176 protein-coding genes and 11 pseudogenes (1 of these 187 running past the window's edge) are annotated in these 230,686 nt (G+C 70.6%); 76 read left to right on the top strand and 111 right to left on the bottom strand.

The genetic code is table 11. From position 1 onward, the window contains the following. Positions 1 to 13: 13 nt before the first annotated feature. The 14 genes and pseudogenes from K3769_RS40575 to K3769_RS40515 all read right to left on the bottom strand — a co-directional run bounded on the left by K3769_RS40575 (position 14) and on the right by K3769_RS40515 (position 14,903). Positions 14 to 631 carry a P-loop NTPase family protein gene (locus tag K3769_RS40575; RefSeq protein WP_308216462.1) on the bottom strand — a complete coding sequence of 206 codons (618 nt, stop codon included), beginning with the start codon at positions 629 to 631 and terminating at the stop codon, positions 14 to 16. After that, complete coding sequence (locus tag K3769_RS40570; protein WP_267031213.1) at positions 601 to 1,638, bottom strand: 3-oxoacyl-ACP synthase III family protein; 1,038 nt, start codon at positions 1,636 to 1,638, stop codon at positions 601 to 603. The genes K3769_RS40575 and K3769_RS40570 overlap by 31 nt, the downstream gene beginning before the upstream one ends. A 112-nt stretch (positions 1,639 to 1,750) precedes the next feature. Beyond that, the gene (locus K3769_RS40565; protein WP_267031212.1) at positions 1,751 to 2,926 is read right to left on the bottom strand and encodes a hydroxymethylglutaryl-CoA synthase; all 1,176 of its coding nucleotides are present in this window, start codon (positions 2,924 to 2,926) and stop codon (positions 1,751 to 1,753) included. Continuing rightward, positions 2,916 to 3,992, bottom strand: coding sequence for a hydroxymethylglutaryl-coenzyme A reductase family protein (locus tag K3769_RS40560; protein WP_267031211.1), 1,077 nt, complete (start codon positions 3,990 to 3,992; stop codon positions 2,916 to 2,918). The genes K3769_RS40565 and K3769_RS40560 overlap by 11 nt, the downstream gene beginning before the upstream one ends. Then, complete coding sequence (fni, locus tag K3769_RS40555) at positions 3,989 to 5,065, bottom strand: type 2 isopentenyl-diphosphate Delta-isomerase (protein ID WP_267031210.1); 1,077 nt, start codon at positions 5,063 to 5,065, stop codon at positions 3,989 to 3,991. Before fni ends, K3769_RS40560 begins: the two co-directional genes overlap by 4 nt. Then, positions 5,065 to 6,228 (bottom strand): phosphomevalonate kinase, encoded by a 1,164-nt coding sequence (locus K3769_RS40550; RefSeq protein WP_267031209.1) that lies wholly within the window; start codon positions 6,226 to 6,228, stop codon positions 5,065 to 5,067. The genes fni and K3769_RS40550 overlap by 1 nt, the downstream gene beginning before the upstream one ends. Next, the gene (locus tag K3769_RS40545; RefSeq protein WP_267031208.1) at positions 6,225 to 6,644 is read right to left on the bottom strand and encodes a hypothetical protein; all 420 of its coding nucleotides are present in this window, start codon (positions 6,642 to 6,644) and stop codon (positions 6,225 to 6,227) included. The genes K3769_RS40550 and K3769_RS40545 overlap by 4 nt, the downstream gene beginning before the upstream one ends. Before the next feature lie 283 nt (positions 6,645 to 6,927). Beyond that, positions 6,928 to 7,227 (bottom strand): annotated as a pseudogene (locus K3769_RS41270) (diphosphomevalonate decarboxylase); the annotation flags it as partial. Further along, a complete protein-coding gene (gene mvk, locus K3769_RS40540; RefSeq protein WP_267031207.1) occupies positions 7,214 to 8,221 on the bottom strand; it encodes a mevalonate kinase in 1,008 nt (335 codons plus the stop codon). The pseudogene K3769_RS41270 and the gene mvk, both read right to left, overlap by 14 nt. A 410-nt stretch (positions 8,222 to 8,631) precedes the next feature. Beyond that, on the bottom strand, positions 8,632 to 10,002 hold the full coding sequence (locus tag K3769_RS40535) for a protoporphyrinogen/coproporphyrinogen oxidase (protein ID WP_267031206.1): 1,371 nt from the start codon (positions 10,000 to 10,002) through the stop codon (positions 8,632 to 8,634). Then, on the bottom strand, positions 9,999 to 11,456 hold the full coding sequence (locus tag K3769_RS40530; RefSeq protein WP_267031205.1) for a protoporphyrinogen/coproporphyrinogen oxidase: 1,458 nt from the start codon (positions 11,454 to 11,456) through the stop codon (positions 9,999 to 10,001). Before K3769_RS40530 ends, K3769_RS40535 begins: the two co-directional genes overlap by 4 nt. Continuing rightward, a complete protein-coding gene (locus K3769_RS40525; protein ID WP_267031204.1) occupies positions 11,453 to 12,478 on the bottom strand; it encodes a terpene synthase family protein in 1,026 nt (341 codons plus the stop codon). The genes K3769_RS40530 and K3769_RS40525 overlap by 4 nt, the downstream gene beginning before the upstream one ends. 251 nt (positions 12,479 to 12,729) lie before the next feature. Continuing rightward, positions 12,730 to 13,806 carry a polyprenyl synthetase family protein gene (locus K3769_RS40520; protein WP_267031203.1) on the bottom strand — a complete coding sequence of 359 codons (1,077 nt, stop codon included), beginning with the start codon at positions 13,804 to 13,806 and terminating at the stop codon, positions 12,730 to 12,732. Further along, complete coding sequence (locus K3769_RS40515) at positions 13,803 to 14,903, bottom strand: polyprenyl synthetase family protein (RefSeq protein WP_267031202.1); 1,101 nt, start codon at positions 14,901 to 14,903, stop codon at positions 13,803 to 13,805. Before K3769_RS40515 ends, K3769_RS40520 begins: the two co-directional genes overlap by 4 nt. 606 nt (positions 14,904 to 15,509) lie before the next feature. Between K3769_RS40515 and K3769_RS40510 the strand changes: the two genes are divergently transcribed. Further along, positions 15,510 to 16,865, top strand: a complete 1,356-nt coding sequence (locus K3769_RS40510; RefSeq protein WP_267031201.1) for a tetratricopeptide repeat protein — start codon at positions 15,510 to 15,512, stop codon at positions 16,863 to 16,865. Positions 16,866 to 17,116: 251 nt separating this feature from the next. Beyond that, complete coding sequence (locus K3769_RS40505; RefSeq protein WP_267031200.1) at positions 17,117 to 18,520, top strand: cytochrome P450; 1,404 nt, start codon at positions 17,117 to 17,119, stop codon at positions 18,518 to 18,520. Between the two features lie 771 nt (positions 18,521 to 19,291). Here the strand turns inward: K3769_RS40505 and K3769_RS41265 are convergent. The 12 genes and pseudogenes from K3769_RS41265 to K3769_RS40445 form a co-directional block, all read right to left on the bottom strand. Beyond that, the gene (locus K3769_RS41265; RefSeq protein WP_372515191.1) at positions 19,292 to 19,435 is read right to left on the bottom strand and encodes a hypothetical protein; all 144 of its coding nucleotides are present in this window, start codon (positions 19,433 to 19,435) and stop codon (positions 19,292 to 19,294) included. Positions 19,436 to 19,826: 391 nt separating this feature from the next. Further along, positions 19,827 to 19,997, bottom strand: a pseudogene (locus K3769_RS41025) (hypothetical protein); the annotation flags it as partial. A gap of 427 nt (positions 19,998 to 20,424) precedes the next feature. Further along, positions 20,425 to 21,663 carry an FAD-dependent monooxygenase gene (locus K3769_RS40490; protein ID WP_267031199.1) on the bottom strand — a complete coding sequence of 413 codons (1,239 nt, stop codon included), beginning with the start codon at positions 21,661 to 21,663 and terminating at the stop codon, positions 20,425 to 20,427. After that, positions 21,660 to 23,057, bottom strand: coding sequence for an MFS transporter (locus K3769_RS40485; protein ID WP_267031756.1), 1,398 nt, complete (start codon positions 23,055 to 23,057; stop codon positions 21,660 to 21,662). The genes K3769_RS40490 and K3769_RS40485 overlap by 4 nt, the downstream gene beginning before the upstream one ends. Before the next feature lie 301 nt (positions 23,058 to 23,358). Beyond that, positions 23,359 to 23,982, bottom strand: coding sequence for a class F sortase (locus K3769_RS40480; protein ID WP_372515135.1), 624 nt, complete (start codon positions 23,980 to 23,982; stop codon positions 23,359 to 23,361). A gap of 101 nt (positions 23,983 to 24,083) precedes the next feature. Beyond that, positions 24,084 to 24,476: a hypothetical protein gene (locus tag K3769_RS40475; protein ID WP_267031198.1), complete on the bottom strand. Its 393-nt coding sequence runs from the start codon at positions 24,474 to 24,476 to the stop codon at positions 24,084 to 24,086. Positions 24,477 to 24,599: 123 nt separating this feature from the next. After that, positions 24,600 to 26,675 (bottom strand): sensor histidine kinase, encoded by a 2,076-nt coding sequence (locus K3769_RS40470; RefSeq protein ID WP_267031197.1) that lies wholly within the window; start codon positions 26,673 to 26,675, stop codon positions 24,600 to 24,602. Next, positions 26,662 to 27,432, bottom strand: coding sequence for a response regulator transcription factor (locus K3769_RS40465; protein WP_267031196.1), 771 nt, complete (start codon positions 27,430 to 27,432; stop codon positions 26,662 to 26,664). Before K3769_RS40465 ends, K3769_RS40470 begins: the two co-directional genes overlap by 14 nt. A 152-nt stretch (positions 27,433 to 27,584) precedes the next feature. Then, positions 27,585 to 27,725, bottom strand: a pseudogene (locus K3769_RS40460) (MerR family transcriptional regulator); the annotation flags it as partial. 79 nt (positions 27,726 to 27,804) lie between these two features. Continuing rightward, positions 27,805 to 30,035, bottom strand: a pseudogene (gene katG, locus K3769_RS40455) (catalase/peroxidase HPI). A gap of 162 nt (positions 30,036 to 30,197) precedes the next feature. After that, positions 30,198 to 30,899: an MIP/aquaporin family protein gene (locus tag K3769_RS40450; protein WP_267031195.1), complete on the bottom strand. Its 702-nt coding sequence runs from the start codon at positions 30,897 to 30,899 to the stop codon at positions 30,198 to 30,200. 339 nt (positions 30,900 to 31,238) lie between these two features. Further along, positions 31,239 to 31,791: pseudogene (locus K3769_RS40445) on the bottom strand (class I SAM-dependent methyltransferase); the annotation flags it as partial. 152 nt (positions 31,792 to 31,943) lie between these two features. On the opposite strand from K3769_RS40445, the gene K3769_RS40440 reads away from it, so the two are divergent. Further along, positions 31,944 to 32,456, top strand: coding sequence for a hypothetical protein (locus K3769_RS40440; protein WP_267031194.1), 513 nt, complete (start codon positions 31,944 to 31,946; stop codon positions 32,454 to 32,456). On the opposite strand, the gene K3769_RS40435 is transcribed toward K3769_RS40440, so the two are convergent. Continuing rightward, positions 32,388 to 33,167 (bottom strand): NAD(P)H-dependent oxidoreductase, encoded by a 780-nt coding sequence (locus K3769_RS40435; RefSeq protein WP_267031193.1) that lies wholly within the window; start codon positions 33,165 to 33,167, stop codon positions 32,388 to 32,390. The two genes, K3769_RS40440 and K3769_RS40435, sit on opposite strands and share 69 nt — an antisense overlap. A gap of 138 nt (positions 33,168 to 33,305) precedes the next feature. Here K3769_RS40435 and K3769_RS40430 point away from each other — a divergent pair, with 138 nt between their 5' ends. Continuing rightward, positions 33,306 to 34,154, top strand: coding sequence for a helix-turn-helix transcriptional regulator (locus K3769_RS40430; protein ID WP_267031192.1), 849 nt, complete (start codon positions 33,306 to 33,308; stop codon positions 34,152 to 34,154). A 61-nt stretch (positions 34,155 to 34,215) separates the two neighbouring features. Here the strand turns inward: K3769_RS40430 and K3769_RS40425 are convergent, their stop codons facing one another. Next, positions 34,216 to 34,728, bottom strand: coding sequence for a MarR family winged helix-turn-helix transcriptional regulator (locus K3769_RS40425; RefSeq protein ID WP_267031191.1), 513 nt, complete (start codon positions 34,726 to 34,728; stop codon positions 34,216 to 34,218). A gap of 110 nt (positions 34,729 to 34,838) precedes the next feature. Here K3769_RS40425 and K3769_RS40420 point away from each other — a divergent pair, with 110 nt between their 5' ends. Continuing rightward, entirely contained in the window at positions 34,839 to 35,147 is a 309-nt protein-coding gene (locus K3769_RS40420) for a putative quinol monooxygenase (protein ID WP_267031190.1), read from the top strand. A gap of 83 nt (positions 35,148 to 35,230) precedes the next feature. Here the strand turns inward: K3769_RS40420 and K3769_RS40415 are convergent, their stop codons facing one another. The 25 genes from K3769_RS40415 to K3769_RS40295 all read right to left on the bottom strand — a co-directional run bounded on the left by K3769_RS40415 (position 35,231) and on the right by K3769_RS40295 (position 97,618). Then, the gene (locus tag K3769_RS40415) at positions 35,231 to 35,587 is read right to left on the bottom strand and encodes a hypothetical protein (protein WP_267031189.1); all 357 of its coding nucleotides are present in this window, start codon (positions 35,585 to 35,587) and stop codon (positions 35,231 to 35,233) included. 217 nt (positions 35,588 to 35,804) lie between these two features. Continuing rightward, complete coding sequence (locus tag K3769_RS40410) at positions 35,805 to 36,626, bottom strand: alpha/beta fold hydrolase (protein ID WP_267031188.1); 822 nt, start codon at positions 36,624 to 36,626, stop codon at positions 35,805 to 35,807. 128 nt (positions 36,627 to 36,754) lie between these two features. Continuing rightward, on the bottom strand, positions 36,755 to 37,576 hold the full coding sequence (dpgD, locus tag K3769_RS40405) for an enoyl-CoA-hydratase DpgD (RefSeq protein WP_267031187.1): 822 nt from the start codon (positions 37,574 to 37,576) through the stop codon (positions 36,755 to 36,757). Further along, a complete protein-coding gene (gene dpgC / locus K3769_RS40400) occupies positions 37,573 to 38,883 on the bottom strand; it encodes a (3,5-dihydroxyphenyl)acetyl-CoA 1,2-dioxygenase DpgC (RefSeq protein ID WP_267031186.1) in 1,311 nt (436 codons plus the stop codon). The genes dpgD and dpgC overlap by 4 nt, the downstream gene beginning before the upstream one ends. 79 nt (positions 38,884 to 38,962) lie before the next feature. Further along, on the bottom strand, positions 38,963 to 39,625 hold the full coding sequence (gene dpgB, locus K3769_RS40395; protein WP_267031185.1) for an enoyl-CoA-hydratase DpgB: 663 nt from the start codon (positions 39,623 to 39,625) through the stop codon (positions 38,963 to 38,965). A 17-nt stretch (positions 39,626 to 39,642) separates the two neighbouring features. Continuing rightward, entirely contained in the window at positions 39,643 to 40,806 is a 1,164-nt protein-coding gene (gene dpgA / locus K3769_RS40390) for a 3,5-dihydroxyphenylacetyl-CoA synthase DpgA (RefSeq protein ID WP_267031184.1), read from the bottom strand. A gap of 88 nt (positions 40,807 to 40,894) precedes the next feature. Continuing rightward, complete coding sequence (locus tag K3769_RS40385) at positions 40,895 to 43,168, bottom strand: aminotransferase class I/II-fold pyridoxal phosphate-dependent enzyme (protein ID WP_267031183.1); 2,274 nt, start codon at positions 43,166 to 43,168, stop codon at positions 40,895 to 40,897. Between the two features lie 199 nt (positions 43,169 to 43,367). Further along, complete coding sequence (locus K3769_RS40380) at positions 43,368 to 46,103, bottom strand: AAA family ATPase (RefSeq protein ID WP_267031182.1); 2,736 nt, start codon at positions 46,101 to 46,103, stop codon at positions 43,368 to 43,370. A 456-nt stretch (positions 46,104 to 46,559) separates the two neighbouring features. Then, positions 46,560 to 46,790: a hypothetical protein gene (locus K3769_RS40375; RefSeq protein WP_267031181.1), complete on the bottom strand. Its 231-nt coding sequence runs from the start codon at positions 46,788 to 46,790 to the stop codon at positions 46,560 to 46,562. 501 nt (positions 46,791 to 47,291) lie between these two features. Beyond that, entirely contained in the window at positions 47,292 to 48,305 is a 1,014-nt protein-coding gene (locus K3769_RS40370; protein ID WP_267031180.1) for a ParB/RepB/Spo0J family partition protein, read from the bottom strand. A gap of 366 nt (positions 48,306 to 48,671) precedes the next feature. Continuing rightward, entirely contained in the window at positions 48,672 to 50,843 is a 2,172-nt protein-coding gene (locus K3769_RS40365; RefSeq protein WP_267031179.1) for an ABC transporter ATP-binding protein, read from the bottom strand. A gap of 70 nt (positions 50,844 to 50,913) precedes the next feature. Then, complete coding sequence (locus tag K3769_RS40360; RefSeq protein ID WP_282566338.1) at positions 50,914 to 51,138, bottom strand: MbtH family protein; 225 nt, start codon at positions 51,136 to 51,138, stop codon at positions 50,914 to 50,916. Positions 51,139 to 51,448: 310 nt separating this feature from the next. Continuing rightward, complete coding sequence (locus tag K3769_RS40355; protein WP_267031178.1) at positions 51,449 to 52,705, bottom strand: ABC transporter permease; 1,257 nt, start codon at positions 52,703 to 52,705, stop codon at positions 51,449 to 51,451. Then, positions 52,702 to 53,424, bottom strand: coding sequence for an ABC transporter ATP-binding protein (locus tag K3769_RS40350; protein ID WP_267031177.1), 723 nt, complete (start codon positions 53,422 to 53,424; stop codon positions 52,702 to 52,704). Before K3769_RS40350 ends, K3769_RS40355 begins: the two co-directional genes overlap by 4 nt. Continuing rightward, on the bottom strand, positions 53,421 to 54,731 hold the full coding sequence (locus tag K3769_RS41020; protein ID WP_267031176.1) for a peptidoglycan-binding protein: 1,311 nt from the start codon (positions 54,729 to 54,731) through the stop codon (positions 53,421 to 53,423). Before K3769_RS41020 ends, K3769_RS40350 begins: the two co-directional genes overlap by 4 nt. Then, a complete protein-coding gene (locus K3769_RS40340; RefSeq protein WP_267031175.1) occupies positions 54,728 to 55,306 on the bottom strand; it encodes a hypothetical protein in 579 nt (192 codons plus the stop codon). The genes K3769_RS41020 and K3769_RS40340 overlap by 4 nt, the downstream gene beginning before the upstream one ends. 62 nt (positions 55,307 to 55,368) lie before the next feature. After that, a complete protein-coding gene (locus K3769_RS40335) occupies positions 55,369 to 55,641 on the bottom strand; it encodes a ferredoxin (RefSeq protein ID WP_267031174.1) in 273 nt (90 codons plus the stop codon). Continuing rightward, positions 55,638 to 56,804, bottom strand: a complete 1,167-nt coding sequence (locus K3769_RS40330; protein WP_267031173.1) for a cytochrome P450 — start codon at positions 56,802 to 56,804, stop codon at positions 55,638 to 55,640. The genes K3769_RS40335 and K3769_RS40330 overlap by 4 nt, the downstream gene beginning before the upstream one ends. Further along, positions 56,801 to 66,310 (bottom strand): non-ribosomal peptide synthetase, encoded by a 9,510-nt coding sequence (locus K3769_RS40325; RefSeq protein ID WP_267031172.1) that lies wholly within the window; start codon positions 66,308 to 66,310, stop codon positions 56,801 to 56,803. The genes K3769_RS40330 and K3769_RS40325 overlap by 4 nt, the downstream gene beginning before the upstream one ends. Positions 66,311 to 66,520: 210 nt before the next feature. After that, positions 66,521 to 71,128: a non-ribosomal peptide synthetase gene (locus K3769_RS40320; RefSeq protein ID WP_267031171.1), complete on the bottom strand. Its 4,608-nt coding sequence runs from the start codon at positions 71,126 to 71,128 to the stop codon at positions 66,521 to 66,523. Continuing rightward, the gene (locus K3769_RS40315; protein WP_267031170.1) at positions 71,125 to 93,792 is read right to left on the bottom strand and encodes a non-ribosomal peptide synthase/polyketide synthase; all 22,668 of its coding nucleotides are present in this window, start codon (positions 93,790 to 93,792) and stop codon (positions 71,125 to 71,127) included. Before K3769_RS40315 ends, K3769_RS40320 begins: the two co-directional genes overlap by 4 nt. 230 nt (positions 93,793 to 94,022) lie before the next feature. Beyond that, positions 94,023 to 95,351 (bottom strand): sensor histidine kinase, encoded by a 1,329-nt coding sequence (locus K3769_RS40310; protein WP_267031169.1) that lies wholly within the window; start codon positions 95,349 to 95,351, stop codon positions 94,023 to 94,025. A gap of 1 nt (position 95,352) precedes the next feature. Further along, positions 95,353 to 96,006, bottom strand: a complete 654-nt coding sequence (locus K3769_RS40305) for a response regulator transcription factor (protein WP_267031168.1) — start codon at positions 96,004 to 96,006, stop codon at positions 95,353 to 95,355. Between the two features lie 164 nt (positions 96,007 to 96,170). Beyond that, positions 96,171 to 96,824 (bottom strand): response regulator transcription factor, encoded by a 654-nt coding sequence (locus tag K3769_RS40300; RefSeq protein ID WP_267031167.1) that lies wholly within the window; start codon positions 96,822 to 96,824, stop codon positions 96,171 to 96,173. Between the two features lie 140 nt (positions 96,825 to 96,964). Next, positions 96,965 to 97,618 (bottom strand): IclR family transcriptional regulator, encoded by a 654-nt coding sequence (locus tag K3769_RS40295; protein ID WP_267031166.1) that lies wholly within the window; start codon positions 97,616 to 97,618, stop codon positions 96,965 to 96,967. Positions 97,619 to 98,097: 479 nt separating this feature from the next. On the opposite strand from K3769_RS40295, the gene K3769_RS40290 reads away from it, so the two are divergent. Both K3769_RS40290 and K3769_RS40285 read left to right on the top strand, forming a co-directional pair. Then, entirely contained in the window at positions 98,098 to 100,932 is a 2,835-nt protein-coding gene (locus K3769_RS40290) for an AfsR/SARP family transcriptional regulator (protein ID WP_267031165.1), read from the top strand. Between the two features lie 224 nt (positions 100,933 to 101,156). Further along, positions 101,157 to 101,693, top strand: a complete 537-nt coding sequence (locus K3769_RS40285; protein WP_267031164.1) for an RICIN domain-containing protein — start codon at positions 101,157 to 101,159, stop codon at positions 101,691 to 101,693. Between the two features lie 402 nt (positions 101,694 to 102,095). Here K3769_RS40285 and K3769_RS40280 read toward each other — a convergent pair. Both K3769_RS40280 and K3769_RS40275 read right to left on the bottom strand, forming a co-directional pair. Further along, positions 102,096 to 103,012, bottom strand: a pseudogene (locus K3769_RS40280) (DUF6357 family protein); the annotation flags it as partial. Between the two features lie 31 nt (positions 103,013 to 103,043). Next, entirely contained in the window at positions 103,044 to 103,682 is a 639-nt protein-coding gene (locus K3769_RS40275; protein ID WP_267031163.1) for a LysE family translocator, read from the bottom strand. A 330-nt stretch (positions 103,683 to 104,012) separates the two neighbouring features. On the opposite strand from K3769_RS40275, the gene K3769_RS40270 reads away from it, so the two are divergent. Further along, positions 104,013 to 104,402, top strand: coding sequence for a hypothetical protein (locus tag K3769_RS40270; protein ID WP_267031162.1), 390 nt, complete (start codon positions 104,013 to 104,015; stop codon positions 104,400 to 104,402). Here the strand turns inward: K3769_RS40270 and K3769_RS40265 are convergent, their stop codons facing one another. From K3769_RS40265 to K3769_RS40245, 5 genes are all read right to left on the bottom strand, one after another. Continuing rightward, positions 104,403 to 105,296, bottom strand: coding sequence for a MerR family transcriptional regulator (locus K3769_RS40265; RefSeq protein WP_267031161.1), 894 nt, complete (start codon positions 105,294 to 105,296; stop codon positions 104,403 to 104,405). Between the two features lie 282 nt (positions 105,297 to 105,578). Continuing rightward, the gene (locus K3769_RS40260) at positions 105,579 to 107,366 is read right to left on the bottom strand and encodes an ABC transporter ATP-binding protein (protein ID WP_267031160.1); all 1,788 of its coding nucleotides are present in this window, start codon (positions 107,364 to 107,366) and stop codon (positions 105,579 to 105,581) included. Beyond that, the gene (locus K3769_RS40255) at positions 107,363 to 109,138 is read right to left on the bottom strand and encodes an ABC transporter transmembrane domain-containing protein (RefSeq protein WP_267031159.1); all 1,776 of its coding nucleotides are present in this window, start codon (positions 109,136 to 109,138) and stop codon (positions 107,363 to 107,365) included. The genes K3769_RS40260 and K3769_RS40255 overlap by 4 nt, the downstream gene beginning before the upstream one ends. Positions 109,139 to 109,323: 185 nt before the next feature. Next, on the bottom strand, positions 109,324 to 110,418 hold the full coding sequence (locus K3769_RS40250) for an ArsR/SmtB family transcription factor (protein ID WP_267031158.1): 1,095 nt from the start codon (positions 110,416 to 110,418) through the stop codon (positions 109,324 to 109,326). 165 nt (positions 110,419 to 110,583) lie between these two features. Then, a complete protein-coding gene (locus K3769_RS40245) occupies positions 110,584 to 111,417 on the bottom strand; it encodes a LysR family transcriptional regulator (RefSeq protein ID WP_267031157.1) in 834 nt (277 codons plus the stop codon). Positions 111,418 to 111,584: 167 nt separating this feature from the next. Between K3769_RS40245 and K3769_RS40240 the strand changes: the two genes are divergently transcribed. Then, complete coding sequence (locus tag K3769_RS40240; RefSeq protein WP_267031156.1) at positions 111,585 to 112,319, top strand: NADPH-dependent F420 reductase; 735 nt, start codon at positions 111,585 to 111,587, stop codon at positions 112,317 to 112,319. 123 nt (positions 112,320 to 112,442) lie between these two features. Beyond that, a pseudogene (locus K3769_RS41260) lies at positions 112,443 to 112,535 on the top strand (hypothetical protein); the annotation flags it as partial. Positions 112,536 to 112,563: 28 nt separating this feature from the next. On the opposite strand, the gene K3769_RS40235 reads toward K3769_RS41260, so the two are convergent. Continuing rightward, entirely contained in the window at positions 112,564 to 113,142 is a 579-nt protein-coding gene (locus K3769_RS40235; RefSeq protein WP_267031155.1) for an SDR family NAD(P)-dependent oxidoreductase, read from the bottom strand. Between the two features lie 36 nt (positions 113,143 to 113,178). Continuing rightward, positions 113,179 to 113,541 carry a nuclear transport factor 2 family protein gene (locus K3769_RS40230; protein ID WP_267031154.1) on the bottom strand — a complete coding sequence of 121 codons (363 nt, stop codon included), beginning with the start codon at positions 113,539 to 113,541 and terminating at the stop codon, positions 113,179 to 113,181. Positions 113,542 to 113,619: 78 nt separating this feature from the next. Between K3769_RS40230 and K3769_RS40225 the strand changes: the two genes are divergently transcribed. Beyond that, on the top strand, positions 113,620 to 114,414 hold the full coding sequence (locus K3769_RS40225) for a MerR family transcriptional regulator (RefSeq protein WP_267031153.1): 795 nt from the start codon (positions 113,620 to 113,622) through the stop codon (positions 114,412 to 114,414). A gap of 85 nt (positions 114,415 to 114,499) precedes the next feature. Here the strand turns inward: K3769_RS40225 and K3769_RS40220 are convergent, their stop codons facing one another. Beyond that, complete coding sequence (locus K3769_RS40220; RefSeq protein ID WP_267031152.1) at positions 114,500 to 115,351, bottom strand: alpha/beta fold hydrolase; 852 nt, start codon at positions 115,349 to 115,351, stop codon at positions 114,500 to 114,502. Positions 115,352 to 115,454: 103 nt separating this feature from the next. Here K3769_RS40220 and K3769_RS40215 point away from each other — a divergent pair, with 103 nt between their 5' ends. Then, complete coding sequence (locus tag K3769_RS40215; RefSeq protein ID WP_267031151.1) at positions 115,455 to 115,877, top strand: winged helix-turn-helix transcriptional regulator; 423 nt, start codon at positions 115,455 to 115,457, stop codon at positions 115,875 to 115,877. 119 nt (positions 115,878 to 115,996) lie between these two features. Here the strand turns inward: K3769_RS40215 and K3769_RS40210 are convergent, their stop codons facing one another. Continuing rightward, positions 115,997 to 116,284 (bottom strand): FAD-dependent monooxygenase, encoded by a 288-nt coding sequence (locus tag K3769_RS40210; RefSeq protein ID WP_267031150.1) that lies wholly within the window; start codon positions 116,282 to 116,284, stop codon positions 115,997 to 115,999. A gap of 291 nt (positions 116,285 to 116,575) precedes the next feature. On the opposite strand from K3769_RS40210, the gene K3769_RS40205 reads away from it, so the two are divergent. Further along, a complete protein-coding gene (locus K3769_RS40205; RefSeq protein WP_267031149.1) occupies positions 116,576 to 116,896 on the top strand; it encodes a DUF6355 family natural product biosynthesis protein in 321 nt (106 codons plus the stop codon). A gap of 345 nt (positions 116,897 to 117,241) precedes the next feature. Here K3769_RS40205 and K3769_RS40200 read toward each other — a convergent pair whose 3' ends face one another. Then, a complete protein-coding gene (locus K3769_RS40200; protein WP_267031148.1) occupies positions 117,242 to 117,856 on the bottom strand; it encodes an SCO4651 family lipoprotein in 615 nt (204 codons plus the stop codon). An 82-nt stretch (positions 117,857 to 117,938) separates the two neighbouring features. Between K3769_RS40200 and K3769_RS40195 the strand changes: the two genes are divergently transcribed. Further along, positions 117,939 to 118,106, top strand: coding sequence for a hypothetical protein (locus K3769_RS40195; protein WP_267031147.1), 168 nt, complete (start codon positions 117,939 to 117,941; stop codon positions 118,104 to 118,106). 247 nt (positions 118,107 to 118,353) lie between these two features. Here the strand turns inward: K3769_RS40195 and K3769_RS40190 are convergent, their stop codons facing one another. Beyond that, complete coding sequence (locus K3769_RS40190) at positions 118,354 to 118,704, bottom strand: MerR family transcriptional regulator (RefSeq protein WP_267031146.1); 351 nt, start codon at positions 118,702 to 118,704, stop codon at positions 118,354 to 118,356. Positions 118,705 to 118,924: 220 nt separating this feature from the next. Between K3769_RS40190 and K3769_RS40185 the strand changes: the two genes are divergently transcribed. Beyond that, entirely contained in the window at positions 118,925 to 119,833 is a 909-nt protein-coding gene (locus tag K3769_RS40185; protein ID WP_267031145.1) for an NADP-dependent oxidoreductase, read from the top strand. Positions 119,834 to 119,939: 106 nt separating this feature from the next. Here the strand turns inward: K3769_RS40185 and K3769_RS40180 are convergent, their stop codons facing one another. The 12 genes from K3769_RS40180 to K3769_RS40125 form a co-directional block, all read right to left on the bottom strand. Further along, positions 119,940 to 120,278 carry a MerR family transcriptional regulator gene (locus K3769_RS40180; RefSeq protein WP_267031144.1) on the bottom strand — a complete coding sequence of 113 codons (339 nt, stop codon included), beginning with the start codon at positions 120,276 to 120,278 and terminating at the stop codon, positions 119,940 to 119,942. Between the two features lie 713 nt (positions 120,279 to 120,991). Then, positions 120,992 to 121,702 carry a phytanoyl-CoA dioxygenase family protein gene (locus K3769_RS40175; protein WP_267031143.1) on the bottom strand — a complete coding sequence of 237 codons (711 nt, stop codon included), beginning with the start codon at positions 121,700 to 121,702 and terminating at the stop codon, positions 120,992 to 120,994. 11 nt (positions 121,703 to 121,713) lie between these two features. Next, the gene (locus K3769_RS40170) at positions 121,714 to 122,520 is read right to left on the bottom strand and encodes an ABC transporter permease (RefSeq protein ID WP_267031142.1); all 807 of its coding nucleotides are present in this window, start codon (positions 122,518 to 122,520) and stop codon (positions 121,714 to 121,716) included. Then, complete coding sequence (locus tag K3769_RS40165) at positions 122,513 to 123,328, bottom strand: ABC transporter permease (protein ID WP_267031141.1); 816 nt, start codon at positions 123,326 to 123,328, stop codon at positions 122,513 to 122,515. Before K3769_RS40165 ends, K3769_RS40170 begins: the two co-directional genes overlap by 8 nt. After that, positions 123,328 to 124,311, bottom strand: a complete 984-nt coding sequence (locus K3769_RS40160) for an ATP-binding cassette domain-containing protein (protein WP_267031140.1) — start codon at positions 124,309 to 124,311, stop codon at positions 123,328 to 123,330. Before K3769_RS40160 ends, K3769_RS40165 begins: the two co-directional genes overlap by 1 nt. Continuing rightward, the gene (locus tag K3769_RS40155) at positions 124,308 to 124,508 is read right to left on the bottom strand and encodes an aldo-keto reductase family protein (RefSeq protein ID WP_267031139.1); all 201 of its coding nucleotides are present in this window, start codon (positions 124,506 to 124,508) and stop codon (positions 124,308 to 124,310) included. The genes K3769_RS40160 and K3769_RS40155 overlap by 4 nt, the downstream gene beginning before the upstream one ends. Then, on the bottom strand, positions 124,505 to 125,275 hold the full coding sequence (locus tag K3769_RS40150) for a transcription factor jumonji (RefSeq protein ID WP_267031138.1): 771 nt from the start codon (positions 125,273 to 125,275) through the stop codon (positions 124,505 to 124,507). Before K3769_RS40150 ends, K3769_RS40155 begins: the two co-directional genes overlap by 4 nt. Before the next feature lies 1 nt (position 125,276). After that, positions 125,277 to 126,992, bottom strand: a complete 1,716-nt coding sequence (locus K3769_RS40145; RefSeq protein WP_267031137.1) for a radical SAM protein — start codon at positions 126,990 to 126,992, stop codon at positions 125,277 to 125,279. Then, positions 126,989 to 127,948, bottom strand: coding sequence for an arginase family protein (locus tag K3769_RS40140; RefSeq protein WP_267031136.1), 960 nt, complete (start codon positions 127,946 to 127,948; stop codon positions 126,989 to 126,991). The genes K3769_RS40145 and K3769_RS40140 overlap by 4 nt, the downstream gene beginning before the upstream one ends. Then, a complete protein-coding gene (locus K3769_RS40135) occupies positions 127,945 to 129,156 on the bottom strand; it encodes a JmjC domain-containing protein (RefSeq protein ID WP_267031135.1) in 1,212 nt (403 codons plus the stop codon). Before K3769_RS40135 ends, K3769_RS40140 begins: the two co-directional genes overlap by 4 nt. Before the next feature lie 93 nt (positions 129,157 to 129,249). After that, complete coding sequence (locus tag K3769_RS40130) at positions 129,250 to 129,411, bottom strand: hypothetical protein (RefSeq protein ID WP_267031134.1); 162 nt, start codon at positions 129,409 to 129,411, stop codon at positions 129,250 to 129,252. Between the two features lie 157 nt (positions 129,412 to 129,568). After that, the gene (locus tag K3769_RS40125) at positions 129,569 to 130,303 is read right to left on the bottom strand and encodes an SDR family oxidoreductase (RefSeq protein WP_267031133.1); all 735 of its coding nucleotides are present in this window, start codon (positions 130,301 to 130,303) and stop codon (positions 129,569 to 129,571) included. A 147-nt stretch (positions 130,304 to 130,450) separates the two neighbouring features. Between K3769_RS40125 and K3769_RS40120 the strand changes: the two genes are divergently transcribed. Next, positions 130,451 to 131,077, top strand: coding sequence for a TetR/AcrR family transcriptional regulator (locus tag K3769_RS40120; protein WP_267031132.1), 627 nt, complete (start codon positions 130,451 to 130,453; stop codon positions 131,075 to 131,077). Here the strand turns inward: K3769_RS40120 and K3769_RS40115 are convergent. The 3 genes from K3769_RS40115 to K3769_RS40105 all read right to left on the bottom strand — a co-directional run bounded on the left by K3769_RS40115 (position 131,046) and on the right by K3769_RS40105 (position 133,728). Beyond that, positions 131,046 to 131,924, bottom strand: coding sequence for an SIR2 family NAD-dependent protein deacylase (locus tag K3769_RS40115; RefSeq protein WP_267031131.1), 879 nt, complete (start codon positions 131,922 to 131,924; stop codon positions 131,046 to 131,048). The genes K3769_RS40120 and K3769_RS40115 overlap by 32 nt on opposite strands. Then, positions 131,921 to 132,868 carry a protein-ADP-ribose hydrolase gene (locus K3769_RS40110; protein WP_267031130.1) on the bottom strand — a complete coding sequence of 316 codons (948 nt, stop codon included), beginning with the start codon at positions 132,866 to 132,868 and terminating at the stop codon, positions 131,921 to 131,923. Before K3769_RS40110 ends, K3769_RS40115 begins: the two co-directional genes overlap by 4 nt. Before the next feature lie 98 nt (positions 132,869 to 132,966). Further along, the gene (locus K3769_RS40105; protein ID WP_267031129.1) at positions 132,967 to 133,728 is read right to left on the bottom strand and encodes a nuclear transport factor 2 family protein; all 762 of its coding nucleotides are present in this window, start codon (positions 133,726 to 133,728) and stop codon (positions 132,967 to 132,969) included. Positions 133,729 to 133,996: 268 nt separating this feature from the next. Here K3769_RS40105 and K3769_RS40100 point away from each other — a divergent pair, with 268 nt between their 5' ends. The 6 genes from K3769_RS40100 (at position 133,997) to K3769_RS40075 (ending at position 141,332) form a co-directional block, all read left to right on the top strand. Next, on the top strand, positions 133,997 to 134,896 hold the full coding sequence (locus K3769_RS40100) for a helix-turn-helix transcriptional regulator (protein ID WP_372515132.1): 900 nt from the start codon (positions 133,997 to 133,999) through the stop codon (positions 134,894 to 134,896). Positions 134,897 to 135,054: 158 nt separating this feature from the next. Next, complete coding sequence (locus K3769_RS40095; protein WP_267031128.1) at positions 135,055 to 136,077, top strand: LacI family DNA-binding transcriptional regulator; 1,023 nt, start codon at positions 135,055 to 135,057, stop codon at positions 136,075 to 136,077. A gap of 227 nt (positions 136,078 to 136,304) precedes the next feature. Next, positions 136,305 to 137,432 carry a GH12 family glycosyl hydrolase domain-containing protein gene (locus K3769_RS40090; protein ID WP_267031127.1) on the top strand — a complete coding sequence of 376 codons (1,128 nt, stop codon included), beginning with the start codon at positions 136,305 to 136,307 and terminating at the stop codon, positions 137,430 to 137,432. A gap of 136 nt (positions 137,433 to 137,568) precedes the next feature. Continuing rightward, positions 137,569 to 138,660 carry a lytic polysaccharide monooxygenase gene (locus tag K3769_RS40085; RefSeq protein WP_282566336.1) on the top strand — a complete coding sequence of 364 codons (1,092 nt, stop codon included), beginning with the start codon at positions 137,569 to 137,571 and terminating at the stop codon, positions 138,658 to 138,660. 199 nt (positions 138,661 to 138,859) lie between these two features. Continuing rightward, a complete protein-coding gene (locus tag K3769_RS40080) occupies positions 138,860 to 140,578 on the top strand; it encodes a sensor histidine kinase (protein WP_267031126.1) in 1,719 nt (572 codons plus the stop codon). A 91-nt stretch (positions 140,579 to 140,669) separates the two neighbouring features. Further along, positions 140,670 to 141,332: a response regulator gene (locus K3769_RS40075; RefSeq protein ID WP_267031125.1), complete on the top strand. Its 663-nt coding sequence runs from the start codon at positions 140,670 to 140,672 to the stop codon at positions 141,330 to 141,332. A 55-nt stretch (positions 141,333 to 141,387) separates the two neighbouring features. Here K3769_RS40075 and K3769_RS40070 read toward each other — a convergent pair whose 3' ends face one another. After that, entirely contained in the window at positions 141,388 to 141,594 is a 207-nt protein-coding gene (locus tag K3769_RS40070) for a non-reducing end alpha-L-arabinofuranosidase family hydrolase (RefSeq protein WP_267031124.1), read from the bottom strand. A gap of 666 nt (positions 141,595 to 142,260) precedes the next feature. Here K3769_RS40070 and K3769_RS40065 point away from each other — a divergent pair. Continuing rightward, positions 142,261 to 143,691 carry an endo-1,4-beta-xylanase gene (locus tag K3769_RS40065; protein WP_267031123.1) on the top strand — a complete coding sequence of 477 codons (1,431 nt, stop codon included), beginning with the start codon at positions 142,261 to 142,263 and terminating at the stop codon, positions 143,689 to 143,691. A gap of 234 nt (positions 143,692 to 143,925) precedes the next feature. Continuing rightward, complete coding sequence (locus K3769_RS40060; protein ID WP_267031122.1) at positions 143,926 to 144,744, top strand: SAM-dependent methyltransferase; 819 nt, start codon at positions 143,926 to 143,928, stop codon at positions 144,742 to 144,744. Positions 144,745 to 144,794: 50 nt separating this feature from the next. On the opposite strand, the gene K3769_RS40055 is transcribed toward K3769_RS40060, so the two are convergent. The 3 genes from K3769_RS40055 to K3769_RS40045 all read right to left on the bottom strand — a co-directional run bounded on the left by K3769_RS40055 (position 144,795) and on the right by K3769_RS40045 (position 145,806). Then, on the bottom strand, positions 144,795 to 145,013 hold the full coding sequence (locus K3769_RS40055; RefSeq protein ID WP_267031121.1) for a hypothetical protein: 219 nt from the start codon (positions 145,011 to 145,013) through the stop codon (positions 144,795 to 144,797). 167 nt (positions 145,014 to 145,180) lie between these two features. Then, positions 145,181 to 145,555: a fic family toxin-antitoxin system, toxin component gene (locus tag K3769_RS40050; RefSeq protein WP_267031120.1), complete on the bottom strand. Its 375-nt coding sequence runs from the start codon at positions 145,553 to 145,555 to the stop codon at positions 145,181 to 145,183. Continuing rightward, entirely contained in the window at positions 145,552 to 145,806 is a 255-nt protein-coding gene (locus K3769_RS40045; RefSeq protein WP_267031119.1) for a plasmid mobilization protein, read from the bottom strand. Before K3769_RS40045 ends, K3769_RS40050 begins: the two co-directional genes overlap by 4 nt. 748 nt (positions 145,807 to 146,554) lie before the next feature. On the opposite strand from K3769_RS40045, the gene K3769_RS40040 reads away from it, so the two are divergent. The 24 genes and pseudogenes from K3769_RS40040 (at position 146,555) to K3769_RS39930 (ending at position 174,100) form a co-directional block, all read left to right on the top strand. Beyond that, the gene (locus K3769_RS40040; protein WP_267031118.1) at positions 146,555 to 146,803 is read left to right on the top strand and encodes a hypothetical protein; all 249 of its coding nucleotides are present in this window, start codon (positions 146,555 to 146,557) and stop codon (positions 146,801 to 146,803) included. Then, positions 146,800 to 148,347: an ABC1 kinase family protein gene (locus tag K3769_RS40035; RefSeq protein ID WP_267031117.1), complete on the top strand. Its 1,548-nt coding sequence runs from the start codon at positions 146,800 to 146,802 to the stop codon at positions 148,345 to 148,347. The genes K3769_RS40040 and K3769_RS40035 overlap by 4 nt, the downstream gene beginning before the upstream one ends. A 376-nt stretch (positions 148,348 to 148,723) precedes the next feature. Next, the gene (locus K3769_RS40030; protein WP_267031116.1) at positions 148,724 to 150,076 is read left to right on the top strand and encodes an NsdA family TPR-like regulatory protein; all 1,353 of its coding nucleotides are present in this window, start codon (positions 148,724 to 148,726) and stop codon (positions 150,074 to 150,076) included. 207 nt (positions 150,077 to 150,283) lie between these two features. Further along, positions 150,284 to 151,255, top strand: a complete 972-nt coding sequence (locus tag K3769_RS40025) for a beta-ketoacyl-ACP synthase 3 (RefSeq protein WP_372515130.1) — start codon at positions 150,284 to 150,286, stop codon at positions 151,253 to 151,255. A gap of 53 nt (positions 151,256 to 151,308) precedes the next feature. Continuing rightward, on the top strand, positions 151,309 to 151,548 hold the full coding sequence (locus tag K3769_RS40020; RefSeq protein WP_267031114.1) for an acyl carrier protein: 240 nt from the start codon (positions 151,309 to 151,311) through the stop codon (positions 151,546 to 151,548). A 114-nt stretch (positions 151,549 to 151,662) separates the two neighbouring features. Beyond that, entirely contained in the window at positions 151,663 to 152,412 is a 750-nt protein-coding gene (locus tag K3769_RS40015) for an SDR family NAD(P)-dependent oxidoreductase (RefSeq protein ID WP_267031113.1), read from the top strand. A gap of 17 nt (positions 152,413 to 152,429) precedes the next feature. Beyond that, positions 152,430 to 153,794, top strand: coding sequence for a crotonyl-CoA carboxylase/reductase (ccrA, locus tag K3769_RS40010; RefSeq protein WP_267031112.1), 1,365 nt, complete (start codon positions 152,430 to 152,432; stop codon positions 153,792 to 153,794). Positions 153,795 to 153,798: 4 nt separating this feature from the next. Then, positions 153,799 to 154,794 carry a 3-oxoacyl-ACP synthase III family protein gene (locus tag K3769_RS40005; protein ID WP_267031111.1) on the top strand — a complete coding sequence of 332 codons (996 nt, stop codon included), beginning with the start codon at positions 153,799 to 153,801 and terminating at the stop codon, positions 154,792 to 154,794. After that, a complete protein-coding gene (locus K3769_RS40000; protein WP_267031110.1) occupies positions 154,791 to 155,675 on the top strand; it encodes a 3-hydroxybutyryl-CoA dehydrogenase in 885 nt (294 codons plus the stop codon). The genes K3769_RS40005 and K3769_RS40000 overlap by 4 nt, the downstream gene beginning before the upstream one ends. 126 nt (positions 155,676 to 155,801) lie before the next feature. Continuing rightward, positions 155,802 to 157,100 (top strand): cytochrome P450, encoded by a 1,299-nt coding sequence (locus tag K3769_RS39995; protein ID WP_267031109.1) that lies wholly within the window; start codon positions 155,802 to 155,804, stop codon positions 157,098 to 157,100. Between the two features lie 47 nt (positions 157,101 to 157,147). Then, positions 157,148 to 157,567, top strand: a complete 420-nt coding sequence (locus tag K3769_RS39990) for a nuclear transport factor 2 family protein (RefSeq protein WP_267031108.1) — start codon at positions 157,148 to 157,150, stop codon at positions 157,565 to 157,567. Further along, positions 157,486 to 158,748, top strand: a pseudogene (locus K3769_RS41255) (beta-ketoacyl [acyl carrier protein] synthase domain-containing protein); the annotation flags it as partial. The gene K3769_RS39990 and the pseudogene K3769_RS41255, both read left to right, overlap by 82 nt. A 363-nt stretch (positions 158,749 to 159,111) precedes the next feature. Then, positions 159,112 to 160,872: pseudogene (locus K3769_RS41250) on the top strand (beta-ketoacyl synthase N-terminal-like domain-containing protein); the annotation flags it as partial. Then, a complete protein-coding gene (locus K3769_RS39980) occupies positions 160,869 to 161,618 on the top strand; it encodes an SDR family NAD(P)-dependent oxidoreductase (protein WP_267031106.1) in 750 nt (249 codons plus the stop codon). The pseudogene K3769_RS41250 and the gene K3769_RS39980, both read left to right, overlap by 4 nt. Before the next feature lie 82 nt (positions 161,619 to 161,700). Beyond that, complete coding sequence (locus K3769_RS39975) at positions 161,701 to 163,041, top strand: acyltransferase domain-containing protein (RefSeq protein ID WP_267031105.1); 1,341 nt, start codon at positions 161,701 to 161,703, stop codon at positions 163,039 to 163,041. Beyond that, the gene (locus K3769_RS39970; RefSeq protein ID WP_267031104.1) at positions 163,038 to 166,301 is read left to right on the top strand and encodes a hotdog fold thioesterase; all 3,264 of its coding nucleotides are present in this window, start codon (positions 163,038 to 163,040) and stop codon (positions 166,299 to 166,301) included. Before K3769_RS39975 ends, K3769_RS39970 begins: the two co-directional genes overlap by 4 nt. Next, on the top strand, positions 166,298 to 166,720 hold the full coding sequence (locus K3769_RS39965) for a hotdog family protein (RefSeq protein ID WP_267031103.1): 423 nt from the start codon (positions 166,298 to 166,300) through the stop codon (positions 166,718 to 166,720). Before K3769_RS39970 ends, K3769_RS39965 begins: the two co-directional genes overlap by 4 nt. Then, positions 166,713 to 167,324, top strand: coding sequence for a 4'-phosphopantetheinyl transferase family protein (locus K3769_RS39960; protein WP_267031102.1), 612 nt, complete (start codon positions 166,713 to 166,715; stop codon positions 167,322 to 167,324). The genes K3769_RS39965 and K3769_RS39960 overlap by 8 nt, the downstream gene beginning before the upstream one ends. Positions 167,325 to 167,565: 241 nt before the next feature. Continuing rightward, positions 167,566 to 168,126: a hypothetical protein gene (locus K3769_RS39955; protein WP_267031101.1), complete on the top strand. Its 561-nt coding sequence runs from the start codon at positions 167,566 to 167,568 to the stop codon at positions 168,124 to 168,126. Positions 168,127 to 168,321: 195 nt separating this feature from the next. After that, the gene (locus K3769_RS39950) at positions 168,322 to 168,603 is read left to right on the top strand and encodes a DUF7144 family membrane protein (RefSeq protein ID WP_267031100.1); all 282 of its coding nucleotides are present in this window, start codon (positions 168,322 to 168,324) and stop codon (positions 168,601 to 168,603) included. Further along, positions 168,600 to 169,514: a polyphosphate kinase 2 family protein gene (locus K3769_RS39945; RefSeq protein WP_267031099.1), complete on the top strand. Its 915-nt coding sequence runs from the start codon at positions 168,600 to 168,602 to the stop codon at positions 169,512 to 169,514. The genes K3769_RS39950 and K3769_RS39945 overlap by 4 nt, the downstream gene beginning before the upstream one ends. Further along, positions 169,514 to 172,267, top strand: coding sequence for a cation-translocating P-type ATPase (locus K3769_RS39940; RefSeq protein WP_267031098.1), 2,754 nt, complete (start codon positions 169,514 to 169,516; stop codon positions 172,265 to 172,267). Before K3769_RS39945 ends, K3769_RS39940 begins: the two co-directional genes overlap by 1 nt. Before the next feature lie 239 nt (positions 172,268 to 172,506). After that, on the top strand, positions 172,507 to 173,370 hold the full coding sequence (locus K3769_RS39935) for an LLM class flavin-dependent oxidoreductase (protein ID WP_267031097.1): 864 nt from the start codon (positions 172,507 to 172,509) through the stop codon (positions 173,368 to 173,370). 325 nt (positions 173,371 to 173,695) lie between these two features. After that, entirely contained in the window at positions 173,696 to 174,100 is a 405-nt protein-coding gene (locus K3769_RS39930) for an FKBP-type peptidyl-prolyl cis-trans isomerase (RefSeq protein ID WP_282566334.1), read from the top strand. 697 nt (positions 174,101 to 174,797) lie between these two features. On the opposite strand, the pseudogene K3769_RS39925 reads toward K3769_RS39930, so the two are convergent. Further along, positions 174,798 to 174,923, bottom strand: a pseudogene (locus K3769_RS39925) (helix-turn-helix domain-containing protein); the annotation flags it as partial. Between the two features lie 42 nt (positions 174,924 to 174,965). Between K3769_RS39925 and K3769_RS39920 the strand changes: the two are divergent. Beyond that, positions 174,966 to 175,838: an aldo/keto reductase family oxidoreductase gene (locus tag K3769_RS39920; RefSeq protein WP_267031096.1), complete on the top strand. Its 873-nt coding sequence runs from the start codon at positions 174,966 to 174,968 to the stop codon at positions 175,836 to 175,838. A 78-nt stretch (positions 175,839 to 175,916) separates the two neighbouring features. On the opposite strand, the gene K3769_RS39915 is transcribed toward K3769_RS39920, so the two are convergent. From K3769_RS39915 to K3769_RS39905, 3 genes are all read right to left on the bottom strand, one after another. Beyond that, positions 175,917 to 177,092, bottom strand: a complete 1,176-nt coding sequence (locus tag K3769_RS39915) for a glutathione-independent formaldehyde dehydrogenase (protein ID WP_267031095.1) — start codon at positions 177,090 to 177,092, stop codon at positions 175,917 to 175,919. 396 nt (positions 177,093 to 177,488) lie between these two features. Continuing rightward, positions 177,489 to 178,256 carry a maleylpyruvate isomerase family mycothiol-dependent enzyme gene (locus tag K3769_RS39910; protein ID WP_267031094.1) on the bottom strand — a complete coding sequence of 256 codons (768 nt, stop codon included), beginning with the start codon at positions 178,254 to 178,256 and terminating at the stop codon, positions 177,489 to 177,491. 167 nt (positions 178,257 to 178,423) lie between these two features. Then, positions 178,424 to 179,341, bottom strand: a complete 918-nt coding sequence (locus tag K3769_RS39905) for an alpha/beta fold hydrolase (RefSeq protein ID WP_267031093.1) — start codon at positions 179,339 to 179,341, stop codon at positions 178,424 to 178,426. A gap of 57 nt (positions 179,342 to 179,398) precedes the next feature. Between K3769_RS39905 and K3769_RS39900 the strand changes: the two genes are divergently transcribed. Then, on the top strand, positions 179,399 to 180,007 hold the full coding sequence (locus K3769_RS39900) for a TetR/AcrR family transcriptional regulator (RefSeq protein ID WP_267031092.1): 609 nt from the start codon (positions 179,399 to 179,401) through the stop codon (positions 180,005 to 180,007). A gap of 11 nt (positions 180,008 to 180,018) precedes the next feature. Here the strand turns inward: K3769_RS39900 and K3769_RS39895 are convergent, their stop codons facing one another. The 14 genes from K3769_RS39895 to K3769_RS39830 form a co-directional block, all read right to left on the bottom strand. Further along, positions 180,019 to 180,846 carry a DUF6182 family protein gene (locus tag K3769_RS39895; RefSeq protein ID WP_267031091.1) on the bottom strand — a complete coding sequence of 276 codons (828 nt, stop codon included), beginning with the start codon at positions 180,844 to 180,846 and terminating at the stop codon, positions 180,019 to 180,021. A gap of 41 nt (positions 180,847 to 180,887) precedes the next feature. Then, complete coding sequence (locus K3769_RS39890; protein WP_308216457.1) at positions 180,888 to 182,075, bottom strand: hypothetical protein; 1,188 nt, start codon at positions 182,073 to 182,075, stop codon at positions 180,888 to 180,890. Then, the gene (locus tag K3769_RS39885; protein WP_267031090.1) at positions 182,072 to 182,968 is read right to left on the bottom strand and encodes a class I SAM-dependent methyltransferase; all 897 of its coding nucleotides are present in this window, start codon (positions 182,966 to 182,968) and stop codon (positions 182,072 to 182,074) included. The genes K3769_RS39890 and K3769_RS39885 overlap by 4 nt, the downstream gene beginning before the upstream one ends. Positions 182,969 to 183,086: 118 nt before the next feature. Then, positions 183,087 to 184,805, bottom strand: a complete 1,719-nt coding sequence (locus K3769_RS39880; RefSeq protein WP_267031089.1) for a GH3 family acyl-acid amido synthetase — start codon at positions 184,803 to 184,805, stop codon at positions 183,087 to 183,089. Then, a complete protein-coding gene (locus K3769_RS39875; protein ID WP_267031088.1) occupies positions 184,792 to 185,514 on the bottom strand; it encodes a hypothetical protein in 723 nt (240 codons plus the stop codon). The genes K3769_RS39880 and K3769_RS39875 overlap by 14 nt, the downstream gene beginning before the upstream one ends. A gap of 77 nt (positions 185,515 to 185,591) precedes the next feature. Beyond that, positions 185,592 to 186,392, bottom strand: coding sequence for a class I SAM-dependent methyltransferase (locus K3769_RS39870; protein ID WP_267031087.1), 801 nt, complete (start codon positions 186,390 to 186,392; stop codon positions 185,592 to 185,594). A gap of 121 nt (positions 186,393 to 186,513) precedes the next feature. After that, positions 186,514 to 187,164, bottom strand: a complete 651-nt coding sequence (locus K3769_RS39865) for a putative quinol monooxygenase (RefSeq protein WP_267031086.1) — start codon at positions 187,162 to 187,164, stop codon at positions 186,514 to 186,516. Next, entirely contained in the window at positions 187,151 to 188,020 is an 870-nt protein-coding gene (locus tag K3769_RS39860) for an NmrA family NAD(P)-binding protein (protein WP_267031085.1), read from the bottom strand. Before K3769_RS39860 ends, K3769_RS39865 begins: the two co-directional genes overlap by 14 nt. A 238-nt stretch (positions 188,021 to 188,258) precedes the next feature. Then, positions 188,259 to 188,786 (bottom strand): YceI family protein, encoded by a 528-nt coding sequence (locus K3769_RS39855; protein ID WP_267031084.1) that lies wholly within the window; start codon positions 188,784 to 188,786, stop codon positions 188,259 to 188,261. 153 nt (positions 188,787 to 188,939) lie between these two features. Then, positions 188,940 to 190,367, bottom strand: coding sequence for a DHA2 family efflux MFS transporter permease subunit (locus K3769_RS39850; protein ID WP_267031083.1), 1,428 nt, complete (start codon positions 190,365 to 190,367; stop codon positions 188,940 to 188,942). A gap of 64 nt (positions 190,368 to 190,431) precedes the next feature. Next, positions 190,432 to 191,211 (bottom strand): enoyl-ACP reductase FabI, encoded by a 780-nt coding sequence (gene fabI, locus K3769_RS39845; protein ID WP_267031082.1) that lies wholly within the window; start codon positions 191,209 to 191,211, stop codon positions 190,432 to 190,434. A gap of 322 nt (positions 191,212 to 191,533) precedes the next feature. Beyond that, on the bottom strand, positions 191,534 to 192,055 hold the full coding sequence (locus K3769_RS39840) for a hypothetical protein (protein ID WP_267031081.1): 522 nt from the start codon (positions 192,053 to 192,055) through the stop codon (positions 191,534 to 191,536). Between the two features lie 176 nt (positions 192,056 to 192,231). After that, entirely contained in the window at positions 192,232 to 193,464 is a 1,233-nt protein-coding gene (locus K3769_RS39835) for an MAB_1171c family putative transporter (RefSeq protein ID WP_267031080.1), read from the bottom strand. A gap of 23 nt (positions 193,465 to 193,487) precedes the next feature. Beyond that, positions 193,488 to 193,811 (bottom strand): hypothetical protein, encoded by a 324-nt coding sequence (locus K3769_RS39830; RefSeq protein WP_267031079.1) that lies wholly within the window; start codon positions 193,809 to 193,811, stop codon positions 193,488 to 193,490. A 994-nt stretch (positions 193,812 to 194,805) separates the two neighbouring features. Here K3769_RS39830 and K3769_RS39825 point away from each other — a divergent pair. The 25 genes from K3769_RS39825 (at position 194,806) to fabG (K3769_RS39705) (ending at position 220,483) form a co-directional block, all read left to right on the top strand. Then, positions 194,806 to 196,260, top strand: coding sequence for an FAD-dependent monooxygenase (locus K3769_RS39825; RefSeq protein WP_267031749.1), 1,455 nt, complete (start codon positions 194,806 to 194,808; stop codon positions 196,258 to 196,260). A 70-nt stretch (positions 196,261 to 196,330) separates the two neighbouring features. Further along, entirely contained in the window at positions 196,331 to 196,660 is a 330-nt protein-coding gene (locus K3769_RS39820; protein WP_267031078.1) for a TcmI family type II polyketide cyclase, read from the top strand. A 79-nt stretch (positions 196,661 to 196,739) separates the two neighbouring features. Then, positions 196,740 to 198,002: a beta-ketoacyl-[acyl-carrier-protein] synthase family protein gene (locus K3769_RS39815; RefSeq protein WP_267031077.1), complete on the top strand. Its 1,263-nt coding sequence runs from the start codon at positions 196,740 to 196,742 to the stop codon at positions 198,000 to 198,002. Between the two features lie 32 nt (positions 198,003 to 198,034). Then, positions 198,035 to 199,249 carry a ketosynthase chain-length factor gene (locus K3769_RS39810; protein ID WP_267031076.1) on the top strand — a complete coding sequence of 405 codons (1,215 nt, stop codon included), beginning with the start codon at positions 198,035 to 198,037 and terminating at the stop codon, positions 199,247 to 199,249. 55 nt (positions 199,250 to 199,304) lie between these two features. Next, the gene (locus tag K3769_RS39805) at positions 199,305 to 199,574 is read left to right on the top strand and encodes an acyl carrier protein (RefSeq protein ID WP_267031075.1); all 270 of its coding nucleotides are present in this window, start codon (positions 199,305 to 199,307) and stop codon (positions 199,572 to 199,574) included. Between the two features lie 82 nt (positions 199,575 to 199,656). Continuing rightward, a complete protein-coding gene (fabG, locus tag K3769_RS39800; RefSeq protein ID WP_267031074.1) occupies positions 199,657 to 200,442 on the top strand; it encodes a 3-oxoacyl-ACP reductase FabG in 786 nt (261 codons plus the stop codon). Positions 200,443 to 200,504: 62 nt separating this feature from the next. Next, positions 200,505 to 201,449, top strand: a complete 945-nt coding sequence (locus tag K3769_RS39795; protein ID WP_267031073.1) for an aromatase/cyclase — start codon at positions 200,505 to 200,507, stop codon at positions 201,447 to 201,449. Between the two features lie 2 nt (positions 201,450 to 201,451). Next, positions 201,452 to 202,984: an FAD-dependent monooxygenase gene (locus K3769_RS41245; RefSeq protein WP_267031072.1), complete on the top strand. Its 1,533-nt coding sequence runs from the start codon at positions 201,452 to 201,454 to the stop codon at positions 202,982 to 202,984. After that, positions 202,981 to 203,742, top strand: coding sequence for an SDR family oxidoreductase (locus K3769_RS41240; RefSeq protein ID WP_267031071.1), 762 nt, complete (start codon positions 202,981 to 202,983; stop codon positions 203,740 to 203,742). The genes K3769_RS41245 and K3769_RS41240 overlap by 4 nt, the downstream gene beginning before the upstream one ends. 90 nt (positions 203,743 to 203,832) lie before the next feature. Further along, positions 203,833 to 205,290, top strand: a complete 1,458-nt coding sequence (locus K3769_RS39780; protein WP_267031070.1) for an MFS transporter — start codon at positions 203,833 to 203,835, stop codon at positions 205,288 to 205,290. 96 nt (positions 205,291 to 205,386) lie between these two features. After that, entirely contained in the window at positions 205,387 to 205,962 is a 576-nt protein-coding gene (locus K3769_RS39775) for an NADPH-dependent FMN reductase (protein WP_267031069.1), read from the top strand. Positions 205,963 to 206,005: 43 nt separating this feature from the next. Then, on the top strand, positions 206,006 to 206,479 hold the full coding sequence (locus K3769_RS41015; RefSeq protein WP_308216456.1) for an acyl-CoA carboxylase subunit epsilon: 474 nt from the start codon (positions 206,006 to 206,008) through the stop codon (positions 206,477 to 206,479). Continuing rightward, positions 206,476 to 207,669 carry a glycosyltransferase gene (locus K3769_RS39765; protein ID WP_267031068.1) on the top strand — a complete coding sequence of 398 codons (1,194 nt, stop codon included), beginning with the start codon at positions 206,476 to 206,478 and terminating at the stop codon, positions 207,667 to 207,669. Before K3769_RS41015 ends, K3769_RS39765 begins: the two co-directional genes overlap by 4 nt. Next, positions 207,666 to 208,733: a glucose-1-phosphate thymidylyltransferase gene (locus K3769_RS39760; protein ID WP_267031067.1), complete on the top strand. Its 1,068-nt coding sequence runs from the start codon at positions 207,666 to 207,668 to the stop codon at positions 208,731 to 208,733. The genes K3769_RS39765 and K3769_RS39760 overlap by 4 nt, the downstream gene beginning before the upstream one ends. Positions 208,734 to 208,735: 2 nt before the next feature. Further along, positions 208,736 to 209,788 (top strand): Gfo/Idh/MocA family protein, encoded by a 1,053-nt coding sequence (locus K3769_RS39755; RefSeq protein ID WP_372515129.1) that lies wholly within the window; start codon positions 208,736 to 208,738, stop codon positions 209,786 to 209,788. Next, positions 209,785 to 210,768 carry a dTDP-glucose 4,6-dehydratase gene (rfbB, locus tag K3769_RS39750; protein WP_267031066.1) on the top strand — a complete coding sequence of 328 codons (984 nt, stop codon included), beginning with the start codon at positions 209,785 to 209,787 and terminating at the stop codon, positions 210,766 to 210,768. The genes K3769_RS39755 and rfbB overlap by 4 nt, the downstream gene beginning before the upstream one ends. After that, complete coding sequence (locus tag K3769_RS39745) at positions 210,765 to 211,553, top strand: NAD-dependent epimerase/dehydratase family protein (RefSeq protein WP_267031065.1); 789 nt, start codon at positions 210,765 to 210,767, stop codon at positions 211,551 to 211,553. Before rfbB ends, K3769_RS39745 begins: the two co-directional genes overlap by 4 nt. A gap of 9 nt (positions 211,554 to 211,562) precedes the next feature. Next, complete coding sequence (locus K3769_RS39740) at positions 211,563 to 212,951, top strand: NDP-hexose 2,3-dehydratase family protein (RefSeq protein WP_267031064.1); 1,389 nt, start codon at positions 211,563 to 211,565, stop codon at positions 212,949 to 212,951. An 11-nt stretch (positions 212,952 to 212,962) separates the two neighbouring features. Further along, entirely contained in the window at positions 212,963 to 213,976 is a 1,014-nt protein-coding gene (locus K3769_RS39735) for a 3-oxoacyl-[acyl-carrier-protein] synthase III C-terminal domain-containing protein (protein ID WP_267031063.1), read from the top strand. Between the two features lie 2 nt (positions 213,977 to 213,978). Continuing rightward, the gene (locus K3769_RS39730; protein ID WP_267031062.1) at positions 213,979 to 214,821 is read left to right on the top strand and encodes a hypothetical protein; all 843 of its coding nucleotides are present in this window, start codon (positions 213,979 to 213,981) and stop codon (positions 214,819 to 214,821) included. Next, entirely contained in the window at positions 214,818 to 216,452 is a 1,635-nt protein-coding gene (locus K3769_RS39725; RefSeq protein WP_267031061.1) for an acyl-CoA carboxylase subunit beta, read from the top strand. Before K3769_RS39730 ends, K3769_RS39725 begins: the two co-directional genes overlap by 4 nt. Positions 216,453 to 216,613: 161 nt before the next feature. Further along, positions 216,614 to 216,883 carry an acyl carrier protein gene (locus K3769_RS39720; protein WP_267031060.1) on the top strand — a complete coding sequence of 90 codons (270 nt, stop codon included), beginning with the start codon at positions 216,614 to 216,616 and terminating at the stop codon, positions 216,881 to 216,883. A gap of 50 nt (positions 216,884 to 216,933) precedes the next feature. Further along, entirely contained in the window at positions 216,934 to 218,190 is a 1,257-nt protein-coding gene (locus K3769_RS39715; RefSeq protein ID WP_267031059.1) for a beta-ketoacyl-[acyl-carrier-protein] synthase family protein, read from the top strand. A gap of 5 nt (positions 218,191 to 218,195) precedes the next feature. Continuing rightward, complete coding sequence (locus tag K3769_RS39710; protein WP_267031746.1) at positions 218,196 to 219,269, top strand: beta-ketoacyl synthase N-terminal-like domain-containing protein; 1,074 nt, start codon at positions 218,196 to 218,198, stop codon at positions 219,267 to 219,269. A 467-nt stretch (positions 219,270 to 219,736) separates the two neighbouring features. Next, positions 219,737 to 220,483, top strand: coding sequence for a 3-oxoacyl-ACP reductase FabG (gene fabG / locus K3769_RS39705; protein WP_267031058.1), 747 nt, complete (start codon positions 219,737 to 219,739; stop codon positions 220,481 to 220,483). Positions 220,484 to 220,523: 40 nt separating this feature from the next. On the opposite strand, the gene K3769_RS41010 is transcribed toward fabG (K3769_RS39705), so the two are convergent. The 4 genes and pseudogenes from K3769_RS41010 to K3769_RS39685 form a co-directional block, all read right to left on the bottom strand. Beyond that, complete coding sequence (locus tag K3769_RS41010; protein WP_267031057.1) at positions 220,524 to 221,501, bottom strand: sensor histidine kinase; 978 nt, start codon at positions 221,499 to 221,501, stop codon at positions 220,524 to 220,526. Positions 221,502 to 221,727: 226 nt separating this feature from the next. Then, positions 221,728 to 222,387: a response regulator transcription factor gene (locus K3769_RS39695; protein ID WP_267031056.1), complete on the bottom strand. Its 660-nt coding sequence runs from the start codon at positions 222,385 to 222,387 to the stop codon at positions 221,728 to 221,730. A gap of 438 nt (positions 222,388 to 222,825) precedes the next feature. Beyond that, positions 222,826 to 223,588 (bottom strand): annotated as a pseudogene (locus K3769_RS39690) (phosphopyruvate hydratase family protein); the annotation flags it as partial. A gap of 127 nt (positions 223,589 to 223,715) precedes the next feature. After that, a complete protein-coding gene (locus K3769_RS39685; RefSeq protein ID WP_267031055.1) occupies positions 223,716 to 224,651 on the bottom strand; it encodes a nitrilase-related carbon-nitrogen hydrolase in 936 nt (311 codons plus the stop codon). A gap of 555 nt (positions 224,652 to 225,206) precedes the next feature. On the opposite strand from K3769_RS39685, the gene K3769_RS39680 reads away from it, so the two are divergent. Then, a complete protein-coding gene (locus K3769_RS39680) occupies positions 225,207 to 226,046 on the top strand; it encodes a universal stress protein (protein ID WP_267031054.1) in 840 nt (279 codons plus the stop codon). Between the two features lie 28 nt (positions 226,047 to 226,074). Here the strand turns inward: K3769_RS39680 and K3769_RS39675 are convergent, their stop codons facing one another. The 4 genes from K3769_RS39675 to arsM all read right to left on the bottom strand — a co-directional run. Then, positions 226,075 to 228,465: a glycoside hydrolase family 65 protein gene (locus K3769_RS39675; RefSeq protein WP_267031053.1), complete on the bottom strand. Its 2,391-nt coding sequence runs from the start codon at positions 228,463 to 228,465 to the stop codon at positions 226,075 to 226,077. Further along, entirely contained in the window at positions 228,462 to 229,268 is an 807-nt protein-coding gene (locus tag K3769_RS39670) for an HAD family hydrolase (protein WP_267031052.1), read from the bottom strand. The genes K3769_RS39675 and K3769_RS39670 overlap by 4 nt, the downstream gene beginning before the upstream one ends. A 423-nt stretch (positions 229,269 to 229,691) precedes the next feature. Next, positions 229,692 to 229,919: a hypothetical protein gene (locus tag K3769_RS39665; RefSeq protein ID WP_267031051.1), complete on the bottom strand. Its 228-nt coding sequence runs from the start codon at positions 229,917 to 229,919 to the stop codon at positions 229,692 to 229,694. Positions 229,920 to 230,088: 169 nt separating this feature from the next. After that, on the bottom strand, positions 230,089 to 230,686 hold the 3' portion of the coding sequence (arsM, locus tag K3769_RS39660) for an arsenite methyltransferase (RefSeq protein ID WP_267031050.1). 185 nt of this gene lie beyond the right edge of the window; 598 of the gene's 783 nt are visible here — the last part of the coding sequence; the start codon falls outside the window, past its right edge; its stop codon occupies positions 230,089 to 230,091.

Genomic DNA, 230,686 nt, shown 5'->3' with positions numbered 1-230,686 from the left:
CGGGCAGGGACGCTCAACGGTCGAGTGCGGGAAGGCCAGCGAAGCCGGAGTCGAGCATGATGTGGTCGAGGGTCTCCTCCAAGGTGCTGTCGGCGCCGATGACGGTCTCGGCGGCGCCGGGCAGGAGATCGAGCTCCCGGTACCACTCCCGCAACTGCGGCTCGCCGACCTCGCTCGCGATCGGTTTGGTGGCGTGCCGGGCGAGGCTCTGCTCGAACGGCACGTGCAGGTAGTAGCCGTGGGTCGGGCCACGATGATCGGTGCGCAGCTTGGCGAGCATGTCGCCGTAGTGGTCGGCGTAGAGGATGCCTTCGACGACCACGTGGTAGCCGGCGTCCAGGGCGTAGCGGGCGGTCAGGTCGATCAGGCCGATGTTCGCGGCACCCGGCCGGTCCCGCTCACGCAGGACAATCCGGCCCAGGTTGTCCTGGCCGAGATGAACCAGGCGTACGCCGCAGCCGTCGGTGAGCCGTTCCCCGCTCGCACCACCGTCTACATGCAGCTTCCGCCGGGACTGCTCGTGGAGGTCGACGCCCTGGCAGTGCTGGGCGACTGACCAGGATGGCCGGCCGTCCGACGAGGGCGTGCACCAACCTGGGATCAGAGGCGATGAGTGGGTGCGGGCTCCCATTCGAGCAGGGCCAGTCCGGCTGACATGCCTCCGCCGAAGCCGGCCAGCAGAACGAGATCGCCCGAAGCCAGCCCGCTCGCCGCGTGGTCGAGGGTCACGGGCACCGACGCCGCCCCGGTGTTGCCGTACTCCCGCACCGTCACATGGGTGCGTTCCGGCGGGAAGCCCAGATCGGCCGCCAGCTTCTCGATCATGCGACTGTTGGCCTGGTGCGGCACGAAATGGACACGCGGTCCGTCCGCCCCGGACGCAGGCACACCGTGCTCGTGCAGAAAGTCGCGGATCATCGGTGCGACGTGGTCCTCGACGAAGGCGCGCACGGCCCGGCCGTCCATCATGAAGTAATGCAGACCCTCCGCGAGGGACCTGGGTGACGCCGGGATGCGGCTGCCGCCGGCCGGGACGCGGATCAGGTCACGGTGGTCGGGGAACGACGCCAGGTGGGTGGCGATCACGCCCTCTCCGCAGACGGGACCCAGGACGACGGCGCCTGCGCCGTCTCCGAAGAGGACCGCGGTGCGGCGGTCGGTCGGATCGAGGATGCGGGAGTAGATGTCCGCGCCGACGACCAGGGCGTGTCCCCCGGTACCGTTCAGCATCCGCTCTGCTGTGGTCAGTGCGAAGACGAAGCCACTGCACACGGCGTTCACGTCATAGGCGGGCGTGCCGGACGGGACGCCGAGTTCGGCGGCGACCGCGGCAGCCGTGGGAGGCTGCGGCGAGTCCGGGGTGGAGGTCGCCACGACAACGAGGGAGAGGTCGCCGGCGCCGATGCCGGCGTCGGCGAGGGCCGTGCGCGCGGCGATCGCGGCCAGGCCGGAGGTGACATCGTCGGACTTGGCCCAGCGGCGTGTGCGGATACCGGTGCGCTGCAGGATCCACTCCGGTGTCGCCCCGGCGGGCGCTCCTACCTCCTCGTTGGCGATGACGTTGCCGGGCAGGTAGGAACCGGTACCCAGTACACCGACGGCTGACGCGGCGGGGACAGCGGCTGAAGGTTTGGTCATGTCGACTCGTTTCCGATCGGTCCGGTTATGCGGAGACGGACTGTGCCGCGGCGTCGGACGTCCGGTGCCGGTCGTGGAGTACGCGCCGCCGGGGCCGGGAGGCTGCTGGAGGTCAGGCGGCCTCGTAGATGCGCTGATGGTCGCGGAGAGCCGCCAGCCGGAACGGGCCACGGGTCTGGTGCGGCAGTTCGTACCAGCTGCCGTCGGTGGGCAGATTCTGCAGGCGCAGCCCGCGGTAGGTCTCGTAGTCGATGGGCTGCCGGGCACCGACGGCCTCTCGGTGCGCGTCGGCACGCAGGTGCGACCGATAGCCGGGGCGCACCTGGGTGGCGATGAACTCGGCGACGCTGCCGGAGCCGTAGCTGAACAGGCCGAGCGTGCGGCCGTCGAGGTCGGAGCAGTTCTCCAGGACGGCTGTGAGTGCGAGGTACACGGAGGCGGTGTAGCTGTTGCCCACGGTCTCGTTGTAGCCGGTGGTGGGGGCCACGGCCTGCTGCAGTACGTCGTCGTCCGCGCGCGCCCCGCACGTCTCCAGCAGCGCCCGATGCGCTTTGAAGGCCAGCCGGGTGTAGGGCTGGTGGTAGCAGAAGGCGCGGAAGTCCTCCAGGGGCAGGCCGCCGCGGGCGCGGTAGTCCCGCCAGGAGCCCTCGACCGCGTTGAGGTACGCGGTGACCGACTCCTTCCCGTTGACCAGTGCGGTGGCGCGGTAGTTGGGGCGCCAGAAGTCCATCACGTCCGCAGTGAACAGGCCCGAGGGACCGGTGAGTTCCAGCAGGGCGGGGTCGGCCGAGACCAGCATGGCGGCGGCGGCCGCACCCTGGGTGGCTTCGCCGGGGCTGTCGAGGTCGTAGCGGGATATGTCACTGGCGATGACGAGGACCTGCTGGTCAGGGTCCCGGTGGACCAGGCCGCCGGCGAACTGCAGCGCGGCGGTGGCGCCGTAACAGGCCTGCTTGACCTCGACGACGCGGACGTGCGGCGGCAGTCCCAACAGGGAGTGGACGTACACCCCCGCCGCCTTGGACTGGTCGATGGAGCTCTCGGTGGCGAGGACGACTGTGCGGATACGGTCGGGGCCGTGCCGCTGCACCAAGGGCAGGGCGGCGGCCGCGGCCATGGTGACGATGTCCTCGTCGGCGGTAGGGACGCTCATCGCGTGCTGGCCGAGTCCCTTGTGGTACTTGGCGACGTCGGTACCGTTGGAGCGGGCCAGTTCGCAGTGGTTGAGGACGAGACTGGTGGTGCGGAAGGACAGGTCGTGGATGCCGATGGCGGTCTCAGCGGACATGGGCGTCTCCCGTGGCGCGTTCGAATCGGTTGTGGGCCTTCATCAGCTCGCCGGGGTTGGTCTGTGCGGCCAGGAGGGACAGTTCGCCGCACAGGACGGTGGCGGCGGCCAGGACGGCGAGCCGTCGGGCGTTCTCGCCGGCGGCCCGCTCCTCGCGGCAGCCGAGCCGGGTGAGGTGGGCGTCGACGAAGCCGAGGCCCTTGCCGTTGCCGACCGTGCCGAGGACCAGGTTGGGCAGGGTGCAGGAGAAGTACAGGTCGCCGTCGCGGTCCTGGGTATAGGTGACCCCCTGGGAGCCCTCCACGATGTTCGCCGCGTCCTGGCCGGTGGCCAGGTAGAAGGCGAGGAGCATGTTGGCGTAGTGGGCGTTGGCCGAGCGGATGCCGCCGGCCAGCAGGGTGCCGACCAGGTTCTTCTTGATGTTGAGGGCGGTGATCCGGTCGGCTGTGGTGTGCAGGTGCTTCTCCACGATGTGCCGGGGCACGAGGATCTCGGCGACGACGTTCTTTCCGCGGCCCAGGATGCCGTTGACGGCGGTGGCCTTCTTGTCAGTGCAGTAGTTCGCCGAGATGGAGCCGTAGCGGATGCCGGGGATGGTGGCCAGGAGGTGCGCGAGCAGGGCGTCGGAGGCGAGGGTGGCCATGTTGTGGCCGGAGGCGTCGCCGGTGGCGAACTCGAAGCGGACGAACAGCAGCGGTCCCGTGATCTCGTGACGAACGTCGAGAAGCCGGGCGTACCGGCTGCTCCCGCGTGTGATCTCCCGAAGTCGTGGGAGGTCGTCCTGGACGGCGCGGGCCGCTGTGTGGGCGGTGGCTGCGTCGTCGGCCTCCACCAGGACCGACCGTGTCATCCGCTCATCGACGAGGGTGGTGCGGATGCCCCGCTCGACCAAGCGGGAGAGTTTCGCGCCGCGGCCGACGGAGGGCCACAGCGGGGACTCGTAGGTGGCCAGGGGCACCTCCGTTTCGGTGGAGGTGACGTTGCCGGTGACGCGTACGGGGCCCACCCAGCGCAGGGGGACGCCCGCCGTCGTGAGGTCGGTCGACGGCTCTGCTGTGACGGTCATACCGTGACTCCTTTCTCCGCGGTCGTGACGAGGTCGCGGTCGAGGCTGAAGGCACGCAGCGAACCGGTCAGCAGGACGTCGCAGTCGGCGAGTGCGTCCGGGCTGTGCGCGCCGAGCAGGGTCATGAGCGAGGTGAGGTGGTCCAGCCAGGTCGTGATGTGCCGCACGAGGGCGTCCACACCGCCGTCGAGGAGCGTGGTGAGGAAGGGGCCGGAAGCGCCGACGGCCCGTGCGCCCAGGGCGAGGGCGCGGGTGATGTCCAGGGGGTTGCGCACGCCACCGGAGGCGAGCAGAGGCAGACCGCAGTCACGGGCGTCGAGGAGCGCGGCCGGGGTGCTCAGGCCCCAGCCTTCGAGGTAGGCGTAGTCGGGCCGGTTCCGGCGGCCGTTCTCGATGCGGGCGAAGTCGGTTCCGCCGCTACCGGCCACGTCTGCGGCTCTCACTCCGAGCGAGGCCAGTTCGCGTACGGTCCGTCCGCTCAGTCCGAAGCCGACCTCCTTGACCACGACGGGGACATCGACGGCGGCGGCGATGCGTTCGATGCCGGTGGCCCAGTGTGCGAAGGACCGGTCGCCCTCGGGCATGACGGTCTCCTGCACAGTGTTGATGTGGATCTGCAGGGCGTTCGCGTCCAGCAGGCCGACAGCCCGGCGGGCCTGCTCGGGGGTGGCTTCGGCGTTGAGGTTGGCCAGGACGAAACCGTCGGGGTGCTCGCGGCGCACCGGGGTGAACGTGGAAGCCGTGCCGGGGTCCTTGAGGTATGGGCTCATGGAGCCGGTGGCGATGGGCAGTCCGGTTTCACGGGCGGCGACAGCCAGGTCTCGGTTGATCTCGCCGGTGCGCGGGCTGCCGCCGGTCATGGCGTTGATGTACAGCGGGACCGGCCACTCGACCCCGGCGAAGCGGGTCGCCAACGAGATCTTCTCCCGGTCGGTACCGGCGAGCGCGTGGTGCACGAAGCGCACCTCGTCGAACTGGTTCGGTGTCGGTGGCCCGCCCGGGGGCGGCTCTGTTCCGGTGGTGTGCTGGGCGTGGGCGAGCCGTACGTGGTCGTCCTTCCGGTCTCCGGTCATCAGGTGTGTCCTTGCAGAGAAGGGGAGGGACCGGGGACGATCCGGTCCTCGGCAGCGGGGTCGGCGGCGAGGCCGGTGGTCACTTCGAGTGGCAGGGGGGTGATGCCGGCCGCCGTCCAGCGCAGGCGCAGCAGTGCGGCGGAGTGGTGGGCCGGCAGCAGGGCGATGCCGCAGTCGCCGCCTCCCGCGCCGGAGGGTTTGGCGGTGGCGCCGCAGGACTCGGCCACCTCGCACAGACGGTGCAGGGGTGCGGTGACGATGCCGAGGGAGGTCTCCGCGTCGAGCCGGGTCAGCAGGCCGCGGGCGGTGCGCACGGCGTCCAGGAGCACTTCCGGCTCGTCATGCCGCAGCGCCCTTTCGGCAGTTGACACACACGCTTCGCTGTCCTCGATGAAGCGGGTCCGCAGGGCGCCCTGCCACTCCGGCCGGGTGGCGAGGTCCGCGACGAGGGCGGTGGTGGACGCCGGGCTGCCGCTCCAGCCCACGTGCAGGGCGAGCCCGGTGGGAGGCGGCAGCGGCCCGACAGCGCAGTCCGTCCAGGGGCACCGCAGGGTGTGTGCGACGCCGTCTCGATGCAGGCCGGCCAGCAGGCTCTCTCGATCGGGCGACCGGTAGGACACCCATCCCCCCCAGGTCGCGGCCGCGAGGTCGGCGCCCGAGGGGCCTGTGTCGACCCGGACGGAGGCCAGGAGCGCGAGCCGGAAGCCGTCCTCGGGGGACAGCCGCATGCCGTAGTGGTCCGCCAGGGCCCGGGTGGCCGCGACGGTGACCGCCGCACTGGATCCCAGGCCGGTCTTGACGCCCGCGCGGTGCAGGTCGCTGCGCACCGAGAGCCGTACCGGCGCGAGGGGGAGCCGCCGCTCGGTCCGCAGACGGTCGATCGTCTCCACCACCGACACGACGTGGGCCAGCACACCGCCTGCAAGCGACGGGTCCTCCCCCGGTAGCGCTTCGAGACCCTGTCCGGCGCGGCGCAGCCGCACCTCGTGGCCCAGCAGGTCGGAGTCGATCACGATGTCCGCGCCCTCGGCGGCCGTGGCGGTGGCGGTGACGTATCGGTCGACCGCCACGACGATTGCGGGCCGCCCCGGTTCGAGGACGGCGTACTCCCCCGCGATCATGAGCTTTCCGGGTGCGCGACGGGTGGTCCGGGCCGCTGTCACGCCGTCACCCGCTGGAGTCTGGCGCCGGGACCGCTGTGTGCCACGATCACCCGGGCGTCGGTGGTTTCGCGCATCCGGGCGGCGATCCGCCGGGCGTCGGCGGAGGCGCACAGCACTTTGACGTTGGGGCCGGCGTCCATCGTCGCCCAGGCGCCGACGCCCTCCTCGCGCAGTCGGCGGATGTGGCCGAGCACCGCGTCGGTGGCGGCGGTGCGGTAGCGGACAGCGGGGCGCGCAGCCTCCATGGTGGCGTGCATGCCGAGGGCATTGCGTTCGGTGATCGCGCCGACGGCCGCCATGTCGCCCTCGTGCAGCGCCGTGTGCATGCGGGCGAGGTCGGCGCGGCTGTCCGTCACCCAGTCCCGGTAGAGCGGTGAGGTGGCGACCGTGCGCCGCATGGCCTCCCTGCTCGACACGGATTTGGGGCCCTCCTCCAGGACGACGGCGACCAGCGCGGCGTCCAGGTGGGCATCCGTGACCGGTTCCGCGTAGGAGGCATGGTCGGGGTCGGCGGCGTCGGGAGGGCCGGCATGCCATACGACGAAGCCGCCGAAGACGGATCGCGCGGCCGATCCGGATCCCCGGCGGGCCAGCCGGGACAGCTGCTCGGCGTCGCCCGGCAGACCGTAGGCCTGGGCCGGCGGCCAGGGCCAGCGCGGCGAATCCGCTGGCGGAGGAGGCGAGTCCGGCTCCTACCGGCACGGTGTTGCGGGTGTCGACCACCGCCCGTTCGGGGCGTCCGGCGCGCTCGCGCACGAGCTCCAGGAAGGTGGTGGCGCGGCGTAGTACCTCGCCCCGGGCGAGGACGCCGTCCATGACGACGTGGTCCGCCGCTGCGTCCGGGTCGAGCCGGACCGCCGTCGTCGTGGGGAATACGTCGAGCGTCATCGACAGGCTGTCGGTGACGGGCAGGACCAGGTGCTCGTCGCGTTTGCCCCAGTATTTGATCAGGGCGATGTTGGGATGCGCGACTGCCACCGCTGTCTCATGGGCCGTCATGTCCGGCTCCCTTCGCGACGGCGGTCGTCCAGGTGCGGGCGCCCGTACGGTCGGTGAGCGCGGTGGAGACCGACTCCGCGTGTGCGACGGTGGTGGTCAGGGCCACGACGCAGCCCCCGAGCCCGCCGCCGCTCATCTTGGCTCCGAGCGCGCCCGCGTCGAGGGCGATACGGGCCAGCGCGTCGGTGCGGTCGGTGGTCAGGCCGAGGCCGGCGAGCAGCTGGTGGCAGTCGGTGAGGCGTCGGCCCACAGCGGGGAGGTGACCGGCTGCCAGGTCGTCGAGCGCGGCGCGGGTGAATCCGGTCGAGCGGTGGACGAACCGCGTGCGGTGGTCCGGGTTGCGCGCGAAGGCGTCCCGCAGCATCCCGACGGCCTTCTTGGTGCTGCCGCTGTTGCCGCTGTCGGCCACGACGACGTGGAAGTCGGCGCCCACCGCCGGGGTACGGGGCTGCCCGTCGGTGAGGAGCACAGGCCGCTCGCGTCCCGTGGTCAGCGCGTCGATGCCGCTGGCCGAGCCGTGCGCCGACTGCTCGGAAACCTGTACGAGGTCGAAGATCTCCTGCTCGTCGAGGCAGGTTCCGAACAGGGCGTCGAGCGCGCGGACCAGAGCGCGGGCGTTGGCCGCGCTGGATCCCAGGCCGCGGCACGGCGGGACGTGGCTGTCGAGCCGTATCTCCAGTGCAGGTGACGTGTCGAGGCCGGTCCGTTCGGTGAAGGCGCCCAGGAGCAGCAGGAGCTCCTCGGTTATCCCCCCTGCCGCCTCCCCCTGGGTGCCGTGCGGGCCGGGAGCGGGAAAGCGCGTGCGGGACACACCGGCGTCGGGTCCGGCCGTACGGCGCACGGTGGCCCGGCATTTCAGCTCCGGCAGCGGGAGTGCGAGTGCGGGGGCGCCGTAGACCACGGCGTGCTCTCCGAACAGGATGGCCTTGCCGTGCGCCTCACCCGTCGCGGCCCGCTGATCCACGGTCGTGGTGGATGTGCGGTGCGTGGACATGATCTGCGTTCCTTTCTGCCGGCAGGCTTTCCAGGGTCTGTCTGACAATTCCCGTCGTCGCCCGTAGGGCGGCTGCGCGGCGTCAGGTGCGTGCTCTCGGTGTGCCGGGCGCAGAGCCTCGTACTGGACGTACCTGGCTCTGCGCCCGGTGCGGCGAGAGTGCGTGCATGGCGTCGCGCGGCGGACGGGAATTGTCAGACAGTCCCCAAGGGCTGTCCCGTAACTCCCGGCGGGCGCACGACGACAGCTACGGCACCTCGCGGCGTTGCCGGATCACCCGAATACACCCGGTAGGAGAGCGACCCGGCGCCTTGCGATGCACCGCATCCGACGCCGCACGCTGTTCCACCGGGAGTTACGGGACAGCCCTTAGGGCCGGTTCCTGGCGCAGGGGCAGCCGACCGCGTCGTCTAACGGCGGCCGGCGGCGACCGCGCCGGTGGTGACGACCTCGCTCACCCGCTCAGCGGCGCGCTCACCCGTGACGAGGCTGGAGTTGGTCGCGCTGAAGGCGAGGTAGTCTCCGGCGAGCTGGATGCGCGAGCGGGCGTCGAGGCCGCGGTTGAAGTCACGCAGCCGCGCGTAGTCGCCGGGCTTGCGCAGGATGACCGCGTTCTTCCAACGCTGTACGTATGCCATGTCCTGGTGCGCCTCGATGTGCCGGGCCATCTCAGGCCAGGCCTGCCGGTGCACCTCGTGGGTCAGCTCGATGACCTGCTCGTCGTCGGCCTCCCAGTGGCGCATCGCCCAGGGATAGCGGTAGTAGCTGGTCAGCAGGGCGTGGCCTTGCGGGGCGCGGCCGGGGGCGAAGTTGTGGTTGAAGGTGATGACACCGAGGTCGGGGTGTTCGCGCTGCGGGAAGAGCACACAGGTGGCCGTCTCGTCCGGGACGCGGTCGACGCCGAAGTACACGTGGATGTCCGGCACGTACGGCACGTTCGCCAGGTAGTCCAGCGTCGCCGGGGCCAGCCCGGGGCACAGCCGGGCGGCCACCGGGCCGGGCAGGGCGACCACCGCCGCAGCGGCCTCCTCGGTGTGCTCGGGTTCGCCCTCGCGCCGCCAGTGCACCCGGACGCCGTCCGAGGTCTCCTCCACCTGGGTGACCTCGGCACCGGTCTCCACGTCCAGCCGGGAGGCGAGTGTCGTGGTGAGAGTGTCCACCCGGTCGCGGAAGTTGAACCAGGCGGAGTTCACCGCAGGCATCGAGAACAGGAAGTTGACCACCGACAGGTCGGGAGGCGAATTGAAGAACATGGCGCTCATCGGGTCCACGACCCAGTCGCGGAACTGGGTGTCCAGCCGGCGCTCGGCGTAGGCGGCGGCGGTCTCGGTGTCGAGGGCTGCCGCCTCTCCCATGTCGCTGTCCCAGCGCAGCCGGTTCGCGTACTTCTTGAGGTCCGACTGCAGCCGCACCATGGCAGGCAGGGAACTCCAGGGGAGCAGTCGCGAGCGCTTGAGGTCGGTGGGCCGGTCCGCCCGCAGCCGGTGGACGCGGCCCTCGCGGCGGATCCCGACGAGGTTGTTGGTACGCAGGGTGGTGTCCTCGATGCCGAGGTCGCGGACGAGGTCACGCATCTGCGTGTAGTTCTCGATCAGCAGGATCGCGGCCAGGTCCATGTGGTAGCCGCGGCGTTCCACCGTGCGCATGCGGCCGCCGGCGACGTCCTCGGCCTCCAGGACGCGGACCGGGTGCCCGGCCAGCTGGAGGCGGAAGGCCGCGGTCATGCCGGCGATGCCGGCTCCCACAACGATGATCGGTTCCTTGGTGCCCGTGGCGTTCACTGTGGTCCTTTCCGAGCGGGGACAGGTACGGGTACGTGCGGTCGGGCCGGCGCGGGCGCCGCCTCCAGCCGCTCCCAGAGCTGGCGGGACACCTGCACCGCCGAGCAGATGCTGTGGTGCGTGCTGGACTGGGTGAAGAAGTCGCCGCCGGCGAGCCGGACTCGGGAGGTGGCCGGCCATGTCGAGCTGAGCCGGGCCATCTCCCGGTAGTCGCCGGGCCGGCGGAAGACCACGCACTGCCCGGGACGCATGACATGGGTCATGGTGGTGTGGTTCTCGGTCTCGGGTGTCAGTCCCACGGTCCGCAGGGCCGACCGCGCGTGGTCGACCAGTTGTTCCTCGGGCAGGTCGCGGTGGCGGTCCGACCAGGAGCCGCGGAAGTGCGCCATGACGAGCCCTCGGCCTTCCGGGACCCGGCCGGGGGCGGTGTTGTGCGGCAGGATGACGCCCACGAGCGCGGGGTGTTCGGACCGCGGGACGTTGACCATCACGGCCGGTTCGGCGGTGGGCCGGTCCAGTCCGAAGGCCACGTGGACGCTGCCGGTGTACTCCACGCGCCGGAAGAACTCGCTGAACGGCCGCTGCATCTGGCCGTAGAGGTCCGGCGTCCGAGAGACGGGCACAGCCAGCACGCACGCGTCGGCCCGCTCGGTGTGCTCCCCTGTTCCGTCCTGCGCCTGCCAGGTGACCGCGACCCCGGTGGCGTTCTCCTCGACCTGACGGACCGTGGCGTGATGGATGACGGGCAGTTGGGCGGCGAGGAGCCGTGGCAGCGTCCCGACCCCGTCGCGGAAGGTGAACAGGCCGCCTCCGCCGAGCAGGGAGTTGAGGAGCATGAACGGCGCTACGGACGAGGTGCGTTCGACGTCCTGCAACGAGGCGAGCATGCACAGCGGATCCAGCAGGTGATCGACGGTGGCCGGCCGCAGCCCGCGGCGGACCGCGTAGCCGGCGACGGACTCGCCGTCGTGGCGGGCCGCCGCGGACATGTCGTACCAGTCCAGCGAACGCCTGATCCGCAGGTGGTCCAGCATCAGCTTGGGCAGGTCGGACGGGAACGGCGCGAACCGCAGCAGCCCGGCAGCCATGCGTGGCAGGGAGCCGACGTGCACGGGGTGCACCCGCCGATCGCGCATGAGCCCGATGCGGTCGGAGGAGGGCAGTATCCGGTCGTCGGCCCCTGCCAGTTCCGCGAGCCGCAGCATCGCGTGGTAGCGCCGGGACAGCAGAGACGCGCCGGTGTCGACGAAGAACTCGCCGCGCCGTACGGAGCTCATCCGGCCGCCCACGTACTGCGGCCCGGCGCTTTCGAGCACGGTGACCCGGCAGCCGCGCCGCTGCAGGAGGAAGGCGCTGGTGAGGCCGGCGATACCCGCTCCGACCACGACGACGTGGGGGCGTCCGTCCGGGGGTGGCCCGGCCGTGCCGTTCACCGCGGGCCGGCCGTCGCTCATGCGGGGACCTCCGGACGGGGCTCGTCCCGGTCGTAGCGGCCGTGCCGCAGATACCACTCGACGTGGTTCTGGAAGCTGAGCAGCCCGTCCGCCCATGTCTTCAGGGCCGCTTTCTCCGCGTCGGTGTAGGGGCCGCCCGTGCCGGAGGGGCCGCCGGCCCGTTCCAGCGCCTGTTTCAGCGCCCGCACCCGCTGCTCGATCCGGTCGAGGGTCTCGGCGGCGGCGTCCTTGAGCGACTTGTCCTCCAGGCGGTGCAGCAGGACCACGAGGTTGTAGGCGTCCGGGCGGTCCAGTTCCTTCGACACCGAGCACAGGTCGTTGATCCAGGACGCGATGTCGGCCGCGCAGCCGATCATCTCGGTGTATTCGGGGGTGCCGTAGAAGCGCGCCGGCAGTCGTACCGACTCGGCCTGTTCGACGAAGTCCAGCAAGGGCAGCACAGGTCCGGTGTCGCGGCGCAGGGCTATGTACGAGTCGACGCCGGGCAGGACACCGCGTGCCCGGTAGTCGGACTCCACGACGAGGGAGGTGAAGTAGTCGTCCAGATGTGCGAGGAGTTCGCAGAACTGCACCGGCGCCATCTGCTGAGCGGTCCGCTCCAGCAGGTCCGCGAGCGCGCGCTGCAGGGCGTCCTCGGCGGTGGGCGGTTGTTCGCGGCGCCTGGCGGCGTCCACCAGACGCCTGAGTGGGGCCGCGGCCCGGTCGGCGGCGGCGGCGCTGGCGCCGGCGGCTCCGTCCTCGAAGTGGTCGTCGAGATTGAAGTACCACATCGTCCATTGGGTGATGAGTACGCGGATGCCGGTGTCCGCGCGCGGATAGCCGTGGCTGACCAGCTCGCCCGCGCACAGGCGGCGCAGCGGGTGGCGGGGGTCGCCGGAATCGATCAGGCCCAGGCGCCTGGCCCACTCGGCGCCACCGGTCTCGACGGCGGCGATGTCGCCGGGGTCACGCGCGGGTGCGGCAGGGAAGGGCCAGCGAGGCAGGACGGTGTCAAGGACCGGGTCGGAGACCGGACTGTGCACGATGTCTCTCCTTTCCCGGCCGCCGGCCGGGTGGACGCCGGCCCGCGGAAAGGGCACGGCAAGGGACGGGGAGAACGGCCGACGGGACGGTTGAGCGGGCCGTCGGGACGGTTGCGGGCAAAGGGGTCGCACAGGGCGGGCCCGCCGGGCGGCGAATCGGTGGCAGGCGGTGTGCCGGATGGTGGTGCGGCGGGACTCCGTACGTGCTTCGCCGGGCCCGCTTGCCCACCGTGCTTGCCGGGGCAGCGGTGTCAGTGGTCGCGGAGGGCCAGCCAAGCGGCGAGCGTGCGCAGTGGCCGGGTGTCGCAGGCGGGCAGACGGGTGGCATCGAGGTGGTCGAGCGCCTCGGCCAGGTGTCGGCGGGCAAGGCCGCTGGTCCGGTGCCGTCCTCCCGCGCGCTCGACGAGGGAGGCGGCGTGCCGGAGGACGTCGGCGTCGTCCGTGGCGGGGTCGCGGGCGTAGAGCTCGGCCAGTTCGGCGGCCTCGGGACCGTCCGACCCCAGGGCGGCCACCACGGGCAGGCTCTTCTTGCGGGCGTGGAGGTCGGCACCGGCCGGTTTGCCCGTCGTCCTGGGGTCGCCCCATATGCCGAGCAGGTCGTCCACGTGCTGGAAGGCCAGGCCGAGAGAGCGGCCGAAGGCATCCAGTTGCGCTGCCCGCGCCTCGTCCGCCCCGCCCGCCAGGGCGCCCAGACGGCACGCGGCTCCCATGAGCGCGCCGGTCTTCCGCGCGGCCATGGTGGTGCACTCGGTGAGGGAGACCTCCGCCCGTCCCTCGAACCCGATGTCCTCGAACTGCCCGCCGATGAACTGCTGCACGGCCTCGTTCAGCGCTGCGGTGGCCAGGGCACTGGGACTGTCGTGGCGGACCAGGGAGACCGCCAGGGCGAGCATGGCGTCACCGGCCAGCAACGCGCCGGGGACGCCGAAGGCGCGCCAGGCGGCGGGCCGGTGACGGCGCATGTCGTCGCGGTCGATGATGTCGTCGTGCAACAGTGAGGAATCATGGGCGAGTTGCACAGCCGCAGCGCAGTGTGAGCCGGTGCGGGGAGGGGCCCCGAGTGCCTGTGCGGAGAGCAGGACGAGGGCAGGCCGTACGGCCTTTCCCCAGTCGGCGGTGATCGGCCGGCCTTGTTCGTCCCACCATCCCAGGTGGTAGCCGACGACGATCCGTGCCTGTGGGTGCAGCGAGTCCACTGCCTCCCGCAGCACCGGGTCGGTCACCTCCCTGGCGTGGTCGAGCCATGCCAGGGGACCGGCGTCGGCGGCGGGGACCGTGCGGACGCTCGTGCCCGCTGTCGTCGTGTCGGTGCCTTCGGCCGCGTTCACAGGACCGCTCCTTCCGCGGTGGGGGCGGTCGGGACCCGGGTGGTCCACTGCTGGTGGCGGGCCAGCACATGTCGGAACAGGGCGGTGAGGGTGCCGACGGCGGCGGCCTCTCCGCCCGCCCGGCTCAGCGTGTGCAGGGCTTGGTCGAGGTAGCGGCGGGCGGTCCGCTCGGCTTCTGCACGTCCGCCCGCTTCCATCACGAGACCGGCCAGAGCGGCCAGTTCGGCCTCCGCGGGAGCCTCGGTGGCACTCAGCCGGACGGCCAGCCGAGAGGCGGCGGGGGTGTCGGAGCGCAGGGCGGCGATGACGGGGTAGGTCCTCTTGCCGCTGCGCAGGTCGCCGTAGGCGTCCTTGCCGCTGGCGGTGGGATCTCCCCACAGACTCTCGATGTCGTCGGCGATCTGCCAGGCCACGCCCAGATCCCAGGCTGCGGAGCGGAGCATGCGGGCCGCCGGCGCGGGGGCGTGGGCCAGGGCTGCGCCGACTTCGAGGCAGCCGCCGAGGAGGCCGCTGGTCTTGGCGCACGCGGCGAGGTAGTCGTCGGTGTCCACTTCGTCCACCGGGTAGCCGTCCAGCTCCAGATCGGCGGCCTGCCCCTGGATGATGGCGTCCACTGCTGACGTGATGGCCCCGGTCGCCGGTTGCACCGGGGTTCCCCGGACTTCGGTGACGACCCGTAGGGCCTGGCTGAGCAACGCGTCGCCCGCCAGTACGGCGGGCCCCCGTCCGAAGGCCACCCAGGCGGTGGGGCGGCCCCGCCGCAGTTCGTCGGCGTCCATCAGGTCGTCGTGCAGCAAGGAGAAGTTGTGCACCAGTTCGACGGCGACCGCGCCGGGCACGGCCGACGCCGTACTCGCGCCGAATGCCCGTGCTGCGAGCACGGCCAGGGCGGCGCGCAGCATCTTGCCGGTGTGACCGTCGGTGGGCGTGCCATCGGGCAGGCACCAGCCCAGGTGATAGGCGCTGATACGGGCCAGCCGCGGATGCAATCCCTCAACCGCCGTACGCAGGGCGGGAAGCGTGGCTGCCCGGCATTCGGCCAGCGTCTCCCTGACGGTGTCCGCAGCCGGGGGGCTGAGGACCTCTGTCTGGTTCATGGACGTCGTCTCCTCCCACTGGGCAGGTCATGACGAGTGCGGCGCGTGGCCGGCGGGTTCGCCGGGCCGTTCCTTGAGGTGCCCTCGTGCGGTGGCCACCGGTACCGACGCGCTCAGGGCCGGCCTGCGTGTGGCACGGGTGCGCGACCGGGGCTTGTACCGGCGGCGCACCCGGTCCTCACGTGCACCGTGTGCCGCTTTGTTCTGTGCCGACGGCCCGGGACGCGCGCCGCGCGATCCCTCCCGGAAACAGCTTCGCGACAAGGGAAACAAATTCGCTGATCCGCCGACACCAAGAAGTCAAGCAGGGGCCGCAGGACCGTGCCAGGGGGTTCCCTACGTTCCGCTGTCCCACGGGTCGATTCCTTGTGAACTTGTGAACTCGTGACCGAACCCATTGCCTCATTCAGCTCCGACGGACCCGGCGCGAACGGAAAGTGGCTGGAAACAACCCGTTAATTGTTCGGCCGACACGGTAGACGAAAAATGGTTCCTGATCAAAAGAGAGGACCGACAAGCGGTCGCAGCACTACGGCAGATTCCGGGCACAGAGCCGCCTCCAGAGGATTTCTGTTTCTGTACCGCAATACGCTCGGAGGAGTTGGCGTGGCACGCAGCAAGCCGAATCAGCAGCTGAAACGTCTCATACGCGAGGCGGGATTGTCGGGCGAAGCTCTGGCCCGGTCCGTCAATCTCGCCGCCGCGGAGAACAGGCGGGTGCTCCAGTACAACCGCAAATCGGTTGCCGGGTGGTTGGCCGGCTCCCGGCCCCCGGCCCCGGTACCCATGCTGGTGGCCGAGATCCTGACCCGGCGGCTCGGCCGGCACATCAGCGTCCAGGAGACCGGACTGGCACATGTTCCGGACGAGCCGACCGACGCACTGCACGCGACCGGCGGCAGAGGCCGAGAGGCGCTGGCGATGCTGACCAAGGCAGACATCGCTCCCGGAACCCGGGCGGCGTTTCGCGTCTCCCCCTTCCGCCCGGGCAGCGCCCCTCCGGTCTGGACCGACACGGAGCCGCAGCCCACGAGGGGCGACTGGCGGCTCGGACCTGGTGATCTCGCGGCCCTGTCGCACACCATCACGCACTACGCGGAGACCATCGACACCTACGGCGGCGCCCACGGACGCACCGCACTGGCCACCTATCTCGCCACCGACGGTGCCGCCTTCCTCGCCGCCCGAACCGACCGGCGCACCCACTCACTGCTCCTCGGACGACTGTCCCGGCTGACCCATCTGCTGGCCCGCATGTCTGCGGACTGCCGTCAGAGCGGGGTGGCGCAGCAGTACTTCCACGTAGCCGCGCAAATCGCGATCGAGGCCGGGGACCGCACCCAGTACGCCGTCACGCTGCGGGCGATGAGCACACAGGCGAACCAACTCGGGCACCGTGACCCGGCGCTCGCCCGTTCGGCGTGGTCGACGGCACCCGAGGACGCTCCACCGCCCATCCGGGCGTACCTGATGAGTCATCTCGCCGTGGTGCACGCGACGGCCGGCGAGGAGAACCGATCGCTCTCGGCCCTTTCCGACGCCATGACACTGCACGGCGGACAGGACGACCCTTCCTCGCCGTTCAGCGGATATCCCATGGCCGCACTCCACTACCAGCGAGGCCACGTGCACCAGAGTCTCGGCGACTACGGCAGGGCCGCCCAGGCGTTCGCCGCGTCCCTGCGGCACCGGCCGCCGCGCGCGCACCGCGCCCGGGCCCTGACACTCGCCAAGCTGGGCGAGATCCACCTGCTCGAGGGACGGCTGGACCGAGCCTGCGCCGTTACCGACCGGCTGCTCGACCACTACGGGCGAATCCGCTGCCCGCGCACCACCGACCGGCTCGAGGACCTGCGCTCCAGGCTGCTGCCATACGCGGGGCGGCCGTCCGTACGGTCTACCCTCGACCGCCTGGACGGTTACACCACATACCAGAGCTTCCCGGAGCGCCTAGCCGTGTGAGCGGCGTACCACCACGCCGGTGCGACGGACGCCCCCACCCGGCGCCACGGCCGTCTGCCCCGACCGATCCGGACCCGGACCCGGACGCACAAGGGCACAAGCGTGGGCCACGAAGGACACAGGCGAGCCGGACGACCCTGTCGCGGGGCCGACAGCCGGGCATCCAATGGAAGGAGAGGTCGACGGGCCGACGCCCCCTGGGGCCGGGCCGGTCACCGCCTGCCCGCTGAGCCACGGAAAGGGATGCCGGGATGGAGACGAAACCGACCGAGGTACCCGCTGTCGATGGGCTGCCGCTCCTCGCCTCACTGCTGGACCTGCGGCGAGACCCGTTGGGCACGTACGAGCGGGCCCGAAGGGAACACGGTGACGTGGTGCGGATCGCGTCCGGGCCTCCCGGACTGCGCACGACGATCCACTTCGTCTTCTCCGCCGCCGGCGCCCAGCAGGTGCTGGCCGGCCAGTCGGCCAACTTCCGCAAGGACGACCGCTTCTCGCAAGAGATGCGGCAGACCTTCGGCAACGGTCTGCTCAGCAGCCTCGACGACGACCACATCAGGCAACGCAGGCTCCTCTCCCCTCTGTTCACGAAGAAACGGGTGGCGGACTACGCAGCGGCCGTCTGCGACGAGGTCGACGCGCTGTGTGCCGAATGGGAGGCCGACCGCGACGGGCGGCCCGACCTGAACGAGGACATGAGTCGGCTCACCGTGAGGATGATCACCCGAATCCTGTTCGGCTCGGACGCCGAACAGGCGGCGAAAGTAGTGCGGCGCTGCATGCCCGCCCTGAGCACCTACACCCTCCGTCGCGGGCTCATGCCGCTCAACCTGCCCCGCTCCTTCCCCACGCCCGCCAACCGCCGTGCGCGCGCGGCCCAGAAGGAACTGCACGCACTGTGCGACCGTCTGATCGAACAGCGTCGGCGGAGCGCCACCTCGGGCGATGAGGCGGGGACCGACCTGCTGACCCTGCTCATCAACGCGCACAGCGACGAGGACACTCCGCTGACCGACGAGGAACTGCGCGACCAGGTGCTGGTCTTCCTGCTGGCCGGGGCGGACACCACGGCGACGTCACTCACGTTCACCATGTACATGCTGGCACAGCACCAGAACATCCAGGACTCCGTCCGCGACGAGGTGCGTTCCGTTCTCGCCGGACGCCGGCCCACCCCTGCCGACCTGGACGCACTGCCCTCCGTGGAACGAGTGCTCAAGGAGGCCATGCGTCTCTATCCCGCAGCGCCGGTCCTGATCCGCCGGGCGGTGCGGTCGACGGTCGTCGACGGGTACGCGATACCCGCGGGGGCCTACGTGTACGTGTCGCCCTGGGTGACGCACCGCCATCCCTCCTACTGGCCAGACCCCGAACGGTTCGCCCCCGAGCGGTTCCGCCCCGAGGAGGAAAGCCGCAGGCCGCGCTACGCATGGTTCCCACTCGGCGGCGGCCCGCGCTCCTGCATCGGCAACCACTTCGCCATGCTCCAGATGAAACTCGCCGTGGCGACGCTGCTCCAGCGGTATCGCTTCACCGGGACAGTGCCGCACGTGCCACTGGAGGTGGGCGTCACCATCCGGGCGGCGCGAGCCGTGGACTGCACCCTGTCCCCGGTCGGCCGCGTCTCGGCGGACACACTCTCCCGGTCCCGCTGAGGCTTGTGGACTCCCGCCGACGGCAGGTGGCGGATGCGCCCGCGCGGCCACCGTCCGCCGCCCCTCCCGCATCGCCGTACAGCGTGGATATGACTGTCGGCACCCCGTCGAGAGACCGAAACGGGCATGAACCGGTCGGCCGACCCGCCCCCTACGGGCACCCTGGAACACGAGGAGAGCATCCTCCCGAATACGCGCCACCACGAAAAGACGTCATGTCCTGCGGATTTCACGGATTCCACGCTCAGACGACGGTCGCGAGGATGCCCGAGTGCGGGCACCGGAGTTCGACCGGTTCTGGTCAATCACGTATCTCCGCAGCTACTACTTGCCTCGCCCTTGGGACTGTCTTAACCTATTCATTAATCTTTCAACGTGAACCTCACGCCGAAAGCGTCACGGCGGGATGGCGAAATGTCGACCCATCGAACTACGCGACACTTCCTTTCCTTCGGGCACTCGACGGGAGCCAGAAATGGATAGCGTCTTGCCAATTGCGCAAAATTCGCACCGTCCACACAGAACGCGCAGGAAACCCAGGACCGACGCCTTAGCGGCGGCCCGAAAAGAAATCACTCCGCCGCGCCGCGTCAAATCCGAGCACGACGCGACCGGACCACTCGCTACCGATGACCCTTTTACGTGGCTGCCCTGGCACCCTCAGGAGAGCGAGGAACCTGAACCCTCCGCTCCCCAGGAACCCCAGCAGCCGGCACCGTCGCAGGACCGCGCACGCGAGGGGACCTCGCTCGCCGCCTGACCCCGTCACGATCACCAGCCGGAACACCTCTGGCTGGCCGCTGGGGCGTGCGAGGCAGCGCGTTCGTCGAGCAGGCGTTTCCCGCCGGTGGAGTCGTGCACCGAGGCTGCTGTGACGATGACGGCCAGGACCGGACCGAGCGTGTCCGTGGCCACGTGACGCTTACATTCTTCGATCCTCGTGCCGCCTGGGCATTTTCCGGTACGTCGTCGAGCGCGCCGTCGCCGGGCTGCACGGCTTCCGCCGCCTGCGCATCCGCCCCCAAGGTTGTGCGCAGCCGACTTCGACGCCGTCAGACCGGCCGTCGCGCCGCGCAGCAGCCACACCGCGCCGCCGTTCCTGATCGTGCCGAGGTTCTCGCCCGGCGCACCCGCGATCAGGTCCGCCTTCCCGTCGCCCGTCACGTCGAGCAGTCGCAGCGATGGTCCGCTTACGGGTCTGGCTGGGACCGGCCGACGAGGCGTTGTAGATCTTGACGGTCCCCGGGTCGTCCCCCATCTCGGTGTCGCCGCCAGGGAAGACGCGCGTGGCGAGGTCGGCGTAACCGTCCTGGTCGAAGTCGGCGACGGCGGTGGCGGACGCTGAGGGCAGTCGTTGCGGAACGGTGGACAGGCCGTCCTTCGTGCCGAGCCACAGTTTGCCGCCCTCGGCGTGGTTCTCGTAGACAAAGAAGGTCGCGAGGTCCTCGATGCCGTCGCCGTTGAAGTCCTCGCGCACGGTGGTGGCGCCACCCGCGGCGGATGCGGTGGCAGCCGCGAGCGGCACACCGAAGGTGCCGATCAGAGCGGCGACCACCGCGGTCGATACGGCCAGTCGACGGATGCCCACAAGTCCTTCCACCCGAAGCGCGCGGCATCGGGTCCGCGTGCGGGTGACCTTCGCCGGTGAGACATACGGCAACGGCTGAGGGTCGTGTGCGGTGAACGGGACATGAACCGGAGGTCACCCGCCTCGGGCGCTCCCGTGTCCGTCCGCGGTCGTGGCGCCGGGATCCACCGGATCAACTCTTTTCGGCCGGGATCTATCCCGATGGCCGGTTTGTGGTGCACCCTGTTCGTCCGGGCCCCGCCACATCCCCCAGGTGGGGCCCCGCCGCTGGGTCCTGCCGTCCCGTCGGCGGCAGGACCCGCCGCGCCCACCGGCTCTACCGGCTCCCCGCGTATTCGGGCAGTGTGAGGGCCGAGTAGGCCGGTCTCGCCGGTGCGGAGGGCATGGTGACGAGATCGCGCAGCATGGTGTTGCGCTGCTCCAGCGCCCGCGCCGTGGTGGGAAAGAGTGTGGCCGCCCCGTTGTCGACGAGTGCCTGGTTCATGGCCACGTAGGCGCGGACGTCTCGTTCGTAGGCGGTGAAGGCGGCCGTGTGGTCCCGGTTCGTGGCCAGGGAGTGAGCGAGCATGTAAGCGCCGGCCAGCGCGAGGCTGGAACCTTGTCCGGTGAGGAACGAGGGGGCGTACGCGGCGTCGCCGACGAGCGCGACGCGGTCGCTGGACCAGTGGGGCATGCGGATCTGAGCGGCGGTGTCGATGAACAGGTCCTCCGCGTGGCGCATGGCCTCGACCAAGGCGGGGATCTCCCAACCCGCGTCCGCGAAGGCCGTGGCGACCAGGTCGCGTCGGGCATCGGGGTCCCGGAGGGCTTCGAGCAGCGGTTCCGGTTGGTGGAAGGTCAGGAAGGTGTGCAGTTCGTCGTTGTTCCCGACGGCGTAGAGGGCCGCGGCTTTCCCCGGGACGTTCCACATCACGAGTTCACGGGAGAGCCCGAAGGTGTTGGGCATGGTGAAGACGGCGAAACAGTAGCCGAGGGGACGGTGGAACCGTGCTTCGGGGCCGAACAGAATCTTCCGGGTGTGCGAGTGCATTCCGTCGGCCCCGATCATCAGGTCGTACGTGCGCCGTCGTCCACCCCGGAAGGCGACGTCGACCCCTCGGCCGGACTGGTCGAGGGTGTCGATGGAGTCGCCGAACAGGAACTCCACGTCGTCCTGCACCACTGCGTGGAGGGCCTCGGCCAGGTCCCCGCGACGCACCTCTAGATCCTGTCCGGTTGGATCCTGTCCCCCGGCGCTGCCGGTTACGGCGCGCAGGTCGAGCGAGGCCACCTCGCTGCCGTCGGCGTCGAGGAAGGTGCCGCGGCGCGAGTCGATGTGCGCGTCCCGCAGCCGCGGCAGTATGCCCATCCGCCGGACCACCTCTGTCGCGGTACCGCGGATGTCGATCGGGTAGCCCCCGCCCCGCAGCGCGTGCGCCTTCTCCACCACGGTGACCTCGTATCCGGACCGGGCCAGCCAGTACGCCAGCGCGGGTCCGGAGATACTGGCCCCGGAGATCAGCACGCTGCGCTTCGCGGTGGCGCTCACGTTCGCCGGCAGACCGGTGGGTGTCATGCTCGGGCCTCCTTCTTCGTGACGCGGACGACGAGCAGCGGCAACATGGCGACGAGGCCGGCGACGACGAATCCCGTGACGAACGCCGATTCGGTCGCTCCCCCGGTCGTCGGGTCGGCTCCGGCGTCGAGGATCGCGCCGCCGGCCTGGGCACCCAGGGCGACGCCGATCACGCGCGTCACCACGAGCAGGCCGGTGGCGATGCCGGTGTCCTCGGCCCCGACGGCGGTGGCGGTGCGGGCGAGCAGCGCCGTGGTGGCGACACCCGCTGCGAACGCGGTCAGCACCTTCGCGAGGACGAGGTGCCATGGCGCGGTGTGCAGTGACGCCAGGGTGAGCATCGTGGCCGCCATGACGACGGCGCCCACGACGACGACGGCACGCGGACCGAAGCGCCGCGCCGCGATCCCGCCGACCGAATCGCTCGCCGCCCCGGCGATGGCACCGGGTAGCAGGAACAGGCCGATGTCGGTGGCGCCCGCCCCGAAGCCGTACTCGTCGGCCGGTACCGCGAACAGTTGCGGAAGCAGCAGGAGCACCATCCCCGAACTGATGGTGATGAGGAACGTGAACACGAACGCATGCCTCATGGCAGGCCTTGTCAGCATGCGCAGATCGACCATCGGCGAGGCCGCCCGGCGCTCAACGGCGACCCATCCGGTGGCGAGGGCGACCACGGCCACCGCGATGGCACCGACCGCGAAGGGCGGCGGGCCACCGTCCCGCGTCACCGTGACGAGGCCGAGCATGAACGCGAGCAACGTACCGCTCAGCAGAACCGCGCCGGGCCAGTCGATCCCGCTGTCCGAGGGGATCGGCGGATCAGGCGGCATCAGCCATGTCACGACCAGCGTCGTCGCGATGATCACGGCCGTGGGCAGCGCGAACATCCAGTGCCAGGACAGTCCTTCGGCGATCGGCCCGGCGAACAGCATGCCCACCATGCCGCCGCCCGTGAACAGCGCGACGACCAGCCCGATCGCCACCTGGGACTCACCCGCCGAAAGGTGCTTGCGCACCAGGATGAAGGAGAGGGGCAGTGCACCGACCATGGCGCCCTGCAACACCTGACCGAGCAGCAGTACCGGTAGGTTCGGCGCCAGGGCGGCCAGCAGGCCGCCGGCCGAGACCATGCTCATCAGCCACACCAGAACCCGCTTTCCGCCGTAACGGTCGCCGAGTTTGCCTGCGACGGGTGTGACGACCGCGCCGGTGACGAGCAAGGTGTTGCCGATCAGCGCGCCTTCGCCAGGACTGACCTCCAACTCCCTTTGCAGTAAGGGCAGTGCAGGCTCCACGACGGACTGCAGGGCGCCCAGGGCGAGTGCCAGGATGCCGAGGGCACCGATCGACGGTCTGCACATGCGAACCGGGGGAACCACGGCTTCGGACATGCACGTCGCGTTCATCACCTGTCGACCACTCCAGACATGCGGGGCGGGGGAAATGCGTGGCTTCCACGCGCCTCCCACCCTTCCCTCCGGCTGCGCGCCGGGCATCGTCCGACGCCGCCGTCTTCCCCTGGTGCACCCGGACCAGCCGCTCACGTCCCCTGGTGCACGCGCACCAGGACTAGCCGCAATACCGTTGCGTTACGGGTCTGCGGGTTGAGGTCGTAAGGACGGCGTCGCCACGCATCCACATCGCCCCGACGGTGGTCGTGACGGCAGGGCGAGACGGACGCGTCAACAGCCATCAGCTCGCTGTCGCGTACACGATGAGGTTGTCGACAGGATGCCCCTGCGCGTCGAAGTCGCCGTCGCACGTGATGAGCCGTAGAGCACGTTCCTGGGTGGGCCCGTAGACCTTCTCCGTCGGGAAGGCGTTCTTGGCGACACTCTCCGTGGCCGTGACGGTGAAGTGGAGGGCTTTTCCCGTCCTGTCGGTGACGGTGATGTCCGCACCCTTCTTGATCTTCTTCAGGTCGTGGAAGACGGCCTCGCCGAAGCGGGTGTCGTTGTGGCCGATGATGACGGCCGCGCCGATCTCACCGGGCACCGCACCGCCCGTGTACCAGCCTGCGGTCATCCCCTTCTCGGCCGGCGGGACCTGGACCGTCCGGTCCGTGTTGAGGCCCAGCTCCATCAGCGAACTGGTGATCCCCACGGAGGGAACGGCCACCTCGGCAGGGGCCGCCGGAGCGTCGGCCGCAGGCCGCTCGGACTTCGGAGCGCCCGACGCGGCGGCGGGGGCGGTCGGGGCGACCCGGCCCCTCGGGTCGGGGCCGGACGAACAGCCGGTGAGCAGGGTGACGAGGGTCAACAGGGTGAGGGTCGCGAGGCGGGCCCGGGACAGGACCGGACGGTGTGCAGGGGGCAACTCGGGCTCCAGAACAGGGTGCGAGGGTTCGCCGGAACGCACAGGGCGCCGCCTGGTGAAGGGCGGCGCCACCGTTTCGTACGAGAGGTTGTGCTGCCGGGTCAGCCTTCGCGGCGGGCGGTGGTGCGGCGGCGCAGTACGTAGGTGCCTGCGCCCGCGAGCAGCAGCGCGCCGGTGGCCGAACCGATGAGCGTGCCGGTGTTGTCGTCCTGGGCGGGGGCCTCGCCCGCGGCGACACCGCCACGCGGGTAGTCCTTCCCTCCGGCCTTCCGGGCTTCGGCGGCCTTCCGGGCCTCGGCCTCCTTGAGCGTCCTGGCGTCCTCGGCCTTCTTCTTCGCCAGGGCCTCCTTGTCGGACGGGGTGGCGTCGGTCGCACCCGGCGTCGGAGTCGGATCGGTGGCGAAGGCCGCGGTGGCCGGGACGAGCAGCGCGCCGGCCGCGACGCCGGTCAGGACAGCGATACGCAGCGGGCGCAGAGTAAGACGGCGGGACATGTGAGAGCTCCAATTCCAGCCCGGCTTGGTCGTTCCTGGTTGCCGATCCGCACCAGGTTCCGGGCATGGCTTCACCCTGCAGGCCACTTGTGAGGAAACTGTCAGAGCGCTGTCGTCATCCCATCAGGGTCGACCTGGGCCCTCCGGCTTCCGTGACTCGGCTGTCGGCAGCCGCAGGGTGAAGGTGGCCCCCTCCCCCTCCGTGCTCGCCACGTCCACGGTGCCGCCGTGGGCCTCGGCGAGCTTGAGGACGATCGCCAGACCGAGGCCGCTGCCGCCGGTGCTGCGATTGCGGGACTTCTCCGCCCGCCAGAAGCGGTCGAACACGTACGGGAGGTCGGCCGCGGGAATGCCACTGCCGGTGTCGGACACCTCCACGACGAACTCGTCCCCCGGGTCGGTGACGTACCGGCGCAGGGTCACCGTGCCTCCGGCCGGGGTGTGGCGCACCGCGTTGGAGAGCAGGTTGCTGACGGTCTGCCGCAGCCGTACGGGGTCGGCGTCGAGGAGCGGTGGGTGAGGGGTGCCCGGCGGGGGTGTCAGGACCGTGAGGGTGACGCCCGCCGTCTCGGCCAACCCCTGGTGCGCGGCGGCGACCTGGCCGAGCAGCTCGTCGATCCGTACCGGCTTGCGGTGCAGCCGCAGGGCGCCCGCCTCGGCCGCGCCCAGGTCCTGGAGGTCGTTGATGAGGTGCTGGAGCTGCACCGCCTCCTCCAGGAGCGAGGAGACGAACGCGGGGTCCGGCACGGCCAGTCCGTCGTGGGCCGCCTCCAGCCAGCCCCGGATGTTACTCAGCGGCGTTCGCAGCTCATGGGCGACATCGCTGACCATCACCTTGCGCTGCTCCTCCAGGCGGGCCCGGTGCGCGGCCATGTCGTTGAAGGCCGCCGTCAGCCGTCCGATCTCGTTGTCGGAGACGACGGGCACGGGCACCGGCGTCGCGTCCAGGCCCTTCCGCATGCGCTGGGCGGCGCCGGTGAGCGCGTGCAACGGGCGTACGAGCCTGGCTCCGGCGAGCACCGAGGCGCCGACGGTGAGGGCGAGGACCAGAGCGGTGACACCGGCGATGCGTGCGGTGTTGGCGCGGGAGAGGTCGAGGCCAGGCACACCGGCGGCACCGGGGCCGCCGATGAACAGGAGTGCGGGCTCGGCGACATAGCCCGTGAGCTGTTCCCGGCGGGCGCTTTCGACACAGTTGCCCACGGCCCGGTCGTACGCGCTGTCGCGGATCTCGGCGGGGGCGTAGTCGAGTGCGCCGCCGGAAGCCGCTTTGCGTTCGGCCGTCGCGGCGTCCTGCGCCTTCTTGGCGGCCAGGGCCTTCGCCTCCCGTTCGCTGAGGCCGTCCTCGGCGCCGGAGACCGCGTCGTCCCGCCCGTATGGGTAACTCCGGTCCCAGGACAGGTCCAGGTTCAGTTTCACGGCGGCGCGACCCTGTCGTTTCAGACAGGCGTCAGCCAGTTGGTTGAGGGCGCTCAGGGCCTTCCGCTCGGTCGCGGTGGGACCGACCGGGTAGGACGCAAAGCACTTCGCCTCCATGTCACGGTCGGTGACGCTGTCGGTCCCCTCGTCGGTCTCGTCGCTCACGTACTGAACGCGGGGCCGTCCGCCCGGACTCTCGACGACGTCGGCGGCGATACCCATCCGGCTGAGGCACTCCACCCTCCCGGCGGCGGCCTTCCGTAGTGCGTCGTGTTCCTTCGCGGGCAGCCGGAAGGGCCCCACGGCCCGTGGATCGACGCGGTCGCCGCCGGCCTTGGCCGCGTCGGGCACCAGCACGGTATCGACGGAACGCGGATCCACGACCGCCGAGGCCTGCTGAGCGAGCAGATCGTCGGACGAACCGCCGCCCGCTGAGGGCGAGTCGGACGAGTCCACGAACGGGCGTCGGCCCGGTGTGGTGAGCACGATCCGGCGCCCGGACTCCAGGGCCAGACCTCGCACGGTGGTGTCGGCGCCGTCCCAGTCGGGATGGGTGGCCGCGTAGCCGAGGAGGGTGTTGTAGATCTTCGCGTCGGACTTGAGGTTCTGCCCCTGCTCCTGGCGGATCGCGACGGAGGTCGTCTGCACGGCCAGCCAGGCGGTCGCGGCGACCGAGCACGAGGCCACCAGCGCCGACACGGTCAACAGCCGCCCCGCCAGGCTCTTGCGCAGCGGCAGCCGGGCGGCCCCTGCCGCTCCTCCCCTGTCAGGACGACGCATGGCGCACGTTCTTCGCGGGGTCCGTGAGTTTGTAGCCGACGCCGAAGACAGTGATGAGGCGGGCCGGCCGTCGTGGGGCGCGCTCGATCTTCTTGCGCAGGTTCATGACGTGCACGTCGACGGTCCGGCCGCTGATGTACTTGTCGAAGCCGTGCAGCTCGTCCAGAAGCCGTGCCCTGGTGAAGACCCGGCCGGGCTCGGCCGCCATCGCCGCGAGAAGACGGAACTCTCCGGGCGTGCACTCGACGGGCGTCCCGGCGACCGACACCTCGTGCCGCAAGGGATCGACCCTGAGCACGCCGACCGTCAACACCCCTTCATCCGGCACCGCTTCGGGCTCCGGGGCGGGAGCGGGGAGTGGTTCGGTCGCCGGAGCCGGGTCAGGGCCGCGCCGGTTGCGGCGCAGCAAAGTCCGTACCCGGGCGGTGAGTTCACGCGGACTGAACGGCTTGGTCATGTAGTCGTCGGCACCGAGGTCGAGGCCGAGCAGCAGATCGTCCTCGGTGCTGCGGGCCGTCAGCATCAGCACCAGCACCTCCCGGCGTTCGGCGCGCAGGATCCGTACGACGTCGAGACCGTCGGCCCCGGGCATCATCACGTCGAGGACGACCAGGTCGGGTTCCTGGTGCCGGACCGTCTCGAGAGCCGTCCGGCCGTCCTCGACGACCGTGACGGCGTGACCCTCGTGCTCCAGGTAACGGCGCACCAGTTCGGCCTGCTTCGCGTCGTCTTCGGCAACCACAATGTTTGCGCACACGCCGCAGATCGTAGCGACCGCCGGCGCCAGGAGGTCGGAAGTGCCCTTACCGTGACGGCGGTTCGGTGGTGGACGGGCGAGGGCGCGGCGCTGCAGTCGAGCGTTCCGTGAGGCCGAGAAGCAGCTCGGTGAAGCGGGCGTCGCCGCGGCATGCGGCGACCGTCCCCACCGTGCCCGGGTTCCGGCAGCAGACCGATCTGGTGGTAGTGGCGGATGGCGCGTGGGGCGATCCCGGCGAACGCGGCGGCATCACCCATCTTGACCTGCCGGGGAGGCGCGAGGGAGGGGTACATCGCAGACGGAACCGTTCGTGCTGGGATGCCCCGCCCCCACCACATGCCGCTACGGCATGTGCAACAACCGGACTGAGTGTCAGACCAGGTCGAAGCGGTCCGCGTTGGAGACCTTGACCCATGCCTGGACGAAGTCCTTGACGAACTTCTCCTTCGCGTCGTCGCTCGCGTAGACCTCCGCCAGCGCGCGCAGCTCGGAGTTCGAGCCGAAGACGAGGTCGGCGCGTGTGCCGGTCCACTTGACCTGGCCGGTGGACGCGTCGCGGCCTTCGAAGGCGGTCTGGTCGGCGGAGGTGGAGGTCCACGTCGTGCCGAGGTCCAGGAGGTTGACGAAGAAGTCGTTCGTCAGGGTTCCGGGGGTGTCGGTGAAGACGCCGTGGGTGGACTGGCCGTGGTTGGCGCCCAGGACCCGCAGACCGCCGACGAGGACGGTCAGCTCGGGAGCGCTCAGGCCCAGCAGGTTGGCCTTGTCGAGGAGCAGGAACTCGGCGGGGAGGCGGTTGCCCTTGCCGAGGTAGTTGCGGAACCCGTCGGCGGTCGGCTCGAGCGCGGCGAACGACTCGGTGTCGGTCTGTTCCTGGGAGGCGTCGGTGCGGCCCGGGGTGAAGGGCACCTCGATGTCGACGCCGCCGTCCTTGGCCGCCTTCTCGACGCCCGCCGCGCCGGCGAGGACGATCAGGTCGGCGAGGGAGACCTGCTTGCCGCCCGGCTGCGCGGAGTTGAAGGACGACTGGATGCCTTCGAGGGTGCGCAGGACCGGGGCGAGCTGGTCGGGGTTGTTGACCTCCCAGCCGCTCTGCGGCTGCAGGCGGATGCGGGCGCCGTTGGCGCCGCCGCGCTTGTCGCTGCCGCGGAAGGTGGAGGCCGAAGCCCACGCCGTGGAGATGAGCTCGGAGACCGTCAGACCCGAGGCAAGGACCTGCTCCTTCAGCTCGGCGATGTCCGCCGTGTCGATCAGCTCGTGGGTGAGGGCCGGGAGCGGGTCCTGCCACAGCAGGGTCTCCTGGGGGACCTCGGGGCCGAGGTAGAGGGACTTGGGGCCCAGGTCACGGTGGGTGAGCTTGTACCAGGCGCGGGCGAAGGCGTCCGCGAACTGGTCGGGGTTCTCGTAGAAACGGCGCGAGATCTCCTCGTACGCCGGGTCGAAGCGCAGCGCCAGGTCGGCGGTGAGCATCTTCGGGGCGTGGCTCTTGGAGGGGTCGTGGGCGTCGGGGATCGTCCCGGCGCCCGCGCCGTCCCTGGCCACCCACTGGTTCGCGCCCGCGGGGCTCTGGGTGAGCTCCCACTCGTACTCGAAGAGGTTCTTGAAGAAGCCGTTGCTCCACCGGGTGGGCGTGCTCGTCCAGGTGACCTCCAGGCCACTGGTGATGGTGTCGCCGCCCTTGCCGCTGCCGTAGCTGCTCTTCCAGCCCAGGCCCTGCTCCTCCAGCGGGGCGGCCTGGGGTCGTCGCCGACGTGGTCCGCCGGGCCCGCGCCGTGGGTCTTGCCGAAGGTGTGACCGCCCGCGATCAGGGCGACCGTCTCCTCGTCGTTCATCGCCATCCGGCGGAACGTCTCACGGATGTCACGGGCCGAGGCGACCGGGTCCGGGTTGCCGTTGGGGCCCTCGGGGTTGACGTAGATGAGACCCATCTGGACCGCGCCCAGCGGGTTCTCCAGCTCACGGTCACCGGTGTAGCGCTCGTCGGCCAGCCAGGTGGTCTCAGGACCCCAGTAGACGTCCTCGTCGGGCTCCCACACATCGGCGCGGCCACCGGCGAAGCCGAAGGTCTCAAAGCCCATGGTCTCCAGGGCGACGTTGCCGGTCAGGATCATCAGGTCGGCCCAGGACAGGCTCTGGCCGTACTTCTTCTTCACCGGCCACAGCAGACGGCGGGCCTTGTCGAGGTTGACGTTGTCCGGCCAGCTGTTCAGCGGCGCGAAACGCTGCTGGCCGGCGCCGGCGCCACCACGGCCGTCACTGATGCGGTACGTGCCCGCACTGTGCCAGGCCATACGGATCATCAGCGGGCCGTAGTTCCCGAAGTCCGCGGGCCACCAGTCCTGCGAAGTCGTCAAAACCTCCGCGATGTCCCGCTTGACCGCGGGAAGATCGAGGCTCTGGAACGCCTCGGCGTAGTCGAACTCCTCACCGAGGGGGTTCGCCACGGCCGGGTTCTTGGCAAGGATCTTCAGGTTGAGGCGCTCGGGCCACCACTGACGGTTGCCCCCGCCCTGGGTCGGATGCGGGGCGCGACCGTGCGCGACCGGGCAGCCGCCGGTCTCCTCCGGCTTCGGGTCCGTGACGATCGCGTCATGGTTCTCGGTCATGGGGAATCCTTCCGAACGGCATGGACTGCAAAGTAAGAGACGCGACAGTGCACAGGCACTCTCTGGACGGCGGACGCACCATCTCCACCACATCGCCCCGGACGCGTATCGGGTGTTTCGCTGACACCTGCGGGTGAGACACCGCTCACCGTCCTGAGAAACTCAGGCGGGATTCCGAACTCCGGAATCCGGGGTGTCGACGCCACGTGTTGCGTCCGGTTCGGTCGGCAGCACACCGCGGTCATGAGGATTGAGGGCGAGGAAAGCGAAAGCCGCCAGGGCGCCGCCCACGCTCTGCGAAAGGAGGAAGACCCACAGCGAGGACCAGGAAAACAAGCCGGCCATGGAACCCGCCACGGCCACAGCGGGATTGAAGGCTCCTCCGGATACGCCACCCACTGCCACCGCACCCGCGAGGACGGTGAAACCGATGGCCAGACCGTAGAACGAGTTCATCTCGTGGTCGCTGCTGGTGGCGACGTTGAGGACTACGTAGGCCAGTGCGAAGGTGAAAAGAACCTCCACCATGAGCGCGGCCCCGAGTTGACGGCCCGAGAAGGACACGGCCGTGACGTCTGCCGGGTTGACGACCCAGCGACCGATCAGCCCTCCAACCGCTGCACCCACTACCTGGGCCACGACGTAGGCACCTGCGTCGGCCGCTGCGATCCTGTGCCGCAGGAAGACCGCGAGCGTGACGGCCGGATTGAAGTGGGCACCGGATACATGGCCTCCGGCGTATACCATGACCATCAGAACTGCGCCTATGGCCAATGGCGCCAACGCGGCCTTGGAAAGCACCGCCGTGGTGATGGTTAACATAAGAAACAGCGTTCCGATGAACTCAGCCAGCCACTTCTTCACGTCTCTCCTTCTCAATTCTATTGGGACGGGAAAACGACACACGAAGCGTTGCGTATACGTTTCGAAGGGAATGGCTGAATCTTTTGCCGACCATCCACTCCCCCTTCCCGGTACCTTAGAACCAGATGACGCACTGCCCAGTATGTAAACCCTTACGAAACTCTGACGTACTCAGGTCTGTTCCCCGTGCGGTGAAACCGGTGACTGCGGTTGCGGGGGTCTCGTCGACAGCCGTTTCGCGGTTCGGCAGTGCGTGACATCGGGAAATGAGCTGGTCACCTGCCGCGTACGCGACGATGTCGGGGCGCGTGGACCGCGGGCCGGACTCTCAGACTGTCCCCGGCCGTGGATACTGACGGCGTAGCCGCCGCCGTCGTAGGGGCGGCATCCCAGGTGGCGAAGCGGTCGACGAGGGTGAGGTCGGCTGCGGCACAGCAGTCGTCGTACTCCGACAGCGTGATGCTCGGCAGCACGGGCAGATGGGCCTCGTCCAGGCGGAAGCCGACGGCCCTCAGAACGCCCGAACGCAGGGCCGCGGCGAGGCGGCCGGCCACCGTTGCCTCGGTGCCGGCGGCGAGCAACGGGAAAATGCCGCCTGCGGCGACCACGAGATCGAAGTCCGCCGCGATGCCGACCCCAGCCGGCGAACCCGGTCAGATCGGCCTGGAACCAGGGCAGTTCCGGCGCCTGCTGCTGCGCCACTGCCGGCACCGACGCGTCGAGATCCACCCCGACGCAGTCGTACCCGAGCTCCGCGAGCCGGATCGCGACCCGTCCCGGTGTCGCAACCGGCGTCCAGCACCCGCGCTCCAGCAGGCACGAGAGCTGCGCAGAACCGTGCCTCACCGTGCACGTCCTGCGCTGGGCAGATGTGGGACTGGGACCCCAACATCTGCTGCACGGGGCATGCCCTGGCCCCGCTCGGGCAGTCGCTGGCCGGGTTCTCGTCTCTACCGTGACGGTGGAGGAGGCGACACCGATGGGCTCACTGTTCGAGGAGTTGGAGACCCGGGGGGGCGGCGGCCCGGGAGCGGATGGACGACCTTGAGGGTCAACTTGCCGGAGCCGACGCGCGAGTACGTCGCGGGCGACATCGAGGAGGGCACGGCCGTGACTGCAGGCGTACCCACGCAGGCAGATCAGCGCGCTGCCGCAGTCGGTGTCGAGCTGGGCGGCGAGCACGCCGGTGGCCTGGTGGACTTCGGCGACCCGCAGGCCGGGTTTGCCCAGCAGGGCGATCTGGGCCGGGGCAGAGTGCGCTGCGGTGGTTTCCAGACCGGGGCCCTGGCCCTGGCCCTGGCTCTGGACCTGGCTCTGGACCTGGCTCTGGACCTGGACCTGGACCTGGACCTGGACCTGCTGCGGATCCTCCAGTGCGACGGTGTCTTCACCGAGGGACTGTACGAGCTCGGCCGGGCGGCCGGTGCTGGACAGGAGACGGGCTGCTTCTCGGGTTCGCGCCCGGCTCGTCCTGTCCGTCTCCCGCGGTCAGCCCCGCACGTGCAGCCCGAAACCCGTGCGGCCCGCGGGCTCCAGTCCCTCCATCAGCTGCAGTGAGGGGATCTCGTAGTCACCGAAGTTCTGCCGCCGGAAAGCGATCGGCTCGGTCGACTCCAGGGTGAGCAGGCGCTGCTCCCAGGCCTTGGCGACGTCCGGGTAGTCCTTGTCAGTCATCCGGTCGGTGCTGTACAGCACGAACGGCGGCAGTACCTCGATGCCCGGGTAGTAGAGGATGCCGTGCTGAATCGGGAACAGCAGATCGTCGATGGGGCCGGCGATCCCGCGGGCGGCGTAATGCGGCTCCGGGCCGCCGGTGGTCACCGACAGCAGGGCCCTGCGGCCCGCGAGGGTTCCTTCGCCGAAGCGCTCGCCGTACTTGGTGTCGCTGTGCTCGCCGACGCCGTACGCGAAGTGGAACGTGAACACCCGATCCACCCAGCCTTTGAGGATCGCAGGCATCGTGTACCACCACAGCGGGAACTGGAAGATGATCGTGTCGGCCCACAGAAGCTTCTCCTGCTCGGTGCCGACGTCCGGAGTGAGCGTCCCGGCATCGAAGGCCCGGCCCGAGTCCCGCGCGACTTTCAGCGGACTCGACGCATGGACGCCGTAGTCCGCGGCGTCCACGACCGCCTTCCAGTTCATCGCGTACAGATCACTCACCTGCACTTCGTGCCCCGCATTGTCCAATGTGGACACCGCGAGGTCCTTCAGCGAGCCGTTGAGCGACTTCGGCTCCGGGTGGGCATAGACGATCAGCGTCTTCACGGGAACTCCTTCGGATCGGATGCCCTCGATCCTGGGCTTCGCGGCGCCCGGCGTTCAGGGACGCCTCTTCCGTGGACTGGACTTCCTGGTAACGGCAGTACCACCTCCGCGGGCAGCGGCGAGGCCATACTGGGAAGCATGGACGATCTCGCGAGCTTCCTGCGGACCCGGCGCTCACGGGTCGATCCGGCGGCCGTCGGCATCCCCACCGACAGCCGCCGCCGAGTCGAAGGGCTGCGTCGCGAAGAGGTCGCGCACCTGTCCGGAGTGAGCTTCGACTACTACGTACGCCTGGAACAGGGCCGCGCGACCCAGCCTTCCGAGCAAGTCCTCAACGCGCTCGCCCGTGTCCTTGGCCTCGACGAGACCGAACGCGGGCACCTCTGCCGACTCGCCCGGCAGCGCCGTCGCCGTGCGAAGACGCCGGGCGGGCAAGTCCGGCCAGAGCTGCTGCGCGTCCTCGACCTGGTCGCCGACGCACCCGCGCTGATCATGGACCACCGCATGAACGTGCTCGCCGGGAACCGCCTCGCCGGGCTCCTCTACGGCCGGTCCAAGCCGGGCCTGAACAGCGCCCGGCACATCTTCCTCGATGAGGCCGAGCGCGGCCTCTACGCGGACTGGGAGAACTGCACCCTCGACGTGGTCGGGCACCTGCGCCTGGCCGCCGGCAAGTACCCCGAGGACCCCCATCTGGCTTCGCTGATCGGCGAGTTGGCGATGGGCAGTGAGCGCTTCCGCCGCCTCTGGGCGCGCGCGGACGTGCGTGCCCGCGTCCATGGACGCAAGGCGTACCAGCACCCGCTGGTCGGACTGCTGGAACTGCACCAGGAGAGCTTCGCACCAGCGGACGAATCAGGTATGGAGTTGTTGGTGTTGTCCGCGGCCCCCGGCAGTCCCGCCGAGGACGGCCTGCGCCTGCTCGCGAGCCTGGGCGCGGACCGCGGTGACACGCATCCCAAAGTGAACGCTCAGGTCCACGAGTAACCCGACGACGCCCGCCCTCTCCGGTAACGCTTCTGATGCCCGGGCCGTCGCAACGGCGCGGTCATCCGTCCGAGGTCTCCTCGGTCGGGTGCGAGGCGCCGCGGCTGAGCAGTCCGTAGAGCACCTCGCGCTCCTGAACGGTCAGGCCCGGGAGCAGTTGGGACAGGCCGTCGTCCGCCAGGAGGTCTGCCTTCCGCAGCGCTCTACGTCCGGCGGGTGTCACGACGACCCGGCTGCGGCGGCGGTCCGCCGGATCGCGGCGCCGTTCCACCAGGCCGGCTTCCTGGAGGCGGTCGACGGCGATGACGGCGATGCCGGGTGCTTTCCCCAGCAGGCGAGCGAGTTCTTGCTGGGTGCCGGGCTTATCGGTGGTGAGGATGGCGAGTACCGCGTAATCGCGGCCGTTGAGCCCGCTGGGCGCCAGCCACTCGTCACCGGCGGCTTCGAGAGCGGTGCCGATGCGAGCGAGCAGCAGGGACGGGCGGCTTGCGACGCCTGCGGCGAAGGCTCGACTGTCCGGGTCGCCGTCAGCGGCCGGGGGCTGCGAAGGTCGACCAGCAGCAGAATCATTCATGTATTGCATCGTATCCCGATGGAGTGGTAATTTCGCGATCACATCATTCAGCCGTTGAATGATGTCGACGTTGCAGTCAAGTGGGCGTCATCACCGTACGGAGGAGAGCCATGACCATCGTGGTCCACGGCGTAGCGCGCGTGCGGTCCGACATGCTCGATGCGGTTCTGAGGGCCGCAGCGCTGATGAGCAACTCGAGTCGGGCCGAGCCAGGCTGCAACCGATACCAGTTCTCGCAAGATGTCGTGGATCCGACCGTCTTGGTTCTGATGGAGGAGTGGGCGTCCGAGGAAGCACTGCAGACTCACCTGGCATCACCTGCATTCGCCGAATTCGCCGCGATCTTCAGCCGCGCGTTCGACGGAACTCCCGAGTTCGTGCGCTTCAGCGCCCATGACGGCGAGCCCCTTTTCGGCTGAATCCGCCTCCTCCGGCGCGGGTTCGGTGGCGGTCGACAGCCGGGCGAGGCGCGAACCGTCGGCAGCCGCAGGGAGCAGGTCGCTCAGCCGACTCCAACCGCGGCGCCCAGTTGCGGCGAGTACCGCGGCGCCCACGGGCCGCAGGGCGAACCCGTCAGCCGGCACGATCTTGGCAGGCAGGACGTCCGGTCCGGTGTAGGCGGATCGCGCACCGCAAGCGCGCAGATGGCGCTGTGCGGCACGTCCGCACATGCCGCCGACTGTGCGCGCGGCCGGGCCATGGACAGGCCCGCAGTGACGGGTTCTCTGCGCACGGCAGCCGCGTCGGTGCCCGCGGCTGCCGTGCGCCAGGGTTCAGCATGTCCGTGGGCACCGAGCCGCCGGGTCAGGGTCGCGCCGATGCTGACGGTGCCGAGGACACCGAGGACACCGATCTTCATGGTGTTCCGTTCGTGTACGTGCGTTGCCGTTGATGCGTTCTCCCCGATCACTGCCGCCGCAGGTCGCGAGCACGGGATGCCGCCCGGACCGCGTCGCGCGACGCCGCACCGGCTGGTGCCACTGCCCGTTGCGGTCCCATAGCCCGTTGCGGTGGCACGGCCTCAGTCGGCCGCCGGGTGTCCCAGGGATTCACAGAGAGCCTGATCACCGGTTGCTTCACCCCGTGAGGAACCCGATGACCGCCTCGTTCACGGCGTCCGGCCGCTCCAGGTAGCCGTAGTGGCCACAGCCGGGTATCTCGGTGTACGCGGCTGCCGGGATGGCCGCGGCGAGTTCGCGTGACAGGTAGGGGCGGACGACCAGGTCGTCCTGGAAGGCGAGGACGAGGCAGGGGCGGGTGATCCGGCGGTAGCTCGGCAGGCGGTTCGGGATGACTTCGAGGCCCAGTTGCGCGCGGACCGTCGACGGGTCGGGGCCGGCGAGTTCGAGAATGCCGAGCCAGTCCCTCAGGCTGTCCTCGTCGTCGAGCGTCCGTGGTGAGAGGTTCTGCAGGGCCTGGCGGTACGCGGACACGGCGGGAGGGATCTTGACGCCGCTGTCGGCCAGTTCGATGTCGGCGGCCGACATGGCGGTGATCAGCGCGTCCGCTCGTCCGCAGCTGGCCATCAGGACGGCCCGCGTGACGAGTTCGGGCCGGGCGAGGAGGAGTTCCTGCGTGATGAGACCGCCCAGCGAGTGGCCCACGACACGGCAGGGTCCCGCGCCCAGGTGCTCGATCAGACCGGCGACGTCCGCGGCCATGTCGTCGAGAGTGAATCCGGCGTGGGACGGTCCGGTCGGCGGGATGCCGCGGTTGTCGAGCGTGATCACCCGGTGGCCGGCCGCCCTGAGGGCGGGCACCTGATGGGCTCGCCAGACCCGTCCCGGGGCGCCGGTGCCGGCGACCAGCACGACGGGCTCCCCCGAGCCGCCGTGGTCGTCGTGACCGTCGTGATCTTCGTAGCTGAGGTCAGTTCCGTTGACGCGCGCGATCGGCATCGTCCTATCCTTCCACCGCCTCCCGGGGGGACGGCCCTTGGCGTACGGAGCGAACCGCCACGCTGTTCGGAGACCGAGACGCCAGGGCCCGCCGACGGGTTCACCCCCACCGACGGACCACGCTCACCTCACCGGCCGGACCACACGGGATCCCGCTTCTCCGCGAAGGCCCGGGGGCCTTCCACGGCGTCCCGGCTGTGCATACGCCGTTCCTCCCACGCGTACCTCGTGGCGAACGCCTCCTCCAGGGGCTGGTCGAGCGAGCGCATCACCGCTTCCTTGATGGCCCGTACCGACAGGGGCGCGCTGCGGATCAGGTCGTCCGTCCAGGCGTCGACCCGTCGGTCCAGGTCTCCTTCCTCGGCGACCTCGTTGACCAGTCCGAAGCGCAGTGCTGTCGCCGCGTCGATGGGTCGCCCGGTGAGCAGATGTCCCATGGCCGTCTTCAGAGGCAACTGGCGGGCGAGCCTGAAGGCGCCGCCCGCCCCCGGGACCAGCCCGAGCCGCGCCTCCGGCAGGGCGAACCGCGCGTCGTGCGAGGCGATGACGAGGTCGCAGGCGAGCGCCAGCTCGAAGCCCCCGCCGAGGGCGTAGCCGTTGACCCGTGCCAGGACCGGTTTGGAGAGGGTGAACCGCTCGGTGAGCCGGGGCCAGCCCGGCAGGCCCCGGCTTCCGAACGTCGTCCGAGGGGTCTCTTCCGCGTCGAGGCGGCTGCGTTCCTTCAGGTCCTGGCCGACGGAGAAGGCCCGGTCGCCCGCCCCGGTGAGGACCACGACGCGGATGTCGTCGTCGGCCTCCACGTCGTCCCAGACACGGGCGAGTTCCTCGTGCATGCGCAGGTCCATGGCGTTCAGGACCTCGGCACGGTCGAGGGTGACGCGGGCTACGTGGTCCTTCTTCTCGTACCGCACCCGGCCACGGTCGTCGGGGCTCACCCGGTCCCCGGTCACGACGACGGCCTCGCCGCGAACCTGCCGACCTTGTGGATCACGTCCTCCCCGTACAACCTCAGTGCCTGCTGGAGGGCGAACTCCGCCATGTACGCACGAAACGCGTCGACGGGCTCCTCGGCGAGGTTGAGCATGCGCCGGTTGGCGAGCACCGCCTCGCCGTCGAGGCGCTGCAGGCTCCGCTCGACGGCGGCGTCCAGCTCGCGCGGGTCCACGACCTCGTCCACCAGCAGCCGGGCCTGCGGCTCCGAGGCCCAGATCCTGCGCCCCTCCAGGATGACCTGGCGGGACAGCCGGGGTCCGGCGTACCTGCTGAAGCGGAAGTTGGCCACGCCGGGGATGATCCCCTCCTTGGCGGCGGGGAGGCTGAGGTAGGCGTCGGACGCGGCGAGGACATGGTCGAACACCAGCAGTAGTTGGGCGCCCCCGCCGATCGCGAAGCCGTCGACAGCGGCGACCCACGGCTTCTCGACGTACGGCGAGTGCCACCGGTCCGGGTCCTCGACCAGCAGGCCCCGGACGAGTTTGTGGAGGTAGCCGAGTTCACGGCGGAGCAGGAAGTCGACCAGGGAGATGTCACCGGAGCTCAGGTTCTTGAGGTTGATGCCCGCGCTGAACACCCGCTTGCCGCGGTGGCGGGGATGGCTCATCTCCCCTCCGCGCAGCAGGCCGACCCGGATGCCCGGATCGAGGAGAGCAAGGTCTACGGCCGTCTCCATGTCGTCGACCTGCTGGTTGTCCTCGGCGTTGAGCCGGTCGTGGCGGCACATCGTCAACCGTGCGACGCCGTCGCGGCGTTCGAGCCGTACGGCCTCCATCTCCACGACACCGGTCCGCAGGAACTCCGGCAGCAGCCCCCGCGCTCTGGCCGTCGGCCGGAGCATGGCGTCGAGGAGGTGCGGACCGGCCGAGGCCGACCGCAGAACGGCCCGCAGGAAGATGCCCTGATCGATCTCGTGGCCTTCCTTGTCGGCCTGCGGCCGGTTCCGCTCCTGTGCGAGCCGGCCGGCGTCCGGCACCAGGCCGGGGAAGGCGGTCGCCCCGGCCGCGACCAGTTCATCGATCCGCAGGCCGCGGGTGCGCCCTTCGGTGAGCCGGTCGTACACGGCGTCGCCGTACCCGTCCAGGAACCGGGCGCGCAGGGCGCGGGCCCTGTTCTTCACCGCCTCGGCCGCGTCCCGTTGTTCGGGTGTGCGGCGCGTCGGGTACGGCAGGGACGCCAGTGTCTTGTCCACGCGCTCGGCGGCCTCCGTCAGCGCCGACCACTGCGCACGCGCGGTCTCCTGCTCCCACACGGTGGTCGTCATACGGCCGCCCCGCCTTGCGTCCTCACCCGGTGCGGACGGGGGGTGTCCGCACCGGGGTGTCCGTGGCTCGGCCGCGTCATCACGCGGCCTCCTCGACGGTGCGCCGCAGAGCGCGGTCGCAGGCCGCCAGGTGCGGGCCGAGGGCGTCCTCGAAGCTGACCGTCATCGCGTCGAGGAGCAGTTGGCGCCGCAGGGCGAGCTCCTTGCCCGACAGTCCCTCGCAGCGCTGGACGGCTGCGGCCACAGCGGTGTCCGGCGTCTCGGTCACCTCGTCGGCGATGCCCAGTGTCAGCGCCTCGGACGCGGGGATCGGGTTCCCGAACAGGACGGCACGGCGGGCGCGCGCGGCGCCGGCCAGGCGGGCGAGCCGGAACGCGGCCATGCCGGGCCAGGTGGCCTCCCCGTCGAAGGGCAGGAGAAGACGACTGCCGCGCGTCGCGATCCGGATGTCGGCGGTGAGGAAGGCGTCGAGGGCCACTCCGCCGCAGTCGCCGGCCGCGACCGCGACACTGACCCCGGGCAGCCGTTCGAGCCGCCGCAGCACCCGTTCCCACTTGGTGACGAGGGAGACGTCCAGCCCGTCGGCCCAGTCCGGCGCGGGTGTGCCGGTGGCCCGTAGGATCGCGGCCCCGCCCCGGTCCTCCATCTCGTCGCACAGGACGGTGAGGTCCTTGACGGTCCTGATCGACAGTGGCCGGGATCCATCAACGGCCAGTGTCCGCACGGTACTTACGTCACTCACTGCGCTCTCTCCTGTCTTCACCACTGGACCAGCGCCGTTTCGAGCGTGGATCCCGGGCCCATGGTCATGAGCACTCCGTAGTCCCCGGTCCGGGTCACCTGCTCGTCGAGGAGCCGTTCGTACGAGAAAAGGAACGACCCGCTCGACACGTTGCCGTAGTCCCGCAGGACACCGACGGTGTGGCGCAGGTCATGGCGGGTCAGACCGAGGTTGACGACCACCGCGTCGATCACCTTCTTGCCGCCGGAGTGCACGAGCCAGTGGCGGATGTCGCTCCTGCGCAGGCCCGTGTCCTGGAGCAGGCGGTCGACCACGATCTCGGCATGGGCACCGACGACGTAGGGGATCTGGGGGTCGAGGTAGAAGCTGAACCGGTCCAGGTCGCGGTCCCAGTCGTAGCGCATCGCGCCGATCGCGTCGGGGATGATGCAGCTGGCGAACTTCAGGAGGGCCGGACCCTCGGCCGCGCCGGACGCCTCGTCATCCGGTCCCGACCTCAGGGCGACCGCCCCGGCGCCGTCGCCGAAGAGGCTGTTGACGACCGCGGTGCGCATCGAGGAGTCCATCGCGTACGCCGCCGAGCACGCCTCCGCGCAGAGGACGACGGCGAGTTCGCCCGGGTGGGCCGCGGACCAGCCGGCCACGACGTTCAGCGCGTTGAGCCCCGCGTTGCAGCCCATGCCGACGATGTCGCTGCGGCTGCAGTGCCGGTCGATGCCCAGCTCGCGGATCATCAGGGCGCTCAGGCCGGGGGTGAGGAAGCCGGTGGACGACACGCAGCACAGGTGTCGCAGATCGGAGAGTTCGGCGCCTGCCCGTTTCAGACAGGCGCGCAGTGCCTCGGCGCCCATCTCCGTGGCCATGGCCTTGTGCTTGTCGAGCAGGTCGCCCTGCGGCTCGGGGGTGCGGACGCCGTCGGAGTCCGGTTCCGGCAGGGTCAGGTGGCGCCGGTCGATGGCGCTGTTGGCGAACACGGACCGGATCCTCGGGTCGGTGATGCGGAAGGCGTCGAGCACCTCCCGCTGGGAGTAGGCGACGGCCGACGTGGCGGTCCCCACCCCGACGATCCGCGGTCGGTACGCCGTCTTCAGAGCGCCGTCACCGGTCAGGACGACGGGTACCGGAATGTCGTCCGCCAAGGCCGCCTCCAGTCTTACGGGCCGGTCCACATTGATGGTCATCGGAAAGTCCACCCCCACATACGCGGCTTGGTCCGCGGTCGCTGTGCATTGCTGTTTCCGATCACTTGCTTCGCCTTTCCCGGAGAATTCACGACACCGCGGCCTGCGCCTCGATGAACCGCGCGAGACGGGCGGTGCCCTCTTCGATATCGGCCGTCGTGAGATAGCTGATGGAGAGACGGAGGGCTTGATCGCCGCCGCCCTGCGGATAGAAGTAGTTCATCGGCGTCCAGATGACGCCGAATTCCTGTGCCGACCGGGTCAGCGCCTCATTGTCCGCCCGGAAGGGAACGTGGACCGTGAGGAAGAAACCACCGGTCGGTTCGTTCCATCGCACGCCGAGAGCGGCTCGCCGGGCCGCCGGCAGACGGGCGTCCAGATTGCGCAGTGTGGTCCGCATGGCATTGCCGTAGTAGGCCGCCGGTTCGACGTTCATCTCGGAGATCCGGCCGCCGCCCGCCAGCAGGGCGCCCGCCACCGCGGCCTGGCTCAGCGACGAGGTGTTGACCGTCACCATGCTCTTGATCTTGGCAAGCTCGTCGGCCAGGAGACCGGTCCGGCCGAAGGCGTCGACCACCTGCTGGTCGGCGACGGCGAAGCCGACCCGAGCGCCGGGAAACACCGTCTTGGCGAACGAGCCCAGGTGGACGACGCTTCGCGAACGGTCCATGGACTTCAGCGTCGGCAGCGGCGTACCCGGGCTCACCCTGCGGTAGGGGCTGTCCTCGATGAGGAGGATGCCGTGGCGCTCCGCCGTCTCCAGCAGCGCGGCGCGCGTCGGCGCGTCCATCGTGGTTCCCGACGGGTTGGAGTGATCGGGAATCACGTAGAGGGCCCGGGGGCGCCGTCCTCGGGCGCGCTCCCGCGCGATCGCGGTCTCCAGGTCGACGCAGGAGAAGCCGTCCTCCCGCTCCTCCACGGCCGTCACCGGCACGCCCAGCAGCCGTGCCACGCCCGTGATGCCGACATAGCAGGGGCTCGCCGCGAGCAGCACGTCGTCGGGGCCCGCGGTGAGGGCCCGCACCACCAGCAGCATGGCTTCCTGCGCGCCGACCGTGATCACGATCGACTCCGCCGGGACGTCGACGCCCTCGTCCGCGCGCAGGGAGTCGGCGACGATCTCACGGATCTGGCCGGCGGTGGGACCGTACTGGTACATGGCGGTACGGATGTCCTGCTCCGTGCGTCCCTGCGCGGCCAGTTGGTCAAGGTAGCGGCGGAGGTACGTGAAGATCTGCTCGGTGTCGAAGAATCCGTCGTAGGGCCGCCCCGGCGCGAAGGAGACGGCGTCCGGGTAGCGGTGGGTGACCTCGTTGAGGAAGGTCATCGTGTCCAGGACGGGATCGGAGAGGCTGGCGTGGAGGTCCTCCTTGCGCAGGACGCCCACGGCATTTCCCGGGGCGTTCGCGGCATCGCCCCGGGTGCCCGTCGGGCGTACGGGGAGCGGCGGACGGTGTCCGGTACGGAGGCTGTCGGGGCACGTCTCGGCGATCAGGGCGGTTCCGGTGAACGTCATCGCCTCCCCCAGTTCGCGTACGAGAGTGCCCAGCACGTCGGTGACACCCTGCTCCCCGTCGACGATCAGCCCCTCCAGCACCAGTCGTCCCACGAGGACCGCGTCGGCCCCCGAGGCCAGGGAGACCAGGATGTCGGCGCCCCGGCGGATGCCGCCGCCGAGCAGGACGGGGCGGTGCGTGCCCGCGACCGCGGCCAGGTCGGGCAGCGTCTCCAGCGAGTCGGTGACGATGCCGTCGGCACCGGTGTCGAACGCGCGGGCGGCGTCGGCAGCGGTGCGTACGCCCGCGACGAGCAGGGGCAGCGCGGACGTGGCGCGCAGCCGTTCCAGGTCGGCCCAGTCCGCGCGCGGAGCATCGGGGCGCGCGGGTCGGCCGCCGCCGCCCTGGGACCGCACAGAGAGAAGGAGTGCGGCGAACCCGGCACGCTCCGCGTCGGCCACCGACCGCTCGACGTCACCGTGCTCCCGGTGGCCGTAGGTGCGGAGCCACCGCGTCCCGTCGGCAGTCGGCACCGGGTTCGCGAGGTCGTTCGCAGGGACCGTGTCGACCACGACGGGGAGTTCCGCCGCGTCGGCCGCCCGCAGCACGGCGGTCTCGTCCGCGGGCCGGGCGGGTCCGGTGAGCGGGCCGACGGCGATCGGCGCGGCCCAGGGACGGTCCAGGATCTTCGTGGTGGTGTCGGGCGGCCCGGGCCGGGTGGACCGGCCCGGCCTCAGACCGGTTCGGTCGAAGGCCGCCCTGGTCTCCGCGGATGCCCGTTCAACGGCTTCCAAAGACTCCGCCAGAACGTGATCGAATCCTTTCCTGGCCAGTCGCGCATAGTCGTCGAGGCTCCGTACGGCCATGGAATTCCTCCCGGCGGAATCTGGTATTGGAAGGCTGATTCGACATACAGGATCACACGGTCGCAATCCTCACCACAACACTGTCCAACGGTCCGAAACCGCTACTTGGACGGGGATTTGACGCGGACCGGGCAATTACCAGCGGATGCAACGGATGCAACGCATTCGAGGACTACGAGGGATTCGGGGGATTTTCTTCTCATCGTCCGTGCAGAGGGCAAGCGGCCTCCGAGAAAAGCACGAGTGACGTCGGAAGATCCGCCCTGCCACGCGCCTTCAATTTCCGATAAATTTTGGTGAGATGCTGTTCCACCGTACTGACCGTTACGGTGAGCCGGTCGGCGATCTCCCGGTTGGTGCAGCCGGACGCGGCGAGAGCTCCGACCCGGCGTTCCGCCTCGGTGAGTTCGGCCAGCGCCGCGGGCACCGCGTCCGTATCGGCGGCGCCCGCCGGGACCACGCCCCGGGCCGGCGGGGAGGGAGCGTCCCACAGTGCGCCCAGCGGGTGCTCGTGCGCGAGCGGGGTGGTCTCCTCCTCCGCTCGGCGCGCGGCTTCCTCGTCGGCCCGGGCGCGCCTCAGCTCCAGCCCGTCGCCGCAGATTTCCAGGATCCGTACCGCTTCCCGCAACAGCCGCAGCCGGTTGCGGGACGGGCCCACCGCCACGAGCTGGCGCAGCGCGACGCCACGGGCGCGGGTGGGCCGCTCGCCGAGCCGGGCGAGGTGTTCCTCGGCCCGCTCCCGGGCCCGCCGGTGATCGCCCAGGGCGATGAGGGCGGCGACCGCGTCATTGCGCCAGTCCACGAGTTCCGGTGCGTCGAGCCGCCACTTCGTCATCAGCTCGCCGCACGACTCGAAGTCCCGCAGGGCGGCACGCGGCCGGCCCAGGGCGAGGTGGAAGCGCCCCAGGGCCTGGAGGTAGGGCAGCGCGAAGGGAGTGCCGAACATGACCATGGGAACGGGCAGGTCGAGACAGGTCCGCGCCGTGTCGACATCGCCCCTCTCGGTCGCCGCGCGGATCGCCAGGGCCAGCGGCAGACCGATCGCGATGCCCCAGGCCTCCGGACCGACCAGGCTCAGCGCGGTCCCGGCGGCCTCGCCCGCGTCGGCGGCGTCACCCCGGCTCAGCGCCACGGCCGCTCGGATCGTCTCCAGGAACGCCCGCCGCATGGGGGTGCGCCGGTTACGGGGCTCGTCCAGCAGCCTCTCCGACCAGAGCATCGCCTCGTCCAGCCGCTGGGCCCCGATCAGGAAGATCAGCGCCACCAGCGTGTCCGCGAACGGACCTGCCCTGCCGGTGCCGCGCAGTGGTTCGTCGGGGGCCGGGCCCTTCCCGAGCTCGACGAGGTCGGCCGAGAGCCTGAGGAAGGTGCGGGGCGACATCGTGGTGCCGCGTCGCAGACCGGGGCAGCAGAAGGACAGCCACACCCGGGCCAGGGTGTGGTCCGAGCGGATGACGGCCCGGGCGTGGCCCGCGCCGTTCCAGACGTTCTCCGCGCCGGCGCCCTCCCGTGCCTCGATGATCCGCAACAGGTCGTCGGCCTGGGCGAACTCGCCGCGCCACACCTTCTGTTTCACCACGATCAGGGCGTCGGACCCGGTGAGCAGACCGGCCCGCACCATACGGCTGAGCTGCGGCAGGTACCGGGACGCCTTCGCGGGGTCGATGAGCCACTGTGCCTCCGCGAGGGCGGCGATCACCTCGGCTTCCTGGTTGGCGTCCGTGCAGAGGCCGGAGGCGTGTCGCAGATAGTCGACGCTGGCACCGGCGTCTCCCGCCGCCAGGGCCTCGCGCGCGGCCTCCCGGAGGATGTCGGGCTGCCAGGCGGCCTGGTCCGGGTCGTGGCCGGCCAGCAGTTGTTCGGCCACGACCGCCGCGGGCGCGCCGCTCTCCCGGAGCAGTTCGGCGGCCCGGGCCCGCAGGGCCGGCAGGTCCTTGCAGGGAATGTCCGCGAGCACGGTCAGCCGGGCGCGCTCGTGGCCGAACCACGAGCCCGAGAGCAGTCCGGCCGCACGCAGGCCGGTGACGCTGCGGCGTACGGAGGTCGCGTCCTCCCCGAGGAGGTCGCCGATCAGGGCGGGTGTCACGGACTTGCCGAGGACGGCGGCGGCGCGCGCGACGGCGAGCAGGGTCGGCTCACAGCGGTGCAGGCAGCGCAGAAACGCGTTCCGGAACGACTCGCCCGGCACCGGGGCACCGCGCCCGGCGGTCTGCGCCGTCCCCTGCCCGGCGAAGTCCTCGATCAGGGCGTCCAGCAGCAGGGGGTTCCCCCCGCTCGCCCGCGCCCACAGCTCGATGGTCTCCGGCGCCACCGAACGCGTCACCGGATGATCCGTCAGATACCGGGCGACCCCCTCGGGCGAGAGCGGACCGACCCGGATCCGATGGCAGTAGGACAGGTGGAGCGTCTCCGCGTGGAGCGTGGCGAGTGCCTGGTCGTGGCTGGAACTCTCGGTCAGGACGACCAGGACGGGCAGCGCTTCGATGCGCCGTACGAGATATCTCAGGCACTGGAGCGATGCCTCGTCGGCGAAGTGCACGTCGTCGACATGGAGGACGAGCGGCTGTTTCCCGGCCAGTTCGGCGACGGCCCGGTAGACGCGCTGCATGAGCGCGCGTGGCACCCGTCCGCTCGCCCCCGCCGCCATCGCGACCTCCGCGACGTCCGGTGGCCAGCCGACCGGGCCCGCCGCACCCATCGCGGTCACCAACTGGTCGATCAGCCCCAGTCTGTCCAGGCTTTCGCTCGCCGAACCGGTCGCCGACAGGACGGTGCTCCCCTGCTCCGTCACCTGCTCGACGAACGTCTGGATCAAGGCGGTCTTGCCGCATCCCACAGGACCGTTGGTAATGACCAGAGAACCCTTTCCGGCCACGCACCCTCTGTAGAGACGACGAAGCAGACCGACTTCTCCGCCCCTTTCGCTGAGCTTCACAGGCACCCCCGTACCTTCACCGATCAATCAGCGCATTTCAGGATAGCGTCTTATTCACGCCGACACGGGCAAGATTTCGGACACTCAGCCTGAGAATGGGGGGTTGTTTTCAGATAGAGACCCGGAAGGGCCGGCCGTCCGGAGCCGTCAGGAACTGCACGCGAGCGCTCTTACGGGCACCGGGCTCGGCAATGCAGGTGGTACTGGACGCCACGTGGAGCCGCTGACCTTACGGAACGTGAGGTTCGTAGACCTGTTCCTGCCAGACGCTTCATCGATACTGACTCCGAGTCACCATCCCGTACCGAGAATTCATGGAATATTTAAAGAGAAATACACAACCTCTCCCGGTAAAGCAAGAGCGGAATGGTTCACGCCACTTTCCCGACCCGTACACGACTCGGGGCCGTCGCGAAAGCGCACCTTTCGCGACGGCCCCCTGTCCGAGGCGCGGGCTCAGCCGATCCGCGCGACGTCCTCCCCGATCCTCTCGGCGAACTCCGACCACAGGTCGGCGAACTGCCGGGCGAGGTCGGCCACGATGTCACTGCAATGCGGCGGGACGTTGCTGATGATCACCTCCCACTCCTCCTTGCGCAGCGCGTGCAGAGCGAGCAGACGCAGCAGATTGCGGCCCGTCTCACTGGAGCGCAGTGCCGGGTCGGCCATCAGCCGCTTGACCAGCACGGCGTGCTCCGAAGCCCGCACGACGTCCGGACGGGTCCGCCGGCCCGACCGGACGGGCCTCAATTCCCCGAACTCCCCTCCTACGGTCCGTTCCTCGTCCGGTGCGGCCTCCCGCCGGCGCCGCCGGGGCAACGGGTACTCGCCGTTGCCCAACCGGGGGATCCGAGGCGACGATGCTCTCTGCGGCGCGCTTGCGATCGGCGAGCGCCAGCGGCAGGCCGTGAGTGACGTTGAGCCTCACCGCCAGGATGAAGGCCGCCGTTTCGTCCCCGTCGAAGAAGCGGGCGGCGATCCTGCTCTCGCCGCGCAACCGGGCGGCTTTCAACCGGTGGTAGCCGTCGATGACCCGCATCATCGGCCGGTGCACCGTGATCGGCGGCAGCGGGTTGAGCGCCACCGCGAGCACTTGTTTGTGTTCCGGACACCCTCCGGCCAGGCGGACCCCTACGCCCCAGGGGGTGCCTGGATCCGGGGGATCCGGGGCTCCGGACAGTGCGGCGGTCAGCCGACCGAGGCGGTGACATCACTTCTCACCCGGGTCGCGAAGTCCGCCCACTTGTCGGCCAGTTGGACCGCGAGGTCGGCGACGACACCGCTGCAGTGCGGCGGGACGTTCCCGATGATCGCCTCCCACTCCTCCTCCCGGACCGTGTGGATCGCGAGGAGCCGCAGCAGACAGCGGCCGGTCTCGGAGAAACGCAGCGCCGGATCGGCGGCCAGCCGCTTGACCAGCACGACACGGTCGGGCGCCACGTCCGCGCGGGACCGCCCGAGGGGGTGGGCCCGCCGCCCGGTCGCGGGTTCGCCGCGTGGTGCCGGGACGGGCGCGGGCCGGGTGTCCTCGCTGGTGCCGGCCTCGGGCGCGGCTGCGTGGCGCGGTTCGGTGTCGCTGTCGCGGCGGCGCGAACGGGGCAGCAGGTCCTCCCCGTTCCGCAGGCGGTTGCGCACGTCGCGCACGGTCTCCGGGGAGATGCCGGCCGCGCGGGCGACCTGACGCAGCGACAGATTTGGTTGTCGGGACAGCAGTTCACCGGCACGGAGGCGGCCGGCGGTCCCGTCGAGCGGGCGCATCCGGCCGTCCTGGCCGAGTCGGCGCGCCTCCGGGTCGGCGGCGCCGGAGCCCAGGCGGCGGCGGATCTCGCCGACGGTTCCGGGGGCGATGCCTGCGACCGAGGCCACTCGGCGATCGGACCAGTGGGGGTGGGAGGCCATGATCCGTTCCGCGGCGCTCTGCCGGTCGGGCAGGGCGAGCGGAAGCCCGTGGGTGACGTTCAGTTGGACCGCGAGGACGAAGGCGTCCGACTCGTCGCCGTCGAAGAAGCGGGCGGCGATGGTGGTGTCCCCCCGCAGCCGGGCGGCGCGCACCCGGTGGAAGCCGTCGATGACCCGCATCGTGGGGCGGTGGACGATGATCGGCGGCAGCGGGGTCGGCACCGCCGCGAGCAGCTCGATGTGTTCCTGTCTTTCGCCGGCCAGCCTCGGTGACCCGGTCGGCCGTAACGCGTCGATTTCCACTTCCAGTATGGATTGTTGAACGATGACTCCCCCGGTTTCCACCCCTGCTCCTCACCGGCCCTCGCCGCCATCACGACGAGCGGCCGCTCTCGTTCTCGTTCTCGAAGAGGAATTTCCTTCCGTACCGTCCGCCGCGGGGCCACTGCCGTGCAGTGCGGCCGCACCGGCATCATCCCTATTCAGGCGCCTGGCACCACACATACCGCCCGCATCGGACAGGACAGAACGTAACAGTCCCCCAATACGTTCGAAACCCCTGCTTCCGGGCGAACGGCCCCTCGGCGTAGGGGTTGACGGGACGACAAAAGCGGTGCCCAGGAGCGCCACAGGGGCGTCGCGGGCACCGCTCGGAGATCGGAAAGGGGATCAGCGGGTTCGGGGACCCCCTGGACCACCCCGGCCACCCGGGCCCTCGGGGCCGCCGGGGCCACCCGGGCCACCCAGGCCACCGGGGCCGAAGACGACCGGCCCGCCGCCGGGCCCGCCCATCCCCGGACCACCGACCATCCCGGGACCACCGACCACCCGCGGACCGCCAGGACCTCCAGGACCTCCAGGGCCTCCAGTGCCTCCAGGACCTCCAGGACCGAAGACGACCGGCCCGCCACCGGGGCCCACCGGCTCCGGAACCCGCTGCTCCGGCAGCCCCTCGACCTCGCTGTCGTCCTCACCGTCGAGGGCGGGCCGGGCGAACTGCGTGCGGTAGAGCTCGGCGTAGAGCCCGCCGAGCATGAGCAGTTCGTCATGGGTGCCGCGCTCCACGATCCGCCCCTGGTCGAGGACGAGGATCTGGTCGGCGTCCCGGACGGTGGACAGGCGATGCGCGATGACCAGCGAGGTCCGGCCGGCCAGCGCGGTCTTGAGGGCCCGCTGCAGGGCGGCCTCGGACTCGGAGTCGAGATGCGCCGTCGCCTCGTCGAGCACGACCACCGGCGGGGCCTTGAGCAGCAGCCGGGCCATGGCGACGCGCTGCTTCTCGCCCCCGGAGAGCCGGTATCCGCGGTCGCCGACCATGGTGTCCAGGCCGTCGGGCAGCGAGGCGACGAGCCGCCAGATCTGTGCGGCCCGGCAGGCCGCGACCAGTTCCTCCTCGGTGGCGTCCGGGCGGGCGTAGAGCAGGTTCTCCCGGATGGTGGTGTGCAGCAGGTGCCCGTCCTGGGTGACCATCCCGACCGTGTCGCTCAGCGACTCCAGCGTCAGGTCGCGCACGTCGCGGCCGTCGATGAGGACGGTCCCCTCCTCCGGGTCGTACAGCCGCGGCACCAGGTGGGTGATGGTGGTCTTGCCCGCCCCGGACGGGCCGACCAGCGCGGTCAGCTTGCCGGCCGGGACGGTGAAGCTGAGGTCGCGCAGCGCCCAGCTGTCACCGTCACGCTCGGCCGTCGGCGTGGCGAAGTCCTCCAGAGAGGCCAACGAGACGTCGGCGGGCCTCGGGTGACGGAACGACACCCCTCGGAACTCGACGCGGGGAGCCGTGTCGCGGGTCGCGGCGGGTGGCAGCGCCACCGCGTCGGGTTTCTCGGTGACCAACGGCCGGAGATCGAGAATCTCGAAGAGCCGGTCGAAGCTGACGAGCGCCGTCATCGCGTCGGCCTGGGCGTTCGACAACTGGCCCACCGGAGCCATCAACCGGGTGAGCAGCGTGGTGAGGGCCACCAGGGTGCCGATGCGGAAGGCGCCGTGCACGGAGAGCACTCCGCCTACGCCGTAGACCACGGCGGTGGCGACCGAGCCGATGAACATGGTCGACAGGAAGAGCATCTTCATGGAGACCGAGTTACGGACCCCGATGTCACGGCCGCGGGCGGCGAGCCGCGCATAGCGGGCGGTCTCCCGGTCCGGGCGGCTGTAGAGCTTGGCGAGGAGCGCGCCGGCGACGTTGAACCGCTCGTGCATGAGCGAGCCCATCTCGGCGTTGACCTGCATGTGCCGACGGGCCAGGCCCTGCAGGCGGCGGCCGATGAGGCGGCCGGGAAGGATGAAGAGCGGGACCAGCACCAGGGAGATCAGGGTGATCGTCCAGGACAGGTAGAACATCGTGGCCAGCACGAACACGACGGTCAGTCCGGAGGACACCACGGTGGAGAGCATCTGGGTGACCGCCTGCTGGGCGCCGATCACGTCGGTGTTCAGCCGGCTCACCAGGGCACCGGTCTGCGCCCGGGTGAAGAAGGCGAGCGACTGCCGCTGCACATGGTCGAAGACCTTCACACGCAGGTCGTAGACCAGGCCTTCGCTGACCTGGGCGGAGAACCAGGTCTCCCCGAAGCCCACCAGCGCGGCCAGGACGGAGACCGCGGCGACCGCGACCGCGAGCCAGACCACGGTCCCGGTGTCCCCGGCCATGACGCCGTCGTCGATCAGGTACTTGAGCAGCAGGGGCGGGGCCACCGCGCAGAGGGCGTTCAGCGTGGTGCAGACCACGAGAAAGCCGATGGAGCGGCGGTGCCCACGGGTGTACGGAATGATTCTTTTCGTCGTTCCGGGCTTCGCCCGCTGTCTGTCGTTCGAGGAATCCGGCCCGTCGGATCGGACCATGACCGGTCCGGGCCCGCCCATCATGGCCACAGGTACTCCCCGGGTCGCGTCATCACTGTCCGGCCGGCCATCAGTGGGCCGCCTCGGTCTTCTCCATCGCGTCGATGAGGCTCTGCGGACGAAGATCCGTCCAGTTCTCCTCCACGTAGGCGAGGCATTCCTTGCGCGTGGCCTCACCGAAAGCGAGCCGCCAGCCGTTCGGAATCTCTGCGAACGCAGGCCACAACGAGTGCTGATTCTCCCTGTTCACGAGCACCAGAAAGGTCCCGTTTTCGTCGTCGAACGGGTTCGCCATAATCGCTCCCACTGGATCGTATTCCTCGGTGGATGAGAAAACCTTAGCCGCCGCTAATGCGACGAACAAGGCTCACCAATTCGAGGAGAAATCCCCGCGGAGTAATTTCTGGATATAGGTATTGTTTATTCGGGACGAGTGCGGTCGGGTCACCAGTGTCACGTGCCGGACGCCGACACGACAGAGCGTCCAACCGACCGACACGAGCACTTGGACACGGGCCCGGGGTGCGACGCCCCCTCCGCACGGGGGTGGACGGCGGAGGCGCCGCGGTCCGGTTTGTCAACTGTCAAGGCACGGCCCCTGCCGGCTAGTTGGTCGCGAGGGCCTCCGTCGGGGGCAGCCGGGCCGCACGGACCGCGGGGTAGAAGCCGGCCAGTCCGCCGATGGCGAGGGTCGCGGCCAGACCGCCGGCCATCGCCCACAGCGGCACCAGGGCGGCCCACCCCTGATACGCGGCATAGCCGTCGGTCACGCCGATGCCCAGCAGCACGCCGCCCACGCCGCCGAGCCCGGACAGCAGCAGCGCCTCGGCGAGGAACTGGATCCTGATCTGGCCCCGGGTGGCGCCCAGCGAGCGGCGCAGCCCGATCTCCGAGCGCCGCTCCAGCACCGAGATGACCATGGTGTTGGCGACCCCGACGCCACCGACCAGCAGCGCAACCCCGCCCAGGCCCAGCAGCAGCCCGCTCAGCGTCTTGTCCGTCGCGTTCTTGGCGGCCAGCGCGTCGGAGGGACGGGAGACGTTGACCTCGTTGGGGTCCTCCGGAGACACCGTGGCGCCCAGGACGCCGTGCACCTTCTCGACGTCGGCGTCCTTCGCCCGGGTGTAGATCGTCGTCGGATAGCCGTCGAAGGACAGCTCCTTCTCCGCCGCCGTCCAGCCCACGAAGGCCTGGGTGTCAAGCGTTGGCAGCAGCTCGTTGTGCGCCAGCAGGCCCACCACGGTGAACCAGGAGTTGCCGAGCCACACCTGCACGTCGGGGCCGGCCCGGTGGATCCCGAGGCTGCGTGCCGTCTCCGAGCCCAGCACCACGGCCGGATAGCGGCTGCTGGCGCCGTTGAGCCAGCGGCCGTCCACGACCTTCCCGCCGATGGACCTGAGCAGGTCGGTCCGCGCCGCGCTGACCGAGAGGCTGCCGGACTCCACCGACGGAATGCGGTCGTTGCGGTAGAGCTTCGCGTCCGTGGTCCCCGTGGCGGAGGCCGAGATCACCTCGGGGCGGTTCCCGACCATGGCGACGGCGTCCTCGGACAGATGGGCGTTCGCGCCGGTCATGGTGGTGCCCGGGGAGACCGTGAGCAGATTGGTGCCGAGGGCGGCCAGTTGCTTGTTCAGGTCGTTCGTCGACGAGGTGGAGATGCCCACCACGCCGATCATCGCGGCGATGCCGATCGCGATGCCCAGGGCGGAGAGGAAGACCCGCATGGGCCGCGAACGCAGGCCCCAGCCGCCCACCCGGGCCACGTCGGACAGGCTCAGCCGGGCCGCCCGGGGCCGCGGCGGCGGGGGCAGTTCGGCCCAGGGCCGCTCCTGGCCGGCCGGCGGCGACTGCGTCGTGCTCATCGATCCACCCCCGTGTACGCCAGGGCGCGGGGCCCCGTGGCCCCCGTATCGTGCTCGATACGCCCGTCCCGGACCCTGACCTCGCGCGGCAGCGACGCCGAGACGTCCCGGTCGTGGGTGATGACGACCACCGTCGTCCCCGCCTCGTGCAGTTCGTGGAGCAGTTCCAGCACCACCGTCCCCGAGCGGGAGTCCAGGGCGCCGGTCGGCTCGTCGGCCAGCAGCAACGGCGGATCGCCGACCACGGCGCGGGCGATCGCCACCCGCTGCTTCTCACCGCCGGACAGCTGCTGCGGCTCGTGCAGGAGCCGGTGCCCGAGGCCCACCCTGCGCAGCGCCGCCTCGGCGAGCCGCCGCCGCTCACGGCGGGGCCGTCCGCCGTACAGCAGGCCGTCCGCCACGCTGTCGAGGGCGGGGACTCCGGCGGCGAGGTGGAACTGCTGGAAGACGAAGCCGATGGCGCCGGCCCGCAGCGCCGACAGCTCGCGGTCGTTGAGGGAGTCCACGGCGTGGCCGGCGATCGCCACCGTTCCCGACGAGGGGCGGTCCAGTGTGCCCATGATGTTGAGCATGGTGGACTTGCCCGAGCCCGACGGACCGACGACCGCGAGCATCTCGCCGCGGTGGACCACCAGGTCCGCCTCGGTCAGGGCGGCCACGTCGCCGTACGACTTGCTGACTGCGGCCAGCTCGATCACCGGGTGGGCTGCGACGGTCACTTCGGAACCCCCACGACCGTACCCGCGGTGATGCCGGTGCCGGAGACCTCCACCATGCCGTTGCCGAACGTCCCGAGCTTCACATCGCGGTACTCCGTCTTCGCCCCGGTCACCACCTCGACCGCGTAGCCGCCGCCGGGCAGCGCGAACAGGGCGCTGATCGGCACGGCCAGCACGTCGGCGCGCGTCTCGGACGCGAACTCGACACTCACGGAGGCGGCCTGGTAGGCGCCGATCTTCTCGGCGTCCTCGACCTTCAGCTCCACCGGGACGGTGGCGTTCGAGGAGCCCGAGCCCGGTGAACCCCCCGAACCTCCGGCGGACGAGGAGTCCGAGGAGTCCTTCGACGACGTCGGTGTCCCGATGTCCGTCACCACAGCGGTCACCGTGGTGTTGTCCGGCAGTGTGACGGTCGCGGCTCCGCCCTTCTTCGACAGGTCCGCGTACTGCACGGGCAGGTCGACGGAGATCACGCGATCGGTGCCTGTCCAAGTGAGCACGTCCCCGGCGAGGGTGTCGCCGACGGCGAGCTCCCCCTTGGCGACCCGCCGCGCGCCGGCGGCCACCAGCGCGTCGCCGACCCGCACCTCCCCGGTCTGCGAACGGCCGAGCTTGTCCTGCCACTTCTGCACGGCGGCGGCCGTGCCGTAGTCGTAGGTGTCGTCCACCGTGAAGCCCCGGTAGCCGAGCGCCCTGAGGTTCTTCTCCAGCATCTTGACGTCGCTGCCGCTGTCGCCCGGCTTCAGCGTCCGGTACAGCGGCACCGAGCCGTACAGCAGTGGCACCGACCGCTGGTCGACCTTGTAGACCGGCTGTCCGCGGGTGATGGTGTCGCCGTCCGAGGGCATCCAGGTGACGATCCCGGAGCCGGCCCCGCCACCGCCCTGTCCCGACCCGCCGGACTGCGCCGAGCCGGGCGACCCGGGAGCCTGGACCGCCGCGGTGTCGCCGTACCCGAGCTGCCCGTCCACGGTCTGGGAGCTGGTCAGCGTCGTCCGCTTCACCTTCGCCGTGGCGGGCGGTCCGGAGGGCGCCGTCGCCTCGGTCTTGCCGTCCCCGCCGCCGAACACGCCCGTGGCGGCGCCGGCCGCTGCCACGGTGACCACCACCGCGCACGCGACGATCAGTGCGATGCGCATCCCGCGGCGCCTCGGGCGACCGCCCTCGGGCGGCGGCTGCTCCACGGCACCGCCGTTCCCGTCGAAGGAGGCGAGGGCCGCGGTCCTCGGCTCCAGTTCCCCGCCCGGGACGTCCGCCGCGCTCTCGGGGGCTGCCGTCTCCACGGCCCCGTCCTCGCGACCGGTCACTGCCCCCCTCCTGTGACCATCAGGCTGCCGCCGGGCCGGATGCTGTAACAGGCGGACGTGGCCTTGGCGAAGTTGGGGTCGTCCTGCCCGGAGATGCCGGCCGCGTCGGCGTCGATGATGATCGTGCTGCCGTCGACCTTGGGGTCCTGGAAGTCAGGCATACCGTTCTTGCGGATGCACTTCGCCCAGGCGGCGACCTTCGTCGCGTCGAAGGACCGGCTGTTGGCGGCGGCACCCATGTCGCCCTGCACCAGTTTGGACTGGCAGGCCGACTGGGCCGACTTGAAGGTCGGCGAGTTCTGGTCGATGCCCTCGGGGACCGTCAACTGCACCCGGCCCTGGTCGTCCTCCTTCGGGTCGGGGTAATTCGAGACGCCGTTGTCGCGCATGCACTGTGAATAGGCGACGGCCGAATTGGAGGAGTCGCTCGACGAATTCGACGAGCCCTGGCTGTCGTCGGAGGCGTCAGTGGATTTCGGGTCCGGCGAACATCCGGCGAGCATTGTTCCGGCCGCCAGCACGGAAAGGACCGCCAGGACCGGCCCGGCCATACGCTTCTGAAATGTGTTCGGCATACCACCAGTTCTACGGGGCACCCGGTCACACCGAGGTTGCAACGGGCGCCCCACGCGGCCGTTCAGTCAGCCCGGTCCCCCGCGGCACTCTCCCGTGTGTCGGGCACCACCAGCGTGATGGCTCCGGCAGGGCAGCGGGACGCGGCAGCGCGCAGTACCGGCAGCGCCTCCGGTGCCGCCTCGCGGACGCGTGGCAGCGCCAGGCCGTCCTCCTCGGACTGGTCGAAGTACCTTGGCTCGAACAGGGCACACACCCCCGAGCCCGCGCACCTGTCGCGGTCGACCCGGATCCCGATGTTCGCCGCGCCCCCGTCCGCGCCGGTCACCGGCGTCACCAGGCGACCGGAAGGGTCTCGACGCCGAACTGCGGAGCCAGCAGTCTGAAGCGCAACTCCTCCACCCCGGCGCCCAGGCGCAGGCCGGGGAACCGCTCCAGCAGCCCGGTGAAGGCGATCCGCATCTGCACGCGTGCCAGCCCGGCGCCCAGGCAGAAGTGGTTGCCGTGGCCCAGGGCCAGGTGGTTGGCGGACTCCTCCCGCGCGATGTCCAGGCCGTCGGCGAGGCCGTCATCGTGCGGGCAGCGGTTCGCGGCCAGCACCGAACACGACACCACCTCGCCGGCCCTGATCATCTCACCGGCGATGGCCACGTCGACCAGTGCCGTACGCGGCGAGACGACCGCCACTACCGAGACGTAGCGCAGGAGTTCCTCCACGGCCCGGTCCATCAGCTCGGGGCGTTCCCGCAACAGGGCCAGTTGCTCGGGATGGAGCAGCAGGGCCAGGGTGCCCAGGGCGATGGCCTCCGCGGTGTTCTCGATCGAGCCGTTGGCGATGCCCTCGCAGAGTCCGGCCAGCTCCTCGTCCGTCACCCCGTCCCCGTGCTCGCGGATCAACGTCCCGACCAGACCCTCGCCGGGATGGCGGCGCTGCTCCGCGACCAGTTGCTCGAAGTGCCTGAAGTACGCCGTCGCCGCCGGCTTCCGGCGGGCGCTGTGCCCGGCGGCCCGGTAGTCGCTCAGCCGGGACAGCTCGGGCAGGTCGTCCCGGGGCAGGCCGAGTATCTCGGCGAGGACCAGACCGGACACGGGCCGGGCGAAGTGCCGCATCAGGTCGGCCGGTTGGCCCGCCCGCTCCAGCACGTCCAGGTGGTCCGCGACGATCCGCTCCATCATCGGCTCCAGCCGCCGCATCTGCCGCACCGTGAACATGGGTGCCACCAGCCGCCGCAACCGGCTGTGCTCGGGCGGGTCGATGTGCAGCAGGCTGCCCTCGTGCTGATCGAGTTTGCGGCCGCCCGGCTCCGGGGGCGGCACGTTGGAGAACCGCTCGGAGTCACCGAGGATCTGCCGCACCACCTCACGGCCGGTCGCGATCCAGCCGGGCATTCCCCCGGGCGCCTTGGAGAGCGGTGCCCGCGCACTGATCTCCAGGAGTTCCGGCACCGGGTCCAGCAGGCTCCGGCGCTTGTCGACCTGTAGCTCGAACGACTGCGTCATGCGTGGTTCCACCTCTCCGACGTGTCCGACGTGTCCGAGGCCGACTGCTGCTCCACGAGCCGTCCCGCGACCGCGCGCCCGATGACCGCGGCGCTCTCGGCCCACAGCAGCCCTATGTGGTCGGCGGGGACCTCGATCCCGTCGACGCGGCCGGCGATGTACTGCTCCCAGGTCGTGCGTTTCTCGTCGAGCGACATCTGGGCCAGACCGCCCTCGGTGGCCAGGAACAGCAGCGCGTCGCCGCCGAAGCGCCGGGGCGTGTGCCGCCGTTCCAACCCGATCATGTGCTGCTTCGTCCTCTCCATGTCGCGGGTGAACGCGTCGGCCAGCGGCGCCCCCACCTCCGGACCGCTGAGCACCACGCGCCCTTCGCGGTCCACCCCGTCGCCGTCCTCCTGGTGAGTGCTCTCCGCCTCCCGGTGTCCGCCGGGAAATCCGTCCAGCAGCGCCAGCAGCGAGACGCGTTGGCCCTGCTCCTCCAGCGCGGTGGCGACGGCCTGGGCGAGCACCGCGCCGAAGGACCAGCCGAGCAGTTGGTACGGCCCCTCGGGCTGCACCGCACGAATGCGTTCGACGTGACCGGCCACCATCGCGGCCATGCTGTCCGGCATCGCCCCGCGGCCGGCGAAGGCGGGCGTCTGGAGGCCGTAGACCGGGAGGTCCTCCGGAAGGTGCTGGAGGATTCCGGAGTAGCACCAGGCCAGGCCCGTGCTGTGGTGCAGGCAGAACAGCGGTGTGCGGGCGTCCCCGGGCCGCAGCGCCAGCAGCGCGTCCAGGTCGTCGCGCCGGCGTCCGGCACGCCGTGGCGCCGACAGGTCGGCGCCGCCGTCCTGCGCGGCGCGCGGCTCCACCAGTCCGTCGGAGGTCCATGCCGCACGCCGGCCGGTGCGCAGCATCAGGTCGCCACCGGGTCCGAAGGGGTCGGGCACGAAACTGCCCGCGGTACGGACCGGCGCGCCGGCATAGACGCGGGCCAGGGACGGGCCCGCCACATACAGGTCGCCTGCCACTCCGGCCGGGACCGGCCGGAGCCAGGCGTCGAGAACGTAGGCGCGCGCGGTGCGGGGCAACGGGACGGCGGCCCGCGCGGGCTCGCGGTCCGGCCGCTCCGTCGCGGGTACGACGGTGGTGTCCCCCATGTCCACGGTGCCGCCCGCGCGCAATACGGCCATCACACCGACAAGGAGTTCGGCGACGGGTGCGCCCGCGTCCAGACGGACGGTGCCGTCGGCCGATCCCGTTGCCGGGGAGGCGGCCTGACGATCGATCACCCGCCCGAGCAGGGAACGGTGATCCAGCATTTCACCCACCACAGTGCCGTCCGGTGCCTCTACGGCAAGGACGACCGCCGGTTGGGACGGCGACGGTGCCCGGACCGTGGCGGTGCGGCGCAGCCTGCTGTTCCCGGCCCGGATCGCGTCCTCCACCCGCAGTACCGGCACCGTCCCCGACACGGCGGCGCCGCCGGACCGGACGAGCGCGGCCGGGCGTTCGCAGCCCAACGCGGCGGCCTGCGCCGGCGGGCCCGCCGGGTCGTCCGGGTCCGCGATCAGGCACACGGCACCGGAAGCGAGCACCCCGAGCACGGCGACCACCCAGCCGGTGCCGGGCCGGGCCGCCACCACGACGACATCGCCCGCGCCCACCCCGAGCCGGTCCAGCCGCGCGGCGAGCCAACCTGCCGCCCGGTCCAGCGAGCGCCGGGTGAGGTGACCGTCCCGGTCACGGACGGCCACGGCGCGCGGATCGCGGGCCGCGGACTCGGCGAACGCCGGGAGCACGGTGCCGTCCGGGACCTGGGCCGCGCCCAGGTTCCACTCCTCGGTGAGCCGCCGGAACTCGGCCGTACCGAGCAGGATGTCGATGCGGCTCAGGGCCAGTTCGGGATCTGTCGCGACCTGGTGGAGGACGTGGACGAGCCGCTTCGCGAGGCGGGCGGCGGTGGCCCGGTCGAACAGTTCCTCGGCGTAGTCCAGGGTGCCGTCGAGGCCGCCCGGCCCGCCGTCGTCCCGGTAGCGGTCGGTCAGCCGGAGCGACAGATCGAACCCGGACGCCGGGGCACCGAGGTCGACCGTCGAGGCGTTCAGTCCGGGGAACGCCGGCACGTCCCACTTCTCCGCGGTGTCCTCCCGTACGTCAAGGACGGTCTGGAAAAGCGGATGCGGCTCGCCGGGCGCCTCTTCCGCGACGCCCAGGATCTCGGCGATGCGCGCGAACGGCACGTCCCCGCGTACGTCGGCCTCCCCCGCGGTCTCCCAGACGCGGCCGAGCAGTTCCCGGAACGTCGGGTCGCCCGAGACGTCGGTGCGCAGCGGCAGCAACCCGACGAACGGGCCCATGGCGGCTTCGAGTTCACCGCCGGCCGCCGGCCGCTGCGTCACGGCGCCGACCGTCAGATCGGTACCCGCGCCCATCCGGGCGAGGAGCATCGCGAGACCGGCGTGGACGACGGCCGCCGAGGTCGCGCCGAGCGGTCGGGCCACATCCATCAGGCGGGCGTGCGTCGCGGCGGGGACGCGCAGCGGCACCGAGCGGGCCCGGTGGTTCGGTCGGGCGGGCCGCGGCCGGTCCGTGGGGAGGACGGTGGCGGTCGGGGCGTCCGCCAGCATCTCCTTCCAGTACGCGATCTGGTCGCCGACCCCACTTCCCTGGGCGTCCGCCGCCGTCGCCTCTGCTTCAGCGTCCGCGAGTCGGCGGTTCTGCCACACCGCGTAGTCGGCGAACTGCAGGGGCAGGGGCATGCGTTCCGTGGCTCGGCCCTCGCGGCGCGCGCCGTACGCCACGGAGACGTCGCGTACGAGAGCGTCCCGGGACGTGTCGTCGGCGCCGATCCGATGGAGGACGAGGAGGAGGACGTGGTCCGTGTCGGAGAGCGCGTACAGGGTGGACGCCCAGGGTGTGTCGCGTCCGAGGTCGAAGCGGTGGTCGGCGCGGGCGGCGAGGACGGCGGGAAGCTCCTCCTCGGTCGCCTCGACGAGTGGCAGGGCGGGAACGGCGGCGGGGTCGTCGGCGTCCAGGATCCGCTGGACCAGTCCGCCGTCCGGGGTCTCGGCGAAGACCGTACGCAGGATGTCGTGCCGTGCCGCCACGTCCGCGAGCGCGGCCCGCAGGGCGTCGTGGTCGAGTTCGCCGCGCAGGCGCAGGGCCACGGACGACTGCAGGGCCCGCGTCCGGGAGTTGGCCGCGGCGCGCCGCCAGTCGAGCCGCTGCCCGGCCGTCGTCGGAGCCACACCGCCCTCGTGCTGGACCGCGACCACCGAGGGCCGCTCCTTCAGGGCCAGGATGCGCGCCGCGCCGATCGGGGTCGGCTTGCTGAAGAACTGTTTCATGTCCAGTTCGACACCGGCCTCCGAGCGGATCCGGCCCGCGAGGTGCATCGCCAGCGCGGAGTTGCCGCCCAGGTCGAAGAAGTTGCCGTCGGCGGCCACCCGATCGATGCCCAGTACCTCGGCGAACAGGGCGCAGAGCAGTTCCTCCGTCTCGGTCCGGGGCCGCACGCCCAGGGTGCCGTCGTCCAGTTCCGGGACGGGCAGGGCGCCGTGATCGATCTTGCCGTTGACAGTGAGGGGCAGGGCGTCGAGGACCACGACGACGGAGGGGACCATGTAGTCCGGCAGGCGCGTCGCGGCGTGCTCACGCACGCTCCCGGTCTCCACGCCCTGCCCGCCCGCCGGGTCGGCCAGCAGGACGTAGGCGACGAGGCGCGGGTTGCCCGGCCGGTCCTCGCGGACCGTCGCGATGGCCGTCCTGACGTCCGGGTGGGCGGTGAGGACGGCTTCGACCTCGCCGAGTTCCACGCGGAACCCACGGATCTTCACCTGGGTGTCCGCGCGCCCCACGAAGGCCAGGTTGCCGTCGCCGTCGGGCAGCCACCGGACCAGGTCACCCGTGCGGTACATCCGCTCGCCGGTGCCGAACGGGCAGGTCACGAACCGCTCCGCGGTCAGCTCGGGCCGGTTGACGTAGCCCCGGGCCAGACCCGAACCGGCGATGTACAGCTCCCCGGTGACGCCCGCGGGCACGGGCCGCAGATAGGCGTCCAGCACATAGGTGCGGACGTTGGGCAGCGGCCGGCCGACGGCCGGGGGCGCGTCCTCGCCGGTGATGCCCTCCTCCAGCAGTACGGCGGTGGTGATGACGGTGGCCTCGGTGGGTCCATAGGTGTTCCACAGACGGGCGCCCGCACGCCACCGGGCCGCGAGACCGGCATCGAGCCGTTCCGCACCGAGCACCCAGTTCCCCACGCCCGCGACCGATGTCGGCTCCAGGGCACGCAGCAGGGAGGGCACCACGCTCGCCACCTCGACCCCGGCCGCCTCGACCATGCGCGCCAGCGCCGCACCGTCCATCCGCTCGTCGGGCGAGGCGATCGCCAGTGTGCCCCCGGCGGCGAGGGTCACGGCCACGTCCAGCACCGCCGCGTCGAAGCTGAACGACGCGAACTGCAACGCCGTGAGCCCAGGTCCCACACCGAGGACGGGGCCCATCGCCGAGGCGAGGTTGGCCACGGCAGCGTGCTCCACCGCCACACCCTTCGGACGACCCGTCGACCCCGATGTGTAGATGACGTACGCCAACTGGCCGCCGACCACCTCCGGCAGCACCCCCGAGTCAACCCCCAGCTCGCCGACCAGAGCCGTCTCCACGTCCGCCGACAACCGGCCCGCGGTCTCCTCCGTCACCAGCACCAGTTCGGCACCACTGTCGGCCACCATGAACAACAACCGGTCGGACGGATACTCCGGATCCAGCGGGACGTACGCACCACCCGCCTTCCACACCGCCAGCATCGCCACGACCATCTCGGTCCCACGCGGCAGACACAAACCCACCCGCGACTCACGCCCCACACCCCGGGCGATCAATCCCCGCGCCAGCGCATCCGACCGCACATCCAACTCGCCGTAGGACAGCGGTCGGTCGCTGAACCACAACGCCGCCGTGTCCGGCGTCCGCACCGCCCACCCACGGAACCGCTCCACCACCATCGACGCGTCCACCTCCCGCGCCGTGGCGTTCCACTCCTCGACCACGGCGGACCGCTCGGCCTCGTCCAGCACCTCAAGGGCGCCCAGTCGGACGTGGGGGTCGGCCGAGGCCTGCTCCAGCACCCGCGCCAGTCGCTCAGCGAAACGGCGTACGGTCGGCTCGTCGAACAGGTCGGCGGAGTAGAGGATCCCGCCGCCGAGACCAGCCGGGGTACCGCTTTCGGAGCGGCGCTCGTTCAGCGACAAAGAGAGATCGAAGCGGGCCGCGGGAGCCTGTGCCGGAGGAACCGCCTCGACGGTCAGGCCGTCGAGGTCCCACTGCGCCTCAGGCAGATTCTGCAGGGCCAGCATCACCTGGAACAGCGGGTTGCGGGCCGCGGAGCGCGCAGGGTTCAGCTCATCGACCAGCCGCTCGAACGGCACGTCCTGGTGCGCGTACGCCGACAGGTCCGACTCACGGACCCGCCGTAGTATCTCGGTGAACGACGGATTCCCGGACACGTCCGTGCGCAGAACCAGGGTGTTGACGAAGAAGCCTGCCAGCTCCTCCAGTTGAGCGTCCGAACGGCCGGCCACCGGTGTGCCGACGCAGACGTCCTCCCCGGCGCCCATCCGCGCCAGCAGCACCACCAACGCGGCATGCACCACCATGAACATGGTCGCCCCGCTGCGGGCGGCCACCTCCGCCAACCGGGCATGCGTGGCCGCGTCCACCCCGACCGGTACCGAACCACTGCGGAACGAGGGCGTCGCCGGGCGCGGGCGGTCGAAGGGCAGCGCCGTCTCCTGCGGCGCTCCGCCCAGCGCCTGCTTCCAGTGCGCGATCTGACCGGCTCCGGCGCTGTCCGGGTCGTCCAGTTCGCCCAGCACCTCCCGCTGCCACAGCGCGTAGTCCGCGTACTGGACGGGGAGGGGTTCCCACTCCGGCGGGCGACCGCCGTGCCGGGACCGGTACGCCGTCCTCAGGTCCCGTGCCAGGACGCCCATCGACCAGCCGTCGGAGGCGATGTGATGGGAGACCAGCAGCAGGACCCACTCCTCCTCAGCGACCTTCAACAGGCAGGTGCGCCAAGGCAGTTCGGCTCCCAGGTCGAATCCGCGACCGGTCTCCTCGGCCATCGCCTCCCGCCAGCGCGCGCCGGCTTCGATCACCCGAAGTCGAGGGCGGCCCTCGGCCCCGTCGCGGATCTCCTGGTACGGCACGCCCTCCACGTCGGGGAAGACCGTACGGAGGCTCTCGTGCCGCTCCGCCACGTCGCCGAGCGCCGCCTCCAGCGCCGCCACGTCCGGCCGGCCCAGCAGCCGCAGGGCGAACGGCTGGTTGTAGGCCGCGGCCCCCTCGCTGTCGCCGTCGGCGCCTTCGATCAGGTTGAGGAACCACATCCGCTGCTGCGCGAACGACAGCGGCACCCGTTCCGGACGTTCCCGGCGGCGCAGCGGCACACCGGGGGCCGCCCCGGCCCTGTCGACCAGGCGTGCCACCCCGGCCACCGTAGGATCCGCGAACACCTCGCGGACCCCCACCGACACATCCAGCTCCGCCCGCATCCGCGCGATCAACCGCATCACCAGCAGCGAGTCGCCGCCCAGCGCGAAGAAACTCTCCTCCGCCCCGACCTGCTCCACCCCGAGCAGTTCCGCGAACAGGGCGCACAACGCCTCCTCCACAGGCGTCTCGGGCCCCCGGGATCCGCCCGCTCCGAGGTCGGGAGCGGGCAGGGCGGAGCGGTCGATCTTGCCGTTGACGGTGAGCCGGAACGCGTCGAGTACGACGATCACCGACGGGACCATGTACTCAGGGAGGCGGGTGGCGGCGAAGGCCCGCAGCGTCTCGGCGTCCGCGTCCCCGACGGCGTATCCGATCAGTCGTCCGTCGCGCGCCAGCACCACGGCCCGCTCAACCCGCGCATGGGCGGCCAACACCGCCTCGACCTCGCCGAGTTCGACCCGGAACCCGCGGATCTTCACCTGCGCGTCGACACGCCCCACGAACTCCAACTGCCCGTCCGACGCCCAGCGCGCCACGTCACCGGTGCGATACATCCGCCCCGGCCCGTCACCGAAAGGACAGGCCACGAACCGCTCAGCCGTCAGATCGGAGCGGCCGATATAACCACGGGCCAGACCCACCCCCGCGATGTACAACTCCCCGGCCACACCCACCGGAACAGGCCGCAGGAACCCATCCAGCACATAGGTACGAACATTCGGCAGCGGACGTCCGATCGCCGGCGGCACGTCCTCACCCGTGATGCCCTCCTCCAAAAGGACGGCAGTGCTGATGACGGTGGCCTCGGTGGGTCCATAGGTGTTCCACACGCGAGCGCCCTCACGCCACCTGGCGGCGAGACCAGCTTCCAGCCGCTCCGCACCCAGGACCCAGTTGCTGACTCCCACGACCGACTTGGGCTCCAGAGCGCCGAGCAACGACGGCACGACACTCGCCACGGCCACACCGGCCGCCTCGACCATCGCGGTGAGAGCGGAGGGATCTTGCCGCTCCTCCGTCGTGGCGATCGCCAGTGTGCCCCCGGCGGCGAGGGTCACGGCCACGTCCAGCACCGCCGCGTCGAAGCTGAACGACGCGAACTGCAACGCCGTGAGCCCAGGTCCCACACCGAGGACGGGACCCATCGCCGAGGCGAGGTTGGCCACGGCAGCGTGCTCCACCGCCACGCCCTTCGGACGACCGGTGGACCCTGACGTGTAGATGACGTACGCCAGTTGATCGGAGGTGACGTCCGGCAGCTCACCCAAACCGGTCGCCAACTCCCCCACCAGAGCCGTCTCCACGTCCGCCGACAACCGGCCCGCAGTCTCCTCCGTCACCAGCACCAGTTCGGCACCACTGTCGGCCACCATGAACAACAACCGGTCGGACGGATACTCCGGATCCAACGGAACGTACGCACCACCCGCCTTCCACACCGCCAACATCGCCACGACCATCTCGACCCCACGCGGCAGACACAAACCCACCCGCGACTCACGCCCCACACCACGGGAGACCAACCCCCGCGCCAACGCATCCGACCGCACATCCAACTCTCCGTAGGGCAGGGTGTTTCGCCGGGACACCAAGGCGGTCGCATCCGGCGTCCGCGCCGCCCACGCGCGGAACCGCTGCAGCACCGTCGAAGCGTCCACCTCCTGTGCGGTGGCGTTCCAGTCCTCGACCACGGCGGACCGTTCGATCTCGTCCAGCAATTCGATATCGCTGAGCCGCAGTTGTGGATCGGCCGCCATCTGCTGCAACACCCGAATCAGCGAAGCCAGCACGCTCTCGGCACGGGCCCTGTCGAACAGGTCGGGGCGGTAGTCGAGGTGCAGTTCCATCCGCTCGCCAGGGATGACGATCAACGCCAGTGGATGGTGGCTGGCATCCTGTGGGGCGCCGCCCGGCCCGATGACGAGTGTGTCCGGGTCGTGCGGTGCCGGAGCGGCGGAGTGCGGGTAGTTCTCGTAGACGACGAGCGTGTCGAACTCGGCGCCTGGTCCGGCGATCTGCTTGATTTCGGCTAGACCAAGGTACTGATGGCCCATCAGGTTGATGTGGCGGGTCTGGAGTTCGGACAGCAGGTCGGCCACCGACAGGTCACCGGCCAATTCGGCGCGTACCGGCAGGGTGTTGATGAACAAGCCGATCAACGACTCCGCACCCGGCAGGTCCGCCGGCCGCCCGGCCACCGTCGTCCCGAACACCACGTCCCGGCGCCCCGACAGACGAGCCAGCACCAGAGCCCACGCACCCTGCATCACCGTCGCCACGGTGACGTCACCCTGACGGGCCACGTCGTTCAGCACCCGCGTCAACTCCGCATCGCATTCGCCGAGGACCGTCTCGGGCCGCAGGGGCAGCCGGGCCGGGTTCGCCGGAGCAACCAACGTCGGCTCCTCCGCCCCCGCCAACTCCTCCCGCCACGCGATCCGTGCGGCTTCCCGGTCCTGCCGGCCGAGCCAGGCCAGGTAGTCGCGGTACGACCTGATCGGCGGCAGCGCCCCAGCATCCCCGTCCGCCCGGTACACCGCCTCGAGTTCGCTTACCAGGATGGGCAACGACCAGCCGTCGAGCACGATGTGGTGGGTCGTCAGCACCAGTCGATGACGCCGGTCGCCCAGGCGGAGCAGCAGCAACCGCAGCAGCGGACCCCGTGCGACATCGAAGCCGTCCGCCAGTTCGGCCCCCGCCAACCGGTCCGCCTCGGCCTCCGCGTCGGCCTCGGCCAGGCAGCTCAGATCGGCCTCACGCCATGGCAGCTCCACCTCCCGCGCGATGACCTGCACCGCCTCGCCCGACTTGCGCCGGCGAAAGCTGGCCCGCAAGGTGCCGTGGCGGGCGATCAGGCCCGCCCAGGAGCGGCGGAGACGGTCGACGTCGAGCGGACCGTCGAGGGCCAGGGCCCGTTGGCCCGCGTACACGTCGGAGGCCCCGTCCCCGAGGGACGCGTGGAACAGCAGCCCCTCCTGCAGCGGCGACAGCGGCCATATGTCTTCGATGGCGGTCCGGGTCCGGGTCATCGCGTACGTCTCCTCACAGCGGTTCGCAACGTCGGTTCGGCAGCGGGGACAGAGCAGTGGGGGGCGGGCGGAGCGGACGGAGCTGTGGGGGTTGGTAACGCGGACGGAGGTGTGGGGCATGGCAACACGGACAGCGCTGTGGGGGTTGGTCGGCAATGAGCGGTGGTTAAGGGTCCTGGGGGGCGGAGGCCGAAGGTCAGTGGCCGGGGATCAGAGGCTGTCGTCGGCGAACTCGGCCTGCAGGTCGTCAACTTCGTCCTGGTCGAGATCGAGGAGGGCGAAGTCGGAGGGCGTGTGGCCGCCGGCGGACGGGTCGGCGGCGTGCGCGGCGAGGCTCTTCAGCAGCCCGAGCCAGGCCTGCCCCAGCTCTTGTACGTCGGTCTCGTCCAGGAGCGCCGCGGGCCAGCTCAGGGTGAGCGTCAGCTCCGGGCCACTCGCGGTGTCCGCCACCACGGCACCCACGTCGAGCGCATGCAGCACCGGCATCCCCGGATCGGCGGCGCCACCGACGGCCGTGTCTCCGGCCGACTGCCACGGCTCGACCGAACTCGTTCCGGCACCACCGGCGGTCGCGAACCGGCCCAGATAGTTGAACCCGACCTGCGGCACCGGCAGACCCGCCAACACCGGCGCCGTCTCCGGATTCAGGTGACGCAACAGGCCATGGCCCAGCCCGTCCCCGGGCACCGCCCGCACCTGCTCTTTCACCCGCTTGACCAGCACACCAGCCGCCGCGCCACCTTCCGCAGCCTCCGTCAGGTCCACTCCGGAGGCATCCAGGCGGACCGGATAGGCGGCGGTGAACCAGCCCACCGTCCGCGACAGATCCATGCCCTCCGACAACGGCTCCCGGCCATGCCCCTCGACCTCCACGAGGAACCCACCCGGCCCGGCCGCGAAGCCCGGCCGCCACGCGGCCACCGCACCGGCCAGCGTCGCCAGCAACACCTCGTGCAGACCGCAGTGGAACACCCCCGGCACCGTACCGACGAGCCCCGTGCACTCATCCACCGGAACCGACCAGGAACAACGCCGCAAGGACTCGACCGTGTCGACGGTCGGATCCAGCGCGCGGCGGCCGATCAGCGGCTCACCGGCGGCGCCCACCAGCTCAACCCACTTCGCCAGCTCCTCGACCCGCCGCGGGTCCTTTGCCGACTGCTCCAACTGCCGGGCCCAGGAGCGGAAGGACGTCGGCGCCGGTTCGAGGACCGGTCGCCGGCCGACGGCCGCCGCCTCGCACGCGGTTCCCAGGTCCTGCGCCAGAACGCGCCACGACACCCCGTCGACCGCCAGGTGATGAGCCGCCAGCACAATCCGGCCCATCCTGTCCGGCCCGGCGTCCACCCACACCACCTGCACCATCACCCCGGCTGCCGGATCCAGCCGCGCCACCGCGGGCCGAGCGGCGTCCACCGCCACCCGGTCCACCTCACCCTCAGCGGCCCCTATGGCAGCCACCCGGAGCACCAGACCGGAGGCGTCGATCTCGCCTGCCTCCGGAACCCTCAGCGTCCGAAGGTCGCTCCCGGTCCGGGCCCGCAGCATCCCGTGCGTCCAGAGCAGCGCCTCCACGCCTGACACCAGCACATCCACACCCAGCCCGGCCGGGGCACCGATCACCGTCCACTGCGCGAACTCGCCCCGCAGCGCGTGCGCGCCCATCGACCGCATCGCCGGGGTCCACGGCACCTCACCTACGCCCGTCTCCGCCCTCTGCCCAGCCCCTCCACCGGACACCGCGACCGCCACCTGTGCCAACCGTTCCGGTGTCTTCTCCTCGAACACCTGCCGCGGCGTAACGGCCCACCCCGCGGCACGGGCCCGGGAAGCGAGCTGCATCGACATGATCGAATCGCCGCCCAGCTCGAAGAACCCGTCCCCGACCCCGACCGCCTCCAATCCCAACACCTCGGCGAACAGGGTGCAGAACACCTGCTCAGCAGGCGTCTCCGGAGCTCGACCGGCACTCACCGCAGCCTCCGGCGTCGGCAGGGCGGAGCGGTCGACCTTGCCGTTGACGGTGAGCGGGAACGCGTCGAGTACGACGACCGCCGACGGGACCATGTACTCAGGGAGGCGGGTGGCGGCGAAGGCCCGCAGCGTCTCGGCGTCCGCGTCCCCGACGGCGTATCCGATCAGTCGTCCGTCGCGCGCCAGCACCACGGCCCGCTCAACCCGCGCATGGGCGGCCAACACCGCCTCGACCTCGCCGAGTTCGACCCGGAACCCGCGGATCTTCACCTGCGCGTCGGCACGCCCCACGAACTCCAACTGCCCGTCCGACGTCCAGCGCGCCACGTCACCGGTGCGATACATCCGCCCCGTACCGTCACCGAAAGGACAAGCCACGAACCGCTCAGCCGTCAGATCGGAGCGGCCGATATAACCACGGGCCAGACCCACCCCCGCGATGTACAACTCCCCGGTCACACCCACCGGAACAGGCCGCAGGAACCCATCCAGCACATAGGTACGAACATTCGGCAGCGGACGTCCGATCGCCGGCGGCACGTCCTCACCCGTGATGCCCTCCTCCAACAGGACCGCGGTACTGATGACGGTGGCCTCCGTCGGGCCGTAGGTGTTCCACACGCGAGCACCCTCACGCCACCTCGCCGCCAGACCGGCCTCCAGCCTGTCCGCGCCCAGCACCCAGTTCCGCACCCCCGAAACCGACGTCGGCTCCAGGGCCCCCAGTAACGACGGCACCACACTCGCGCTGTCGACACCGTTGAAGTCGATCATCGCGGCGAGGGCAGAGCCGTCCTGCCTCTCTTCGGACGTGGCGATCGCCAAGGTGCCCCCGGCGGCGAGGGTCACGGCCACGTCCAGCACCGCCGCGTCGAAGCTGAACGACGCGAACTGCAACGCCGTGAGCCCAGGTCCCACACCGAGGACGGGACCCATCGCCGAGGCGAGGTTGGCCACAGCAGCGTGCTCCACCGCCACACCCTTCGGACGACCCGTCGACCCTGACGTGTAGATGACGTACGCCAGTTGATCGAACGTGACGTCCGGCAGCTCACCCGAACCGGTCCCCAACCCGCCCACCAGAGCCGTCTCGACGTCCGCCGACAACCGGTCCGCAGTCTCCTCCGTCACCAGCACCAGTTCGGCACCACTGTCGGCCACCATGAACAACAACCGGTCGGACGGATACTCCGGATCCAACGGAACGTACGCACCACCCGCCTTCCACACCGCCAACATCGCCACGACCATCTCGACCCCACGCGGCAGACACAAACCCACCCGCGACTCACGCCCCACACCACGGGAGACCAGCCCCCGGGCCAGCGCACCCGACCGCACATCCAACTCTCCGTAGGACAGCGGTCGGTCGCTGAACCACAACGCCGCCGTGTCCGGCGTGCTCACGACCCAACCGCGGAACCGTTCCAACACCGTGTCGGGAACCTGGTCCCGCGCTGTGGCGTTCCACTCCTCCACGACCACGGATCGCTCGGGCTCGTCGAGGAGGTCGATGTCGCCCACCCGGAGCGTCGGCTCGTCCGCGACCTGTTCCAGCACTCGTGTCAGCCATCCGGCGACGCGGCCCGCCGCCTCCTCGTCGAAGAGGTCCGGCCGATGTGTCATCACGATCCGGAGGCCGACGTCGGGGACGATGCCGACGGTCAGCGGGAAGTTGGTAGCCTCGTGCGCATCCATGCGGGTGAAGGAGATGGTGCCGGGCGCGGACGCCCCCTCGGGCGGGATCGGGTAGTTCTCGTAGACCACGAGGGTGTCGAACGTAGCTCCCGGCCCGGCCAGCCCCTGTATCTCGCTCAGGCTCAGATGCTGGTGCGGCATCAGTGACGACTGCCGCGCCTGCAGGTCCGCGAGCATGTCCAGCACCGGCTGTCCGCCGGTCAGCGGCACCCGTACCGGCAGCGTGTTGATCATCAGGCCGACCATGGACTCGGCGCCGGGCAGATCCGCCGACCGCCCCGAGACCGTCGCGCCGAACACCACGTCGTTCCGTCCGGTCAATCGGGACAGGACCATTGCCCACGCGCCCTGCACGACCGAGTTCAGCGTGAGGTTTTGGCCGCGGGCCATCTCCCTCAGTCGCGTAGTGGTCGCCTCGGGGAGATCGAGGACGAGGTCCCGCGGCAGCACTGAGACCTCGGCCCCGCCTGCCGCCTGGGGTGCGACGAGGGTCGGTTCCTCCGCCCCGGCCAGTTCCTCCCGCCACGCGGCACGCGCCGTCTCGCGGTCCTGCCGGCCGAGCCACGACAGGTAGTCGCGGTACGAGGTGACCGGGGGCAGCACGCGGATGTCTCCACCCGCCGTGTAGACCACCTCCAGTTCGTCGAGGAGCACCGGCATCGACCAGCCGTCAAGCAGGATGTGATGGGTCGTCACGACAAGGCGGTGGCGGGCTTCCCCGAGCCGGGCCAGCAGCAGCCGGAGCAGGGGCGGCGAGGCGGGGTTCATCCTGTCGTCCCGCTCCTCGCGGGCCAGCCGCTCGAACCGGGTCAGGGCCTCGTCCTCGCCGAGGTCCGACAGGTCGACGTCGCTCCAAGGAAGCACCACACTCCGTGAGATCAGCTGCACCGCTTCGCCGGACCTGCGCCGTTGGAAACTGGCGCGCAGGACGGCATGGCGCTCGATCAGCGCCTCCCAGCACGCGCGGAAGAGCTCGGTGTCCAGGGGGCCGTCTACGCCGAGGACGCACTGGAGGCCGTAGACATCCGGTCCCTCGTCGTCGTACGAGGAGTGGAAGAGCATCCCTTGCTGGAGGGGCGAGAGCGGCCACACTTCCGCGAGCGCGGATCCCTTGGCGGGCGTCGGGAGGGGTTTCGGGGGCTTCACAGGAACCGTCCTTCGTGGAGTTCGGCAGCTATGGCTTCGAGGTCGTCGACTTCGTCCTGGTCGAGATCGAGGAGTGCGAAGTCGGAGGGGGTGTGACCGCCGGCCTGGGGACCGGCGGTGTGCGCGGCGAGGCCCGACAGCAGGCCGAGCCAGGCCCGGCCCACCTCCTCCACGTCGGTCTCGTCCAGGAGCGCGGCGGGCCAGCTCAGGGTGAGCGTCAGCTCCGGCCCGCTGACCGTGTCCGCCACCACGGCACCCGCGGCGAGCGCGTGCAGCACCGGCATCCCCGGATCCGCAGCGCCTCCTACGGCCGTGTCCCCGGCCGTCTGCCACGGCTCGACCGGGCCCGGCTCAGCACCACCGGCGGTCGCGAACCGGCCCAGATAGTTGAACCCGACCTGCGGCACCGGCAGACCCGCCAACACCGGCGCCGTGTCCGGGTTCAGGTGACGCAGCAGGCCGTGACCGAGGCCGTCCCCGGGCACCGCTTGCACCTGCTCCTTCACCCGCTTCACCAGCACACCGGCCGCCGCACCGCCGGCGGCGGCTTCGGCGAGGTCGACTGCGGAGGCGTCCAGGCGGACCGGGTGGGCCGCGGTGAACCAGCCCACCGTCCGCGACAGATCCATGCCCTCCGACAACGGCTCCCGGCCATGCCCCTCGACCTCCACCAGGAAGCCGCCGGAGCCGATACCGGCGCCGGTCCCTGGGTACGGGCGGCGCTGTGTCAGCGCACCGGCCAGCGTGGCCAACAGCATTTCGTGCAGCCCGCAGTGGAACACCCGTGGTGTCTCGCCCACGAGCACCGCCGCCTCCTCCGTCGGGAGTGACCAGGACAGCAGGCGCAGGGTGGACGTCGTGTCGACGGCCGGGTCCAGCGGACGGCCGCCGATCAACGGCTCTCCGTCGCCAGCCGTCCCGGCGACCAGGTCGGCCCAGGCATCCAACTCGCTCACCCGCTCCGGGCTCCGGGCGGCCCGCCGCAGTCCCTCCGCCCAGGTGCGGAAGGAAGTCGGCGCCGGCGCGGGATCCGGCCGCCGGCCCGCGCCCGCCGCCTCGCACGCGCTCTGCAGGTCGGGAACCAGCACGCGCCACGACACCCCGTCCACCGCCAGGTGATGCGCGGCCAGCACGATCCGACCGACCCGCTCCGGCCCGGCATCCACCCACACCACCTGCACCATCACCCCGGCCACCGGATCCAGCCTCGTCACAGCCTGCCGAGCGGCATCCACCGCCAGCCGGTCCAACTTCCCCACAGCCAGGTCTGCGGCATCCACCCGAGCCACCAGCCCGGACACGTCGATCCCAGCCGCCTCCGCAACCACCAACACCTGGTCGCTCCCGACCTGGGCCCGCAGCATCCCGTGGGCTTCCACCAGCGCGCTCACGCCCGCCCTGAGAACGTCCATGCCCAGGTCGGCCGGCGCGCCGATCACCGTCCACTGTGCGAAGCCGGACCGCAGCACCTCCTCACCCATCGACCTCATCAGCGGCGTCCACGGCACTTCGCCGACACCCGAGTCCGTGGCGTCCGTAGACGCTTCCCCGGTCACGGACGCGACCAGTGCCAGCCGCTCCGGGGTCTTCTCCTCGAAGATCTGCCTCGGGGTCACCAACCAACCGGAACGACGAGCCCGCGAGGCGAGCTGCATCGACATGATCGAATCGCCGCCCAGCTCGAAGAAGCTGTCCCCGACCCCGATCGCACCCGCCTCCAGACCCAGCACCTCCGCGAACAGCGCACACAGGGCCTCCTCGGCCGCCGTCCCGGGCCCTCGTATCGAGCCCGAACCACCGAACTCCCGGTCGGGAAGAGCAGGCCGGTCCACTTTCCCGTTCACCGTCAGCGGGAACGCGTCGAGCACCACCACCGCCGCCGGAACCATGTACTCCGGCAGTCGCGAGGAGGCGAAGACCCGCAGGGCGTCGGCATCCACCTCGTGGCCGACTACGTAGCCCACCAGCCGTCCCTCACGGACCATCACGACGGCATGGGCGACCAGGAGGTGGGCCTCCAACACCGCCTCCACCTCGCCCAGTTCGATGCGGAAGCCGCGGATCTTCACCTGCTCGTCCGCGCGCCCCACGAACTCCAGTTGGCCCTCGGCGGTCCAGCGGATCAGGTCACCGGTGCGGTACATCCGCTCGCCCTCACCGAAGGGGGCGGCGACGAACCGCTCCGCGGTCAGGTCCGGGCGCCCGGAGTAACCGCGCGCCAGCCCGGGCCCGGACACATACAGCTCACCCGCCACGCCGACCGGCACCGGCTGGAGGAACTCGTCGAGCACGAACGTCCGCGCGTTGCGCAGTGGACGGCCGATCGGGACGCTTCCCCCCGATCCGTCTCCGGGGTTGAGGGGCAGGCTCATCGCCGCGCACACGGTCACTTCGGTCGGACCGTACGCATTCACCATCCGCCGCCCCACCGACCAACGGTCGACCAACCCCGGCGGACACACCTCACCCGCCACCACCAACGTCTCCAACCCCGCCGGCAACGCATCCTCCACCGCCAGCACACCCGGCGGAACCGTCACATGCGTCGCGTGTGTGCGCTCCACCGCCTCACCCAACGACACCCTCGGCGGCAACCCCTCAGCCCCAGCCACCACCAACACCGCACCCGACACCAACGCCATACACAACTCCGACACCGCCGCGTCAAAACTCAACGACGCGAACTGCAACACCCGCGCCCGCTCCCCCACCGCAAACCGATCAACCTGCGCCCACGCCAGATTCGCCAACCCCGCATGCGACACAACGACCCCCTTCGGCCGCCCCGTCGAACCCGAGGTATGAATGACATACGCAGCATTCGCCACCCCCAACGGCACGATCCGCTCCGCATCCACCACCCGACCCGGCACACAACCGGCCACGACAGCGGACACCTCCGGATCGTCCAGGGCAATCGCCCCGGTCTGGTTCGCCCCGGGCAACGCCGCACGGCCCGCACGCGTGCACAGCACCGCGACCGGATCTGCGTCCTCCAACACCAAGGCCAGACGCTCGGCGGGATGCCCCGGATCCAGCGGGACGAAGGCTCCGCCCGCCATCGAAACCGCCAGCAACGCCACCACCGTGGTCACCGACCGCTCAGCCACCACAGCAACCCGCCGCTCCGGACCCACCCCCGCAGCGATCAGATACCGCGCCAACCGACCAGCCTCAGCCTCCACCTCCGCATACGTCACACTGTGTGCGCCCGACTCAAGAGCCGGCGCGTCCGGCGACCGCCGCACCTGCTCCGCAAGCAACTCAGGCAACGTCCCGGAAGGCACCCGCGGGGACACGTCCTGCCAGTCCCGCGTCAGACGCTCCCGCCGTTCCGAGTCCAGCAACCCTATTCGCCCCAAAGGCAGCTCCGGGTCAGCAGCGAACTGCTCCAACACCCGCACCAGCGCGGCCAACACCTCATCGGCCCGCGCCCGGTCGAACAGGTCCGGACGATGATCCAGCTGCAACTCCATCCGCTCACCCGGCGCGACGATCAACCCCAGCGGATAGTGACTGGCGTCGTGAGGGATGCCGCCCGGCCGGATAGTGAGGGCGTCGGGGCCGTCCGGCGCGGCCATGGCTGAGTGCGGATAGTTCTCGTAGACCACGAGCGTGTCGAATTCCGCGCCCGGCCCGGCGACCTGCTTGATCTCCGCCAGCCCGAGGTTCTGATGACCCATCAGGTTCACCTGTCGGGCTTGGAGTTCGGACAGCATGCCGGCCACGGACAGACTGCCCGGCAACTCGACCCGTACCGGCAGGGTGTTGATGAACAACCCGATCAACGACTCCGCACCCGGCAGATCCGCCGGCCGCCCCGCCACCGTCGTCCCGAACACCACATCCCGGCGCCCCGACAACCGAGCCAGGACCAGAGCCCACGCCCCCTGCACCACTGTCGCCATGGTGAAACCGCGCTCCCGCGTCAGCTCCTCCAGCGTCCGGGTCAGCTCGGCCCCGCACTCGACACGCACCGCTTCCGGCCGCATCGGCAACCGGGCCGGATCCACCGGAGCAACCAGCGTCGGCTCCTCCGCCCCGGCCAGTTCCTCCCGCCACGCAGCCCGCGCAGCCTCCCGATCCTGACAGCCGAGCCACGACAGGTAATCCCGGTACGACCGCACCGCAGGCAACGCCCCGGCATCCCCGCCCGCGGCGTACGCCGCCGAGAGCTCGTCGATCATCACGGACAACGACCAACCGTCGACGACGCTGTGATGTGACGTCATCACCAACCGATGATGCCGCCCGCCGAGACGAAGCAGCAACAGTCGCAGCAGCGGACCCCGCGCGAGATCGAACCCGGCCGACAACTCGTCCCCGGACAACCGGACCGCCTCAGCCTCCGCATCAGCTTCCGACAGGCCACTCAAGTCGGCTGCGCGCCATGGCAGTTCCACCTCGCGCGGGACAACCTGCACCGCTTCACCCGAGGCCAGGTGATGGAACCCCGCACGCAAGATCGCATGCCGCCCCACCACCACATCCCACGACGCCCGTAGCCGACCGACATCCAGAGGCCCGTCCAGGGCAAGCGCGCGCTGACCGGCATACACATCCGCCCCGGCACCCTCGTCGAGAGACGCGTGGAACAGCAGCCCTTCCTGGAGTGGGGACAGCGGCCACACATCCTCCAGACCGGGCACCACCGACTCCAGCTCCTCCACACCCTCCTGAGACAGGGAAACCAGCGGGAAGTCGGAGGGGGTGTGGCCGCCGGCCTGGGGACCGGCGGTGTGCGCGGCGAGGCCCGACAGCAGGCCGAGCCAGGCCCGGCCCACCTCCTCCACGTCGGTCTCGTCCAGGAGCGCGGCGGGCCAGCTCAGGGTGAGCGTCAGCTCCGGCCCGCTGACCGTGTCCGCCACCACGGCACCCGCGGCGAGCGCGTGCAGCACCGGCATCCCCGGATCCGCAGCTCCTCCTACGGCCGTGTCCCCGGCCGTCTGCCACGGCTCGACCGGGCCCGGCTCAGCACCACCGGCGGTCGCGAACCGGCCCAGATAGTTGAACCCGACCTGCGGCACCGGCAGACCCGCCAACACCGGCGCCGTGTCCGGGTTCAGGTGACGCAGCAGGCCGTGACCGAGGCCGTCCCCGGGCACCGCTTGCACCTGCTCCTTCACCCGCTTCACCAGCACACCGGCCGCCGCACCGCCGGCGGCGGCTTCGGCGAGGTCGACTGCGGAGGCGTCCAGGCGGACCGGGTGGGCCGCGGTGAACCAGCCCACTGTCCGCGACAGCTCCATGCCCTCCGACAACGGCTCCCGGCCATGCCCCTCGACCTCCACCAGGAACCCACCCGGCGCAGCCGACCACGTAGGCCGACCCGCCACCGCACCGGCCAACGTCGCCAGCAACATCTCGTGCAACCCGCAGTGGAACACCCCCGGCGCGTCACCGACGAGCACAGCAGCCTCACCCACCGGCACCGACCACGTACGGTGGCGCAGCGTCGCGACCGTGTCGGTCTCCGGGTCCAGCGGACGGCCGCCGATGAGCGGTTCCCCGTCGCCGTCCGTTCCGGCGACCAGGTCGACCCAGGCGTCCAACTCGCTCACCCGCTCCGGGCTCCGGGCGGCCCGCCGCAGTCCCTCCGCCCAGGTGCGGAAGGAAGTCGGCGCCGGCGCGGGATCCGGCCGCCGGCCCGCGCCCGCCGCCTCGCACGCGCTCTGCAGGTCGGGAACCAGCACGCGCCACGACACCCCGTCGACCGCCAGGTGATGCGCGGCCAGCACGATCCGACCGACCCGCTCCGGCCCGGCATCCACCCACACCACCTGCACCATCACCCCGGCCACCGGATCCAGCCTCGTCACAGCCTGCCGAGCGGCATCCACCGCCAGCCGGTCCAACTTCCCCACAGCCAGGTCTGCGGCATCCACCCGAGCCACCAGCCCGGACACGTCGATCCCAGCCGCCTCCGCAACCACCAACACCTGGTCGCTCCCGACCTGGGCCCGCAGCATCCCGTGGGCTTCCACCAGCGCGCTCACGCCCGCCCTGAGAACGTCCATGCCCAGGTCGGCCGGCGCGCCGATCACCGTCCACTGCGCGAAGCCGGACCGCAGCACCTCCTCGCCCATCGACCGCATCAACGGCGTCCACGGCACCTCTCCGACACCCGAGTCCTCAGCCCCGGTGGAGGCCTCCTCGGACCCGGCCACCACCAGTGCCAGCCGCTCCGGGGTCTTCTCCTCGAAGATCTGCCTCGGGGTCAGCAACCAACCGGAACGACGAGCCCGGGACGCGAGCTGCATCGACATGATCGAATCGCCGCCCAGCTCGAAGAAGCTGTCCCCGACCCCGATCGCACCCGCCTCCAGACCCAGCACCTCCGCGAACAGCGCACACAAGGCCTCCTCGGCCGCCGTACCGGGCCCTCGTGTCGAGCCCGAACCACCGAACTCCGGGTCGGGAAGAGCAGCCCGGTCCACCTTGCCGTTCACCGTCAGCGGGAACGCGTCGAGCACCACCACCGCCGCCGGAACCATGTACTCCGGCAGACGCGCGGCGACGAACTCCCGCAGTTCGCCTGCCTCCGCTCCGCCCACGACATGGGCGACGAGCCTGCCGTCCCGTACCGTCACGACGGCCTGCGCGACCTCCAGGTGGTCGTCGAGGGCGGCTTCCACCTCGCCCAGCTCGATGCGGAAGCCGCGGATCTTCACCTGCTCGTCCACCCGGCCCACGAACGTCAGTTGACCGTCGGGAAGCCAGCGCGCCAGGTCTCCGGTGCGGTACATGCGCGCCCCGGCGTCGAACGGATCGGCCACGAACCGCTCCGCTGTCAGGTCCGGGCGCCCGGAGTAACCGCGCGCCAGCCCGGGCCCGGACACATACAGCTCACCTGCCACGCCGACCGGCACCGGCTGGAGGAACTGGTCCAGGACATAGGCCCGCATGTTCACCGTCGGCCGCCCGATCGGCACACCGTCGGTGTCACCCGCACCCGTCCTGGACCCGTCTCCGGGGGTGAGAGGCAGGCTCATCGCCGCACACACGGTCACTTCGGTCGGACCGTACGCATTGACCATCCGCCGCCCCACCGACCAACGGTCGACCAACCCCGGCGGACACACCTCACCCGCCACCACCAACGTCTCCAACCCCGCCGGCAACGCATCCTCCACCGCCAGCACACCCGGCGGAACCGTCACATGCGTCGCGTGTGTGCGCTCCACCGCCTCACCCAACGACACCCTCGGCGGCAACCCCTCAGCCCCAGCCACCACCAACACCGCACCCGACACCAACGCCATACACAACTCCGACACCGCCGCGTCAAAACTCAACGACGCGAACTGCAACACCCGCGCCCGCTCCCCCACCGCAAACCGATCAACCTGCGCCCACGCCAGATTCGCCAACCCCGCATGCGACACAACGACCCCCTTCGGCCGCCCCGTCGAACCCGAGGTATGAATGACATACGCAGCATTCGCCACCCCCAACGGCACGATCCGCTCCGCATCCACCACCCGACCCGGCACACAACCGGCCACAGCCGTCACGGTCTCCGGATCGTCCAGAACGATCACCCGCTCTCGGCGTACTTCCGGCAGCACGGACCAAGTGGCGTGCGTACACAGCACCACGACCGGGTCGGCGTCCTCCAGCACCAGAGCGAGCCGGTCCGCAGGGTGTGCGGGGTCCAGCGGGACGAAGGCTCCGCCCGCCATCGAGACCGCCAGCAACGCCACCACCGTGGTCACCGACCGCTCAGCCACCACAGCAACCCGCCGCTCCGGACCCACCCCCGCAGCGATCAGATAGCGCGCCAACCGACCAGCCTCAGCCTCCACCTCCGCATACGTCAAACTGTGTGCGCCCGACTCAAGGGCCGGCGCGTCCGGCGACCGCCGCACCTGCTCCGCAAGCAACTCAGGCAACGTCCCGGAAGGCACCCGCGGGGACACGTCCTGCCAGTCCCGCGTCAGACGCTCCCGCCGTTCCGAGTCCAGCAACCCTATTCGCCCCAAAGGCAGCTCCGGGTCAGCAGCGAACTGCTCCAACACCCGCACCAGCGCGGCCAACACCTCATCGGCCCGCGCCCGGTCGAACAGGTCCGGACGATGATCCAGCTGCAACTCCATCCGCTCACCCGGCGCGACGATCAACCCCAGCGGATAGTGACTGGCATCCCGCGTCCGGCCACCCGGCCGAATGACGAGAGCGTCGGGGTCATCCGGCCTCGCCTCGGCGGACTGCGGATAGTTCTCGTAGACGACAAGCGTGTCGAACTCCGCGCCCGGCCCGGCGACCTGCTTGATCTCCGCCAGCCCGAGGTGCTGGTGACCCATCACGCCGAGCTGGCGGCGCTGCAGTCGGTCCAGCAGTTCGAGTACGGATTCCCCGCCATCCATCTGGACCCGCACCGGCAGGGTGTTGATGAACAACCCGATCAACGACTCCGCACCCGGCAGATCCGCCGGCCGCCCCGCCACCGTCGTCCCGAACACCACATCCCGGCGCCCCGACAAACGGGCCAGCACCAGAGCCCACGCACCCTGCACCACCGTCGCCATCGTTACGCCGCCTCGGCGGGCCACGTCGTTCAGCGCCCGCGTCAGCTCGGCCCCGCACTCGACACGCACCGCCTCGGGCCGCATCGGCAACCGGGCCGGATCCATCGGAGCAACCAGCGTCGGCTCCTCCGCCCCGGCCAGTTCCTCCCGCCACGCGGCCCGCGCGGCCTCCCGGTCCTGACGGCCGAGCCACGACAGGTAATCCCGGTACGACCGCACCGCAGGCAACGCCTGGGTGCCTCCGCCCGCCCGGTACACCGTCTGCAGCTCGTTCAGCAGGATCGGCAACGACCATCCGTCGAGCACGATGTGATGGGACGTCAGCACCAGTCGATGGCGCCGTTCGCCCAGACGGAGCAGCAGTACCCGCAGCAGTGGAGCCCGCCCGAGTTCAAAGCCGGCCGCCAACTCTTCCCCGGACAACCGGGCCGCCTCAGCCTCCGCTTCAGCCTCCGGCAGACCGCTCACATCGAACTCGCGCCACGGCAGTTCCACCTGCCGCGCGACGACCTGGACCGCCTCACCCGACGCCAGTCGGTGGAATCCCGCACGCAAGATCGCATGCCGCCCCACCACCAGATCCCACGAGGCGCGTAGCCGACCGACATCCATGGGCCCGTCCAGGGCAAGCGCGCGCTGACCGGCATACACATCCGCCCCGCCGTCGTCATCGAACGACGAGTGGAAGAGCAGCCCTGCCTGGAGTGGGGACAGCGGCCACACATCCTCCAGACCGGGCACCGCCGACTCCAGCTCCTCCACACCCTCCTGAGACAGGGAGGCCATGGGGAAGTCGGAGGGGGAATGGCCGCCGGCCCCGTCGCGGACCTGCGCCGTAAGCGCTGACAGTGCCTCCGCCCAAGCCTCCAGCAGCGCGCGTGCCCGGTCGGCCGCCATCAACCGTTCCGGCCAGGCCAGCACCAGTTCCAGTACTGGGCCGTCTGCCACCTCGCGTACCGATGCGAGCAGTTCCACCGCATGCATCACCGGAGTGTCGGGCATACCTCCCGCCCGGAAGCCCTCGCCCGTCCCTACGCGCCCGAGGTAGTTGAAGCCGACCTGCGCGGAGGGCAGCCCCGCCAACTCGGCGGTGGTCTCCGGATTAACGTGCCGCAACAGGCCGTAGCCGAGGCCGTCCCCGGGCACCGCCCGCATCTGCTCCTTCGCCCCCAGCACCGACACACCACCGTCAGCGCCGACGCTCGCGCTGAGCCGTACGGGATGCGAGGACGTGAACCAGCCAACCGTGCGCGACAGATCGGGGATACCTGACAGCGGCTCACGCCCATGCCCCTCGACATCCACCAAGAATCCGGCAGACCCGGCCCGCTCGCCGACCGCCCCGGCCAGCCCGGCCAGCAGCACCTCGTCCACGCCGGCATGGAATGCTGACGGCACTGCCCCCAGCAGCGCCGCAGTCACCGCCACCGGGACGGTCACCGCCACCTCACGGACCGTCGCACCCCGATCCACCAGCGGATCCAGCGGAACATCCGTCAGCAACTCCTGCGGACCGTCCACCACCGCACGCCACACCGGCAATTCGGCCACCCGCTCGGGCCGAACCGCCTCCACCGCCAGTTCACGCGCCCACGCACGGAACGACACCGGTACCGGATCCAACTCCGCGGGACGTCCCTCAGCCAACGCCTTGCACGCCTGCTCCAGGTCGGGCAGCAGCACCTGCCAGGAAACGGTGTCCACGACCAGGTGGTTGGCCACCACGACGAGGCGGCCCGGCACATCCGGCCCCGCGTCCAGCCACACCACCTGCACCATCACCCCGGCAGCAGGATCCAACCGCGCCACCGCCGCAACGATCTGCTCCGCCACCGCAGCAGCCGGATCAGCCCCGATCACATCCACCCGAGCCGCCAGCCCGGACACATCCACCGCATCCGCTTCCGGTACCACCAACACGCCGGAATCCGACATTAACCGGGCTCGCAGGACATCATGACGGTTCACCACCGTGTGCAGAGCGGCGACAAGCACGTCAAGGTCCAGCCCCGCCGGCGCCTCCATGACCACCGGCTGGACGATCTGCCGTACAGCCTCCGGGCCTACTCGGTCGAGCAGTTCGCGCATCACCGGGGTCAGCGGCACCTCACCGACACCCGTGTCCATGACCTTGGTGGTCGCTTCCCCCGTCCCGGCCGCGACCAGTGCCAGCCGTTCCGGGGTCTTCTCCTCGAAGATCTGCCTCGGGGTCACCACCCAGCCGGCGCGGCGAGCCCGCGAGGCGAGCTGCATCGACAGGATCGAATCGCCGCCCAGCGCGAAGAAGCTGTCCCCGACTCCGACCTCCTCCAGCCCCAGCACCTCGGCGAACAGGGCACAGAACGCCTCCTCGGCGGGCGTCGTCGCGGTCCGGCCGGCGCTCGGCACAGCCTCCGGCACCGGCAGCGCCGCCCGGTCGATCTTCCCGTTGACGGTCAACGGGAACGCGTCGAGGACAACGACCACCGACGGAACCATGTACTCCGGCAGCCGGGTGGCCGCGAACGTCCGCACGTCCTCGCCGTCCACGTCACCGACGACGTATCCGACCAGCCGACCGTCACGGGCCACCACAGCGGCCCGCTCGACCTGCGGATGACCAGCGAGGACGGTCTCGACCTCACCGAGCTCCACCCGGAACCCACGGATCTTCACCTGCGCGTCCGCACGTCCCACGAACTCCAACTGCCCGTCCGCCGTCCACCGCGCCAGATCCCCACTGCGGTACATCCGCCCGCCCTCACCGAACGGGCACGCGACGAACCGTTCCGCCGTCAGATCCGCACGACCGACATACCCGCGAGCCAACCCCGAACCCGCGATATACAACTCCCCCGCCACACCCACCGGAACAGGCCGCAAAAACCCATCCAGCACATACGTACGCGTGTTGGGCAACGCACGACCGATCACCGGCGGCGCGTCATCACCCGCAATCCCCTCCTCCAACAGGACGGCAGTGGTGATGACGGTGGCTTCGGTGGGCCCGTACGTGTTCCACACCCGGGCACCCGCACGCCACTTCGCCGCGAGACCGGCCTCCAACCGCTCCGCGCCCAAAACCCAGTTCCCCACGCCCGCAACCGACGTCGGCTCCAGCACCCCCAGCAACGACGGCACCACACTCGCCACGGACACACCCGCCGCCCCGACCATCGCGGCGAGAGCCGAAGGATCCTGCCGCTCCTCCGCCGAAGCGATCGCCAACGCACCCCCCGCGGCCAGTGTCACCGCCACGTCCAACACCGCCGCATCGAAACTGAACGACGCGAACTGCAGAGCCGTCACACCAGGCTCCACACCGAGCACCGGTCGCATGGCCGAGGCCAAATTCGCCACGGAGGCATGCGTCACCGCCACACCCTTCGGACGCCCCGTCGACCCCGACGTATAGATGACATACGCCAGCTGTCCCGGAACCACGACGCAGTCCGGCCCCTCGCCGAAGCCGGTCTGCAACTCCGCGGGCAGAACCGTCTCCACCTCGGCCGGGAGCCGGTCCGCGGTCTCGTCCGCAACCAGCACCAACTCCGCGCCACTGTCAGCCACCATGAACAACAACCGGTCGGACGGATACTCCGGATCCAACGGGACGTACGCACCACCCGCCTTCCACACCGCCAACATCGCCACGACCATCTCGACCCCACGCGGCAGACACAAACCCACCCGCGACTCACGCCCCACACCACGCGCCACCAAACCGCGGGCGACAGCGTCCGAGCGCGCGTCCAACTCGGCGTACGACAGCGACTGCTCGCCGGACCGCCCGGCCGTCGCGTCCGGAGTTTCCACGACCCATCGTCGGAACCGGTCGAGGACCGTGCCGGGCTCCATCGGATGCGTGGTGGCGTTCCACTCCTCCACCACCGCGGCCCGCTCGGCCTCGTCCAGCAGCTCAAGCTCGGCAAGCCGGACCGCCGGGTCCGCCGCGAGCTGTTCCAACGCGCGCACCACGCGATCGATCAGGGTCCGCGCGGCGTCGCCGTCGAAGGCGTCCGGGCGATAGTCCAGCCGTAGCGTCAGCCCTTCCTCCGGCCGGACGCCCAGCGCCAGCGCGAAGCTCGTCGACTCGCGCGACGCGACACCTGAGATCGTCAGGCCCGGCACTGACGGCTGGGCCGCCGGGTCGCCCGGGTAGTTCTCGAAGGCCAGGAGGGTGTCGAAGGTCGCGCCGGGGCCGACGGCCCGCTGCACCTCGCTCAGCCCGACATGCTGGTGGTCAAGCAACGCCGACTGACGCGCCTGAAGCGCCCCCAGCACCTCCTCCACCGATTGAGCAGCCTCCAGATCGACGCGTACCGGCAGCGTGTTGATGAACAGACCGAGCATCGCCTCCATCCCCGCAAGTTCCGCCGGACGCCCGGCCACCGTCGCCCCGAACACCACCTCACGACGACCCGTCATCTGCCCCAGCACCAACGCCCACGCCAGCTGCACCACGGTGTTCAGCGTCACCCCGGCACCACGCGCAACCCGCTCCAGGCCCTCGACCAGCCCCTCCCGTGCCTCGACCGTCAACGATCGGGCCAACACGGCGTCCGTCCCGGTGACAGCGGGCGCGACGAGTGTCGGCTCCTCGATCGACAGCAACTCGGTCCGCCAGGCTTCCAGCGCCGCCGACGTGTCGCGCCCGGCCAACCACGTCCAGTACGGCCGGGTCGACACCGGCACACCGAGCCCTGCCGCACGGCCTCCGGCCGCATAAAGCGCCCACAACTCCCGCATCACCAACGGAAGCGACCAGCCGTCCAGCAACAGGTGATGGAGCGTCACCACCATCTGGTACCGGCGATCACCCACCCGCACCAGCGCGACCCGCAGCAGCGGCGGCGCCGCCAGATCGAACCGCGCCGACCGCTCCTCCACACCCACCCGATCCGCCGCGCCGTCACCCAGCCCTGACACATCGACCTCACGCCACGGCAGTTCGGCCCGGTCAACCACCACCTGCACCGGACCCGTAGCACCTCCGACCTGCACGAAACCAGCCCGCAACGCCGCATGCCGATCCACCAACACCTGCCACGACACCCGCAGCAGACCCCCGTCCACCTCACCATCGAGCGCCAGAACGAACTGCTCGACATAGACATCCACACCGTCTTGGTCAAACAGGGAGTGGAACAGCAGACCCTCCTGAAGCGGAGCGACGGGGAGGACGTCCGCCAGCCCCGGAACCGCCGCCTCGATCTCCTCCACCTCGGCCCGGTCCACCACCACCAGCGGGAAATCGGACGGCGAATACCCGCCCGCACCCGCCCGCACATCCGCGACCAGACCCGTCAGCGCATCAACCCACGCCTCCAGCAATTCCTGCGCCCGGTCGGCCCGCAACAACCGCTCCGGGTATGCCAACCGCAGCTCCAGCACCGGACCGTCCGCCGACTCCCGCACCAAACCCAGCAACTCCACCGCGTGCATCACGGGGGCATCGGGCGCGCCACCGGCCCCGAAGCCCTCGGCGGAACCCACGCGACCGAGGTAGTTGAAGCCGACCTGCGCCGGCGGCAGAACCGCCAGCTCGTCCATGGTCTCCGGGTTCAGCCAGCGGAGCAGCCCATAGCCGAGCCCGTCGCCGGGCACCGCCCGCACCTGCTCCTTCACTTCGAGCACCGACACACCACCATCGGCACCCGCACTCAGCCGGACGGGATGCGAGGACGTGAACCAGCCGACCGTGCGCGACAGATCGGGGATACCTGACAGCGGCTCGCGCCCATGCCCCTCGACATCCACCAACAGCCCGTCCAGACCGGCCCACTCGCCGACCGCCCCGGCCAGCCCGGCCAACAACACCTCATCCACCCCGGCATGGAACGCCGACGGCACCCCCGTCAACAGCGCTGCCGTCACCTCCACCGGAACGGTCACCGCCGCCTCGCGGATCGTCGCACCCACATCCACCAGCGGATCCAGCGGAACATCCGTCAGCAATTCCTGCGGACCGTCGACCACCGCACGCCACGCCAGCAGCTCTGTCACCCGCTCGGGCCGAACCGCCTCCGCCGCAAGCTCCCGCGCCCACGCACGGAACGACACCGGAACCGGTTCCAGCTCCGCCGACCGTCCCGCAACGCGAGCCGTCAGCGCCCGCCCAAGGTCCGGTAGCAGGATCTGCCACGAGACCGTGTCCACGACCAGGTGGTTGGCCACCACGACCAGTCGGCCCGGCACCTCCGGCCCGGCATCCAGCCACACCACCTGCACCATCACCCCGGCCGCGGGATCCAACCGCGCCACCGCCGCATCGATCTGCTCCGCCACCGCAGCAGCCGGATCAGCCCCGATCACATCCACCCGAGCCACCAGCCCGGACACGACCACCGCATCCGCTTCAGGCACCACCAACACGGCCGAATCCGCCATCAACCGCGCCCGCAGGACCTCATGGCGCTCCATCGTGGCTCGTACGGCGTCGACGAGCGCCTCGCGAGTCAGCCCCGGGGGCACCGTCAGCACACCCGGCTGAACGATCCGGCCGACCCGCTCCGGGCCGACCCGGTCCAGCAGTTCGCGCATCACCGGGGTCAGCGGCACCTCACCGACGCCGGTGTCCGAGCTCCGTGCGCTCCCCGTGCCGGACGGGGCCACGGCCAGCCGTGCCAACCGCTCGGGCGTCTTCTCCTCGAAGATCTGGCGGGGCGACACGGTCCAGCCCGCGGAACGGGCCCGGGACGCAAGGTGCATCGACATGATCGAGTCTCCGCCCAGCGCGAAGAAGCTGTCCCCGACTCCGACCTCCTCCAGCCCCAGCACCTTGGCGAACAGCGCGCAGAACAATTCCTCTGTCTCGGTCGACGGGGCACGCGTGTCGACGGCCGCGAGCTCGGGGGCAGGCAGGGCGTGCCGGTCGATCTTCCCGTTGACGGTCAAAGGGAACGCGTCGAGGACCACGACCACCGACGGAACCATGTACTCCGGCAGCCGACCAGCGGCCACCTCCCGCAGCGCCTCACCCTCCACGTCACCGACGACGTATCCGACCAGCCGACCGTCACGGGCCACCACAGCGGCCCGCTCGACCTGCGGATGACCAGCGAGGACGGTCTCGACCTCACCGAGCTCCACCCGGAACCCGCGGATCTTCACCTGCGCGTCCGAACGTCCCATGAACTCCAACGCCCCGTCGGCGGTCCAGCGCGCCAGGTCCCCCGTCCGGTACATCCGCCCGCCGTCATCGAAGGGGCAGGCCACGAACCCCTCGGCCGTCAGGTCGGGCCGGTTGATGTAACCGCGGGCCAGGCCGGATCCGGCAACGTAGAGGTCACCTGTTACGCCGTCGGGGACGGGGCGTAGGAACGCGTCCAGGACGTAGGTGCGGACGTTGGGCAGCGGGCAGCCGATGGCCGGCGGGGCGTCCTCGCCGGTGATGTCTTCCTCCAGCAGGACGGCTGTGGTGATGACGGTGGCTTCGGTGGGCCCGTACGTGTTCCACACCCGGGCACCCGCACGCCACTTCGCCGCAAGACCGGCCTCCAACCGCTCCGCGCCCAAAACCCAGTTCCCCACGCCCGCAACCGACGTCGGCTCCAACACCCCCAACAACGACGGCACCACACTCGCCACGGACACACCCGCCGCCCCGACCATCGCGGCGAGAACCGAAGGATCCTGCCGCTCCCCCGCCGAAGCGATCGCCAACGCACCCCCCGCCGCCAGCGTCACCGCCACATCCAACACCGCCGCATCAAAACTGAACGACGCGAACTGCAGAGCCGTCACACCAGGCTCCACACCAAGCACCGGTCGCATGGCCGACGCCAAATTCGCCACGGAGGCATGCGTCACCGCCACACCCTTCGGACGCCCCGTCGACCCCGACGTATAGATGACATACGCCAGCTGTCCCGGAACCACGACGCAGCCCGGCCCCTCACCGAAGCCGGTCTGCAACTCCGCGAGCAGAACCGTCTCCACCTCGGCCGGGAGCCGGTCCGCGGTCTCGTCCGCAACCAGCACCAACTCCGCACCACTGTCAGCCACCATGAACAACAACCGGTCGGACGGATACTCCGGATCCAACGGGACGTACGCCCCACCCGCCTTCCACACCGCCAACATCGCCACGACCATCTCGACCCCACGCGGCAGACACAAACCCACCCGCGACTCACGCCCCACACCACGGGAGACCAGCCCCCGCGCCAGCACATCCGAGCGCACATCCACCTCGCGGTACGACAGCTCCTGATGCTGGCACCACAACGCCACCGCCCCCGGCGTCCGCACCGCCCACCCACGGAACCGCTCCAGCACCGTGCCGGGCTCCATCGGATGCGTGGTGGCGTTCCACTCCTCCACCACCGCGGCCCGCTCGGCCTCGTCCAACAACTCGATCTCGGCGAGACGGAGTTGCGGATCGGTCGCGATCTGCTCCAACACCCGGACCAGGCGACGGGCCATCCGCAGAGCGTTGCGGCGCCTGAACACGTCAGTCCGGTAGTCGAGACGGATCGCGAGGCCGTCGTCCGGGGTGACCCCGAGCGCAAGCGCGAAGTTGGTCGACTCGCGGAGCTCGGTGGCCGTGACGGTGAGGGCGTCGTCGAGGGGCTGGGCGTCCAGGTCGCCCGGGTAGTTCTCGAAGGCCAGGAGGGTGTCGAAGGTCGCGCCGGGGCCGGCGGCCCGCTGCACCTCGCTCAGCCCGACATGCTGGTGGTCGAGCAGTGCCGACTGACGCGCCTGAAGCGCCCCCAGCACCTCCTCCACCGATTGAGCAGCCTCCAGATCGACGCGTACCGGCAGCGTGTTGATGAACAGACCGAGCATCGCCTCCATCCCCGGAAGTTCCGCCGGCCGCCCGGCCACCGTCGCCCCGAACACCACCTCACGACGACCCGTTATCTGCCCAAGCACCAACGCCCACGCCAGCTGCACCACGGTGTTCAGCGTCACCCCGACACCACGCGCAACCCGCTCCAAGTCGTGTACGAGTTCGACGCTCGCGTGGTCTGTCACCCGGTCCAGGACGACGGACGCCGTCGCACTCGGCTCGGTGGACACGACGAGCGTCGGCTCTTCGACCGGCGCCAACTCGGTCCGCCAGGCTTCCAGCGCCGCCGACGTGTCGCGACCGGCCAACCACGTCCAGTACGGCCGGGCCGACACCGGCACACCGAGCCCTGCCGCACGGCCTCCGGCCGCATAAAGCGCCCACAACTCCCGCATCACCAACGGAAGCGACCAGCCGTCGAGGAGCAGGTGGTGGAGGGTCACGACCATCTGGTGTCTACGGTCACTCACGTGCACCAGCGCCACCCGCAGCAGCGGCGGCGCCGCCAGATCGAACCGCGCCGACCGCTCCTCCACACCCAACCGATCCGCCGCGCCGTCACCCAGCCCTGACACATCGACCTCACGCCACGGCAGTTCGGCCCGGTCAACCACCACCTGCACCGGACCCGTAGCACCTCCGACCTGCACGAAACCAGCCCGCAACGCCGCATGCCGATCCACCAACACCTGCCACGATGCCCGCAGCCGGCCCCCGTCCACCTCACCATCGAGCGCCAGCACCAGCTGTTCGACGTAGACATCCACACCGTCTTCGTCGAAGAGCGAGTGAAACAACAAGCCCTCCTGAAGTGGAGCGATCGGCAGTACCTCCGCCAGCCCCGGAACCGCCGCCTCGATCTGCTCCACACCGGCCCGGTCCAACACCACCAGCGGGAAATCGGACGGCGAATACCCGCCCGCACCCGCCCGCACATCCGCGACCAGACCCGTCAGCGCATCAACCCACGCCTCCAACAGTCCTCGCGCCCGACCGACGCCCAACAACCGCAGTGGGAAAGCCAACCGCAGCTCCAGCACCGGACCGTCCGCCGACTCCCGCACCAAACCCAGCAACTCCAGGGCATGCATCACCGGTGCCTGCGGCGCGCTCCCCGCCCCAAAGCCGTCGCCGGTCCCCACGCGCCCCAGATAGTTGAAGCCGACCTGCGCCGACGGCAGTCCCGCCAACTCCCCAGCGGTCTCCGGATTGACGTACCGCAGCAACCCGTAGCCGAGGCCGTCCCCGGGCACCGCCCGCACCTGCTCCTTGGCCCCGAGCACCGACACACCGCCGTCAGCGCCGACGCTCGCGCTGAGTCGCACCGGATGCGTGGACGTGAACCAGCCCACTGTGCGCGACAGATCCATCCCGTCGGACAACGGCAACCGGCCGTGCCGCTCGACATCCACCAGGAACCGGCCGTCCACACCGGCCCACTCACCGACCGTCCTCCCGGCCAGTCCAGCCAGCAGCACCTCATCCACGCCGGCATGGAACGCCGACGGCACCTCCGCCAGCAGCGCTGCCGTCACCTCCACCGGGACGGTCACCGCCACCTCGCGGACCGTCGCACCCCTATCCATCAGCGGATCCAGCGGAACATCCGTCAGCAACTCCTGCGGACCGTCCACCATCGCACGCCACACCGACAACTCGGCCACCCGCTCGGACCGACCCGCCTCCGCCGCCAACTCCCGCGCCCACGCACGGAACGACACCGGAACCGGATCCAACTCCACCGACCGTCCTTCGGTGAGTGCCTCGTACGCGGACCACAGATCCGGCAGGAGCACCTGCCAGGACACCGCGTCCACGACCAGGTGGTTGGCCACCACGACGAGTCGGCCCGGCACATCCGGCCCCGCGTCCAGCCACACCACCTGCACCATCACCCCGGCCGCGGGATCCAACCGCCCCACCGCCGCCTCGACCTGCTCCGCCACCGCAGCAGCCGGATCAGCCCCGATCACACCCACCCGAGCCACCAGCCCGGACACGACCACCGCATCCGCTCCGGGCACCACCAACACGGCCGAATCCGCCATCAACCGCGCCCGCAGGACCTCATGGCGCTCCGTGAGGGCCGCCATCGCGTCCCGCAACGCCGCCTCGTCCAGTCCCGCCGGCGCCTCGACCGCCATCGACTGCACGACGGCGCGAACGCCATCGGCACCGACCCGGTCCAGCACCTCGTGCATCACCGGCGTCAGCGGTACCTCGCCGAAGGCGGAGTCAGCCGGGTGCGCGCCGTCCGGCGCGCCGTCGACTCGCGTCGCCACAGCGGCCAACTGCGCCGGTGTCCGCAGCTCGTGCACCTGGCGGGCGCCGACCACCAGACCCTCGCGGCGGGACCGCGCCACCAGCAGCATCGCTGTGATGGAGTCGCCGCCCAGCGCGAAGAAGCTGTCCCCGACTCCGACCTCCTCCAGCCCCAGCACCTCGGCGAACAGCGCGCAGAACGCCTCCTCGGCGGGCGTCGTCGCGGTCCGGCCGGCGCTCGGCACAGCCTCCGGCACCGGCAGCGCCGCCCGGTCGATCTTCCCGTTGACGGTCAACGGGAACGCGTCGAGGACAACGACCACCGACGGAACCATGTACTCCGGCAGCCGGGTGGCCGCGAACGTCCGCACGTCCTCGCCGTCCACGTCACCGACGACGTATCCGACCAGCCGACCGTCACGGGCCACCACAGCGGCCCGCTCGACCTGCGGATGACCAGCGAGGACGGTCTCGACCTCACCGAGCTCCACCCGGAACCCACGGATCTTCACCTGCGCGTCCGCACGTCCCACGAACTCCAACTGCCCGTCCGCCGTCCACCGCGCCAGATCCCCACTGCGGTACATCCGCCCGCCCTCACCGAACGGGCACGCGACGAACCGTTCCGCCGTCAGATCCGCACGACCGACATACCCGCGAGCCAACCCCGAACCCGCGATATACAACTCCCCCGCCACACCCACCGGAACAGGCCGCAAAAACCCATCCAGCACATACGTACGCGTGTTGGGCAACGCACGACCGATCACCGGCGGCCCGTCATCACCCGCAATCCCCTCCTCCAACAGCACGGCAGTGGTGATGACGGTGGCCTCCGTGGGCCCGTACGTGTTCCACACCCGGGCACCCGCACGCCACTTCGCCGCAAGACCAGCCTCCAACCGCTCCGCGCCCAAAACCCAGTTCCCCACCCCCGCAACCGACGTCGGCTCCAGCACCCCCAACAACGACGGCACCACACTCGCCACGGACACACCCGCCGCCCCGACCATCGCGGCGAGAACCGAAGGATCCTGCCGCTCCTCCGCCGAAGCGATCGCCAACGCACCCCCCGCCGCCAGCGTCACCGCCACATCCAACACCGCCGCATCAAAACTGAACGACGCGAACTGCAGAGCCGTCACACCAGGCTCCACACCAAGCACCGGTCGCATGGCCGACGCCAAATTCGCCACGGAGGCATGCGTCACCGCCACACCCTTCGGACGCCCCGTCGACCCCGACGTATAAATGACGTACGCCAGCTGGTCAGAGGTGACTATCGGCAGCACCCCCGAGCCGCTCCCCAGCTCGCCCAGCAGCACCGAATTCGCATCCGCCGGCAGCCGGTCCGCGGTCTCCTCCGCGACCAGCACCAACTCCGCACCACTGTCGGCCACCATGAACGCCAACCGGTCGGACGGATACTCCGGATCCAACGGAATGTACGCCCCACCCGCCTTCCACACCGCCAGGACCGCGGTCACCATTTCGGTTCCGCGCGGCAGACACAGCCCCACCCGCGACTCACGCCCCACACCACGGGCAATCAACCCTCGTGCCAGCGCGTCCGACCGCGCATCCAACTCGCTGTAGGACAGCGCCTGTTGCCGGAACCACAAGGCACGCGCATCCGACGCCCGCACCGCCCACCCACGGAACCGCTCCACCACCGTCGACGCGTCCACCTCCCGCGCCGTACCGCTCCACCCGCTCGTCATCAGGGCACGTTCGTCGTCCCCCGCCACTCCGATCCGCCGCACCGGCGCCGTCGGGTCCTCGACCGCCCGCGTGATGAATCCGACCAGCGAGCGCTGAACCGCCCGCACCCAGGCCCGGTCGTACAGCGCCGCGTTCGCCTCCACGGTGATCTCGGTCCCGGAACCCGTCCGGTCGATCAGCACCCCGAAGTCCTCGACCAGTCGGGTCGACACGTCCCGTGCGACGCCCCGGCAGTCGCCGAAGGCCAACTCCCTCGTCCGCGGCAGGATGTTCAGGTAGGGACCGAAGTGCCAGAGGTCGCCCTCCGGCCAGCCCAGGTCCCGGCGCAGGTGCTCGCCCCGGTACCGCTGGTGCTGGAGCAGTTCACCGAGAGCCCCGTCGGCCGTCCGGGCGAGGTCGAGGAGGCTCGCCCCGGCCGGGACCGGGAACCGTAGAGGCAGCATGTTCGCCCGGGTGAGGCGGGTCCGCAGGTCCGCCTCACCCACGCGGCCGGTCACGGGCAGGCTGAGCAGCGCTTCGGCCGAACCCGTCATGCCACTCACGAAGGCGCCGGAAGCGGCGGCGAGCAGCCGGGACGTCCGCAGGCCGGCGCGGTCCGCCGCGGAGCGCAGCGCGTCCGTTGCGGCGGGTGCGAAGCTGCCCGTCTCGCGCAGCACCGCGCCGGACCCTGACCCGGACCCGGAGATGGCCCCGGGCCCGGACTCCTGGAGACGTCCGGAGATACCGGACAGGCGCGGAACCCCCGCCAATTCCGGCCGGTCCGAGAATCGGTCGCGCAGATAACGTCGGTCGTCGGCGAATTCGGTCGAGTTCCGGTACCTGGCCTCCTCGTCGAGTGCGTCGGCCAGGGAAACGAACTCGGCCTCCGGATATACCGCGCCGCCGACGAGGGCCGAATACACCTCGGCGACCCGGTGCGCCATCAGTGTGCACGCATATCCGTCGAGCAGCAGGTGGTTATAGGCCTGGAACCAGCAGTACCGATGGGAATCGAGACGGAAGAGCACGAACGCGAACAGTCGCTCTCCGCGCGGATCCTCCACGCCGGTGAGTTCGTCGCGCATCCGGGTTTCCAGCCACGCCCGCGGGTCGCCGCCGCCCTCGCCCGGCTCTTCGATGCGCAGCGACCATGGCCGGGCGGGGTGCGGTACGGCGCGTGCGCTGCCGTCCGTGTCCTCGGCGAATCGCACGCCCAGGATCTCGGTCTCCTCGACCGTCCGGCGCAGCGCGGTCTCGAAGACGGGCACGTCCAGCGCACCCGTGATCTCGACGGCCTGCCCGACGCTGTAGAGCGCGCGAGGGCCTCCCAGGCGCTGCGCGTGCCAGATTCCCTCCTGGCTGTCGGACAAGGAAAAGCTGCCACCGATTCGCTCGCCCATATTCAGACCCAACCCCTATTCCCTCTCCATGGGCATGCAGCTGCCCAATGCGCCATTTCGCAGGAAACGCAAGGCAAGAGCTCCCGTCCGGGAAGCTCCGGGGAAGCTCCTGGGAATCCCCACCCGTGGACCGAAGAGCCCGGTGAAACTACGTCGAAGCCCGTTCACGACCGGGGCCGGTCAATCAGAACAATACCTATCGGACGGTGTCGTCCAACCCGCCGTTCTGCTCACTTGGACGCGGTGGCCGCGCGCGGCTGTGACCAACCCTCGTATCGCTCCCCGGCCTTGACAAGGAGGGGGAAGGAGACCTCGACGACGAGGCCGCCGCCCGGCCGGGCGCGGGCGGTGAGGGTGGCGTCGTGGGCGGCGGCGATGGCGCGGACGATCGACAGGCCGAGGCCGTGGTGGCCGTCGCCGGCGGTGCGGTACATGCGCTGGAACGGTTCGAAGAGCTGGTCGACCCGGTCCGAGGGGACCTCGGGGCCGGTGTTGGAGACCGTGAGGACGGCGCGCCGGTCGTGGCGCCGCACGGTGATGTCCACGCTCCCGTCGGGAACGTTGTAGTAGGCCGCGTTGTGGACGAGGTTGGCGACCAGCCGCTCCAGGAGCGCGGTGTCGCCGGCGACCGGCGTCGGCTCGGTGCGGTACTCGATCCGTACGCCGTGCCGCAGGGTCTCCGGGAGCTGGGTGAGCAGCACGGATTCGTTTATCTCGGCCAGGTCGACGGGCTCGGTCCGTTCCACGCCCCGTTCGCTGACGGCCAGGGTGAGGAGGGATTCCAGCAGGGCTCCCTGGTGGGTGCTGATCCGCAGCAGGCGCTCGAAGTTCTCGCGGAACGACGCGGCGGTGGCGTCGCGGTCGAGGAGGGACTCCTCCAGGAGGGCGCGTTCCACCGTGAGCGGGGTGCGCAGCTCGTGGGCGGCGTTGGCGACGAAGCGTTTGTGGGACTCCAGGGCTGCTTCGAGCCTGGCGAGGAGCCCGTCGATGCTGTCGGCGAGTTCGCTGATCTCGTCGCGGGGGCCCGCGACGGCGAGGCGCTCGTGCACGTTGCTGGCGGAGATCCGGGCGATGCCGGCGTTGAGGGTGCGCATGGGCCGGAGCACGCGCCGGGCCAGGAGCCAGCTGAGCACGATGGAGATCGCCGCCATGATGGCGAGGGCGGTGCCGGACTGTACGAGGAGTTCGTGCATCTGGGCATCGTGCAGATGCTCGGTCTGCCTGCGCAGTTGGTCGTTGAGCCACACGGTGAGGTCCTGCGGGGACCCGGAGCCGGGGCCGGGCCTGATGACGGTCCCGGGTGCCGAACCGCTTCCCGGCACCCCTTCTTCGTGTACGGCGGTGACGACGTTGTGGGTGGGGCGGTTGACGAGCAGATAGGTGATGCCGAGCAGGACCGCGCCGGAGGCGATGAACAGCAGCCCGAAGAGCATGGCGAAGCGGACCCGGACCCGGCGGGGCGTGAGGAGGCGGACCAGGGCTCGCACGCGGGCGGCGCCGGGGCCGCTCAGGCAGGCCTGGGCGCGAACTCGGATGCGCGTGCGCAGGGTTGTCGCCATGTCAGATCCGGTAGCCCTCTCCGGGCACGGTCTGGATCGCGGAGCGGTCGACGAGTTTGGTCCGGAGCCGGTTGACCGTGGCCTTGACGGTGGTGGTGCCGGGGTCGGTGACCTCGTCCCACACCTTGGCGAGCAGTTCATCGGCCGGGACCGTCCGGCCCTCGGCACCGAGCAGGTAGGCGAGCACGCCGAACTCCTTCGCGGTAAGGGGCAGTTGGGTGCCGGCGTGGCTGGCGGTACGGCGCGCGGGGTCGAGCAGGAGGGAACCGCGGGCGAGGACGGGTTCCCGTACGGGGTGAGCGCGGCGGCCGAGGGCACGGGTGCGGGCGAGGAGTTCGGCCCAGGCGAAGGGCTTGGGGAGGTAGTCGTCGGCGCCGAGGCCGAGGCCCTCGACCCGGTCGGCGATGGAGGCGGAGGCGGTGAGCATGAGTACCTTGGTGCGGGCGCCTCCGGCGGTGAGTTCGGCGCAGACCTCGTCGCCGTGCACGTCGGGGAGGTCGCGGTCGAGGACGACCACGTCGTAGTCGACGTCGATGGCGAGGTCGAGCGCGGTCCTGCCGTCGTAGGCGGTGTCCACCGCGAGGCCCTCACGGCGGAACACCCTGGTGATCGAGTCCGCGAGTTCCGTATGGTCCTCAACGACCAGTACTCTCATCGCTCCCCCTACGAGACACACGTCACGGACCCCAGACTCCCCCGCCCCCGGTCACACCCGGGTTACGCCCCTCACAGGCTGGCGCACCGTCACCCGCCTGGCAACAGCGGCCGTCCCGCGCTCGCGTACATCGGATGCACGATCAGATCCGCATCAGATCCGCTTCAGATCCGGTAACCGACGTGCGGGAGCGTCTCGATGACCGGCGGATCGCCGAGCCTGCGGCGCAGTCGGCTGACGGTGACCTTGACGGTGTTGCTGAACGGGTCGGCGTCCCGGTCCCAGGCCCGTTCCAACAGTTCCTCGGCGGATACGACGGCACCGCCGGCGGCGAGCAGCACCTCCAGGACGGCCATCTCCTTCGGCGACAGGTCCAGCTTGCGGCCCCCGCGGAGCGCGGTGCGGCGGGCGGGGTCGAGTTCGATGTCCCCGCGGACGAGGACGGGAGGCACGGCGGGCATGTCGCGTCTGTCCAGCGCCTGGACACGGGCGATGAGTTCGGCGAAGGAGAAGGGCTTGGCAAGGTAGTCGTCCGCGCCGAGGTCGAGGCCGTCGACGCGGTCGGCGAGGGTCCCGGCGGCGGTGAGCATCAGGACGCGGGACGGGCTGCCCTGCCGGACGAGCGCCCGGCAGATGTCGTCACCGTGCACGAGCGGCAGGTCACGGTCCAGGACGACGACGTCGTAGGCCCCGCTCGACGCCCGGCTCAGCCCCAGCTCGCCGTCATGCGCGAGCTCGACCTCCATGGCATGCCGACGCAGCCCCCTCGCGACGCTTTCCGCGAGATCCTTGTGGTCCTCCACGATCAGTACGCGCATGAAGCAACTGTGGCAGCAGAAAGGTCACTTAGAGGTAACAAGGGACGATGACGGCCGACGGTTCCGCTTCCTGGGTACAGACCCCACGGCCTGGTGGCCTCCTGGGCGTCCGCGCGCCTCCCCCCTGTACGTCGGTCGGTTCACCGGCCGCGCAGGCCCGCGCTGATCACCCGGCCCGTCTGCCGGCAGGCTTCTCCCAGCCTCTCCAGATGGTGCGAAGGATCGGTCAGGACGCAGAGGGCCGCCACCGGGGTGCCGGCCGCTCCGAGCAGCGGCACGGCCGCACAGCACACCCCGCTCATCACTTCCTCCCGGTCGAAGGCGACACCCCGGTCCAGGATCGCGGCGGCCTCCCGGGGCCACGACGCGGGAAGCGGCCCCAGCAGGGGATCCGGACCGGCGCCGGCCACCAGCACCTTGCCCGCCGCGGTGGACCAGGGCCAGGTCGTACGGGTCCGCAGCCAGACCGGGCGCTCGGCCTCGGCGGAGTTCCACTCCACCACCAGGCTCTCGCCCCTCCACAACACGGCGAGCCCCACCGTCATCCCGGTGATCTCCACCAGACGGCGCACCGGCTTTTTCGCCGCGGACCGCAGCCGGGGATGCGGCTGCCACTCCCGACCGAGGCTGAACATCCGCGGGCCTACCCGGTAGCTGCCGCGGCGGCGTTCCAGCGCGCCCAGGTCGGCCAACTGCTCCAGCAGCCGGTACGCCGTCGACTTGGGCAGCCCACACTCCGAGGCCAGTCTCGTCGGGCCGGCCTCCCCCGTGCGTTCCACCGCCTCCAGCAGCATGAAGGCACCTTCCAGAACGCTCCTTCCGCCGCCAACGCCCGCGGCAGAGACCGCGCCCGCCGTAGCCGCCGCGCCCGCCGCAGCCATCGGACCGACCGCTCCCGCAGCCGTACCGGCGGACTCCGATGCCGGTGGCGGTAACGGTAACGGTGCCGATGGCGATGGCGATGGCGATGGCGATGGCGATGGCGGAAGGCTTACCGGGTCGGCCTCCGTTCCCTGTAGCGCCGCCCGCATCTCCAGGGTGATCACGCCACGTCCGGTCATACTCCCCGCCCCCCGTCAGGCCGTTGTGCGGACGAACGGTGACAGCCTCCGCCGTCGCCGTGCTCGGACGGGACGTGGTCATCGCCCGTCCGTTCGACCGCACCCCTGCAGACTGGCACCGGGGTGTGGCGTAAAACCTTGTCGAAGGCTTGTCGCTTCGCACACACGTCCGGGGAAAGAGGAGGACGCTTCCTCACGGGGAGGCGGACAACATGGTGGACGTGCAGTTGCTCGGGCCCGTCGAGTTATTGGTGGGGGGCCGTGTGGTGGAGGTGGGACCGCCACAACGCCGTACGGTGATGGCGGCCCTGGCGGTGGACGTCGGCCGGCCCGTCGCCGCCGACGCGGTCATCGAGCGGGTCTGGGGTACGCATGCGCCCGATGGGGCCCGGAATGCGGTGCACGCCCATGTCGCCCGGATCCGGCGGATGTGCGAGCAGGCGGCCGAAACGGCCAGAGAGCCCTTACGCCTCGTACGACGCTCGGGCGGGTATCTGCTGGAAGCCCGCCCGGACCAGGTCGACGTGTACCGGTTCCGGCACCTGATCGAACAGGCGAGGGTGGCGGACCGGACCAACCCGGCACGAGTGCGGCTGTTCGGCGAGGCACTCGGCCTGTGGCGCGGAGAACCCCTGTCCGGCCTGCAGGGGCAGTGGGCGGCGCGGATGCGTGAGTCCTGGCGGCGTCAGCACCAGGACGCCGCCGTCGGTTGGGCCCGCGCCGAGCTGGACCTCGGTGATCCCGCATCCGTCATCGGCCCGCTGACCGGACTGCTGGGCGAGTATCCGCTGGCCGAACCGCTGGCCGAAGTACTGATGCGGGCGCTGCACGACACCGGGCGCGGCGCGGAGGCACTGGACTGCTATGCGGCCGTCCGCGAACGGCTGGCGGAGGAGCTGGGTGCCGACCCGGGGCCCGCACTGCGGCAACTGCACCAGGCGATCCTGCGGGGGCAGGGGTCGGAGGCCGTCCCGCGGTCCAGGCTCCCGGCGCAGCGGCCGTCGACGGCGGCGCGTACGCCCGAGCTGCCCGCCCAACTGCCCATGGACGTACGTGGCTTCACCGGCCGCGACGAGGAACTGGCGCGCCTCGGGACGATCCTCACCTCGACGGCGGGAAAGTCCGCGGCGGTGGTGGTCTCCGCGGTGTCGGGTATGGCCGGAGTCGGGAAGACGGCGCTGGCGGTGCACTGGGCGCGCCGGGTGAGGAGCGCGTTCCCCGACGGGCAGCTGTACGTGAACCTGCGGGGGTTCGATCCGCAGGGGACGGTGGTGCCCTCGACTGAGGCGGTACGCGGGTTCCTGGACGCCCTCGGGGTGCGGCCCGAGCGGGTGCCGCAGCGCCTGGAGGCCCAAGTGGGGCTGTACAGAAGCCTGTTGGCGGGGCGTCGCGTGATCGTGGTGCTGGACAACGCGCGGGACGAGGAACAGGTCCGTCCGCTGCTGCCGGGAGCGGTCGGCTGCATGGCACTGGTGACCAGCCGGAACAGGCTGACCGGCCTGGCGGTGACGGAGGGCGCCCATCTGCTGGCGGTGGACCCACTGAGCCGGGACGCGGCGAGGGACGTGCTGGCGGCGCGGCTCGGGGTGGAAAGGGTGGCGGCCGAGCCGGAAGCCGTCGTGGACATCGTCGTGTCGTGCGCGGGGCTGCCGTTGGCGCTGGCGGTGGTCGCGGCGCGTGCCGCCGGGCAGCCGCGCAGACCGCTGGGGGCGCTGGCGGCGGAACTGCGGCGGGCAAGTGGCCGGTTGGACGCGCTGGACGGAGGGGAGGAGGCCAGCCGGGTGAGGGCGGTGTTCTCCTGGTCCTACAGTGCGCTGAGCACCGGCGCGGCCGAGGTGTTCCGGCTGCTGGCCCTGCACCCCGGGCCGGATGTGGGAGAGGGCGCGGCTGCCGCGGTGGCCGGCACGTCGCCGGAGCGGGTACGCAAACTGCTGGCCGAACTGGTGGGCGGGCACCTGCTGGTCGAGCACGTCCCCGGACGCTACGCGTTCCACGACCTCCTGCGGGTGTATGCCATGGAGCTGGTGACCGCGCACGACGACGAGCGGGCGCGGCGGACGGCGCTGCACCGGATGATGGATCACTATCTGCACACCGCGCGGGCGGCCGATGTGCTGGTGACCCCGCAGCCCAATCCGGTGGCGTCACCACCACCCCTGCCGGGGGCGAACACGGAGGAGCCCGCGGACTACGGGGAGGCCCTGGCATGGCTCGTCGCCGAGTATCCGGTGCTGCTGAGGATCGTGCGGCACCCGTCGGGCTTCGACGGCCATGTGTGGCGGTTGGTCGCGGCACTGACCACGTTCCTGGACCGGCACGGGCACTGGGAGGCGTTGCTGGCGGCGGGACGCGGCGCGCTGGACGCGGCGCGGCGGGAGGACGACCGGACCGGTCGGGCGGACGCCCACCGCGCTCTGGGACTTGCCCTGGACCGTTTGAAGCATCGGGGACCGGCCCGGGAACACTATCTGCGGGCACTGGACCTGTTCGCCGCGCTGGGCAGCGACGTGGGGCAGGCCCGTACACATCAGCATCTCTCGCGGATGTCGGGGGCCGAGGGCAGTCCTCAGCTCGCTCTGGAACACGCGTACCGCAGCCTGAAGCACTACAGGGCGGCGGGCGACCTGGCAGGGCAGGCCGCGGCGTTGAACCACATCGGGTGGCGGCAGACACATCTCGGCGACCACCTCGACGCGCTGGCGCACTGCGAGCGGGCCCTCGAACTCGCACGGACGGCGGGAGACGTGGACGGACAGGCCCACATCTCCGACAGCCTGGGTTACATCGCCCACCAGCTGGGCCGGTACCAGCAGGCGGTCGATCACTACCTGCAGGCGGCGCGGTTGTTCCACGCCACCGGGGAACGTCACAGTGAGGCCGCCTGTCTGGTCTGCCTGGGCGACAGCCATCACAGTGCCGGCCAGACCGGCGCCGCCCGCGAGGCCTGGAGGCGGGCCCTCGCTCTCACCGACGAGCTCGGACTGGCCGACGACGATCCGCTCCGCACCGGCCTCCACGACCGTGTCGGCGGGCGGCCGGCGCCCTGACCGGCCGCGGCCCCGCGCGCGGTACGCCGCGAGGACGTCGGTGTCGAACCGGCCCGCCGGGAGAGCCCGCGTGGGCGGGCTCGGACGCGCCGTGCCGCTGAGTGGGACATGGGGCGACAGACGGCTCCCGGGACCCCACGCTCCTTGTCAGAGCAGTCCGACCCGGTCGGGAAGGGAGTTCGGATCCCTTCCCGGCGGACACCGTCGCAGAGAGGCAACCCCTGATGAACGTACGTAAGAGAGCGATCCCGGGCAGTGTCCTGGCGATGGTCGTGGCGGCGTTCTCGCTGCTGGGCACCGCCAACGGCGCCCAGGCCGCGCCGGCCGCCGCGCCGTCGATCGTGGCGCAGCGAACGGTCACCATCGACCAGGCGGACACCCACCGGTTCCTGGACGCGCACGAGATCGAGAGTCTGGACTTCCGGGTGATCACCCGCCCGTTCCAGAACAACTCCACCCAGCACTGGCTGCTGACCGACCTGAGCAATGGTCTCTCCACGATCCGGCAGGTGAGCACCGGCCGGTACCTCGACGCCTACCAGGGCTCCGGCGACGACTTCCGCGTCGTCACCCGCACCGCGGAGAACGACGCGACCCAGGCCTGGATCATCCTTCCGTCCAACAACGGAACCTTCACGATCCAGGAGGCCAGCAACAGCCGGTACCTCGACGCGTACGAGCTGTCGTCGCAGGACTTCCAGGTCGTGACCCGGCAGTGGAAGAACGCGGACGAGGAGCGCTGGCGGATCATCGACGTCTGACGGCCGCGGCCGGGGAACCGGCCTTGAGGATCGGGTCACGAGCGGGATCGAGCCGGTCGGCCCGGCCCTGCGGGAAACTCCCCGAACAGGGACGTCCGGCCGACTGCGAGGCACGCGCGGCCGAACTGGCGGACGTCCAGCACGTTCTGCTGCGTGAGGCGGTACCGCACCACGGGAACGCGTGTGAGCCGTACCGCCGGTACGCCGAGGCCGACGGCTGGACACCGGCGAGGCTGGACCGGCCGGGCACGGTCGACTCGATACCCCTGCTTCCCGCCACGGTCTTCAAACGGCGTGCCGTGCCCGAGCGCGCCGCCCCGCATCGGCTGTTCGTTCTGGGGCCTGACACGGTGGAAGCCGCCGATCTCTGGTTCTCCTATGTGCTGCGCATCGTCGACCTGCTCACCGACCCGGGCCCGCGTCGCCGCGGGCCGGGCCCCGTCCGGTTTCCCGCTGGGACCACCGGGGGTCGCGCCGTTGACGCACGCGTTCGAACTCGGCGACGTCCGGCATCCAGGGACCGTGCTGTTCGAGTGCTGCGCAGCCGCCGCGGACGAAGGCGCTCACCAGGCTCCGGTAGCCATCGATCCCGTCGACCAGGCTGTACTCGACCAGGTACTGCGGATCCGACCTGCCGTCGCCCTCGCGCAACGTCGTGATCCGGGCGACGGAGTCGGCGTAGAAGTGGAGCTGGATCCCCTCGCCCCTCTCCTCGTCCTCGATGGTGAACACTTCGTTGTACGCACCGCGTCATCGACGAGTTCAGGGTGTGCGCGGCGTACGGCCACTTGGACCGTCGTCTCCGTCCGCTCCCAGCCCTGCTTGTCCGTGGCCCGGTTTCCCCGTCGCGGATCGCGGCCGATCCGCATCCCGGCGCACGCCTGCTCCGCGGTGGCGATCACCCGCATGACCTCGGGCAGCAGCGCGGGGGCGACTGCATCGGGCGTCCGCCTGGGAACCGTCGCGCCGTGCAGATACTGGCGCGTGTACCTCGATATCGCGGCGTCGAGTGGACCGAGCACTGCTCCGCGCTCGGCGCGACGGCGATCGGCGTCGTACTCCTGCGCGCGTTTCGCGTTCGACATCTCTGTCGCGGTGCGCATCGCCGCGGATACCTGACCGCGTTCCAGCAGATTGATGTCGGCCCCGTGGGCGATGAGCCGGCTCCTGTCCCACCGGATGCGCCGGAAGAGCGCGTCGACGTCGGCGGGCGCGGCGAGGAGGATCGGGTCCAGGAGCGCGGTGGCAGCGTTCTCGTCGAGCCGGCCCCGGGTTCCCGCGGCGTCGCGCAGCGGAAGGACCGGGCAAAATGTCATCAACGCCGGACCGGGGAGTGAGCCTCTCTCAGGTTCAGTCCTTGCGGCCGGTCGCGGCGACGGTGACACCGAGACCGATCATGGTCAGCCCGCCGACGCCCCCGACCAGGGACAGCCGCTGCGGTGAGCCGGCGAACCAGTCCCGCGCAGTGGACGCCGCCAGCCCCCACACCATGTCGGAGACAACGGCGATGATGTTGAAGACCAGGCCGAGCACCAGCATCTGACCCACGACATGCCCCTGCCCGCGGTCGACGAACTGCGGCAGTACGGCGGCGAAGAAAACGATGGTCTTCGGGTTGGTCACGCCGACCGCGAACCCCTCCCCAAAAGTTCGCAGGCTGCTCTGCGCAGCCTCAACTCCCGTCACCGCGGCCTGCAGCGAACCACGCTCCCGCCACGTCCTTACGCCGAGAAACACCAGATAAGCCGCCCCCACCAGCTTCAACACGGTGAAGACGAGAACCGAGCGTTCCACGACCGCTCCGATCCCGAACGCCACGGCCACGATGAGCACATAGGCGCCGACGGTGTTCCCTGCAACCGTGGTCAGCGCGGCGCGACGTCCTTGCGCCAACGCCCGCCCGATCACGAACAACACGCTGGGGCCCGGGATCACGATCAACAGGAACGACATCGCCGCGAAGGCGAGCAAGCGGTCGGCAGACACCATGGACCTCATGCAAGCACGGGGACGGCTCCCGGTTCCAGCCAAATTCCTCAACGAGTCCGATGCCCACAAGCGCCGTTCAGCACGTCGCCGTGCCCGGGACCGTAGGAGAAACGCAGGCCGCGCGCCTCGACCGCGACCGGCCCGGACGGCAGGCGGACGGGCCGACGACTGGTTCACTCTGCCCTGCGAACTGCCCGCCGGCACTCTGGCGTCCCTTCAGAACCTGGCCGTCACCTCGCCCGTCACCGCCGACACCAGCCTGGTCCGGAACGAGAACGCCAACATGGTCTGGGGCGTCGAACAGACGGTCCGGGTCCCCACCGGGGAGGGTTGCAGAGCAGTGAGGTGGCCGCGGCGATCCTCGCGCACCGGCTGCGCCTCTTCCCGCCCGGGCAGCCGTCCGCCCTGCTCGGCGTCATCGACCAGATGCCCGTGCACCCACGAACCGCCGTTCTGCGCGAGGGCCTGGACGCCACGCCCGTACGCTCGTACTTCGTTCACGAGGAGGTGGTCCCGCGGACTGGCACCAAGGTCTCCGTCGCCTTCGACCGCACCCGCGGGCGGGACGGCCGGGTACTGGTCTGGCTGAGCGCCCGCCGCGGCGCCGGCCGCGGCGAGGGCTCCAGCGGCCTGTCCTTCGACTTGCTGACCGACACCCGGCCACAGCCTTGGCTTGTTTTCCAGACGTCATCCCGACACGTCAGTGCCAGGCACAGGTGATCAACCGTCCGCGGAGTGGGCGTCGGTGGCAAGGGCCTCGCCGAGGAGTCGTCCGGCGAGTTCCACGCAGCGCATCCGGGCGGGAGAGAAGTCGTAGGGCATCTTGGTGATCGCCGCGGCGGCACTCATCTCTGTGTTCTCCTCCCCTTTCAGGTCGGCGTCGTAGGTCTCGAAGATCTTCTCCTCGGCCGCGTCGAGACCAGCTGCGTCGATGGCCCGGTTAAGGGCCATTTGGTGAGCGCATCGCTGTACGGCGAGCTCTTCGACGCGCGGGTCGTCGGGTTCGACGCCGTCATCGAGAGCGGCCTCGGCCGCCTCAAGGCGGTCCTCCTCGGCCCGGAGGTCGGGGTGGGTGGCCAGCACGATGAACGTGCTGGCCTGGATGGCGGCGCCCAGCGGCCCGAAGATCCGTTCCGTGACCAGCAGGGCGTCCAGATCGGAGGGGCGCAACGCTCCCGGGGGCAGGTGGCTGAGCCGGTCCGTGACCAGTTCGGAGAGCAGCCCCAGCGGGCTGCCCACCGCCCGCAGGCGCTGGACAGCCGCGCGCCGACGTTTGATGGCGGCCTCCTGCGCCGCCAAGGTTTCCTCCAGCCTGCCCAGGACCGACTCGATGTACGGGGCGTGGTCCAGGGCTTCGTCTCCAGCTTCGCCCCGGGTTTCGCTGAAAGCGGCCCGCATGTCGTCCAGGCTGATACCGGCATCAGCCATCTTGCGGATCCACAGCAGGCGGGTCATGTCGTCATAGCCGTAGCGGCGGCGGCCGTCCCCACCGCGCTCGGGTTCCGGCAGCAGACCGATCTGGTGGTAATGGCGGATGGCGCGTGGGGTGATCCCGGCGAACGCGGCGGCATCACCGATCTTGACCTGCCGGGGAGGCGTGAGGGAGGGGTACATCGCAGACAGAGCCTTTCGTGCTGTGGTGCCCCGACCCCACCACATGCCGCTACGGCATGTGCAACAGCCCCGTTCAGGTGCCATCGGAGCCAGCCGGGCCCTGGCTGCCGCCGAGGGACCTGGCGTCGCAGATCGAGGACCGCCTGCCAGCCTCCTGCCGAGCCATCTGGGACATACACGTCCGGCAACGGCCCTATTGCGTCAGGGTCGAAGAAGTACTTCACGTCGTCCGACAGCAAGTCGACCACCGCGCAGTGGTGTCCAGTCCGTAGGGGCACCCACTCACCCCTCGGAGGCCCCGGCGTGACCCCGCGCCGGGATACCGTGCTCCGTCCACGCCGACCAGAGAGCTGCGTACCGTCCGCCGAGGGCCAGGAGTTCGGCGTGGGTGCCGAGTTCCTTGACGTGGCCGTCGGCCAGCACGGCGATGCGGTCGCAGCGGCGGGCCTGGGAGAGGCGGTGGGCGACGACGAGCGCGGTCCTGCCGCGCACCAGGGCCTGGGCGCCGTCCTCCAGCACCCGGGCGTGCGCGCTGCCGGCCTCGGCCGTCGCCTCGTCGAGGACGACGATCGGCGGGTCCGCCAGCATGATGCGCGCGAGGGCGAGTTGCTGTCCTTGGGCGGCGTCCAGCGGATGACCTCCGACACCGATCCGGGTGTCCAGGCCGTCGGGCAGGGCCGCCGCCCAGCGCGCGTCCACAGCCTCCAGTGCGGCCCGAACGGCCCTGTCGTCCGCATGGGGTGCGGCGAGGGTCAGATCGTCGCGCAGGGTGCCGGTGAAGACATGGGGTTCCTGTGCGATCGCCCCGACCCAGGCCGGACGATCCTCGTCGCTCATCTCCCGCACGTCCATGCGGCCCAGCCGGTCAGCGAACACCGCGCTCCCCCGAGGCGGGGTGAGGATTCCGCTGAGGAGGTGCGCGAGCGTGGTCTTGCCGGCGCCGCTCGCGCCGACGACGGCCAGTGAGGTGCCCGGCGGCACCACCAGGTCGACGCCGTTCAGCACGTCGCCGTGCCCAGGACCGTAGGAGAAACGCAGGCCGCGCGCCTCGACCGCGACGGGCCCGGACGGCAGGCGGACGGGCCGGGACGCCGGCGGGGGCAGGGCGGCGACTCCGACGACCCGGGCGAGCGCCGCACCGGCCCGCTGGACCTGGTCGAACGAGGTCAGCAGAGTACCCAGCGGGTCGAACAGCCGGTGGAAGAGCAGCCCGGCCGCCGCGACCGCGCCGACGCTCACCTCCCCGGCGTCCACCAGCAGCGCCCCGGTCAGCAGGATCGCGCACAGTCCGAGGGCCTCCGCGGCGTTCATCGACTTCGCCAGCCACAGCGACAGCCAGGTGGCGCGCAGCCCCGCCGTCAGGGCCCGTCCGGAGGCGGCGTCGACCCGGCCGGTCTGCAGGACAGCCATGTCGTACGCGTCGACGGTGCGGGCCCCGTGCAGGGACTCCAGCACCACCCGTCCGCGCTCCGCCGCCACGGCGCGCTCCTGAGCGTATCGCCGGGCCGCCCGGGGCAGGTGGGCGTGCAGACCGACCACGTACACCGGCACCACCGTCAGGAAAGCCAGGGCCAGGCGCCAGTCAAGGGAGGCGAAGGCGGCGAGCGAGACGGCGATCGTGCCGGTGGCGGTGACGACCTCGGCCAGCAGCGGTACGGCGGTGGTGAAGTTCTCCATGTCCTCCGTGACCCGCGAGGTCACGTCACCGCCTCCGGCCGCCTCGGCCGCGCGCGGGTCGAGCGCCAGCACCCGCACGACGACGTCCTCGCGCAACCGGGCCGCGATCCGGGCACCCAGCACCACCATGGCCCGCTGCGCCGCCGCCGTGCACACCGCTCCCGCGAGCGCGCTCAACGCTGTCCAGGTCAGCAGACCGGCCAGGTCCGCGTGGTGGGCGCGTACGGCGTCCACGAGATGGCCCAGCAGCAGCGGCACCAGAACACCGCACACGCCTGCCGCCACCGTCCAGCCCAGGGCGGCCGCGCAGTCCCGCGGGTGTCGGCGGGCGGTTCGGGCCAGGTGGGCGAGGGCGCGCCGGCCTGAGGCGACGGGGAGGGCTGTCGCTGTCATCGCAGTACCGTTTCGGCGTAGTCGGGCAGGTCCAGCAGGGCGGGGTGGGGGGCGAGGACGGGGATGTCGTCGTGTCCGATGAAGAGGACCCGGTCGCAGCGCGCCAGCAGCGGCGGCGAGGACGTGACGACCACGGTGACGCCGCCGTCCGTGCGCCGCGCCGTGAAGAGCCGGCCGGCCACCTCGTCCTCGGTGACCGCGTCGACCGCGGTCAGCGGGTCGTGCAGGACCAGGACGGGCGCATCCGCGGCCACCGCCCGTGCCAGCGCCAGACGTTGACGCTGGCCGCCGGACAGATCCGTCGCTCCGTCGGCCAGTTCGGCAGCCGCTGCGTCCCGCGCAGCAGTAACCGCGCTCCCTGCGGCGGTCATCGCGTCCCCTGCAGCGGTCACCGCACCCCGTGCAGCGGTCGTCGCGCCCAGTGCGGCGACGTCCAGGGCACGTGCGTGCCGCACCGGGGGATGGCCCCGTCCGCTGTCCAGCACCTCGCCCACGGTGCGGCCGAACAGGTGCACGGCGTGCGGCGCGGCCAGGACGTGGCGGCGCAGCCGCCGGGGTTGCGCCAAGTCCGACGGAGTGCGGCCCACGTACACCTCGCCCGTCCGGGGCGGCCGGTCCCCGGCCAGGACCTCGACGAAGGCCGACGCCACCGCCGGGTCCACGGCCACCACGCCGAGGGCCTCACCCGGCGCCAGGTCAAGGCTGAACGGCACGACATCCGCCACGCCCACCGCGCGCAGCCGCAGCCCGCCGTCCGGGACCGGGGTCGAGGTCGAAGCGACCGCCTGGCGGGGCAGAGGCGGTGTGCCGTGCAGCAGCGGGCCGAGCCGGGAGGCACTGGCACCGGCCGCGGCCCACTGCTGCACGGCCGCCATCGCCCCGGCGACCGGATCGGCGACGAACGGCGCCGTCGCCGCGACGGTCACGAACTGCGCGACACCGATGCGGCCCGAGTACGCCATCACGGCCGCCAGTGCCACCACCGCCGTCGTCACGGCCGCCGTCGCCGTGAGCGTCGCGCCCAGCACGAGCGCGGAGGCCCGCGCGGCCATGACATCCGCACTCAGGCAGTCACGGCTCAGCGTCCGGTAGCGCCGGGCCGCCTCCGCCTGGCCACCGAAGCCCCGCAACACCTTTAGCGCGCGCACCAGTTCGGCGGCGAGCGCCGCCGTCAGCCCCGCGGCCTGCTGGCGCTCCCGCAGCCGGGCCTCCAGCCTCGGCCCCGCCGCGTCGACAGCCACGACGAGCGGCGGTACGGCCAGGACGACGCACAGCCCCAGGACGACGTCGATGCGCAGCAGGACGACAGCGGTCACCGCCAGCGCGGCCACCGACGACAGGACGCGGGTGAGCAGCGCCAGCACCCGCGCGGTCGCCGCGGCGTCCGAGGTCACCACCGACAGCAACTCACCCGGCGTACGCCCGGCCGCCGCGCCCGGTTCGGCAAGGACCCGGCCCACGGCGGCGACCCGCAGCCGGTGCGCCTCCTGCTGCACGGCCCTGGTCAGCACCCAGTACGAGACGCCGCCGCCGGTGGCGAGGACGGCGAACAGGAGCAGGATCAACCCGAGGGCCATCGCCATGCGGCCCGCGTCGCCGCCCGCCACCGCCCGCTCGACGGTGAGGCCGATCGCCAGCGGGACCAGCGCCTCACACACCTGATGCACGGTCGAGGCCAGACAGCCGACCGCGAGCGCAAGACGGCGCCGCCGCAGTACCTCGATGAGAACGCTGCGCGGTGCGCGGGCGCGCACATGCCGCAGCGCACGCACGCGTCTGTCCCTGCCGGCCCCTCCTGCCCCTCCTGCCATGCCTGCTGCCGTGCCTGTCATGCCTGCCATACGGGAGCCCTTCGTCGAAGCCGCCTCCTGCCGGAGACGACGCGACGCTAGGCCGACGCACCCGGCCCGGCCCAAGGATTCGACGCAGGCGAATCGTGCCCGCCGCGCAACCCGCCTTACCCGAGCCCCGAAACAACACCGGCCGTGCCGCCGGGCAGCCCTTCCTGTACGGCCGACCCGGCCTCCTGGGATGACCCGACTGCCTGGTCACAGTCCCCGAACAGGCCGAGCAGTTCCTCCCCCGCCGGTTCCAGCCCGTAGTACACGCGCCGTCCGGCCCGCCGACGGTGCACCGCCCCCGCCGCCCGCAGCCCGCTCAACTGCTGCGACACGGTGCTCGGCGCCAGCCCCAGCAGCCGGGCCAGCGCCGACGTCGTGGCCGGCACCACCAGCGCCCGCAGCACGGCGGCCCGGCGCTCTCCCAGCAGCGCGACGAGACGGTCCCCGAACACGGGATCCACAGCAGCGCCGCCCGCCAGCACGGCCGCACCCCGCGCCTGGTACGTCACCCGCAGCAGGTCCGGCTGGTCGGTCGAGCAGCCCATCCGCCCCTGGGCGAACACCAGCGGCACCAGCAGCAGCCGCTGCCCCGCCGCCGTCACCCGCGACTCCTTGGCCTTGGGCAACGACAGCACCGGCGGCTCCCACAGCGCCGGTCCTCCCAGTCCGGCCAGTACGGCGTCCGGGCCGTGGCCGGCCAACGACCGCGCCCGCAGCAGGATCTCCTCCTCCAACACCGTGCGCATCAGCGGCCAGTACGGGGCCATCGCCTCGCGCCAGAACACCTCGAAGGCGTCGGCGAGCCGCCCGAAAGCCCGCTCCCGGTCTTCGCGGTAGGGCAGCAGGAAGTCCGGGACCCCCTCCGGATAGTGCCGGGTGAACTGGTACTCCACCACGTCACCCGGCGTCGCCCGCAGCACCGCCAGCTCGGCGCCCAGCCCTGGATCGGGCTGCGGCACGAACGGCTCGAACAGGTCAGGGGTGCGCCGGGCGCGCCCTCCACCGTGCAGCTGCCGGTAGAGGTGCAGCGGGGCGGTCTGCGGCACGGACGCCAGCACCGCAGCCGCCTGCTCGGCCCATCCCGTGTACGGCCAGGCCGCGCGCCCGCGACCTCGATGCAGCAGTTCCAGCGCCGCGATCACCTCGGCGGCGGGACTGAAGGCCATACGGGTGCGCGACAGGGTGACCTCGTCCAGATGGATACGGATCATCGGGCCTCCCGCTGCCCTCGCAGTGCCAGAGTGCGGATACGGCCCTGACCGCAGCCAGTATCACTCGGCGACCGCTGCGGAGGTCGGACGAGCTGTCCGGGCCCTTGCGCGCGGTCGCGCGGTTGTGTCCGTTCGCGGCCGGCCTCATCAAGGCTCTCGCAACCGTCAGTCCGCGAACGCGGTCACGTACGCCTTCCGGCACGGGTCCGGGGTGGCCAGTGACGTGACGACCTGGGTGTCGATGTTCAGGGGTGGGTCGAGCGGAACGTGGAGCAGCCGTTCTGAACGGGTACCTGCGAGTTGCTCGGCCGGCAGCAGTGTCCAGCGCCTGAGGTCCTGGCTCACTTCGAAGAGCACGTTGAGCAGGTCACCGGCCGGTGGGCGCGGGGGCGGCACGGGCAGGACGGCGAGTACGGCGTCGTGCAGGGGTGGATCCGTGTCGCGGGCGGGCAGGCGCAGGCCGTCAGGGTCGAGGTCGTGCAGGCCGATCGCTGATCTGCCGGCGGCGGGATGGTTTCGGGCGAGTACCACGTGCAGCGGTTCCGACCAGGCGGGCGCCACCGCCACCGTTTCGGAGGTGAGTGCGCCCCGCACCAAGGCCAAGTCGAGCTCACCGTCACGGACGGCGTCGATGCGCGCGGCCACCGGCAGGTCGACCAGTTTCGCTTCGGAGGGGCGGTCGCCGTCGCGCAGGCGTTCCACCGCCCGGTCGAGTCGTCGGGTGGCACAGGAGGCCACCCCGATGCGAAGGACGGCCGCCGGCTCACCGGCGACCACGCGCACCCTGGCCGCCGCGGCGAGGGCTTCACGGGACGCGGCGAGGACCCGGGTGCCGGCCGGGGTGAGCCGTACCCGGCGCGAGGTGCGCTCCAGCAGACGTACGCCGAGTTCGCGTTCGAGCCGGGCGACCTGCTGGCTCACCGCCGGCTGGACCACGCGCAGCCGCTGCGCCGCACGACCGAAGTGCAGCTCCTCGGCGACGGTGACGAAATACTGCAACGCCCTCAGCTCCATCTCTCTGATCTATCACGTCATGTGATCGCTGCCCAGCGTTTCTGGTCATTGTTCGCGCAGCTCATCCCGGGTGTGATGGATACGAGCCCGCCGGAGCGGCCCCCTTGTGCATCGGGTGCCGCGACGCGGGGACAGGGAAATGGAGAACAGAAGTGAGCGCAACAACCCTGGGCATCATCGGCACCGGCATGGTCGGTGCCGGAGTCGCCCGCCGCGCTGTCGACGCGGGTCTGAACGTCGTCCTGAGCAACTCACGCGGTCCGGGGACACTGGCCGGTCTCGTCGCCGAGCTGGGCGGGGCGGCCCGCGCGGCCACCCCGGCCGAAGCGGCGAGCGCCGGGGACCTGGTTCTCGCGGCCGTGCCCCTCGCCACGTACGAGCGGCTTCCCCGGGCGGAGCTGGAGGGCAAGACCGTGATCGACCCGATGAACTACGTGCCCAGCTATTTTCCGGTGCCGGAACTCGACAGCAACGAGCTGACTTCCAGCGAACTGGTCCAACGCCATCTCGCGGGTGCCCGGGTGATCAAGGCTCTGCACAACATCGGTCCCAAGCACCTGCTGGAGTTGTTCCGCCCAGCCGGTGCTCCCGACCGCACCGCGCTGCCGCTGTCCGGCGACGATCCGCGGGCCAAGGAGCAGGTGGCCGGTCTGCTGGACGTGCTCGGCTTCGACGCGGTGGACCTCGGCCCGCTGGCCGACAGTTGGCGCAGCGAACCCAACACTCCGCTCTATGCCCTGCCGTACGTGGGACAGCCGCCGTCCGGCCTCACTCCGGCGGATTTCGTGGCCTGGGTGCAACAAGCCCCCGGCACACCTGTGGGTGCCGCCCGCGTCCGAGAACTCGCCGCAACCACGGTGCGCGGTCCCGCAGGCTTCCGTTTCTGACCGATTCCTGAGCGACGACGCATATACGCCAGGGGGTATGAGTGTGCTCCCCCGCCGCGCGGAGAGGAGGGCGAGAGCGGCGCCCCGGGCGGCTGAACCGGCCCGCGCGAAGCGGCATGGGAGAAGTTCGGGACCGGCGTCCTCGGTCTTGAGGCCGTCGAGTCGACCCCCGCCCAGCTTCTGCTGCGTGCCGACGAGCGCGCCTGGCGCGTCTCGGTCAGGCCCGGAGACGGCACCTGCGACTTCATCGGCTGGGAGGTGGCGGACGCTGCGGCGCTTGACGCGGTCGTGGCCGCGCTTGAGTCGATAGGTGCGCAGCCGGCCCGTGACTCCGCCCTCGCAGCGCGGCCTTCGCTGCCGCGTAAGCCAAGGACGCGTCGTACAGGGGCAGTTCACGCTGGATCGAGGTGAAGTGCAGCACCACGCCCGACCCGGACCCGATCATTGCCGGCAGAAGAGCTCGATCCAGCCGCACCGCCCCCAGGAGGTTCGGGTTCAGCTCCGTGAGCCACGGGTCATCGGTGATGACCACGAATCCACCGGACGGCGTCGACGCCCCTCCGACGACGTGCACCAGGATGTCCAGCGTGCCGCCGGACTCTGCGATGCGAGCGGCCACGGTATGGGTGCCGTCCGCCGTCAGCAGGTCCGCTTCGATGAATCGGTCAGGGTGCTCGTACCCGTCGGGCATCGTTCGCGCCGTCACGTACACGTCGGCACCCATCTCTCGCGGTCTCTTCACTACTGCCTTGCCCGAGCCCTTCGAACCGCCCGTGACCAGCGCCCGGCGGCCGTCGAGACGGTCCCGCTCTGAACTAGACATTTCTCTCCACTGAAGATCGAGGTGGCACGGGTTCGGTCAGGCTTGGTGGTTGGCGATGACGAGTTCGGCGACGAGGTCATCGCGCAGCGCGAACCGGTAGTCGAGCTCGGCGACGCCACCCGGGAAGGTGCCCTCCAGCCGCACGGTCACCACCCAGTGGGCGTCATCGACGCGGCGAGCGCCGATCTGCTCGGTCGTGTACTCGAACTCGGACCCGGCGTCCCGCAGGAACGCGTGGGCCACCTCTCGGCCGCGGAAGGTCTCGCCCTGGTCGACGACCACCGCGTCCTCGGCGAGGAACGACGAGGCGGTGTCGGCGTCGCGGACGACATGGGCGGCGAAGAACTCGCGCACGGTGGTCGGGAGCAGCTCGGACGGGAGATCGGTGTGCTGTGTCATGAGCCCACCGTGTGACCTCACGGTGCGGGAGGGGCAAGCCGTGGACTCTCCCCCAGGGAGAGCGTTCACACTGTGGGGATGCTGACCATCGGGGAGTTCTCGCGCCTGACCCACTTGAGCGTACGGACCCTGCGCCGGTACCACGAGGCGGCCTTGCTGGAACCCGCCGTGGTGGACGAGACCACCGGTTACCGCTACTACGGCGTCGACCAGATCCCGACCGCGCAGGTCATCCACCGGCTCCGCGAGCTCGACGTCCCCCTGAGTGATGTGCAGCGGATCCTGCGGACCCCCGACCCCGGTGTCCGGGCGGCCCTGGTCACGCACCACCTGCAGCGCCTGGAGGACGAGCTGGACCGCACCCGCGCCGCGGTCGTGTCGCTGCGCCGCCTGCTGCAGCCCGACCCCGCGCCGATCGACGTCGAGCTGCGCGCGGAGCCCGCCCGGACGGTCGCGGCGGTGGAGGCCGTAGTCGGACATCGCGACGTCTCGACCTGGTACGCGGGCGCGATGGCAGAATTGGAGGCGGCCGTCGGCGCCGCCGCGACCGGACCGCCGGGCGGCAGCTACGACAACGCCCTTTTCGAGCAGGAGCGCGGTCACGCGGTCGTCTACCTGCCGACCGCTACGCCACCTCGCACTGGACGCGTGCACCCCACGCTTCTGCCGGCCGCGGAACTGGCCGTCACCACCCACGCCGGCGAGCACGACGGCATCGAGGTCACGTACGGCGAACTCGGGACCTGGGTGGTGGAGAACGCGATGTCGGTGGCCGGGCCGGTGCGGGAGGTCTACCTGGTCGGCCCCCGTGACACGAGCGACCCCACCGCGTGGCGCACCGAGATCGGCTGGCCGGTCTTTCGCGTCACCTGAAGCGGTCGGTGCGGCGCTGAGTCTTGGAACGACGGGGCGCGCCCGCGCCCGGCCGTGGCGCCGCTGACCCTGCCTTCGCACCCGCTCACGCCGCCTTCGCGTCCTCACCCGCCAGGAACGGACGCAGCAGCGCGAGCAGAGCACGTGGCCGGTCCAGAGGGATGATGTGGCCGCAGTCCTCGATGACGTGTCCGGTGAGGTCGTCGGTGAACGGGCGGAGCTGGCGTTCCAGTGCGGCACCGACGGGCCGGGCGCCCAGGGCCATCGTCGGCACCGTCAGGCGCGCGGTGGCGACCGCCTGCTCGATCTGTGCCGCGCTCTCGGGCAGGGCCCGGTAGTAGGAGAACGCGCAGCTCAGCGCCTGGCGGCCGGTATACGAGCGGACGAAGGCGTCCCGGAGGGCGGGGCGCACCCCCTCACCGAGGGTGCCGGCGTTCAGGAACCAGTCGATGTAGGCGGCTTCGTGGCCCTCCAACACGGTCTCGGCAAGGCCGGGTGCGGCGGAATGGAAACCGAACCACCACGGCGGTCCGTCGGCGAGGAAGTCCTCGGCACCGGGCAGCCGGCCCAGAAGGGACTCCATGACGACCAGGCGCTCTACGAGGCCGGGGCGGCGCAGGGCGAGGAGGAAAGCCGGCGCGACACCCGCGTCGATGCCCACCACCGCGGCGGAGGACACGCCGAGCGTGGAGAGGAGTGCCGCGGCGTCCTCGGCCAGCGTGCCCGCGTCGTAACCGCCGGCGGCGCGGCTGCTTGCCCCGAACCCGCGCAGGTCCGGCGCGATGACGCGGTAGCGGCCGGACAGGTCGGCCATGACGTCCGTCCACACCTGCCAGGTGTGCGGGAAGCCGTGCAGCAGCAGGACGGCCGGTCCCGATCCGGCGAGAGCGACGTTCAGTTCGACACCGTTGACCTGGACGCGTCGTAGCTCGGGCATGAAGAGACTCCAGGGAGGTGGTGAGTGATGGTGACCAGGTCACGCTAGGGAACTAAGCTGGTCTGCCCAAGACGGCACTTTCCCTTCAGGTGGTGAGCCCAAGGTGACCACGTCGCAGCCCGGCAGGCGTGACCAGCGACCCCGCGAGCGCGGGGTGCGCGGTGACCTGCTGGATCCGCTCTGCCCTACCCGCCAGTTGCTCGACCGCATCGGCACCAAATGGACATCGATGACGGTCAAGGTGCTGGCCGAAGAGGCGCCGGGCGAGCTGCGTTTCGCGGAGCTCCGACGCCGCATCCCCGGCGTCTCGCAAAAGATGCTGTCCGTCACCTTGCGGAGTCTCGCCCGCGACGGCCTGGTCACGCGCCGCGTGGAACCCACCGTGCCGCCCGCCGTCCACTACCGCCTCACCGAACTCGGCCTGTCCCTTGAGGGCCCGCTCTCCGTCCTGCGGACCTGGGCCGAGACACACATGCCGGAAATCAACCGCAGCAACCGGCTCGCCGACGAGTCACCCTCCGACTAGGACTTGGCTGCCTGGCTGCGGGCTCAGGATCGGCGCGGGCCGGCGTGATCGCACCTTCCAGCAGAGCGGCTGCCGCACGAGGAGGCTCGGTCCTGACCGCTTTACGGGTCGTCCGCGCATCATGCAGGGCCGGCCGTGCCCCACTGCACGCCGTACGGGAGATTCGGGTTGACCTTGCCCTGGATCTCGTCGACGAACGGGCGCAGGACACACTCGTAGTTCGCCGGCGCCGCCGTCAGGTCGTCCGGGCTGCGGTTGATCTCCCCGGCCAGGACGTACGCCCCGACCAGGCCACCGGAGATCCCCATGCCGCTGTAGGGAGAGGCGCAGTGCGCGGCGTCACCGGCCAGGACCACCCGGCCCGTGGACCAGCTGTCGATGCCGCCCGCCAGCCTGCCTGCAGTCATAAGGCCGACCTTATCGACGGGCAGCGATCTTGCATGGCGCCAGGCGCTGACAGCAATGACACCGCCGTGTGAGTGTTTGAGCGCTGCCCCGATCACCGGACGTGCCATCCCGGTCGACGGGCGGACCCCGGTGTGCCCGACACCGCGGCAGCCGGGGGCCTTTGTCCGTGAGCCGGGCGGCGCGAGTGCCGCATTGCACCTCGCGCGCCGACACCCGCCCGCAGGCGAGGCACCTTTCCACCAGCCGCAGTTGACTACTTCCGTCGACCCACACAAGTGAGGAACCCTTCCATGCAGAAAACCGCTGGCAAACTCCGCTTCACCGCGGCAGCGTTCAGCGCCGTACTCCTCGCAGGCACGGCGCTCTCCGGAAGCGCCCACGCCGCGCCCGAAGGGAGAGCCGCCGCAGAGATGGGGGTCAAGGCCTGCGGCTACTACGAGACGCAGACAGACTCGTACTACGGACACTGCGGCAGCTCCTGGGTCAAGATCCAGGTCGACATCGACTGGTGGCCGACCGACATCACGAGGTGCGTCCCGCCGGGCGAGACCCACCTCGGCACGACCGGCGAGATCGACAACGCCTGGGCCATCGAAGGCACGTGCGGCTAGGTCCAATGCTGTGAGCCTGTTGGTGGTGTTGTCGGGGTAGATCGCACCGTGGGCCGCCGGCGTGGCCGTTTCGCCGAACAGGGCTTGTCCGGGTTCAAAGACCGTCAAGGCTGCGGCCGTCGCCGTGTCCGCACCGCTGCGGGGGGGGCGGGATCAAGGCGCCGGCCCGTCGGTTGCCCGCCGGGAGAACCGCTCAGCCAGCCTGCGTATCCACCAGCGCAGCCAGGTCGGCGGTGTCCCCGGCGGGCGGGGTCCTGACAGTGACCGGCTCGTTGATTTCGAGGAAGGTGAAGGTCAGGTCGATGGGGTCGCCGATGACCGGCTTGAGCGACTGTAGTGCACAGTTCAGGTGCCGTCGACGGTCTCGGTCCCGATCCTCTTCGGATGCCTGGAACCGGTCAGGAACGTGGACTGCACGACCGGACTGCCCTCGATCTGGCGGGGCAGCACGCGACAGGTGTTGCTGTCCAGCGCCCCGCGGCCCCAGGCCGCCGGCTCGGCGCGGAGCCAGCTCCTGCCGCGCAACCGCGCGAGAGCCGACCCGTCAAGGCCTCCCTTCTCGCCGCCGAGCGCACTGTCGTCGAGTGCACTGTCGTCGAGTGCGTTACCGCCGAGTGCGCTGCCGCCGAGGTACAGCGCCTTGCCGACGAACCGCACCTCCAGCGGTCCCTCCGCACGCTGGTCCGCCGTGGTCAGTTGCATGCTCATGGCCGACGGCTTCGTCACCTTGGACGCCTCAGCTGTCAGCCGGCCGCGATCGGGCACGGATCCGGCGATTCGGTAGCGGAGGGACGTGATACCGACGGTCTTCTCCGCAGCCTTCGCCACAGCCTCCGCGGGCGTCAGAGCCGACGGCTGCACCGTGGCGGTGCTGGGCGGGGCGGAACTACTTCCGGCATCCACCCCGCAGGCCCCGGCGCCTGTACCGGACAGCACCACGGCGAACGCGGTGCCGGCCACCCGCCGCGCCACAGACGGACGTACGGAAAATCTCAAGGTCCCCCACCCACGCCGGAGCACGAAGTGGGTCACACAAAGGTTGTTGAGGGTATCCCGGGAAAGCAATGCCGGTCCTCCGCCCTCCATCCCGCCGACCCTGTACGAACTGCTGTCCAGGGGCACGCTTTCCAGCGACGAACCGACACTGCTGGTGGGCGTCGGTGTCGGCGCCGGACTGGCCCACGCGGCCCAGGTGGTGGCGTCGCTCTGACCGCGATGCCTGGCCGGCACCACGCACCCGCCCTCAGCTGCCCCGGACCTTCGCGGTCTGATCCGGGGGTGTTGGGCGCGGCGTCAGCCGGGCCGGCGAGCGCGTGTCGACCGGCGTTGCCCGCCGAGGCGAAGGCCCGACGCGGGTCCAGGTGACGCGCTCCCGGAGGTTAGGGCCCACGCGATGGCACCCGGTGGATGCCGGACAACAGGTCGGGGCCCCACCCCTTGCGACGGGTTGATCAGTCCTACGCCACGTTCGCCGCGCTCACATTCTCGATCACGTGGGCGAGTTTGGTCTTGGCCCGGGTCAGGTCCTGGATGCGTGCGGCGATGCGGTCGCGTTCGATGATGAGCTGGGTGAGCATGGCGGGCGTCGCCACGCCCGTGCTCACACACGGCAGGAGTTCCACGACAGTACGGCTGGAGAGGCCGGCCGCGAAGAGGTCCTGGATGAGTTGGACGCGCTCCAGGGCTTCGTCGGGATAGTCACGCTGCCCGCCGGGCGTCCGCACCGATTCCAGGAGCCGCTGTTCCTCGTAGTAGCGCAGGGCCCGCACGCTGACCCCTGACTTCCTGGCGAGCTGTCCGATGCGCATGACGCAGGTCCCTCCATTCCCGCTCGTACCTCACGTCGACGTCAGGTTCAGGCTAGCAATACCGCCTCCGTCCGCAGTCCTGGGGCCTCTCAGACCGTTGCCGGCGTCGAGATCGACCGGTCGGCAGTTTCGGCTTGCACCTCACGTCAACGTCAGGTTTTAGAGTGACGAGCGTCGGATGAACACGTCATTCCGGCGCGTGAAAGTGAGGCAGACCCTTATGCGTGCAGCCCGGTTCCACGAATACGGCGGAGCGGAAAACCTGGTGATCGAACAGGCCCCCGACCCCCACCCCGGACCCGGTGAGATTCGTGTCCGCGTCGCGGCGGCCAGCGTCAATCCCATCGACTGGAAGCTGCGCTCAGGCGCGCTGCACCAGATCTTCCCCCTTGATCTGCCCGACATTCCCGGACGCGACGGCGCCGGTGTGGTCGACGAGATCGGCGACGGGGTACAGGGGGTGAGTATCGGCGACCGGGTCTTCGGGCTGGGCGGTGTCACCGGCGCGACCGCGGAGCTGTTCGTCCTTTCGGCCTGGGCGCACACCCCCGCCACGTGGAACGACGAGCAGGCCGCGGGAGCCGGTCTCGCGTCGGTGACCGCGATGCGTGGGCTCGACGCGCTCGGCCCCCTCACGGGGCGCACCCTCCTCGTCGAGGGCGCCGCCGGAGGCGTGGGCAGCGCGGCGGTCGAGATCGCGGTGGCGCGAGGTGTCGGCACCGTGATCGGGACAGCCAGCGAACGCAACCACGAGTTCCTCACCTCTCTCGGCGCCGTTCCCACCACTTACGGTCCCGGTCTCGCACAGCGCCTCGCCACCCTCGCTCCGCATGGCGTCGACATCGTGCTCGACACCGCGGCCTCCGGCTCCCTGGACGACCTCGTCGCGATCGCGGGCGACCCGAAGCGCGTCGCGACGGTCGCCGACCACGCGGGCGGGCAGCGCCTGGGCACGCATGTGGCCAATGCGGAGAACGACTCCACTCTCCTGTCCGCGGCGGCGGAACTGGGCAGGCTAGGCCGCTACACACCCCGTATCGATCAGGCCTACCCCCTGGAGCGGATCGCCGGCGCCCACGCGCGCGCCGAGCGCGGACGCACCCGAGGGAAGATCGTGATCTGCATCTGAGCAGGCCGATCTCCACAGTGCTTCGTCAAGCAGGCCGCTCCCGTTCAGGAACCGCACGACCAGCGGCATCCCTTGAGCCGAACCCGACCCGGCCGGTAGTGACGTCTCAGGCCGCGGCCGTCGGGTTCGCCGGTTCGGCGGCGCGGCGGTATTCGGTGTTGAGGCGCTGGGCTTCTTCGAGCTGGTCTTCGAGGACGACGATGCGGCAGGCGGCCTCGATGGGGGTGCCCTGGTCGACGAGTTCGCGGGCACGGGCGGCGATACGCAGTTGGTAGCGGGAGTAGCGGCGGTGACCGCCCGCGGAGCGCAGCGGCGTGATCAGGCGGGCGTCCCCGATGGCGCGCAGGAAGCCCTGGGTGGTGCCGAGCATCTCGGCGGCCCGGCCCATCGTGTAGGCGGGGTAGTCGTCGTCATCGAGCCGACTGAACGAGTCGTCTGCGGTCATTGCACCTCTCTGTGAACACCTGGAGGGGCCCTGGCGCTCTGCGCGCCAGGGCCCCGGAGGAACTGCTACACCATCTGCCGGCCCTGGTACTGCGCCGACCTTCTGTTTCCGCACCGGCCCACGGGGGATGGGGGCATGTGCGGGGATCGCGGTTGCTCGACCGGAGACCACCTCACTATCGATGTCCTGCGGTACCCGGGCTCAGCACGTGCGCCCGGGCGATCCTGATGGCGCGGAACTCCTCCGTTCTTCCCTCTTGAATCACTGCATACAACGGGTACTGCATCTGCGTGTACTGCGGTCCCGCTCACGGCGGCCCCTGATCACTGCGGGCCACCCGGTCCGGCCGCCAGTCCCGTCGCCGTCCTGCAAAAGCCCTGGCTTCGAAACTCCGCCACCGCACCGTCCTGCGCACTGCAACTACTCGTACTACTACTGCCCGGCAGTTCGTGTCTGCCGGGCCCTGCTGATCTCGGCTACAAGAGAAACCATAGCCAGACGAGCCCTCAATGTCTACTCCGGCCAGCATAGATTTTCGTGAGCTCCACAGAGAGGTAATCGAGCCCAGCCGGCTTACCGAGGCGTGGGACGGCGACAGATGACGGGACCGATCGGTGACGGGCCGCAGACCAGCGCGGAAGCCCGACGGACACGTGTATGGCGCGGTACCGTGCCCGGACCGCCGGTCGCCGGTCGCCGGGGTAGTCCGTGGGTCACAGTGCGCTCAGGTTCCGGCCCCCGCGGCGCAGCGGAAGGTCGGCGAAGGCGGCGTCGTTGGGTGTCACTTCCACGGTACGGGCGCTCTTGTACTCGTTGATGAGGATGGAGCGATGGCGGTCGTTCGTGTTCGCGCTGGCCCGGTGCAAGGTGAGGCAGTGCAGGAAGAGCACCGACCCGGGGCGGGCCAGGACCGGCAGGGCCTCGCCCGCCTCGGGTGTCGGCCGGTCATGGCGGTGACTGCCCGGACAGACAAGTGTGGCGCCGGACTCGGCGTCCATGTCGTCGAGGTAGATCAGCGCGGTGACGAGTTCGGGCAGGGTGTGACGGTCGGTCTCCAGGTCGCGGTGCCAGCCCTCCTCGGCCCTCAGCCCTGTGGGGCGCAGCCGGGCGAACCCCATGTGGAAGTTGATGTCCGGGCCGATGAGTTCCCCGACGACGTCGAGGACCCGCGGGTCCTGGATCAGCGCGAACCAGGTGTCGCCGGCGAGCGGGGTGTTGACGATCTTCCACACGGCGTACGGGTTGAAGGGGTCGAGTCGTGGCAGGGGTTTCTCGGAGGCGGCGTGGACGTACAGCCGGGGATGCCCGGAGACCGGCGGGTCGATGAGGCCGGAGAGCAGCTTCTTCAGCTCCGCGACCTCGTCAGGGCTGAAGATGTCCACCACGAGGTAGCCGTCACGCTCGAACGCGGCGAGGTAATCCACTGGAACGCTCCTCAAGAACCGGTGCTGGAATAGCGGTCGACCCCGCGCCGCCACAGGAGTACCGCCGGCAGGAACAGCAGCGGTCCCGCCAGGGGCAGGGCCCAGACGAACGGTGAGTCGGTCTTGCCGAGGATGTAGAGGCAGGGGTAGTAGCCGACGAAGGCGAACGGCACGACCGTGGAGAAAACGGTCAGCAGCCACTTGGGGTAGAAGCTCATCGGTAGCTGCGAGAAGCTGTCCAGTCGCCAGATGAGCATGCTCAGCATCGCGTCCTGGCGCAGCCAGAACGACAGTGCCGTGACGGCGAGATGCATGGCCGCGAAGACGAGCGCGGCCCCGATCAAAGCCAGGGGGACGAAGACCAGTACCGCCGGGGAGACGTCTGCTCCGCTGAGATGCAGGGCGGTGCCCAGCATGGCGCCGCCGACGACGATCTCGATCCACACGTCCGTGTCGACCTTGGAGAACAGGATGAGCGCCAACGGGCTGGCCGGGCGGACCAGATAATGGTCGAGTTCACCGGTGCGCACCATGTCCGGGATGTCGAGGGTGCCGAAGAAGACGGTGTTCCACAACGCGCGTGCCACGGTGGTGAACCCCGTGAGCACCGCCCACTCGGCGAGCGTCCAGCCATGGATGTCGCCCGACGCGGACAGGGCCAGCATGAAGACGGCCGCTCCGGAGACCGCCTGGACCAAGGCACCGAGGTTCGCGAGCAGGACCTCACCGGGGTGCACCAGATGGCTCCGGAAGTTCATCCGGGTGGCGAGCAGCGCGATTCCGGCGGACTTCCGCAGTCCGGCCAGGGTGTCAGCCACCGGCGATCACCAGCCTCCGTAGGGCGATCCGGGTACAGACAACACTCGCGACGGTCAGCACGACCGCCCAGCACGCGCCCAGGGTGATCACCCGGCCGTCCACGAACGGGTCCCGCACGAGCGTGCCGAGCGGGGTGTAGAAGCCATGCACGAACGGCGTCCAGACCGCCGCGTCCCGTAGCGGACCCGGGTAGAGGGAGATGGGCATCATCGAACCGCCGAGCAGGAGCAGCAGGGCCTCGCGGACCTCGTTGAGCCCGTCGACACGACGGAGGAAAAAAGCGGACAGGCCGATCAGGTAACTGAAGTCGAACAGGATGACGAAGGCGACGGCGACCGTCAGCAGGAGCCGCCCGACGTAGCCGGGGTCAAGGCTGAAGGGGTACAGGAGCGTCCCTGCGACGAGTATCGCGGGCACGCCGACGAGGGTGGTGACACCGAACGTGCGGCCGAGGGCGGTGGAGAACCACTGGGACAGGAATCCCGTGGGCATCAGCAGTTCGGTCACGATCCGACCGTCCCTGATCTTCGTCTCCAGCTGGCGGGCCAGCGTGAGACCGGGGACACACAGCACCCAGACGGTGCCGGCCGCCGCGTAGACCGTCGTCTGGTGCAGGGTCAGCCAGCCCGCTCGTGTGGAGTCGTCGCTGCCGGCGTACACGGCCGCCCACAGCGCCACCTGAAGGCCGATCAGCAGCAGGGCGCCCACGCCCTGGGCGAAGGCTCTGGTCCGGTAGCGGAAGGCGAGTTTGACCTGGACGCCGGCGACCGCCCGATGGGCTTGCCATGCCCGCCGTGCGGACGTCATCAGGTCCCCCTCAGGTACAGGTCCTTGATGAGGTCCTCCAGACTCGGGGCCTCGATCTGCACATCGTCGACCCGCGGGTCGCGGAACAGTGCGGCGAGCAGTTCGCCCGGCACCTCCCCTTGAGTGAAGGTGTACGTGGTGACCGTGCGGGTTCGGTCCTCGATCCGCGTGAGGCCGGGGAGTTCGGGCAGCTCGGGCAGCCGGTGGTCCGCCGCGTGGTGGATCTTCAGGGTGCGACGGCCCCCGCCGAGGGCACGCAGCTCGTCGATCTTCCCGTCGTACACCAGCCGCCCGTCGTCGATCATGATGATCCGGTGGCAGATCGCCTCCACGTCGCGCAGGTCGTGGCTGGCCATCACGACGGTGGGTGCGGTGTCGTGGCGGAGCTCGCGCAGGACTTCGCAGATGCTCTCCCGCGCGAAGATGTCGAGGCCGATCGTCGGCTCGTCGAGCAGCAGCAGCCGAGGCGCGTGCAGCAGGGCGCCCACCAACTCCGCACGAGTGCGGTTGCCGAGCGACAACTCCCGTACGGGGGTGTCGAGATACCGCCCGATGTCGAGCCGGGAGACCAGGTCCTCACTGCGTCGCCGGAACACGGCCGGCTCGACGTCGTAGACCCGGCGGATCAGTTCGTAGGAGTCCTTCACCGGCAGGTCCCACCACAGGCTGGCCCGCTGCGCCGCGAGATAGCCGAGCTCGGCGGAGAGCTGTCGGCGGTGGCGGTGCGGATCGCGGCCGTCGACCGTCACCCGCCCGGAGGTCGGCGTGAGGATGCCGGCGACCAGCTTCATGGTGGTGGACTTGCCCGCCCCGTTGAGCCCGATGTAGCCGACGGTCTCACCCTCGTCGATCGCCAGGTCGATGCCGTGCAGCGCTTCCACCTCACTGCTCACCCTGCGGACGAGCCGGGTGAGGCGGCCCCCCGACTCCGGAGGACGTCGTACTCGGTAGGAGCGGTGCACCGACTCCAGCCGGATTCTCATCGGGGCTCCTCCTGCGGGACCTGGTCGGCGATACGGTCGACGGCCGCCACCTCGTTGCCGTAGCCGGTGGCCGTGTCGGTGCGCCGGCGGCCGAGGCCGATCACCTCCCGGACCGTACGGCTCGCCACCTCGCCCCGCAACTGCCATAGGTGCATGACGAGTTCGGGACGCGGGTCGGGCAGACCGGTCGCGCTCACCGGCCGGCGCATTCGCCGTCGAGCCGGTCGAACGCCGCACCGACGGCGCCGAGTGCCTCGTGGTTCGCCGTGTCACCGAGCACCTCGAAGTACCGTCGGGCGAAGCCGAGGTTGGAACGGTTGACGAAGTTGGCGGTGACGGAGATTGTGCCGCTGACGTTGTGCACCTCATGGGCCCAGCCGCTCGGTGTCACCACGATGTCCCCGGGCTCCTGGACCAGTTCGATGCTCCGGACCTCGTAGGACCCTCGTACACCTACGCCCGGCGGCAGCAGCCGCCATTCCTCGGAGCGTTCCGGCGAGTGAAAGCTCCACTTCTTGCGGCCCGATCCGAGCAGGTTCCACGCGGCGCTCGCCATCGTGTCGACGTGCATGGGAGAGCTGGTCCCGGCCCCGCCGACCATCAGCCACGCCCAGTCCGGGCGTTCGCCGGCGGGCAGCGCCAGCAGCCAGTTGAGCCGCCGGACAGCACGCGGGACGAGGTTCCACAGGGTCGGGTCGAACTCCGACAGGCGCTGGTTGCGCAGATACAGTCCGCGCGGCCGCTCAGCCCGCAGCTCGTCGAGGACCTCCCCGAACCGTACGTTCACCGGCCGGCGCTCCGGATCCTCCGCGGTCACCGGACGGTCGGCGGACTCCCGCAGCCGAGCCTCCCGCAGCTCCCGGTACACCGGCCACTCCAGACCGGCCCCGCGCAGCACGGTCGGTGTGGGCCCGCAGAGACGATCGAGGACAGCGGACGCGTCGTACGCGACAGCGGGGGACACATCACGCGTCGAAGAAGTAGTCAACGCGGCTGCCCCCTTCCGCCTGCCGGGCCCAGTCCTCACGATGCCCCCGCAGCACCTCGGCTCCGAACGCCTCCTCGATGTCGGTCCGGGCCCGCAGACCCTGCTCCAGGTTCTCCCGCTCCGACATGCAGCGCGCCCGCTTGGCCGTCACCTTGTCGCGTACCGTCTCGGCGGGGTCCGTGGCCCGGAAGGGCGCCTCCGGGACGGTCACCGTGCACATCGGCGCGGCCCAGCAGGTCCGGCAGGAGCCCGCCTTCGCGGCGGCACGGAACATGGCCAGCTGCTCGACGCCGGCCAGCGGGTCGACACCCCGGTCGGTGTGGCCGACGGCGAAGTCCGGGGACTGGAACTCGTACGACGAGTAGAGCGTGCCGTCCGAACCGAGCACGAGGTTGTCGTTACCCGGGACGAGTTGGACGCCCAGCAGATGTCCGAGCCGCGGGGAACCGTCGCGTTCCGGCTGGTTCAGCGCCCGGTGAAAAGAGCGGTGCAGAAAACCGTGGCTGAAGGAGAAGCGGTAGCGGCCCGACTGCTCCCGCTCCTGGTAGTTCTGCCGGTGGGCCGCGACGAACAGGTCCCACACCCGGCGTTGTTCGGTGAACATGCGCCGGAAGTCCGTGTAGGACTGCTCACCGCCCGGCAGCAGCAGATCGAAGTCCCAGGCCAGCGCACGCAGTGCGGTGGGCCACTCGGTGAAGTACCGGTAGAGGGCCGCTTCGTCCAGGGGCGCCGACAGTACGCAGATGACGGCGACCCGGGAGGCGAAGTACTCCGGCCAGTTCTCGGCGAGCCAGTCGGTGCGCTCCCGGACCCGCTCGTGGGTGCCCTTGCCGCGCCGGTCGACCCGGTAGCGGTCGTGATTGGGTCCGTCGATGGAGATGTTGAGATAGATGTCGTGCTCGACCAGGAAGTCGACGATCTTCGGGGTCAGCAGCATTCCGTTGGAGTTGACCTGGATGATCAGATTCTTCGGCTGTGAGCCGACCTCCTTCTTCCGCTCCTCCACGGCGAGTACGGCCTCCTTGAGCTGGTCGAAGGCCAGCAGCGGCTCACCGCCGAAGAAGTACAGGGCCCGCTGCGCGGGCTCCAGCTTCTTCTCGCCGGTGACGAACAGGTCGATCGCGGCCTTCACCATGTCCGCCTGCGGGGATGCCGTCTGGTGCGGACGGGTCCCCGGGTAGGCACCGCCGTAATAGCAGTACGTGCAGCGGATGTTGCACTGCTCGGTGGGATTGAGCATCAGTACCCGCACCCGTGGGGTGTCCACACGCGCGTCGGACGGCACTTCCGGGAACTGCCAGCCCGGACCCTCGAACGGCCTCACCAGCAGGGCGAGTTCGGTGATCTCCGCCTCGGTGGGCGGCGGAACCGGGGCGCGCTCGGCGTCCCCCGGGCCGGTCGGCTCCCAGGAGGCCGCTCCCAGCAGCCGCGCCTGCCGTGCGTCGATGCCGTGGACCTTGCCGGTCGTGGGCGTGTACAGATGGAAGCGTCCTGGGTGGCGGTCGCTCTCCCACGTCTTGTAGATCCAGGTGCGGTCCCGGTGCCGGCGGATCGTGACGTCCTGCTCCCCGGCGTTGCGGCCGACGGCGGACGGGCCGTGCGTGCGGATGTCGGGGCGGTCCATGTCGGCGATCAGGTCGATCTGCCAACCGTGCAGGGTGCGGGCCGGGCCGGTCGTATCCATGGTGGTCATCGTCGCCTCGTCGCTCCCTGGTGGTCGTCCAGCAGTGCCCGCAGACAGCTCATGACGAGTGTCGAGATCGTCGCGCTGGTGGCACGGTTCTCACGGTCGTCCTGGAGGGCCTCCACGATGTCCACCGCGACCACCCGCCGGGTACGGCAGACGTGCTCGACGGCGGCGAGCAGCTCCCGCAGCCGGTAGCCGCCCGCCTCCGGGTGCCCGGTCGCAGGGAACTCCGCGGGGTCGATCGCGTCGAGATCGATCGAGAGATACGTCGCCGTGCCCTCCCCGTCAGCCGGTTCCGGGAAGTCGTACGCGTACGAACAGCGCAGATTCGGCGGAAACGGCCCCCACGAGGCCGGAAGGAAGGTCCGCACCCCGTACAGGTCGCACCCGGAGAGCACTCCGGTCTGCAGCAGGTGTCCGAGGAAGTCGCCGTGGGTGATGTCGGCGAGGCCGGGCATCGGGCGGCTGCTGTAGTCGCAGTGGGCGTCGAAGCAGACCATGTGCAGGGGCCCGTGTTCAGCCGCGAGACCGGTGGCGACCGGGGCGGACAGCGCGTGGTCCCCGCCGATGAACAGCGGAGTCGCGGACGTCCCGGCGAGCCGCTGCGCCAGGCCGGTCACCGCCCGGTAGTAGGTGGCCCGACCCACTCGGGGGTCGAGCGGCACCGAGCCGAGGTCACCCAGGTCGAACACCCTGCGTCCGTCGAGCACCGGGCCCCCGGTCAGCGGGTCCAACACGCCGCCCAGGGCGCCGTCGTCGGTGACGGTCCAGTCGTGGCCCGGGGAGAGCTTGCGGAAGATCTCCGGGCCGTGACGTTGGCCGGGCACACTCGTGACCCCGGCGTCGGAGGGCAGCCCCAGCAGGACCGCGTCGGCGGTGAGGGCTCCCGAGAGCAGGGCGTCCACATCGGCGGCGGGCAGCCCCAGGGCGCCAGCACCCGGCCGCACGGCGGCCCTGGTCACGAGGCCCGCCAGCCTTCGGTGCGCCGCGATCCGTCATCGGTGACGGTGACCAGTCCGGCCCGCAGCAACGCGGAGACCAGCGCCGACGCGGCGGCCACCGAGGTGCCCGAACGCTCGGCCAACTCGCCGACGCCGAGCCGGCGTTCCTCGACGAGCACCTCGCACGCCACGCGATGGGCCTGCGGCAGGGCGAACTCCTGACCCGCGGCGGTGAGCACCACGCGCTCGTCCCTGACGTCGAGTCGGGGAGACAGGACGGTCGCCAGCTCGACCGTCGACTCGGCCGGCGGGCGCGCCGAGAGCACGTCCCAGGGCAGTCCGGCGGCTTCCCGGCCGCCCGTACCGCTCCGCTCGCTGTCGAAGAAGTCCCGCAGCGTCAGGCCCCTCGCCTCCTTCACGAAGGCCGTGAGGACGCGCTCGGCCTGCGCCTGCTGGTCCTCGGGGGTGCCCGCCCGGGCCAGGCTCTCCCGTACGTCGACGTCGTGAAGGGCGCGGTACGCCACCCAGCGCAGCCAGTCGTAGCCGGTGCGGCGGGTGAAGACGAAGGAGAGATGGAGGCTGGACTCGCCGCCGCCGCGCACGGTGTGCCACCAGCCGCGGGGCACGTGAATCACGTCGCCCGGTTCCAGAACCTTCTCGAACACCACGCGCCGCGGGCAGCGGGCCGGGTCGTTGTCGCCGTACTGCGGCAGCGGGTGGGCCTCCGAGGGGCCGTGCACCTGCCAGTGTTTGGTGCCCTGTACTTGGACGATGAAGGTGTCCACCTCGTCGTAGTGACTGTTGAAGGCCTTCGAGTCGTCGAAGGTGACGAAGAGGTTGCAGGACGCCATCTCGCCGACCATGCGCATCAGGTCGTCGGTCGCGGCCCGCACCGCGGGGTGGATCCGGTCCAGGGAGTCGATGATGACGCTGGCCCCGGCCCGCATGAGCGAGAAGACACGGGTCAGGTCCACCACCTGGTGCCCTCCGCGCGTCACCATGTACTCGTGCTCCGGGAGCAGCCTGCTCTCCGCGGACAGCTTCAGTTCGGCGGGTTCCGTGCGACCGCGGGCGAGGATCTCGTTGAGGTCGTGCCAGGAGAAGTGCTCCTGAACCAGTTCAGGGGCGAGGCGCTTGAACACGACCTCGTTGCTGAGTTGCTTCGCGACGAAGTCAGGTCCGAATTCGGCCAGCAACGCCCGGCCGAGCTCCGAGGCAGGTCGTGACATCCTCTCTCATTCCCCCTTGCGTTCGAACAAGGCATGGACAGTGGTTCTGCCCGTACCGGAGCCGTGCGGCCCGGTGCGGGCAGAACCGAGGTGTTACTTCACCGAGTCACCGAACACGAGATCGAAGCCCGGGAGTGCCGGGCGGTTGTGGTTCTTGGCGAAGGTTGCCCTTGCCCTGTCGGCCACCGGCGAGACCTGGACCTCGATCTCGGGGAATTCCTGCTCCGATGTGTTGCGTACAGCGATGTCCGCCATGCTCGCCTCCGAAGAGATGTGTTGGCATTTCCTGGCGCGAACTGTAGGCAGTGTCAGGGAGATGGCGTCCCTGACACATGTCAGGGTGTGCCATGCCTCGTCCGGGTCCGAGCACGACCGACTTGCCGCCGCTCGGCGTCCGTGGCGATCAGGTGGTTCAGGCCTGGGCGGTGGGGCGGACGACGATGTCTCCGACGTCGACGCCCTCGGGCTGCTCGATGGCGAACGCGATGGCGCGTGCCACCGCGTCGGGCGAGAGCCCCATCTCCTCCATCCGCTCGACGATCTGCTCCCGCAGCGCCGGGAGCATGGGGTCCGCGAAGTCGGTGCGGACGAAGCCCGGGGAGACGACGGTCACCCGCAGCCTGTCCCCCGCCTCCTGCCGAAGCCCCTCGGAGACGGCACGGACGGCGTTCTTCGTGCCGGCGTACACCGACATCGTGGGGCTGATGCTCAGCCCCGCAACGGACGCCGTGTGGACGAAGTGCCCGAACCCCTGCTCACGGAAGACGGGCAGGGCGGCCGCGATCCCGTACAGCACGCCCTTGAGATTGACGTCGATCATCTCCTCCCAGTCCTCGACGCGCAGTTCGTCCAAAGAGGAGATCAGGCCGACGCCCGCATTGCTGACCAGGACGTCGATCTTTCCGAAGCGCTCGCGCGCCACGCGGACGAGGCCGTCGAGATCCGCGCGCCGCTTCACATCCGTGCGGACCCAGGCCGCCCGGCCGCCGGCCCGCTCGATGCGGGCGGCCAACGCCTCCAGGCGATGCGCACGACGCGCTCCCAGAACGACGTCGGCGCCCCGCTCGGCGAGCAGGAGCGCGGTTGCCTCGCCGATACCTCCGCCCGCGCCTGTGATGGCCACGACCTTGCCCGCGATTCCCGACATGCTGAAGAGCCCTTCGAAAGGTGACGTCAGAGCACGCGTGAGCGCGACGGTGCGCGTGCCCTAGAATCTAAGTGGAGGCGTCGCCACTTACGACACCGTAAGTGGGGCCGCCTCCACTTGGCAAACCGCTATACCGGGAGGTCCTTGATGCCCCGCGACCCACAGCGTCCGCTACGGGCCGACGCCCAGCGCAACCGGGAGAAGATCCTGGCCGCCGCCGTGCGCGTCTTCAGCGAAGAGGGGCTGGACGCCCACTACGAACGCATCGCCAGGGAAGCAGGCGTGGGCAGCGGCACCCTCTACCGCAACTTCCCCACGCGCGAGGCCCTCGTCGAGGCGGCCTACCGCAGCGAACTGGCCCGACTGTGCGACGCCGTCCCCGGCCTGCTGGCCGCCATGCCACCGCACGAGGCCCTGCGTGCGTGGACGCGGCACTTCATGGACTACGTCACGGCCAAGTTCGGCATGGCCGACGCCCTGCAGGCTGTGGTCGCCGCAGGCACCAACCCGTACAACGAGAGCCATCAGATGATCCAGGCCGCCCTTGCCTCCCTCATGGAAGCCGGTACCACGGCAGGTGAGATCCGCTCCGACATCAGCCCGGCCGACATGTTCGCCGCCCTCACCGGCATCGCCCTCACCTCGGCCGACCCCGGCCGGCGCGATCAGGCCGAACGCCTTATCGACCTCACCCTGGACGGACTGCGCCCCGTCCCGCCGAAGCCGCCGACTGCCGTCGCTCCTACCGGTGAGCCTGGGCCTGTGACGCCGTGAGCGCGTCGAGCAGGTGGTTGGCGTCGGCGGGGACCGACAGAGCTCGTCCCGTCAGGTCGGAGGGGATGTCGGGGTGGGTGGGGTTCACGCGGACCAGGCGGGCACGCGGGAAGTGGCGGGTGAGGTGTTCACCGGGGTGGCGGATGACGCCGGGGGTGTTGAACCCGGCGCCGAACTCCAGGATCAGCAGGCGGGCGTCAGTGGCGCCCTCGTTCAGCCACTCCTGCAGACGCCGGCCCGCGGGCAGGTACGGGTCGTCGATGAACTCGGGGCCGATGCGGACGTTGATCTCGACCCGCCCGTCGCAGTTCGGGCAGCGGGGCAGGGCGTCGGGGTCGGTGACGATGCCGGTGTCCCGGTCGTACGCCGACAGGAGCCTGTCGACCAGGGGCTTGCTGTCCCACGTGGCGGAGGTGCAGGGAGTCGCGCACTGGTAGCGGCCGTAGTCACCCTGCGGGGTGAAGACACGGTCTGCCGCGAAGCCGTTGCGGGCGAAGAGCGCGTCCACATTGGAGGTCATCACCCAGTGGTCCTTGTCCCCCACGATGGTGCGCAACCGCTGGTAGAGCGGGTTGGGGGCGGAACCGTAGCGGATGTCGTCGATGTGGACGGCCCAGTATCCCCAGAGCCGGGCGGACGGCAGGGGTACGCCGACGAGATAGCGGGAGCGCAGGCCCAGGCGGTACAGGGCGGGGAAGAGCTCTTGGAAGCGGTCGGTGTCGCCGTAGTCGTAGCCCGCGGCGGCGCTCAGTCCGGCGCCGGCCGTGATGAGCACGCGGTCGGCCCCGTCGAGCCAGCCGCGGATGGTTGAGGCCTGGGTGCGCAGGGTGGAGGGCTGGTGGTTCATCGTGCGTCGGACCCTTCGGTCAGGGCGTTGAGGTAGGCGGCGCGGTCATCGGAGGCGTACACGTTGAAGATCACGCGGTCCAGGCGTCCGGGGTGGGCGTCGAGCCAGTCGGCCACCGTGTTCAGGACGGTGCGGGCCGCGGGCTGCTTGGGATAGCCGAAGACACCGGTACTGACACCGCAGAACGCCACCGTGCGGATGTCCTGCACCTCGGCGGCGAGGTCGAGACAGGCCCGGTAGGACGCGGCGAGGAGGCGTTCGTGCGTGGGGTGCAAGGGGCCGTCGACGATGGGACCGACGGTGTGCAGCACGTAGCGCGCAGGCAGGTGGTAGCCGCGGGTGATCTTGGCAGTGCCGGTCGCCTCCGGGTGGCCCTGCCTGGTCGTGATCGTGTGGCAGTCCTCGCGCAGGCGGGGGCCCGCCGCGCTGTGGATGGCGTTGTCGATGCACGGGTGGTGTGGGGCGAAGCAGCCGAGCATGGCGCTGTTGGCGGCGTTCACGATCGCGTGCGCGCCGAGCGCCGTGATGTCGCCCTGCCACAGCACCGTGCGTCCCGCGGCCCGGTAGGACGTGGCCGTGCCGGGGAATTCCTCGGTAATGAGAGGAAGGCGGTTCGGGTCCGTCACGGTCCTGGCCTCGCGCTCACTGTTCAGGAGGACGTCCAGTACCTGGGACACGTCTGCAGGGAGCGGGCCCGGTGGGCGAACGGTGAGGACCGCGCGCAGCAGGCGTCGGGCGGTCGCGTCATCTAGCTGGTCCGCGTCGCCCGCTCCCAGTCCCCAACCCGTAGCCGTGGTGGCGGGGTCCTTGCTCAGCCGGGACAGTGCGGTGCGGACGAGGCGGGCCGGTTGCACGGACAGGGTGAGGTTCGGGGCGGTCGGGAACGGATCGTCCAGGGCGATCGCTGCGCGGTAGTCGGTGAGTTGGAGGGCTGGAGTGGGCACGGGGCTTCCCGGTGGTGAGGGAGGGGCCGGTGGTGAGGGGTGCGCCGGTGCGGCCTCGACCTGGAAGAGGGCGAGGCCGCACCGGGCGGGAAGGGGCGTCAGAACAGGCCGTTGGTGTGGGGAAGCTCGGCCGGGATCGGGACGATGACGTCCCAGTGCTCGACGATCTTTCCGTCGGCGACACGGAACAGGTCGTAGTAGGCGACCGGGACACCGAACTCGCCCTCGGCCTGGGTCAGGACGAAGTCGCCCTCGGCGATGACCCGGTGGACCTTCGTGTAGCGGAGGTTCTTGCCCTGCTCGGCCCAGCGCGCGGCGGCGGCCCCGAATCCGTCCAGGCCGTCGGCGGCCTCCGGGTTGTGCTGGTCGTACGTCACCGTGGAGATGTAGTCCGTGAGCACCGAGTAGTCGGCGCCGACCAGGACCTTCTGCGCGAACTCGGTGACCAGGGCGCGGTTGGCCTCGGTCCTGGCGGGCTCGGCCACTTCGGTGGGGCCGTCGGTCTGCGAGCGGCCGGAAGCCGTCGCGGAGACCACCGGGGTCAGGGCGTCCCAGTGTTCGGCGAGCTTGCCGTCGGCATCGACGCGGAAGATGTCGAAGGCGACCAGCGGGTCCGGGCCGAACCCGTAGTACGTGCCGTGCAGAGCGACGAGGCCACCGTCGGCGATGACCCGGGCGCCCTCGTAGCGGAAGTCGTCGCCGAGGGAGGACACCAGAGCACGCAGGGCCTCGGGGCCGTCGGCGGCCAGGGCGCTGTGCTGCGTGTAGTCGGCAGCGACCCAGCGGTCGACCGCGGTCGGGTCCTTCTTGCCGAACAGCTCACCGGTCGCGGCCAGGACGGTGTTGAGGGCGTCGCTCATGACAATTCTCCTTGCGGAACAGGGGTGGAGCGGAAGAGGGAGGGGCGGGTGGACGCCGCGGCGGGACCTCGGCTTCAGGCCGAAGCCGTGACACCCGGGGCGGTACGCGTCGACGGCCTACGTCAGCCGCACGCTTTCGGTGGTGGCCATCGCACGCCCTCTCCCCTTTCGTCCCTTACGTTTTTCCGACACTCGGCGTGGCGCCGCGTGAAGTGATACCTCCAAGTTACGAGCAAGAAGCGACCTAAGTTGGATACGCTGGCGACACATGATGGCCAAAAAACGACACGCTGACAGGGTGGGGATCCGCGAGCTCGCCTTCACCGCGCCCACCGGAACGCCTGCGGGGGTGGAGGTTCTGTCCCTGACCGAGCTGCGCCACCGGACCACCGCGGCCCAGCTCGCGACACCGCAGCGGCCGGACTTCCACCACCTGGTCACCCTCACCGGCGGCACCCTGTGGCACACAGTGGACTTTGCCGACCACGCCCTCGAACCGGGATCCTGGCTCTGGGTTCGCCCCGGCCAGGTCCATCAGTGGGGCGACCTCACCGGCGCCGAGGGAACCCTGATCCTCTTCCGCCCGGACTTCCTCGATGCGGCCACGGCCGACGCCGCCCGCACGCAGGACCCGCACGCCCCGGTGCTGCTCCTCCCCCTGCCCGACCACGCCGAGGCCCTGAGCCTGGCCGCCGAGCACCTCGGCAGCGAGTTCCGCGCACTCGGACACCTGCCCCTGGACGTCCACACCGCGGCCCTGCGTCACCTGCTGGCCGTCCTCGTGCTGCGCCTGACTCATCTCACCGCGCCCGCCGGCCCGCCCGCCCCCGAACCCGACTCCACCTACTTGCGCTTCCGCGACGCCGTCGAACGGGACTTCGCCCGCACGCGCCGCGTGGAGGACTACGCCCAGGCCCTCGGTTATTCGCCCCGCACGCTCTCCCGCGCCACCCTCTCCGTCGCGGGGCTCGGCGCCAAGGAGTTCATCGACCGCCGCGTGATCCTGGAGGCCAAACGCCTGTTGGCCCACGGCGACCAGAGCGCCGCCCGCATCGCCGATCGTCTCGGCTTCCCCAGCGCGACACACTTCAGCAAGTTCTTCCACCGGGGCACCGGACAGACCCCGATCGCCTTCCGCGACATGGCTCGCGGGCACTCCCCGCGCTGAACGGCACGCCAGGGCGCCCGAGGGCGGGCGTGCCGCACGATCATGCTGCCGAGCCCCGGGGGCCGTGCAGATGCGTCATGGCGGAACCGCTCTGCCGAGACCCGCCGATCGGCACGGTTGTGACCGTACTATCGGGTGATCTCGTGGGGGAGGTCGACATGCGTAGACAGCGTCCCGGCACACCGACGCTGGAGGAAGTCGCAGCGCGCGCCGGAGTCGGACGGGGAACCGTCTCCCGGGTCATCAACAACGCGGCAGGAGTGCGGAGTTCGACCCGCATGGCCGTGGAACGCGCCATCACGGAGCTGGGGTACGTACCCAATCTGGCCGCCCGTTCCCTGGCCGGACGGCGTGCCGACGCCGTCGCGCTGGTCATGACGGAACCGGACTGGCGGCAGTTCGGTGAGCCCTTCTTCTCGGCGGTCGTCGGCGCCGTCGGCGACGCGTTGACCGACACCGGCGTGCAACTGCTGCTCACCCTGGTCCGTACGGACGTCGAGCGCCGGCACTTCGTCGAGTACGCGCGCGGCGGACGCGTCGACGGTGTCCTGCTGATGTCCGTGCACGCCGAGGACCCGTTGCCCGACATGCTGTCCGAAGCGGGCCTGCCCACCGTCCTGCTGGGACGCCGCTCCGGCGACGAAGCCGTCACCTATGTCGACGCGGACAACGTCGGCGGGGCCCGCAGCGCGGTCGCCCACCTGGTGCGCACAGGCCGTACGGCCATCGGCACCGTCACCGGGCCACCCGACATGTACGTTGCCCGGAGCCGGTTGCGCGGTTATCGCGAGGGGCTTGAGCGCGCGGGCTTCGAGGTCGTACCGTCCCGGATCGTCGAGGGTGACTTCACGCAGGAGAGCGGGCGCCGCGCGACCGCCGAACTCATCACCCGGGCGCCGGAGGTGGACGCCGTGCTCGCCGCGTCGGACACGATGGCCGCGGGCGCGCTGGAGGCGCTGCGTGCGGCGGGGCGCCGGGTGCCGCAGGACGTCGCCGTGATCGGCTTCGACGACTTCCCGCTGGCCCAGCACACCGAGCCGAGGCTGACGACCGTCCGCCAGCCCATGGAGGAGATGGGCCGCACCATGGTCCAGCTGCTGTTCGACGTCATGCGGGACACCTCCGGCGCATGGCGCCACGTGATCCTCCGTACGGAGCTGGTGGAGCGCGCCTCGACCTGACGGAAAGTTCCGGGAGCGCTCCCAGCGGCCGTTCGGTCGTCTGGATCACCGTTGTTGAACTGGTGGTTTCGAGCCTTCTCCGAGCAGTCCACGCACACAGGGTTGTCAGGGACATGCGCGACTTCTACAGTCCTGTGCCATCAGTGATTTGGGAGCGCTCCCACCCCTGGACCGCCGTGATCACGCTCCCCCGGCCCGGTCATTCGCACTCTCCCCGAGAGGCCCCCATGCGACCGACACCGCGTCAGACCCCCACCCCGCACCGCCTGTTGACCACGCTCATCACGGTTCTCGCCGCACTCGCGGCGCTGTTGGCCGTGACGGCACAGGCCCACGCGGACACCACGATCTGCGAGCAGTACGGATCGGCCACGATCCAGAACCGCTACGTCGTCCAGAACAACCGCTGGGGCACCAGCGCCACCCAGTGCATCAGCGTGAACGACTCCGGTTTCCGGATCACCCAGGCCGACGGTTCGGTACCGACCAACGGAGCCCCGAAGTCGTACCCCTCGCTCTTCAACGGCTGCCACTACACCAGGTGTTCGCCGGGAACCAGCCTCCCGGCGAGGCTCGACACCATCTCGGCGGCCCCCAGCAGCATCTCGTACGGCTACGTCGGCAACGCCACCTACAACGCCTCGTACGACATCTGGCTGGACCCGACGCCCCGCACCGACGGCGTGAACCAGACCGAGATCATGATCTGGTTCAACCGGGTGGGCCAGATCCAACCCATCGGTTCGCCCGTCGGAACGGCCTCCGTGGGTGGCCGCACCTGGGAGGTGTGGAGCGGCGACAACGGCGGCAACGACGTGTTGTCCTTCGTCGCCCCGTCGGCGATGAGCAGCTGGAGCTTCGACGTCATGGACTTCGTCGACCAGGCGGTCGCCCGTGGGCTCGCCCGGTCCGACTGGTACCTGACGAGTGTCCAGGCGGGCTTCGAACCCTGGCAGGGCGGTGCGGGGCTGGCCGTGAACTCCTTCTCCTCCACCGTCTCCACGGGCGGCGGCACACCGGGCGACCCCACTGATCCGGCGGCGTGCTCGGTGTCCTACACCCCCACTGTCTGGTCCGGCGGCTTCACCGCGAACGTGACCGTCGGCAACAACGGCCCGGCTCCGGTCGAGGACTGGCGGCTGGACTTCTCCCTGCCCTCGGGACAGCGGATCACCAGTGCATGGAACGCCACCGTCGCCCCGGACTCGGGAGGTGTGACCGCGCGTCCGCTCGCCCACACCAAGCGGATCGCCGCAGGGGGCAGCCAGTCGTTCGGTTTCCAGGGCACGTACACCGGCGCCTTCGCGCAACCGGGCGGATTCACGCTGAACGGCACGGCCTGCGCCACCGCGTGACGCCCGGCGGCGGCCTCCGCCGTCGTCGGCAAACCGGTCCGGACAGGTCCGGGCACTCGCACTCTTCGGTCAGGAAAGCCAAGGACAGTCAAGGGCAACCCAGGACACTCAAGGACACTCAAGGACAGGGGAATTCATGTCATTACCTGTGTCGCTACGTACGAAACTCGTCTCACTCGGGGCAGTGCTGGCCACCCTCCTGGGCGCCCTCGGCCTCACCCTGCTCGGCCAGGACAAGGCCGAGGCCCACGGCGTGGCCATGATGCCGGGGTCGCGCACCTACCTCTGCCAGTTGGACGCCATCACCGGCACCGGCGCCCTCGACCCGACCAATCCGGCGTGCCGCGCCGCCCTCAACCAGAGCGGCGCCACCGCGCTGTACAACTGGTTCGCCGTGCTGGACTCCAACGCCGGTGGACGCGGATCGGGTTACGTTCCGGACGGCAAGCTGTGCAGCGCCGGCGACCGGTCGCCGTACGACTTCTCCGCCTACAACGCGCCCCGTGCGGACTGGCCGCGCACGCACCTGACGTCCGGGGCCACCATGCGGGTCAAGTACAGCAACTGGGCCGCGCACCCGGGTGACTTCAGGGTCTACGTCTCCAAGCCCGGCTGGTCGCCGACCTCCTCGCTGGGCTGGGGCGATCTGGATCTGGTCCAGACGGTCACCAACCCGTCCCAGCAGGGCTCGGCCGGAACCAACGGCGGCCACTACTACTGGGACCTCAGGCTGCCCTCGGGGCGTTCCGGGAACGCGGTGATCTTCATACAGTGGGTCCGTTCGGACAGCCAGGAGAACTTCTTCTCCTGCTCCGATGTCGTCTTCGACGGCGGCAACGGCGAGGTCACCGGCATCCGTGAGGGCAGCGGTACGCCGACTCCGGAGCCGACGACTCCCGCCCCCGACCCGACGCACACCGGGTCCTGCATGGCCGTCTACGAGGTGGTCAACTCCTGGAACGGTGGCTTCCAGGGTTCCGTCCAGGTCATGAACCACGGGACGCAGCCGCTCAACGGCTGGGCGGTCCGGTGGAAGCCCGGCACCGGCACGAAGATCAACAGTGTGTGGAACGGCTCGCTGAGCACGGCCTCGGACGGCACGGTCACGGTCCGCAACGCCGACCACAACCGCACCGTGGCTGCCGACGGCAGCACCACGCTGGGCTTCACGGCCACCTCGACGGGCAACGACCTCCCCGCCGGCAGCATCGTCTGCGTGGACCCGTAAGGCACGGGCCGGCGCGGGACACCACGCACGAGGTCGCGCCCGCATACGGGCCGTGGCGTGCTGTCCCGGGCCGGCACCGCAGCGCCCGAAGACGATGGAGGCTGCCAGGAAGGTACCGGGAGGGTGTTGACTTTCGTCTTTCGCAGCGGCGACGAGAGGCGGATGCGGACGCGGGGGGCCGCATGTCTATCGTCACCAGGTGGACACAGCACAGACCCCTGACGCCGGCCCGTCCCTGCGTTCCCGGCTCCTCGCGGCCTCTCCGTGGTCGCGCAGACGGGTCGCCGGAGAGGCCGTGCTCGCCCTCACACTCGCCACGGCCGCGTGGATCTTCGACGGGAACCCCGGTTTCGGGGCGCGCTCCGCCGCGTGGGCGCTGACGGCGGCCGTCCTGTCGCTGGTACGGCGCTCCCTGCCGTCGACGGTGCTCGTCCTCTCCTCGGCCCTGGCCGGGGTCCTGGCCGGGGCGACGCCCCTGCTGATGTGCGCGAGCTGGTCGGCGGGCAGCCGCATCGTACGTCTTTGGCGGGCCCTGGCCACGTATGCCGCCGGACTCGTCCTGCACCTCGCCTTTTCCGCCCGTACGGCGGCCGGCGAGGAGGTCACGCTGTCACCGCTGACGACGGCACTGCTGTCGACGAGCGCCTTCGTGGCCCTCGCGGTGCTTCCTGGCCTCGCCTCCCGCTACCGGGCCCAGCGTCACGCGCTCCTGGCCGCCCTGCGCCGGCACAACGCCCAACTCGTCCGCGAGCAGGCGATGGTGGCGCGTGAGGCCCGGCTGCTCGAACGGCAGCGCATCGCCCAGGACATGCACGACAGCCTGGGCCACCAGCTCGCTCTGATCGCGGTACACACCGGTGCCCTGGAAGTCGATCCGGAGCTGGGCGACCGGCAGCGGGAGGGGGTCGGCATCCTGCGGGAGGCCTCCCGGTCGGCCATGCGCGAACTGCGCGAGGCGGTGGGCATCCTGCGCGATGACGCCGAAGTGTCGGGCGACCGGGGCCCGGACCCCTCGGACACGCACCCGACGACCCGGGTGGCAGCCGCCGTCGACGGTCTCGTGGAGTCGTCGCGGGCCGCCGGCGCCGATGTCGCCCTGCACCGCTCGGGCGGCGTACGCCCCCTCGCGCCCGCCGCCGAGCACGCCGCCTACCGCCTGGTCCAGGAGGGACTCACCAACGCGCACAAGCACGCGCCGGGCGCGTCCATCGCCGTGGCGCTGCGCTACGAACCGGACAGCCTGGTGGTGGAGGTGGCCAACGGGCCGGTGTCGGCGGCGGTGCCCACGCCGGCTGCCGTCAGCGGCGGCCACGGCCTCCCGGGCCTGCGGGAGCGGGCCCGGCTGGTGGGCGGCATGGTGCACACGGGCGCCACCTCCGACGGGGGCTTCCGACTGGCCGGTGTACTGCCCTACAGCGGTGGGGAGACGGCGTCCGGCGCGCGGGCCGCGACCTCCGTCGACGGCGCCGACGACTTTCGGGGGCAGCCGCGCGGGAGTGCCGGGAACGACGATGAGGCGATCATCGACCGTTCCGTTCAGCAAGGGGAGCTCACCGCCATCATGAGCAGCAAGAAGAACGTCGCCCTCGGTTGCGCCGTCACCGCCGTCGCCCTGATCGTGGGGGTCATCGCCATCGGGGCGTGGGGACTGACGGCCCTGTGGGACGAGTTCGAGAGCGGCACGATATCGGCCGACACATACGAGTCCGTGAAAGTCGGAGACACCGAGAAGAACGTGAAATCCCGCCTGCCCGGGGGCAGTTCAGTGCTCACCGACGGCCAGGAAAAGCAGGGTCCGCCGCTGCCCGAGGGCGCGACGTGCAGCCACTACCTCGACGCCGAGGACGACCTCGTCTACCGGTTCTGCTTCCGCGACGGGAAACTGGTGCGGAAGGAAACCTTCAAGGACGAGATCTGACCGGCGCCACTCGGCCCTCCTCCGGCCGGATCGGGCATGATGACAGGGCTCCACCACCCCTTCCTCACACCGACACCGCGCAGGAGGCCGCGTGATCCGGGTCCTCGTCGCCGACGACGAACCGCTCATCAGGGCCGGCATCAGGATGATCCTCACCTCGGCCGACGACATCCAGGTGGTCGCCGAGGCCCGCGACGGCCGGGAGGCGGTGGACATCGCGCGGAGCACCGCGCTCGACGTGGCCCTGCTGGACATCCAGATGCCGGTGCTGGACGGGCTGACCGCGCTGGCCGAACTCGGCCGGGCGGCACCGCACGTGCGCGCGCTGATCCTCACGACCTTCGGTGAGCGCGACAACGTCCTGCGGGCACTGAGCCACGGCGGCGCCGGTTTCCTGCTGAAGGACTCCGCTCCCCAGGAGTTGATCCACGCAGTCCGCGCGGCCGCGACCGGTAACGCCTACCTCTCCCCCGCGGCCGCCCGCCACGTCGTGGACTCCCTCGCCTCACCCGGTGCCGCCGCGCGCGGCGAACAGGCCCGCCGCCGTCTGGCCGGGCTGACGGCGCGGGAGCGGGAGGTGCTGGCGCTGCTGGGCGAGGGTCTTTCCAACGCGGACATGGGGGTGCGTCTGCACATGAGCGAGGCGACGGTGAAGACGTACGTCAGCCGTATTCTGACCAAGCTGGACTGTAAGAACCGGGTCCAGGCCGCGCTCCTGTCCCGCGACGCGGGCCTGGAGGCGGACCGGGGCTGATCCGCGCACGGCGTCGCGCATGTCCCGGCTGCGCCGGAGCGCATTACGCCGGCACTCAGACGTTCTTCGGCGCGAAGTAGAGCGGCGTGCGCGCCACCGCGGCCTGGCTCATTTCGGTCTGTCGGACCGAGGCCATGTCCGGCCGGTTCGCGAGAGGGCAGTACGTCGTCGAGCCGTGGGACGACCCTGCCACGTCCGACGCGTACACCAGGTGTTTGCCGTTGTGGATCACGGTGACGAGGTCCTTCACCGCTTCCCGCATGTTTCGCGGTCGAGAGCGAAACATTTGAGGAACCCGGCACCGAGCGCCACATGACCTTACCCGGCAAATGACCGATTCACGTCACACATCACATCCAGACACGGAAGCGACCGGCACGCTCCTGGCCCGACCTCGCCATGAAGAATCAAGCCGGACCGAGCCGATGGATCGCCGGACCGGCGTCCGCGGCGGCGGACCCAAGGATTCAGCACCCGACTCACCGATCCCGAAACTTTCGAACCAAAAGCAGAAACTTTTTGTGTGACGAGCCTTGACGGTACATCACCAAGGCCTCAATGATTCCTGACTGAGAAAGCGACCACACCACAGCTCAGCATCTCGGGCCGCGTTGATGTTGAGCACCCCCTACTGCACGGCAGAGACATGTGACGCCGCACGGGAATCTCCAGTACGAACTCGTCGGAGTGCCCCCGCGGTCAACCCGGGCATCACCTCGTCCCACGACCGCGGTATCCACCGAGTCCGTGCCGCCCGTGCTGTCCCTGCCACCCCGGCCGTCCGGGCTGTTTCCGGGCTGTCCGGTCCGTCAGGGCTGTCCTGGGCAGCCATGACAGCGCCCCACCCGTCCGTCCGCCGGACGAGAGCGGCCCATGTCGTTCCACCGCGCTTCGGTACGTCCGCGTCTTCTACCTTGGAGGCACAACCATGGGCCCACACGCCCTCTTGAGACCCGCTGCCCGCCGAAGGATCCGCAACCTGCTGCTGGCGTTCGTCCTCGGTGTCCTCGGTGCGGCCACCACACTGGTCGCGTCACCGACCGCACACGCCGCCGAGAGCACGCTCGGCGCTGCGGCAGCGCAGAGCGGTCGCTACTTCGGCACCGCCATCGCCTCGGGCAAGCTGGGCGACTCGACGTACACGTCGATCGCGGGCCGTGAGTTCAACTCGGTGACGGCCGAGAACGAGATGAAGATCGACGCCACCGAGCCTCAGCGCGGTCAGTTCAATTTCACCTCCGCCGATCGCGTCTACAACTGGGCGGTGCAGAACGGCAAACAGGTGCGCGGCCACACCCTGGCCTGGTACTCCCAGCAGCCCGGCTGGATGCAGAGCCTCAGCGGCAGCACGCTGCGTCAGGCCATGATCGACCACATCAACGGCGTGATGGCCCACTACAAGGGCAAGATCGCCCAGTGGGACGTCGTGAACGAGGCTTTCGCCGACGGCAGTTCGGGAGCCCGGCGGGACTCCAACCTGCAACGCACCGGCAACGACTGGATCGAGGTCGCCTTCCGCACCGCGCGGGCCGCCGACCCGGCCGCCAAGCTCTGCTACAACGACTACAACGTCGAGGACTGGACCTGGGCCAAGACCCAGGCCATGTACAACATGGTCCGGGACTTCAAGCAACGGGGCGTACCGATCGACTGCGTCGGTTTCCAGTCGCACTTCAACAGCGGCAGCCCCTACAACAGCAACTTCCGCACCACCCTGCAGAACTTCGCCGCCCTCGGCGTCGACGTGGCCATCACCGAACTCGACATCCAGGGTGCGCCGGCTTCGACCTACGCCAACGTGACCAACGACTGCCTGGCCGTCCCGCGCTGCCTCGGGATCACCGTCTGGGGCGTACGCGACAGCGACTCATGGCGCTCGGAGCAGACGCCGCTGCTGTTCAACGGTGACGGCAGCAAGAAGGCCGCGTACACCGCCGTCCTCAACGCGCTCAACGGCGGCTCCACCACTCCCCCGGCGGACTCCGGGCAGATCAAGGGCACCGGTTCGGGCCGCTGCCTGGACGTGCCCGGAAGCGGCGCCGCGGACGGCACCCAGCTCCAGCTGTGGGACTGCCACAGCGGCACCAACCAGCAGTGGACATACACCGACGCCGGCGAGATCAGAAGCTACGACAACAGGTGTCTGGACGCCGCCGGCACCGGCACCGGCTCCAAGGTGCAGATCTACAGCTGCTGGGGCGGTGACAACCAGAAATGGCGTCTCAACTCCGACGGATCCATCGTCGGCGTCCAGTCCGGCCTCTGCCTCGACGCCGCCGGGAACGGCACCGCCAACGGCACGCTGGTCCAGCTCTACACCTGCTCGAACGGCAGCAACCAGCGCTGGACCCGCACCTGAGGGAACCGTCACGGAACGAAGGCTGAATCGATGACAGCTCATGACGGGGTCTCTCCCGACCCTCAGGGAAGACACCGTCGGTGACCTCGGGCCGCCGTCATGGCGGCGGCCCGAGGACGTGGCGACGCGAGCGACTCTTCGTCGCTCACTCCGTCAAGTGCACCCCGTGCGGCATCTGTTCGATGATCGCGTAGTTCTGGTCAAGGGGTTCTCCCGGGGTGGAGGATGGACGCCATGACCGACGAAGGCACCTCCATCGACGCCACCAAACCCAGCATCGCCCGCGTCTACGACTACCTGCTGGGGGGCAAGGACAATTACGCCGTGGACCGGAAGGTCGGCGACGTGTTCAAGCGCGACCTTCCGGGCTCAGTGGCGATCGCCTTCGCCAATCGCGCGGCGCTGACCCGAGCGGTCGCGGACATCGCAAGAAACACCGACATACGGCAGTTCATCGATCTCGGCAGCGGTCTGCCGACTGCCGACAACGTCCATCAGGTGGCACAGCGGTATGCCCCGTCGTCCCGCGTCGTGTACGTCGATCACGATCCTCAGGTACTCGTCCATGGACGTGCGTTGCTGGAGGCCGACGAGCGCACCCGCGTCGTCGCTGCCGACATCCGCACTCCCGAGGTCATCCATGACCATCCGGACACCCGCGAACTGATCGACTTCGACCGTCCGGTCGCGGTCATGTTCAGCGCCATCCTGCATCACGTCAACGACGACGAGGACCCCGCCGGGATCGTCCGCTACTGGCAGGAGCGCGTGTCTGCCGGAAGCCACTTCTTCATCAGCCATTTCCGCTCCGGCGACAACCCGCAGACCACCGAGGCCGAACGCGTGCTCCAGAAAACCTTCGGTCGTGGCCGATGGCGCACGGACGAAGAGATCCAGCACCTTCTGGATGGCCTCGAACTCCTCCCCCCAGGCATTGTTCCGGCTTCCCATTGGCGTCCGGAAGTCACCGAGAACCAGTTCAGCGAGAACGGCGAACGAGAGCTCACCGTCTGGGAACACCTCATTGCCGCAGGACTCGCCCGTAAGACCTGATGGCCTGGATGCACGGGCCCAGCGGGCTCTGTGGTCGCTGGAAGCCGACCTCAGACCAGGGCCTGCAGAATGAGCGCGGTCGCTGTGGTCAGCACGGCGGCCGGCAGCATCACTGCCCGCACGCGGTCGAGGGAGCGCTCGACGACGGGCGCCAGACGTGGTTGCCGCAGGGCCGTCCGGGACGTGTCCGTGGTCGTCTCGGTCTCGCAAACCGTCATGTGCGTGTTGGACACGGCCGGGCCCGTCAGATCCGCTCTCTTTTCACTCATCTGTCCCAGGTGTCCCGACGAGGATGTCCGTAACTTCCAGTCGCCGGTATGAGTTCGTTCCGCTACCTGAGCGTTATCGGAGTCAGGAGCGCGGCCCGCAGGGGCCGCCAGGCGGAGACGCCTGCAACGGAACCTGTCGGTGTACGCAGGCCCGTCCTACGCCATGCTCACTTGCGCGTCCAGGCACGGATCTCCGCGGCAGCGCTGCGTACGTCGAGGGCATCGCGGTCAATGCGTTCGGCGAGGTCGGCGGCTGCCTTGGCGCTGACGGTGACGAACAGACCCGAAGCGCTGAGATAGGAGGCGGCGACCACGGCGGCGAACAGCTTGTTACGCGCCTCCAGGGCGGGCACACGCACCAGTTGATGCATGAGGGCCGCAGCCCGGTGGTGCGGTTCGGCATAGACGTAGACGTCCATGACCTTGTCGGCGTGCCGGGCGACGGCGGCCTGGAGGCTGCCGAAGTCGGTGACCTCCGGATCGTCGGGCAGGGCTCGGTGAGCGAGATCGAGGAGCCAGGCCCGGTCGATGTGGACGATCACGCGGCCTGGCCGTTCCTGTGCGCGGGGGCGGCTCCCTGGGCGTCGGTGCCGAACCGGTCGTCGAAGTGGTCGGCCCACTCGCCGGCGAAATGGTCGGCGGCGGTCAGAAACCGGTGGCGCAGGTCGTTGGCCTCGTCGGCAAGGAGCTGACGGGCGTACTCGTTGATTTCCATGCCGACTGCGGCCGCGCGTTCCTCGATGCCCGCGTATACGGATTCGTCGACGCGCACGTTGATCTGCTTCTTCGCCATACGAGCAGTGTAGCAAGCTGTACAAGCTGCTACAGCTGAATCTCGGCGGGCATCGCGGATGCCTGCACGAACGCGGTGATCTACCTGCGGGCACAGCGCGTGGCGGGCCCGCTCAAGGCGCTGCGCGAGACCGGTCCCGACTACGTCCTGCTCGACGGACCTCACGACGGAACTCATGACGGAACTCTCGCCGAGCGCGACCGGCCAACGACGGTCGGGCACGGCGGGCCGGCCGGGCGCAGCAGTCCGGCCGAAGCGTCCAAGGCTTTTCCCGCGACTGGCCTTTTGGATCTCGACCGGACGAATGGGTGAACAGGTGGCTCACCCAGTTCCATTCACATCTGCGCCCCCAGCGCACGCCGGAGCCGTTCGATCCGTTGCATGATCCCGTCTTTTCTGCTCGGTCGCATATTTCCAGGAAGAGCAACGGCTTGAAAACAGCGGAACATGATTCGTGCAGGCGCTCGAATGCGTGGGGCCACTGTGAAAAATGACGATTACCCGGTTCAGCGGGACTCTCCGTGCGGGTCCGAGGTGAACGAGCGCACGGTTTCACCTCCACTCCCCCGGCCCATTTCGGCGCCTTTTCGCCATCGACGCTGATTGACTTCTGTTTCACCGTATCGGACTATCGGAAAATAGAGGTCCCTAGCGGCCTCTGCGCCGGAATAAAATTGTCCGGCCGCCGGCTTCCGCCACTCCACTTCTGCGAAGTATGGGCTCCTGTCGGCGCCCAGAGAGGACAATCATGGCCCGAAAGTCTGTTTTCGACGACATGATCAAACGTTCGACCCGGTTCAACAAGGATTCAGGGAAGGCATTCCGCAAGGGTTTGAAATCTTCCCGTAAGAAAGGGAAAGGGAAGAAGCGCGCGAAGCGGAATGAGCGGCACATCGAAGCACTGGCGGGGCAGCTACAGGAGATCACCCAGCAGCTCGCGGTGCTGACAGCCGTACGAGAAGAGCGTGACCGCGGCGCGGTCCAGCACAAGGCGTGAACGCACTGCCGTCGGGGCGCAAGGGCCGGGCCGGGCGCACGCTGCGGATCGTGTCCCGGTCCGCAGCGTCCGAGATCGGCCGTACGGTTCGTTCCCGGAGCCGGCGGGACACGGACGCCGAGATCCTCGACGGGCGGGAGCGCAGGGCCCGCGAGCTACGCGCGACGCTGGAGCGCCTCGGCCCGCTGTATGTGAAGGTCGGCCAGATCCTCGCGACACGACCGGATCTGGTTCCCCAGTACGTCATGGACGAGCTGGAGGAACTCAACGACCGGGCGAACGTCGAACCCTTCAGCAGCTACGAGAGGGTGCTGTGCGAGGAACTGGGGGACGATTGGCGATCGCGTTTCCGTGAAGTGCACACGCAGGAACCTTTGGGAGCCGCGTCGCTGGCACAGGTGTACAAGGCGGTGACCGCCGACGGGCGGCCGTGTGTGCTGAAGATCCAGCGTCCAGGCAGCAGCCAGGCAGTGCTCGGCGACATGAAGGTGCTGCGGACGGTGGCACGGCTCCTGGCGCGGGCCGCACCCCGTTTCAGCGAGGTCGTGGACGTCAAAGCCATGCTGGAGCTGCTCTTCGTGGTGATGGAGGACGAGCTCGACTTCACGCGCGAAGCGAAGAACATGAAGGATGCGCGGAAAGTGGCGAAGGGGTACTCACGCATTCGGGTCCCCCGGGTGATCGAGGCCACGCCGAGGGTGCTGGTGCAGACGTTCGCCGAAGGTGTTCCCATCAACCGGGTCAAGCCTGACTCCTTCAGCAGGCGACAGCGCAAGAAGATCGCGAACCAGATGATCTCCTACATGTTCCGCAGCTACTTCGTGGAGCGCACTTTCCATGCGGACCTGCATCCGGGGAACATCATCATCAGTCCGGACGGGAAGGCCCATCTCATCGACTGGGGCATGCTCGGCAAGATGGACCGGGACACCAGCGTCTCGATGCTGGGGGTCTTCCTGTCACTGGCACAGAACGACGGCGTTGCCATGGGGCGCAACTGGGTGCAGCTCGGGACCGCCACTCCGTGGAGTAACGTCTCTGCGTTCATCGGGGACATGTCACGGGTCGTGCCCCGGTGGGCGGACGCGTCGCTCACGGAGCTGAACTACGGAGTGGCGCTGATGACGTTGATGAAGCACTCCTCCGCCCACGGCATCCAGATCACGCCGCTCGTCTCCGTGATGGGGAAGTCCGTAGCGAACCTGGAGGGCTCTTTGCGCTGCATCCACCCGAAGCTCAAATTCGCCGCCGCCCTGCGGGACACCCTGCCGGACATCATGCGGGACGTCGTCCTGGACAGTCTCAGCACAGAACAGGGCGCCCAGCTCACGCTGAGCGGGCTCAAGGCGTTGAGCAACCTGCCCGGGCAGTTCCAGGCCACGGCCAAGGACATGGCGGACCGTCAGGTCGGACTGCAGGTCCGTACCAACCTGGGAGACCCCATCAAGGCCGGCAGCCGGCATCGTCTCGCCGGCGGCGAGCACATTCGGCGCACGGCTCTCAGCGCGATCGCCGCCCTCGCAACCCGGAAGCGGTACCGGTAGGGCGGAACCTTCCTCACTCATCGGGCCGACCGCAGGCCCGGGACCGCGGCCGGCCGTGCGGCATCAGCCCCCTGCGCGCGGACCCCCCGCTGAGGACTTCGAGCCCTCCCGGTCGTGCTGGAAGGCGCAGCTCGTCGGCAGGGCCCGGGGACGACGTACAGCGCGTGAACGGTGGCGTGGCTGCGATACCCCCCGGATGCCGGGGCCGCGCCATGCAGGGAGCGCTCGCTCCGGCCCGCTCCGCCCTGCCTCGCGGTGCGCCCGGCACCTGCCTCCGCACGGTTTCCCCCCACGGCCGCGAGCCGTCGCGACGATGCAAGGACAAGCCCCTTTGCCTCTACGGCCCGCGGCAAGCAACTGGTGAGAGATGATGCATGTGAAACGACCAAATACTCAGCTTTCGCAGTACCTGGCCGAAGCCGGGTGGTCCTGCGCGGAGCTGGCCCGGCACGTCAACGAACTGGGCCGAGAGCAAGGGACAACCCTCAGCTACGACCGCACGACGGTGGCTCACTGGCTGCGCGGTTCCCGGCCCAGGCCGCCGGTGCCGCTGCTCGTGGCGCAGGCTCTCAGCCGGCGGATCGGCCGCCTCATACATGCCGCGGACACCGGGCTCCTGCCGGACGAAGGGCACGAGACGGTACCGGACGGGCCGGTCCCCACTGTCGTCGAGCCGGTAGAGCTTCTTCTGGAACTCTGCAGGACGGAAACGGACCCGGCCCGCCGGGCAGGTCTGGCACGGGCTCCGTACCACCTGCTGGACCCGTCGCCATTGCGCTGGCCCCGCGGGGTCGCGCCGGACGGTCTCAGGATTCGTGAACCGTCGGCCCTACGATCTGCGAACCAGTCGGACGCGGAGATGCTGGAGAGGGTCTGGTCGATGTTCTCCGACCTTGTCGAGCGCTACGGTGCCGGACGGCTCACCCCGGTCCTGACGGCCTACCTGGAGGAGAACGCGGTGCGGTGTCTCACCGAGACCGTGCCCCCGGAACTGGCGTGCCGGCTGCGGTCCGAGACCGCACATCTCACAGCCCTGGTCGCGGAGATGCACCTCGACATGCGACGGCAGGGAGTCGCGCAGCTCTACCACCACATCACGCTGTCGCTGGCCAGGTCCGCCGACGACCGCACGGCCTACGCGGTCGTCCTGTGCCGCATGGCCCGCCAAGCGCTCGAACTGCGCCACCTTGAGCACGGGTTGCGGTTCGCCGAGGGCGCCGTGGAGGCGGCCGGCACAGGTGTCCCTCTGCCGGTGCGGGCTCTGGTGCTGTCAGAGCGCGCGGTGGCCCGTGCCGCGAACGGGGACCGAACGGGGGTAGCGGCGGACATGCGCGGGGCGCAGAGCTGCGTCCTCGGGTCCGATCAGGGACACCGGCTCGTCCCGAATCCGTCCGCGCTGCTGCATCAGCAGCGCTCCCGTATGCACGAAGCGCTCGGGCACCGGTCCTGCGCCATCAGCTCACTGCAGTCGTGCCTGCGGGTGCGGGACGACAAGGGCTCCCGCAGCTATGTCCTGCTCCAGGCGGAACTGGCTCGCCTCTGTCTGCGAATCGGTCACGTCGAACAGGCCTGCTCCTACGCGGAAGCGGTCGTCGACAGGTGCGACCAGTTCGCGTCGGTCAGCGTGCAGCATTCCCTGTCCCGACTGCGGAAACAGCTTCGAGGTCTCAGCCGTCACTCGTCCGCTCTGGCGGTGTCCCGCCGCATCGATGCGGCCTCTCTCGTGTGAATCCGCCGGATTTATCGGTTCGGTTCAACGCGTTCACACTCCCGTGGTGCCGATCCCTTCCCCGTGCACGGAAAGGGGTGATTCATTTTGAGTATTGCCCGGAAGGCTCAGTGCGAGGCCATGCCGGATGAAACTTCCGACAGTGAGGAAGCGACCGTGAATGTGGCCGTTATTTCAGGCATGGGGGTATGTCTCCCCCGAAGGATCGTGAGCAATGATGAAATAGCGCCGCCTCTCGATGTCTCGGACGAATGGATCCGGACCCGGACCGGCATAGCCCGGCGCCACCGTATCGAGGCAGGGACCAGCACGTCCGACCTTGCCGCTGCGGCCGGCCGCGCCGCCCTGGAATCGGCCGGTGTCGGCACCGCCGATATGGTGCTGTTGGCCACCAGCACACCCGACCGGAAGTGTCCCTCCACCGCTCCCGAGGTCGCGTGGCGACTGGGACTTGGCGAGGCCCCTGCCCTTGACGTCAACGCGGCCTGTTCCGGGTTCATCTACGCGCTGGCCCTGGCCTCGTCCCACATCCGGTCCGGTGCCCATGCCAGCGTCCTGGTGATCGGCGCCGACTGCTACTCGACCATCGTGGACCCCGCGGACCGCAGCACAGCGGTGCTTTTCGGGGACGGGGCCGGCGCGATGGTCGTACGCGCCGGGGAGGAGGGCGAGCCCGGCTCGCTCCTGGCGACGACCCTGGGCAGCGACGGAAGCGGCGGGGACTTCGCGGCGGTGGCGGCGGGAGGCTCACGCCTGCCGCACGGCGCGCGGTACGAGGCGGCCGGTGCGCATCACCTCGCACTGAACGGACGCCAGATATACCTCCAGGCGATCCGCCGGATGAGCGCCGCCACGAAGAGCGTCGTCGCCGCGGCGGGCTGGGCCGTCGACGATCTGGAGGCTCTCGTCGCCCACCAGGCCAACCAGCGCATCCTCGACGCCGTCGGCAAACGCTTGGGCCTGTCGCCCGGACGCCTGGTGGGCAACATCGAGGACGTGGGGAACACCGCGGCGGCCTCCGTTCCCCTGGCCATGGCCGACGCGGCCGAGCGCAAGTGCGTGCCGGTCGGCGGCCGCACCGCACTCACCGCCTTCGGCGCGGGGCTCACCTGGGGCGCGGTCGCCGCCACCTGGCCCGCGGCGACCCCCGTGACGTCGCCCGCCGAAACCCGGGCCTGACCGCCGCGCGAACACAACACACTGCGCCGAACCCCCTGACGAAAGGACATGCCATGACGAACGTGGACATGCGGATCTCCGACATCCTCACCGGGAAGCTCGACGTCGACCCCGCCGACGTGACCCCGGGGGCCAGCTTCGACGACCTGGGACTGGACTCCCTGGCCATCGTCGAGTTCACCGAGATTCTCCAGGAGACGTTCGAGGTCGCCTTCACGGACGACGACGTCTCCGAGGTGGACTCACTGGCGGACGTCAGCACCCTGCTGCGCCGCCGCGGAGTGGATGTCTGACACGCAGGCGGTCCGCTCGGGTGGCGGCGCGGACACCGTCTGTGCGGCCCAAAGGACACCGTCTGTGCGGCCCAAAGGACACCGTCTGTGCGGCCCAAACGGAAGGAGAATACGGTGGAAAGGTTCACCGGGAAAATCGCACTCATCACCGGCGGGTCCTCCGGCATCGGGGCCGCGTGCGTGCGGCAATTCACCGAGGAGGGCGCAACGGTCGTCCTTGTCGACCGCGACACCGACGGCGCCCGGACGGTCGCCAAGACCGCCCCCGGACGCATCCACGTCGTCGAGGGCGACGTCACACACTCAAAGACCTGGCACACGGTCGGCGGCCTGCTGCACCGACTGGGCGGACTGGACATCGCCGTCAACAACGCCGGCGTGCTCGGTGAACTCGCCCCCCTGCACGCCCTGACAGCAGACTCCTTCCGGCACGTCGTCGATGTGAACCTCTACGGCGTCGTGCACGCGATGCGCTGCGAGATCCCGGTGATGACCGGGTCCGGCGGAGGAGTCATCATCAACATGGCCTCGGTGGGCGCCGTATCGGGCTTCGCCGGAGCCTCCCCCTACTGCGCGGCCAAGCACGCCGTGCTGGGCCTCACCCGCAGCACCGCTCTGGAGTACGCCGAAGCAGGCATACGCGTGGTCGCCGTCGCCCCGGGACTCATCGACACCGCCGTCGCGGACGGCCTGCCCGCCGAGCAGCGCGAGGCACTGCTGCGGCAACTCGCCGACGCCCAGGCCATGAAGCGCGCGGGGCGCCCCGAGGACGTGGCGGCCCTCACCTGCTTCCTCGCTTCGCCCGCCGCCTCGTTCATCACCGGCTCCCTGTATCCCGTCGACGCCGGCTATCTGGCTCGCTGAGACAGAAGAGGAACACCATGGACCAGCTCGCTGAAGCCGCCCTCGCCGGAGCGTGTGCCGACGACCTGCTCGGCACGGACGTCCCCGGTCACTACACCGCAGCACACCTGCGCGTCGACGACGTGGACCTGTTCGGACCGGGCCAGGACAGGGACGTGCGCAGAACACTCCACGTCGACCAGGTGCCCATGCCCGACCTGGCTCCCGATGAGGCGCTGGTCGCGGTGATGGCGAGCTCCATCAACTACAACACCGTGTGGTCCGCGATGTTCGAGCCGCTGCCCACTTTCGGCTTCCTGCAGCGGTACGGCAAACGGGACCGCTTCACCCGTCGTCACGACCAGCCGTTCCACGTCGTCGGCTCCGACGGTGCCGGGGTGGTGGTCCGCACCGGGGAAGGTGTCAGCCGGTGGACGGTCGGCGACCACGTGATCATCTCGCCCGTCCAGGTCGACGACCACGAACCCATGACCCACGCGGACAGCATGATCAGCGACGGGCAACGGGCTTGGGGCTACGAGACGAACTTCGGCGGACTGGCCCACTACGCCGTGGTCAAAGCCAGCCAGCTCCTCGCCAAACCGGGACACCTCACCTGGGAGGAGTCGGCCACCACGATGCTCACCGCGGCCACCGCCTACCGCATGCTGATCGGCAGCAAGGGAGCCCGCATCAAGCTCGGGGACCTCGTCCTGATCTGGGGAGCCACCGGCGGACTGGGCGCGTTCGCCGTACAACTGGTCCGCAGCGCCGGCGGTATCCCGATCGGCGTGGTGGGCACCGAGGCAAAGGTGAAACCCGCGAGGGACCTGGGCTGCGAACTGGTCGTCGACCGGGAGTCCATCGGCCTGACGGGCGCCGGCGACCCGTCGGCCGTCCAGGAACAGGGCAAACGGCTGGGCCGGGAGATCCGAAAGGCACTGGGCGAGGACCCGCACGTCGCCTTCGACTATGTCGGCAAGCAGACATTCGGCATATCCGTACTGGCCGTCCGCAGGGGCGGGACCGTCATCACCTGTGGTTCCAGCACCGGTTACGACCACCACTACGACAACCGCTATCTGTGGATGAACTCCAAGCGCATCATCGGCAGCCATGGCGCCAATCTCCAGGAACACGCCGAATGCAAGCGCCTGTTCGACCTCGGCGCCATCGTCCCGGTCCTCTCCCGGGTCTATCCCCTCACCGCGGTGGGTGACGCGGCACGGCTCGTGCAACGCAACGAGCACACCGGAAAGATCGGAGTGCTGTGCCTGTCGCCACAAGAAGGGCTCGGCGTGACCGACCAGGCTCTGCGGAACAGGATCGGGCCCGCCCGCCTGAACCCCCTGCGCTCCACCGACGCCTTCGGCGGGCCGCACGGGCACACTGAGGGGGTGTAGGGCGATGGCCACCAGCATCCTGGGGACGGGATCCTACGTTCCGCAGCACATCGTGGACAACACTGCCCTCGCGGCCCGGGTGGGCACGACGAAGTCGTGGATCAGTCAACGTACGCGCATCCTGGAACGGCGCTACGCCGCACCGGGTGAGGCCACCTCCGACCTCGCCCTGCACGCGGCACGGCGGGCCCTCGCACAGGCACACCTCGCCGCGGAACGGCTCGACTACCTCATCCTGGCCACGTCGACCCCTGACTCCCCGCAGCCCCCGACCTCCTGCCGCATACAGCAGCGCATCGGGGCGACGGCCGCAGCCTGCTTCGACATCAACGTCGCCTGCAGCGGCTTCGTCCACGGCCTGGCCCTCGCGATGAGCCTGGCCGCCCGGTCACCCGGCGCCCGCACCCTCGTGGTCGCCGCCGACGTCTGCTCCCGCGTACTGGACTTCGACGACCGGCGTACGGCGGTGCTCATGGGGGACGGGGCCGGAGCCGCGGTCACGGGCCCGGCTGATGACGAAGGTGGCGGTCTGCTGGACTTCGCCCTGGCCAGCCAAGGCACGGCCTCCCACCTCATCAGGGTGGACGCCGGCGGCAGCCGCATCCCCGCCTCTCACCACACGGTGCGGGAAGGCGGTCACTTCCTCCGTATGGAGGGGCGCACGGTAGCGAACTTCCTGCTGCGCGAATTCCCTACCTTCCTCGACCGTTTCCTCGAACACGCAGAGGTGTCCGTCGACCAGATCGACCACTTCGTCCCGCACCAGCCCAACGGCGTCCTGCTCGACCGGCTCGTTCAGCACGCCGGCCTCGCCGACGCGCACACCCACCGCACGGTGCGGCAGTACGGCAACACCGGCGCGGCATCGGTGCCTCTGACACTGGACTCGGCCCACCGGGCCGGACTCATCAAGGCGGGAGACCTGGTGCTGCTCGCCGGTTTCGGCAGCGGAATGTCGATGAGCGCGGTCCTACTGCGCTGGACGGGAGCACAGCCATGAGGCACACCGATCCCGCCCCGGTCCTCCGTGTCGGGGTTGTGGGCTGCGGGATCATGGGAGCGGGCATCGCGGAAGTGTGTGCGCGACGCGACCTGGACGTCCTCGTCGCTGTCACGTCCACGGACTCCGAACGCCGCGGCAGGCGCCGCCTCCAGGCTTCCCTCGATCGCGCCGTCGCCTCGGGAAAGCTCTCCGTCACCGAACGGGACGGCGTCCTGGAGAACATCACGTTCACCACGGACCTCGGCCGGTTGCGGACGCGTCAGTTCACCGTCGAGGCCATCACCGAGGACGAAAAGCACAAGCACGCGGTCCTGCGGGAACTCGACCGCGCGCTGCCCGACCCGTCCGCACTCCTGGCGTCCACCACCTCGTCCCTGTCCCTCGGCCGGCTCTGCGACGCCGTCACGCGCAAGGGCCGGTTCCTGGGCACCCACTTCTTCAGTCCCGCCCAGTCCACCCCCCTCGTGGAACTGATCGGCACACCGTTCACGGACGGCGCCGCCCTGGACCGGGCCGAGCTCTTCCTCACCAAGACCCTCGGCAAGGAGGTCATCCGGGCCGGGGACCGTAGCGGATTCGTCGTCAACAGGCTCCTCGTCCCCTACCTGGTGTCCGCCGTCCGCATGCTCGAATCGGGCTTCGCCGGAGCCGAGGACATCGACCGCGCCATGGTCCTGGGTTGTGCCCACCCGGTGGGGCCGCTGAAACTGGCCGACCACATCGGCCTTGACACGGTCGCGTCTGCGGCGCTGTCCCTGTTCACCGCCTTTGCCGAACCCCAGTACGAACCCCCCGCGCTCCTGAGGCAGTTGGTCGACGAAGGCAGGCTCGGGCGCAAGACCGGCCGAGGGTTCTACGACTATCCGCACACCGACTGACCTGCATTCCACGTCACCCGGGAGTACGGCAGGCCCGACCGACAGGCGCAACCGACAAACGCAATTGCTCCCCCACAGACCCCCACCGAGCCACCGGGCTCCTCCGTCGAGAGGCCACACAGACCCATGGCGAACTCCAGCACCATCTTCCTGCCCGCCACCTACGCCCGGCATGTCCCCCATGAACTGTTCCGGCACCTGCGCGACACCCAGCCCGTCAGCTGGGTCCCCGAGCCGGCGGTGGGCGACTGGGCCGCAGGCCCCGGGTACTGGGCGGTCGTCCGGCACGCCGACACCAAGACGGTCCTCCAGGACCACGAGACGTACTCCTCCCACCTGGGAGGAGCTCAACTACGGGACCCGGATTCGGCCGAGGACCTCGCCTTCCTGCGATCGATGATCGTCAATCAGGATCCCCCCTCGCACACCCGGCTGCGCCGCAGCGTCGCCACAGCCTTCTCGCCGCGTGCGGTACGCGAGCTCGAAGAGGCCATCGAGGGCCGTGCCGCCCATCTCATCGACTCCGTGATCGAAACCGGCCGTACGGACTTCGCGCACCTGGTGGCCGATCTCCCGGTGTGGACACTGGCCCATGTGCTCGGCATGCCCGAGCAGGACCGGCCGTTGATCTACGACTGGGCCGACCGGGTCATCGGGTACCAGGACCCCGAGTACGCCGAGGGCGCACCGGTCGATCCGGACACGCTCACGGACATGGGACGAGCGTCCTTCGCGCTGCGCGAGGGCAGAAGGACCCGCCCCGACGGCACTCGCGCCAACCCCCGGGCCCGCGAGGCCCTGGCCGACATCTTCGCCTACGCGCACTCCCTTGCCGACGCGCCCCGCACCGGAAGCCTCATGGCCTGTCTCCTCGACGGAGGCCTCAACCGCGAAGAGTTCGAGCTGATGTTCTTCGGACTCGTACTGGCCGGAACGGTGACGCTGCGTGCCAGCGCTCCGGGAGGACTGCACTCCCTCCTGACCCATCCGCGGGAGTACGAGAAGCTGCGCGCGCACCCGGAGCTCATCGACACCGCGGTGGAGGAGATGCTGCGCTTCTGGTCCCCCGGAATCATGTTCCGGCGAACCTGCGCCCGGGACACCGTCCTGGCAGGACAGGTTATGCGCAAGGGCGACAAAGTGGGCGTCTATCTGATATCCGCCAACCGGGACGAGCGCGCCTTCGACCGGGCCGACCGGTTCGACATCACCCGCAGTCCCAACGACCACATCAGCTTCGGCTACGGACCCCACTACTGCAGCGGCGCCCACATCGCCCGTATGGAACTGCGCGCCATCATCCGCCAGACCGTCAGCCGGTTGCCCGGCCTGGAAATGGCGGGCCCGCCCGCCCGCATGGAGTCCAACTTCGTCAACGGACTCAAACGGTTTCCGCTGCAGTGGCGGACCGACACGACTGCCTGACCGGCTTGGATCCGGTACCGGCACGGACCAGCAAGGAGGAGAAGACGGTGAGCGACAACACCGCCGGCAGCAGGTCGTACCACGAGAGCATGCAGGGATGGGCGGCAGCCATCAACGCTCAGGACGTGGAGAAGATGGTCTCGTTCTTCAGCGAGGACGTGAGCTTCGAGGACGTGGCGATGCAACGCAAGTGCCGCGGACGCGACCAGCTGCGTGCTCTCCTGCGGGACTGGATGGCCACCTACGAGACGACCACGGCCCGCCTGCTGTCCGTCTCCGCATCCAAGACCACCGGGTTCACCGAGTGGGAACTCACTGTCACCCGCGCCGCCTCCCCGTGCCCCGCGGGAGTCAACCGGCACGGCATCGTTCTGGTACGCGGCGCATGCGTCGACGAGTTCGGACCGGACGGCCTCATCCACCACCACCGCGACTACTGGAACACCGCCGAACTGGACGCGCCGTGACAAGCCGCACGGACCAGGCGACCACCGCCTCCGACACCGACACGGTCGCCATCGTAGGGATGGGCATGGTCGTCCCCGGCTGCAGCTCACCGGAGCAGTTCTGGAAGGTCCTCCAACAGGAACAGCCCCAGTACTCGCTGCCGGGCGACCGCTGGGACCTGGCCACGCTCCAGTCGGACCAGGACGGCGAACAGGACCGCATCCGCCACCGCAGGATGGGCTACATCCACCAGGACTTCGCCGCCCATCCGGGCACCGACGACGCGTGCGTCCCGCAGCTGGACGAGTTCGGACGCTGGCTGCGCCACTCCGTCCTGCAGGCCCTGGACGGAGTCGCCACGGCACACGGCACGCGCTGCCTCGTGTCCGTGGGAGCCACCGCCGAGGGCAGCCAGCGGCTCGAAGAGAGCCTGGTGGCCGAACGAGCCGCCCGCATGATGGGAGCGGGCCCTTCGCCGGCCGACCCACTGCGCCGAGCCCTGCGCTCCCGCTACCCCCGGGCCGCGGCGGACAGCACCACCTACCTGCCCCACCGCCAGGTACGGGACGCGCTCGGGGACCTCTTGCCCCGCATCAACGAGATCTCCGTCATCGACTCCGCCTGCGCGACCGCCTCCTACACCATCGACATGGGCTGGAAAGCTCTCCTCGCCGGTGAATGCGACCTCGCCGTCTGCGCGGCGTCGTTCGTCCTGAGCCGGCGGACCAACGTGCTCTTCTCCCAGATGGGTGGGTACGCCGACTCCGGCGACCTCAGAGCCTACGACCGTGCCGCGTGCGGAACGATGTTCAGCGACGGAGCCGCCGCCGTCGTACTGAAACGCCACGCACAGGCGGTGTCCGACGGCGACCACATCCTCGCGACGGTCCTGGCATCGGGCGGCTCCACCGACGGCCGCGGCAAGGGCATCATCGCCCCCAACCCCACCGGACAACTGCGGGCGCTCACCAGGGCGATGAGCCGCGCGGCCGTCACCCCGCGCGACGTGCAGTGGGTCGTCGGGCACGGGACCGGCACCAAAGTGGGGGACGCACGGGAACTGCAGATGCTCCGTACCGCGGCGGGCGACCGGGCACACTGGCAGGTGACCTCCAACAAGTCCCTCGTCGGCCATACCGGGTGGGCCGCCGGCATCGTCTCGGTGATCCACGCCGTGCTCGGCCTGCGGCATCAGCAGATCCCGGCACAACAGCGCTACGACGCGGTGCGGGACCCCGGGATGCTCGGGCGGGCGCTGTCCGTCCCGACGCTGAACATCGAGTGGCCCGCGCAGCCCGGCAGGCCGCGCGTCGCGGCCGTGTGCGCGTACGGCCTGGGCGGCACCAACTGCTGCGTCCTGATCGCGGACGACGCACCCCGCCCCGCACCCGCCGCCGCGAAGCACGATGTCGTGGTGAGCGCCTACCACGCCCACCTGCCCGGCCTTCCCGACCGGAGCGCGACCGACAACTGGCTGCGCACGGGGAACGCGACCTGGCCGGATGCCTTCGCCACGCCCTACCCTCCGCTCCCGGGTTCCACCACGACGCTCCCTCCCTCCACACACCGCTCATTGGACCGGTCCCACCTGATGACCCTGCACGCCACCCGCACCGCCGTGGACGCGGGCACCCTGCGGTGGGGGGACGCCGAAAGGACGGGGGTCTTCCTCGCCCATCTGGGGCCCACGCACGGCAGTATCGAGTACGCGCTGCGGGTGTCCGCCGACGACCTGGCCCGGCGGCTCACCGAACACCCCACGGCCGACGCCCGGCTCTCCCCCGACCTGGTCGCACGCAGAGCACGCGAGCAGGTCGCACGGGGTGACTCCGACACCTTCACCGGCTTCATCGGCAATGTCATGGCATCCCGTGTAGCGGTGCAGTTCGACCTGCACGGCCAGGCCGCCTCGTTCGACGCCGGACGTGACTCCCTGCTCGCCGCCCTGCACGCCGCACGCCGGTCGCTCAGCTCCGGCGACTTGGACTTCGCACTGGTCCTCGCCGTGGCGGCCAACGCGGCCGGCGGGGACATGCTCCGCGAACCCGGCACGGCGGGACCGGTGCGCGAAGGCGTCTTCATCCTGCTGCTGGCCAGCGCCGACAGCGCACGCACACACAAACTGCCGGTCCTTGCCCGCGTGGAAGCGGTGCCGGGCACCGCACCGCACCACTCCCCCGGGGTGCTTCCCGGACACCAGGGTTTCCTCGGAGCGGACAGCGCCGTACAGGTGCTGCGCACCCTCGCCTGCCCTGATACGCCCTCTGTCGTGGCCCCGCTGGAGGACGACCGTACGCCGGCCGTACGCCTGGTCCGCCCTGGCCGGATCCCCCGCCCGCACCCGAAGGCGGCCTCGCACGCGGATGCGGGACACGGCCGGTTCTTCCTGCGGCACCGCAGGTCACGGTCGAGCCGGGCCGCCCTTTGGCACGTACCGCTCGGACAGCGGCAGGGCATCCTCCTGCCGCACTGCGCGGACCAGGACCGCCCGGTCGTGCCGGCGGCCGTGCTGTTGGAGATGGCGGCCGAAGCTGCCGTCGACCTGGCACCGGGATGGGTCCCGGAAGCCTTCCACGATGTCTTCCTCCCCTCGTCGGTACGTCTACGCCGCACGAAGCCCTCCGACGCCGGTCCCACCCTCGCCGTCGCCGCGACCGTCCGCGACGCGAGCGGGCCACGCGCGCTCGTCGATGTGCGCATCACCCGGGACCTCCTGCTGGCCGACGGCGGGATACTGCGCCCCGCGCACCTCCACGCCCGCGTGCGGGTCCGCCTCGGCCGGCCTCCCGACCCAGCACGGCCCGCCCGGACGCCACCCCTGACGGCGCCGCTCCCGCCCGGTCCCTGCCGGACAACGGCCCAGGACCGCCCGACCCTCGACGGATCCGACGGATCCGACGGAAAGGAGACCACCGTGACCGTGTACGAGTCGACGCACTTCGGACCGCACCCGTACGGCGTGTGCGCCCTGTGGCAGCCGCCCGCGCACGAGGAACGCAAAGTCTCGAGCGCCTTCTGGTCACCGGTCGACCTCATCGACACCCTGCTCCGTACCGACAGCGACTCCGACGGGCCCGCGCCCCACCCCCCGGACCCTTGCTCCGTGTCGTTCATACGTGAACTGCGCCTGCACACCCCGGGCAACGACGTGGAGCTGGCCGACCGGAGCACAGGCCCCGTCGTGCTCCACCACCTGCTGCCCGGCCCAGCGACCGGCGGCCGGGAACACTGGCTGGCCGCGACCGCCGCCGGCCGACCGCTGGTGTCCGTAGTCGGGCTGCGCAGGTGGGGACAGCCCCGGGCCCCCGGCGGGGAGAGCCGATGAGGCGAACAGCTTTCATCTCCGGAGGGGGCACCGGGATCGGACTCGCGGTCGCGAAGGCCCTCGCCGACGACGGAACGGACATCACACTGTTCGGCCGCCGACGCGCACCGCTGGAGCAGGCAGCGGCGCAGATCACGGCCGCGGGCGGCGTGGCACGCTGGTACCAGGCGGACCTGTGCCGCCCCGCGGAGGTGGAGAGCGCGGCGTCAGCCGCTCTGGCCGCGTGCGGCGGAACACTCGACCTGCTGGTCAACAACGCGGGACTCACCGGCACCGGACATCCCTGGGGCCTGGCCTCGATCGCGGAGAACTGGCAGACACAGTGGCGGGCCAACGTACTGCCCCCCGTGCTGTTGACCGAGGCCGTCAGACGGCACCTGCGGCGCCCCGGCGGGCGTGTGGTCACCATCAGTTCGTACGGCGCGTTTCTGCCCGGCAACGCGCCCTACTCGTCCGCCAAGGCGGCGCTGCACACCTGGATGTACTCGCTCGCCGCCGAACTCGGCGGCAAGCAGATCACCGTCAACACAGTGGCACCGGGCTTCGTCGACGGCACGGACAACGAAGCGGCGGCGCATATCGGCGAGGCCGCCCACCGCAGCCTCGTCGACGCCACGCTGCTGCGCCGAGCGGGCCGCCCCCAGGACGTGGCAGCCGCGGTGCGCTGGCTCGGTTCCGCCGACGCCTGCCACGTCACCGGACAGATCCTCCACGTCAACGGCGGAGCCGTACTGAGTCGCGGCTGACCCCCTCCGCCGCACCGGCACGACATCGCGTCCGAGCACCTGCACACACCACCCCGGGAACGTCATCTGGCGGGAGAACCCCATGAGTCAGTCACACCTGATCGTCTTTCCCGGCGCCGCCGCCTACAAGTGCGGCGCCCTGGCCGACCTGGCCGAGAAGCACCGAGAGACATACGGACTGCTGTCCCTGATCGACGACGTAGCCGACGAGTTCGGCAGCGGCCCGGTGTCGGGTCCGCTGCTGGACCCCGGCGAACGAGACCTCCCCGCCTTGATGACCGACGACCCTGTCACCTTCCACCTGGCCATCTACGCGGCGTCCATCGCCGTCTACCGGGCCCGCCCACCCGCCGCGAACGCCCCGACGGTCCTCCTGGGCCTCAGCCTCGGCGAAGTCATGGCACTGGTGGCGGCCGGCGCGTACGACGTCCTGTCCGGTGCGCGGATCGTCGCGTACCGGACCCGCATCATGTGTGAACTCCTGGGCGGGGAGACCGCGGCGGTCGCGATCGACGCGGACGCACACCGCACGAGGCACCTTCTGGGGGCCGTGGGGAACCCGGCGCTGGCAGTGGCCGTGGAAGGAGCCGCCACCCAGACCGTGGTGGCCGGACCCGCACCCGCCGTGGAGGAACTACGGTCCCAGGCCGGCCACCTGGGGCTGCGGGCCACCCCCATCGCCTCTCCGTTCGCCTCCCACCACCCGGACTACACGCATGTCGCCGACCGGCTGTGGCGCGCCATCGAATCCCTGCCCCGGCGACCACTGCGCCTGCCCGTCTACTCGCCCATCCACAGCGGGTTCTACCGCGACAGCGACGACCTCGCGCGCAGCCTCGCCGACCACGTCTGCCGCCCCGTACGGCTGCGCACGGCGCTGGAGACACTGCGGGACGCCGGTGTGGACAGCTTCACCGAGTGCTCGGCCCGCCCTCTCCTCACCCCGCTGATCTCCCCGGTCATCCCGGCCCGTACCGCCGGGCTCCCCGAGCCGACCCGCCCGCCGGCCCCCGCGCAAACGGATCGCACCCTCTCGACCGACGCCCCGCACCAGCCCCCCGCCGAACTCCCCGCTCCGGCCGGGCAGAGCCCTGCGGACCCAGAGCCCGGTTCGACAAACCCGGTGGCGGCCAACAACCCTGCGCCAGAGTCCCCGCCGGCCACGGCCACCTTCGAAAGCATCCGGGACATCTACGCGCAGGCCCTCGGATACCCGGAAGAGGCCTTCGAGCCGGACACGGACATGGAAGCCGACCTCGGCATCACCTCGATGCGCCAGACAGAGATCCTCGGCACCGTCCTGCACCGCTTCGACCTGCCCGAACTCCCCGACCACTTCAGCATCTCGGCCTACCCGACGATCAGCAAGATCCTCGCGTTCGTGCAGGACCAGACCGCCGGCGCCCAGGCAGTCGCACGATGAACGGCCGCCGCCGCCCGGCCGAGGCAGTCGCCGTGATCGGGATGGGCCTGGTGGTCCCCGGGGCGAACTCGCCCGAAGAGTTCTGGGACGTCCTGTGCTCAGGCGTACCGCAGTTCCGGCCCCCCGACGCACGCTGGGACCTGGAGACGCTCTTCACACCCGAGATGGGCGCCGAAGACCGCGTCTACCTGCGGGACATGGGATACGTCACCGATTTCCGCCCCCATCCCGGAACCGACGAGGGAGCACCCGGCGGCCTGGATCCCGAAGCCGGGCGCTGGCTGCGGCACTGCCTTCGCCAGGCCATCGACGGCATGAACTTCCGAGACACCGACCGCTGGCAGTTGACGGTGGGCGCATCCGCCGAGTCGTCCCAGCGCTTCGAGGAAGCCCTGCTGCTCGACCGGGCCGCCGCATCCCTGTCCGACCACCCCTCACACACCACGGACATCCAAAACGCGCTGCGCCGGCTCTACCCGCACGCCACCGAGGACCCCGCCTCCTACCTGAGCCCGGCCCAGGTCCGCCTGGCCGCCCAAGGACTGACACCGGACACGTGCCACATCTCCGTCCTGCAAGGCGCGTGCGCCGGATCCCTGCACGCCATCGACGCGGGGGTCAAGGCGCTCTGGGCGGACGAATGCGACATCGCCGTCTGCGGGAGCTCCTTCGTGCTCAACCGCATGACGAACATCCTGTGCTGCGTGATGAAGGCCGCCGCCCGCGACGGCGCTGTCCGCCCGTTCGACCACGCCGCCGCCGGCACCGTGTTCGGTGAAGGCGCGGGCCTGGTCGTCCTCAAACGACACAGCCGCGCCGTCGCGGACGGCGACCGGATCCACGGCGTCATCGCGGGAACCGCCGCCTCCACGGACGGGCGCGGCGCCTCGATCGTCACCCCTAACCCGGCGGGCCAGCAACTGGCGGTACAGCGGGCCCTTCGCACCGCCGCGGTCACGCCCTCCGAGGTCGAGCTGATCCTGGCCCACGGAACCGGGACCGTCGTCGGGGACGAGGCGGAACTACGCATGCTCGGCGACATCGCCGCGGGCCGGGCCCGATGGCACGTCAGCTCCAACAAGTCGCTCATCGGCCACACCGGCTGGACCGCGGGCGTGGCCTCCCTCATCCACGGACTCCTCGTACTGCGGCACGCGAAGATCCCGGCACAGCGTCAGTTCGAGCAGGTCGTCGACCCGGCACTGCTGAAGGACGGCGCCCTGACCATTCCCACGTCGGACGTCGACTGGCCGGCGCACGACGGCAGGACCCGCACGATGGCCGTGTGCGCTTACGGGCTCGGCGGCAACAACGGATGCCTGGTCGTCAGCGATCGTGTGCCCGCGGCGTACACGCCACCCACGACACCGGACACCGACATCGTGCTCACCGCCTGGCACGCACACCTGCCCGGCGCACCCGACCGGCGAGCGGTCACCCGATGGCTGGGCGGCGGTGCACAGCAGTGGCCCGACACGTTTCCCGTCCCCTACCCGCCGCCGCCCTTCGAAGCCTGCCGCCTGCCACCCACCACGTTCGCCACCCTTGACGCCTCTCAGCTGACGATCCTGGACAGCGCTCACGGCCTTGCCGGACAGATCGGCCCACCGCTCAAGACGTTGGCGCCCCGCACCGGCGTCTACCTCGGCCACCTGGGGCCGACCAGGAACAGCGTCGAGTACACGCTGCGGGCCGGCCTGGACGACCTGGCACGCCGCTACGGTCCAGGTCTGCTCCCCGGCCCGCAGCGCCTCACCGCCGCACAGTTCACCCGGAAGATCCGCACCGACATCCCTCGGGCCGTCTCCGACACCTATACGAGCCTGCTGTGCTGCATCACCGCCTCACGCGTGTCCGTCCAGCACGATCTGCACGGCCCCGCCCTGAGCTACGAGGCGGGCACCGACTCGGTGCTGGCCGCCGTCGACGCCGCGCGGCTGCAACTTCTCGGCGGCAGCATCGACCTGGCTCTCGTCTTCGGCGTCGCGGCCAACGCGGTACACGGCGCGACGTTCCTGGAACCGGCCCGCGGCCAGCGGCTGCGGGAAGGCGCGTTCGCCCTCTGCCTGGCCCGGCGTGACACCGCGGAACGCGAAGGGCTGCCCGTACTCGCCGTCGTGGGCCGAGGACCACTGGGCCCCCGGCGACAAGAGCCCCTCGAACCAGAATTCGGCGGCTTCCTCGGCGGCGAAGGCGCCGTTCGGATCCTCCGAGCCCTGGTGTCGGACGCTCCCACGACGCACATCGCTCCGCGGGCCTCACCACACACCCCCGTGCTCACCCTGAGCACACCGCGGACACTCCCCACCCCCTCCGCCCCCGCGAGCACGGCCGACCGTCCCTTTTTCTTCCTCCGGCAACTTGAGACGAGAACACCCCGGCACGCACGCTGGCTCATCCCCCTGGACGGGCGCCTGGACTCGTTCCTGGAGGACCACGTCGTCGACGGTCGTCCCACCATGCCGGGCACCGTCCTGATCGAGCTGGCGGCCCAGGCCGCGACCGCGGCCGTCGAGGGCCTGGTGCCCCGCTCCTTCCACGACGTGTCCTTCGAAGCGTTCGTACGGCTGCCGGCCGCCGGCCGTCCACCCCTGGTCCTGAAAGCGGTCACCGACCTCGTCGAGCGGGCACCGGGCCGGGCGGTCGTCGAGGTCCGCCTCCTCAGCGACGTCGTCCTGCCCACAGGACGCGTCGTGCACGTGGACCGCACGCACATGACCACTCGCGTGGTGCTGGGCTCCTACCTCCCGCAGCGCCCCTTCTGGGAAGACGCCCGCCGAGCCCCCGACGAAGCGGCCACCGTGGCGGACGTGTACTGCGCCGGCCACGCTGCGCACCGTCTCAGCGGCGCCTTCGATTCGCTGCGCGACCTGCGGCTCCACGACAGCGGGGGATCCGCCCGCTGGCACCCCGTAGCCGGCCCGTCGCACCCCGCCTACGCGAGGTTCCGCACACCGGCAATCCTGCTGGACGCCCTGCTACGCACCGGGCAACTGTGCGGTCCGGACGGCGCCGCGGACGTCCCCGCTGTCCCTCTGGGGATGCGGAAGGTCACGCTCAACACCCAAGGCAACGACATCGTCCTGGCCGGTCTCTTCGGCTCCGCCGTCGAGCTGCACCACCTCAACGGCACAGCGGCCTCGGACCAGGAACGACAACAACTCGCCCTCGCCCCGGACGGCACGGTCCTGGCCCGGGTGGACGGGCTCCGGCTGGCCCCGCGCCCGGACCGGCCACGTGCGGAAGCCGGCACGCGATGACAGCGCCGCGCGTCGGTGACGTCTTCGTCGTCAAACGGCGGATCCACCCAAGGATGATCAGCGCGTTCGGGGAACTCACCGCGGACCTGGCCGCGCACCACCTGACACAGCATCCCGGCCGGCCCGTGGCACACGGCGCCTACCTGCTCTCGACGCTGGCGATGTTGGGAGGTACCAGCGCGCTGGGGCATCGGATCACCGTCGAGCTCCTTGCCCCCGCCTACGCCGATGACGTGGTGGAGACCCGCATCGAGATCACTGCGGCACAGGCCGGCGGGCGCCTCGGGGTCCTTCTGGAAGCCGACTTCACCATCCGCGACCAGCACGGCGGGCTCATCGGCCGGGGCACGATCGGCTGCTCGATTCCCCCCGAACCCCCGGCTCCCGCGAAGGCCGGGACCTCACAAGCCGATGAGTGACCGGCCCGTCGAGCTCCATCTGCTCAGGACCGGATCCGGACATTCCAAGAACTCGCTGGTCAGATCCGTTCTGCGGGAACACATCGGCTGCGCCGACAACGAGCTCACGCTGCTGAGGACCACGGCTGGACGCCCGTATGTCGGCCGTCCCACCGGTGCGCGGATCGAGTTCTCGCTGTCCCACTGCACGGGGCTGCTGGCCGTGGCCGTGGGAGAAAGCCGCAGACTGGGCGTGGACGCGGAGATCCTGCACCGGCGGGTGAACCCCGAGGCGTTTTCCCGCTTCATGTCGGAGAAAGAGCGCGCCGACCTTCAACGCTACGGGCTGGACGGGATCGTCGGATGGTGGGTCCGCAAGGAAGCCGTCCTCAAAGCGGTGGGCGTCGGGCTCCGGGCCGACCCTCGTCACTGGCCGGTTCCCCTGGGCACAGCTCGCAGTCGGCACACCACCGTGAGCCGGACCGGTGTCGTCCACCGCGTGCACGATGTCGACGTCGAGCACTACCGGGTGGCGGTCGCGTGTGCCGGGGACCGAAATTTCTTCCTGGACACCCGGATCCACCCTGCGACAACCCGGCCGTGCCGGCTGAACCTCGACACCTGAGCGCACCACAACCAGCACGCACGAACCGCACCGCCGCCAACGCCGCCCGATGAACCCCCTCTACCTGGGTGCGCGTACCTCATGAAGACGGCATGCCGCTGGGATCACCGGCTGTCAGCCCTCACGCACCACGCTGTGAAGGACAGCCCGCAACGCCGGGCAAACGACAAAGCGTTGCGGAGCGGCGCCGGTCTCGTGAAATGAGCACCGTCGCGCGCGACGCAAGAAGATCGGCGGAGCGATGGGGGTCGCGCTGCTCGCCGCGGTCTCGACCGCGGTCTGGATCGCGGTCTGGATCGCTACCCGGGGCGAAGACGAGCCGCCGGTACGGTACACGGCCGAGATGCCGTCCGCGTTCGGTGACTATCGGCTCGCAGGCCCCGGTGAATCCCTGTGGGACAAGACGGGTATCGGGGAGAACCTCGACCCGACGACAGAAACAGCGCACGCCACCTACCTGCGGGCGGACGACAGGAAATCCTTCATCATCACTGTAGACCTCGACCCCGTCGCCGACGTGTCAGATGCCGGCAAGGGCGACGACGTCATTTCCATGATCCTCGGCACCTCCGTCGAGTCAGGCGAGGCGAAGAGCTACGACCCCGGCCCCATCGCGGGAAAGCTGCTCTGCGTGCAGTACGCGGTCAACGGCACCACCAGCTCCCGCTGCCTCTGGGGCAACGGCACGGCCCTCGTCACCGCCCAGCCGGTCGTCACCTCCGGCCCACGGCCCACTCCGGGGCAAACGGCCACAGAAGTACGCTCCTTCCTCAGCGAGTTGCACGTGCACGCGGTGAAGTAGTGCCCTCCCCCCTCAACGATCAGTGTCGATCGTTGAACTGGTCCGGGCCGGGCCGGCGACGTGACGAGGTGCACGCTCGGCCTTCAGGCGACCCGGGCGTCACCCGGGGAGGGTGATGCCCCTAGCGGCGGGCCGGGGCAGTTTTCGGTGGACGGCGGTGCATACCGCACCCGCTCCCGAGCACGGAGGTTCGCCATGGCGGACACCAGCGCCCGGTACCGGTACCCCGAGGCCGGCCGGGTGGCGGTCGTCGGGGTCACTCCGGTCGTCGTCGGTGCCGGTCTGTTCGCCGGTGTGACCTGGGCCCGGATCGCAGGCGTGCTCGTCGCCGCCCTGGCGATCACCGTGAACCTCCCGCCGATCCCGTACTCCCTCCTGTGGTCGATGACGCTGATCGCCCGGTACGGGCTGGTCGTCCGGGGCGGGTGCGGGGTGCGCCGGGAGAGCCTCTACCAATGGTTGCGAGGTCTCTCATGAAGGACAAACAGGCGAAGCGGATCGCCGAGTTCATCGCCCCGCTGCGGGTGGACCCCGGGCGCAAGGTGCATCTGGCCGAGGACTTCGATCCTGGGCACCGCGCCGGCATAGCGAACAAGAAACAGGGCCGGGAACTGCTCCGTACCGGTGTCACGCTGCTCGCCGACCACCAGCGCAGGCTGGCCGCGCAGGGCAGCCACGGCGTGCTGCTGTGCCTGCAGGCGCTGGACGCCGGCGGCAAGGACGGGACCATCCGGCACGTCATGAGCGGTGTGAACCCGCAGGGTGTGCGGGTGTCGGGCTTCAAGGTGCCCTCGACCGAGGAACTGGGCCACGACTACCTGTGGCGCTACGCCTGCCGGCTCCCCAGCCGCGGGGAGATCGGCATCTTCAACCGGTCCTACTACGAAGAGGTCCTCGTCGTACGGGTGCACCCGCAGCTGCTCGCGCGGCAGGGGCTGGCGGACCGTCCGGGCAAGGCGCTGTGGCGCCGGCGCTACCGTGAGATCAACGACTGGGAGCGGTACCTGACGGACAACGGCTTCCGGATCGTCAAGCTGTTCCTGAACCTCTCCTGGGAGGAGCAGCGGGTCAGGTTCCTGAAACGCATCGACGTGTCGGAGCGGAACTGGAAGTTCTCGGCGGCGGACGTCCGGGAGCGCGCCTCCTGGGACGCGTACCAGTCGGCGTTCTCCGCGATGCTCTCCGCGACGAGTACCGCGTGGGCGCCCTGGTACGTGGTACCCGCGGACCACAAGTGGTTCGCCCGGACCTGCGCGGCGGCGGTCCTCGTCCACACGCTGATGGAACTCGACCCGCAGTATCCGGAGATCGACGACGCCGCCCGGCACGAACTGCGGATAGTGCGCAAGCAGTTGGAGAGCGAAAGGCCGGACGGGAGTCACGGCTGATGACCGCGCAGGCGGCGGGGAACGCCGCGTCCGCCGCGCCGACGGCGCGGGACTGGTGGGCGCGCACGGCCGAGGAGGTGGCCGCGGCGCTGGACGTCGATCCGGCCGTGGGGCTGAGCGGCGAGCGGGTCGAGCGGCGGCTGGCCGAGGACGGGCCCAACACGCTGCCGGAGGAGCGGGCGGTGCCCGGCTGGCGCCGGTTCGCCGGCCAGTACACCTCGTACATGCAGATCATCCTGGTGGCCTGTGCCGTCGTGTCGCTGCTCGTGCAGGAGTGGGGCACGGCGGTGGTGCTGCTGGCGCTGACGTTGCTCAACGCCGTCATCGGGCTGCGCCAGGAGGGCAAGGCGGAGAGCGCCATGAACGCCTTGAAGGCGATGGCGAAGGTCACCGCGCGGGTGCGGCGGGACGGGACGGAGCGGGAGATCCCCGCCGAGGAGGTCGTGGTCGGCGACGTGGTGCTGCTGAGCGCGGGGGACGAAGTGCCCGCCGACGGGCGGCTGGTGGCAACCGCCGCGCTGCAGATCGACGAGTCGGCGTTGACCGGGGAGAGCGTGCCCGCCGCCAAGGACACCACCGTGGTGCACAGCGCGGCCCCGGGGCCCGGCGAGCAGTCGGACATGGCGTTCATGAACACCCCCGTCACCCACGGCAGCGGGGTCCTCGTGGTCACCGCGACCGGGGCCGGCACCGAGCTGGGCCGGATCTCCGGGATGCTGTCGGCGACCCGGCGCGAGCCCTCGCCGCTCACCCGGGAGCTGGACCGGCTGACCCTGTGGATCGTCGGTGCGGCCGGCCTCACCATGATCATCATGTTCTGGCTGGGCCGGGAGCGGGGCGAGGCGTGGGACGTGCTGTTCGTGAGCGCGGTGTCGCTGGCGATCGCCGCCGTGCCGGAGGCGCTGCCGACGGTGACGCAGACGATCCTCTCGCTCGGTGGGCTGGATCTCGCCCGGCGGCACGCGATCGTCAAGGACCTGCCGTCGGTGGAGACCCTGGGTTTCGTCTCGGCGATCAACTCCGACAAGACCGGCACGCTGACGATGAACCAGATGACGGTCGTCGAGGTGGTGGACGCCTACGACCGGTACACCGTCTCCGGCACCGGGTACGGGCTTGAAGGCCAGGTCCGGCACGCGGCGGGCGGCGCACCGCAGATCGAGGGGGCGATCCTGCCGTATCTGGTCGCCAACGACGCCACCCTCACGGACGACGGGCGGGTCGTCGGCGACCCGACGGAGGGTGCTCTGGTCGTCCTCGGGCACAAGTGCGGCCTCGACGTGAGGGAGACCCGTGCGCGGCTGCCGCGGCTCGCGACGCTGCCCTTCGACCCCGCCTACAAGCTGATGGCGACCTTCCACGCGGCCCGGGACGCCAAGGGCCGGGACGTGGTGCGCTGCTTCGTCAAAGGCGCCGCGCCCGCCGTGCTGGAACGCTCCGAGACAGCACTGTCGGCCGGGGAGAGCATCCCGTTCGACGACGCGCTGCGCCGGCGCGCGCAGGAGGAGATGGAGCGGATGGGGCGGGCCGGACGCCGGGTGATGGCCGCCGCCGCCCGGGATCTGGACCTGGACCCGGCGGAGTTCCACGCGGACGGCGATCTTCTGGCGTACGTCGCCGGGCTGCGGGTGACCTCCCTGGTGGGGATGGTCGACCCGCCGCGCGACAGCTCGCGCGAGGCGGTCGCCGCCGCCCAGGCCGCGGGTGTACGGGTGCGGATGGTGACCGGTGACGATGTGGTCACCGGTGCCGCCGTGGCCCGGCAGGTCGGCATCGAGGGCGAGGCGATGCTGGGTGGCGACTTCGCGGCCCTGAGCGAGGCGGACCGGCTGTCCCACGTCGACCGCATCGGGGTACTCGGCCGGGTGGCGCCCGAGCACAAGGTGCTGCTGGCGGACACGCTGAAGCAGCGGGGCGACGTGGTAGCGATGACGGGGGACGGTGTCAACGACGCCCCCGCCATCAAGGCTGCCGACATCGGCATCGCGATGGGCTCCGGCACGGACGTCGCGAAGAACGCGGGGCGGATGATCCTCTCCGACGACGACTTCGCCACGATCGTGTTCGCCGTGGAGCAGGGCCGTAAAATCTACGACAACCTCACCAAGTACATCCGGTTCGTACTGATCCTGCTCGTCGTGTTCGTGCTGGTGTTCCTCGGCGCGGTCCTGTTCGACATCGCGGACGGAGAGCCGTTCACCCCCGCCCAGGTGCTGTGGATCCACTTCTTCGTCAACGCCGCCTTCGGCTTCTCGCTGGGCTTCGACCGAGTGAGCCCCACATTGATGACACGCCGTCCGCGGCCACGCGGCGAGCCGGTGATGACGCATCCGCTGATGGTGACGGTCGGCCTCGCGGGGACGTTCACCGCCGCCGCGCTGCTGGGCGTGCTCGTCCTCGGCGAAAAACGCTACGACTCCGCCGCCGTGGGCAACTCGATCGCCCTGACCGCGTTCGCGCTCTGTCTGATCGTCTCCGCGCTGGAATGCCGCAGCCCTCTCGGGACGGTACTGCGCACGGACACCTTCGACAGCAGGCAGCTCAACCGGACACTGCTGGTCGAGGGCGTCCTCGCCGTGCTGGTGGTACAGAGCGACGTCTTCAACCGCATCCTGGGCACCACACCGCTCCACCTCGGCCAGTTCGGCTGGGCGCTGCTGCCACCGCTGGCCCTGCTGGCACTGTGGGAGCTGGGAAAGTTCACCGTGCGCCGTCGGCAGTCCGCCGGGGCGGGGCGGGGCTCCGGTGCGTGACGCGCGCCGTCCGCATGCAGCCGGGTGGCGGGTCGGGGGCCCGACTCCCGCACCGTACGGCAGCGCGGCGGAGCAAGGGCGAGCGACCGGTTCTTGGCCGGATTCCGGGGACCATCAGGTCGTCAACCCGCGCAGGAGCCGCGGACGGCACGATCGCCCAAGTGGTCCGCAGCCTGCCGTGAAGACACCTGTAGCCAAATCCGGTTGCTGCTTCGTGGTCGGCTGCGCATCCTGCTGGGATGCGCTTCTCCGTCAACATCCCGAACTTCGGTGACTTCGCCGACCCCCGTAACGTCGCGACGGCGGCAGCGGCGGCCGAACAGGCCGGCTGGGACGGGCTCTTCGTCTGGGACCACGTCCTGCACCGTCGGCACCAAGGGCGTCCCTTCGGCGATCCCTGGATGCTGCTGACCGCGGCCGCGCTGGCGACCTCCCGAATCCGGCTGGGCACCCTGCTGACGCCGGTCCCCCGCTACCGTCCGCAGCAACTGGCCCGCCAGGTGGCCACCCTGGACCATCTCAGCGGGGGCCGGGTGATCTTCGCCGCCGGTCTGGGCGGGCCGGTCGAGGACGAGTACCACAGCTTCGGCGACGCCGCCGAGCCACGCGTACTCGCCGAGCGGCTGGACGAGGGACTGGAACTGCTGGGCCGCTTCTGGTCCGGTGAACCGGTGAACCACCACGGTCGGCACTACGAGGTCCGGGATGTGGCGCTGCTGCCCACCACCGCGCAGCGGCCCGCTCCGCCGGTGTGGATCGGCGGGTTCTGGCCGCGTCGTGCGCCCATGCGGCGGGCAGCGCGGTGGGACGGCGCGGTGCCGCTCTTCGAGTCGGCCCGCCATGGTCACGTACCGGACATGGCGGAGGTACGTGAGCTGGTCGACTATGTGCGCAAGCACCGCTCAGCCGGGGTCGAGCAGCCCTTCGAGTTCGTACTCGGAGGGGCCACGCCCCCTCAGCCGGAGAAGGCCAGGGATGTGATCGGTCCCCTGCACGACGCCGGTGCCACCTGGTGGGACGAGCGACAGGTCCAGACCGGCCCCGACCTGGACCGCCTCCTTCCGGTGCTGCGCCGCATCGAGGTGGGGCCGCCGGTGCTCTGATCAGGCATCCGCGTTCGCCGGGCAGCACCACGGTCGCACGCGGACCCGCCGACGCGCCAACGCGCCAACGGCCGGGCAGGCCCGCGATCCCCCTACAGTCCTTGCAGCCCCGCAACGTGCTTGCCACCCCTCGGGGTCGGCCTGACCACCGGCCCTTGCGCAAGCCGGGAGACTCATCGTCATGTGGACGTGGCGATCAGTGCCGTGGCAGATGACCCTCAGGCGGATTCGGGACTCCCGGTAGTGTGTCCCTCTCCCGCGTGAGGTGTCATGTATCCCGTCGAGCCCGTACGGAAGACATGTGGTTGCGAGCTGTGAGGGTGCGATGAGCGAACTGACGAAGCCCGAGGTCGACGTTCCGCAGGGTGACGCGCCGACCGGGTTGACCATCCGGGACCTGGTCGTCGGGGACGGAGCCGAGGCGAAGTCGGGCATGGTGGTCAGGGTCCACTACGTGGGGGTGACCTTCGGGTCCGGGAAGGAGTTCGATGCCTCTTGGGACCGGGACCAGCCGTTCAAGTTCGCCCTGGGCGGTGGCAGGGTCATCAAGGGCTGGGACCGGGGAGTGAAAGGAATGAGGGTCGGAGGCCGACGCGAGATCATCGTTCCCCCACGTCTCGGCTACGGCAATCAGTCGCCATCACCCTTGATCCCGGCGGGCTCGACCCTCCTCTTCGTCGTGGACCTGGTGGACGTGTATCGCAGCCCGGGCGGCTGGAGCAACTCCTAGAGCTCCTGCGCGGGGCTGTGGCATCGACGGCATCCGACGCTTCACGGCCGACGAGGAATCCATCGCACTGAACACTGAACACTGAATACTGGACCCTGAACCTGTCCTACGGTTTTGGCTCGGCCCGCGACGGTCATTCGCAGCGAGCAAGCAGTGAAGTCATGGTTGCGCCGGCGAGTGCGTCGGGCGTCGGGTCACGCCGAAAGTCCACGCGGCGGGGAACCCAACTGGTCGGGATACTGGGCCGATGAGCAACACCGGGCTGAGTACGCAGCGGGCAGCGCGTCGTGGAGCATGCGGAAGGCCCTCTGTGCTCCCGCACCGTTGTAGGAGGCCAGCGTGGCGCCGCCCTTAGTGGCGGCCTCGATCTCCGTGCCGGTAAGCGGAGGCCTGGGAGAGTCACTCCCTTTTCGACGCCGGGGCGCTTCCTGCCGACCCGGACGCCTGCTCGGCCGAGCAGGCCGACACGGTAAGCACCAAGGCCAGGGCAATGCCGGACACTGCACATCGGCGGTCAACCGTCACATGGGTCTCCTGCTGAAGGGCAGACACACGCCGCCCGCACGCGCCACGAAAAAGATCCACCACCGATGATCGTCATGACTACCAGTCAGGACGACAGATGAACGCCCGCCAAATCGACTGTCGGTATCCACTTACCTCAGTGGTGACGCGCCTCCTCAACTACGTCAAGGCATCAAGGCATCACGGGATGCTTGCGGTAGTCGCCGGGAGGCATTCCCCAGATCCTCTTGAAGGCGACGCTGAGGGCGCTCTCGGATCCGTATCCCACGGAGTGGGCGATGGAGGCGAGTGTCGCGCTGCGGCGGAGACACCACCCCTCACCAAGGCGAAAGGCACCGCTATGACGACGCACTCCACACCTCTCCCGGGCGGAACGTGGACACTGGGAGACTCGGTCGTCACCCGGTTCGGCTACGGCGCGATGCAGCTGGCCGGCCCGTGGGTCATGGGACCGCCCGCCGACCCCGAGGGTGCCCGGAGCGTCCTGCGTAACGCGGTCGGCCTCGGTATCACCCACATCGACACCAGTGACGCCTACGGACCGCGCGTTACGAACGAGCTGATCCGCAAAGCGCTGCACCCCTACCCGGAATCGCTGTTCATCGCCACCAAAGTGGGCGCGACCCGCGACGCACAGGGCGGCTGGCCCACGGCCCGGCGACCCGCCGACATCCGCAAGCAGGTCCACGAGAACCTCGAATCCCTCGGTGTCGAGACTCTCGACCTGGTCAATATGCGCATGGGTGATGCCCAGGGCCCTGGGCCCGGCTCGATCACCGAAGCATTCGAGACCCTCGCCGACCTCCAGCAACAGGGACTGATCCGCCATCTCGGCGTCAGCAACGTCACCGCGGAACAGGTCGCCGAGGCCCGCCGCGTCACCTCCATCGTGTGCGTGCAGAACATGTACAACCTCGCCCACCGTCACGACGACGACCTCGTAGACCGCCTCGCCGCCGACGGCATCGCCTACGTGCCCTTCTTCCCCCTCGGAGGCTTCACCCCGCTCCAGTCGGAAGCGCTCTCGAAGGTCGCGAGCCGGCTGCAGGCGACGCCGATGTCGGTCGCCCTGGCCTGGTTGCTGCACCGCTCACCGAACATCCTGCTCATCCCCGGCACGTCATCCACCGTCCACCTGCGTGAAAACCTCGCAGGTGCCGGGCTTACCCTGCCCGAGGAGGACCTGGCCGAACTGGACAGCATCGGTCACTGAACGCGCGCGTCGCCGACCTGGTGCGCGGGCCAGGTAGGGCGGGTCATGGAACGGTGTACGGGCCTGGGCCTGGGCTCCTTACCGCTTGTGGCCGTTGCCGTGACCGTCGGGGTGCAGGACCACCTTGGTCCAGCCGTCGTCGCGGGCGTCGAAGTGCTCGTAGGCGGCGGGGGCCTCGTCCAGGCTGAGCTCGTGGGAGACGAGGAAGCTCGGCTGCGCCTTCCCGCCGGCGATCAGGTCCCGCAGCGCCCGGTTGTACCTCTTCACCGGCGCCTGCCCGGTGCCCATGCGCTGGCCCTTGAACCACATCATCCCGAAGTCGATCGGGACCTTGCCCTGTGCTTCCAGCTCCCCCTGAGCCTGTGCACCACCAGGGTCCTGCGGCAGGAACACGCCCACCACGCCTATATGGCCGGTGAACCTGACCGAGTCGATCAGGCCGTTGAGCGTAAGGCTGGCGTCCTCCTGCCCCTGGGGGTCGTGCGCCTGGTAGCCGACACATTCACAGCCGTTGTCGGCACCGAGACCGAGGGTGGCTTCCTTGACGACCTCCGCCGGGTCCTGCTCGACGGTGTTGATCGCGATGGCCCCGATCTCCTCCGCCTTGCGCAGCCGGTCGGGCTGGTGGTCGGCCACCCAGACGCGACCGGCCCCCTTGATGAGGGCGGAGTAGGCCGCCATCAGCCCGACGGGCCCCGCCCCGAAGACGATCGTCTGGTCGCCCGGTTTGACGTCGGCCATCTCGGTGGCGTGATAGCCGGTGGGGAAGATGTCGGCGAGCATCACGTAGTCGGCCTGCCGCTCAGCGGCGTCCTCACCCAGACGAAGTGCATTGAAGTCGCCATAGGGCACGCGCAGCAGCTCCGCCTGGCCGCCCTGGTAGGGGCCCATGTCGGCGAATCCGTAGGCGGCTCCGGCGAGGTCCGGTTCCGGCTGCATGGTCAGGCAGTAGTTGGTCAGACCCCGCTCGCACTGCTTGCAGAAGCCGCAGGCGATGTTGAAGGGCAGGACCACGTACTCGCCCACCTGGACCTTGCGCACGGCCGGGCCGACCTCCACGACCTGGCCCATGTTCTCGTGCCCCAGGGTGCGGCCGGACTCGAAGGAGGTGCGGCCCTCGTACATGTGCAGGTCCGAACCGCAGATGTTGGTGGCGGTGATCTTGACGAGGATGTCGCAGGGGTGCTCGATCTTCGCGTCCGGTACGTCCTTCACGGTGACCGTACGTGGTCCTTCGTATACCGCTGCTTTCATGATTGCGATCCCTTCAAAGGACGGCATGACCGCACCACTTGCGGTGAGGGAGCCGTCACGAAGAGCCCTGCTCCCGAAAGCTGGACGCCTGGGAGTTGGTGGGACGCGGTCCGTGGCTCCGGCATGCCTTCTGGGGCGCTCACCCGGTTCGGGTGGAACGGCGCCGCGGATGCCTGCGACGCGAAGCCCTGGCGCTCCGGCGGCGTAGGGCCCGGGTCCCCGTCGGACCGCGAGGCGAAACCATGACGCATGCGCGAATTACGGAAATTTCATGATGTGGATCGCGGCAGATCACCGGCCACCGATCACCGGCGCATCTCCTGCCGGGAACTCGGGCCGATCGTCCTCGTCATCTCGGAGTTCATCGTTCTCTGCGTCCTCGTCAGCCTGGGCCGGCTACTCCTCGGGCTCCCAGGCGATCAGCCGCTCGAACACTTGCTGGTCGCCCCCGATCTTCAGGTCGCTCGGCGTGATGCGGCCCCAGACGAAGAGCAGCAACTGCTCGGCCGTGCCTGTGGCCGAGGCGGAGGGGGGCGCGGCGTCGTCCCGGAGGGGTGTGGGCCAGGCGCCGGTGTTGTCCAGTGCGAGGAGCCAGGAGCGGCCCTCGGTGGCGTGGTAGTGGATGGTGGCGGGCTCGTGCGGCCAGGGCGCCGGGGTGGAGCTGCAGGTGTCGAGGAACTCCGCCACGCCGTCGAGCGCGACCTCCACCGGCATCGGCTGCACGGCGCCTGCCGCGAGCTGGGCGTCGTAGGTGTGCACCAGCACCTCGTGCACCCGGCGCCTGGCAACACCCCAGGAATTCGCAGGCGACAGGCCCGCACCCCACCAGGCCCAGCACGCACGCCCCGGGCCGGCCTCGCGCAGCGCCCTCAGCAGCAGCTCGTTCGACTCGGCGTACCAGGCCAGCAGTGCGCCGAGCTCACGCGGCACCTGTGCCGCCTCCTTGGCCGGTGCAGCCTCGGCCGGGCCCGCAGTGACGATCTCAGCCCACCATCGCTGGCCTGTCCCCAGATGCTGCACCAGATCGGACACCGTCCACCCGGGGCAGGACGGCACCGGCGCGTCGAGACCGGGCGCGGCGGCAACGGCACTGCCGAACGCGGCCGAACGCTCGTCGATCAGTTGCAGCAGGGCCCCATACTCAAGCTCAAGACTGTCTGTCACATCGCTTACCTATCACCTCAGTTCAGCTGGCCGCACCCTGTTTCTCACGCCGGCAGCTGCGCGAGTCGGACGTCCAGGACGAGCACCCGGCGTCGGCGCCGACGTCGGCGCTGGCGCTGGCGCCGGGTGTGCTACCGCAACACCAAGCCTGTTGCCCTTCGCGCAGTTCAGCCGCTGTGCGCCTGTTGCCGGTCGGCCGTCAGGAAGTTCTCCAGGGTCTCGACCAACCGGCTCGGCTGCTCCTCCGCCGGGTAGTGGCCGCAGTCGTCGAGGACGACTTCCGTGACATCGTCGGCCGCCAGCCGCATCGTATGGGCGGCACTCGCGCCGCTCCACAACGCGCCGCCGAGGGCGAGCACCGGCAGTGACAGCCGGGTCCTGCCGCGCCGCTCGTTCTGCGCGATCGTCTCGTCCAGCGCCCGGTAGTACGCGAAGCTCGCCCGCAGCGCGCGCGGATCCGCGGCGATCGCGTCCACGTAGACATCGACTGCGTACGAGGGGATCGCCGCCGGGGTGGCCGCCTTGGTGGCGAACTGGTGGCCGAAGAAGAGCCGTTCGCGCCCCCGGACCAGCTCCTCGTTGAGGTCGGGGAGCCGGTTGAAGCCGAACTGCCAGAGCTTCAGGTTGACCGCGGCCGGGCCGAAGAACGGCGGGGACGGTGTGAGACCGGGGATGACCGCTTCGATTACGGCGAGCCGGCCCACCCGCTCGGGGTGATCGGCGGCGAGGGCGTACGCGGTCCACGTACCGATGTCGTGGCCGGCCACGTCGAACCGGTCGTGCCCGAGCTCGGCCATCAACGCGACCAGATCGGCTGCCAGCGTGCCGGCGTCGTACCCGTCGTCGGGTTTGCCGGAGAGCCCTGACCCGCGCGAGTCGACGGCGACGACGCTGTGCCGGCGGGCGAGCGCGGGCATCACCTCCCGCCAGGCGTACCAGGTCTGGGGCCAGCCGCCGACCAGGAGCAGCGCCGGGCCGTCCCCACCGGTGACGGCGTGCAGCCGCAGACCGTTCACCTCCACGAGGCGGCTGGTGAAGACGTCGAGGAATCCGTCGGGCAGTCGCAGCGAACTCAGGCTTGTCATGCCGGCGACCCTACCCATCTTTGAACGATCGTTACAAGATGTGTAGGCTGACGGACCATGGCAGGCCGCAAGCAATTCGACGTGGACGAGGCACTACGACGCGCGATGCACGTTTTCTGGCGCTGGGGTTATTCGGAGGCCTCGATCGATCGCCTCACCGAGGGCACGGGCCTGGGCCGGGGCTCGCTCTACGGCACCTTCGGCGGCAAGAGCGCCCTCTTCCGCGAGAGCCTCCAGCGGTACGCGCAGACGTACCAGCCGCTGTACGAGCGGGCGTTGTCCGGCCCCCACCCGAGCCCGAGCGCGGCTGTGGCCGCTTTCCTGCAGGTCGCCCTGAACCGTATCGCCGACCCGACGGTCCCGGACGGCTGCCTGCTCACGGTGTCGGCAACGCAGTTCCCGGCGCTCGACGCGGAGGGCCAGACCATGGTCCGCGCGATGATCGACAGTTTGCGGACGGGGCTTGAGCAGGCGTTGCTGGCGACGGGGGTCGCTGAACGGGAGGCGGCGGAGCTGGCGTTGTGCACGCTGGCGACGAACAAGTCCCTGGCCGTCCTGAGCCGCGCCGGCTTCTCGGGCGAGGAACTGGCAACCGTCGCGGCAGCCGCCGCCAGGAATGCCGAAGGCCTGCCGCATCGAGCGGCCGAATCGTCGGGGCCGCGTTAGTCCGGGGCTGGTCAGCTCGCTTCTGTCGAGGTGTTGTGCGGGACTGTCAGCGGCGCGGTCAGTGCGGCGGCCAGGCGCAGCCGGCCGGGGACCCGTTCGTCCGGGACGACACGTACGGCGTCGAAGGGTTCCCGTCCTTCCACGAGGCGGGGAACCTTGCGCAGCACGAGGCGGTCCCCCGGTGCGACGAGCCTGTCCAGGGCGGCCTCGGCCAGCAGGTGGTTCAGGTGGACCAGGGCGGCCGACATCGTGCAGCCGACGGTGGCCAGGTGGACCGCTCTGCTGACGGGCGGACGGGACGGCGCCGGAGTACCGCCGGCCGAGGGTCCGGGCACCCTGAGTGTCGGGTGGGGCACCCCGAAGGCGATGTCCCCGCCGTTCGGGACCTCCGCCGGAGCCTGCAGCAGCTTCAGCAGGCGGCGCAGCGCGGCGGTGGCCCCGGGCGGCGCGGGCGCGGTCCAGGCGGCCGACATGTCCTCGGCCGTCCGGGCGAACGGGAACCGGGCCGCGAGCTCCGCCGGGTTGCCCGCGAGGAACACGGTCCGGGTGAAGGCCCGCCGCCAGGCAGCGCCCTCCGTCGCGTCCAGGCCCAGGGCGTACGCGCAGGTCTGCCCGGCCCAGGCCGCGAGGTCCAGGTCCCGTACCACCACGGCCACCAGAGTGGTGTCGGCCGCGGCGGACGCGGAGCCCGCCGCGGCCAGGCCCTGCGTCGTCGAGAGGTCGTGCCCTGACGCCAGGTCCGGGTGCGCGCGGCTCAGCCGTTCCCGCAAAGCGGTCCGCAGGGTTCGCTGCACCGTTTCGGTAGCCGTGTCCGCGTCTCCGACTGCGTCTGCGGCCACCGAAGTTGCTGTGTCCGTGCGGCGGTGGTGGTGGTCGGGACTCACAGGTACACCTCTGTCAGGAGGTCGGCCGCCGGCCGCCGGCGTCGGCCGAGGAGGGAGCAGGTCAACCGGTAGGGATCGACGTGCAGTCGATCCCTCCTGTGCCCGTCCACCCGTTCGGCGAGGGGCCGTTCCGGTGGCCGCGGATCCGTGTGGCCCGACGCGATCAGGCGTTCGGCGCGGCCGAGATACTGGCGCAGCAGCTCCGGCCGGTAGCCCTCGCTGTGCCCGGGACCGAGTACGGCGATGAAGTACAGCCGCATACCGAGCCGTATGGCGGCCGGACTGTGCCCGGACCCGGCCGCGTCGAGCAGGGCGCCGGCGTGGTGGTCCTGCCAGCCGCCCTCGCGCGCGGAGCGGATGGTGCCGTCGATCGGGACGCGTCCGACCGGTACCCGGACCACACTGGGCCCGAGCACCGCAAGGACTCGGGCGAGGCGCTGGTAGTCGGGGTCGAGCTGGCTGTCGTAGAGCAGGACGACCTCGTCGTACCCGACTGCCAGCGGCATGAGTTCACGCAGCGCGCAGGCGAGGTAGTTGGGTCGGCCGTCGGCGGAGACCAGGGGACGCAGTGGCAGGCCGTGGCGGGTGAGGTCGAGGAAGACGGGGCCGCCGAGCGGCCGGTGGTCCAGGCACATCCCGAGGGCGCCGAGCCTGTCGATCATCTCGGTCAGGCCGAGCCCCGGCGGCTGGTGGGCGAGCAGTCCGGGGTCGGTCAGGCCGAGCGCCTCGTACTGACCGGTCCAGATGCCGAGGACCCGGGTGGCGGCGGGATGCGTCCAGCCCTGTGCGACGGCCTCCGCGTAGGGTCGCAGGGCAGCCGCGGGGGCGGTTCCGCCGGCGGCGCGGAAGGCCACGTACAGCTCCCCGATGCCGCACTCGTCGAGGCAGTCGTAGTCGAGGTCGCCGTAGCGGCGGTCGAGGAACTCCCAGAAGCCGAGGGTCTGTTCGGTGGGGTGGTAGGTGGTGTGGCTGTAGCGGAGGGTCACCTCGGCCACCTGGCTGGTGGCGCGGTACATGACGTCCGACCACAGCAGTCCCTTGAGGTGGCTCGGGGTGAGCGGCTTGGACGGCGTGACGGTGACGGGGGCCAGCAGGACCCGGTGCCGGGCCGGTCGGGTCCCGGGCCGCCGGGGCTGCGGCAGGGTCGCGACGGCGGTCGCGGTCGCTGTGCCGCTCTCGTTCACCGCGGCACCCGGAGGGAGCCGTGGACGAAGAACACCCGGCGTGCTCCCCGGGCGCTGCGGGGCGGCACCGGGTCGGGCCAGCGGCCGAAGTCGGCCCCGGGCTCGCCGGGCTGGACGGCTTTCACCATGTATCCGCACTGGTCGAAGAGACGCTCGGGAACATCGCAGCCGGACATCCAGGGGGCGCCCCAGCCCTCGAACACGGAGAGCAGCGGCTCCATCTCGGGCAGCGTCAGGGCCGCGGTGTTCACCAGGTCGGCGGCGATCCTGCTGCCGGGGGCGGAGCAGGCGGCGATCCTGGTCAGCAGCCGACGCACTTCGTCCGGCGGCAGGTAGTACAGCAGTCCTTCCAGTACCCACACCGAGGGGCGAGCCGGGTCGTAGCCGCTCTCCTGCAGTCTCGTCTCCCAGTCGAGACCGGTGAGATCGGCGGGGACGGTACGCAGGTCCGCGGAGGGCCTGGACTCGGCCATCCGCCGCCGTTTGCGGGCGAGCAGGGCCGGTTGGTCGATCTCGAACCAGCGGGTGCCGGCCGGCCAGCGCAGCCGCCAGGCGCGGGTGTCGAGGCCTGCGGGCGCCATCACGATCTGCCGTATGCCGGCTTCGCGGGTGAGGCGGCGCAGGTGGTCGTCGAGGAAGCGGGTGCGGATGGCGTTGAAGTCGGGTGTGCTCGGCACGTCCGACTCGTCGGTGCGGCGGCCGGTGACCGCGGCGATCTCGGCGAGCAGCGCCCAGCCCGCGGCGCCGGCCAGACCGGCGGCGTACGGGTCCGTGTAGAGGCGGTCCGGACGGCTCGTCTCGGCGGCACGCAGCGCCGCGGTCAGCAGTGCGGTGCGTTCCAGCGGGCCCAGTGGCACCGCGTCCGTGACGGTCGGGGTCTCGTGCATGGTCATGGGCGCTCCGTGAGGTGTCGGGCGGCCCGGGAGGGCCGGATGTGGCTTGTGCGGACGCCGGTCACCCTGCCTCGGCGGCCGGGCGGATCCCCAACCCGCACGACATGGCTCGGCCTTGTCATAAGGACTCCTCCCGGGCCGGTGGGCCCGGTGCCACCGCGTCGCGGCCCACGAGCCGCTCCCACTGGGCCGGATCCTGTCGGAAGAGCCGGTCCTTGACCTGGGTTGGCCTGACACCGCCGGCGACGGTGTCCTGCCAGTCGCGCAGGAAGGCGTCGGCGGGCAGCCTGAGCGTGGTGGGCGCGGCTAGCCGGCCGTCGGCCCGGGCCGCGCGGTAGCCCGCCGATTCGCGGGCCAGTCCTTCGTCGAGCCGCGCACCGAACGCGGCGGTCTCGTCGTCGTGCCAGGGGCTGCCCGCCGGGGACACCGCGAACACGTACCGGCCGGTGCCGTCGGTGGTGTCCACCCGGGTGGCCACGTTGCGCAGTTCGAGTCCGCCCGCGTCCAGTGCGCCGGCCAGGGCCCGGGTGACCTGGGCGTCGCGCAGCCGCTCCCCCGCGTGGTCGCTGCGGGTGGCCCGGCCCGCGTAGGCCAGGCGGGGTACTCCGCCGGTCCGGTCGACGACCCGGACGACATCGCCGACGGCGTAGCGGTAGAGGCCTCCGACGTGGCTGAAGACGACGTGGTAGTCGCGTCCCGCTTCGAGGTCCTGGGGCGTAAGGGTCGGTGCGTCGGGCGTCAGGTCGTCGTCCGCGTCGACGAACTCGTACACGCAGGCGGTGGCAACGGGGCTTCCCGCACTGCCGTGCCGGTCCAGGGCGACCGCAACCGGGCCCTCGGAGGCCGCGACCGGGGCGGGCAGCACGCTGACTCCGGCGCCGAACTCCTCGCGCAGCCGGGGCAGATAGAGGGTGGCGAGGCCGGTGGTCCAGCAGAACAGGGCCCTTAGCCGGGGCCACACATGAGCGGGGCGTACGGTCCCGAACCGGTCGGCGAGGGCTTCCAGTTCGGCCGCCCGGAGCGGGTCGGGACTGCCGTGCGGGTGGCCGCCGAGGGTGCCGTCGCGGATCTCCTTGACGATCCGCGGCCACCACAGGCGCAGTTGGTGGGGCAGGGCGGCGACCATCGCGGGGTTGATCCCGATGACGCAGCGGACGTCGCCCGTCACCGCGAGGCGCAGCCGCAGGTACGCCTTCTCCAGGTGGTCGCGCGCGTCGACGGGTACGGGCAGTTCCGCCCAGGCGGTGTCGACGGTGCCGGGCTCGGCGGACAGGGGCTCGCCGAAGGTGTCCCCGAAGTTCACCTGGGACGCGCCGACATGGGGTTTGCCGGAGCTGGTGGTGGGTGGGGCGGACAGCGGGTCGTGCTTGAGGTTGAGCACCGCGTCCGGGCGCTGGAGCACCTCGGGGAAGTGGGTGAGCAGCGGTGCCCAGGCCGCGTAGTAGAAGGGGAAGAAGGTGGTACGCATGAAGCGTGGGGTGACCGGGATCTTCTTGTGGGCGCCGGTGCTTCCGCTGCTGGTGAAGAAGACCGCGGGCCGGTCGGCGGTCAGGACGTTCGCCTCACCGGCCGCGCTCCGCTCGATCCAGGGTTCCAGATCGGCGTACGTCTGGATGGGCACCGCCCGGCGGTACTCGTCGAGGGTGCGGACACGGCCGAAGCCGTGCGCGGTCCCGTAGTGGGTCCCCGCGTTGAAGCTCAGGAGGTCGGTGAGGACGTGGCGCTGGTGTCCGGGCAGGTCGTCGAGGGCGGACACCAGCTGTGCCCGTTCCGCGTGGACCCGCGCGGTGTAGCGCGCCGCGCGGTCCGGGCCCGCCCCTTGGTCAGCCGAGTTCATCGGTGATCAGCTCCCGTACGGTGGCCGCCGTCCGCGCGGCGTCGTTCTGCTCCGCGAGGACGGTCACGGGCAGGTCCCGTATCTCCTCGCGTACGAGCCGGTCGAGGTCGGTCTGGTAGCGCTTGAAGCCGTACGGGCCGGGCCGCGGGCCGTAGTGCTCCAGGGGGTTGAGGTCGGCGCCCTCACGCGAGCGGCTCCAGGCGCTCTCGGGGGTGACGTCGAGGTAGATGACCCGGCCCGGCCGGGGGAAGGACCGCCACCAGGTGAGCAGGGGTTCGTCGGGCACGCCGGCCAGCCGGCACTTCGCGAGGAACTTGTAGTAGTAGGAGTCGACGACCGCGGGGGTCCGCGGATCGCCGTTCAGGAGCTGGTCCCGCAGATGCACGACGGCCGTGTGCACCATGGCGGCGAGGAAGTCCGGGGACCAGCGGGTCTCGTGCGGGGCGACGTCCTTCACCACGTCCCGGCGCAGCCGTGCGATGAGGGCGTGTTCCGGAGCCAGGAAGGTGTCGTCGAGGGAGACGAGCCGCCAGGGTGTGGCCGAGCGCCGCAATTCGGTGAGCACCGATGACTTTCCCGCGTAGTCCGGTCCGAGAAGGACGAAGAACCGCGGGACGGAGTCGTCCCGGTCTTCGTCCTCGGCTTCGCCGCCGTTCGGCGAATTCGAGGATCTTGGGTGCGGCGCCGGATTGTTGCGGCTGGAGGGCACAGCGCTTTTCCTCTCCCTACCGGATGTCACGGATCCCTACCGGATGTCATGGAATTCTGGCGCGATGCGGACGCAGGTCAGCCCTCCAGCGGTCGGCGTCCCCACGCGGAGACCAGCAGCGTGGTCATGTCCTGGCCGCGGGGCGTGCCGAGGGCGTCGAGGAAGTCGGTGAGCTGTTCGGCGGTGACCAGGCCGCTCTCCACCAGGGTGTGGCCCTCCTGGCGCAGCCGGGTGCCGATCAGCTCGTCGTCGGCCGGCGACTGGCCGGGGCCGGCGGGGGTCACCCTGGACTCGACGTCCGTGAGGCCCGCCCGGCCGAGGGCGGCGGGCAGGCCCCTGGCCCACCGCATGTCGGCGCCCTGGGCCTCCATGCGGCGCACATAGGCGCCGACGAGGGCTCGACCGACGGGGGTGGGGGCGTGGTCGGCGGGCAGGTAGTAGAAGTCCTCCGCCACCAGCCAGCCGCCCGGCGCCAGCCATCGGGTGATGCGGCCGAGCACCTTCTCCGGCTCCCGCACATGTTCCAGGACGGCACGGGCGAAGATCAGGTCGAACGTGCCGTCCGGGAACTCCGCCGTGGTCAGGTCCGCCTGAAGGACGCTCAGGTTGTCCGCCCGGTCGGGTTCCAGGTATCCCGTGTCGGTGTCCAGTGCGAGCACCGTGCCCTCGCCGACCCGCTCCGCCAGCCAGTACGACATGGATCCGGCGCCGGCGCCGAGGTCCAGGCAGCGCCATGTGGGGGCGGGCTCCAGCCGGTCGACGACGGCGGTGCTCACCGCGTCGTACTTCTTCTCGAACAGCCGGATCTGGTCGAGCGGGGAGAGGTGTCCCTGGGTCAGCGATCCGGTGCTTCGGGTGGACTGTGCGTCCGTTGTCATGCCTGTCTCTTCCTCCGGGCGAATACGGGTGCGGCGGTGGGCCAGGACCTCGAAGGACGCGGAGGGCCGCGCCCGGTGGGAGGGGCGCTCACGCGGGAGAGGGGCCGCTCCCCTCATTCCGTCATCCGGCCGCGACGGTCTCGGCGACCAGGGTGCACAGGAACAGGTCCGGCGGTGCGACCTCCAGGGCGCTGATGTCCTGCTGCCCGTCCGCGTTGCGCCGGTCGGCCATGTACGCGTCGAACGCGTCGCGGTCCGTCCACTGCGGGTAGTTGACGTAGGTCCGGCCGTCGGGGCTGATGTACGGCGTCGCCGAGACGAACCCGGGGAAGTCCTTCTTCCAGTCGCCGCTGCGGCGCAGCAGGTCCGCCATGGCCCTGGCGGCCTCCCGGTCGGCGACGTGCCGGACCGCGACGCAGACCAGACCGGGCGGGCTGTCCGCCGACGGGCCCCGTACGCCCGGTTCCGGTGTGCCGCCGACCAGGTCCGTGCGCAGCAGGGCCTCCCGGCCGAGCCGGTCCAGCAGCGCCTCTCCGACGCGGGCGGGGTAGCCGTTGCGGGCACTCGTCTCGTCGCGCCAGGCGACGCAGTGCACGACGACGTCCCCGTCGAGGCCGAGGTGGATCCGGGAGGAGAGGAAGCCGCCGAGGCGACCCGGATCCGCGGACTGTTCCGCCAGCACCTGCACGGCCTCCTGGGCCGCTCCCGCCCCGTGCGTGCGCAGGATGAGGAAGGTGCGGAACCCCTCCCGCGTCCCGTCAGCGGAAGTCATCGGCGAACTCCACCGCCCACTCGCGGAAGGTGCGGGGCGGACGGCCGAGGACGTCCTGGACGGTCGTGGTGATCAGCTCGGGCTCCTTGGTGAGCATCTCGAAGTACTCAAGGGCGCCGCTGGCGTAGGCGGGCGGCCAGCCCGCGGACACCATGGCCTTCAGCGCGGCCTCGGCCGGTACGTCCTGCCAGGTCGGCTCGGTCCCGATGATCTCGCCGATGATCTTCACCTGTTCGATCTGGGTGAGGACCTCGGGGCCGGTGATGACCAGGCGCCGGCCGGCGAGTTCGCTGCTCCGCAGGGCCCGCACCGCGACCGCGGCGACGTCTCCCTCATGGATGGAGGAGCGGGCGGCGGCGCCGTAGGGGGACCGCACGATGCCGGTGGCCTTCATCTGCTGGGCGTAGGAGAGCCTGGCGTTGGCCGCGAAACCGGTGGTCTGCAGGAAGGTCCACTCCAGGCCGGTCTTCTCGATCAGCTCCTCGAGGTAGGCGTGGCAGTTGTTGTCCGTGTGCTCGTAGCCGATGTGCACGCCGATCGAGGAGACGAAGACGACGCGCCGGGCCTGTCGTGCGATGCGCTCCAGGACCGCGGGCGCCGTGTCGACGTTCAGGGTGAAGAACGGCCACATCAGTAGGACCGACTCGACTCCGTCGAGGGCCGGCAGCAGGCTGTCGGGGTCGGCCAGGTCGCCGTGGAAGACCTCGAACCCCTCGTCCGGCAGGCGTCCCGCCTTGGGGTCGTCCGCCAGGAGCAGAGCACGCGTGGTGACGCCCTCGTCGATCAGCTGACGGACGACGAGGGGGCCCACGTTTCCGGTGGCTCCGATGACCAGAACCGTATTGTCCGCTCCCATGAACCTTTCCCTTTCCTTGACTACGTCATTTTCGTTGGTTTCGCTGGTTTCGTTGGATTCCCATCGGGTCCCGTCGGGGCCCCTCGGTCGCGCGGCGTGAGGACCGAAATTCGCCGCTGCTATTGCCCGGGAATTCTGGCTTCAGTTTCACAGTCCGGGAATCCGAGGGGCAAGGAACTTTTTTCTAAGATTCCGCGAAGTCGTCGGCCGACGGGGTCGACGAGCGGGCTCGCCGCGGTCAGCGGCGCTCGGCGACCACGTCGATGTCCAGGGTGAGGTGGCGGCCCATGGAGCCCTTCCCCTTGGTGACACCGAAGGCGTACCGGTCGACGGTGGTGACCGCGTGGACCACCAGTCGCCGTTCGTCGCCCGAGACGGTGTCGAGCGTCAGGGCGGCCGGTTTGCCGATCCCGCGCACCGTGAGGCGCCCGTGCAGCAGATGGGCCTCGTCACCGGCCTCCACGCGCTCGCCGCGGAAGTGCATCTCGGCGTGGGTGGCGACATCGAGGAACCCGGCCTCGCGGACATGGGTGTCCCGCTTGTCGTTGCCGGTGTCTATGCTCGCCGCGGAGATGACCGCCTCGACGGTCGAGGACTCCACGGGGTCGGCCACCACGACTTCGCCCCGCGCGACGGCGAAGGTGCCGCGGACGACGACCAGTCCGAAGAAGTTGCGGATACGGAAGCGGACGGACGACTGCGCGGGGTCGATGACGTACGTACCCACGTCGGGCCTGAACTGCACCGCGTTGCCGTGAATGGCCATATTGCGCTCCTCTGCACTGTCGGAAGTGGAAGCCGGCGTACGGGGGTGCCACCGGCTCCGTCGGGCACCCCGCCCCGGACGTGTCGGCGGGAATCCCTGGGGGTTCGCAGGGGGCACCGGGGTCTCCGGGGGCGGGAGAGAACGAGGGGGCCGTCAGGCCGTGACGGGGTCCGGGCGCTCGGCGCCCTTCTCGCGGATGCGTCCCGTCTGACGGGGTACCAGCGCGGCTGCCACGGCGGCGAGCAGGACGGCCAGGGTGCCGACCCACAGCGCGGGGGTGAGTCCGTCCACGAACTGCTGGGCGGAGAGATAGCCGCCCTGGGCGGAGAAGACGGCCGACATCGTGGCGACGCCCAGTGCTCCACCGACCTCGCGCAGCGCGTTGTTGGCGCCGGAGGCGATGCCCTGTTCCTCGGGGCGGACGCTGCTCATGACGAGGTTGGCCGTCGGGGCGAAGAAGAAGCCCATGCCGAGGCCGCTGATCACGAGGGACGGTACGAGTTGCGGGTACGACACGTCGGTGGAGACGACCAGGGCGAGGAGTGCGACGCCGGTGGCCTGGAACACCAGTCCCGTGACCACGACGGGTTGTCCGCCGAAGCGGTCGGAGAGAGCGCCGGCGATCGGCGCGGCGATCATCGGCATGGCGGTCCACGGCAGCATCCGCACCCCGGCCTCCATCGGCGAGTAGCCGCCGACGTCCTGGAGGAACTGGCTGAGCAGGAAGATGGACCCGAACATGCCCACGAACATGAACAGGCTCGCGGCGTTCACGGCACTGAAGGCGCGGCTGCGGAAGAGGCGCATCGGCAGCATCGGGTTCGCCGTCCGCCTCTCGTAGGCGATGAACACGGCGATCAGGGCCGTGCCGCCGATCAGCCCGGCCAGGACGGCGGCGCTGGACCAGCCGTCGCTGTTGCCGCGGATGAGGGCGTAGACGATGCCGAACATGCCGAGGCTGACGAAGGCGGTGCCGAGCAGGTCGAGCCGTGGGTAGGGTCCGCGGCTCTCGTTCAGCCGCAGTACGGCCAGCGGAAGGAGTACGGCTCCCAGCGGGACGTTGATCCAGAAGATCCACTGCCAGGAGATGTGTTCGGTGAGGGTGCCGCCGATCAGCGGGCCGGCCGCCACGGCGAGGCCGTTGACCGCGCCCCACACGCCGAAGGCGAATCCCCGCCGCTCCGGCGCGACGGCGGCGGACAGCAGGGTGAGCGTGAGCGGCATCATGATCGCCGCGCCGAGGCCCTGCACGGCCCGCGCCGCGATGAGTGCCTCCATACCGGGAGCCAGCGCCGCACCGGCGGAGGCGACGGTGAAGATGCCGAGGCCGACGGCGAAGAGCAGTCGGCGCCCGAACCGGTCACCGAGGGCCGCGCCCAGCATCAGGAGCACGGCGAAGGTGAGCGTGTAGGCACTCACCGTCCACTCCAGATCGCCGAGTCCGCCGCCCAGGTCCGCACGGATCGAGGGCAGGGCGGTGGTGACGACAAGGTTGTCGAGTGCGGCCATGAAGCCCGCCGCACTCGCGATGATCAACGCCCATGTCGCGGTGTCGCGACGGGCTGCCGGTCCCTCTTGCATGACGCTCCTCTGGAGTGCAGTGGGTGAGCGGTGACCGTGGTCCGGCCGGCGCGCCTCGGCGGTGCTATCCGCCGATGGCGTGCAGTCCTCCGTCGACGTGGAGGACCTCGCCGGTGGTCTTCGGGAACCAGTCGGACAGCAGGCCGACCACGCCCCGGGCCGCGGGCTCGGGGTCGTTGATGTCCCACTCCATCGGGGAGCGCTCGTCCCACACCTTGACGAGTTGGGCGAAGCCGGGGATGGAGCGCGCGGCCACCGTCTTGATGGGGCCGGCGGAGACGAGGTTGACGCGGATGTCCTTGTCGGCCAGTTCACGGGCGAGGTAGCGCGACGCCGATTCGAGGGCGGCCTTGGCGACGCCCATCCAGTCGTACATCGGCCAGGTGACCTGCGAGTCGAGGCTCATGCCGACGACGGATCCGCCGCGCCGCTCCATGAGGGGCAGCACGGCCGTCGTGAGGGACTTCAGGGAGAACGCCGAGATCTCGACGGCCGTGGCGACCGACGACCAGGGCGTGTTGAGGAAGTTGCCGCCGAGGGCGTCCTGCGGGGCGAAGCCGATGGAGTGGACGACCCCGTCGAGGCCGACGCCTTCACCGAGGTGCTCGGCGACGCGGGCGGGGAGGTCGTCCAGGTGCCGCTGGTTCTGGACGTCCAGCTCGATGACGGGGGCCGGCTTCGGCAGCCGGTTGGCCGCCCGTTGGACGACCGGGAGGTGCCCGAAGCCGGTCACGACGACTTCGGCGCCCTCCTCCTGGGCGAGGCGCGCCACATGGAAGGCGATGGAGAAGTCGGTCAGGACGCCGGTGACCAGGATGCGCTTGCCTGCGAGGATTCCACTCATGGTGCTCAGTGACCCATGCCCAATCCGCCGTCCGGTCAGGACAGGACGGCTCCGGTGGTAGCGGTGTGTGAGGCTGTGGTTCAGGAAGGCGCACGGCATTCAACGCCCGGCCTGCGCGTAAACTATACTTTACCTACGGCCGCGAAGGCCACACACGGCGCCCACGTGCCGGACAACAGGGCGGCACATATGGGGTGTTGACGGCAGAGATCGGCAACTGGCAGCACAGGAGCGGCTGATAGCCGGTGGTGGGTGGCCGGTTCGCGATAGTTCTTGTTCGCGGCGACCGTTCGCCGTTGCCCGCGGTGGGACGCGGCAGGCGTCAGTCCCGGTCCGCCGCGGCGGGGAGAGCCTGCTCGTCGAGCGCGTCGAGCATCCGCAGAAGCTGACGGCGCATCGCGGGGGTCATCTCGCCGGCCCGCATCGCGATGGTGCGCACCTGACGGTCGGTGAGCTTCCGCTCCAGCTCTTCGACTTCTTCGACCTCTTCGACACCGAGCAGGTAGGCGGCCGTGATGGGCGGCATGTCCGGCGCGCGGCGCTCGTCGAAGAACTTGGCGACGGCCTTGACCACCGCGATGGTCGGGTTGGTGTTGCGCCCGGAGCGCAGCCCGGCCAGGTAGACGCGGGAGACCGTCGTCTCGTGGGAGGGATCCTCGGTGATCTTCCGGGCCACGTACGGCGTGGAGTACGACCGCGTACGGCCGTCGTCACTCTGGTACGTCACGGACGCAAAGAGATCGTTCAGGCACTGGGTGAAGTCCCCGGCGGGCTGATACCGGTTCACGGCCCCGCTCTCGCCACCCACCACCGGACGCTCCCTTCCGTGCGTGGTCGAAGTCATGCGCCCACAGACTTTACAGGAGAAACTCCAGGGCAGACACCGGCTTCCCGCTCCGTTGCGGACGCCGCCCGGCCCCGGCGTGTACGGCGCGCGGGGTCATGGCGCGGTAACGCGAGCGAAGAGCGGGGACCGCGGTGGGCGCCCCCGCCCGCCGCCGCATCGCCCGGCGCGCGGTGTCAGTCCCGTACGGACCCGGCCGGCTCGGCATACGGGTCCGTTCGGTCCGCGGGGACATTGCCGGAAGCCTCGATCGTTGTCAACGCCCTGGACAGGCCCACCAGCCAGCGCGCGTCCGAATCCAGGTCGTGGCCGCCGCCGTCCGGGACGGCACACCGCTCGTCGACCGGCGCCTCCCGGGCTCTGCGGACCAGCGCGGCGGCCACCACCGCGGCCCCCGCGTGCAGGTCGAGCTCGCGGCCCGTCAGGCCCTTCGCCTCCCCCGCGGCCCGCGCGGCGCGCTCGACGCCCAGGGCGCAGTAGGGCGTGAGGCGCACCAGGCCGTCCCGGATCTCGATGACCCGCCGGTAGTAGGCGCGGGCCCGCCAGGGCCGGACGCAGGAAACGCGGGTCCACCACCACTCGGAGCCGCGCGGCAGGGCCAGTTCGGGGAAGGCGTCGTGCAGGGCGCGCCAGAGCGGGCCGAGTTCACGGAACACGGCACGCCGCGCGAACACGGACGCGATACGGCCGGCGACCTCGACCGTGACCGGGTGGGTCACCCCGGCGACCAGCGTCCAGACGCCGAACAGGGTGGTCACGTACCAGACGCCGTTCAGTACCTCCGAGTCCACGCCGAACGCGAACTGGGCCGCCAGGGAGAGGACTTTGAAGACACAGGCGCACAACTCGGCGACCAGCGCGACCGAGAGGATGCGCAGCGCCATGCGCAGGTTTCGGCGGATGGTGACCACGGAGTACACCAGGGACCAGCGCATCACCATGGCGGCGACACCCCCGACGTAGCCGGACACGACCAGGACGAACGCGGCCGCGCTGCCGTCGTTGCGGTTCAGCCACTCGGGGGGCGCTGCGCGCAGCGCCTCCGGTGAGGCCGCCCACACCGCGGTGGCCGCCGACGCGAACAGCAGCAGGCACAGCACCGAGGCCGTCTGGGAGCGGTCCTCCTCGGGTCCCGCGGCCGAGAGGTGGAAGAACCTCAGGAGCCAGAAGGCCGCGGTCATGCAGACCACGCTCGTCACCAGCACGTTGACACCCCTGGTCGCGGTCAGCAACCAGGCGTAGACGTTGGGATGGAAGAGCACCAGCGCCAGCGCGATGCAGACGGTGCATCTGGCGATGGCCTTGAGCGGCAGGTCGCCGGGGGCCCGCCGGACGTGGATCATCCGGATCGCCGCGCACAGACAGACCATGACGTCGATGTAGGTGCAGATGAAGATCTTGATGTGCACTGCTCACCCCGTAGCACGTGTGGTCACAGCCAGGAGGTCCGGCTCCTGAGGGCCTGCCCCATGCGTTCCAGCACGGGGTCCTCCGCCACGGCGGTGCTGTCCATGCCCCGGCAGGCGCCGTGCATGGCGGACCGCTCCAGGATGATCGTGGCGATCAGTTCGGCCTCCAGCTCCTGCTCGGAGTCGTAGACCGTCCGCATGCGCACGTGCTCCGCGCCGGCCCCGGGTCCGTCACCGGGGGGTCCGGCCGCGGGGACCGCCAGATGTCCGACCAGAATGTGGCCCACCTCGTGGAGAATGATGTGGTCCTGATGCGGACGGGTGGTGTCCTGCTGATAGAAAATCACGTCGGCCGTCTCGGTCGCGACGCAGACGCCCAAGGGCCCTGGCGACTCCAGTGGATACGGGATCAACCGAATTTCGCGATTCCGGCGGACGCTCAGGCGGGCACATAAGTCGTGCACATCGAGCGGATACCCGACTTCGAGGTCGCGTAAGAGATTGCGGCATCGCCGCCGCAACCTGCGATTCATCATGTTCCCCCCAAAGACCCATGCGAATTTCAGCAACCGTGGCCGACCTTAGCCCAGCAGAGCAGAGCCGCCGAGAAATTTTACACTGCCGTAACGTGCACCAGCGGGCTTTGCCGAAAAGTGCAATGTCGGGCACCGTACCCTCACCCGACCGTCACCTGCCGGAAACGTCCTGATTGGCAACGGGGCGAATGCGACACGTAATGCCAATCACTCCGGCACCGCACAATCGGCGCCTTGGATGCCGATTCACCTGGCAATTACAGAGGGCGGGCAGGCGAAATGCGAACCGGCGCGCCGACCGATGTCGGCCATATGCGTCCGTCATGGGACAGGCTCCCGGCGAAGCCCTGCACATGGGACGGAGCGTCGACTGCCGGAGAGCCGTACGACCGCGACCACCTCGACACCCGGCAGCCGCGGACCGACAATCAGGGCACTAAGCCCATGTTCGTCACCAGAACGACACATCGGGCGATATCGACCACCCGGCCATGCCTAGCGAAAACTTCATCCTGGCTTAGAAGAAGGCCCTTGACCCTTCCTCCGTCGAACAACAAAGCTAAGGGCACCGCCTGGCGGATTCCCGTCGACGGCCACGGAAAGACAACCGATCGCCCTTTTGCGACGGACCACTCATCGCAGCGATCCCTGAAACGGACCGGCATTCTCCACCCGCTTTATCGACGCAGGTTCGCCTGCGGAATCGGTGTGTCCGGACCGGTGTCTCCCGAGTTTCAGCGATGAGGCGATCCACGGTTTCACGATGCCGAAGGCAGCACCCAGCAGTTCGGTCGAGGAGGGGTTCATGGACACCGAGGTGATAGTTGTAGGGGCCGGTCCGGCAGGGCTCATGCTGGCGGGTGAGCTGCGCCTGGCCGGCATCGGGGTGACGGTGCTCGAACGGCTTCCGGAGTCCACCGGTGAGTCCCGCGGACTGGGCTTCACCACACGCACCATGGAGGTGTTCGACCAGCGAGGGCTGCTGCCCCGCTTCGGCGACCTGGAGACCAGCGCACAGGGCCACTTCGGCGGCGTACCGCTGGACCTGTCCGTTCTCGACGGCGCGCACCTTCCCAACAAGACGATCCCCCAGTCGCGCACCGAGGGCGTGCTGGAGGAGTGGGCCGTCGAGCTGGGCGCCGACCTCAGGCGCGGGCACGAGCTGGTCTCGTTCACCGAACACGCGGACCACGTCGAGGCGGAGGTCCGCGGTCCCGGCGGGACGCTGTCGCTGAGCGCCTCCTACCTGGTCGGCTGTGACGGCGGACGCAGCACCGTCCGCAAGATGGCCGGCTTCGACTTCCCCGGCACCGCCGCCACCCTGGAGATGTACCTGGCCGACGTGCGCGGCCTCGACCTGCGGCAGCGCATGATCGGCGAGACGCTGCCCGGCGGCATGGTGATGGTCGGTCACCTCGACGGCGGCATCACCCGCCTCATCGTGTGCGAGAGCGGCACCCCGCCGAAGAAGCGCACCGAGGGCGTCCCCTACACCGACGTCGCGGCGGCCTGGCAGCGGCTCACCGGCGAGGACATCTCCCACGGGGAGCCGGTCTGGATCAGCTCCTTCGGGAACGCCACCCGGCAGGTCACCGAGTACCGCAGGGGCCGGGTGCTGCTGGCAGGCGACTCCGCCCACATCCATCTGCCGGCCGGCGGCCAGGGGATGAACACCAGCCTCCAGGACTCGGTGAACCTCGGCTGGAAGCTCGCCGCGGTGGTGCGCGGCACCGCCCCGCAGTCACTGCTCGACACCTACCACGCGGAGCGCCACCCGGTCGGCGAGCGCCTGATGATGAACACCCGGGCCCAGGGGCTGCTGTTCCTGAGCGGCTCGGAGATGCAGCCGCTGCGTGACGTACTGCGCGAGCTGACCGCCTACCCGGACGTCACCCTGCACCTGGCCCGCATGGTGAGCGGTCTGGAGATCCGCTACGACGTCGGTCCGGGCGACCACCCGCTGCTCGGCCGCCGGCTGCCGCACGTGGAACTGGTGGGCGGCGACGCCAAGACGAGCACCACGGAGCTGCTGCACTGCGCGCGAGGCGTGCTGCTCGACCTGGCGGACGACGCTCCGCTGCGCGAGGCGGCGGCGCCCTGGGCGGACCGGGTGGACGTCGTCACCGCCGCGCCGCACGAGCCCGGCCCGCTGGACGGCACGACCGCCCTGCTGGTCCGCCCGGACGGCCACGTGGCGTGGACGGCGACCCGCCCGGAGGACCTCGCGCCCGTCCTGGAGCGCTGGTTCGGCCCCGCCTGAGACACCACCCGAGGAATTGGCGGTGGGCCACCGTGCCCCGGCCGAAGCGCAGGCAAAGGAGACGCACTTCATGCACAGCACCCTGATCGTCGCCCGGATGGAACCCGGTTCCAGCGGCGACGTGGCCCGGTTGTTCGGTGAGTTCGACACCACCGAGATGCCGCACCTGATGGGCACCCGGCGGCGGCAGCTCTTCTCCTACCGCGGCCTGTACTTCCACCTCCAGGACTTCGACACCGACGACGGCGGCGCCGCCATCCAGGAGGCCAGGCACCACCCCGCCTTCGTGGGGATCAGCGAGGACCTGAAGCCGTTCATCAACGCCTACGACCCGGCGACCTGGCGCTCCCCGGCCGACGCGATGGCCACCCGGTTCTACCACTGGGACTCGGCCGTATGAGTACGCCCGCGGCAGCCGCCGCACCGTCCGAACCGGCGAACCGAACACCCGACGAGGTGGGAAACGGAGGTCACGTCCCATGGGCCGTCGCATAGTCATCACCGGCATAGGGGTCCTGGCTCCGGGCGGAGTCGGCGTCAAGGACTTCTGGAGCCTGCTGAGCGAGGGCCGCACCGCGACCCGCGGCATCACGTTCTTCGACCCGTCGCAGTTCCGCTCCCGGGTCGCCGCCGAGATCGACTTCTCGCCCGAGGCCCACGGTCTGACTCCGCAGGAGATCAGACGCATGGACCGGGCCGCCCAGTTCGTCACCGTCGCCACCCGCGAGGCACTGGCCGACAGCGGGCTGGAGATCACCGACCTCGACCCGTGCCGCACCGGTGTCACCATCGGCAGCGCGGTCGGCGCCACCATGAGCCTCGACCAGGAGTACAACGTGGTCAGCGACGGCGGCCGGCTCGACCCCGTCGACCACAACTACGCCGTCCCCCACCTCTACAACCACTTCGTGCCCAGCTCGTTCGCCGCCGAGGTGGCGTGGGCGGTCGGCGCCGAGGGACCGTCCACGGTGGTCTCCACGGGCTGCACCTCCGGTCTGGACGCGGTCGGCCACGCGGTCGACCTGATCCGGGAGGGCTCGGTCGACGTGATGATCGCGGGAGCCACCGACGCCCCGATCTCCCCCATCACCGTGGCGTGCTTCGACGCCATCAAGGCCACCACGTCACGCAACGACGACCCCGAGCACGCGTCCCGGCCCTTCGACGGGACCCGTAACGGATTCGTCCTCGGTGAGGGATCCGCCGTCTTCGTGCTGGAGGAGCGGGAGGCCGCCCTCAAGCGCGGCGCCCACGTGTACGCCGAGATCGCCGGCTACGCCTCGCGGTGCAACGCCTTCCACATGACCGGGCTGCGGCCGGACGGCCGCGAGATGGCCGAGGCGATCCGGATGGCCCTGCACGAGTCCCGGCTCAACCCCGAGGACATCCACTACATCAACGCGCACGGCTCCGGCACCAAGCAGAACGACCGGCACGAGACCGCCGCGTTCAAGCGGAGCCTCGGCGAGCATGCCCGGCGCGTGCCGGTCAGCTCCATCAAGTCCATGGTCGGCCACTCGCTGGGCGCGATCGGCTCCATAGAGATCGCGGCGTCGGCCCTCGCCATCGAGAACGACCTGGTGCCGCCGACCGCCAACCTGCACACCCCGGACCCCGAGTGCGACCTGGACTACGTGCCGCTGACCGCCCGCGAGTGGCGCACCGACACCGTCCTGACCGTCGGCAGCGGATTCGGCGGATTCCAGAGCGCCATGGTCCTGACCACGGCCGACCGCGGCTGACAGCCGACCGCACAGGCGGAAAGGAGCATGGCGTGACACACGCAGCGGTGGTCACCGGAGTGGGCATCACGGCCCCCAACGGGCTGGGCGTCGAGGACTACTGGACGGCGACCTGCGAGGGGCGCAGCGGTATCGGCCCCGTCACCCGTTTCACCCCGGACAGCTACCCGTCCCGGCTGGCGGGCGAGGTACCCGGGTTCGTGGCGGAGGAGCACCTGCCGAGCCGGCTGATCGCCCAGACCGACCACATGACGCGGCTGGCGCTGCTGGCGGCGGACTGGGCGCTGGAGGACGCGGGCATCAAGCCGGACGAACTGCCGGAGTTCGACGCGGGTGTCATCACCGCGAGTTCGTCCGGCGGGTTCGAGTTCGGCGAGCGCGAGCTGCGCAACCTGTGGAGCAAGGGCGGCGCGCACGTCAGCGCGTACCAGTCCTTCGCCTGGTTCTACGCGGTCAACACCGGCCAGATCTCCATCCGGCACGGGATGCGTGGGCCGAGCGGGGTGGTCGTCAGTGACCAGGCGGGCGGCCTCGACGCCCTCGCCCAGGCGCGGCGGCAGATCCGCAAGGGTTCCCGTGTCATCGTCTCCGGCGGGGTGGACGCCTCCATCTGCTCGTGGGGCTGGGTCGCCCAGCTGGCGGGCGGCAGGCTGAGCACCTCGGACGACCCGGAGCGGGCCTACCTGCCCTTCGACACGGCGGCGGCCGGGCACGTACCGGGCGAGGGCGGCGCGATCGTCGTCCTGGAGGACGCCGAGGCGGCCCGCCTGCGCGGGGCGCGCGTGTACGGCGAACTGGCCGGGTACGCGGCCACGTTCGACCCGGCGCCCGCCACCGGCCGCCCGCCCGGTCTGCGCCGGGCCATCGAACTGGCTCTGGACGACGCCCGGTTGGCGCCGGACGACATCGACGTCGTCTTCGCGGACGCGGCGGCCCAGCCCGAGCTCGACCGCGTCGAGGCGGACGCCCTCAGGGCGGTCTTCGGCCGCGGCGGGGTGCCGGTGACCGCGCCCAAGACGATGACCGGCCGACTGCATTCGGGGGCCGCGCCGCTGGACGTCGTGGCGGCCCTGCTGGCCATCCGCGACCGCACCATCCCGCCGACGGTCAACGTGACACCGGACGAGAGCTACGAACTCGACCTGGTGACCGACCGGCCCCGCTCGGCGGACGTCCACACCGCTCTGGTCGTGGCCCGCGGCCACGGCGGATTCAACTCGGCCGTCGTCGTACGACGGGCCGGCTGAGCCCGGCCGCAGCCCCCGCGACGGACGCCCCATACGACAGGGAGTGACCCACACGATGAGCAAGCACGAGTTCACGATCGACGATCTCAAGCGGATCCTGCACACGTCCGCCGGTGTCCCCGAGGGGGTCGGCCCCGGGGCCGACATCCTCGACGTCGCCTTCGACAGCCTCGGTTACGAGTCGCTGGCCCTGCTGGAGACCTGCGGCAGCATCGAGCGCGAGTTCGGGATCAGCCTCGACGACGACGCGATGGGCATCACCGACACCCCGCGCACCCTGCTCCGGCTCGTCAACGAGCAGCTCGTGGCGCCCAGTACGACCTGAGCGGCGCAGCCACCACATGCGGTCCCGCCTCGCCGGACCGCGCCACCGATCCACCGATCCACCGATCCACGAAGGGGAGCACATGTCACAGCAAGGCGAGCGGGTCGCCCTGATCTCCGGGGCCACCAGCGGAATCGGGCTGGCCGCCGCACGGGCCCTGGGCGGGTCCGGACACCGGGTGTTCATCTGTGCCCGGGACGCCCAGAAGGTCGACTCGACGGTCAAGCAGTTGCGCGAGGAGGGCATCACCGCGAGCGGCGCCGCCTGCGACGTCCGTTCACGGGACGAGATCCAGGCGCTGGTACGGGCGGTCGTGGACGAGTTCGGACCGGTGGACGTGCTGGTCAACAACGCGGGCCGGAGCGGCGGCGGAGTCACCGCCGACATCGCCGACGACGTGTGGTTCGACGTCATCGACACCAACCTCAACAGTGTCTTCCTGATGACCCGCGAGGTGCTCACCACCGGCGGTATGCGCGAGAAGTCCCGCGGCCGGATCATCAACATCGCCTCGACCGCCGGCAAGCAGGGTGTGGTCCTGGGCGCCCCCTACTCGGCGTCCAAGCACGGCGTGGTGGGCTTCACGAAGGCGCTGGGCAACGAGCTCGCGCCGACCGGCATCACCGTCAACGCGGTCTGCCCGGGATACGTCGAGACGCCCATGGCCCAGCGGGTCCGGCAGGGCTACGCGGCGGCCTACGACACCAGCGAGGACGCCATCCTGGAGAAGTTCCAGGCCAAGATCCCGCTCGGCCGCTACTCCACGCCGGAGGAGGTCGCCGGACTGGTCGGCTACCTGGCCACCGACACCGCCGCCTCCATCACCGCGCAGGCCCTCAATGTCTGCGGCGGCCTGGGCAACTTCTGACCCGCCCGCCCGGCGCGTACCGCGTCCGGCGCCACCGGCATCGACCAGCAAGGAGTTAGGACATGTCGCAGGAGGGCCTCCGCGAGGTCGAGCACGACATCACGATCGACGCCCCGGCGGACGCCGTCTACCGGCTGATCGCCGAGGTGGAGAACTGGCCGCGGATCTTCCCGCCGACGATCTACGTCGACCACGTGGAGCGCGGCGAGGGCCAGGAGCGCATCCGGATCTGGGCCACCGCCAACGGCGAGGCGAAGAACTGGACCTCGCGCCGCACCCTGGATCCGCGGGCGCTGCGCATCACCTTCCGCCAGGAGGTCTCCACGCCGCCGGTCGCGGCGATGGGCGGCACCTGGATCATCGAGCCGCTGTCGGACTCCTCCTCGCGGGTGCGGCTGCTGCACGACTACCGGGCGGTGGACGACGACCCCGAGGGTCTGAAGTGGATCGACGAGGCCGTCGACCGCAACTCCCGCTCCGAGCTGGCCGCGCTGAAGTCGAACGTCGAACTCGCCCACGCCTCAGCCGAGTTGACGTTCTCCTTCGAGGACACCGTACGGATCGCCGGCTCCGCGAAGGACGCGTACGACTTCATCAACGAGGCGGACCTGTGGGTGGAGCGGCTGCCGCACGTGGCGTCCGTGCGCTTCTCCGAGGACACCCCGGGGCTGCAAATCCTGGAGATGGACACCCGCGCCAAGGACGGTTCGACGCACACCACCAAGTCGTACCGGGTGGCCTTCCCGCACCAGCGGATCGCCTACAAGCAGGTCACGCTGCCCGCCCTGATGACTCTGCACACCGGGATCTGGACCTTCACCGAGGACGACGGCGGTGTCCTGGCCACCTCGCAGCACACGGTGGTGCTCAACACCGCCAGCATCGCCAGGATCCTCGGCGCCGAGGCCACCGTCGCGGACGCCCGGGAGTACGTGCGCTCGGCGCTGAGCACCAACAGCCGGGCGACCCTGGGCCACGCCAGGGACCACGCGGAGCGGCGGCGCTGACCATGGCACAGGACCAGCGGACCAGGACCGGGAACCGGGTGGACACCCAGGTGGTCGTCGTCGGAGCGGGCCCGGTCGGGCTCATGCTCGCCGCCGAGCTGCGGCTGGGCGGCGCGGACGTCGTCGTGCTGGAGCAACTGCCCGCGCCCACCTCGGAGTCGAGGGCGTCCACGCTGCACGCCCGGACGATGGAGCTGTTCGACAGCCGGGGCCTGCTGGACGCGCTGGGGCCCGTGCCGGGCGAGGTCCGGGGCCACTTCGGCGGGATCCCCCTGGACCTCACGCTGCCGGGCAGCCACCCGGGCCAGTGGAAGGTGCCGCAGGACCGCACCGAGGCACTGCTCGGTGCCTGGGCGGGCGGACTCGGCGCCGACGTCCGGCGCGGCCACGAGGTGACCGCGCTGACGGTGACCGAGGACCACGTCGACGTCGAGGCCGTGGGACCGGCCGGTCCGCTGACCGTACGGGCCCTGTGTGTGGTCGGCTGCGACGGCGAGCACAGCACGGTCCGCCGCCTCGCCGGGCTGGACTTCCCCGGCACCGACGCGACCCGGGAGCTGATCCGGGCGGACGTGGCGGGCATCGAGGTGCCCGACCGGCGTTTCGAACGGCTGGACGCCGGGCTCGCGATCGCCGCCCGGCGCGCGGACGGCGTGACCCGGATCATGGTGCACGAGTTCGGACGCGCCGCCGTGCGGCGGACCGCTCCCCCGGACTTCGCCGAGCTGGTCACCATCTGGAAGCGGGTCACCGGCGAGGACGTCAGCGGTGGCACCCCGCTGTGGATCAACGCCTTCGGCGATGTCTCACGGCAGGCCGCGCGCTACCGCGACGGACGGGTGCTGCTGGCCGGTGACGCGGCCCACGCCCAGATGCCGATCGGCGGCCAGGCGCTGAACCTCGGCCTCCAGGACGCCGCCAACCTGGGCTGGAAGCTGGCCGTACAGGTGGCCCGCAAGGGCTCGGAGGGCCTGCTGGACAGCTACCACACCGAGCGGCACGCCGTGGGCGAACGGGTGCTCTCCGGGATCCGGGCGCAGGCACTGCTGCTGCTCTCCGGCCCGGAGGTGAACCCCCTGCGGGCGGTCCTCGGCGAACTGCTCCGCTCCGGCGACACCCGCCGGCATCTGGCCGCCACCATCAGCGGCCTGGACATCCGCTACGACGTCGGCCCCGGCGACCATCCCCTGCTCGGCCGGCGTCTCCCGCCGTCCGCGCTGAAGACGGCGGACGGGTGGCCGACGAGCACCGCGGAGCTGCTGCGCGGCGGCCGGGGCCTGCTGCTCGACCTCTCCGGCGACGACGGCCGCACGGCGGAACTGGCCGCCGTGGCCGCGCCCTGGCGCGACCGCGTGCACTCCGTGGCCGCCACCGTCATCGACGGCGGCCCCCTGTCGGACCTGGACGCCGTGCTCGTACGGCCGGACGGCTACGTCGTCTGGGCCGGGTCCGACGCAACGAGTCCCGAGGCGGCGCTGCGTCGCTGGCTCGGGTTGCCCCACGACGAACACCCCATCTCTGGAGGACTTTCATGAGCAGGCTCGCCGGCAAAACCGCGCTCGTCACGGGTTCGAGCCGAGGAATCGGCCGGGCGACCGCCGAGCGTCTCGCGCGGGACGGCGCACTGGTCGCGGTGCACTACAACGCCGACGCCGACGCGGCCGGGAAGGTCGTCGCCGGCATAGCGGAGGCGGGCGGCAAGGCTTTCGCCGTCAAGGCCGAACTGGGCGTCCCCGGGGACGTGGACACGCTGTTCGAGGCACTGGAGGCGGGCCTGAAGGAGCACGGCGCCTCGGGGCTCGACATCCTGGTGAACAACGCGGGCGTCATGGGCGGCGTGGCCCCTGAGGAGGTCACCCCGGAGATCTTCGACCGGCTGGTCGCGGTCAACGCCAAGGCGCCGTTCTTCATCGTCCAGCGGGTCCTCGGGATCCTCCAGGACGGCGGGCGCATCATCAACATCTCCTCCGGACTGACCCGTTTCGCCAACCCGCAGGAAGTGGCGTACGCGATGACGAAGGGCGCGGTGGAGCAGCTCACCCTGCACTTCGCCAAGCACCTGAGCGGCCGGGGCATCACGGTCAACTCGGTGGCCCCGGGCATCACCAACAACGGCACCCCGGTCTTCGACATCCCCGAGGTCGTCGAGCAGATGGCGGCCCTGTCCGCCTTCAACCGGGTCGGCGAGACCCGTGACGTCGCCGACGTGGTCGCCTTCCTGGCCTCCGACGACGCCCGCTGGATCACCGGCGGTTTCCTCGACGCCAGCGGCGGCACCCTGCTCGGCGGCTGACGCACGGACAGCCGCGAACACGTACACCCGCCGGTCCGGACGAGATCCGGCCGGACCGGCGGACGGGACGAAGGGCGAGGAGCCAGGCGCATGACCACCGACAGGGCCGCGACGGCCGACTCCGCGAGGACCGCCTTCGGGTGGGGCCTGCTGTGCGTGCTGTCCGGCAACATGCTCATCGACGCCCTGGAGGTGTCGGTGGCGGTCGTCGCCCTGCCGTCGATCGGCTCCGATCTCGGTCTGTCCCGGACCGCTCTCGGCTGGGTCGTCAGCGGCTTCGCCCTCGGCTTCGGCGGCTCGCTGCTCCTGGCGGGGCGCGTGGTCGAGCTGCTGGGCCGACGCCGCGTGTACCTCGCGGCGCTGCTGGTGTTCGCGGTGGCCTCCCTGCTGGGCGGACTGGCGACGAACGGGCCGCTGCTGATCGGCGGACGGTTCGTCAAGGGCGTGTGCGCGGCGCTCACCGCGCCCACCGGACTCGCCATCATCGGGGCGGCCTACCCGGCGGGCCCGGCCCGCGACAAGGCGGTCTCGGTGTACTCCCTGTTCGGGGCGGGCGGCTTCTCGGCCGGGCTGCTGCTGTCCGGGCTGCTGACCGAGGTGAGCTGGCGCTGGACGTTCCTGTTCCCGGCGCCGGTCGCCCTGGTGCTGTTCCTGTTCGGGCTGCGCCTCGTCCCGGGCCGTACACCGGGCGAGCGGGCCGCCGCGCCCGCCGGCACACTGCGCGTCGGCGTCCCGAAGCGGTACGACCTGCCGGGCGCCGTCACCTCCGGCGGTGCGCTCCTGGCCCTGGCCTGGGCTCTCACCCGGGGGCCCGGAGCGGGCTGGGCGGACCCCCTCACCGTCACGGGGCTGCTGCTCGCAGCGGCCCTGGGGGCCGCCTTCGCCCACATCGAGCGGGCCGCGCCCCGGCCCCTGATGCGTACCCGGCTGCTCGCCGACCGGCCTCTGGTGCGCTCCGCGGCGGGCGCCGCCGCGCTGAACGGCTCGTATCTCGGCTTCCTGTTCGTGGTGACCCTGGACCTCCAGGACGCGGGGAACTGGCCGCCGCTGCGGACCGGTGCGGCACTGCTGCCCGCGGCACTGCCCCTGGCGGTGGCGGTGGCGACGGGCCTCTCGGCGCGGCTGGTGGGCCGGTACGGCACGGCCCGCCTCATCGCTACGGGGACCTGGGCGCCCCCGGCCGGCTACCTCTGGTACCTGCTGGCCGGGGACCACCCCTCCTATGCGTCCGCGACCCTGCCCGCCCTGCTGCTCGTGGGGCTGGGCTTCGTGTTCCAGTTCGCCGCGCTCAACGCCCAGGCCATGTCCGCCGTCCCGGACCTGGACCGCGGCGCGGCGGGCGGCATCTACCAGACCTCGGTGCAGTTGGCGGGCGCCGTGGTGACCGCGCTGGTCGCGGCGCTCCTGGGCGCCGGGGCCGACGACGCGCGCCACAGCGCCCTCGTCCTCGTCGGCGTGGTCGGCGCGGCCGGTGCGGCGGTCGCCCTCACGGGGCTGCTGCCGCGCCGCTCGCGTCCGACCGCCGTACCGGAGCACCGGGAGGGCTGACGACTCCGCCGTGGCTCCCGGCCCGGTGTGCCGCGTTCCGCCGGCCCGCTCCCCCACCCCTCAGACCCTGTTACCGCACCATCCGAGAGGAAGCCCGTGTCCGAGATCGCTCCACTGAAGCTGGCCGTCATCGTGGGAAGCACCCGTTCGGGGCGCATCGCGCCCCTCGTGGCGGGATGGGTGGCCGACCGGGCCGGCCGCCACGGCGGCCTGGAGGTCGACCTCGTCGACCTGGCCGAGGCCGCGCTCCCCGACGACCTCGACGGCAGCTCCCCCCAGGTGACCGCGCTCGCGCCGCGGCTCGCGGCGGCCGACGCCTTCGTGGTGGTCACGCCCGAGTACAACCACAGCTTCCCCGCTCCCCTGAAGACCGCGATCGACTGCTTCCGCACGGAGTGGCAGGCCAAGCCGGTGGGCTTCGTCTCCTACGGGGGCATGGCCGGCGGGCTGCGGGCCGTGGAGCAGCTGCGCCAGGTGTTCGCCGAGACCCACACCGTGGGTGTGCGCGACACGGTGAGCTTCCACAACGTCTGGGAGCAGATCGGCGACGGCGGCGAGTTCCCCGTCGACCCGGCGGGCTGCGACGCCGCCGCCAAGACCATGTTCGACCAGCTCGTGTGGTGGGCGCGCACCCTGCGCACCGGCCGCGCCGAGGACCCGTACAGCGCCTGAGAGCCCGACCGCACCACCACACGCCTACGACAAGGGGGCCACCGTGCCGGCAACCGGCCTGCTCCAGCATCCCTACGACACCGTCGTCGAGGAGGACGCCGCACCCGGCGTCGACGTACCCCTCGCCCTGCCCGTGCCCGCCACTCCCCCCACCGGGGACGCGTCGCGTGCCGCGGACCCGGCCGAGGCGCCGACGCCCGCCGCGGACGAGGTCACCGGCCTTGGAGCCGCCACCGACGGCGCGAGCGCCGCGGTGGGCCGGGACGGTACGGCGGCCCTCGGGCTCGCCGGGCTGATCCGGGTGGACCGGGGCAACCCCACGGCGGAGGAACTGGCGGCCGTGGTCACCGTGCTCCTCGCCCGGGCCGCGGCGGGCTCCGCCGAGGACACCGCCGGCAGCCACCTGGTACGGCCCTCACCCCGCTGGCGCCGGTTCGGCCGCGGGCACGGTTACCGCACGGCCCACAGCTGGCAGGCGGGCCGGCGGCCCCGGCGTGCGGTACGGGGAGCACTGTGAGGATCCTCTTCGTCGCCGGCGGCAGCGCCGCGACCGTGTTCGCGCTGGCCCCGCTGGCCACCGCCGCGCGCGGGGCCGGACACGAGGTCATCATGGCCTCGGTCGGGGACATCGTGCCGGTCGTCGCCGGGGTCGGCCTGCCGGCCGTGTCGATGACGGCCTCCCCGATCAGCGACTTCATCTACAAGGACCGGGACGGCGCGCCGGTGACGCCGCCCGCCGACCCGGCCGAACAACCGGCCTTCACCGGACGCTGGTTCGGCCGGATGGCCGCCGCCACCCTGGACGCGCTCACCCACCTCGCGCACGACTGGCGGCCGGACGTGGTGGTCGGCGGCACCATGATGTACGCCGCCGGTCTGCTCGCCAGGCGTCTTGGGGTGCCCTATGTGCGCCACGCCTGGGACGCGGTCGAGGCGACCCTGATCGACCCGGGAGCCGAGGACGAACTACGCCCGGAACTCGACCTGTTCGGCCTGCCCGGGCTGCCCGCCCCGGACCTGTTCATCGACGTCTGCCCGCCCAGTCTGCGGCCCGCCGACGCGGCCCCCGCCCATCCGATGGCCTGTCTGCCCGCCAACACCCAGCGGGAGCTGCAGCCGTGGATGTACACCCGGGGCAAGCGCCCCCGGGTGTGCGTCACGGCCGGCAGCCGCGTCGCCAACGACGACGGCACCGAATACCTGCGCCAGGCCTACGAGTTCCTGCGCACCCTGGCCCTCGACGTGGCCGCACTCGACGCGGAGGTGGTGATCGCGGCCCCCGAGAACGTGGCCGCGGACCTGCGCGCCGAACTCGACGACGTGCACGCGGGCTGGGTCCCGCTGGACGTGGTGCTGCGCACCTGCGACCTGCTGGTGGGCCACGCCGGCGGCGTCACCACCCTCAACGCCATGCACGCGGGGGTACCTCAGCTGCTGCTCCCCCAGTGGGGCATCCTGGGCCCCCCGACCCGGCGGCTGGCCGACTACGGCGCGGCGATCACGCTGACGCCCGCCGAGGCCACCAGGGAACGCCTCGCGGAGTCCTGCCGGGCCCTGCTGACGGAGCCTTCCTACACCACGCGGGCCACCGCCCTCGCCCAGGAGATCTCAGCGATGCCGCCACCGGCCGAACTGGTGGGCGCACTCGAAGAAGTCGTGACCGCGACGGCCGGATCCACGGTCGCACGAGGAGGCATTACCCCATGAAAGCCCTGGTGCTGTCGGGCGGGGCGGGCACCCGCCTGCGGCCGTTCAGCCACTCCATGCCCAAGCAGCTCATCCCGGTCGCCAACAAGCCGGTGCTCGAACACGTCCTGGACAACATCGTCGCCACGGGGGTCACCGACATCGGCGTCATCGTCGGCGGCTGGGAGTCGGAGATCACCGCGGTGCTCGGCGACGGCTCCCGGCTGGGCGCCCGGCTGACCTACCTGCGGCAGGACTCCCCGCTCGGGCTCGCCCACTGTGTGTCCGTCGCCCGGGACTTCCTCGGCGACGACGACTTCGTGATGTACCTCGGCGACTGCATGCTGGTCGAAGGGGTCACCGAGGCGGCCGAGGAGTTCGCGCGCACCCGCCCCCCGGCGCATGTGATCGTGCACAAGGTCGCGGACCCGTCCGCGTTCGGCGTGGTGGAGATGGACCCGGACGGCACCGTGCGCCGACTGGTGGAGAAGCCCAAGGACGCGCGCAGCGAACTCGCCCTGACCGGCGTGTACTTCTTCACCCCGGAGATCCACCGCGCGATCGACTCCATCGAGGCCAGCGCCCGCGGCGAGCTGGAGATCACCGACGCCATCCAGTGGCTGGTCACGGACGGCGCCGAGGTCCGGGCCAGTCAGTACCACGGCTACTGGAAGGACACCGGCCGGATCGACGACGTGCTGGAGTGCAACCGCAAGCTGCTGGACGGCATGGCCCGCCGGATCGACGGCGACGTGGACGACCCGGCGGCGCTGAGCGGCGCGGTCGTCGTGGAGCCGGGCGCCCGGGTGGTGCGCTCCCGGATCGAGGGTCCGGCGATCATCGGGGCGGGCAGCACGGTGGAGGACTGCACGATCGGTCCGCACACCTCGGTCGGCCGGGACTGTGTCCTGCGGGACTCGCGCCTGGACTACTCGATCGTGCTGGACGGCGCCGAGATCCACCGGGCCGGCCGGCTGCACGGCTCCGTCATCGGGCGCTCCGCCGTGGTCGGCCCGGTGACCGACGACAGTGGCCGCCAGCGGCTGGTGATCGGCGACCACAGCCGCGTACAGGTGGCGGGGTAGCCGTGCGTGATCCCGTCCGGATCGGTGTCCTCGGCTGCGCCGACATCGCGCGCCGCCGGATGCTGCCCGCCCTCGCGGGCGCCGGGGACACCGTCCTCACCGCCGTCGCCAGCCGGGACGCCGGCAAGGCGGCCCGCACCGCCCTGCCGTACGGCTGCCGGGCGGTGACCGGTTACGCGCCGCTGCTCGCGCTGCCCGAGGTCGAGGCGGTGTACGTGCCGCTGCCCGTGGCGCTGCACGCCGAGTGGGTGGAGGCCGCACTGCTCGCGGGCAAGCACGTGCTCGCGGAGAAGCCCCTCACCACCGACCCGGACCGCAGCCGGCAGTTGTTCGCCCTGGCCCGCGCCCGGGGGCTGGTGCTGCGCGAGAACGTGATGTTCGTCCACCATCCGCAGCACGCGGCCGTACGGCGCCTGCTGGCCGACGGCGCGATCGGCGAACTGCGCTCCTTCCACGCGTCGTTCACCGTGCCGCGCCGCCCCGAAGGTGACATCAGGCTCGATCCGGCGCTGGGCGGCGGGGCGCTGTGGGACGTGGGCGTGTATCCGGTGCGGGCCGCCGTCCACTTCCTGGGCGCCGGCCTGCGCGTGGCCGGTGCCGTCCTCACCGGGGGACGGGACGGGCGGGGCGTGGACATCGCGGGCAGCGTGCTGGTGCGCACCCCGGAGGGGGTCGGCGCCCACCTGGACTTCGGCATGGACCACGCCTACCGCTCCTCCTACGAACTGCGCGGCAGCGAGGGGCGGATCACGGTCGACCACGCCTTCACCCCGCCCGCCGACCGGCCCGCGGTGCTGCGCCTCGACCGGGGGACGACGACCCGCGAGTCGACCGTCGCCGCGCACGACCAGGTGGCGGGCACGGTCCGCGCGTTCGCCCGGGCCGTGCGCGCGGCGGCCCCCGACGGCCCGTCCGGCACCGCCGGTACGGCCGCCGTCGACCGGTCCGAGGAGGCGAGCCTGCGCCAGGCGGACCTGCTCGCCGACGTGCTGTGCGGCGCGGGCCGCGACCTCGCGCGGACCTTCGCGCCCCCATCCACAACGGAGTACTCATGAGGATCCTCGTCACGGGCGGGGCGGGCTTCATCGGCTCGGCCTACGTCCGCGCCCTCCTGGACGGCGCCTACCCGGGCACCGCGGACGTCCGTGTCACGGTCGTCGACAGCCTGACCTACGCGGGCAACCGCGCGAACCTGCCGGCCCGCCACGACCGGCTGGACTTCGTCGAGGGCGACATCTGCGACCTGCCGCTCCTGCTGGAGGTGCTGCCCGGTCACGACGCGGTGGCGCACTTCGCGGCGGAGTCGCACGTGGACCGCTCGCTGGTGTCCGCCGCGGAGTTCGTCCGTACGAACGTGACCGGCACCCAGAACCTCCTCGACGCCTGCCGCGCCACGGGGGTGCCGCGGATGCTGCACGTCTCCACGGACGAGGTGTACGGCTCCATCGCCGAGGGCTCCTGGACCGAGCGGAGCCCGCTGCTGCCCAACTCCCCCTATGCGGCGTCCAAGGCGGCCTCCGACCTGATGGCGCGCGCCGCCTGGCGCACCCACGGGCTGCATGTGTCCGTCACCCGCTGCTCCAACAACTACGGCCCCCACCAGCACCCGGAGAAGGTCATCCCGCTGTTCGCGACCAACCTGCTGGAGGGCAGGCCGGTGCCGCTGTACGGCGACGGCGCCAACGTGCGCGAGTGGCTGCACGTGGCGGACCACTGCCGTGCCCTGCACCTGGTGCTGACCGGAGGCGGGGCCGGGGAGGTCTACAACATCGGCGGCGGCCACGAGCTGACCAACCTGGAACTCACCGAGCGGCTGCTCGCCCTGTGCGGCGCGGACCGGTCGATGATCACCCGGGTCGCCGACCGCAAGGGCCACGACCTGCGGTACGCGCTCGACGCTGGCAAGATCCGCGACGAGCTGGGCTTCGAGCCGGCCATCGGCCTCGACGAGGGCCTCGCCGCCACCATCGCCTGGTACGGCGACAACCCGGACTGGTGGAAGGCCACGAAGGAACGCGCGAGGCAGAGCTCATGAGTACGCGCCGGGCCACCGCGGCCACGGTGGTGGGCCGGGGCTTCCTGGCCCACAGCCTGGCCCCGGTCGCCGAACGGCACCCGGACACCGTGATCCTGGCCGCCGGGGTCTCCCTGGCGAGCACCACGGCACCGGAACTGTTCGCCCGGGAGGCCGCGCTCCTGGACGACACCATCGAGGCGTGCCGGGCCGAGGGCCGGCGCCTGCTGTTCTTCTCGACCTCCTCCACCGGCATGTACGGCGGCCTCGCCGGCCCCGGCCGGGAGGACGACCAGGTCGTCCCGGGCACGCCCTACGCGCGGCACAAACTCGCCCTGGAGCAGCGGCTGCGCACGTCCGGCGCCGACCATCTGATCCTGCGGCTCAGCCATGTCGTGGGCCCGCGCCAGCCGTCCCACCAACTGCTGCCCACCCTGGTGCGCCAGCTGCGCGAGGGCCTGGTCCAGATCCATCTGCGGGCCACCCGGGACCTGATCGGTGTGGCCGACGTGGTCACCGTCGTGGACCGGCTCCTCGCGCTGGACCTGCGCGGCACGGTCGTCAACGTGGCCTCGGGCGCGGCCGTGCCCGTCGCGGACATCGTCGACCACCTGGAGCGCGTGCTGGGGCTGGACTGCCGGCGGGAGTTCCGGGACACCGGTTCCGGCTGCACGGTCAGTGTTGAGAGGCTGCGCGCGCTGGTGCCCGAGGTGGCCGGCCTGGGCTTCGGACCCGGCTACCACCGCGGGGTGCTGGACGCGTACGCCGCCTCCCTGGACACGTCGCCCCACCGAGCCGAGAGGTAGCAACCATCCATGACCAGCCATGCCGCGAGCCCCGTGCTCGTACCACCGCGCCCGAGAGGGAACGCCGAACTGCCCGGCCGGCTCGCCCTGTCCGCGGCCACCACGGCGGGCGCACACCTGCGGATCGAGGACGTCCACGGCTGGCTCGCCGACCGCGACCGGGCGCACCGCTTCGAGGTGGAGCGGATCCCGTTCGCCGGGCTGGACGCCTGGTCCTTCCACCCCGAAACGGGCGAACTGGGCCACCGCACGGGCCGGTTCTTCACGGTCCGCGGACTGCGGGCGCGCATCGAGGGCGACCCCGCCACCGAGTGGGAGCAGCCCGTCATCGAACAGCCCGAGGTCGGCATCCTGGGCATCCTCGCCAAGGAGTTCGGCGGGGTGCTGCACTTCCTGATGCAGGCCAAGATGGAGCCGGGCAACCGCAACCTGCTCCAGCTGTCACCGACCGTGCAGGCCACCCGCAGCAACTACACCCGGGTCCACCAGGGCGCGCCCGTACGGTACTTGGAGCACTTCGTCCGGCCCGAGCGGGTGGTCGCCGACACCCTCCAGTCGGAGCACGGCTCGTGGTTCTACCGCAAGGCCAACCGCAACCTCATCGTCGAGACCGACGGCGAGGTGGAGACGCACGACGACTTCTGCTGGCTGACGCTGGGTCAGATCCATGCCCTGCTGCGGTGGGACAACGTCGTCAACATGGACGCCCGGACCGTACTGTCCTGCCTGCCGTTCCCGGACGCCGCGCCGGGCGCCCTGCACCCGGACACCGAGGTGCTGTCCTGGATCACCGGCGAGCGCTCCCGGCACGACGTACGGACCGAGCTGATGCCGCTGGCCCAGGTACGCGGCTGGATCCGTGAGGAGCACCGCATCCGGCACGAGCACGACCGGTACTTCGACGTGATCGCGGTGAGGGTACGGGCAGGCAGCCGCGAGGTCACCTCGTGGACGCAGCCCCTGTTCGAGCCACGGGGACTGGGCGTCACCGCGTTCCTGACCCGGCGCATCGGCGGGGTGCCGCACTACCTGGTCCACGCGCGGGTGGAGGGCGGCTTCCTCGACACCCTCGAACTGGGGCCCACCGTGCAGTGCGTGCCGGGCAACTTCGCCCATCTGCCGCCCGACCGGCAGCCGCGCTTCCTGTCCACCGTGCTGGCCGCGAAGCCGGACCGGATCCGCTACGAGGCCGTGCACTCGGAGGAGGGCGGTCGCTTCCTCAACGCCGAGAGCCGCTATCTGGTGGTGGAGGCGGACGAGGAGGAGGCCCCGACGACCCCGCCGGAGGGCTACCGGTGGGTGAGCGCGGGGCAGCTCACCTGGCTGGTCCGGCACGCCCACTACATCAACGTGCAGGCACGCACGCTGCTGGCCTGCCTGTACGCCATGGAAACCTGAGAGGAACCGTCATGCTGAGCGGCACGCTCACCCTGGACGCCGTCGAGATATTCCTGCCGGAACGCGAAACCACCGTCGAGGAGCGGGCCGAGGCCTTCGGTCTGAGCCCGGCGCAGACCCACTTGTTCCGCAGCATCCACGGCCTCGACACCCTCCGCTACGACCCCGACCTCAGCCTGTACGACCTGGTGCTGCCACCCGCGCGGAAGATCCTCGCGGACGTCGACCCGCGCTCGGTGAAGTACGTGGTGTACCCGCACGCCGTCCCGCACGCCGGTCCCTCCACGGTGGACCCGGTGCAGGAGATGCTCACGATGCTGGGACTGGGGCACGCCACGGCGTTCGCGCTCACCCAGCAGAACTGCGCGGGCACGGTCTCGGCCATCGACGTAGCCGGGCGGCTGCTGCAGGCCGACGGCGATCCGGAGGCGAAGGCGCTGGTGCTGACGGGCGAGAAGATCTTCACCCGCGACCTGCAGATCATCTTCAACTCGTGCGTCATCGGCGAGGCGGCGGGCGCCTGCCTGCTGTCCTGGAACGGCCCCGGCGACCCGGTCCGCTCGTTCGCGGTGCGCACCTTCGGCGAGTACGCCGCGGGCGTCCAGATGACCGCGGAGGAACACCGCGACGCCGGCGCCGACCGGCCGAGGGTGATGGGCGAACTCATCGAGGAGGCGGTGGCGGCGGCGGGCTGCACCTTCGACGACATCGACATCGTGATCCCCACCCACCCCAACCGGACGTTCTGGGGCCAGATCGTCCAGGACCTCGGGTGGCCGCCGGACAAGCTCTACCTGGAGAACCTCGCCCGCTACAGCCACTGCCTGACGGCGGACCTGATGGTGAACTACGTGACCCTGCGCGAGGAGGGCCGTCTGGTGCCCGGCCGCAACTACCTGTTCCTCGCCACCGGGATCGGCTCCACGTTCACGGCCATGGTCTTCACCGCCGCGGCACAGGACGCCACGGGGCCGGCCGGCTCCCGCGTCCTGGCGGCTACGACAACGGGAACGGAAGGCCGCTGACCATGCCTCTGCGACTGAGCGCCGGTGCCGTGGTGACACCGCCCGGCAACACCTACGAGCCCGACGAGACGGTCCTGCGCTACAACCGCGACCTGGTCGAACTCTTCGGCGGCAAGATGGACGAGGAACTGCTGCGCTCGGGCGCGCAGGCCGACCACACCCGGACGGTGGACCTGCTCGTCCAGCGGCTCCCCGCCGGCGTCGTGGTCCCCGACCTGGTCGTGCTGGCCGCGGCCCTCCCCGACGTCAACCCGGTCCGCGCGGTCTCCGCCCATCTCGGGCTGATCACCGGCGGCCGGGCGGACCAGTGCTTCTCGGTGACCGAGCAGGGGCTCGGTGCCGCGTTCACCGCGCTGCGCATCGGCGCCGCGCACGAGAAGACCGGCCGGTCGGCGGCGTTCGCGCTGGCGGTGCTGGAGCAGACCACACTGCCCGCCCACGACCCGGTGGTCCACGACGGCGTCCCGGTGCGGGACTGCGGTGTGCTCCTGCTCTTCGAGCGCGGCTCGGGCTCCAGCTCCGGCTCCGGCTCCGCATCCGGCTCTGGCGAGGTCTCCGACGTCCTGCGCCTGGCCGACGCGAGCGAACTGGGCCCGCGGCTGGCGGAATTGACCGCGGACGCGCCGCGCCCGCTGGTGGTCATGGGCCCCTGGACCGATCCGCAGGACGCGCCGCCCGGTGTCGACGTCCACCGTGTGCCGCCCGGCGGTTACTGCGTCAGTGTCTGGGCGGCGCTGGCGGAGCACTGGGCCCACTGGCGCGAGCGCTTCGGCACCGTCGTGCTGTGCGACACCGACCCGCGTTCGCACACCGCGCACGTCGCCGTCCTGGGAGGGGGCCGATGAGCGCGCCCCCGGAGGCGGAGCGGACGGCCGTCCCCGCTCCGGCCTCCCCGCAGGTGGCCGAGCACCTCGCCGAGGAACCCGCCACCCTGCACAACCGGGTCGCCGAACTCACCGAGCTGAAGCGGTCGGTGCTGGACGGACCGGACGAACGGTCCACCGCCGCGCAGCGGGCCAAGGGCAAACTGACCGTTCGCGAGCGCATCGACCTGTTGCTCGACCCGGGCTCGTTCACCGAGGTGGAGGCCCTGCGGCGGCACCGCTCGACGAGCTTCGGCCTGGAGGCCAAACGGCCTTACACGGACGGTGTGGTGACCGGCTGGGGCACGGTGAACGGCCGCACGGTCTTCGTGTACGCCCATGACTTCCGTATCTTCGGCGGGGCGCTGGGCGAGGCGCACGCGGCGAAGATCCACAAGATCATGGACATGGCCATCGCGGCCGGCGCGCCCCTGGTCTCGCTCAACGACGGCGCGGGTGCCCGTATCCAGGAGGGTGTCTCGGCGCTCGCCGGGTACGGCGGCATCTTCCAGCGCAACACCCGCGCCTCCGGCGTCATCCCGCAGATCTCCGTGATGCTCGGCCCGTGCGCGGGCGGCGCGGCCTACAGCCCCGCCCTCACCGACTTCGTCTTCATGGTCCGCGAGACCTCGCAGATGTTCATCACCGGACCGGACGTCGTCAAGGCGGTCACCGGCGAGGAGATCACCCAGAACGGCCTCGGCGGCGCCGATGTGCACAGCACCCTCTCGGGCGTGGCCCACTTCGCGCACGCGGACGAGCAGTCCAGCCTGGAGGACGTGCGCTATCTGCTGTCGATGCTGCCGCAGAACAACCGCGAGCATCCACCGGCCCTGCCCGTCGTCGACCCGCCCGACCGCCGCTGCGCGACGCTGGCCGACCTGGTGCCGCTCGACGGCGGCACGCCCTACGACATGCGGCAGGTCATCAAGGAGATCGTCGACGACGGCGAGTACTTCGAGGTCCACGAGCACTGGGCGGGCAACCTGCTCTGCGCACTCGCCCGGCTGGGCGGCCAGGTGGTGGGGATCGTGGCCAACCAGCCCCGGTCCATGGCCGGGGTCCTGGACATCGACACCTCGGAAAAGGGTGCGCGCTTCGTCCAGATGTGCGACGCCTTCAACATCCCGCTGGTCACCCTCCTCGACGTACCGGGGTTCCTGCCCGGCGTGGACCAGGAGCACAACGGCATCATCCGGCGCGGCGCCAAGCTGCTGTACGCCTACTGCAACGCCACCGTGCCCCGTATCTCCCTGATCCTGCGCAAGGCCTACGGCGGCGCGTACATCGTCATGGACTCCCGGTCCATCGGCGCCGACCTGACCTTCGCCTGGCCGAGCAACGAGATCGCGGTGATGGGCGCCGAGGGCGCGGCCAATGTCATCTTCCGCCGGCAGATCGCCCAGGCCGACGACCCCGACGCCGTACGGGCCGAGATGGTCGCCGCCTACAGGTCCGAGCTCATGCACCCCTACTACGCGGCCGAACGCGGGCTGGTGGACGACGTCATCGATCCGGCCGACACCCGCGAGGTGCTGATCCGCTCGCTGACGATGCTGGCGGACAAGCACTCCGAGCTGCCGTCGCGCAAGCACGGAAATCCGCCGCAGTGAACCGGCCGCTCCGGCCCCGAATTTCGCGCAATCTTAGAGAACATCATCTTGCCCGCCAGGCACCGAACCGGAAAGCTGGCACGGCGAATTACGGACGGCTCCGCCTGCCGCCATTCCCTTGCACCGCCGTTTCCATCCCCTCATTCCTCACAGGAGGCATTGTGTCCACCATCGACGAAGCAACCCGCAAGCACGTGAAGAGCATTGTCTGCGACATCCTCGAAGTAGAGCCCGACGAGGTCACCGAGACCAGCCTGCTGGCCGAGGAGCACGACGCCGACTCCCTGCGCTCCATCGAGATCCTCGCCTCCATCGAGGTCTCCCTCCAGGTCTCCATCGAGCAGTCCCAGATGAAGCGCATGATCAACCTCGAAGGCATCTACGAGGTGCTGGAAGAGGCGAAGGCGAAAGCGAAGGCGGAGGCCAAGTAGCGGCCGGCGGGGATTCAGCAGGAACCGGAACCGACCCATGAGGGGTATTCATGAATTCGACTCTTGCCCGAGCTGACAGCAGGCCGGCGTCCCAACGCGTAGTCATCACCGGGCTCGGGGTTTTCTCCAGCATAGGCACGGGTGTCGCTGAGTTCACCGAGGGATTGCGGACCGGGCGCAGCAACGTCGCGCCGATCACCGCCTTCGACACCTCCGGTTTCGAATACGCCAACGGCGCCGAAGTGGCCGGCTTCGAACCGGAGAAATGGATTCACCACTCTCCGGTGAAGGAGCTGGGGCGGGCCACCCAGTTCTCCGTGGCGGCTGCCCGGATGGCCGTGGAGGACGCCGGTCTCGCCGACGAGGACCTGCGTGGTCTGCGCGGCCAGATCTCCATCGGCACCACCGACGGGGAATCCCGGGACGCCGACACCCTGGTGGCGCAGCGGGTCGCGGGCGATCCGCAGAGGGTGGACCGCGCACTGGCGCGACGGCTCGGCGTGAACGGGCTGTCCGCCGCGGTGGCCCGGGAGTTCTCCCTCACGGATGTCGAGGCGCTCACCCTGGGCACCGCCTGCTCGGCGGGCAACTACTCCGTGGGCAACGGTTTCGACGCGATCCGGGTCGGTGACGCGGACTTCGCCCTGTGCGGCGGAGCGGACGCCATCTGTCTGAAGAACTTCGTCTCGTTCTACCGGCTGGGCACGGTCGCCCCCGACGTCTGCCGGCCGTTCGACAAGGACCGGCGCGGCCTCATCAACAGCGAGGGAGCGGGGGTGGTGATGCTGGAGAGTCTGGAGTCGGCACTCGCCCGCGGCGCCCGTATCTACTCCGAGGTCCTCGGTTACGGACTGAGCTGCGACGCCCACCACCCCGCGGTCCCCGACCAGTCCAGCGTCGCCCGGTGCATGACCTCGGCGCTGGAGAACGCGGGTGTGGCGCCCCACGAGGTCGACCTGATCTCGGCCCACGGCACCGGCACCAAGGCCAACGACACGACCGAGGCGCGGGCGATCCGCGACATCTACGACAACCTGCCGCCCCGCACCATCTCGCTGAAGTCGATGCTGGGGCATGCCATGGGCGCCGCGAGCGCGCTGGCCACCATCGCCTGTTCGCTGGCGATCACCCACGGCTTCATCCCGCCCACGATCAACCACGTCGAGACCGATCCGGAGTGCGAGATCGACTGCGTGCCCAACGAGTCCGTCCCGGCGGACCTGCGGATCGTGCAGAACAACGGCCTGGCCTTCGGAGGCAACAACTCCGTGGTCGTCCTCGGCCGTCACGACAAGGAGGCACGGTGACCGGCATGCCCTATCCGGTGATCAGCACATGGTCGGCGACCTCGCCGTTCGGCGTCGGGCGTGCGGCGTTCGCCGCCGGAACAACCCAACGCCGGTCGGCCATCGGGCCGTTGGACCCGCTGGAGTGGCAGGTGCCCACCACGCACGGCGCCGTGGTCCCCGGCTACGACATCCGCGCGAGCCTGGGCCGCAAGGGCACCCGGATGATGAACCGGGTGACCGGCCTGACGATCACGACGGTCGGCCACGTCCTCGAAGAGGTCGCCCACCCCGAGGACGGCGCCGACGACGTGGCGCTCGTACTGGGCACCACCGCGGGCAGCCTGCAGAGCTCGATGGAGATCACCCACAGCTCCCTGACCGGCGCCCGGCCCTACCACGTGGAGCCGGCGACGATCCCGTACGCGGTGATGAACGGCGCGGCCGGCCGCTGCGCCATCTGGTACGGCCTGCGCGGTCCCAACAGCACGATCGGCGCCGGCCGTCCGACCGGCATGGTCGGACTCACCTACTCGCGGCGGCTGCTGCTGACCGGGCGGGCCCGGCAGGTGCTCTGCGGGGCCGCGGAGGAGTTCTCCTCGGCACGGTCCCTGGTGGAGCACTACGGGCGCCTCCCGGAGGAGCCCGAGACCGTACTCGGCGAGGGCTGCGCGATCTTCCTGCTCGGCCTGGAGCCGGCGCCCGGCAGCCGGCCGCTCGCGTCGGTGCTCTCCGTGCGGACCCGCATGGTCGCCGACGGCGACTGGGGTGCGGCGGTGGGGCACTGCGTGGAGGCGGCGCTGTCGTCCGTCGACGAGAAGGCGGACCAGGTCTGGGCGGTGTCGCACTCCGGTACGGCCGACGCGGCGGGCCGGGCCGAACACGCCCGGCTGACCGAGCTGTTCGACGCCGAGACGCTCGTCCCGCCGGCCGCGGACCTGATCGGCGAGACCCACTCGGTGTCCTCGGCGTTCCAGATCGCGTCGGTGCTGAGCCTCGCCGAGCAGGATCCGGCGTCGGCGGGCCGGATCGCGGTGATCACCTCGGTCGACCCGAGCGGGATGGCTGCCGCCGCGCTGCTGCGCATCGCGGAGTCCTGAGCCGGCGCGCGGGGGCGGGGCGGGCGGAACAGCCCGTTCCGCCCGCGCCCGGACCTCCCCGGCCGTCCCTCGCCGCCGTCGCCGTCCCTCGCCGCGCCGGAACGTCCCTCGCCCTCTGACCGGCTGAACTCCGTCCCGGTCCGGCCACCCCGTCCGGACCGGGACGGTTCCCTGTACGCCGTACTGGCCGCCCTGACCGTCTTGGCGGCCTTGGCTGCCCTGACCGTCTTGGCTGCCTTGGCTGCCTTCACTGACCCGACTCACCTGACTGGTTCGGCCAGCCTGACTGGGCCGGCCGGTTCGACTGGCCCGATCGGGCGGGCCGCTTCGACGGGCCTGCCTGGTTGGGCTGGCCCGGCTGGTCGGTCGGGCCGGCCTGGCTGGTCCCGCAGACCCGGCGGCTTCGGCACTGTCGAGCCCGCCCGGCTCACTTCCGTTCCCCCGACGCACTACCCCAGGAGACATGTATGCAGAGCACCGGACAAGCCCGCCCCGCCGCCCTGGTGACCGGCGGCTCCCGTGGCATCGGCCGGGCTGTCGTCCTGCGCCTGGTGCGGGACGGATTCGACGTGGCCTTCTGCCACCGTTCCAGCGACGACGACGCCCGGACGCTGGAGAAGGAGGCCACCGACCTCGGCGGACGCGCCGTCGGAACCCGAGCCGATGTCGTCGATCCGCAGGCCGTCCGCGAGTGGGTGACGCGGACCGAACAGGAACTGGGCCCGTTGGAGGTGGTCGTCACTTCGGCCGGCATCGTCCGGGACGGCCCGCTCGCCATGATGGAGGACGCCAGCTGGCACGACGTCATGGACGTCAACCTCACCGGCACCTACAACGTGTGCCGTGCCGCCACCTTCCCCATGATCAAGCGCAAGTCGGGCTGTGTCATCAACGTGTCCTCGGTGTCCGGGGTCCTGGGCAACGCCACCCAGACCAACTACTCGGCCACCAAGGCGGGAATCATCGGCTTCAGCCGCTCCCTGGCCAAGGAGGTGGGCCGCTTCGGTATCCGGGTCAACGCCGTCGCGCCGGGCTTCATCGACACCGAGATGCTGCGCGGACTGTCCGAGAAGACCCGCGGCACCCTGTTGTCCTCCATCGCGCTGGGCCGCTTCGGCACCGCGGAGGAGGTGGCCGACAGCGTGTCCTTCCTGGTCCGGGCGACCTATGTGACGGGGTCCGTCCTACGGGTGGACGGCGGAGTCGTCGGGTGACCTGCTCGCGATCCCTGTTCGCGGTCCCTACTCGCGATCTCTACTCGCGGGCCCGGCTCGACGGAACGTCCAGCAGGCGGCGGAGCGGGGTGTCTCCGACCGGAGACACCTGCGGGAACCGGATGTGCGCCGTCAGACCGCGCCCGCCGGGGCCGCTCTCCAGGGTGAGTTCACCTCCGTGGGAGACGACCAGCATGTGGGCGATGGAGAGCCCCAGACCCCACCCCTCACTGCCGCCACTCCCGGGACGTACACTCGCACCGCCGTCGTCGCCCCTGCCCGGACGGTGGCCCCGGCCGCCGATGCGCCCTCCCCGTACGGCCTCCTCCCGTTCCCGCTTGGTCATGCCGGGCCCCTCGTCGCTCACCCGGATGTGCACCTGGCCGCCGGTCGTCACCGTGCGCACGATGACGGCACCGCGCGGCCGGGACATCCTGACAGCGTTGTCCAGCAGAATGTCGATCACCCGCTCCAGCGTGCCGCCACGGGCCATGACGGTCGCCCGGCCGCTCGTGAGCGGTGCGTCCAGGACCAGTTGGCGATCGACGGCGGCGTCGGCCCAGGCGGCGACGCGCTCCCGCACGACGAGACCGGCGTCGACCTCGATGGGCGGGCTGACGGTGGCGGTCGACGCCTCGCGCAGTTCCGACACCGTGGCGCGCAACCGTTCCAGGTCGTTGGTGATCATGCTGTGCACCTCGGCGCCCGGGGCCGACAGATGGGCGGCAAGCCGTTCCATCCGGATGCCGAGGAGATGGAGGGTGGTGCGCTGCTGGTGCGCGATGTCCGACAGGAGCATGCGGTAGCGCTCGTCGACGGCCTGGGTGGTGGAGGCGATGCGGTTGACGGATTCGACCAGTTCACGGGTCTGCGCCGGGCCGGCGTGCTCGGCCAGGAGCTCCACGGGTTCGCCGCGTTCCAGCTGACGTATGGTCCTGGTGACCGCGTCCAGGGAGGCGAGGAGTCTCGCGCACCAGCAACGGTAGGCGACACCCAGGAGCGCCGCGGCGAGACCCACCACAGAAGCGAATAGGGGCAGGAGCATCGACGTGTGCCTCTCGTACGGCGTAGGGCGGTCTGCCGCCGCGATGGAGCGGAGACCGGTGGCACGGACGCACAGCGATCGGGCGGAAGCGCCCCCTGCTCGCACCGCGCGGCAAACTTGGCGCCTGCAGACGTGGCCTGTGGATTGCCGGGCGTGGCGTCGCCCAGGACGTGTCCCCGCAGGCCTCAGCGCGAGCAGGTCAGTGCGCGAAGCGGAAACCGACTCCGCGCACGGTCTGGATCAGTTCGGGCGCGCCGAGTTTCCGGCGCAGGCTGACCATGTGGACACCGAGGGTCCGGGTGTCCCCCACGCTGGGGTGACCCCAGACATGGCGCATGATCGCCTCCCGGTCGAAGACCTTGCCGGGCTCTCCGGTGAGCAGTACGAGCAGATCGAACTCCTTGCGGGTGAAGGGCAGTTCGACGCCGTCCATGAACGCTCGGCGCTGCTTGAGGTCGATGGAGAGGGGGCCGACCACGCGTGATCCGCCGCTCGACCTGGCCCAGCCGACGGCGCGCCGGACCACCGCCTCGATACGGGCCACCAGTTCGCGCAGGCCGCACGGCTTCACTACATAGTCGTCGGCTCCCATGCGCAGACCGAGGACGCGGTCGAACTCGTCGTCGCGACCGCTGACCATGATGATGGGAACGCTGGACGAGGCGCGGATGGTGCGGCAGACATCCATGCCGTTGCCGTCCGGCAGTCCGACGTCCAGCAGGACAGCGTCCACGTCCGCGTAGCGTTCCAGGGCCGTCTGACAGGTGTCCGCCATCGCTGTCTCGAAGCCATGGTCGTTGAGTCCGCTCCTGAGAGCGTCGGCGATTTCAGCATGGTCCTCGACGATCAGAACGCGCATGGAAACCTCCGCTGGCTACGCTGATGACCGTGGTGACGAAAGAGTCCTGAGAGGTGGGACCTGACCGGAACCCGTCCGCTCTAGGATAACTATAGTGTACGACGCTGGCCTTGACAGCTCCGGACACGCCCGGGTCCCCCTCCCTCGCGCTCCAAGGGGTACCGCTTCCCTCACACCCCGAACGCCTTGACTGCGGGGGCAGTTACCGGTAGTCGAGCATTGTCATCAGAGGGCGGTCACCAGTAAGTTCGCCAGGTTCACGATGGTCATCAGCCGCGCCCATGCCGACCGACGGGGCTGGGACTACGACTGGAGCGAGTGGAGCGCGGCCCTGACCCGGGTCGGCCTGGTCGCCCCCGCGGCCGTCGCGGCGGAGATCGACAACTTCGGCAGGGCTGTCGGCGCCTTCCTGGACCAGGTGGCGCGCGCCCCGGAACGCGACCCGGCACGTGACCCGTTGAGCAAGGAGGCGTTGGCGGCCTTCTTCTCGATCGCCTCGGCGATGATGGCCGGGTTGGTGACGAACAGGTCGTCGCCCACCAACTGGACGCGGTGGCCGAGACGTTCGGTCAGTCGCACCCAGCCGTCCCAGTCGTCCTCGCCGAGCCCGTCCTCGATGGACCAGATGGGGAAGCGGTCGCACATCGCCTCGTAGCGGTCGATGAGCTGATCGCTGGTCAGAGCTTCGCCCGCGACACGGTAGCGGCCGTCGGCCGTGTCGCGGAACTCGCTGGCGGCCGGGTCGAGGGCGATGGCGATGGCGATGCCAGTGTGGCTCGGCAAGTACCCGGAATCCGTGATGGCCTCGACGAGGAGGGCCAGGACGTCTGCGGGGCGGGCGATGTCGGGGGCGAAGCCACCCTCGTCGCCCAGACCGGTCGGGTGGCCCTCGCGGGCGGGACGCGCCTTGAGCCTGGCGTACACCTCGGCACCGGCACGTACCGCCTCGGGCATATCGGGTGCGCCGACGGGGGCGACAGCCTCGGTGACGCCCTGGCCGCCGTACCGATCCCGGTCGCCGTCGCGCAGTTCGACGGCCTCTCGGGTGCCGGTGGACGCACCGGAGGGCACCCCGGCACGTACGCGCAGGCCGTCGGCGGTCCAGGACGACGGCGAGGGTGGGGCGGGCGCGGGAGTCGAGGATCTCCGCGTACGCCTGGTCGCGGTCCTCGTTCGCGTGGCGCGGACGGTGGGCGGACACGGGTGTCCCCTTCCAGCGTGCGCCTCGACCCATTCCAGACCGGCCCACCACCGGCTGTCTTGGGCCGGATGGGGCAGCCGGCCGAGACCGTCGGCGCACGATCGGCACCGAGCACGGTGCGGGCGTGTCATCTCGCGGGCTTGAGGACGGGGTTGAGGGTGAGGCGGTTGTCGGTGGGGTGGTGTCCTTCGGGGCTGAAGGGCGGGACGGTTGCGGGGAGGCAGTCCGCGACGAAAAGGCAGTCGTGGTGGCGGTCTTCGGCGGTGGCGGCGATCAAGGGGTCGCCGTCCGGGGCCCAGACGCCGGAGTTGCCCTGGTACTGCCATGCTCCGGCCGGGACCTGTTCCCAACCGCGGCGGTTCGCGTAAGCGATGAACAGGCGCCAGATGCCGGCCATGGCGGGGATGATGTGACGGGTGGCGTCCTGGTAGGGAACCTGACTCATGGTGCCGTCGGCCAGCCGGAAGTGCCCGTCGGCGGCGGTGGGCCCAAGGACGACCTGGGCGCCCTTTTCAGCCAGGTACTGGTACAGCGGCGGGAACTCACACTCGTAGCAATTGAGCACGCCGACCGCGATGCCGTTGACGCCGACCACGGGTGGCAGGTCGTTGCCGAAGGAGTAGTTGCGCCGCTCGGCCGCCCCGTACAGGTGGGTCTTGCGGTAATTCGCCGCCACCAGCCCGTCGGCCGCGATCACGCTGATCGAGTCGAAGAACTCGGATCCGTCGCGTTCCGGGTACGGCAGGACCACGGCCAGGCCGTTCTCCTTCGCCGCCAGCCGGGCGCGCTCGACCGAGGGACCCTCGCGGTGCTCGGCCAGCTCGCGGCACTGCTCGGGGCCGATGGCGTAACCGGTGGTGTACTTCTCCGGGAACACCACCACCTGGCAGCCGTACTCCGCCGCCAGCGCGGTCACCTCGATCAGCCGCTCCAGGTTCTGCTCCACCGCCTGGCGGCTGCCGACCGCTCCCTGCCCCTGGTAGAGAGCGACCCGCAGGCCCTCACCGAAAGCGGGCGCCGCGCGAGAAGCGGAACGGAAGACGACGCGGACGGGCTGATTCATGAGCAGGGATCCCTCGATGAAGGACGGTCCGGGTGACCGTCACTGCACCAAGAACGACTCACCCAGCCACCGGACACCAAGATCCTCATCCCGCGCGAACCGGGGCGCCTGACCGCCCACGTCGCGAACAGTCCGACGCTGACCTTCGCCGTGCGTTTCACCGTGCCACCCCCCTGAGTTCTTCCTCTCCCGAGGAGCCGCGACGGCGGCCGGCACCGGTCCCCGAACCGGCCCCGCCCGTGAGACGTGCCTCCGTCGTCGTGGGCTCAGTTCCGACACTCGCACCGCGGCCGAGGCGGTGACAGGGACCAACGGTCCCGGGCGTGTGGGTACGCGCGTTGGCGAGGACATTGCCGACCATCTCGTGAGGCCGGTCCCTCACGTCGGTGGGCCGCCGGTCCCGGTCCGGGTGCCACTCGGGGCACGCGGGCCTTCTGCGCCGGGAGCCGACGGCACGTGGGTCCCTCTCCGGGCTCAACGGCCCTGTCCGGACACGGGGTCGGCGGTCACCATGAAGGTGGGGAGCTGCCCCGGGGTGTCCGGGAGGGAGTTGTCATGGAGCGCGTGATCGTGGCCGGAGTGGACCGTTCGCTGCGCGGTGCCGCCGCGGCCGAGTGGGCGGCGCGCGAGGCCCTGCGACGCGGACTGCCCCTGCGGGTGCTCCACGTGTCGCCGCCGCCCGGTCCGGGCGCGGGCGAGCTCCGGCCCGACCCGGCGCAGTACGTGGCCGAGCGGGTCGCGGCGCAGCTCGCTGCCCGGCATCCCGGACTGCGGGCCGAAGGGCTCGGGCTCGCCGGGCCCGTCGTACCGGCGCTCGGTTCGGGGAGCGGGGACGCCGAGATGCTCGTCCTCGGACTGCGCGGCGAGGGCGGCTTCGCGGGGCTGGCCGTAGGATCGACGGCTCTGGCTGCAGCCGCTCGCACCGACCGCCCGGTGGTTCTCGTACCGAGCGGATTCGGCGCCGGCCGCCGTGCTCGCCGGCCGGACAAGGTGACGCTGGGGATCGACGCCCGTGCCCCGGTGGGCGGAGCCGTCGACTTCGCCTTCGACACGGCGCGCCTGCACGGCGCGCGGCTCCACGCCGTACACGTGGGTACGCCCCCGGACAGAGTGGCGGAAGGGGAGGCGGACCGTGCGGTCTCGGCGTCACGGTACGCCGCCCGTGTCCACCGGGAGATGGAGCTGCTGGCCGACGCGCTGCGCCCGTGGCGCGAGAAGTACCCGTCCGTGCGGGTCCTGGAGGACGTCGTCCTGTCGGCCCCGGTCAGGGCCCTGGTGCGCTGTTCCGGCAGCGCCGAGCTGCTGGTGGTGGGCCGTCGGCCCGGTGGCGGGCTCGGTCCGGTCGCTCACGCACTCGTGCACCTCACCGGCGGTCCGATCGCCGTCGTCACCTGACCGGCCTCCGGGTCGCGGGGACTCCGGCTCACGCTTCCCGGTCCGGCAACACCAGCCGGCAGGTCTCCCCCGGCTGCACCGACACCGCGCGGCCGGGCAGCCGGACCTCGATGGGCAGCCGGTCGGACGAGGGCACCGTGATCTCCAGGCTTCCGCGCTCCATGCGCAGGCGTACGCCCCAGTGGCCCCGGTAGCGGAGGGTGAAGCCGTAGGAGGAGAGTTCCGGCAGGGGCACCGGGTCGAGCCACAGGGCGTCTTCGCGGGTCTCCAGGCCGGTCAGTCCGCGCTGGACGAGGTCCAGGGTGCCGGCCATGGCGCCCAGGTGGATCCCCTCTCCGGTGGTGCCGCCCTGCAGGTCGGCGATGTCGCCGCGCAGGGCCTCCTGGCAGAACGTCCAGGCCTCGGCGCGCCGGGCCCGGGCCAGCACCCACCCATGGACCAGGCCGCTGAGCGTGGAGCCGTGGCTCGTACGTCGCAGGTAGTGGTCGACCGTGCGTCGCCAGGTGTCCTCGTCGAGCCGGTGGCCCAGGCGGCTGAAGAGCGCCTGGAGTTCGGACGGTGAGAAGAGGTAGCCGAGCATCAGTACGTCGGCCTGCTTGGACGCCTGGTAGCGGTTGACGGAGTCGCCCTCCGCCTCCAGGATCCGGTCCAGGCGGCGGATGTCGCCGTACTTCTCGCGGTAGCCGTCCCAGTCGAGTTCGGCGAGGTCGCCGTAGCCCTCGAACTGGCTGATGACGCCGTCGTGGAAGGGCACGTGGAGGCTGCGGGACACGTCCTGCCACAGTTCGAGTTCGCCGCCGTCCAGGGCCGCGCGTTCGACGAGTTCACGCCGGCGCGGTTCGGGCAGGTTCTCCAGCACGTCGAGGGCGCGGGTGAGGACCCAGGCGGCCGTGACGTTGGTGTACGCGTTGTCGTCGAGGCCGGGCTCCTTCGCGTCCGGGTAGGCGTCGTGGTACTCGTCGGGTCCGACCACGCCGAGGATGCGGTGCCGTCCCAGGCTCTCGTCGTACGTGGCCGAGTCCGCCCAGAAGCGGGCGATCTGCAGGAGCATCTCGGCGCCTTTGGTGTGCAGGAACTCGGCGTCCCCGCTCGCCTGGCAGTACTGCCACACGTTGTACGCCACCGCCGAGCCGACGTGGTGCTGGAGCCGTGAGTGATCGGGCAGCCAGCGCCCGGAGCGGGGGTTGAGGTGCAGCTCCTGGGTCTCCTCGCGGCCGTCGCTGCCGCTCTGCCAGGGGTAGCGCGCGCCGGTGCGGCCGGCCGCGCGGGCGGCGGCACAGGCCGCTTCGAGGCGCCGGTGCCGGTAGCGCAGCAGCGCGCGGGACACCTCGGGGAAGTGCAGGTTGAGGTACGGCAGGACGAACAGCTCGTCCCAGAAGACGTGCCCGCGGTAGGCCTCGCCGTGCAGACCCCGGGCGGGGACGCCGACGTCGAGGTCGGCGGTGTGCGGGGAGAGGGTCTGCAGGACGTGGAAGAGGTGCAGCCGCAGGATGTGACCCGCCTCGCCCGGCACGTTCAGTTCGGCCCGGCGCCAGAGCTGGTCCCAGGCCGTGATGTGCGACTCCAGCAGTTCGTCGAAGCCGGGCGCCCTGCTCACCCGGTCGACCGCGGCCCGCAGCGGGTCGCTGATGGCCGGGTCGCGGGACGTGTGCAGGGCGACGGTCTTGTCGACGCTCACCGTGCGGCCGGGGGCCAGGGGCAGGAGGGTGCGCTGGACGGCGCTCAGTGAGGTGTGCCGGACCGACACGGGTGTGTCCGCGACGAGGCGGGCCGCCATGCCGATGCGGATGTCGGAGGTACGGGTACGGCAGCGCAGCCAGACCGTGTCGGGGGCGGCGGTGTCGGTGTGCACATGGGTCAGGTGGCGGCCGTCCAGATCCCGGTAGCGCGCCACGCCCGCGTTGGTGACGGCGCCGTCGAGAGCTGCCTCGACCTCGAGGTCACCGGCGAAGTCCTCCGCCGTGAACTCGGTCCGCAGCGCGGCCAGATGCGGGTCGGCCATGTGCACCAGGCGCAACTGGCGCACCGCCAGGACGCGGCCTTCGGCATCGGCGTACCGGGTGCGCCGTTCCAGGAGGCCCGAGGAGAGGTGCAGGGTCTGGCCGTGCTCCAGGACGGTCGTGGTGTCCGGCGTGAACCAGGCGCCGTAGCCCTTCTCATCCCGCAGACGGAAGCGGAGCGGCAGCCAGTTCGGCAGGTTGACCATGTCCTCGTTGTCGGTCCGCCGTCCCGCCACCTCGGACGTGAGCCGGTCGTAGCAGCCGGCCGCGTACGTGCCCGGGTAGTGCACGTCGTCCGCCGCGCACTCGGCGAGCGCTCCACGCGTGGCGAAGTAGCCGTTGCCGAGGGTGCACAGCGACTCCCTGAGGCGTTCGTCGGCGGGGTCGTAGCCCTCGTACTCCCACGTCCGGTCCGTCACCGCGCCGCTCCCGTTCCCGTTCCGGTTCCGGTTCCGGTTCCGGTTCCGACGAGCGCCCCCAGGTCCCGTACGACGAGGTGGGCGCCGTGCCTCAGCAGTGCTTCACCGGTGCCCGGGCCCGCCGTGCGGTCCACTCCGATGACCACGGCGAAACCGCCGCGGCGGCCCGCTTCCACGCCCGCCAGGGCGTCCTCGATGACGGCGGCACGGTCCGCGGGGACACCGAGGCGGCGGACCGCCTCCAGGAACAGGGCGGGATCCGGTTTGCCCGGCAGGTCCAGCCGGGCCGCCTCCCCGCCGTCGACGAGCGTGTCGAACAGGTCCAGCACCTTCGCCCCGGTGAGGAGTTCACCGGCGTGACGGGACGCGGAGGCGGCGGCCAGGGGCACTCCCCTGCGGCGCAGGGCGCGCAGCAGCCGTACCGTCCCCGGGTAGGCGTCGACGGCGTGCTCGCGGAGCATGCCGGTGTAGAGCCGCTCCTTGTCGGCGGCCACCTCCCGCACCGTCTCGGCGAGCGGGTCGAGACCGCGGGAGACGAGGAAGGCGGCGGCGCCGTCGGGACGGGGCTTGCCGTCCACGTACCGCAGGTAGTCGTCCCGCTCGTCGAACGGACGCCCTTGGTGCGGGTCCTCGGGAGGGTGGGCGCGCAGGAAGGTGTCGAAGGCGGTCTTCCAGGCGGCGGCGTGCACCCGCGCGGAGTCCGTGATCACCCCGTCGGTGTCGAGGACGACGGCCCGGACGTCGCGCAGGACGGGGGCGAGGGTGTCGCCGGGTTTCCCGGCCCGGGCCCGTGCCGGGTTCACGGCCGCCCCGCCGTACGACCGGTGCCGGTGTTCCCCGTGACCGGTGGAGTGCCGGTCCCCGTACGCTCGGATGCCCCGTACGGGTGGCGGCAGCCGGGTGTGCTGCGACTCTCTCGAACGATCATGGGGTGCTCCTGCGGGGTGTGAGGCGGGGTTGCTGCCGGCCCTGCTGCCACGGTCACGTCCGTTCCCGTGCGGGACGACCGCCACCGGGCAGGCCGCGTGGTGCGGCGGAGTGTGGTGCTGCGGCGTGCGGCCGACGGGGCCGAGCGGTGCGGCTACACCTTGCACCGCTTCCGGCGGCACCGCATCCGCCGACCCGGCCTCCGTCGACACCGACGACACCGACGACCACGGGCAGTTCCACCGGGACCACCGCCTTCCGTTGTTTCCGGGGCTCTCCCTCACGGACGAGGCATCGGTTCACCGTGGCACGGGTGTGCGCCGGACGGGAGGGGCTGTTCGGCCCTCACGCGGAACGTCCGGCGGGGCGGTCGGCCGCGCGGTCGGCCTAGGCCGGTGGGGCATACGGTGGAGCAGCTTGACGAGGAACGAGTCGGCCACCGCGACCACGACGATCGTCACGGCGACGGCCGCGACAAGGAGCACGGCGAAGAGTTCGTAGAACTCCGGCGTGAATGTCGTACGCATGGCTGTCACCTCCTGGTGTGTCATGCGGACGCTTCTTCCACTCCTATTCAACTCCGCCCCCGGCATGAGCACTTGAGCCGACCGGCACGTTCCGCGATGCCTGACGGCCCTTGCGGCGCCCTCGGCGAAGCCGCCGGGACGTCCGCAGTGGAGCGGGCTGGACACCCGGTCAGTTCTCGCGGCCGTCGGTTACGGGGGCTGCCGCGCCGGGCTTGGTGGCGTGGACGATTGCGGAGTGCATCCCGTCGGCGACCGCGTGGGTCGGGATGATCTCGATGTCCGTGAACCCGGCCGCCTGAAGGCCGCGGTGGTACTCGGTGAAGGACAGGGCGCCCGCGATGCAGCCGACGTGGTCGCCGCGCTCGGCCCGCTGGGCGCGGGTGAGGGCGTCGTCGGCGACGACGTCGGAGACGCCCATACGTCCGCCGGGCTTGAGGACACGGAAGGCCTCGGCGAAGACGGCCTCCTTGTCGGTGGACAGGTTGATCACGCAGTTGGAGATCACGACGTCGATCGTCGCGGCGGGCAGGGGGATCGCCTCGATGACGCCCTTGAGGAACTCGACGTTGGTGACGCCGGCCTTCGCCGTGTTGGCGAGGGCGAGGGCGAGCATCTCCTCGGTCATGTCCAGCCCGTACGCCCTGCCGGTGGGGCCGACACGGCGGGCCGAGAGCAGGACGTCGATGCCGCCGCCCGAGCCGAGGTCAAGGACGCGTTCGCCCTCGCGGAGTTCGGCGACGGCGGTGGGGTTGCCGCAGCCGAGGGAG

Origin of the sequence: Streptomyces ortus, from assembly GCF_026341275.1 — a bacterium.
Lineage (GTDB): Bacteria > Actinomycetota > Actinomycetes > Streptomycetales > Streptomycetaceae > Streptomyces > Streptomyces ortus.
This window is presented reverse-complemented; position numbering and strand designations above follow the sequence as displayed.

Bases quoted from the DNA above. Each gene is read 5' to 3' on its own strand.
- K3769_RS40575 (WP_308216462.1), bottom strand. From the start codon at position 631: ATGGGAGCCCGCACCCACTCATCGCCTCTGATCCCAGGTTGGTGCACG.
- K3769_RS40570 (WP_267031213.1), bottom strand. From the start codon at position 1,638: ATGACCAAACCTTCAGCCGCTGTCCCCGCCGCGTCAGCCGTCGGTGTA.
- K3769_RS40565 (WP_267031212.1), bottom strand. From the start codon at position 2,926: ATGTCCGCTGAGACCGCCATCGGCATCCACGACCTGTCCTTCCGCACC.
- K3769_RS40560 (WP_267031211.1), bottom strand. From the start codon at position 3,992: ATGACCGTCACAGCAGAGCCGTCGACCGACCTCACGACGGCGGGCGTC.
- fni (WP_267031210.1), bottom strand. From the start codon at position 5,065: ATGACCGGAGACCGGAAGGACGACCACGTACGGCTCGCCCACGCCCAG.
- mvk (WP_267031207.1), bottom strand. From the start codon at position 8,221: ATGTCCACGCACCGCACATCCACCACGACCGTGGATCAGCGGGCCGCG.
- K3769_RS40530 (WP_267031205.1), bottom strand. From the start codon at position 11,456: ATGAGCGACGGCCGGCCCGCGGTGAACGGCACGGCCGGGCCACCCCCG.
- K3769_RS40515 (WP_267031202.1), bottom strand. From the start codon at position 14,903: ATGAACCAGACAGAGGTCCTCAGCCCCCCGGCTGCGGACACCGTCAGG.
- K3769_RS40505 (WP_267031200.1), top strand. From the start codon at position 17,117: ATGGAGACGAAACCGACCGAGGTACCCGCTGTCGATGGGCTGCCGCTC.
- K3769_RS40490 (WP_267031199.1), bottom strand. From the start codon at position 21,663: ATGACACCCACCGGTCTGCCGGCGAACGTGAGCGCCACCGCGAAGCGC.
- K3769_RS40485 (WP_267031756.1), bottom strand. From the start codon at position 23,057: ATGTCCGAAGCCGTGGTTCCCCCGGTTCGCATGTGCAGACCGTCGATC.
- K3769_RS40475 (WP_267031198.1), bottom strand. From the start codon at position 24,476: ATGTCCCGCCGTCTTACTCTGCGCCCGCTGCGTATCGCTGTCCTGACC.
- K3769_RS40470 (WP_267031197.1), bottom strand. From the start codon at position 26,675: ATGCGTCGTCCTGACAGGGGAGGAGCGGCAGGGGCCGCCCGGCTGCCG.
- K3769_RS40430 (WP_267031192.1), top strand. From the start codon at position 33,306: ATGGACGATCTCGCGAGCTTCCTGCGGACCCGGCGCTCACGGGTCGAT.
- K3769_RS40425 (WP_267031191.1), bottom strand. From the start codon at position 34,728: ATGAATGATTCTGCTGCTGGTCGACCTTCGCAGCCCCCGGCCGCTGAC.
- K3769_RS40420 (WP_267031190.1), top strand. From the start codon at position 34,839: ATGACCATCGTGGTCCACGGCGTAGCGCGCGTGCGGTCCGACATGCTC.
- K3769_RS40415 (WP_267031189.1), bottom strand. From the start codon at position 35,587: ATGAAGATCGGTGTCCTCGGTGTCCTCGGCACCGTCAGCATCGGCGCG.
- K3769_RS40410 (WP_267031188.1), bottom strand. From the start codon at position 36,626: ATGCCGATCGCGCGCGTCAACGGAACTGACCTCAGCTACGAAGATCAC.
- dpgC (WP_267031186.1), bottom strand. From the start codon at position 38,883: ATGACGACCACCGTGTGGGAGCAGGAGACCGCGCGTGCGCAGTGGTCG.
- dpgA (WP_267031184.1), bottom strand. From the start codon at position 40,806: ATGACCATCAATGTGGACCGGCCCGTAAGACTGGAGGCGGCCTTGGCG.
- K3769_RS40385 (WP_267031183.1), bottom strand. From the start codon at position 43,168: ATGGCCGTACGGAGCCTCGACGACTATGCGCGACTGGCCAGGAAAGGA.
- K3769_RS40365 (WP_267031179.1), bottom strand. From the start codon at position 50,843: ATGGTCCGATCCGACGGGCCGGATTCCTCGAACGACAGACAGCGGGCG.
- K3769_RS40360 (WP_282566338.1), bottom strand. From the start codon at position 51,138: ATGGCGAACCCGTTCGACGACGAAAACGGGACCTTTCTGGTGCTCGTG.
- K3769_RS40355 (WP_267031178.1), bottom strand. From the start codon at position 52,705: ATGAGCACGACGCAGTCGCCGCCGGCCGGCCAGGAGCGGCCCTGGGCC.
- K3769_RS40340 (WP_267031175.1), bottom strand. From the start codon at position 55,306: ATGCCGAACACATTTCAGAAGCGTATGGCCGGGCCGGTCCTGGCGGTC.
- K3769_RS40330 (WP_267031173.1), bottom strand. From the start codon at position 56,804: ATGACGCAGTCGTTCGAGCTACAGGTCGACAAGCGCCGGAGCCTGCTG.
- K3769_RS40325 (WP_267031172.1), bottom strand. From the start codon at position 66,310: ATGACCCGGACCCGGACCGCCATCGAAGACATATGGCCGCTGTCGCCG.
- K3769_RS40315 (WP_267031170.1), bottom strand. From the start codon at position 93,792: ATGGGCGAGCGAATCGGTGGCAGCTTTTCCTTGTCCGACAGCCAGGAG.
- K3769_RS40310 (WP_267031169.1), bottom strand. From the start codon at position 95,351: ATGGCGACAACCCTGCGCACGCGCATCCGAGTTCGCGCCCAGGCCTGC.
- K3769_RS40305 (WP_267031168.1), bottom strand. From the start codon at position 96,006: ATGAGAGTACTGGTCGTTGAGGACCATACGGAACTCGCGGACTCGATC.
- K3769_RS40300 (WP_267031167.1), bottom strand. From the start codon at position 96,824: ATGCGCGTACTGATCGTGGAGGACCACAAGGATCTCGCGGAAAGCGTC.
- K3769_RS40295 (WP_267031166.1), bottom strand. From the start codon at position 97,618: ATGCTGCTGGAGGCGGTGGAACGCACGGGGGAGGCCGGCCCGACGAGA.
- K3769_RS40290 (WP_267031165.1), top strand. From the start codon at position 98,098: ATGGTGGACGTGCAGTTGCTCGGGCCCGTCGAGTTATTGGTGGGGGGC.
- K3769_RS40285 (WP_267031164.1), top strand. From the start codon at position 101,157: ATGAACGTACGTAAGAGAGCGATCCCGGGCAGTGTCCTGGCGATGGTC.
- K3769_RS40275 (WP_267031163.1), bottom strand. From the start codon at position 103,682: ATGGTGTCTGCCGACCGCTTGCTCGCCTTCGCGGCGATGTCGTTCCTG.
- K3769_RS40265 (WP_267031161.1), bottom strand. From the start codon at position 105,296: ATGTACCCCTCCCTCACGCCTCCCCGGCAGGTCAAGATCGGTGATGCC.
- K3769_RS40260 (WP_267031160.1), bottom strand. From the start codon at position 107,366: ATGACAGCGACAGCCCTCCCCGTCGCCTCAGGCCGGCGCGCCCTCGCC.
- K3769_RS40250 (WP_267031158.1), bottom strand. From the start codon at position 110,418: ATGATCCGTATCCATCTGGACGAGGTCACCCTGTCGCGCACCCGTATG.
- K3769_RS40235 (WP_267031155.1), bottom strand. From the start codon at position 113,142: ATGTCTAGTTCAGAGCGGGACCGTCTCGACGGCCGCCGGGCGCTGGTC.
- K3769_RS40230 (WP_267031154.1), bottom strand. From the start codon at position 113,541: ATGACACAGCACACCGATCTCCCGTCCGAGCTGCTCCCGACCACCGTG.
- K3769_RS40225 (WP_267031153.1), top strand. From the start codon at position 113,620: ATGCTGACCATCGGGGAGTTCTCGCGCCTGACCCACTTGAGCGTACGG.
- K3769_RS40220 (WP_267031152.1), bottom strand. From the start codon at position 115,351: ATGCCCGAGCTACGACGCGTCCAGGTCAACGGTGTCGAACTGAACGTC.
- K3769_RS40210 (WP_267031150.1), bottom strand. From the start codon at position 116,284: ATGACTGCAGGCAGGCTGGCGGGCGGCATCGACAGCTGGTCCACGGGC.
- K3769_RS40205 (WP_267031149.1), top strand. From the start codon at position 116,576: ATGCAGAAAACCGCTGGCAAACTCCGCTTCACCGCGGCAGCGTTCAGC.
- K3769_RS40190 (WP_267031146.1), bottom strand. From the start codon at position 118,704: ATGCGCATCGGACAGCTCGCCAGGAAGTCAGGGGTCAGCGTGCGGGCC.
- K3769_RS40185 (WP_267031145.1), top strand. From the start codon at position 118,925: ATGCGTGCAGCCCGGTTCCACGAATACGGCGGAGCGGAAAACCTGGTG.
- K3769_RS40180 (WP_267031144.1), bottom strand. From the start codon at position 120,278: ATGACCGCAGACGACTCGTTCAGTCGGCTCGATGACGACGACTACCCC.
- K3769_RS40165 (WP_267031141.1), bottom strand. From the start codon at position 123,328: ATGACGTCCGCACGGCGGGCATGGCAAGCCCATCGGGCGGTCGCCGGC.
- K3769_RS40160 (WP_267031140.1), bottom strand. From the start codon at position 124,311: ATGAGAATCCGGCTGGAGTCGGTGCACCGCTCCTACCGAGTACGACGT.
- K3769_RS40145 (WP_267031137.1), bottom strand. From the start codon at position 126,992: ATGACCACCATGGATACGACCGGCCCGGCCCGCACCCTGCACGGTTGG.
- K3769_RS40135 (WP_267031135.1), bottom strand. From the start codon at position 129,156: ATGTCACGACCTGCCTCGGAGCTCGGCCGGGCGTTGCTGGCCGAATTC.
- K3769_RS40130 (WP_267031134.1), bottom strand. From the start codon at position 129,411: ATGGCGGACATCGCTGTACGCAACACATCGGAGCAGGAATTCCCCGAG.
- K3769_RS40125 (WP_267031133.1), bottom strand. From the start codon at position 130,303: ATGTCGGGAATCGCGGGCAAGGTCGTGGCCATCACAGGCGCGGGCGGA.
- K3769_RS40120 (WP_267031132.1), top strand. From the start codon at position 130,451: ATGCCCCGCGACCCACAGCGTCCGCTACGGGCCGACGCCCAGCGCAAC.
- K3769_RS40115 (WP_267031131.1), bottom strand. From the start codon at position 131,924: ATGAACCACCAGCCCTCCACCCTGCGCACCCAGGCCTCAACCATCCGC.
- K3769_RS40105 (WP_267031129.1), bottom strand. From the start codon at position 133,728: ATGAGCGACGCCCTCAACACCGTCCTGGCCGCGACCGGTGAGCTGTTC.
- K3769_RS40100 (WP_372515132.1), top strand. From the start codon at position 133,997: ATGATGGCCAAAAAACGACACGCTGACAGGGTGGGGATCCGCGAGCTC.
- K3769_RS40095 (WP_267031128.1), top strand. From the start codon at position 135,055: ATGCGTAGACAGCGTCCCGGCACACCGACGCTGGAGGAAGTCGCAGCG.
- K3769_RS40090 (WP_267031127.1), top strand. From the start codon at position 136,305: ATGCGACCGACACCGCGTCAGACCCCCACCCCGCACCGCCTGTTGACC.
- K3769_RS40085 (WP_282566336.1), top strand. From the start codon at position 137,569: ATGTCATTACCTGTGTCGCTACGTACGAAACTCGTCTCACTCGGGGCA.
- K3769_RS40070 (WP_267031124.1), bottom strand. From the start codon at position 141,594: ATGCGGGAAGCGGTGAAGGACCTCGTCACCGTGATCCACAACGGCAAA.
- K3769_RS40065 (WP_267031123.1), top strand. From the start codon at position 142,261: ATGGGCCCACACGCCCTCTTGAGACCCGCTGCCCGCCGAAGGATCCGC.
- K3769_RS40060 (WP_267031122.1), top strand. From the start codon at position 143,926: ATGACCGACGAAGGCACCTCCATCGACGCCACCAAACCCAGCATCGCC.
- K3769_RS40055 (WP_267031121.1), bottom strand. From the start codon at position 145,013: ATGAGTGAAAAGAGAGCGGATCTGACGGGCCCGGCCGTGTCCAACACG.
- K3769_RS40045 (WP_267031119.1), bottom strand. From the start codon at position 145,806: ATGGCGAAGAAGCAGATCAACGTGCGCGTCGACGAATCCGTATACGCG.
- K3769_RS40040 (WP_267031118.1), top strand. From the start codon at position 146,555: ATGGCCCGAAAGTCTGTTTTCGACGACATGATCAAACGTTCGACCCGG.
- K3769_RS40020 (WP_267031114.1), top strand. From the start codon at position 151,309: ATGACGAACGTGGACATGCGGATCTCCGACATCCTCACCGGGAAGCTC.
- ccrA (WP_267031112.1), top strand. From the start codon at position 152,430: ATGGACCAGCTCGCTGAAGCCGCCCTCGCCGGAGCGTGTGCCGACGAC.
- K3769_RS40005 (WP_267031111.1), top strand. From the start codon at position 153,799: ATGGCCACCAGCATCCTGGGGACGGGATCCTACGTTCCGCAGCACATC.
- K3769_RS40000 (WP_267031110.1), top strand. From the start codon at position 154,791: ATGAGGCACACCGATCCCGCCCCGGTCCTCCGTGTCGGGGTTGTGGGC.
- K3769_RS39995 (WP_267031109.1), top strand. From the start codon at position 155,802: ATGGCGAACTCCAGCACCATCTTCCTGCCCGCCACCTACGCCCGGCAT.
- K3769_RS39980 (WP_267031106.1), top strand. From the start codon at position 160,869: ATGAGGCGAACAGCTTTCATCTCCGGAGGGGGCACCGGGATCGGACTC.
- K3769_RS39975 (WP_267031105.1), top strand. From the start codon at position 161,701: ATGAGTCAGTCACACCTGATCGTCTTTCCCGGCGCCGCCGCCTACAAG.
- K3769_RS39970 (WP_267031104.1), top strand. From the start codon at position 163,038: ATGAACGGCCGCCGCCGCCCGGCCGAGGCAGTCGCCGTGATCGGGATG.
- K3769_RS39965 (WP_267031103.1), top strand. From the start codon at position 166,298: ATGACAGCGCCGCGCGTCGGTGACGTCTTCGTCGTCAAACGGCGGATC.
- K3769_RS39960 (WP_267031102.1), top strand. From the start codon at position 166,713: ATGAGTGACCGGCCCGTCGAGCTCCATCTGCTCAGGACCGGATCCGGA.
- K3769_RS39955 (WP_267031101.1), top strand. From the start codon at position 167,566: ATGGGGGTCGCGCTGCTCGCCGCGGTCTCGACCGCGGTCTGGATCGCG.
- K3769_RS39950 (WP_267031100.1), top strand. From the start codon at position 168,322: ATGGCGGACACCAGCGCCCGGTACCGGTACCCCGAGGCCGGCCGGGTG.
- K3769_RS39945 (WP_267031099.1), top strand. From the start codon at position 168,600: ATGAAGGACAAACAGGCGAAGCGGATCGCCGAGTTCATCGCCCCGCTG.
- K3769_RS39940 (WP_267031098.1), top strand. From the start codon at position 169,514: ATGACCGCGCAGGCGGCGGGGAACGCCGCGTCCGCCGCGCCGACGGCG.
- K3769_RS39935 (WP_267031097.1), top strand. From the start codon at position 172,507: ATGCGCTTCTCCGTCAACATCCCGAACTTCGGTGACTTCGCCGACCCC.
- K3769_RS39930 (WP_282566334.1), top strand. From the start codon at position 173,696: ATGAGCGAACTGACGAAGCCCGAGGTCGACGTTCCGCAGGGTGACGCG.
- K3769_RS39920 (WP_267031096.1), top strand. From the start codon at position 174,966: ATGACGACGCACTCCACACCTCTCCCGGGCGGAACGTGGACACTGGGA.
- K3769_RS39915 (WP_267031095.1), bottom strand. From the start codon at position 177,092: ATGAAAGCAGCGGTATACGAAGGACCACGTACGGTCACCGTGAAGGAC.
- K3769_RS39905 (WP_267031093.1), bottom strand. From the start codon at position 179,341: ATGACAAGCCTGAGTTCGCTGCGACTGCCCGACGGATTCCTCGACGTC.
- K3769_RS39900 (WP_267031092.1), top strand. From the start codon at position 179,399: ATGGCAGGCCGCAAGCAATTCGACGTGGACGAGGCACTACGACGCGCG.
- K3769_RS39885 (WP_267031090.1), bottom strand. From the start codon at position 182,968: ATGACCATGCACGAGACCCCGACCGTCACGGACGCGGTGCCACTGGGC.
- K3769_RS39880 (WP_267031089.1), bottom strand. From the start codon at position 184,805: ATGAACTCGGCTGACCAAGGGGCGGGCCCGGACCGCGCGGCGCGCTAC.
- K3769_RS39870 (WP_267031087.1), bottom strand. From the start codon at position 186,392: ATGACAACGGACGCACAGTCCACCCGAAGCACCGGATCGCTGACCCAG.
- K3769_RS39865 (WP_267031086.1), bottom strand. From the start codon at position 187,164: ATGACTTCCGCTGACGGGACGCGGGAGGGGTTCCGCACCTTCCTCATC.
- K3769_RS39860 (WP_267031085.1), bottom strand. From the start codon at position 188,020: ATGGGAGCGGACAATACGGTTCTGGTCATCGGAGCCACCGGAAACGTG.
- K3769_RS39855 (WP_267031084.1), bottom strand. From the start codon at position 188,786: ATGGCCATTCACGGCAACGCGGTGCAGTTCAGGCCCGACGTGGGTACG.
- K3769_RS39850 (WP_267031083.1), bottom strand. From the start codon at position 190,367: ATGCAAGAGGGACCGGCAGCCCGTCGCGACACCGCGACATGGGCGTTG.
- fabI (WP_267031082.1), bottom strand. From the start codon at position 191,211: ATGAGTGGAATCCTCGCAGGCAAGCGCATCCTGGTCACCGGCGTCCTG.
- K3769_RS39840 (WP_267031081.1), bottom strand. From the start codon at position 192,055: ATGACTTCGACCACGCACGGAAGGGAGCGTCCGGTGGTGGGTGGCGAG.
- K3769_RS39825 (WP_267031749.1), top strand. From the start codon at position 194,806: ATGGACACCGAGGTGATAGTTGTAGGGGCCGGTCCGGCAGGGCTCATG.
- K3769_RS39820 (WP_267031078.1), top strand. From the start codon at position 196,331: ATGCACAGCACCCTGATCGTCGCCCGGATGGAACCCGGTTCCAGCGGC.
- K3769_RS39815 (WP_267031077.1), top strand. From the start codon at position 196,740: ATGGGCCGTCGCATAGTCATCACCGGCATAGGGGTCCTGGCTCCGGGC.
- K3769_RS39805 (WP_267031075.1), top strand. From the start codon at position 199,305: ATGAGCAAGCACGAGTTCACGATCGACGATCTCAAGCGGATCCTGCAC.
- fabG (WP_267031074.1), top strand. From the start codon at position 199,657: ATGTCACAGCAAGGCGAGCGGGTCGCCCTGATCTCCGGGGCCACCAGC.
- K3769_RS39795 (WP_267031073.1), top strand. From the start codon at position 200,505: ATGTCGCAGGAGGGCCTCCGCGAGGTCGAGCACGACATCACGATCGAC.
- K3769_RS41245 (WP_267031072.1), top strand. From the start codon at position 201,452: ATGGCACAGGACCAGCGGACCAGGACCGGGAACCGGGTGGACACCCAG.
- K3769_RS41240 (WP_267031071.1), top strand. From the start codon at position 202,981: ATGAGCAGGCTCGCCGGCAAAACCGCGCTCGTCACGGGTTCGAGCCGA.
- K3769_RS39780 (WP_267031070.1), top strand. From the start codon at position 203,833: ATGACCACCGACAGGGCCGCGACGGCCGACTCCGCGAGGACCGCCTTC.
- K3769_RS39760 (WP_267031067.1), top strand. From the start codon at position 207,666: ATGAAAGCCCTGGTGCTGTCGGGCGGGGCGGGCACCCGCCTGCGGCCG.
- rfbB (WP_267031066.1), top strand. From the start codon at position 209,785: ATGAGGATCCTCGTCACGGGCGGGGCGGGCTTCATCGGCTCGGCCTAC.
- K3769_RS39745 (WP_267031065.1), top strand. From the start codon at position 210,765: ATGAGTACGCGCCGGGCCACCGCGGCCACGGTGGTGGGCCGGGGCTTC.
- K3769_RS39740 (WP_267031064.1), top strand. From the start codon at position 211,563: ATGACCAGCCATGCCGCGAGCCCCGTGCTCGTACCACCGCGCCCGAGA.
- K3769_RS39735 (WP_267031063.1), top strand. From the start codon at position 212,963: ATGCTGAGCGGCACGCTCACCCTGGACGCCGTCGAGATATTCCTGCCG.
- K3769_RS39730 (WP_267031062.1), top strand. From the start codon at position 213,979: ATGCCTCTGCGACTGAGCGCCGGTGCCGTGGTGACACCGCCCGGCAAC.
- K3769_RS39725 (WP_267031061.1), top strand. From the start codon at position 214,818: ATGAGCGCGCCCCCGGAGGCGGAGCGGACGGCCGTCCCCGCTCCGGCC.
- K3769_RS39715 (WP_267031059.1), top strand. From the start codon at position 216,934: ATGAATTCGACTCTTGCCCGAGCTGACAGCAGGCCGGCGTCCCAACGC.
- K3769_RS39710 (WP_267031746.1), top strand. From the start codon at position 218,196: ATGCCCTATCCGGTGATCAGCACATGGTCGGCGACCTCGCCGTTCGGC.
- fabG (WP_267031058.1), top strand. From the start codon at position 219,737: ATGCAGAGCACCGGACAAGCCCGCCCCGCCGCCCTGGTGACCGGCGGC.
- K3769_RS39695 (WP_267031056.1), bottom strand. From the start codon at position 222,387: ATGCGCGTTCTGATCGTCGAGGACCATGCTGAAATCGCCGACGCTCTC.
- K3769_RS39685 (WP_267031055.1), bottom strand. From the start codon at position 224,651: ATGAATCAGCCCGTCCGCGTCGTCTTCCGTTCCGCTTCTCGCGCGGCG.
- K3769_RS39680 (WP_267031054.1), top strand. From the start codon at position 225,207: ATGGAGCGCGTGATCGTGGCCGGAGTGGACCGTTCGCTGCGCGGTGCC.
- K3769_RS39665 (WP_267031051.1), bottom strand. From the start codon at position 229,919: ATGCGTACGACATTCACGCCGGAGTTCTACGAACTCTTCGCCGTGCTC.